The sequence below is a fragment of the Pedobacter psychrodurus genome (assembly GCF_004331735.1).
Taxonomy (GTDB): Bacteria; Bacteroidota; Bacteroidia; order Sphingobacteriales; family Sphingobacteriaceae; genus Pedobacter; species Pedobacter psychrodurus.
In genome coordinates this window covers 1-230,686 of record NZ_SJSO01000001.1, presented here as the reverse complement: position 1 = coordinate 230,686, position 230,686 = coordinate 1, and the positions used below count along the sequence as shown (strand labels likewise).

At 38.7% G+C, this 230,686-nt stretch carries 201 protein-coding genes and 1 riboswitch (1 of these 202 cut by a window edge); of the genes, 96 read left to right on the top strand and 105 right to left on the bottom strand.

The window, feature by feature from the left end:
- The 19 genes from EZ456_RS00985 to EZ456_RS00900 form a co-directional block, all read right to left on the bottom strand.
- Positions 1-3,357: the 5' portion of a hypothetical protein gene (locus EZ456_RS00985; RefSeq protein WP_131526495.1), read on the bottom strand. The gene continues 993 nt to the left of window position 1, outside the view; 3,357 of the gene's 4,350 nt are visible here — the first part of the coding sequence; it begins with the start codon at positions 3,355-3,357; the stop codon falls past the left edge of the window.
- Between the two features lies 1 nt (position 3,358).
- On the bottom strand, positions 3,359-8,698 hold the full coding sequence (locus tag EZ456_RS00980) for a hypothetical protein (RefSeq protein WP_131526493.1): 5,340 nt from the start codon (positions 8,696-8,698) through the stop codon (positions 3,359-3,361).
- A gap of 45 nt (positions 8,699-8,743) precedes the next feature.
- On the bottom strand, positions 8,744-9,016 hold the full coding sequence (locus EZ456_RS00975; RefSeq protein ID WP_131526491.1) for a hypothetical protein: 273 nt from the start codon (positions 9,014-9,016) through the stop codon (positions 8,744-8,746).
- Positions 9,017-9,248: 232 nt separating this feature from the next.
- On the bottom strand, positions 9,249-9,371 hold the full coding sequence (locus tag EZ456_RS25605) for a hypothetical protein (protein WP_262711950.1): 123 nt from the start codon (positions 9,369-9,371) through the stop codon (positions 9,249-9,251).
- Between the two features lie 607 nt (positions 9,372-9,978).
- Complete coding sequence (locus tag EZ456_RS00970; RefSeq protein ID WP_131526489.1) at positions 9,979-11,328, bottom strand: ATP-binding protein; 1,350 nt, start codon at positions 11,326-11,328, stop codon at positions 9,979-9,981.
- A gap of 556 nt (positions 11,329-11,884) precedes the next feature.
- Positions 11,885-13,318 (bottom strand): AAA family ATPase, encoded by a 1,434-nt coding sequence (locus EZ456_RS00965; protein ID WP_131526487.1) that lies wholly within the window; start codon positions 13,316-13,318, stop codon positions 11,885-11,887.
- Between the two features lie 355 nt (positions 13,319-13,673).
- Positions 13,674-14,198: a thermonuclease family protein gene (locus EZ456_RS00960; protein WP_131526485.1), complete on the bottom strand. Its 525-nt coding sequence runs from the start codon at positions 14,196-14,198 to the stop codon at positions 13,674-13,676.
- Positions 14,180-14,389, bottom strand: coding sequence for a hypothetical protein (locus tag EZ456_RS00955; RefSeq protein ID WP_131526483.1), 210 nt, complete (start codon positions 14,387-14,389; stop codon positions 14,180-14,182). Before EZ456_RS00955 ends, EZ456_RS00960 begins: the two co-directional genes overlap by 19 nt.
- A gap of 89 nt (positions 14,390-14,478) precedes the next feature.
- Positions 14,479-15,324 (bottom strand): hypothetical protein, encoded by an 846-nt coding sequence (locus EZ456_RS00950; protein ID WP_131526481.1) that lies wholly within the window; start codon positions 15,322-15,324, stop codon positions 14,479-14,481.
- Positions 15,325-15,334: 10 nt separating this feature from the next.
- Positions 15,335-16,663: a hypothetical protein gene (locus tag EZ456_RS00945; protein ID WP_205944997.1), complete on the bottom strand. Its 1,329-nt coding sequence runs from the start codon at positions 16,661-16,663 to the stop codon at positions 15,335-15,337.
- A gap of 36 nt (positions 16,664-16,699) precedes the next feature.
- Positions 16,700-17,080: a DUF6804 family protein gene (locus EZ456_RS25220; protein WP_131526479.1), complete on the bottom strand. Its 381-nt coding sequence runs from the start codon at positions 17,078-17,080 to the stop codon at positions 16,700-16,702.
- 21 nt (positions 17,081-17,101) lie between these two features.
- A complete protein-coding gene (locus EZ456_RS00935) occupies positions 17,102-17,482 on the bottom strand; it encodes a DUF6232 family protein (protein WP_131526477.1) in 381 nt (126 codons plus the stop codon).
- A gap of 225 nt (positions 17,483-17,707) precedes the next feature.
- Positions 17,708-17,914, bottom strand: a complete 207-nt coding sequence (locus EZ456_RS00930; RefSeq protein ID WP_131526476.1) for a hypothetical protein — start codon at positions 17,912-17,914, stop codon at positions 17,708-17,710.
- Between the two features lie 184 nt (positions 17,915-18,098).
- Positions 18,099-18,428: a hypothetical protein gene (locus tag EZ456_RS00925; RefSeq protein ID WP_131526474.1), complete on the bottom strand. Its 330-nt coding sequence runs from the start codon at positions 18,426-18,428 to the stop codon at positions 18,099-18,101.
- Between the two features lie 597 nt (positions 18,429-19,025).
- On the bottom strand, positions 19,026-20,090 hold the full coding sequence (locus EZ456_RS00920) for a type I restriction endonuclease (protein ID WP_131526472.1): 1,065 nt from the start codon (positions 20,088-20,090) through the stop codon (positions 19,026-19,028).
- Between the two features lie 12 nt (positions 20,091-20,102).
- Positions 20,103-20,435: a YegP family protein gene (locus EZ456_RS00915; protein ID WP_131526470.1), complete on the bottom strand. Its 333-nt coding sequence runs from the start codon at positions 20,433-20,435 to the stop codon at positions 20,103-20,105.
- A gap of 299 nt (positions 20,436-20,734) precedes the next feature.
- Positions 20,735-21,400 (bottom strand): DNA-binding response regulator, encoded by a 666-nt coding sequence (locus EZ456_RS00910; protein ID WP_131029384.1) that lies wholly within the window; start codon positions 21,398-21,400, stop codon positions 20,735-20,737.
- 10 nt (positions 21,401-21,410) lie between these two features.
- A complete protein-coding gene (locus tag EZ456_RS00905; protein WP_131526468.1) occupies positions 21,411-23,084 on the bottom strand; it encodes a tetratricopeptide repeat-containing sensor histidine kinase in 1,674 nt (557 codons plus the stop codon).
- A gap of 148 nt (positions 23,085-23,232) precedes the next feature.
- Positions 23,233-23,418 carry a hypothetical protein gene (locus tag EZ456_RS00900; RefSeq protein WP_131526467.1) on the bottom strand — a complete coding sequence of 62 codons (186 nt, stop codon included), beginning with the start codon at positions 23,416-23,418 and terminating at the stop codon, positions 23,233-23,235.
- 366 nt (positions 23,419-23,784) lie between these two features.
- Between EZ456_RS00900 and EZ456_RS00895 the strand changes: the two genes are divergently transcribed.
- Entirely contained in the window at positions 23,785-24,753 is a 969-nt protein-coding gene (locus tag EZ456_RS00895; RefSeq protein ID WP_131526466.1) for a hypothetical protein, read from the top strand.
- A 151-nt stretch (positions 24,754-24,904) separates the two neighbouring features.
- Here the strand turns inward: EZ456_RS00895 and EZ456_RS00890 are convergent, their stop codons facing one another.
- From EZ456_RS00890 to EZ456_RS00865, 6 genes are all read right to left on the bottom strand, one after another.
- On the bottom strand, positions 24,905-25,456 hold the full coding sequence (locus EZ456_RS00890) for a hypothetical protein (protein WP_131526465.1): 552 nt from the start codon (positions 25,454-25,456) through the stop codon (positions 24,905-24,907).
- A 554-nt stretch (positions 25,457-26,010) separates the two neighbouring features.
- The gene (locus tag EZ456_RS00885; RefSeq protein WP_131526464.1) at positions 26,011-28,731 is read right to left on the bottom strand and encodes a hypothetical protein; all 2,721 of its coding nucleotides are present in this window, start codon (positions 28,729-28,731) and stop codon (positions 26,011-26,013) included.
- Position 28,732: 1 nt separating this feature from the next.
- Entirely contained in the window at positions 28,733-31,108 is a 2,376-nt protein-coding gene (locus EZ456_RS00880) for a hypothetical protein (protein WP_131526463.1), read from the bottom strand.
- 3 nt (positions 31,109-31,111) lie between these two features.
- Positions 31,112-31,816, bottom strand: coding sequence for a hypothetical protein (locus EZ456_RS00875; RefSeq protein ID WP_131526462.1), 705 nt, complete (start codon positions 31,814-31,816; stop codon positions 31,112-31,114).
- Positions 31,813-32,964 (bottom strand): AAA family ATPase, encoded by a 1,152-nt coding sequence (locus tag EZ456_RS00870; RefSeq protein WP_131526460.1) that lies wholly within the window; start codon positions 32,962-32,964, stop codon positions 31,813-31,815. Before EZ456_RS00870 ends, EZ456_RS00875 begins: the two co-directional genes overlap by 4 nt.
- The gene (locus EZ456_RS00865) at positions 32,961-33,593 is read right to left on the bottom strand and encodes a hypothetical protein (RefSeq protein ID WP_131526458.1); all 633 of its coding nucleotides are present in this window, start codon (positions 33,591-33,593) and stop codon (positions 32,961-32,963) included. Before EZ456_RS00865 ends, EZ456_RS00870 begins: the two co-directional genes overlap by 4 nt.
- A 374-nt stretch (positions 33,594-33,967) precedes the next feature.
- Between EZ456_RS00865 and EZ456_RS00860 the strand changes: the two genes are divergently transcribed.
- Positions 33,968-36,955, top strand: a complete 2,988-nt coding sequence (locus tag EZ456_RS00860; RefSeq protein WP_131526456.1) for a lantibiotic dehydratase — start codon at positions 33,968-33,970, stop codon at positions 36,953-36,955.
- On the opposite strand, the gene EZ456_RS00855 is transcribed toward EZ456_RS00860, so the two are convergent.
- Positions 36,956-37,693 (bottom strand): LytR/AlgR family response regulator transcription factor, encoded by a 738-nt coding sequence (locus EZ456_RS00855; protein WP_131526454.1) that lies wholly within the window; start codon positions 37,691-37,693, stop codon positions 36,956-36,958.
- Positions 37,690-38,736, bottom strand: coding sequence for a sensor histidine kinase (locus EZ456_RS00850; protein WP_131526452.1), 1,047 nt, complete (start codon positions 38,734-38,736; stop codon positions 37,690-37,692). The genes EZ456_RS00855 and EZ456_RS00850 overlap by 4 nt, the downstream gene beginning before the upstream one ends.
- A 150-nt stretch (positions 38,737-38,886) precedes the next feature.
- Between EZ456_RS00850 and EZ456_RS24995 the strand changes: the two genes are divergently transcribed.
- The 13 genes from EZ456_RS24995 (at position 38,887) to EZ456_RS00790 (ending at position 51,257) form a co-directional block, all read left to right on the top strand.
- Positions 38,887-39,042 carry a hypothetical protein gene (locus tag EZ456_RS24995; protein WP_165501200.1) on the top strand — a complete coding sequence of 52 codons (156 nt, stop codon included), beginning with the start codon at positions 38,887-38,889 and terminating at the stop codon, positions 39,040-39,042.
- A gap of 2 nt (positions 39,043-39,044) precedes the next feature.
- Complete coding sequence (locus tag EZ456_RS00845; protein ID WP_131526449.1) at positions 39,045-39,263, top strand: hypothetical protein; 219 nt, start codon at positions 39,045-39,047, stop codon at positions 39,261-39,263.
- 207 nt (positions 39,264-39,470) lie between these two features.
- A complete protein-coding gene (locus EZ456_RS00840) occupies positions 39,471-39,701 on the top strand; it encodes a class I lanthipeptide (RefSeq protein ID WP_131526447.1) in 231 nt (76 codons plus the stop codon).
- Positions 39,702-39,835: 134 nt separating this feature from the next.
- Entirely contained in the window at positions 39,836-40,066 is a 231-nt protein-coding gene (locus tag EZ456_RS00835; RefSeq protein ID WP_131526445.1) for a class I lanthipeptide, read from the top strand.
- A gap of 37 nt (positions 40,067-40,103) precedes the next feature.
- The gene (locus EZ456_RS00830) at positions 40,104-40,337 is read left to right on the top strand and encodes a class I lanthipeptide (protein ID WP_131526443.1); all 234 of its coding nucleotides are present in this window, start codon (positions 40,104-40,106) and stop codon (positions 40,335-40,337) included.
- A 29-nt stretch (positions 40,338-40,366) separates the two neighbouring features.
- Positions 40,367-40,597, top strand: a complete 231-nt coding sequence (locus EZ456_RS00825) for a class I lanthipeptide (protein WP_131526441.1) — start codon at positions 40,367-40,369, stop codon at positions 40,595-40,597.
- Between the two features lie 88 nt (positions 40,598-40,685).
- Positions 40,686-43,118, top strand: coding sequence for an outer membrane beta-barrel family protein (locus tag EZ456_RS00820; protein WP_165501199.1), 2,433 nt, complete (start codon positions 40,686-40,688; stop codon positions 43,116-43,118).
- Between the two features lie 10 nt (positions 43,119-43,128).
- Positions 43,129-46,236, top strand: a complete 3,108-nt coding sequence (locus tag EZ456_RS00815) for a lantibiotic dehydratase (RefSeq protein WP_131526438.1) — start codon at positions 43,129-43,131, stop codon at positions 46,234-46,236.
- Positions 46,233-47,480 carry a lanthionine synthetase LanC family protein gene (locus EZ456_RS00810; RefSeq protein ID WP_131526437.1) on the top strand — a complete coding sequence of 416 codons (1,248 nt, stop codon included), beginning with the start codon at positions 46,233-46,235 and terminating at the stop codon, positions 47,478-47,480. Before EZ456_RS00815 ends, EZ456_RS00810 begins: the two co-directional genes overlap by 4 nt.
- Before the next feature lie 12 nt (positions 47,481-47,492).
- Positions 47,493-48,446, top strand: coding sequence for an LLM class flavin-dependent oxidoreductase (locus tag EZ456_RS00805; RefSeq protein ID WP_131526436.1), 954 nt, complete (start codon positions 47,493-47,495; stop codon positions 48,444-48,446).
- 15 nt (positions 48,447-48,461) lie between these two features.
- The gene (locus EZ456_RS00800; protein WP_131526435.1) at positions 48,462-50,666 is read left to right on the top strand and encodes a peptidase domain-containing ABC transporter; all 2,205 of its coding nucleotides are present in this window, start codon (positions 48,462-48,464) and stop codon (positions 50,664-50,666) included.
- A gap of 1 nt (position 50,667) precedes the next feature.
- Complete coding sequence (locus EZ456_RS00795) at positions 50,668-50,847, top strand: hypothetical protein (protein WP_131526433.1); 180 nt, start codon at positions 50,668-50,670, stop codon at positions 50,845-50,847.
- A gap of 41 nt (positions 50,848-50,888) precedes the next feature.
- Positions 50,889-51,257, top strand: a complete 369-nt coding sequence (locus tag EZ456_RS00790; RefSeq protein ID WP_131526431.1) for a hypothetical protein — start codon at positions 50,889-50,891, stop codon at positions 51,255-51,257.
- 292 nt (positions 51,258-51,549) lie between these two features.
- On the opposite strand, the gene moeB is transcribed toward EZ456_RS00790, so the two are convergent.
- The 7 genes from moeB to thiS are packed head-to-tail and all read right to left on the bottom strand — an operon-like array spanning position 51,550 to position 57,832.
- Positions 51,550-52,593, bottom strand: coding sequence for a HesA/MoeB/ThiF family protein (gene moeB, locus EZ456_RS00785; RefSeq protein WP_131526428.1), 1,044 nt, complete (start codon positions 52,591-52,593; stop codon positions 51,550-51,552).
- A complete protein-coding gene (thiH, locus tag EZ456_RS00780) occupies positions 52,587-53,711 on the bottom strand; it encodes a 2-iminoacetate synthase ThiH (protein ID WP_131526426.1) in 1,125 nt (374 codons plus the stop codon). The genes moeB and thiH overlap by 7 nt, the downstream gene beginning before the upstream one ends.
- A complete protein-coding gene (locus tag EZ456_RS00775; protein ID WP_131526424.1) occupies positions 53,698-54,468 on the bottom strand; it encodes a thiazole synthase in 771 nt (256 codons plus the stop codon). The genes thiH and EZ456_RS00775 overlap by 14 nt, the downstream gene beginning before the upstream one ends.
- Before the next feature lie 10 nt (positions 54,469-54,478).
- Positions 54,479-55,114, bottom strand: a complete 636-nt coding sequence (locus tag EZ456_RS00770) for a thiamine phosphate synthase (RefSeq protein WP_131526422.1) — start codon at positions 55,112-55,114, stop codon at positions 54,479-54,481.
- 10 nt (positions 55,115-55,124) lie between these two features.
- Positions 55,125-55,727: a thiamine phosphate synthase gene (locus tag EZ456_RS00765; protein WP_131526420.1), complete on the bottom strand. Its 603-nt coding sequence runs from the start codon at positions 55,725-55,727 to the stop codon at positions 55,125-55,127.
- Between the two features lie 6 nt (positions 55,728-55,733).
- Positions 55,734-57,617 (bottom strand): phosphomethylpyrimidine synthase ThiC, encoded by a 1,884-nt coding sequence (thiC, locus tag EZ456_RS00760; protein ID WP_131526418.1) that lies wholly within the window; start codon positions 57,615-57,617, stop codon positions 55,734-55,736.
- Between the two features lie 11 nt (positions 57,618-57,628).
- Entirely contained in the window at positions 57,629-57,832 is a 204-nt protein-coding gene (thiS, locus tag EZ456_RS00755) for a sulfur carrier protein ThiS (RefSeq protein ID WP_131526416.1), read from the bottom strand.
- A 61-nt stretch (positions 57,833-57,893) separates the two neighbouring features.
- Positions 57,894-57,982: riboswitch (TPP riboswitch) on the bottom strand.
- A gap of 422 nt (positions 57,983-58,404) precedes the next feature.
- On the opposite strand from thiS, the gene EZ456_RS00750 reads away from it, so the two are divergent.
- Complete coding sequence (locus tag EZ456_RS00750) at positions 58,405-59,706, top strand: leucine-rich repeat-containing protein kinase family protein (RefSeq protein WP_131526414.1); 1,302 nt, start codon at positions 58,405-58,407, stop codon at positions 59,704-59,706.
- 211 nt (positions 59,707-59,917) lie between these two features.
- Here the strand turns inward: EZ456_RS00750 and EZ456_RS00745 are convergent, their stop codons facing one another.
- The 3 genes from EZ456_RS00745 to EZ456_RS00735 form a co-directional block, all read right to left on the bottom strand.
- A complete protein-coding gene (locus EZ456_RS00745) occupies positions 59,918-60,343 on the bottom strand; it encodes a VOC family protein (RefSeq protein ID WP_131526412.1) in 426 nt (141 codons plus the stop codon).
- Between the two features lie 555 nt (positions 60,344-60,898).
- Positions 60,899-61,330: a DoxX family membrane protein gene (locus EZ456_RS00740; RefSeq protein WP_131526410.1), complete on the bottom strand. Its 432-nt coding sequence runs from the start codon at positions 61,328-61,330 to the stop codon at positions 60,899-60,901.
- A 120-nt stretch (positions 61,331-61,450) separates the two neighbouring features.
- Complete coding sequence (locus tag EZ456_RS00735) at positions 61,451-62,317, bottom strand: aldose 1-epimerase family protein (protein ID WP_131526408.1); 867 nt, start codon at positions 62,315-62,317, stop codon at positions 61,451-61,453.
- A 153-nt stretch (positions 62,318-62,470) separates the two neighbouring features.
- On the opposite strand from EZ456_RS00735, the gene EZ456_RS00730 reads away from it, so the two are divergent.
- Positions 62,471-62,800, top strand: coding sequence for a hypothetical protein (locus EZ456_RS00730; RefSeq protein ID WP_131526406.1), 330 nt, complete (start codon positions 62,471-62,473; stop codon positions 62,798-62,800).
- A gap of 76 nt (positions 62,801-62,876) precedes the next feature.
- Here EZ456_RS00730 and pepT read toward each other — a convergent pair whose 3' ends face one another.
- Positions 62,877-64,130 carry a peptidase T gene (gene pepT, locus EZ456_RS00725; protein WP_131526404.1) on the bottom strand — a complete coding sequence of 418 codons (1,254 nt, stop codon included), beginning with the start codon at positions 64,128-64,130 and terminating at the stop codon, positions 62,877-62,879.
- A 59-nt stretch (positions 64,131-64,189) separates the two neighbouring features.
- Here pepT and EZ456_RS00720 point away from each other — a divergent pair, with 59 nt between their 5' ends.
- Genes EZ456_RS00720 through EZ456_RS00710 form a run of 3 tightly spaced genes read left to right on the top strand, consistent with a single transcriptional unit; the run spans position 64,190 to position 67,311 of the window.
- Complete coding sequence (locus tag EZ456_RS00720; protein WP_225876443.1) at positions 64,190-64,921, top strand: hypothetical protein; 732 nt, start codon at positions 64,190-64,192, stop codon at positions 64,919-64,921.
- A gap of 30 nt (positions 64,922-64,951) precedes the next feature.
- A complete protein-coding gene (locus EZ456_RS00715) occupies positions 64,952-66,691 on the top strand; it encodes a M14 family metallopeptidase (protein WP_131526402.1) in 1,740 nt (579 codons plus the stop codon).
- Positions 66,692-66,696: 5 nt separating this feature from the next.
- Complete coding sequence (locus tag EZ456_RS00710; protein WP_131526400.1) at positions 66,697-67,311, top strand: rhomboid family intramembrane serine protease; 615 nt, start codon at positions 66,697-66,699, stop codon at positions 67,309-67,311.
- 288 nt (positions 67,312-67,599) lie between these two features.
- Here EZ456_RS00710 and EZ456_RS00705 read toward each other — a convergent pair whose 3' ends face one another.
- Together EZ456_RS00705 and EZ456_RS00700 are read right to left on the bottom strand one after the other, a co-directional pair.
- A complete protein-coding gene (locus EZ456_RS00705) occupies positions 67,600-68,583 on the bottom strand; it encodes a hypothetical protein (RefSeq protein WP_131526398.1) in 984 nt (327 codons plus the stop codon).
- A 433-nt stretch (positions 68,584-69,016) separates the two neighbouring features.
- Positions 69,017-70,153 (bottom strand): hypothetical protein, encoded by a 1,137-nt coding sequence (locus EZ456_RS00700; RefSeq protein ID WP_131526396.1) that lies wholly within the window; start codon positions 70,151-70,153, stop codon positions 69,017-69,019.
- A 78-nt stretch (positions 70,154-70,231) separates the two neighbouring features.
- On the opposite strand from EZ456_RS00700, the gene EZ456_RS00695 reads away from it, so the two are divergent.
- A complete protein-coding gene (locus EZ456_RS00695) occupies positions 70,232-71,263 on the top strand; it encodes a dipeptide epimerase (protein ID WP_131526394.1) in 1,032 nt (343 codons plus the stop codon).
- On the opposite strand, the gene EZ456_RS00690 is transcribed toward EZ456_RS00695, so the two are convergent.
- Entirely contained in the window at positions 71,241-71,438 is a 198-nt protein-coding gene (locus EZ456_RS00690; RefSeq protein WP_131526393.1) for a DUF6358 family protein, read from the bottom strand. The genes EZ456_RS00695 and EZ456_RS00690 overlap by 23 nt on opposite strands.
- 147 nt (positions 71,439-71,585) lie before the next feature.
- A complete protein-coding gene (locus EZ456_RS00685) occupies positions 71,586-71,903 on the bottom strand; it encodes a rhodanese-like domain-containing protein (protein WP_029277953.1) in 318 nt (105 codons plus the stop codon).
- Positions 71,904-72,031: 128 nt separating this feature from the next.
- Between EZ456_RS00685 and EZ456_RS00680 the strand changes: the two genes are divergently transcribed.
- Complete coding sequence (locus EZ456_RS00680) at positions 72,032-73,159, top strand: DUF4407 domain-containing protein (protein ID WP_131526392.1); 1,128 nt, start codon at positions 72,032-72,034, stop codon at positions 73,157-73,159.
- A gap of 165 nt (positions 73,160-73,324) precedes the next feature.
- On the top strand, positions 73,325-74,632 hold the full coding sequence (locus EZ456_RS00675; RefSeq protein ID WP_131526391.1) for a M20/M25/M40 family metallo-hydrolase: 1,308 nt from the start codon (positions 73,325-73,327) through the stop codon (positions 74,630-74,632).
- A 173-nt stretch (positions 74,633-74,805) separates the two neighbouring features.
- Here the strand turns inward: EZ456_RS00675 and carB are convergent, their stop codons facing one another.
- The gene (carB, locus tag EZ456_RS00670; RefSeq protein WP_131526390.1) at positions 74,806-77,643 is read right to left on the bottom strand and encodes a carbamoyl-phosphate synthase large subunit; all 2,838 of its coding nucleotides are present in this window, start codon (positions 77,641-77,643) and stop codon (positions 74,806-74,808) included.
- Positions 77,644-77,854: 211 nt separating this feature from the next.
- Positions 77,855-78,172 carry a carboxypeptidase regulatory-like domain-containing protein gene (locus EZ456_RS00665; protein ID WP_131526389.1) on the bottom strand — a complete coding sequence of 106 codons (318 nt, stop codon included), beginning with the start codon at positions 78,170-78,172 and terminating at the stop codon, positions 77,855-77,857.
- A gap of 435 nt (positions 78,173-78,607) precedes the next feature.
- Between EZ456_RS00665 and EZ456_RS00660 the strand changes: the two genes are divergently transcribed.
- From EZ456_RS00660 to EZ456_RS24990, 7 genes are all read left to right on the top strand, one after another.
- Entirely contained in the window at positions 78,608-79,141 is a 534-nt protein-coding gene (locus tag EZ456_RS00660) for an AAA family ATPase (protein WP_131526388.1), read from the top strand.
- Positions 79,142-80,153: 1,012 nt separating this feature from the next.
- Positions 80,154-82,598, top strand: coding sequence for a TonB-dependent receptor (locus EZ456_RS00655; RefSeq protein WP_317129986.1), 2,445 nt, complete (start codon positions 80,154-80,156; stop codon positions 82,596-82,598).
- A gap of 131 nt (positions 82,599-82,729) precedes the next feature.
- The gene (locus EZ456_RS00650) at positions 82,730-83,374 is read left to right on the top strand and encodes a thiamine phosphate synthase (protein WP_131526759.1); all 645 of its coding nucleotides are present in this window, start codon (positions 82,730-82,732) and stop codon (positions 83,372-83,374) included.
- Positions 83,375-83,433: 59 nt separating this feature from the next.
- Complete coding sequence (locus tag EZ456_RS00645) at positions 83,434-84,726, top strand: hypothetical protein (protein ID WP_131526387.1); 1,293 nt, start codon at positions 83,434-83,436, stop codon at positions 84,724-84,726.
- Positions 84,727-84,789: 63 nt separating this feature from the next.
- A complete protein-coding gene (locus EZ456_RS00640) occupies positions 84,790-85,350 on the top strand; it encodes a thiamine pyrophosphokinase (RefSeq protein WP_131526385.1) in 561 nt (186 codons plus the stop codon).
- On the top strand, positions 85,347-85,841 hold the full coding sequence (locus tag EZ456_RS00635) for a GNAT family N-acetyltransferase (RefSeq protein WP_131526383.1): 495 nt from the start codon (positions 85,347-85,349) through the stop codon (positions 85,839-85,841). The genes EZ456_RS00640 and EZ456_RS00635 overlap by 4 nt, the downstream gene beginning before the upstream one ends.
- A gap of 328 nt (positions 85,842-86,169) precedes the next feature.
- Positions 86,170-86,346, top strand: coding sequence for a hypothetical protein (locus EZ456_RS24990; protein WP_165501198.1), 177 nt, complete (start codon positions 86,170-86,172; stop codon positions 86,344-86,346).
- A gap of 128 nt (positions 86,347-86,474) precedes the next feature.
- On the opposite strand, the gene EZ456_RS00630 is transcribed toward EZ456_RS24990, so the two are convergent.
- Positions 86,475-88,916, bottom strand: a complete 2,442-nt coding sequence (locus EZ456_RS00630; protein WP_131526381.1) for a TonB-dependent receptor — start codon at positions 88,914-88,916, stop codon at positions 86,475-86,477.
- A gap of 569 nt (positions 88,917-89,485) precedes the next feature.
- The gene (locus tag EZ456_RS00625) at positions 89,486-91,165 is read right to left on the bottom strand and encodes a dipeptidyl-peptidase 3 family protein (RefSeq protein WP_131526379.1); all 1,680 of its coding nucleotides are present in this window, start codon (positions 91,163-91,165) and stop codon (positions 89,486-89,488) included.
- Positions 91,166-91,278: 113 nt separating this feature from the next.
- Between EZ456_RS00625 and EZ456_RS00620 the strand changes: the two genes are divergently transcribed.
- Positions 91,279-92,115 (top strand): N-acetylmuramoyl-L-alanine amidase, encoded by an 837-nt coding sequence (locus EZ456_RS00620; RefSeq protein ID WP_131526377.1) that lies wholly within the window; start codon positions 91,279-91,281, stop codon positions 92,113-92,115.
- 358 nt (positions 92,116-92,473) lie between these two features.
- Here the strand turns inward: EZ456_RS00620 and EZ456_RS00615 are convergent, their stop codons facing one another.
- The gene (locus EZ456_RS00615; protein ID WP_131526375.1) at positions 92,474-94,129 is read right to left on the bottom strand and encodes a glutamine--tRNA ligase/YqeY domain fusion protein; all 1,656 of its coding nucleotides are present in this window, start codon (positions 94,127-94,129) and stop codon (positions 92,474-92,476) included.
- Between the two features lie 315 nt (positions 94,130-94,444).
- Here EZ456_RS00615 and EZ456_RS00610 point away from each other — a divergent pair, with 315 nt between their 5' ends.
- The 7 genes from EZ456_RS00610 to EZ456_RS00580 all read left to right on the top strand — a co-directional run bounded on the left by EZ456_RS00610 (position 94,445) and on the right by EZ456_RS00580 (position 99,522).
- Positions 94,445-94,864: a cobalamin B12-binding domain-containing protein gene (locus EZ456_RS00610; protein ID WP_086548263.1), complete on the top strand. Its 420-nt coding sequence runs from the start codon at positions 94,445-94,447 to the stop codon at positions 94,862-94,864.
- Positions 94,865-94,867: 3 nt separating this feature from the next.
- The gene (locus EZ456_RS00605) at positions 94,868-95,647 is read left to right on the top strand and encodes an enoyl-CoA hydratase/isomerase family protein (RefSeq protein ID WP_131526373.1); all 780 of its coding nucleotides are present in this window, start codon (positions 94,868-94,870) and stop codon (positions 95,645-95,647) included.
- Positions 95,648-95,796: 149 nt separating this feature from the next.
- A complete protein-coding gene (locus EZ456_RS00600) occupies positions 95,797-97,215 on the top strand; it encodes a sigma-54-dependent transcriptional regulator (protein WP_131526371.1) in 1,419 nt (472 codons plus the stop codon).
- Positions 97,216-97,278: 63 nt separating this feature from the next.
- A complete protein-coding gene (locus EZ456_RS00595; protein ID WP_131526369.1) occupies positions 97,279-98,328 on the top strand; it encodes an AI-2E family transporter in 1,050 nt (349 codons plus the stop codon).
- A 73-nt stretch (positions 98,329-98,401) separates the two neighbouring features.
- Complete coding sequence (locus EZ456_RS00590; RefSeq protein ID WP_131526367.1) at positions 98,402-98,668, top strand: YtxH domain-containing protein; 267 nt, start codon at positions 98,402-98,404, stop codon at positions 98,666-98,668.
- Positions 98,669-98,720: 52 nt separating this feature from the next.
- Positions 98,721-99,098 carry a phage holin family protein gene (locus EZ456_RS00585; protein ID WP_131526365.1) on the top strand — a complete coding sequence of 126 codons (378 nt, stop codon included), beginning with the start codon at positions 98,721-98,723 and terminating at the stop codon, positions 99,096-99,098.
- Positions 99,085-99,522, top strand: a complete 438-nt coding sequence (locus tag EZ456_RS00580) for a hypothetical protein (protein WP_131526363.1) — start codon at positions 99,085-99,087, stop codon at positions 99,520-99,522. Before EZ456_RS00585 ends, EZ456_RS00580 begins: the two co-directional genes overlap by 14 nt.
- 147 nt (positions 99,523-99,669) lie before the next feature.
- Here EZ456_RS00580 and aspS read toward each other — a convergent pair whose 3' ends face one another.
- From aspS to EZ456_RS00565, 4 genes are all read right to left on the bottom strand, one after another.
- On the bottom strand, positions 99,670-101,415 hold the full coding sequence (gene aspS, locus EZ456_RS00575; protein WP_131526361.1) for an aspartate--tRNA ligase: 1,746 nt from the start codon (positions 101,413-101,415) through the stop codon (positions 99,670-99,672).
- A gap of 218 nt (positions 101,416-101,633) precedes the next feature.
- Positions 101,634-101,786 (bottom strand): DUF6882 domain-containing protein, encoded by a 153-nt coding sequence (locus EZ456_RS25755; RefSeq protein WP_394343133.1) that lies wholly within the window; start codon positions 101,784-101,786, stop codon positions 101,634-101,636.
- Between the two features lie 14 nt (positions 101,787-101,800).
- Positions 101,801-102,091 carry a DUF6882 domain-containing protein gene (locus EZ456_RS00570; protein WP_131526360.1) on the bottom strand — a complete coding sequence of 97 codons (291 nt, stop codon included), beginning with the start codon at positions 102,089-102,091 and terminating at the stop codon, positions 101,801-101,803.
- A gap of 11 nt (positions 102,092-102,102) precedes the next feature.
- Entirely contained in the window at positions 102,103-102,507 is a 405-nt protein-coding gene (locus tag EZ456_RS00565) for a hypothetical protein (RefSeq protein WP_131526359.1), read from the bottom strand.
- A 910-nt stretch (positions 102,508-103,417) separates the two neighbouring features.
- Between EZ456_RS00565 and EZ456_RS00560 the strand changes: the two genes are divergently transcribed.
- The 6 genes from EZ456_RS00560 to EZ456_RS00535 all read left to right on the top strand — a co-directional run bounded on the left by EZ456_RS00560 (position 103,418) and on the right by EZ456_RS00535 (position 108,827).
- Positions 103,418-103,975, top strand: coding sequence for an RNA polymerase sigma factor (locus EZ456_RS00560; protein ID WP_205944995.1), 558 nt, complete (start codon positions 103,418-103,420; stop codon positions 103,973-103,975).
- The gene (locus tag EZ456_RS00555) at positions 103,968-104,495 is read left to right on the top strand and encodes a hypothetical protein (RefSeq protein WP_225876442.1); all 528 of its coding nucleotides are present in this window, start codon (positions 103,968-103,970) and stop codon (positions 104,493-104,495) included. Before EZ456_RS00560 ends, EZ456_RS00555 begins: the two co-directional genes overlap by 8 nt.
- 166 nt (positions 104,496-104,661) lie before the next feature.
- Positions 104,662-105,948 carry a hypothetical protein gene (locus tag EZ456_RS00550; RefSeq protein ID WP_225876441.1) on the top strand — a complete coding sequence of 429 codons (1,287 nt, stop codon included), beginning with the start codon at positions 104,662-104,664 and terminating at the stop codon, positions 105,946-105,948.
- 186 nt (positions 105,949-106,134) lie between these two features.
- Entirely contained in the window at positions 106,135-107,502 is a 1,368-nt protein-coding gene (locus EZ456_RS00545; RefSeq protein ID WP_131526357.1) for a S41 family peptidase, read from the top strand.
- A gap of 64 nt (positions 107,503-107,566) precedes the next feature.
- On the top strand, positions 107,567-108,112 hold the full coding sequence (locus EZ456_RS00540; RefSeq protein WP_131526356.1) for a TlpA family protein disulfide reductase: 546 nt from the start codon (positions 107,567-107,569) through the stop codon (positions 108,110-108,112).
- A gap of 85 nt (positions 108,113-108,197) precedes the next feature.
- Entirely contained in the window at positions 108,198-108,827 is a 630-nt protein-coding gene (locus EZ456_RS00535; RefSeq protein ID WP_131526355.1) for a Pr6Pr family membrane protein, read from the top strand.
- Here EZ456_RS00535 and EZ456_RS00530 read toward each other — a convergent pair.
- Positions 108,824-109,714: a bestrophin family protein gene (locus EZ456_RS00530; protein ID WP_131526354.1), complete on the bottom strand. Its 891-nt coding sequence runs from the start codon at positions 109,712-109,714 to the stop codon at positions 108,824-108,826. The genes EZ456_RS00535 and EZ456_RS00530 overlap by 4 nt on opposite strands.
- A gap of 150 nt (positions 109,715-109,864) precedes the next feature.
- Here EZ456_RS00530 and EZ456_RS00525 point away from each other — a divergent pair, with 150 nt between their 5' ends.
- Together EZ456_RS00525 and EZ456_RS00520 are read left to right on the top strand one after the other, a co-directional pair.
- A complete protein-coding gene (locus tag EZ456_RS00525; protein WP_131526353.1) occupies positions 109,865-111,388 on the top strand; it encodes an MFS transporter in 1,524 nt (507 codons plus the stop codon).
- 11 nt (positions 111,389-111,399) lie between these two features.
- Positions 111,400-111,651: a DUF6814 family protein gene (locus EZ456_RS00520; protein ID WP_131526352.1), complete on the top strand. Its 252-nt coding sequence runs from the start codon at positions 111,400-111,402 to the stop codon at positions 111,649-111,651.
- 28 nt (positions 111,652-111,679) lie between these two features.
- On the opposite strand, the gene EZ456_RS00515 is transcribed toward EZ456_RS00520, so the two are convergent.
- The gene (locus EZ456_RS00515) at positions 111,680-112,471 is read right to left on the bottom strand and encodes a rhamnogalacturonan acetylesterase (RefSeq protein ID WP_131526351.1); all 792 of its coding nucleotides are present in this window, start codon (positions 112,469-112,471) and stop codon (positions 111,680-111,682) included.
- Positions 112,472-112,473: 2 nt separating this feature from the next.
- Positions 112,474-114,114 (bottom strand): glycoside hydrolase family 43 protein, encoded by a 1,641-nt coding sequence (locus tag EZ456_RS00510; RefSeq protein ID WP_131526350.1) that lies wholly within the window; start codon positions 114,112-114,114, stop codon positions 112,474-112,476.
- Between the two features lie 361 nt (positions 114,115-114,475).
- Here EZ456_RS00510 and EZ456_RS00505 point away from each other — a divergent pair, with 361 nt between their 5' ends.
- From EZ456_RS00505 to EZ456_RS00455, 11 genes are all read left to right on the top strand, one after another.
- Positions 114,476-115,432, top strand: a complete 957-nt coding sequence (locus tag EZ456_RS00505; RefSeq protein WP_131526349.1) for a pectinesterase family protein — start codon at positions 114,476-114,478, stop codon at positions 115,430-115,432.
- Between the two features lie 159 nt (positions 115,433-115,591).
- On the top strand, positions 115,592-117,265 hold the full coding sequence (locus tag EZ456_RS00500) for a glycoside hydrolase family 28 protein (RefSeq protein ID WP_131526348.1): 1,674 nt from the start codon (positions 115,592-115,594) through the stop codon (positions 117,263-117,265).
- A gap of 5 nt (positions 117,266-117,270) precedes the next feature.
- Entirely contained in the window at positions 117,271-119,202 is a 1,932-nt protein-coding gene (locus tag EZ456_RS00495) for a glycoside hydrolase family 88/105 protein (protein ID WP_131526347.1), read from the top strand.
- 145 nt (positions 119,203-119,347) lie between these two features.
- Complete coding sequence (pelA, locus tag EZ456_RS00490) at positions 119,348-120,361, top strand: pectate lyase (protein WP_131526346.1); 1,014 nt, start codon at positions 119,348-119,350, stop codon at positions 120,359-120,361.
- A gap of 45 nt (positions 120,362-120,406) precedes the next feature.
- Positions 120,407-121,918 (top strand): tagaturonate reductase, encoded by a 1,512-nt coding sequence (locus EZ456_RS00485; RefSeq protein WP_131526345.1) that lies wholly within the window; start codon positions 120,407-120,409, stop codon positions 121,916-121,918.
- 1 nt (position 121,919) lies between these two features.
- Positions 121,920-123,566: a UxaA family hydrolase gene (locus tag EZ456_RS00480; RefSeq protein WP_131526344.1), complete on the top strand. Its 1,647-nt coding sequence runs from the start codon at positions 121,920-121,922 to the stop codon at positions 123,564-123,566.
- A gap of 237 nt (positions 123,567-123,803) precedes the next feature.
- Positions 123,804-125,204 (top strand): glucuronate isomerase, encoded by a 1,401-nt coding sequence (gene uxaC / locus EZ456_RS00475; protein WP_131526343.1) that lies wholly within the window; start codon positions 123,804-123,806, stop codon positions 125,202-125,204.
- Positions 125,205-125,318: 114 nt separating this feature from the next.
- Entirely contained in the window at positions 125,319-126,374 is a 1,056-nt protein-coding gene (locus tag EZ456_RS00470) for a sugar kinase (RefSeq protein WP_131526342.1), read from the top strand.
- Positions 126,367-127,029: a bifunctional 4-hydroxy-2-oxoglutarate aldolase/2-dehydro-3-deoxy-phosphogluconate aldolase gene (locus tag EZ456_RS00465; protein ID WP_193419254.1), complete on the top strand. Its 663-nt coding sequence runs from the start codon at positions 126,367-126,369 to the stop codon at positions 127,027-127,029. The genes EZ456_RS00470 and EZ456_RS00465 overlap by 8 nt, the downstream gene beginning before the upstream one ends.
- A 21-nt stretch (positions 127,030-127,050) precedes the next feature.
- Complete coding sequence (locus EZ456_RS00460) at positions 127,051-128,490, top strand: MFS transporter (protein ID WP_131526341.1); 1,440 nt, start codon at positions 127,051-127,053, stop codon at positions 128,488-128,490.
- Positions 128,491-128,607: 117 nt separating this feature from the next.
- Positions 128,608-130,233, top strand: a complete 1,626-nt coding sequence (locus EZ456_RS00455; RefSeq protein WP_131526340.1) for an NADP-dependent glyceraldehyde-3-phosphate dehydrogenase — start codon at positions 128,608-128,610, stop codon at positions 130,231-130,233.
- A 255-nt stretch (positions 130,234-130,488) separates the two neighbouring features.
- Here EZ456_RS00455 and EZ456_RS00450 read toward each other — a convergent pair whose 3' ends face one another.
- The 5 genes from EZ456_RS00450 to EZ456_RS00430 form a co-directional block, all read right to left on the bottom strand.
- Positions 130,489-131,229, bottom strand: coding sequence for a rhamnogalacturonan acetylesterase (locus EZ456_RS00450; protein WP_131526339.1), 741 nt, complete (start codon positions 131,227-131,229; stop codon positions 130,489-130,491).
- 13 nt (positions 131,230-131,242) lie between these two features.
- Positions 131,243-132,265 carry a pectinesterase family protein gene (locus EZ456_RS00445; protein ID WP_131526338.1) on the bottom strand — a complete coding sequence of 341 codons (1,023 nt, stop codon included), beginning with the start codon at positions 132,263-132,265 and terminating at the stop codon, positions 131,243-131,245.
- Positions 132,266-132,456: 191 nt separating this feature from the next.
- A complete protein-coding gene (locus EZ456_RS00440) occupies positions 132,457-134,100 on the bottom strand; it encodes a fibronectin type III domain-containing protein (RefSeq protein ID WP_131526337.1) in 1,644 nt (547 codons plus the stop codon).
- 12 nt (positions 134,101-134,112) lie between these two features.
- Positions 134,113-135,957 (bottom strand): RagB/SusD family nutrient uptake outer membrane protein, encoded by a 1,845-nt coding sequence (locus EZ456_RS00435; RefSeq protein WP_131526336.1) that lies wholly within the window; start codon positions 135,955-135,957, stop codon positions 134,113-134,115.
- A gap of 17 nt (positions 135,958-135,974) precedes the next feature.
- On the bottom strand, positions 135,975-139,205 hold the full coding sequence (locus EZ456_RS00430) for a SusC/RagA family TonB-linked outer membrane protein (RefSeq protein ID WP_131526335.1): 3,231 nt from the start codon (positions 139,203-139,205) through the stop codon (positions 135,975-135,977).
- A 263-nt stretch (positions 139,206-139,468) separates the two neighbouring features.
- On the opposite strand from EZ456_RS00430, the gene EZ456_RS00425 reads away from it, so the two are divergent.
- Together EZ456_RS00425 and EZ456_RS00420 are read left to right on the top strand one after the other, a co-directional pair.
- Entirely contained in the window at positions 139,469-140,479 is a 1,011-nt protein-coding gene (locus tag EZ456_RS00425) for a LacI family DNA-binding transcriptional regulator (RefSeq protein WP_131526334.1), read from the top strand.
- A 140-nt stretch (positions 140,480-140,619) separates the two neighbouring features.
- Entirely contained in the window at positions 140,620-141,804 is a 1,185-nt protein-coding gene (locus EZ456_RS00420) for a class I SAM-dependent rRNA methyltransferase (protein ID WP_131526333.1), read from the top strand.
- 109 nt (positions 141,805-141,913) lie between these two features.
- On the opposite strand, the gene EZ456_RS00415 is transcribed toward EZ456_RS00420, so the two are convergent.
- From EZ456_RS00415 to EZ456_RS00400, 4 genes are all read right to left on the bottom strand, one after another.
- Entirely contained in the window at positions 141,914-142,348 is a 435-nt protein-coding gene (locus EZ456_RS00415; protein ID WP_131526332.1) for a carboxymuconolactone decarboxylase family protein, read from the bottom strand.
- Between the two features lie 649 nt (positions 142,349-142,997).
- Positions 142,998-143,567 (bottom strand): Crp/Fnr family transcriptional regulator, encoded by a 570-nt coding sequence (locus EZ456_RS00410; protein WP_131526331.1) that lies wholly within the window; start codon positions 143,565-143,567, stop codon positions 142,998-143,000.
- 55 nt (positions 143,568-143,622) lie between these two features.
- Positions 143,623-144,405 (bottom strand): GLPGLI family protein, encoded by a 783-nt coding sequence (locus tag EZ456_RS00405; protein ID WP_131526330.1) that lies wholly within the window; start codon positions 144,403-144,405, stop codon positions 143,623-143,625.
- A 5-nt stretch (positions 144,406-144,410) separates the two neighbouring features.
- On the bottom strand, positions 144,411-147,215 hold the full coding sequence (locus tag EZ456_RS00400) for an outer membrane beta-barrel family protein (protein WP_165501197.1): 2,805 nt from the start codon (positions 147,213-147,215) through the stop codon (positions 144,411-144,413).
- 295 nt (positions 147,216-147,510) lie between these two features.
- Between EZ456_RS00400 and EZ456_RS00395 the strand changes: the two genes are divergently transcribed.
- The gene (locus tag EZ456_RS00395; protein ID WP_131526329.1) at positions 147,511-148,152 is read left to right on the top strand and encodes a GIN domain-containing protein; all 642 of its coding nucleotides are present in this window, start codon (positions 147,511-147,513) and stop codon (positions 148,150-148,152) included.
- Between the two features lie 202 nt (positions 148,153-148,354).
- Here the strand turns inward: EZ456_RS00395 and amaB are convergent, their stop codons facing one another.
- A complete protein-coding gene (gene amaB / locus EZ456_RS00390) occupies positions 148,355-149,896 on the bottom strand; it encodes an L-piperidine-6-carboxylate dehydrogenase (protein WP_131526328.1) in 1,542 nt (513 codons plus the stop codon).
- 211 nt (positions 149,897-150,107) lie between these two features.
- Here amaB and EZ456_RS00385 point away from each other — a divergent pair, with 211 nt between their 5' ends.
- The 3 genes from EZ456_RS00385 to EZ456_RS00375 all read left to right on the top strand — a co-directional run bounded on the left by EZ456_RS00385 (position 150,108) and on the right by EZ456_RS00375 (position 154,162).
- Entirely contained in the window at positions 150,108-150,989 is an 882-nt protein-coding gene (locus EZ456_RS00385) for a TraB/GumN family protein (RefSeq protein ID WP_131526327.1), read from the top strand.
- Between the two features lie 107 nt (positions 150,990-151,096).
- A complete protein-coding gene (locus tag EZ456_RS00380; RefSeq protein WP_131526326.1) occupies positions 151,097-153,607 on the top strand; it encodes a M1 family aminopeptidase in 2,511 nt (836 codons plus the stop codon).
- 357 nt (positions 153,608-153,964) lie between these two features.
- Entirely contained in the window at positions 153,965-154,162 is a 198-nt protein-coding gene (locus tag EZ456_RS00375; RefSeq protein ID WP_131526325.1) for a hypothetical protein, read from the top strand.
- A gap of 149 nt (positions 154,163-154,311) precedes the next feature.
- Here EZ456_RS00375 and EZ456_RS00370 read toward each other — a convergent pair whose 3' ends face one another.
- Complete coding sequence (locus tag EZ456_RS00370) at positions 154,312-154,767, bottom strand: nuclear transport factor 2 family protein (protein ID WP_131526324.1); 456 nt, start codon at positions 154,765-154,767, stop codon at positions 154,312-154,314.
- 250 nt (positions 154,768-155,017) lie between these two features.
- On the opposite strand from EZ456_RS00370, the gene EZ456_RS00365 reads away from it, so the two are divergent.
- The 7 genes from EZ456_RS00365 (at position 155,018) to EZ456_RS00335 (ending at position 161,114) form a co-directional block, all read left to right on the top strand.
- Positions 155,018-156,421 carry a tetratricopeptide repeat protein gene (locus EZ456_RS00365; RefSeq protein ID WP_131526323.1) on the top strand — a complete coding sequence of 468 codons (1,404 nt, stop codon included), beginning with the start codon at positions 155,018-155,020 and terminating at the stop codon, positions 156,419-156,421.
- A 60-nt stretch (positions 156,422-156,481) separates the two neighbouring features.
- A complete protein-coding gene (locus tag EZ456_RS00360) occupies positions 156,482-157,249 on the top strand; it encodes a phosphosulfolactate synthase (protein ID WP_131526322.1) in 768 nt (255 codons plus the stop codon).
- A gap of 81 nt (positions 157,250-157,330) precedes the next feature.
- Positions 157,331-158,074, top strand: a complete 744-nt coding sequence (locus EZ456_RS00355; RefSeq protein WP_131526321.1) for a shikimate dehydrogenase family protein — start codon at positions 157,331-157,333, stop codon at positions 158,072-158,074.
- Positions 158,075-158,148: 74 nt separating this feature from the next.
- Positions 158,149-158,739: a gliding motility lipoprotein GldD gene (gene gldD / locus EZ456_RS00350; RefSeq protein ID WP_131526320.1), complete on the top strand. Its 591-nt coding sequence runs from the start codon at positions 158,149-158,151 to the stop codon at positions 158,737-158,739.
- Positions 158,740-158,786: 47 nt separating this feature from the next.
- Positions 158,787-159,425: an MBL fold metallo-hydrolase gene (locus EZ456_RS00345; protein ID WP_131526319.1), complete on the top strand. Its 639-nt coding sequence runs from the start codon at positions 158,787-158,789 to the stop codon at positions 159,423-159,425.
- Between the two features lie 68 nt (positions 159,426-159,493).
- The gene (locus EZ456_RS00340) at positions 159,494-160,729 is read left to right on the top strand and encodes an ABC transporter permease (RefSeq protein ID WP_131526318.1); all 1,236 of its coding nucleotides are present in this window, start codon (positions 159,494-159,496) and stop codon (positions 160,727-160,729) included.
- Between the two features lies 1 nt (position 160,730).
- Complete coding sequence (locus EZ456_RS00335; RefSeq protein WP_131526317.1) at positions 160,731-161,114, top strand: hypothetical protein; 384 nt, start codon at positions 160,731-160,733, stop codon at positions 161,112-161,114.
- A gap of 1,024 nt (positions 161,115-162,138) precedes the next feature.
- On the opposite strand, the gene EZ456_RS00330 is transcribed toward EZ456_RS00335, so the two are convergent.
- From EZ456_RS00330 to EZ456_RS00320, 3 genes are all read right to left on the bottom strand, one after another.
- Positions 162,139-163,815, bottom strand: coding sequence for a sodium/sugar symporter (locus EZ456_RS00330; RefSeq protein WP_131526316.1), 1,677 nt, complete (start codon positions 163,813-163,815; stop codon positions 162,139-162,141).
- Between the two features lie 319 nt (positions 163,816-164,134).
- Positions 164,135-165,466, bottom strand: a complete 1,332-nt coding sequence (xylA, locus tag EZ456_RS00325; protein ID WP_131526315.1) for a xylose isomerase — start codon at positions 165,464-165,466, stop codon at positions 164,135-164,137.
- Between the two features lie 24 nt (positions 165,467-165,490).
- Entirely contained in the window at positions 165,491-166,966 is a 1,476-nt protein-coding gene (locus tag EZ456_RS00320) for a xylulokinase (RefSeq protein ID WP_131526314.1), read from the bottom strand.
- A 192-nt stretch (positions 166,967-167,158) separates the two neighbouring features.
- Between EZ456_RS00320 and EZ456_RS00315 the strand changes: the two genes are divergently transcribed.
- From EZ456_RS00315 to EZ456_RS00295, 5 genes are all read left to right on the top strand, one after another.
- Complete coding sequence (locus EZ456_RS00315) at positions 167,159-167,494, top strand: tRNA-binding protein (RefSeq protein ID WP_131526313.1); 336 nt, start codon at positions 167,159-167,161, stop codon at positions 167,492-167,494.
- Between the two features lie 277 nt (positions 167,495-167,771).
- A complete protein-coding gene (locus EZ456_RS00310; protein WP_131526312.1) occupies positions 167,772-168,239 on the top strand; it encodes a nucleoside deaminase in 468 nt (155 codons plus the stop codon).
- Positions 168,240-168,432: 193 nt separating this feature from the next.
- Complete coding sequence (locus EZ456_RS00305) at positions 168,433-169,041, top strand: superoxide dismutase (RefSeq protein ID WP_131526311.1); 609 nt, start codon at positions 168,433-168,435, stop codon at positions 169,039-169,041.
- A gap of 97 nt (positions 169,042-169,138) precedes the next feature.
- Positions 169,139-169,600 carry a hypothetical protein gene (locus EZ456_RS00300; RefSeq protein ID WP_131526310.1) on the top strand — a complete coding sequence of 154 codons (462 nt, stop codon included), beginning with the start codon at positions 169,139-169,141 and terminating at the stop codon, positions 169,598-169,600.
- Positions 169,601-169,650: 50 nt separating this feature from the next.
- Positions 169,651-169,896: a hypothetical protein gene (locus EZ456_RS00295; RefSeq protein WP_131526309.1), complete on the top strand. Its 246-nt coding sequence runs from the start codon at positions 169,651-169,653 to the stop codon at positions 169,894-169,896.
- A gap of 135 nt (positions 169,897-170,031) precedes the next feature.
- Here EZ456_RS00295 and EZ456_RS00290 read toward each other — a convergent pair whose 3' ends face one another.
- Together EZ456_RS00290 and fcl are read right to left on the bottom strand one after the other, a co-directional pair.
- Positions 170,032-170,964 (bottom strand): hydrogen peroxide-inducible genes activator, encoded by a 933-nt coding sequence (locus EZ456_RS00290; RefSeq protein ID WP_131526308.1) that lies wholly within the window; start codon positions 170,962-170,964, stop codon positions 170,032-170,034.
- Between the two features lie 135 nt (positions 170,965-171,099).
- Positions 171,100-172,026 (bottom strand): GDP-L-fucose synthase, encoded by a 927-nt coding sequence (gene fcl, locus EZ456_RS00285; RefSeq protein ID WP_131526307.1) that lies wholly within the window; start codon positions 172,024-172,026, stop codon positions 171,100-171,102.
- Positions 172,027-172,138: 112 nt separating this feature from the next.
- Between fcl and trmB the strand changes: the two genes are divergently transcribed.
- The 6 genes from trmB (at position 172,139) to EZ456_RS00255 (ending at position 175,199) form a co-directional block, all read left to right on the top strand.
- Positions 172,139-172,789, top strand: coding sequence for a tRNA (guanosine(46)-N7)-methyltransferase TrmB (gene trmB / locus EZ456_RS00280; RefSeq protein WP_131526306.1), 651 nt, complete (start codon positions 172,139-172,141; stop codon positions 172,787-172,789).
- Positions 172,789-173,124 (top strand): MGMT family protein, encoded by a 336-nt coding sequence (locus EZ456_RS00275; RefSeq protein ID WP_131526305.1) that lies wholly within the window; start codon positions 172,789-172,791, stop codon positions 173,122-173,124. The genes trmB and EZ456_RS00275 overlap by 1 nt, the downstream gene beginning before the upstream one ends.
- A 63-nt stretch (positions 173,125-173,187) precedes the next feature.
- Positions 173,188-173,541 carry a carboxymuconolactone decarboxylase family protein gene (locus tag EZ456_RS00270; RefSeq protein ID WP_055902946.1) on the top strand — a complete coding sequence of 118 codons (354 nt, stop codon included), beginning with the start codon at positions 173,188-173,190 and terminating at the stop codon, positions 173,539-173,541.
- 104 nt (positions 173,542-173,645) lie between these two features.
- Entirely contained in the window at positions 173,646-174,020 is a 375-nt protein-coding gene (locus tag EZ456_RS00265; protein WP_131526304.1) for a four helix bundle protein, read from the top strand.
- 40 nt (positions 174,021-174,060) lie between these two features.
- Complete coding sequence (locus tag EZ456_RS00260) at positions 174,061-174,651, top strand: DNA-3-methyladenine glycosylase I (protein ID WP_131526303.1); 591 nt, start codon at positions 174,061-174,063, stop codon at positions 174,649-174,651.
- A gap of 38 nt (positions 174,652-174,689) precedes the next feature.
- Positions 174,690-175,199 carry a GNAT family N-acetyltransferase gene (locus EZ456_RS00255; protein WP_205944994.1) on the top strand — a complete coding sequence of 170 codons (510 nt, stop codon included), beginning with the start codon at positions 174,690-174,692 and terminating at the stop codon, positions 175,197-175,199.
- Positions 175,200-175,238: 39 nt separating this feature from the next.
- Here the strand turns inward: EZ456_RS00255 and EZ456_RS00250 are convergent, their stop codons facing one another.
- The gene (locus EZ456_RS00250) at positions 175,239-175,922 is read right to left on the bottom strand and encodes a hypothetical protein (RefSeq protein ID WP_131526301.1); all 684 of its coding nucleotides are present in this window, start codon (positions 175,920-175,922) and stop codon (positions 175,239-175,241) included.
- Positions 175,923-176,074: 152 nt separating this feature from the next.
- Between EZ456_RS00250 and polA the strand changes: the two genes are divergently transcribed.
- Positions 176,075-178,882, top strand: coding sequence for a DNA polymerase I (gene polA, locus EZ456_RS00245; protein WP_131526300.1), 2,808 nt, complete (start codon positions 176,075-176,077; stop codon positions 178,880-178,882).
- A 145-nt stretch (positions 178,883-179,027) separates the two neighbouring features.
- On the top strand, positions 179,028-179,369 hold the full coding sequence (locus tag EZ456_RS00240; RefSeq protein ID WP_029274964.1) for a hypothetical protein: 342 nt from the start codon (positions 179,028-179,030) through the stop codon (positions 179,367-179,369).
- 188 nt (positions 179,370-179,557) lie between these two features.
- Here the strand turns inward: EZ456_RS00240 and EZ456_RS00235 are convergent, their stop codons facing one another.
- The 8 genes from EZ456_RS00235 to pdhA form a co-directional block, all read right to left on the bottom strand.
- Positions 179,558-180,235 (bottom strand): metal-dependent hydrolase, encoded by a 678-nt coding sequence (locus EZ456_RS00235; RefSeq protein WP_131526299.1) that lies wholly within the window; start codon positions 180,233-180,235, stop codon positions 179,558-179,560.
- Between the two features lie 97 nt (positions 180,236-180,332).
- The gene (locus EZ456_RS00230) at positions 180,333-180,638 is read right to left on the bottom strand and encodes a YbaB/EbfC family nucleoid-associated protein (RefSeq protein ID WP_057930731.1); all 306 of its coding nucleotides are present in this window, start codon (positions 180,636-180,638) and stop codon (positions 180,333-180,335) included.
- Positions 180,639-180,662: 24 nt separating this feature from the next.
- Positions 180,663-181,646: a hypothetical protein gene (locus EZ456_RS00225; RefSeq protein WP_131526298.1), complete on the bottom strand. Its 984-nt coding sequence runs from the start codon at positions 181,644-181,646 to the stop codon at positions 180,663-180,665.
- A gap of 5 nt (positions 181,647-181,651) precedes the next feature.
- The gene (locus tag EZ456_RS00220; protein ID WP_131526297.1) at positions 181,652-182,884 is read right to left on the bottom strand and encodes a serine hydrolase domain-containing protein; all 1,233 of its coding nucleotides are present in this window, start codon (positions 182,882-182,884) and stop codon (positions 181,652-181,654) included.
- Between the two features lie 68 nt (positions 182,885-182,952).
- Positions 182,953-183,504 carry a cupin domain-containing protein gene (locus EZ456_RS00215; protein ID WP_131526296.1) on the bottom strand — a complete coding sequence of 184 codons (552 nt, stop codon included), beginning with the start codon at positions 183,502-183,504 and terminating at the stop codon, positions 182,953-182,955.
- A gap of 334 nt (positions 183,505-183,838) precedes the next feature.
- Positions 183,839-185,617, bottom strand: a complete 1,779-nt coding sequence (locus EZ456_RS00210; RefSeq protein ID WP_131526295.1) for a DUF885 domain-containing protein — start codon at positions 185,615-185,617, stop codon at positions 183,839-183,841.
- Between the two features lie 143 nt (positions 185,618-185,760).
- Positions 185,761-187,437 (bottom strand): 2-oxo acid dehydrogenase subunit E2, encoded by a 1,677-nt coding sequence (locus EZ456_RS00205; protein WP_131526294.1) that lies wholly within the window; start codon positions 187,435-187,437, stop codon positions 185,761-185,763.
- Between the two features lie 30 nt (positions 187,438-187,467).
- On the bottom strand, positions 187,468-188,463 hold the full coding sequence (pdhA, locus tag EZ456_RS00200) for a pyruvate dehydrogenase (acetyl-transferring) E1 component subunit alpha (protein ID WP_131526293.1): 996 nt from the start codon (positions 188,461-188,463) through the stop codon (positions 187,468-187,470).
- 495 nt (positions 188,464-188,958) lie between these two features.
- On the opposite strand from pdhA, the gene EZ456_RS00195 reads away from it, so the two are divergent.
- From EZ456_RS00195 to EZ456_RS00185, 3 genes are all read left to right on the top strand, one after another.
- Positions 188,959-189,516 carry a C40 family peptidase gene (locus EZ456_RS00195; RefSeq protein WP_029274974.1) on the top strand — a complete coding sequence of 186 codons (558 nt, stop codon included), beginning with the start codon at positions 188,959-188,961 and terminating at the stop codon, positions 189,514-189,516.
- A 176-nt stretch (positions 189,517-189,692) separates the two neighbouring features.
- A complete protein-coding gene (locus tag EZ456_RS00190; protein WP_131526292.1) occupies positions 189,693-190,790 on the top strand; it encodes a CapA family protein in 1,098 nt (365 codons plus the stop codon).
- A gap of 233 nt (positions 190,791-191,023) precedes the next feature.
- Positions 191,024-191,206, top strand: coding sequence for a hypothetical protein (locus tag EZ456_RS00185; protein ID WP_131526291.1), 183 nt, complete (start codon positions 191,024-191,026; stop codon positions 191,204-191,206).
- A gap of 114 nt (positions 191,207-191,320) precedes the next feature.
- Here EZ456_RS00185 and EZ456_RS00180 read toward each other — a convergent pair whose 3' ends face one another.
- Positions 191,321-191,506 carry a hypothetical protein gene (locus tag EZ456_RS00180; protein WP_029274977.1) on the bottom strand — a complete coding sequence of 62 codons (186 nt, stop codon included), beginning with the start codon at positions 191,504-191,506 and terminating at the stop codon, positions 191,321-191,323.
- 113 nt (positions 191,507-191,619) lie between these two features.
- Positions 191,620-193,662 (bottom strand): M13 family metallopeptidase, encoded by a 2,043-nt coding sequence (locus tag EZ456_RS00175; RefSeq protein ID WP_131526290.1) that lies wholly within the window; start codon positions 193,660-193,662, stop codon positions 191,620-191,622.
- Between the two features lie 176 nt (positions 193,663-193,838).
- On the opposite strand from EZ456_RS00175, the gene EZ456_RS00170 reads away from it, so the two are divergent.
- Positions 193,839-194,777 (top strand): SPFH domain-containing protein, encoded by a 939-nt coding sequence (locus tag EZ456_RS00170; protein ID WP_131526289.1) that lies wholly within the window; start codon positions 193,839-193,841, stop codon positions 194,775-194,777.
- Positions 194,778-194,896: 119 nt separating this feature from the next.
- On the opposite strand, the gene EZ456_RS00165 is transcribed toward EZ456_RS00170, so the two are convergent.
- The 4 genes from EZ456_RS00165 to EZ456_RS00150 form a co-directional block, all read right to left on the bottom strand.
- On the bottom strand, positions 194,897-197,062 hold the full coding sequence (locus tag EZ456_RS00165) for a carboxy terminal-processing peptidase (protein ID WP_225876440.1): 2,166 nt from the start codon (positions 197,060-197,062) through the stop codon (positions 194,897-194,899).
- 267 nt (positions 197,063-197,329) lie between these two features.
- Positions 197,330-198,019 (bottom strand): hypothetical protein, encoded by a 690-nt coding sequence (locus tag EZ456_RS00160; RefSeq protein ID WP_131526287.1) that lies wholly within the window; start codon positions 198,017-198,019, stop codon positions 197,330-197,332.
- 29 nt (positions 198,020-198,048) lie between these two features.
- The gene (locus EZ456_RS00155; protein ID WP_131526286.1) at positions 198,049-198,891 is read right to left on the bottom strand and encodes an isoaspartyl peptidase/L-asparaginase; all 843 of its coding nucleotides are present in this window, start codon (positions 198,889-198,891) and stop codon (positions 198,049-198,051) included.
- 69 nt (positions 198,892-198,960) lie between these two features.
- On the bottom strand, positions 198,961-199,836 hold the full coding sequence (locus EZ456_RS00150) for a cyanophycinase (RefSeq protein ID WP_131526285.1): 876 nt from the start codon (positions 199,834-199,836) through the stop codon (positions 198,961-198,963).
- A 294-nt stretch (positions 199,837-200,130) separates the two neighbouring features.
- Here EZ456_RS00150 and cphA point away from each other — a divergent pair, with 294 nt between their 5' ends.
- A complete protein-coding gene (cphA, locus tag EZ456_RS00145; RefSeq protein ID WP_131526284.1) occupies positions 200,131-202,746 on the top strand; it encodes a cyanophycin synthetase in 2,616 nt (871 codons plus the stop codon).
- 131 nt (positions 202,747-202,877) lie between these two features.
- Here the strand turns inward: cphA and EZ456_RS00140 are convergent, their stop codons facing one another.
- The 14 genes from EZ456_RS00140 to EZ456_RS00075 form a co-directional block, all read right to left on the bottom strand.
- Complete coding sequence (locus EZ456_RS00140) at positions 202,878-203,333, bottom strand: PA2169 family four-helix-bundle protein (RefSeq protein ID WP_131526283.1); 456 nt, start codon at positions 203,331-203,333, stop codon at positions 202,878-202,880.
- Between the two features lie 141 nt (positions 203,334-203,474).
- Positions 203,475-204,392, bottom strand: coding sequence for a glycosyltransferase family 2 protein (locus EZ456_RS00135; protein ID WP_131526282.1), 918 nt, complete (start codon positions 204,390-204,392; stop codon positions 203,475-203,477).
- 169 nt (positions 204,393-204,561) lie between these two features.
- On the bottom strand, positions 204,562-205,323 hold the full coding sequence (locus EZ456_RS00130) for a class I SAM-dependent methyltransferase (RefSeq protein WP_131526281.1): 762 nt from the start codon (positions 205,321-205,323) through the stop codon (positions 204,562-204,564).
- A gap of 13 nt (positions 205,324-205,336) precedes the next feature.
- A complete protein-coding gene (locus tag EZ456_RS00125; protein WP_131526280.1) occupies positions 205,337-205,984 on the bottom strand; it encodes a class I SAM-dependent methyltransferase in 648 nt (215 codons plus the stop codon).
- Positions 205,981-207,309, bottom strand: coding sequence for a flippase (locus tag EZ456_RS00120; RefSeq protein WP_131526279.1), 1,329 nt, complete (start codon positions 207,307-207,309; stop codon positions 205,981-205,983). The genes EZ456_RS00125 and EZ456_RS00120 overlap by 4 nt, the downstream gene beginning before the upstream one ends.
- A gap of 88 nt (positions 207,310-207,397) precedes the next feature.
- A complete protein-coding gene (locus EZ456_RS00115) occupies positions 207,398-208,012 on the bottom strand; it encodes a hypothetical protein (RefSeq protein ID WP_205944993.1) in 615 nt (204 codons plus the stop codon).
- A gap of 40 nt (positions 208,013-208,052) precedes the next feature.
- On the bottom strand, positions 208,053-208,571 hold the full coding sequence (locus tag EZ456_RS00110) for a DinB family protein (RefSeq protein WP_131526278.1): 519 nt from the start codon (positions 208,569-208,571) through the stop codon (positions 208,053-208,055).
- Between the two features lie 19 nt (positions 208,572-208,590).
- Positions 208,591-209,295 (bottom strand): DUF4476 domain-containing protein, encoded by a 705-nt coding sequence (locus EZ456_RS00105; protein WP_131526277.1) that lies wholly within the window; start codon positions 209,293-209,295, stop codon positions 208,591-208,593.
- 77 nt (positions 209,296-209,372) lie between these two features.
- Positions 209,373-210,062, bottom strand: a complete 690-nt coding sequence (locus EZ456_RS00100) for a YjjG family noncanonical pyrimidine nucleotidase (RefSeq protein ID WP_131526276.1) — start codon at positions 210,060-210,062, stop codon at positions 209,373-209,375.
- A gap of 40 nt (positions 210,063-210,102) precedes the next feature.
- Positions 210,103-210,420: a low molecular weight protein tyrosine phosphatase family protein gene (locus tag EZ456_RS00095; protein ID WP_205944992.1), complete on the bottom strand. Its 318-nt coding sequence runs from the start codon at positions 210,418-210,420 to the stop codon at positions 210,103-210,105.
- A gap of 59 nt (positions 210,421-210,479) precedes the next feature.
- Positions 210,480-211,124, bottom strand: a complete 645-nt coding sequence (upp, locus tag EZ456_RS00090) for a uracil phosphoribosyltransferase (RefSeq protein ID WP_131526274.1) — start codon at positions 211,122-211,124, stop codon at positions 210,480-210,482.
- A 91-nt stretch (positions 211,125-211,215) separates the two neighbouring features.
- Positions 211,216-212,487, bottom strand: a complete 1,272-nt coding sequence (locus EZ456_RS00085; RefSeq protein WP_131526273.1) for a DUF7033 domain-containing protein — start codon at positions 212,485-212,487, stop codon at positions 211,216-211,218.
- A gap of 134 nt (positions 212,488-212,621) precedes the next feature.
- On the bottom strand, positions 212,622-213,128 hold the full coding sequence (locus EZ456_RS00080) for a DUF6702 family protein (protein WP_131526272.1): 507 nt from the start codon (positions 213,126-213,128) through the stop codon (positions 212,622-212,624).
- 58 nt (positions 213,129-213,186) lie between these two features.
- Positions 213,187-213,852 carry a class I SAM-dependent methyltransferase gene (locus EZ456_RS00075; protein ID WP_131526271.1) on the bottom strand — a complete coding sequence of 222 codons (666 nt, stop codon included), beginning with the start codon at positions 213,850-213,852 and terminating at the stop codon, positions 213,187-213,189.
- A gap of 255 nt (positions 213,853-214,107) precedes the next feature.
- On the opposite strand from EZ456_RS00075, the gene EZ456_RS00070 reads away from it, so the two are divergent.
- Positions 214,108-214,692, top strand: a complete 585-nt coding sequence (locus EZ456_RS00070; protein ID WP_131526270.1) for a HupE/UreJ family protein — start codon at positions 214,108-214,110, stop codon at positions 214,690-214,692.
- Positions 214,693-214,703: 11 nt separating this feature from the next.
- Positions 214,704-217,073, top strand: a complete 2,370-nt coding sequence (locus EZ456_RS00065; RefSeq protein ID WP_131526269.1) for a M1 family metallopeptidase — start codon at positions 214,704-214,706, stop codon at positions 217,071-217,073.
- Positions 217,074-217,227: 154 nt separating this feature from the next.
- Here EZ456_RS00065 and EZ456_RS00060 read toward each other — a convergent pair whose 3' ends face one another.
- On the bottom strand, positions 217,228-218,388 hold the full coding sequence (locus EZ456_RS00060; RefSeq protein WP_131526268.1) for an ATP-binding protein: 1,161 nt from the start codon (positions 218,386-218,388) through the stop codon (positions 217,228-217,230).
- Between the two features lie 278 nt (positions 218,389-218,666).
- Between EZ456_RS00060 and uvrB the strand changes: the two genes are divergently transcribed.
- The 5 genes from uvrB (at position 218,667) to EZ456_RS00035 (ending at position 223,273) form a co-directional block, all read left to right on the top strand.
- On the top strand, positions 218,667-220,709 hold the full coding sequence (gene uvrB, locus EZ456_RS00055) for an excinuclease ABC subunit UvrB (protein WP_131526267.1): 2,043 nt from the start codon (positions 218,667-218,669) through the stop codon (positions 220,707-220,709).
- A gap of 76 nt (positions 220,710-220,785) precedes the next feature.
- On the top strand, positions 220,786-222,078 hold the full coding sequence (locus EZ456_RS00050) for a DUF3472 domain-containing protein (protein ID WP_131526266.1): 1,293 nt from the start codon (positions 220,786-220,788) through the stop codon (positions 222,076-222,078).
- Positions 222,079-222,128: 50 nt separating this feature from the next.
- The gene (locus EZ456_RS00045) at positions 222,129-222,326 is read left to right on the top strand and encodes a YwbE family protein (protein WP_086548157.1); all 198 of its coding nucleotides are present in this window, start codon (positions 222,129-222,131) and stop codon (positions 222,324-222,326) included.
- A gap of 126 nt (positions 222,327-222,452) precedes the next feature.
- On the top strand, positions 222,453-222,701 hold the full coding sequence (locus tag EZ456_RS00040; protein WP_131526265.1) for a DUF4834 domain-containing protein: 249 nt from the start codon (positions 222,453-222,455) through the stop codon (positions 222,699-222,701).
- Positions 222,702-222,823: 122 nt separating this feature from the next.
- Positions 222,824-223,273 carry a nuclear transport factor 2 family protein gene (locus EZ456_RS00035; RefSeq protein WP_131526264.1) on the top strand — a complete coding sequence of 150 codons (450 nt, stop codon included), beginning with the start codon at positions 222,824-222,826 and terminating at the stop codon, positions 223,271-223,273.
- 6 nt (positions 223,274-223,279) lie between these two features.
- Here the strand turns inward: EZ456_RS00035 and EZ456_RS00030 are convergent, their stop codons facing one another.
- The 5 genes from EZ456_RS00030 to EZ456_RS00010 form a co-directional block, all read right to left on the bottom strand.
- Positions 223,280-223,729 (bottom strand): SRPBCC family protein, encoded by a 450-nt coding sequence (locus EZ456_RS00030; RefSeq protein WP_131526263.1) that lies wholly within the window; start codon positions 223,727-223,729, stop codon positions 223,280-223,282.
- Between the two features lie 52 nt (positions 223,730-223,781).
- Positions 223,782-224,705, bottom strand: a complete 924-nt coding sequence (locus tag EZ456_RS00025) for a TIGR01777 family oxidoreductase (protein ID WP_131526262.1) — start codon at positions 224,703-224,705, stop codon at positions 223,782-223,784.
- A 5-nt stretch (positions 224,706-224,710) separates the two neighbouring features.
- Positions 224,711-225,526, bottom strand: a complete 816-nt coding sequence (locus EZ456_RS00020; protein ID WP_131526261.1) for a thiol-disulfide oxidoreductase DCC family protein — start codon at positions 225,524-225,526, stop codon at positions 224,711-224,713.
- Positions 225,527-225,686: 160 nt separating this feature from the next.
- Positions 225,687-226,193 (bottom strand): GbsR/MarR family transcriptional regulator, encoded by a 507-nt coding sequence (locus EZ456_RS00015; protein ID WP_131526260.1) that lies wholly within the window; start codon positions 226,191-226,193, stop codon positions 225,687-225,689.
- A 62-nt stretch (positions 226,194-226,255) separates the two neighbouring features.
- Complete coding sequence (locus tag EZ456_RS00010; RefSeq protein WP_131526259.1) at positions 226,256-227,341, bottom strand: alginate lyase family protein; 1,086 nt, start codon at positions 227,339-227,341, stop codon at positions 226,256-226,258.
- Positions 227,342-227,470: 129 nt separating this feature from the next.
- Between EZ456_RS00010 and EZ456_RS00005 the strand changes: the two genes are divergently transcribed.
- The gene (locus tag EZ456_RS00005) at positions 227,471-229,978 is read left to right on the top strand and encodes a YfhO family protein (RefSeq protein WP_131526258.1); all 2,508 of its coding nucleotides are present in this window, start codon (positions 227,471-227,473) and stop codon (positions 229,976-229,978) included.
- The last annotated feature ends 708 nt before the right edge of the window (positions 229,979-230,686 follow it).

Here is a 230,686-nt window from a genome sequence, read left to right as displayed (position 1 = left end):
TGAAATTTTAGGGGGCTGGGGTTTTTTATTATTTAATATTTTAATTAAAAATGGCTCTTGGGACAGTCTGTTAAAAAAATCCCTTGACTTCCTAGATTCTCCTCCCACAGATTCATCTTTTGTGCCCCACTCTTTAGGATAATAACCTGTAAACTGTGACTTATTCTTAATCCAAACCCATTTCTCCATGTACTTGGTTTCTCTGATATTATAACTCACCTTTAAATCAACTGCATAATTTTTAAATTCATTATGGTCAGTATTGACTTTATTCAAGGTCCGTTCCATGTTTTCCAGTTGCGGAGTCACCTCAATGCTGTATTCGAAAACGGCAGGCGATTCTCCATTTTTAGCGTTAGTATTAAACTGACGGAAATTTATTTTGTTGACGGGCATTAATGGAGTCCAGTCTTCGGTAGGCGTGGTAATATGTTTAGGGTCATCAATATACTCTTCCCATTTTGCATATACTTCTATATTTCCTGTAGGTTTGGTGTTTCTAACATAGCGTGTTATTCCCCCGATGTCTCGATAGGAGTATAATTGTTCAAGATTTGCAGTTGTGATAAGTTCTACATTGGTCTGGTTTTGTTCTTTTTGGCATTTTAAAAGATTATTAAACTTCGGTCTTACCAAAGGCCTTTGAACCGCATGCACTAGAGAAAATTCAAAAGGTGGGGTCAACAAATCGTTACCGCCAAATTTCGTAAACTGGTTGGTGTTGCCAAAAGTTTCCATTTTATCTGCAAAATCATCAACCAAAATGGTGCGCGCGGTTACAAATATTTCACTTCCTTTTTTTAGACGCACAGTAATGGTTTCGTTGCTCTTACTAATGGAAACAAGATCTGAATCTTGTATATAATCACCAACAGAAATTTTCCAGGCATTAATTTTAGGATACTTCCCTGTAAAATAGAATTCTGCTTTTTCATATTCTTTATATGCTGTCGCTTTTATCAATCTATCTTTATCTTTAAAAAATTCAAGTCTAAATCCATTGGTAAGAGGATCGGGGAGATAGTTGATTTCACAGGTACCCGGATAAAAATCTTTCATCCGGGTTGATTTTAGGAACGCATCATTCTTTGTATACCTGCGGGGAGTCCCGTCAGCTGATAACACTGGGGACCAGTCCCCCTTATTGTCCCAGTCCATTTTAATTTCACCCTCATTAGCGGGATAATGATGCTTGAGATACCATTGATAGGACTGTGCTATCGTCATTCCCTCCTCATTGTCGTTGAAAAGCTTGTTATGCCACATTGCCTGCTGAAACGAAATTGCTGGTGGAAGTATGTGACGTATGCTGGTTTGGGTGGTTTTGTAAATTTTGTCATCATCAACATCACTAAAATTTCTGATCACCAGGTTGTTTACACTTTCTCCTTCTCTATACTGGACAGGTGTACCATCGTCATTTAGAAGTTGGTGAAATAGCCTAAACTCAATTGGTTTAACAGGTTCGTTTCTTTTGAAAATAAATTTTTGTGTGACTAAGCAGTGCGACTTCTCCCTCTTTCTACTATCCTGCTCTTCATGAAATTTGAGGAGCAAGGAATTTGGAATGGCATATTTGTTTTTGTATTCGGGAGTTAGAAATAACTGGATTTCCCGTCCAAATATCAATTTCTTATTTGTGATCTTTTCTGCAGAATAAATCAGCTGAATGGGCAGATCGCTGATGTTTGTATGAAGCCTTGAGAATTTCCCTGTTGATTTCCTTTTGTATTCTACTCCTTTGATTTCGTAATCTTCTATAAAAAACTTGCTCAACTGTTCTGTCACAAACTGTACAGATTCACTAATAGAACCTTCATCTATTGATGATTCGAAATTCTTCTCGTCTTCCTGGTTTGAAAAAACACTCGGCATACCAATGTTTTCCCCATTCCAATTGTGCATGGCCGGATCGGCAACCACTTTGGCCTCCATATTTCCAGTTTCACCCTTTAAAAAAGCATGAGTGCCAGAATCAGTATTTATTCCTACATTTTGAACCGTTAATTCCTTGGGTAAAGCAATCTTACTACCTAGTGTTCCTTTTAAACTCACACTTCGGAGGCCAATAGAGGTAAGGCCTTCACTTTCAATGCTTTTTACCGAAAACCTATATCCACTTCTTATTCTGTAAAGATAGTTTGGCAACAAGGTGTTAGTGCTATCTGCTTGTTCCTGCACATTTCTTTCTGCACGCTGAATTTCCTCTAAAGACATGTTATAAGTATTTACTCCAATAGTCATTGCAGCCGTATCAAGTGCCAAGAGCTGTTTTCTGATCAGGTATTTTTCATATTCACTTACGCTGGGATCATCTAAAATGTCGAGATATTTTTCATATTTCTCTTTAACGGATTTCAAACTAATTAATTTACCACCAACATCATAATTAAAAGCTTCGATTTGGATCGGGACGGAATCGACCAATGGTGCTTCGCGAACAATGACTGCTTTATGTGTTGTATAAATTTTACATGGCGTACTCAAATGCTCCCAGGTTACGCCAGCTAAAGATTTAACATTTGCTTCCAGTTCACTTGAAGAAAAAAAAGACAACTCGAATTCGTGGCCGTCGTTGAAACTGGAAAAAATGTCTTCACTTACTTCGAAATCAATTATTTGCCCCATTAACCGTTGAAGAACAGTATTTGAATCAATAAAAGACCAAAACTCCAATATACTAGCGGTACTGTCATAGATAGAGCTATATTTTAAAGATTTGGCTTCTTGCAGCATCGATTTTAGCTGTATCGCATTAACTTGTTCTGAAAACGAGGAAATACCATCTAATAAACTGGCAAAGTTTTCTACTTCATCGTTAATCGAAACTAATTCTGAACGTAACGAGCTTTTAAGTGGGGTCAGTGCTTTTTTTTCCATTTTAGTAGAACTTAGTTCCGCCATCATCGATTTCCTCATCCTTTGTGCGTCCGGAACAGATCCCTTAAACATGGTGGTTGCTTTGTTAAATGAAATATCCAATGTTCTACTGAAACCAAAGTTCTTGGGACTAGCAGCATCAAATGTATTAATTGGCAGGCTACTCCAAACGGCATCCACATTCTTGATCACCTCCGGAAAACACACTTTTAAACCTTTAGGATCAAGGACAGTATCTGCTTTGTTGAGTTGAGCTATTTTGAGTCCAGGAGTCTTCACTATCATAGAAAAAATAGAATCACTTTTCCCAGCAAAGTTGATCAGGAAATCCCTAAGAACATTTGTATCAGTCCCACCTTGAGGGGCATCATAATTTGGATTTAAATCTATACATAAAGAGAAGCGATATGACTTAGTACTTTGATTATAGCCATAGGGCAAAATGCTGGTAAGAATATTTTTAATAGGAGTTGCCATGTTAATCGATGTAAGAGTTAATGAATTTTTCCCATTCTTTTTGAGTAAGTGGCCTTGTTTTTCTTTCCTCACTGTTTTCAAATGAATCCGCATTAACACTCTTATCCAATGCACCTGCGTTGATGGCCATATATTTTGCTAAAAGCCTTTGTGAAGCACCTGATTGATTGTTGCCTGGCGAAGCACCTGCAAGTTTTTTGTAATAGGTAGCATCGAATGATCGTTTGAAGAAGCGGCTTATCCTAATTTCATAGGACACTGTGCATCGACCTTCTACATAACTGCCCCGGCTTCTTATGCCCATATAGAACCTGGCTGTAACCATAACAAACCAGAGTTTAACCCTGCCTTCGCACAAGAAGTAGCCTTCAATGATTACGCCTGTCGGGTCTTTTCTGTAGTATAAACCGACTACTAGTTTGACCTCCCCTCTAAGTGGGCCTAGATTTAAACCAAAGTACCCACCAAATTCTATGCTTACTTCAATGACGGTGATCCCATCTTTTGGATTCCCAATGACAATAAAATAGAACAACCCGGTATAAACACCCACTGATAGTTTTGTTCTATTCTCTGGTGTGCCTATTCCGACACCTAATTCCATCGGTCTTTTGTCAAAGTGAAGGGTATACAATATTTTAAACAAGATATCTTTAAAGCCGAAAGAGGGCGCTCCTAGATAAGCAATTGGCAATAGATATTGAATCTCGATGCTTAGTGGCTGTATTTTTACAGAAAAATTATCACCCAGCAACTTGCTAAAAATACTTTCTAAGGCTTGCACAAAAGAAAATGCCCCGGCAAACTGTACATCCCTTATCTTAACTTCAAACTTGGACTTTTGGTTTGTACCCGCAATAAAACTTACCTCATTAAAATTAATAATGATGGCCTTCAATAAACTGATACCAAAGTTGTTTAACCTGTTTTCAGCAGAGGATTCGATACTACTTACAATTGCAGGAAATTTTAGCGGCTCAAAATTAATGGCGCTTTTTACACTTACTTTTAACGTTGTTTTCGGATTTGAAGAAGCTATAAATGATACGATGCCGAAATCGGCATTCTTAAACGAACTTGTTTGCCAATCGTAGTTGACTTCCTTTTTACTAACGGCTGTGAGTAGATTGTAAAGTTCGTTCAGTTTGATAAAATTATCGGCCAGTTCCTGATTGTCAGGATCCTCGAGAATCTGCTGTTTTATTTGTTGGATTTCATTTGTTAACTTCCCTACGATTCCATTAGCTGCTTGTTCTACTTGCTTTCTTAGTAACAGTTCATAATCCTTAACGGTATCACGAAGCTTCTGTTCAAGATCTTTAAGATCCTTTTTTACAATTCTTTCTATATCAGAGCGAACCTGGTTTATATCTAACCCATTTATTTTTGAAAAATTTAAATCCTTAATAGAAAGAATATCTTTCGTAAGGTCATCAGTTATTCCCAGTAATGCTTTAATCGCCTTCTGTTCTGGAATATTCGGATCCAGGCCATCCCATATCATCGATTCGCAAATGTATTTGTATGCGCCGATAACCTGGTTGCTTTCTAATACCAGCTTATTTACATCATCTTTAAATAATGTATAGTTGGCAGCATAATGAGCTGTTAGTTTTTTTCTAGCATTATCAATTTGTTGCTTGAGTTTACTCTTAAGATCGACATTTTTAATAATAGTGTTTAAAAGTGCCGGACCGTATTTAAGTTTGCTTTTAATGGTCTCGAAATCTTTGGCAGCTTTTTTATATTGTTCAATATAGAACGGTAAATTGAAGGAATTAATAAAATCTATACCACTTTTTGCTGCAGCCTGTACTATTTCAAATTTTGATCTCTGAAACTCGATAAGCTCTTTGTCAACATTATTCCCGGTTTTTTTTATTTTTTCATCAATCTCTTTTGTTAACTCTCTGAAATCAAGTTTTTGTTCCAGCAGCTTAATTGCCTTTGTCGCATCTTCCAAACGCTGTGCTGCCTTTTGATAATTGGAGAGTAACATGGTATCAGTTTGCTTATTGACATAAGCTTCTCTGGCTTTCAATTCATTGGATACGGCAGCAGTGAATTCATTATATTTTGCAACATAAGGTCCGAATATTGTGCTTAATTCGGCTTTTATTAATGGCAGGGGCCTTAAACAACCTTCTGCTCGATTAACACTCAGATCAATAATTATATATTTCGTAGCATTAAAATAATGATTGGAGATGAAGTCCTGAATAATTGCTTTTACATCTGGTGAAAATTCATTTGCATTTATTTTGAAGTCTTTTAAAAGCAGCAAACTATTTCTGGCATCGGTCAATTGCTGATAAAGCCCGTATGCTATCTCAGTTTTAGTCAATAAATCAGTGGTGATTTCCTCGACAATAACATCAACGGCACTTGCGATATTGACAATATCATTTTCATATTTTAGAAAGGGCACCTTATATTGAGTGATTTTCTTCTCCACCAAGTTCTCAAGATCCGCAAATTGAGCTTCCAAGTTTAGTTGATTCTTATAATCGTTGAGCTTTTTCTTGAGAGATTCTATGCCCGCCTGCGCTGCCTCTATGCTTGTGATGAAATCTAAAATACTTTTGTTAACCGTTTCCAGTTCTTTCTTCAACTTAACATAAATCGGATTATTGACAATTTCATCTTTAAACTTCTCCAGTTTGGCCGCGACATTTTTAATTTCATTGACCGGTGCTTCGTAATCAGGGAAAACCTCTTGAAGGATGTCCAATAAGCTAATGCCATTAAATATCTCAGGTGCTTGTCTTAATAAATCCGATGGATTAAATTTCTCCAGCTCTGTTACGCTAGTCAGCTGTTCATATTTTTTATTAATTTCTTTCCCAACCGAAATACTTTGCTTGATTAGTCCAATAGACTGAATATCGAAATCAGGATTTACCAGGGCGCCTATTGCATCTCCGGCTCCGCTAAAGGCTTGTCTGATTTTCTGGTAGCCCTGAACAAGCTCAGTTTTTTTCACTAATAGGCCGTCTTTGAAGCCTAAACCTTGATCTTTACCACTTATGAAGTCTGCGGTATGATTAAATATCAGCTTTCCTTTATTGTAAGTAGTCGATAGTTGCTTTCCTTTATCTATAAATGCTTTTTTGCCTTCATAACCAAAGTTTATAAAATCATCATTATATTCAATAATAGATACTAGTGGTTCCGGTGAATAGCTTTGAATATTTTCCAAATATACCTGTGCTTGTTTTAGTTGGGGATACAATGGAAAGAAGCGTTCATTAAAGATGGAACTTTCTGGCACATATGTTCCTTTACCCACCGTATCCGGGATTATTTTTACAGGTTCTGCACAAAGACTAAAATAGTATTCAAGAAAATCTACTTTTGCTAAATTTGACTTATTCTCCGAGGATGTTCCTGGAGTGAAATCGGGGGTTAGTGCAATAGTTTGATTAACAAAATGAATACTCCTCCTCTCGGGCAGCTGATTGATAAAACGGTTATTGTAAATTTCTTTGTGAAGCTGAGCGAGATTGTTGTTGCACTCTATAATCCTCTTCCTGATAAACAGAAATGTACTTGAAAATTTGATAGGCTGATTATTCCAGTCATAGCCGATAAATTCAAGATAACAATCCTTGTCTTTATTATTTACCTGTACTTCCAATACCGGCCAAAATACGCTTGCGCAATCACACCCTGGATGCTCATATGTCATGGCAGTTGGTTTTTTTGCTAAAGCTGTTTCAATTGGCTGGCTAACTAAATTAACCGACTCTACTTTTTTAAACGGCCAGCGGCGGTAATGGGTATGCCAGTTCAGCTCACTTTGAGCTGAAGCATATGGGTGGCCAGGTAAATATCCTGGCAGGTTCCACAGCACACTGTCTCGATACGTGTTGTCCGTTTCGTTTGCTGAATTATCTATGCTGTGAATTACCTTGTCCGGACGGTTGGCTGTTGGAGGGTAAGTTCTGGCCTGGAGATAGTTTTGAGGTTCTTTGATGTCTTTACCTTGTTCATTACCCATAAACAAGCGATTATCAAAGTAGAGGATTTCTTTTTGGACAATCTCAATGTATTCCTTAAAATCCATGTAAGATTCCCCTTTTATTACTTTTCGTTGCCCTATTTTTACATGCATTGCCCTTTGGCCTGTCACAGAGATTACTCCTAATCTGGCTACCTTGATATATTCATCTCTCCCTAAACTAATATGATGTTCATATTCAGCTAAATCAGTGTCTTTGGGTGGACTCATATTCTTATAATGAAATTTAGCAATTGCACCCAATCCGGTAAAAGTTAAACCTTTGGTTTCTATATTCCAATCTTTGCTCTCGCTACCGGCCCTTCCTAGGCTCGTAAGGTAAACAAGCTCCTTTTTATCCAGCAATGTGGGCAAAAAAGTAAATTCACCAGTTGGGCATTCATTGTCACCTCTGGTTTGTTCAACGTCTTTTCTAGGCAGGTATCCAACTGCCCTTAAAGCCGGATCAGTTTTTCCATTTGCTGAATCGAAAAACATTTGTGCAGACCAGATTTCCTCAACTGTGCGAAGAATCCGCTTATTGCCCTGATTAATAATGAAACGTTGCTTTTCGATCCGATAGGTGTCTACAAGGGGCCTAGCCCCGTCTTGGCTGTAAGGAGTAACCAATAATCCTTCCGGTATTTCTAGTACAGTTATTGGGTGACTTGATCCGTCTTTAAATATTTTTGTGCAGATATCCTTATAAAGCTCACTGATATACCCTTTTATCGGTTTATTGTTACTATCATCTATTTTAACATTGTTACTGTTTTTGAAATCCTTCCATTCTATTCCATTAAACGATTTAATGTCATCTTTTTTGGGGATGATTAGTTCAAAATAATTGGCATCCGCGAAATTGAGCAGTTTATCTGGTGGATTAAGATTTAATTGTGTTTTTGTAGTGATGATAGGTTTGCCTGTTACATTTTTGATTTTCTCGGGGAATAATAAAAAAGAGAGATATGAGAAACCAGAAATCTTTGACTTAGCCCGCTGTTTGTTTCCTGCATATTTCTTCAGAAATTCGTCTTCTTTAATTACTTCTTCTGAAATATGCTGTTGCGGGATTTTTACTACCATGTAAGCGGATAGTTTCGGATCAACTTTTTTAAGTACATTGCCCCCCACCTTTGCGTTTATAAAATAAAAGTGCAGACTGGTGAGGTTGTTGTCAAAATAATGAAAGTCATCTGAGAAAAAATCCGCCACGTACTGACGACTAATACCTAAAATTTCTGCCATAGCATTTATTGTAGGAATAAGGGCAAAGGGAGCTAAAGAGATCATTTTTAAAAAGTCCCTCCTCGACTGATCTTCAGATATCGGGTTTTTCATAATTTCATGTTTACTATAACTTAAGTGATGTTATAATTCTGGTTTTCACTTTGCGTCAGGGTCTTTACATTCCTTGCATTTCTTCTCTGCTTTTTCCGCCTCCACTTTTGTTGCGTATGGCCCGTCTAATATCTTGTATCTCGTTGCTGGAACTATAATAGTACCTTTATGTACGATACAAAAAGGATATGCTTGGGCTTTCTTATCCAATAATACATACCATTCATCTGCACGTGCCGATGGTGATTTTTGATCTTGTATGCAACCATGAAACACATAGGTAGCCAGTAGCATAATTAGGGTGAAACGAATCTTCATTTAATTGTTTATTTAAGTTTTTATTTCTTTGGATTATTATGATTTACAACTAAAGACTATAAATACTAAATTCTAGTTCGGTTAAAGCACAGACGAGGTTCTCAGCCTTTTTTTAGCCGTATCACTAAATTCGTCGCATTCCATCACTCCAATTGCTTGGCTATAGGTTCGTTTCCAGAGGTGACTTTAATTTTTTCATTTCCGGAGCTTAAGTATTTTTTACTAATAGATTTTAGTTTTCCCATTTAACTTCTGGTGTTATTGCCCTGAACTTAAAGTCTATCCCTAAAATCTTGGGCAGTAGCGGTGCCCAGGTAAATAGCCCTGTACTGGCTGAATAGGAACTTTTTGACATCACTTTCAATACCTAGAACTTCCCACACTGCCCGAATTCCAAGTGGCATCTACATTTTTATTAAAGGTTATGACTTGGCTGTACAGTAGATTGATGGAGTACAGAAACAAAATAGTGGTTAGGAAACTTTCCATGAGCTTATCATTGTTAATTTAGATATGTTTATTTTTCGCAGAAGCTATCAACTGCCCCCCCCATAGTTCCGAGTGGTAATATAATCGTTTACGGAAACTTAAGTTTCCTTTTAGCTACCGCAGTACTGGCTGAGCGAAGGTCACCAGCGCTGCAAATTAGCCCTTATCCATCCTTTTTTTATCCCACTCCAGAAATTCGCCTATTCACCATTGGGTAACAGACACCCCGTAAATAACCTCGGGCTATTTTCACAAATGGTTTATTGAACGCGTGTGGCGGTAGTTTGTTTATTAAATAAAGTTAATGAGAATTCCCGTCACTGCAATACCTAAAAATGGGTATTTCACCCCCTATCAACTATTAATCAATCGGATAACAAATAGGAATCGTTATAGATCCTAAGATTTGATAATAAATGCTATGCACTAATCTATTTCAATTCTTTTGAGAAAATTCGTGTAAACTTGCTAATCTAAATTTGTGTTTTGAACCAGGTTAGGTAATTCTCGATTTGAGATACCAGATAATAAGGGAGATTCAATAGTTTGTAATTCTTTCCGCCGGGGGTAACGGCGTCGGTAATGTGCAGCGAGCCTGCATAAAATCGGATGGCCATATTATGTGGGGACAGATCTATAAACATATGCAAAGATTTTAATTTACCTTCAGCTCCTGATTTCACTTCTACCGGAATTAGTTGCCCTTCAAAAGGTACAACGTAGTCTACCTCCGCACTTGAAGTAGTTTTCTCCCGTACCCAAAAATGGAGTGCACTTAAGGATTTAAACTGTGTGGCCAATAACTCCTGACCAACCAAGTGCTCAATTAAGGTCCCTTGGTAAACTTTATTTAAATCATCAGTTCCTAAAATCTCTGTTTGTATACCAGCAAAATAATTAAGCATTCCAGTATCCAGCACCTGGAGCCTTGGAGATTTCCGATAGTTTGGCAGCAAAGGCAATTTTACGTCACTTGACGGGTAAATGAGCTCAATTAACAGCGCCTTTTCCAGCGTTCTTAATGCTTCTCCCATATCCCTGGACCGGTAGGGCGAATTTCCGAAACCTTCAAACTTAATACGCTGACCGGCCTGTCCAAATGATGCCCTTATCGCATGACCTATATGTAAGGCCTGTGCATTTGTACCGGCATATTTCTCAACATCGTCCATATATGCCGTAATCAACGAATCGAAGATTGATGACAATTCCAGTAGATCTTTGTTTTTACTATACGCTGCAATAACTTCTGGCATTCCCCCTATAAGTGCATAGGTATGAAATAGCTGCATGAGTTTATCATGTGTAAAGGATGGTGCGGGTACCTGTTGTAAATAATTTATCGCTTCCCGCTCATCCATAGCACTCAAAAATTCTGGAAAAGAAACAGGTCTTAAAACCATATATTCCACTCTTCCGACCGGAAAGCTAATGTTTTTATCAAATAACGTTTCGAGCATACTACCAGCGGCTATTACCGCAATCCCTGGTTGGTCTTCATAAAAATAACGTAGAATGTTTAAGGCCTCAGGCACTTCCTGTATTTCATCGATAAACAAAAGTGTATCGTTTCTTTGGGTAAGTGATTGATTTTTAATAAAAAACAAAGACTGCACGAGTAGTTCGATCGTTGTGAACTCTTCAAAAGGCTTTCTGTCAACAGCAAGCTCGAGATTGAGATAGATGTACTGCTTAAATTTTTTTGAAAATTGCCCAACAACGGTCGTCTTACCTACCTGTCTAGCGCCTCGTATCACTAATGGCTTACGATTTGATTTGGTAAGCCATTTTTCTAACTCTGTAAATATTATCCTATCGAACATTTGACAAACTTTAATTCCAAAACTACTTGTTGTTACAAAATTAGGGTTAATTAATGAACATTTCGTCACAGAATTAGGGTTAATTAATAACTTTTCTGTCACAGAATTAGGGTAAATATAATTGATAATTGTAATAGAATTAGGGTAAATTTATGTGTAGTTTTTACTGAAATGTTTGCGAAAATCATTTATTAATTTTCTTGATATTTTGTAGCTAGTTGTATTTAGATGATTTTTCTTGTGTTAAACGAATTCATTTCGTAAATTTGAGTGATAACATTTGAGCCCAATAACAGTCATTTTGGATCGTTAGTGAGTCGTAATTGTGTTTTGCAAGTAATTGTTAGTCAGGAGGTTGTTTAAATAAAGCTTGTTCTGGCTTCGTCGGGACCACTTCCTTAGATTCAAACCAGAACATTGTCGCGCAAATCATTGATTTTCAAGGCTTTGTTTTGTTTTTTATAACACGTTAAAACTCGTTTTCGACTATTGTACGCATTTGGCTGGCGTAACCGAACCGATAGAACAGAGCCTTGCATTCTTCTTATATACTATACTAAGGCAAAAACAAATCATCCATGGTAACTTGGTTCTGTACCAGGCCAATAGAATACACGTTGTTTTTAATACCATAGGTTGTAACCATGGCTAAAAACAATGCTTTTTTAGTTTTGCTCTCCCGACGGAATATATCAAGTTTGTACTGTAATTCGGCACCATAGGTTTTATCTATTACGAACTCAGCATTTGAAAACTTCATTTCACATACGCTGATCACATTATCCTGTCTGTCTAGCAACAGATCGACCTGTGCGCCGTTTCCATCTTTTGGAGCATGTCGCCAGGCTGATGTTTCAGTAAACACTCCAGAAATGCCCAGCGCCTGCTTAATATTATCTGTATGTTTCATGCAGATCCCTTCAAAGGCATAGCCACTCCAACTCCTCCAGGAAGATGTCGATGATTTTTTTATCCATGTGCCAACACCGGTGGCCCGGGAATTTTCGATAAATTTAAGATAGAAAAGACTGTATTCGTCGCTGAGTTTGTAAATGCTCTGATTGGCATTCTTCTGGAAAGGCAGGTGCGGAGTAATGAAGCCAGACCCCACAAGTTCCTCAAGTAAAAGACTGGTAGTTCCCCCGCTCTGTAGGTTACATGCAGCAATGATTTCGTTTCTTGTCAATCCCGATGGTTTATCCGCGAGTGCTTTGACTACGGAAATGTGCCTGTCTGCGTTTTCGAACAGGGAGCGGTATAGGTTTGCGAATTCTGATGAAAGGAGGCCATCCTTAGTGAAGCAAAGCCTGTCAATGGCCTGAGTAGCACTTTCCCCTTTTTTGAGTTCTTTTAGATAATGCGGCACACCGCCCATTGCCATAAAAATGGTTAGCACCTGGTAACGGTCAATATGGATATTATTGCTTTTTAGGTACTGTTCTGTCTCGTGCAATGTGAAAGGTAACAGGCGTATTTTACGCGTTAACCGATTGTGGAGGCCTCCTTTGCTGTTGATAACTTTTTTGATCATCCAAGTGGCAGCAGATCCACAGATCGCAACAATCAGATTCGGCTGTTGTGAGGCCCATTGGTTCCAAAAATATTCAAATGCAGAAAGAAAGCCTGATTTATGCGAGCTTAGCCAAGGGAACTCGTCAAAGAAAATTACAGCTTTTCTTTTTTTAAGTATAGGGGCTGCAAATTCTCTGAGTTGCCAGAAGGCTTCCGTCCAGTTCTTAGGAGCTGCAGGAGTTAATTGGGAACCTAGCGCATCTGCGATGGCCTTGCTGAAAGTGAGCAGCTGCTCGGCAGCATTCGCATCGTGAACTCCCGAAAGTTCAAAGATAAGCTGTTTCTGGAAGACCGAGCGGATCAGGAAAGTTTTTCCGACCCTCCGCCTGCCAAAGACCGCTAAAAGTTCTGACGAAGGCGAGGCAAGCGCCTCTGATAGTATTTTTTTCTCTGCTATTCTTCCAATGAGCAATTCCATTTTTCTCCTTTTTAATGGTTAATGATGAAAATAATTTTATCCGCAGCCAAAATGCTCTTCAAATATATTATTTTGGCTGCGGATAAAAAAATATCCACAGCCAAAATATATGCAAATAGCATTGATTTGGCTGCGGATAAATAGAATCTTATTCTCGATAAAAGGTACTCAGCTCATTGAGAACTTGGTTTACTTGAGCGCAATGTGTTCGTAGATCGTCGGATTGATGTTGAATATATATGCATTACAAATCTTTTTTGAAATATTAACTGATGTTTCGAACCTTGCTTCCCCATACAAGTAGTGTTGGTCTTTTGCCCTAGCTCATTTTTTAAATTTATTGGGTTTTACACACTTACTTTGCCAAGGTATGCTTAGTTTCCCGCCATTCCCAAGGCGCTACTGCATCGGCCTCCTGCCATAAACCTATTTTGTTTTTCCTGGCGGTTATTTCCAACTGCGCATAAAGCAAATCGTTAGAGTATTTTTTAAAATGCCAGGCCATACCCTGTTTAATCATTTCCTGGTTAAGCACCTGTTTTTTGCTGTTAATCACTACGGCAATTAACCTTTTATAGCGGTCGTATTTTTGGCCTTGTATGCTAACCATTTGTCCGGAACATAAATCGGATAATGCTTTTTTAGCATTCTTGCCAAAAGGTTGTGAGCCACGTTTCTCCGGGCAATCGATATGCGCCAAACGGATTTTAATAGGCTGGTTTTGGTATAATACCTCCATGGTGTCGCCATCCATAATGCGGATCACTTTGGCGGTAAAAACAAGGTGACTGTAGTTTAAAGATTTGCTTTCGCTTGGCTGAATGAAACAGGCTTGGAGTGTTAATAATAAAACCAACAAACTTACTTTTCCCAACCGCATAATGTTTTTCCTTCTTTTTTTGCTTTATCTATCGTGCTTTGTACAATTTTATACGTGCAATTGCTTAAACCACGGCAACTGGATATATAATGGTATTTTTTGGCGTTGCCGCTGTTGCAAATGTACACCGTTGTGTTTTCTTTACAAGTAATGTTGGTAAAGAAAAAAAGGAGTAGAGAGAGCGTTTTCATGATTGAGGGATGGTATTGTTGAAAATGGTTAATTAACAAGCTGTGTTATAGAAGATTATTACTAGTTTTAAATTAACGAATATATCCTCTTATTTTCCTGAAATAATTTTTTGAAGTACAGGTGCTAAATTGGCGGACAGATCGGTTGTGATTAAGTGGAATTTTTTCACGTTCATAGCAGTAAACCAGTCAGTCCAATATTGCTTAATCACATCTTCTTCGTATGGGTTTTGTTTTGATGGATTAATGCCTAAAACAATAATTTCGAGGTCTTTTAAATTATAAGGAAAAGAAATAAAACCCAGATTATTCTTTTTCATGATTGCCCTATAATCGGAAGAGATGAGCTTTTTTGACTGGATAAATGCTGGGGTGATGTAAGCGCTTTTACCTTTATCTAAAAACTTACTGTCTTCATGGTACATATAACCATCGGTTAATATCACCAATATATTTCGTTGTTTGTCTTTAATACAATAATTCTCAACGTTATTTTTGAAGAACTTCCAGATATCGGAACCAACATAATGATTGTCTTTAATGGTATGTGTATAGATTTTTGAAGAAACTTGCGTGTAAATGTTATCAATACGTAGAATAGCTTTTTTATCTGTTTTTGGATTGAAACTTACTTTCAATTGTTGACTCAGCTCATTGATATTTGGAATTTTAGGAATCGGATCAAAAAAAACCTGCATCTGATCGTTTAAAAGCATTATCTTTTTTCCTTTTACATGATTGACAAAAGCTGTTTCTACAGATTTTATGTATCCCAGATCTCTCTGATAAAAATCGGGGTTCTTTTTTGGAGCTATCCGATCAGATAAATCCAGCAAAAAGCTGATGTTTAGGTTCTGCGTTTGGGCTTTACTTTCTTTTACAATAACGCCAACAATTAATGGGATTAGTAATAAGGTTAATAATTTCGGTTTCATAGTGCTGGTTTTATAATGTAGATAAATAAACTGAATTTTGAGAATCTTCACTGGCGCCTACACTTTTAAGGTTTTCATCATAACAGGCCCTACATTCATTTTGAAGATCAAATTTTTCGTGCTGTGAAATGCGGAGTTTTTCGTTAACAAATGTAATCCAGCCCTGCATGTACTCAGAGGCATACAGCACGTATTCTTTGGTAGGAATAATTACGGCATCGATGATTCTTTGCAGGGTAACGATACGCCCTTGGGCTTCAAGCGAAAGTTTTTTTATATCGCTGAGTTCGGCGATCAGCTTTTCTTTTTGGATTTCGATATCCGTTATCCTATCTTGATGGATCTGAATGTCCTTTTTTATGCGGAGCTGCTCATGTTTGATTTTGTCTTTTTCGCGGTGTTCTTTCATGATAAAATCGAACACTACCCCCCAGATGAGGTAGACCACAAAACCCGCGAATATGATTCCCCAGAACTGGATTTTGCCGAAGGCAATAGGTAGATTAAATGCAGGAGTGTCGAAGGTTTTGGTTAATTCATAAATCTTTTCTTCGATCTGATAGGCCAGAATGGCATCGAACACAAAGGTGGTAAGTAAAAGAAGACCGATTTTAATGTAGTTTACCACACTTTTAACTTCGCCAAACATATGGATTAAATAGCCTAAGCCTAAAAAAACGAACGGAATAAAGGTTACGAAAGCACCTTCTAGCGATCCATCCTGCCAGGCCTTTGAAAAAGCCTTTGAATCGAGCACATTCATGATAATGGTGCTAGTTGCGTCAAAAGGTTTAAAGAAGGCTGAGTAAGAGGTGGAAATATAAAAGGTAAATAAATACAAGCTTAAAGGCATCAGGATGATCAGACCAATCCAGAATTTTGTTGAGGCACCTTTTGAAGCACTGATGTGGTATTTTTCGGGATCCCTGGCCAGCTCATTAATTTCGAATTTTAACTCTTCGATATTGTCTTTTACCTTTCTGATATTGATTTCAACCTGGGTGATTTGCTGTTTTTTGCTTTCTTCACTGATGGCAAGGGTTTTGACTTCCGTTTCCTTTGTTTTCTGCTCGTTGATATAGGGCTCTTTAGCCAATTGCTGTTTATCTACCAATTCTTTTTCTTCGTTTTGGAACTTGGCATAAATGGCATTCAGACATATCGAAAGCGCCAGAGGGCTGCCACTGTTTCGCGACCCATCTCTAAAGCCTGCTTCGTGGTAAGTTCTTTTTCTTACTTCCTCTGCTTCTTCTGTAACGGGTTCTTTGATCTCCACATTTTCATCTTGAGGTGCTTCAGCTGTTTTTGGGTTAAAAAATTCTTCTATTTGGGCAATCATAACGTTAAGTTTTGAGTTTGATTTATTAATTCATGATTATATTTCTCGCTTCGCCGAAACAATCCGGTCTCTGGCGTATGTTTGTTGAACAGGTAACACCTCAGTAGCTTTTTCTTCTTTTTTTGCGGGTTGTTTTTTGTTATAAAAGGCGATCAGTAAAAAGAGTAAGCCTGTTATTATATCAATTGGAATCCAAATGCTTTTTCTGTGCAGATAAATGGGTAACAGGGGGTTAAAAAGAATAAGTACGAGTATAAAAACAACTGTTAAAGCATAGTTTTTTTGTTTTGTCCAAACATAAATAAGCAGCAAGGCGCCCAGTGAAACTATTGTTCTCAGAAAGGTATAATATTCGATTGGCATTTTACATATTGCTGCGAAACAGCAGAGCGCGCAGATAACAAGAAAGACTTTCATAATTAGTGCGAATTGAATGTTTTAACCTCTGAATACAATTGCATCATTAAGTGCATTTATAATATTCTGAACATACGATCTGTCTTTCGAAACAATACTGTTCACTTCTCCGGCATTCGTACTGATTCTAACTGTGAATTCGTTTTTAATAAGGACTAAAATTAAGATACCAATAGCCAGAATAATAAAACCTAGAACCCTTGATGCATCAGAAAGAAGCATCAGGCCGCCGAGTATGACCATTACAATGGGTAGGGTTTTACTTTTTACAATTTCAAAAATATGAACTGAGGATATGTTCCTCATTGCATATGTTTTTGAGTTGGTAACATATCTCGATTGGGTAACCGTAACATTTACGTCTTGATAAAATGTTACTTCATTTTGTAATTGTGTTTCCATGTTTAGTTTATTAATTTGTTTGTTGATCAAAAGTATACAAGCCTAGCCGCCATACCTTACGGGAAACCGTAAAAAAACAAAGTATTTAAGAAAAGTTACATCTTGATTTCCAGTTGATTATATGTTTTTGCGGAGAATATAAACACTAAAGAAGGATTGCCCCATCTTCTTAAACGAACATGAAACGATCCTTCAATTTTTAAGCACTTAAAAGCTATATCAGTTTTACGTTGTGTGGCAGTCTATAGAACATGTTCTGCAACCGTTTGATTTGCTGTAAGTTTTTTTTGCTTCTGTTACAGCGCCTTTACATGAAGAAAATTCGCCCAAATACTTTCTGTTATCACTGGAAGGTAAGTAAGTACACTTTTCATCATGAACTTCATGATCGCCTTTACTTTGGGCATTTTTGTTTACATAATACTTTTTCATCTTAAATTATTTTAGACTATAAACCTATAGCGACAAGAAATCTTTTCCTAAAGGAAAACCGTAAAGCAAAATTTATAAGTTTCTTTTTATCAGATTTCTCCATTACTATCGAAATGACGATCTCGCGAGACCTGTAGCCCCACTCAAAATTGCCAATCGTTTATATGGATTTTTACGAAATAAATTATTCCTTCAGCTTTACATAATCCTTTGATTTTTCTTTTTTCCACCAGCTATTATCAAGGCGTTTAATGGAATGGAAAGCGCGGTTTACACCAGGTTTCATGGTTGCAGTATCGAGGTGCCTTGGCCATACGTGGATAATGGTATCGGTACCAATGCGCACCCACCAGAAGGTTTTTCCGTAACGTTTGGTGGTGTATACCTCGCTAATGCTTCCTTTAATTACTTTGGTGTTAAAACCGGGTTCCATTAACTGATAGGTTAAAATTTTCTGTGCATGGGCGGTTGCTATCGCGGATGTGAGTAACAGCAGTATCATAAGGTTTTTCATAGCGCTAAGGTATTTAGGCTAAAAACGGATTCATTACGGCTAACCTTAGGGTAATCCTTCGGCTCCGCTCAGGATGAGAAGCGCTTTTTTAACCACAGAGATAAGACACGGAGAACACAGAGGGTATTAAATGGCTATAATTCATTCCCATATAAAAGATGCTTCGACTCTGCTATCATTGACGTTATTTTGTAATTGTTTATTAATGAGCAATTTGAGAAACTATGCATTTCCCGTCCAGTTAGGCCAAAGCACCACATCTCCGTTCTACTTAAATCCGGCCTAACAAATTTTTCGGGCTCCACTGCCCCTGCCATCCTACTGGCTTTGAAAGAAAAATTTTCAGCCGGCATTTTTTGTTTCTTTTTGATGCCAAAAAGAAAGAGCCCTTCGGCGGCGGCGAGCCGAGGCAAGACTGTGCATTGGCAGAAAATAATCAACTGAATACGTCATTTATATCGATTTTTATACAATAAATTATCCCTCAGGATGACAAATCGCTGAGCGTTTGCGTATTTAAAATGAGAGGCTGCCCTGTCTGCTTCCAAAACAGGCCATGAAGCAACCCCTACATTTTTTTGAGAGATGAGCGGATAATTAATAATTCGCTATGGTTTGATGCAGCTGGCTTCTGTAATCGTAAAGCTCATCAAGATTGAATAACTGTTTTTTCTCGCCAGCATCTTTCCCTTTCTCGAAAGTTTCGATGTACTTGTTAACGGTATTAAAATGGAATCTGCAAATTGGTTTACGGTTATTGTCATCCAGCAGCACACCAAAATAAGATTGGGTATCGCGGGCTGCAATCCGCGCGGAAGGAATCTTTTCACGCAGAATGGCCTTTACAATCTGGAAGGCTTCTAACTCTTCTTCAGTAGTTACGATTTTAGAAGCATCAGGATCTTCATTAATGGGCATCACTTTACCTTCATCCTTCTTCTCAATTTTCTCGTTAATATTCAATGCCGATTTTAAGCGGTCGCTGATGGACTCGTTGATGGAAATGGTAAGGGCTTTTTTGGTATATTCTTTAAAAGCGATCATCCGGTTTGCCGTTAAAGGTTTATCAAAAAAACGGTTAACTAATAATTTCACCATTTCATCTGATGGACTGTCGATTTCTTTTTCAAATTCCTTTCTGATGGCTTTGATGTATTTTAAACCTTCGGCCGAATCGAGGATGTTTTCTAAATTGTATTCGGTTTTGGTAAAGCTTTCGAGGATTTTAATGGCGTTATCTTTCAGGTCTTCGATATCGATGGTTAAGAAGGGTTTCTCATCCATAATATTTGGCTTTTCTAAATCGGCGTAAAAGTTGTAAACGGTACCATTGGTTAATACGCCAAAACGTGCTTTAGAAACATGGTAGTAGCGGTGCAGCTGGGAGTTATGCGCATCGGCACTTTCTTTCCAGTGTTTACATTCGAAAATGAGGATAGGTTCGTTATTTTTACGGATCACATAATCTACCTTTTCGCCTTTTTTGGTGCCAATATCGCAAATGTGTTCAGGGATCACTTCGGTAGGATTAAAAATATCGTAACCGAGAATTTGAATAAAGGGCATTACGAATGCATTTTTTGTAGCCTCTTCGGTATTGATCTGATCTTTTAATCCGACCACGCGCTGATGAAGTTGTTCTAACTTAAGTTTAAGATCCATGTCTTTTTTACATTAAATGGTTTCATCTTTTACTGTTGCATGAGGTGCGTTTACTTTAACAGATTCAATTCCGTTGTCTCTAGCATCAGCAGTTGTATACATTTGGCTGGTACCGATAATTTCGCCATTGGCAGCTTTTAAATTAAAATAGTAGGCTCCGTTTTTGGCAACTTTTCTGTCGTACCTGGCATCAATTGATGCATTGGTTTTTACCGATTCAATACCTTTTATACAGCCTGCTTTTGTGGTATAGCCTTCGCTGGTGAGGATAACCTTTCCGTTTGCGGCTTCGAGGTTAAACTGGTACTGGCCGTTTGTTCTTTTGGTAATGATAAATTTTCCCATAGTTATTTTTTAGCTGCTCAAAAGTATGGGAGGAATTTGGTTGATCCTTACGGGAAACCGTAGCGAGATTAGTTCATTGGTCATTAGTTCATTTGGTTGGTAATCGTAGCAATTATCCACGTCAAACGCTAGCTTTTTAAAACATAAGGTTCGCAGCGACAAAAACAAGGAGAATGCAGCAACGCAAGAAGAACAGATTGAAGATTCTGAAACAAGTTCAGAATGACGAATTTAGGGGAGGACAACCTAGCTCAATCGACTCCCGACTATGGACTGAAGGCTTAGGACTTACCGTTCAGCTAAATCACCTTATTTGCGATGCAATAAGCAATTAACTGACCATTATTTGAAATATTTAGCGCTGTTTTAATATAATTTATGCGTTTTTCGATGCTGCTCAAGCCGGATGGTTCCATCTTTTTTTGTTTTAAAATGCCCGACATTTCTTTTTGGGTTTTTCCATCTAAAATGAGCGAAACAATTGTTTTATCATAAGGCGTAAAATCGTGCAGGTATTCTTCTTTTTGCCTCAGGTTGGGCGAATGGTATTTTTTGTTTTTATAAATGCTTTCTAAAGCCAGTTTAAGATCTTTTGCATCATGGCGGGCTTTAGGTACGTAAGCATCGATATTTAATTCTTTAAATAGTGTATTGGCAATTAAGGCCCTGTTTTCTATTGAAAATACCAGCACTTTTAGATCGGGCTGTATTTCTTTTAAAGCTTTGATCAGTTCTCTGCCTCCTGCTATTTTTTGTTTAGGGTAGTCTTCGTCAAAAGAAAGGTCGGTAATGATCAGTTCATAAGGGTCGCCATCGCGCAGTGCTTTTTGTACCCGTGTAAATGCATCATCACAATAAAATACATAATCTTTATCGGCTATGGTGATGCCAAGATCTGTAAGCGCACTACGGAGCGATTTACTAACAATTTCATGATCTTCGGCGATGAGTACGTTTTTGAACATATTTATATTTTTATAAGGTTGGAAATGAAAATTCAACACAAAGCCCTTCATCAGGCTTGGTATCAAAAGTAATATGGCCCGAAATACTTTCTATACGGGTTTCCGTATTCCGTAATCCATTTTTAGGTGTTAAAACCTCCATTCCCTTTCCATTATCTACATATAAAACAGTTATTCTATCATTTTCGCGTTTAAAATTTAAGGTAACAATATCTGCCCCACTATGTTTTTTCATATTGGTCATCAGTTCCTGCAAAATGCAAAACACTTCAGCTTTAGTATCATCTTTAATAGCTTCCCAAAGTTTTTCGCCACCACCTTCAACCGCTATATTAGTTTTCGCGGAGGCGTAAGCGTATAACATTTTCGACAGTTCAATCGAAAAGCTTTCTTCGTTATTGATCTCTTTATTGTCGTAAGAAAGATCTCTCGATATTTTATAGATCACATCAAGTTTGTCGGCCAGATCGTTCTTATCTATTTCGGTTGTGTTCTCTACTTCCGACATCACCTGGTATACCCGATTGGCCACACGGTCGTGAATTTTTTTCACGTATTTGAGCTCTGTTTGTTTAACTTCTATCTCCTTTTCCTGTTGCAGGCTTTTTTTCCGTTTCCGATATAGGAAATAACCCAATAGCAAACACAGGATCAAAGTAGAGATTCCAATATTTCTTACCAGTATATCTTTTTGTTTTTCAATATTCTCTGCCTGGGCTTTTAGAAAATCGGCTTTGTTCTTTTCTGAATTATAACGGATCACTGCAAATTGATTCTTGGCAGCGCTACGTACAGTTTGTATGCTATCGCTAAGATTTTGATAGCTTTGAAAATATTGTTTGGTTGCAGAAGGCGGACTAATCCTGATCAGTTTTTGCAAGCCCTCCAATCGGTCGTCAACCCGGTTGATCACCTGAGCAACCTGATATCTCTTATTTGCATAGAATAAAGCGGAATCGGGTTTGCTATTGGTATAATAATCGGCAAGATGGGCATAACTAGCATTAAGCTCTAGCAGGCGATTATTTTTTTTTCTTAATTCTAATGCTTTTAATAACTCAGAGGCGGCTTTGTAATTTGGGTTTTGAAGCCATTTTGTTAGAGCAAGGTTGGATAATATCCTTGCAAATGTTTCACTGTCGATTGATTGGTTTAAGATGCTTTGATAGATGGCTATTGCTTTTTGATAAGCTTTTCTTTTTCTGTAGATATTGGCGATATTATTTTTGAGAACGGCTTCTGCATTAACACCTGTAGTGTAATTTAAAGCTTCCGTATAAAATACAATGGCCTGACCGTAGTCTTTTAAATTTTCGGAAGCAAGGCCGAGGTTATTGAGGTTCGCCTTGATAAAGATGTGCTGCTTTGATATCCTTTTGTCAAAATATGGGGAGGCATTGACTGATAACTCTTGTCCACCAAAATAATCGCCATTATTGGTTGAGATCATGGCCATATTTAAAAGGCATTTGGCAACACCCAAACTATCTTTCTGCTGAAGAAAGAGGTCTTTCGCTTTATCGAAATAGAAGAAGGCACTATCGGTTTTCAGCTCCTCTGAGTATTGAAATGCCTTATCGTAAATCGGGTTATTTTCTTTTGTTTCGACTTTCACCTTAGGGCTTTTCTCCGAGCAAGAGAACAGGAGCAGAATGGAGATGATGGTAATATTGAGGCGCTTCACTTTTTAGATTTTAATCTAAATTAAAGAAATTTACTTTGGAAAGCACCTATTGCGCTGTTTTTAAAATTATTAAGCGCCAATTGGCTGAATATTTTAGCATATTAAAATAAAAAATAAGGCGGCAATGTGCCGCCTTATTATGCTGTTATTATTTTGGTATTTTGATCTGGCCACCTTCACCACCAGTATCGTCGCCCGGAGGGGTGTCGCCTGGATCGGTAGGATCAGTATCAGCAGTGTTTACTGTTGTTGTTCCGCCACAAGATGCAGAATGGTTTGTATTTGTAGGCGTTGCCAATCCCAATAGGATAGCAATAAATAATGGAATAAACATGATTCAAAAATTTTAGAAATGATTAACTCAATAGTTCCCCGCGACCTTTCGTGGGGGATGCTACAACTGTAAATCAGAAGGCCTTCTGAAAATTTTTGGGAAGTGGTGAGTGTCTGTCGCAGGAGCCAATAACTGCTTCCCAAACCGGCTACTAACTACCGCGATTTCTACTCTTTTATTAATCAGTTTTTTAAATTAGCTTTGATAATGAATCGCCGCCTGTGCTGATCAACGATACAAATATGGGGTGAGTCAAAAGATTAGTTATCAATACATTCCGATGTTTCCCTTGTTTCCGCTTAGATTCCGGAAAACCGTAAATATTCCACTTATTCCGCCTTATTTTTACGCTAAAATTTTAAAGAGATGTTTGAGGAGTATAAAAAAAACCTATTAAAATTCTACCGGATAAAGAAAATTAACCGCAATCTTCCTGATAATTTAGCCCCTCTCGGACGAGAAAGGTTAAGAACCGCCTGCATTGATATGTTTCAAAAAAATAATGCACAAAATGATAAAGATCTGATGCGATCTGTATTTGGCCCTGCGGATACAGATGAGGATCAAATGAGAAATATTGAAAAGTTTGACTTAGATAGGTTTAGACCTTTAATAAGTTTTTTAACGAAAGAAGGAAGAAATATTAGAGATGATAAACTTGTTAAGCTTTTTGCCTGGTTAATAGATTTTCCTCCAAATGAAGAATGGCAGGAACTTAGCGATCAAGAAAAAGAACGTGTCTTTGAGGATGCAGCTAAGAAAAAGAAAATAACTAAAAAAACTGGTGGAGATAAAACGATAGGCCCTAAGACCAGTCAATCTACAACTAGACTATTTCCCAATACCTATATTGTCATTTCATGTATTCTTTTACTCTCTATCGGCAGCATTTCTTTTATTGTCTGGGAAAATTGGTCTACAGCAGTTAGGATGCCTAAAGCAGGGGAGAAACACATGTATTGGAATGGCGACCATTATGAACCAATAAAAGAAGGCGAACAAAAGGCTGGTGTGACCATCATACCTTTAGATATTAAAACGTTACAACAACAAAGAAAAATTACTATACCCGATACACTTACGAAATACTCCTTAGGCAAAGTATGGTATAAAGGTTATGGAAGCAACCATGAGTATTTTACCTTGAATGGTGTATACCCTACAGATACTGCCAGAACGTTAAAGCCTCTTTCAAACATGATTTTAGCTAGGCATACTTCTAATTACAGGTATATACTTACACGTTTAGTATGGTTTTTATATGCCGCTATTTTTGTAAGCCTTTGCGGTTATGGGGTAAGTAGGATGAAGAGAAAAGTTAGCGTGCTGGAGTAAAAGACTGATGATCATATTGCCGATTTTTCTAAAGGCGAATTAGCCCAGCAATAAGTTTAACTTATTATTGCCCTATAAAGTGTATTTGGCGTCTATTAGAGGTTTAACCCAAATGTATTACACCTGAGTTAAACCATTCCTTGTTTTATTTTTATTTGCCCCAGTTTACCTGGATATTGTTTTGATGGGCGTAGGCCTTGCCTTTTTCCATTAGCGCATTAAAATTTTGTTCAAAACGGGCGCCATATTTCTGGTCGATGCTGTTAATAATTTCATCTTTGGCGCTTTGGCTGCCCTTGCTATCGCACAGTTTGGCATAAGCCAGGTATTCGTTTTTATATACGGGGATTACCAGTTCGTATAATTGCTGCGAAAGGGCTTTAATTTCTTTTTCTTTATCGCCAGAAGCAGAGAGTTTTTTCACCTTTTCGAGCGATTGCTCGAGGTATAAAATTTTATTATTGAGGTTGGTGGTGGCTTCGTTGCCTTTCTTTTTACTGGATGGGATATCGGGATATTCTTTGGTTTCATCGTTTAGATGGCGGGCCAGATCGGCGCTGGCAAAATCGTTAATCATATTGGTGTTGAGAATGGCAATATCGAAGAAACGTTCTGGTGTTTCGGAACAGGCTGAGAGGAAAAGACTAAGCAAGATTAAAATAGCGGTTAATGGTTTTGGGGATAGGGCTTGTAATTTGTTCATGATCTAAATGGGGTGTCTTTATAAAATTTAAGCTTGGGGAGGAGCAAAGATTGAGCCGAGTTTTTGAGTCGGGAGTCGGGAGTTCAAAGTCGTGAGTCGATTAATGCATACGCGCGTGGTGGTCATGCAGAGGGTCATTGAAAGGTATTTGATGATGGAGGATGTAAGATGGATGATGGGGTTTTAGTAGTTAGTCGATTAACGCGTCATTTCAAACGTTCATTATCCTGAGTGTAGTTAAGGGATATTCTATTGAACCATATAAAACATAGAACGATCATATAAGCTCAAGGGTTTTATATTTTCTTACATTTCTGATATGGTATGGGCAGTAAATGAATGAACCAGTCTGTTTAGTACAAAGATCTCTCCACTAGGGTCGAGATGACGATCGTTCTATATGGAACTTTCATGTAATGCGCAACGCAGCTCTATGACCTTTGTGCCCTGCTCTCTGCGACCTTTGTGCCTTCACTTTGTGCCCTTTGTGGTTAAAAAGAACGCGGATGATTGAAACAGCCAAGGCATTTGGCCTAAAATTACGCCCTTTTCCATTATTCTTCTTTATCGATAATGTGTACCGAAATGCGGTTATCGGCCTCTAGTAAACCAAAATGATGCCGTTTAGGAACATTAAAAATGCGGACAATATCATGATCTGTGATCACCTCGAATAATAACTGGGCTTTTTTGCCGCTGATATCGTATACCTGTGCTTTTACGTTATTGGCTACAACAAGGTGATTGTCGGGAAGTATCTGTATACAATGCGCGCTTAAGTCTGCCGCGAAAATCGGGATACTGATAGGCATTTCTTTTAGCGTAGGGCTAACAACCAGGCAGCCATCGTTTGTTAATACTGCTATTTTTAGTGCAGTATGCACACTGCTTACCGAAAAGTTGATAACGGGCGATTCGACAAATAACATTTCGAGCATTCCGGTATCAGCTGTACGCAGCAACATATCACTTCCGGTGAAGTAGAGGTGATCTTTGCGCCAGTACATCTTGTTTTTGTTTGAAAAAATCTGATAGGCATCAATCGACGATTTATCCCAGGTACAAATAACAGAAGTTAGGGGCTCCCCTAATACCGTATAGCTGTTTAACCGAATGTCTTCGCCATGTGTTAAAAGAACAGATATTTTTTTTTGATCTGTCGGCTCAATGGCTCCAATCTTGTTCGGCCCCAGCCAACTTACTTGATGAAGATCTATTTCCCTTTCGAAATCGTGGGTTTCCGGCAATTTGCGGTATTGATTTGGAACAGCATCTCCACTGATTAAAATGCGGCTTGATATGCCTGAGTCGGCTGTTAAAGTATAATGTTCGCCAATATCGGCTTTAAATAGGTATAAATAATCCATACAATCTTCCCACTTCATGCGGAGCAACTGCATGGTTTCATTTTTGATACCAATGCCGATCAACTGATCGTGGAAACTACAGAAATCAACCCACTTTATTTCACGGTCCAGTTGAATATAATAACCTGCCTGCTGCTGTTTAATCTCTTTATAATGGTTAATCGCATAACGGTTTATATCCTGCACAATCATTGGATCCTGGCTGATAAACCGATCCATCATTTTTAAAGCACTAAAATCGCCAGCTGCAGTTTGCCGGCTTACAATTTCGTAACAAATGTTTAGAGCTGTTTCCTTAAGGCTTTCATCTTCATTGTGTTCGGCAATATCGGCAAGTACCCTTAAAAAACCAGTATCTTTGCCCCTGCTTAGTTGCTCGGTGTAAAAAATGCCGACCGTTTTATTTAAAGACATTCCGTTTTGTACGGTAATTTCGAAATAACGTTTTAAACATTGTTCTGCCTGATTGTTGTTGTGCCAGCCGCTAAGTAACATTTCTTCACCTCTTTTTAGATCGCCAATTTTAAGTTCGATCATACTTGCAGCCTTTAAGTAATCTCTGGCGCCCAAGGCCTGCTGCACTACATCTTCAAAATATTTTAACGCCTGTTGCTGTTGCCCCATTTGCCTATATAGATCGCCAACTTTCTCGTAGTTGGCCAAGTCTACATATAAATCTATGGCTTCGTTTAAAAGTCCACCTTTTTCTAGACAATCGGCAGCCAGATTTTTATTATTCAGGTGGTCTTTATAAATTGCCGCAGCTTCGCGATAATGTTTGCCTTCATGTAAGGTTCTTGCTGCCCTGCCAAGATCGCCCAGGAGGTGGGCATAAACATAGGCTGCCTTTTTAAAATCGCCAGCTAGTATGGCCTGTGTAGCCGTTTTTTCATAACGTTGCTGAAGTTCCCACCTGTAGCTGCCTAAATCCCAAACATCGGCAGCTATTCCGTTGCCAAAGTTCTTAAAATTCAGGTTCAGGCTTCTCCTGCTCAATTTGCCCGATGGTGCCGCAGTGCCGCGGTTTAAGTACGCACTATTTAACGGGATGGCATACTGTAAAGCGGCATCTTTATCTTTATCAAATAGCTTTACCAATCTATTGAGTTCGCTATCTCGCTGTTTTTCGATGGAGGCCATTTTTTGATTGATCCAGGTATCTAATTGTTGTAGAAAGCTGGGGGCTTGTGCATTTGCTATGGAAGCCGCCTGTTTAGGAAATAGAAAGGCAATGATTTGGAGCAGAAATTTACCGATAAAAGCAAAGCCTAACAATACCCAAAGCCCGAAGGTGCTTAAAGGTTTTAAAATGCTGCTCCACTTATTGTTAGGCTGTTTATCTTCTTCTGTTTTAGGGATATCGGATAACGGCTGTGTATTAATCAACGCTTTTAAATCATCAATGGCATCGGTAGGCATCAATGGTTCGATCATCACCGAATGGAGTTGAGGCAGATTAGGTGCCAAAGGTAAATTATGGAGCCAGCTGTTTTCTACTGTTTCTGGTGTTTCAATCAGGTCTGCCAATGCGTAGCTATCCTGTTGTTCGAAGCCTACGAGGCCTATATTGGGATGAAAAAACTGCGTATCCCAAAGTTTTGAGGCGCTTAATTCGGTATGGAGCAGTTCGGGAAAAAGTTTGGCATGTAAAGGAATGAAAAAGCCCTCGGTTACCCGGGCATAAGGATATCTGATCTGATCGCTTTTCGGAATAGCGGCTCCAAAAACCACAAACAACCCTACACAGTTGTTCTGTGCCTTACTTTCGGGCACGAGATAGGCCCTGATGGATAAAAAATCTACAGACCAGTTGGCCATTTCTGCAAACCAATTGGCTGGGCTGCCTGGTAAATAAGCGCCCCAGATGGGAAGGGAAGATTTTGCCTGATAGCGGAGTTGAAGTTCCATATTATTTTAGTCCATCTATAAAAGCCTGGATATATTTTTCATAAAATGCGCTGGGTTTTAATTTCCCGGCACTGGCACTCCCTGTAAAATAGGTTGATCCACTAACCTGTCCATCGGCGCTCCAACAGGCCGTGGGCTGATTAACGATCATGATGATGCCAATTTCTGGAATATGCGGATTACTGCTTTTTAGGTGTAATATCCCTCTCGAGTCCATAGTGGCTGTGCTTCCATTTTTCCAGGTAAATTTGGTAAACCTGATAAAGGGCAAATGATCTACCTTTAAAATGTATTGCGAGGGAGAAGCTAACCAGTTAACCGTGGACTTTTGATTATCTTTCCAATAAAATTTATCATTAACCAGTAGAAATTCTTTCTTATCAGAAAAAATTATTCCGGCGGTATTTACATGGATGTTTTTAACAGAATTAATAGTGCTATAGCCATTATTGAGGTGCCTTTTTAACTGGCTTTGAAAAACCCGCGAAACGCTCTCTTGGCGCGAGATCAGCTCATTAATGCTGTTGTTGGAAGTGATAACTGCTCCGTTACGCGGATCGATAATGCTTAGCTGTGTTTTACTTTTGAAATAAAAATAGGGCCTGATAAACTGAAGATCGGTTGCTGCTTTGTGCGGAATGGTTATTTCTGTTACGCTATGTGAAAGTGTCTTGGCGTCGATCCTATATATTTCTATTGCTTTATTGTTTTCGGGAATGAGCATGATAAAAATGGTATTTTCCATCTCACCGAAACAATATTGGCCACGTGTTAACTGCACGGCCAGTTCTTTTGCGCCCAGGTTTTTATCAGGCCAAAAAAGCAGGCGCGAATCGATTGAAATGCCAATTGCCGTGCTGTTTGCTAACATGCACACATTACCGAAGTTCAGCCTGATTTTTGAAGTGGGGTAATAAAGTGGAAATTCAGGTTCGTACAGTACCGCGGGCAGATCGGCCTGGTTAATTTGTTTAATCTTTTTCTGATGGGTGTGGGCAACAAGATCGGATAAATCGATATGCGCCTCTCTGATCAGTTTTGATTGATTTTTGCTGAACCGGATCATCTGTAGGTGTCCACTAGCAGATATGGTGATGAGATAATTTAACTGATCTCTGATTTTTAAAAAATAGGGCGCAGGAGCAGCATCTTTTAAAAAATGGGCAGAGGTGATTAATATATACCTGCCATTTTTTTCGGCATGCGTTGCGAAAGCCTTAACCAGCGTTTCGCCACAGTGCAGGGCAGGATCCATCTTTTCGAGTAGGGTTTCAGTATCTTTTTTGGTTTCGAGTTCTGCTATGCTGAGGTGCTTCCCGCCCAACGACCATACTTTTAACTGTTGGTTTTTTTCTTTGCTTTCTCTAAAAGCCAGGGCGGCTGCAACAGCGAATATCCGTGCCGATCCCCACATTTTCAGTGTAGAATCGATAATGATACCCAATTGCTGCACCTGATGGTTAGGTGCTGTTTCGCGTTTTAGAAAAAGCGCTTCATTATTGGCTAACCGGGCGGAGAGCAAGAGGTCGTCTTGCGCGAGTTCGCTCAGCAACAGCTTATCGTAGGTGCCTTTGTTGGCGATATCAGAAATCCCGCCCAAACTTTGTTCATTATTGCTGTTCAGGTACATCGGGATACTTAAAGCAGCCATAATCTTTCTGGCCAGCTGGCTAACCGTATTCGTTTTTTTATCGTTTTCCAGTTCGGCCAAAAGGTCTTTTCCAACAGGTTCAGGCTGAGGAATATTAATGGGAATGGGTAGCGCTGTAAGTCCGGTACGCTGTTTAAGCACTAAGCTTTCTACATCTTTGAAAACGGAGAGGGCGGCCGCCAATGGTGCGAGATCCTGTACAACGTTTATCTGTTTAAGTATTGCCTGTTCGCCAAAAATATCTTCGTCCATTTCGCCACTGTTAAATTCCTTCAATAGGGGCAATAGACCCATGTGGTATCCTTTAACGCTTAGTGCATCAAAAATAGACTGGAGTAGTAACACCCTGTTCATTTCGGAGCGGTACTGGTAGGGCAATTGGTTAACGATGCATAAAAACTGGTAAGCCTGTATTTTTAGTTCGTGGTCTGGATCGTCAATGGTGCTACTGGCATCCATGAGGCTGTAGCTAATATCCAACAAAGTTTGTTTGGCATTATAGCCGGTTTCCCAATCGTCTTTACAGGCACATAAAATCAAAAGAATAGTGCCTAAAGAAAGCGAGGTGGTGTTAGGAAGTTCTTTTAAAATATTGGATAGGTCTTTGCGGTAGCAGATGGTTTTTTGGTTGGCAAATTCGATGACCTGCCCATGCTCCGCCCACCTCCAAAAATAATTTTGATAGGCCTTAAAATAATCGACGGTATTTTGTGAGGAGTAAGCCATATGTTAAAATGAAACCTGCCTGACAACTGCCCGATCAGCGGGTTTAAAAAGATCAATCGCGATGCTGTTTTGCTTGCCGTTTTTGTTAAAAAGGATATATGATGGTGTAATTGGTTTAAGCTTTTGGTTAAGCAGGCTGGCTAAAAATGGCGGATCGAAGTTATATCCGGCCGAAACAAGCAGACTTCCATTTAGCCAAAAACTTTTACCAGGTATTGGAGGCAGCGGATCGCCAATAATAAACACTTCTTGTGCTGTTGATACGACAAACTTTAGGTGCTGCAAACGGATCTGTGGCGCTCCGTCTACATACTTTTTCCATGCCATAAAATTGGTTTGCAGGGCATATGCGGGCTGCGGGTTTTGGTTGCGCACTAAGTTTACAGGCATTAGCGGCGTTTGCTGCGCCGGAATTGCCGATACAGGCATTTCTAGCGGCATAAATTCAGGCAGTGTTTTCCACTCCATGGCATTGAGTAGGGCAACTGGGGTTAATTTTCCATCTGGGAAAAGACGATTTTGCCCGTTGAGTTTATAGCTCGCTAAAATAGGGAGAGAATCGATCAATACCTGGTTGTGTTTATTATCCAAAGGTCCCTTCAGCCAGATCAGCTCATCCCGCCTGCAGGCACTCCAGCCCTCAACCGCCCTGATATGACCAATCTGATCTTGGTATTTAACTTCTACAACCAGTACCCTTATGTTCATGCGGTTTGCATAATCTGTTTCCAAAGCTGATCAATCGGTTCCTGTACATATTTGCGTTGTGCTTCGTTTCCGATCCATTCGCAGCGGTTGTTCAGGTGTACCAATCGGTCTTTAATTAATGATCTTTCGGCCATTGCAATTTCGGGCAATGCCCATTGCTCGGTTAAATGCTGTACCTCTTTATAAATTTCTTCTGCATCGGGTTTGGCGTTTTCTTTCGCCCTGGGATGCTGGTTATCAGAAATATCGGTCGTGATGATCACATTAACAATATTGGCGATAATTTCGCGCTGTTCTTCTGTATCCCAAATGTGCTTTAATATCCAAAGATCAGAGGGCACGGCTTTATTTCGTTTGCAAATCAATGCGCTTGCGGCAATCATCCGTTGCAGTTTTACGGCCCGGCGATCGGAAACCTGTAATCCGGCATTTCGCATTTTATGGATCAATTCAATATAGGCGGGCCTAACTTCCTGAAGGTCTACCTTCGCGGTAAGTTCTTGTAAACTGGCAATTTCGGCTACCGAGATAGCAGGTTTATCATTTCCTTCCTGTTGTTCGAGTACCCAGCCTGCGTTTAATACGGCATTGAGCTCCTGTGGGTCAACATTGTCTGATTTTACACGGATGAGGAAGCGGTCGAAAAGGGCTTGCAGGGCTTCGTCTTCGGGCAGGTGGTTACTGGCGCCAATTACCATCAGCGCGGGTAGCTTACGCGTTTCTCTTCCACGTCTAAAAATCCGCTCGTTGAGCACCATTAACAAACTATTTAATATGGCACTGTTCGCATTTAAAAGTTCGTCTAAAAAAATGAGCGATGCTTCCGGAAGCATGCCATCGGTGTTGGTTACCAGATCTCCTTCTCTGAGCTTGCGGATATCAAAAGGGCCGAAAAGTTCGTTTGGCTCTGTAAAACGGGTAAGCAGATACTCGAAGGTCTGTCCATCTATCAATTTGGATAGTTCGCGTACGGTTGCACTTTTTGCGGTTCCTGGAGGGCCTAAAATGAAAAGATTTTCTCTACCTACGAGGCAAATGCCCATGAGGTCGATGATTTCATCTTTACCAACAAAAACCTTTTTTAAATGCTGTAATACCTGCTTCAGCTTATCAATGGTTAAATGTGTGGCTAATTGGATTTCGTTCATATCGTTTCTTTGTTAAGGACCAGGTTTAAACCAGGCCATAGTTTTGTCTGGTATGCGCCTAATGCTTCTTTCATTAATTTTAATTCATGTTCGCCATTGATCCTGTTAATGTCCTTTTTCAACATAATCCGATCGATGTAAGCCACTCTGAGTGAAGGGTGATCAAGTATTTTGTCTCCTACAGTTACGTTTATGCCAGCTATCCCTATGCTTGAAAAGGGCCAAAGCCGGGCTGTTGTTTTTAACTTGTAAATTAAAGGGTCTTCTGGCGATAAGCCACTTGCAAACCTGAAAATGTCGGGCAGGAAACGCAACATCAAATCTGCTGAATATACAGCTTCGGACGTATAAGCGCCTTTGTAGTCAGTTAGTAATTGATTTAATTTTTCTTCGCCGATATCTCTGAGCAAAACCAATTGTAAAGTGCTGAAAATATATTTCGCAGCCCATAGCGCTGCTTCGGGATCAAAATTCGGGGCATTGTGAGGCATGGTTAACGCGTCTGCCTGGTAATACGCTTCCAGTAATACAATAGCTTGATCTGAGGTGGCAGCATCAAAATCTACAATTTGATTGGGCACTGTTACCTGTCCGGTTTGGATAAGATCGATTAAAAAAAGGTCAAGCATCACCTCCGAGTATTGTGTTAATTTAGAAAGCAAGATATAAAATTGCCAAGACAATTTGTGCCTTTGCTAAGGAAATATGGGATTTTTAGTCCTAAGTCGGGAGCCTGAAGTCATGATTCAACTAATGTGTCATTCTCCGCGCATCATTACCCTGTGTGTAGTCGAAGGGTATTTTAGGATGTAGGATCACCGATATAGTGCAATTACACACTCTGCTCTATTTGCTTTTTCTTCTCCTGCCTTTGTGGTTAAAAAATGTAAAAAGAATGATGGAATGGATTTTTTCTTTCGTTATATTAGTGGTTGATTGTGAGTACAATAACAATCTGAGCTAAACAGTAATTCCATTCTAAATCTATTTATTACGCCATCTCGTGAAATACTCATTTTACCAACATTTAATTGTTAGGTCTGCGGCTTTGCCCGTACATAGCAATTTGCAAATGGAAGCGCTGTTGCAAATGTGGCAACAGCCTTTTATACGCGAAAGCATTTATTTGGCCAGCAGGTCGCTCTTTAACGATCTTGATAAACTATTTAGCAATACCGGCGAAATAAACGATTTAAAAAAAGACGGATTAATAAAAAGTTTTTATAAATACCTGGCGAGGATGAGTAACCGTTCTACCCCTTTTGGCTTGTTTGCAGGCTGCGGTGCACTGCAATGGGGCGATGGGCAAAGTTTGGTGCTGGGCAACAGTTTTAAAAGAAGTATTACGTTAGATGCCGCTGTTAATGGGCAGCTGGCCAGCCTGGGCGAAGTAAATCATCCACAGGCTACCTACAGGCTTAACAACACCATTTACCTACAGGGCAGGCAATACAAATTTATTACTTACGAGGTAGTTAATGGTGAACGCGAGTATGGAATTGTAGGTTTGGCACACAACGAAGTTATCGCCTACCTGGTAAGTACACTACAAAAAGAGGCAAAAACGCGGACAGCAATTGTACAGCTTCTTGGCGATTTTGATGCTGATGAAGCTGCTGCTTTTATTGATCAGCTGATTCGGGTTCAGTTTTTAACCTATACCGGCAAACCTGGCATCGACGTTCAATTTCCTGATTATTTACCGCAGCCCTGGCCAACAGATATGCAAGAAGCACTACAGTCTATCGCATCGGCTTTAGCCAAAATGGGTGAGGTAGATGGCGCAAGCATCGCGGTAATAGATGATTACCATCAGGCAGAAGAAAACCTTAAAATGTTGATGGGCGATATCCCGAACAGTTGTTTCCACGTTACGCGGGTAAACACTTTAGCGGCAGCAAGCCTTCAGAGCAGTTTGCAGGCTAAACTGTTACGGGGAATAAAGCTGTTGAACAATTTAAGTGATTTTGAACCCCATAAAAGGCTTAAGCAGTTTAAAGCGCAGTTTCTGCAACGTTACCAGGGTCGTAGTATACCCTTGTTAGAAGCTTTCGATCCGGATAGTGGTATAGAATACGGACATTGGCACAATAAAGAGACCTTACTTACTGAAGGTTTAAATGCCAATTTAAACAAACAGGTAGAGCAGGCACCCTATACCGAAACCAGCCTAAAACTGTTAAAGGTGTTAACCCTGGCCAATGTATGTGGCGATTATACCTTCACCCTGCCCGAAGATTTTGTGCAGGAGAAACCGCTAACAGGTCTGCCTCATAATATGGCGGCAGTTTTTCAGCTTTTTGATGAAGAACGGGTTTACCTCGAGCTGGTTCCGGGTACAGGTAGTTTAGGCCTTTTGGCAAGGTTTGCCGATGCCAGTGCAGAAATTAAACAGTTGGCCACGGCCATGGCTGCTGAAGAAATGCTGGCCAACCCCGATATCATTTATGCCGAAATTATCCACCTGCCTGAAGAACGCTCAGCCAACGTAATGTCGCACCCACAGTTTTGGTCGCACGAGTTGCAGTATGTTGACCATGCCAGTGGCACGCAGGTAATTAACCTTGCCGAAATTGAGGTAAGCTTACAAAATGGCATGTTTAAACTGTTTTCGAAAACGAAACAGCAGGAGATTGTTCCGAAACTGAGCAGTGCCTATAATTATAACCGCTCGCAGCACCCCATATATACTTTCTTGTGCGATATACAGCACCAAACAGGGCCAAACGGACTAACTTTTAGCTGGGGCAGGCTGGCAAAAGATTTTGTGTTTTTCCCAAGGGTAGATACTGCTTTTGGCCTTATTTTACATCGTGCCACCTGGAAATTTACTTTGGCAAACCTGCGCGGTATTACCCAAAAACAAAGTAGCGATAAGCTGCGACTGGCGGCTTTTGAACAGTTTAGGCAGGAATGGAAAATACCGGATAAGTTTTTTGTGGTAAATGGGGATAACGAACTGTTAATAGATACTGATATTGCCTTATCGATCGATATTTTTTTAAAAGAGGCCTCGAAAACCATGAGTGAGCTGATACTGAAAGAATGTTTGCATAGCGATATGGAGCCTGCACTACAGGATGAAGCTGGAAACCGGTATGCACACCAGTTTGTTGCACCACTTTTTGCCCTTGGCGAAGCCAAAAAGACAAGTTACCAACCTGATGAAAGTACGGTAACGCGGCACTTTTTTCCGGGTAGCGAATGGCTTTACGTTAAAATATTTTTGAACGAAAATACAGCGCAGCAAGTGCTGATTACGCTTTTTAAACTGCTTGATAACAATGAGGGTACTTTCGGTTATAAAAAATGGTTTTTTATCCGCTATTACGAACATGGCCATCACATACGCCTGCGGATATTGCTGCACAGTGCAGCCGATTTTCAGCAGGCTTATTTTTTGGTTAAGCATACACTCGATCCTTTTATCGTTCACCAACAGATCAGCAATATCCAGTTAGATACCTACGAACGTGAGCTGGAGCGTTATGGCGCCGGGCAGATAGAGGTGGCAGAAAGCCTGTTTGATATCGACAGCAGGTTTTGCGCTTATATTTTTAAGCTTTTCGAAAATAACGATTACACAGAGCAGGGCTGGCTAATTATTTTCTGGGTAATGAAAGATTATTTGATACTTAAAAGCACTGATGCTGCTGTGCAGTTAAAATTTGCTGAAGCGCAGTTAGCGCTTTTTTTAAAGGAAATGGACAGCAAGGTGGTTAAAATTCAGATCGACCAACTGTTTAGAAAGTACAGCACGATCTTACCTATTTTGGCGAACGATTATGAGGCCTTGCTTAATGATAGGCGCGTGGCGGTAGATACGCTGCTTAAAGCGCAGCAGGTAGATTGGAACGATAGTTTTTTGGCTGGCTTAATCCACATGCTGTTAAACCGGTATTTTGTTAGCCAGCAACGGCTGCACGAATGCCTGCTGTATGGCTTAATGGTTAAACACCTAAAATCTGGTTTGGCCAGGGTAGCCAAATAACTATTTGTACAGCGTTTTGTTCAGCATGTAGAAGAAACTATCGCGATAGGTTACACCGATAGGCACTTTTTCGGCTATGTTTTCGAATAAGATCAGGTTTCCATCAATGGATTTGATTTTTTTTATGGCAATAATATACGATTTGTGGGTTCTGATAAACTCGCCTTCGGGCAAACCATCAGAAAGCGATTTCATGCTCACCAACGATACGTGTCGCTGCGTATCTGTAAATACCGAACAGTAATTTTTAAGGCCTTCTATGTAGAGAATATCTTCGAAATTTATCCTTACAATTTTACCGCGGTCGGTTTTTAAATAAAAGGCATCAGCCTTTGCTGTATTTTGTTTGGTATCCTGATCCTTTTTTAAGGAGTGCAGCATTAATTTATCCAATACCTTTTGCGTAGCACTCAAAAAACGGTCAAACGAATAAGGTTTAAGCAGGTAATCTAATACATTGTTTTCGAAACCGGCAACGGCAAACTCACTGTATGCCGATGTAATAATCACCTCAATACCAGAAGGCAGCATCTTGATCAGATCAATACCTGATAACTCGGGCATATTGATATCCAAAAAGAGCAGATCGATGTTGTTGCTTCTTATTTCTACCAAAGCCTCTATCGGATTGGTAAACACACCTACCAAACTGAGGAACGGAACCTTATTTACATAATCTTTTAAAATGTTGTGCGCGTAGGGTTCATCATCAATAATGATACAGTTAAGTTGTTTCATGGCGTTTTTAGGGGAAAGTTTAATTTACATTCGTAGGTTTCTTCCGTTTCAGAAATGGTAAGCAGATGATTGTTGGGATATAACTCGTTTAGCCTTTGTTTTACATATTCGATTCCTATTTTATTAGAGTGTACTTTTTTATTGTTGTTTTTATAGTTAAAAGAATAAAAATGAAGGTTATGATCTATTACTTCGATATTTAAAATTGCTGCCTTTGCCGGATCTTTTATTACACCATGTTTAAAAATATTCTCTACCAATGTAATGAGAATGAGCGAAATTACCTTTTTATTACCAGTGTTGGTCTCGAGCTTGTACTGCATGGAAAGCGATTCGTTTCTTTCATCATGTATCCTGATAAAATCATGGATATAATTCAGTTCACTTTCTAAGGTACTATAACCATCTTCGCTGCCGGTTAAGGCGTGGCGCATCACATTAGATAGCATTAATATCGATTTAGCCACATCAGGTAGGGCTTTGTATGTTTTGGCATGTAGAAAACCTAGTGTGTTGAATACAAAGTGAGGATTGATCTGCGATTTAACCAGGTTAAGTTCGGCCTGGATGGCATTATTTTTTAAGCGTTCCTGCTCCTGCAGCATGCTCATTTTTTCCAAGTTGTATTCATAAGCCTCCTTGTCTCTCTTTGCAACCACCTGCGCAAAACTAAAGCCAATCCCGATCAGGTAAAAATACAGTGAACGCATCAGTAAAGCCGTAATCTGATACCGGGTTAAGTAAAGCGCAAGATCTTTATGGTAGCCTACGGTTTCTATTAAAATCTTAAAGGCCGATGAAATGGATAGGATTAAGAGGGTGCTTACAGCAAGACCAATTACCATAAATAGCAGCGACCTGCTGCGCTGTTTGATAAAAGTAAAACTTAACCAGGCAGCATAAAACACACTGGCATTGATGATAAAAGATAGCAGGGTATATACCGGGCGGAGGTCTAGCCCGGCAAAATAACTGATCAGGATTTCGTACAGGATATATGCCACCCATAATATGATGTGCATACCGATATTTTTTCTACTCATTTAAATTTAGGTGTATCTGCCTCCGAAATGGAATATTCACTTGTCCTTTTATAGCTACTCATTCGTCATCCAAAACCGCTCATTGGTACAAATTATTTTGTAAGTTTTTTAACAAACATCACATTTATATCAACAACAAACCATAAAGCTATGAAAAATCAAGTTAAAGTTTCTTTACCACAAATCGAAGTTAAACAAATTCAGATTCTTAATCGCAGTATGTCTGCAAAAACAATGGTTTTTAATCAACGTGGCAACGATTTTCCAACAGAAACAGTTGTAACATCAACACTAACAGGTATTTAATTATGAAAATAACATTATTAAAGAAACTAGGACTTGGTAGCACTGCAACAGAGCTATCGGATGAGCTAAGTGATATGATCGGCGGCGGCCAATCAGAAGATGATATCCGTTTCAACCTGAACCTTCCTTTTGAAGGGCAGATGTCGGGTTATGCTTTAATGCATGTTGCCCAACGAAACCAGTACCATAAACGTGTAAGTCAGGAAGACAGTTTGTTATAAATCTCTATTTAAAGCCAATATTGGCGTGATTAGAAAAATACACTGCTGTATAAATAGATACATTAAGCCTAAAAGCAAATTTTACCTATGAAAAGCGCTCGAAAAGGCTCTAATTAAGGTGACTTAGGGGGTGGTCATCTACCATCCTCTAAGCCTTTTATCTTCCCCCTTGGCGGTTTATTATTCATCCCATTTAAACCAATCATCATGAAAAAACAACTCAAAATGAAACTTTCCTTAGCCAAAGAAACCATTGCCAGATTAAATGAAGAGCAGATGGAACTCGTATCAGGTGGCCAGGGCCTAACAGCCGAATCGACCACCATAATCGTTGAACTTGATGTAGCCGGAGATGTAGGCCCCAGCTGTGGACCACGTACTGTTCAGATTTCAAAAACATGCCCGGCAACCAGTTCATGCTTATGTGTATGTGAATAATCAATTCAACTCATATCGACATGAAAAAACAATTCAAAACTAAACTTTCTCTGAATAAGGAAACCTGCCCTGTTGCAGGCACTGTAAACTGCCCTTGTGGATAAACTATTTTAATCATTATAACAACAAAACCTATGAAAAAACAATTCAAAACCAAACTTAAGCTAGACAAGGAAACCGTGGCCAAGCTTAATGAAGAGCAAATGGAACTGGTAGCTGGTGGCCAGGCCGCAGCAGACGGTTCTACTATTGTAATCGGCCTTAGCCTTGAAGAAGCTGCTGGCGAAGGCGGTAGCTGTGGGCAGCAATCTATTATTGCTTCAAAAACCTGTCCGGCAACCAGTACATGTAAATGTAGTTGCTAACAATTAAATCAATTTATATACAAAAACCATTAAAAACATGAAAAAACAATTCAAAACCAAACTTTCACTGAACAAAGAAACAGTAGCAAAGCTTAACGAAGAGCAAATGGAATTAGTAGCTGGTGGCCAGGCCGCAGCAGAAGGTTCAACTATTGTAATCGGCCTTAGCCTTGAAGCATCAGCAGCTGATGGCGATAGCTGTGGTAAACAATCTATTATCGCTTCAAGAACCTGTCCGGCAACAAGCACCTGCGAGTGTAGCTGTAAATAATCAATCACTAACCATATAAAAACTATCACATGAAAAAGCAATTCAAAACCAAACTATCTCTTAACAAAGAAACTGTTGCAAAGTTAAATGAAGAACAAATGGAACTGGTAGCTGGCGGTCAGGCTGCTGAAGGCTCTACTATTGTAATCGATATTCCAATTCTTTCTGCTGCAGAGGCTGAAGGAGACAGTTGTGGCAAACAATCTATTATTGCTTCAAGAACCTGTCCGGCAACAAGTACATGTAAATGTAGTTGCTAAACAATCCGCATTGCCGGTAAATACGCCGGCAATGCTTTTTAACCGTAACAGTCCTTTTTTTGGGGTTTGCTACACAATACCAAAAGCTATGAAAACATACCTGATATTAATATTCGTTTTTTTAACTACTGCCAGTGTTGCTGCTTCTACCCAGGCTGTAGGCAACAACATAGATAGCTTAAGCCTAAAATTTACTGGTAAAGTAATCGATTCTGCTAGTAAAGAACCACTTATCTACGCGCAGGTTGCCATAAGCAATGGCAGTGGGCAAAAATTGGTTATGCAGGTGCTTACCGATACCTTGGGGCAGTTCGAACTAAGCATAAAGGAAGGAACTTACCAGGTTAAGGTATTTTATATGGGTAATGAAAATCAGGTTTTTAATTTGGTTATACCCGCTCATTCTGATCATGTATTGAATCAGGTTTTTAGTGTAAAAGTTAAAACAGCATTGCTAAATGAGGTTTCGGTTTACGCTAAACGTAAAATTATAGAAAACACGGCAGAAAAGATTGTGTACCATGTGGATCGCGATCCGATGGCTAAAAACAAATCGCTTAGCGAAGTAATCAAAAAAGTTCCGTTGGTTACGGTCGATTTTAAGGGTGTTCCATCTTTAAAAGGAAGTGAAAAAGTACAGGTACAGGTTAATGGCCGCTCGGTTACCGATTATGCCATCCCTGTAGATCAGGCACTTAAAATGATCCCAACGGCTAATGTAGAAAGCATAGAAGTGATTACCAATCCGGGCGCAGCCAGCGATGGCGAGAGTTTGGCAGGTATCATTAACATTATAACAAAAAACAAACTCGCTTTAGGGGGCAACCTTACCGTGGGTGTAGAATCTACAATAGGAAAGAGCTATACCACTAAGCCAACTTTAAATTTTACCTATGGCGTGGGCAAGCTTAACTTTTCGCTTAACGGCAGTTATACCAATTTTAAAACACTTGGGTTTAGCAACCAGCTTTACGCCAGAAACAATTTTTTACAAACGCAGAGTGGCAACTTAGGTTACGAAGGAAACCCCGTTTATATAAACAGCGGACTGTTTTATGAAATTAACAAAAGCCAATCATTAAATGCAGGCTTAACCGTTTCTAACTCGCCATATACCTTTAACCAAGGTTTACAGACGAGTATTAACGATCAGGGTGTTTCTAATGTGTTTAACCGCTTTTCTGATAACTCGGTAAAATCGCAAAGTTTATCGGCCAATTTAGATTACAAGGTTAAACTGAACAAACCAGGTAAAGAATTTACCGTTGGTGCACTTTTCACAGCGGGCAAACAGGATAATTTAAACAATAGCATCAACAATTATGTATCTGGAGCGGCCACGCCCGTTTTACAGGAATTAAGCAGCAACAACAGTACGGTCCGTACGATTATTCTACAATCAGACTATAAGCTGCCAGTAGGTAAACATAAACTACAGGCTGGTATTAAAGTTACGAACAGGCACTTTGATTCACAGTATCAAAATGCAATCAGCAACCAATCGGTAATGGCTACAGCTAGCAATGATGAGTATGCCTACGATCAGGGTATTTATGCCGCTTTTGGACAGTTTCAGGTGATTTTGCCAAAAAAATGGACAATGATTGGTGGGCTGCGTTATGAAAGGACACAGAACGATGCCAAATTTATATCAACCAATAGCAGCGTTAACCAAGGCTTTAATAGTTTTTTGCCAACCTATGTAATAGGTAAGAACCTTAAAAAAGGAATGATTAGCCTAACGTATAGTTACAAAATTTCCAGACCGGGAATCTCTTTTCTTAATCCCTTCCAAAATTTTGTAAATGCCAATACAGTAGCCCAGGGTAACCCCGATCTTTTGCCCGAACATAAAAATGGATTGAGCCTGGCTTTTTCTCATAATGCAGGCAAGGCCTATTTATATGTTGATGCGAGCGCTGACTTTTGGTCTGACTATATTTTGCGGGTTAACCAGTTTGTAAATAACGTTAACCAGATTTCGTACAAAAACATTGGTTCGTACAGGCAGTTTGGTACATCTGCCAATTTAAACCTTACGGTTACAAAATCGTTGAGCTTAACCGTGGGCGGCACATTAAATCTGATTTCGACCAACGATGCGGCATTTAATGCAACCTATAATGAGAAATTAAACTTTAATGCCAGCTTTATCGGCACCTACAATTTTAAAGGTGGCTATAACCTGCAGGCAGAATACTACCTGTATTCGAACAATTATTTTTTCCAGAGCAGAACAGCATTGCCCAATACTTCTTCAATCGGGGTAAATAAATCGCTTATGAAAGATCGGGTAAACCTGAGTGTTGGGGTAATTAATCCGCTAAACAATAAGATTGAGTACGATATGCTGAATGTAAACGGCGGCTTAACCAACCAGAACATTCAAACCGTTTATGGCAGGGGCCTAACCTTTGGCTTTAGTTATCAGTTTGGTAACAATAAGGTAAATAAAAAGAGCAGAACCAATATTAAAGATAACGATACCAAAGAAGGAAGTACTAACCCAATTGGTTTTTAAACAGGATACTATGAAAAGGGACACACTTAACGAGCAATATGGTTTTTTACCAGATTTAATGCTCCGATTTCCGTCTTACCACAACGAAGGGCAAATGAGCAAAGAATTGATCTATCAGTTTATGGAAGATGATTTTTTTATGGAGGCGCTGTGGATTGCTTCAAAAGACCTTTATGAGGCTGTGCGTAGGATTGATTCGATTACCGACCCTAAAAAGCTCGAAAAAATAGAAGTGGCCTTATCTAAATACATCAACAGAACCAAAACCAGGGCTACTCCTTTTGGCCTTTTTGCAGGCTGTGCGCCCATAAGTTGGGGAGAAAATACGGCATTAGCCCTTGGAGCTACTGTTAAACATACCCGTTTGGATATGGGGCTGTTGTGTACCATTTTTCGCTATGTATTGAAAAACGAGCACATTAAAAAATCTTTAAAGTACAGCGTTAACAAAACCCTGTACGATATGGATGGAAATTACAGAATGGTTGACTATAAAACCCTGGGCTATCGGAAATATACAGTATCATCAGTAAGTGGTTCAGGGTATCTGGAAGAAATTATTGATTTCTGTACCACCGCACAATCTTATGCTGCTATTGCGGCATTTATTGCCAGTTCTTTTGAAGTGGATACCGCAGAAGCTGTTGCCTTTTTGGATGAGCTGATTGATGGACAGATACTATTAAGCGAACTCGAACCAAGGGTGAGCGGTCCCGATTTTCTGGATCAGATAATTAGTAGTTTAGAAAGTGTTTTATCTGCAGATGGCACCAATAATGACGCCCATACATACTTATCTGCTTTTAGGGCGGTTAAGGTGATTTTGTTGAGTGAAGGAAACACCATCGATAAAAAAGAAGAAATTACTGAGATATTACAGTCGCTGAATATTGAATTTAATGGCGATAGCATGTTCCAGATCGACCTTTATAAAGATGGCACCGCGCAAACACTTAGCAACACTTATGCAGATAGGCTTATGGAGGCCGTTCAGTTTTTAAACCAGGTTACACCAAAGCATAACAACAAAGAGCTGCAATCTTTTAAAAATCGCTTTGCTGAGCGTTATGATGAGCAGGAAATACCTTTATTGCAGGCGCTCGATCCAGAATCGGGGATTGGCTATGCGGCAAATACACATCTGGCAGGCGAGGCTCCACTGGTGCACAGAATGGTTTTTTCATCCGGTACAGCCAGCGAAATTAGAGAAACACAATACACCGACGTTAGCAAATGGCTTATTGGCCATTTAACAAGCAATACCGCAGGCGGCGAAATTAACCTGGATCAGCACGATCTGAGCCAGCTTCATATTAATCCTTCAGAACTGCCACCAAGTTTCTCCATCATTTTCAGGTTAAACGGCGGGGTTGAAGATCAGGTTTACCTTGAGCATTGCGGATGGCCCACTGCTGCCTGTATGATTGGCAGATTTGGTCATGGAGATCAGAAATTTGAGCAGATGCTCCAAGATATAAATGGAGTTGAAAACGCATATTATGAAGATGCTGTGGTAGCAGAAGTGGCCCACCTGCCCGAAGACCGTTACGGCAACATTGCTTCGCGGCCTAAATTTAGAGATTACCAGATCCCGATACTGGCGGGCAGCGTTACCGATGAAAGTGAAATTAGCCTGAGCGATTTAATGGTTTCGGTACGTAACGGCCAGCTTTACCTAAGGAGCAAACGTTTAAACAAGGCGGTAATACCCAGGCTCAGCAATGCCCATAATTACGGCATGAATGCCCTGCCGGTATATCATTTTTTAGGTGATCTACAGGGTACCGACCATAAATACTGGCTGGGATTAAACTTGGAGGTTTTACCGAAGATGGGTGTTTTTAAAATTCCAAGAATAAAATATAAAGGGGTAATCCTATCGCTGGCTTCATGGTACCTGCAGGCAGATGATATAAAAGAAATTCTGGATATCAACGCCGCTGACCACGAAAAACGCTTGCAACAGTTTTTTAAAAAATGGGAACTCCCTCCCGCATTTATTTATGCCGATGAAGACAATGAACTTTTGGTACATCAGGAAAACCGGATAGAAATATTGGCCTGGCTATCGGCCTGTAAAAAACGCAGTCAGATTGTACTTAAAGAATATTTACCGGTTAGCAATTCAATTTTAAAAGACAAAGATTCAAAAGCGGTAAACAACCAGTTTGTAGCGCTATTAGCAAGAAAAGACGATAAAAAAAGACAAGTGCCAGTGTTTAACCCAAACCATAAAAATGAACCCATAGTAAAAAGGCAGTACTTTCCCGGAGAGGAATGGCTTTATGCAAAAATTTACTGTGGAGTAAAAACAGCAGATCAGCTGATTGGAAATGAACTTTTGGAGCTGACCAAGAAACTGGTAGGTGCCGGTTTGATCGATCAGTGGTTTTTTATCAGGTATGCAGATCCCGAACCGCATTTGCGCTTTAGGGTGCACGTAAAGGCCATGGATGGACTGGGTACGGTAATGCGCGAAATTAATAAGGCTTTTGAAGCACTTTCTGAAACAGGTTTGGTTTGGAAAATCCAGTTTGATACCTACGAACGCGAAATAGAGCGCTATAGTGCCGCAGGTATTACACTAAGTGAGCAATTGTTTTATCACGATAGTTTAGCTGTGGCCAGTTTCTTATCGCGCAGGGAAATGGTAGAAAACTTTGAGCAGCTGCGCTGGTTATGGGGCATTAAGGCTATCGATAGCCTTTTAAATGATTTCGAACTGTCCCTCGCAGAAAAAATGAAGGTAATGGAGCGTCTATCAGCGTCCTTTCACCAGGAATTTAATTCTGATGCTTTATTGATTAAACAGTTATCTCACAAATACAGGTTTAGCAAAGCACTTATAGAGACGCATTTAGATGCTGGAAATGATTTTTCGGGTTCAGATCTGCTCCAGTATAGAAGTTATGAAATTATCCCACTAGCACAAGCCTTAAAAAAGAAAATAGCACAGGGGCTGATCAATCAGGACTTAAACGGATTTTTAACCAGTTACATCCACATGAGTATGAACCGTTTATTTAAAACCAAACAGCGTGTACACGAACTCGTAGTTTATGATTTTTTATTAATGTACTATAAATCAACCTTTCACCGTCAAAAAATAAAAATATGAGCACTATCCAAACAGAAAAAGTGATAAATACACGGTTTAAAGTGGTATTGGCGCAAATTAAACATTTGCTTCACGATCAGGAAAATCAAGCTGAATTTGTACAGAACGGCAACCTGTTTAATGGTTACGCAGGTATTGTATATTATTATTTCAGCTTGTTAAAGGCTTTTCCTGATGGGGAAAGTGAGGCTTATATAGCTTTAGAAAAACTTATCGAATCTTACAACGCACAAGATAATACAGCGAGCAAATACATGACTTTTTGTAGCGGCTTATCAGGATTTTATTTCCTAATACAAAAATTGGTAGATCAGGGATATCTTGATGAAATGTTTTTGGAAGAGGTACTGCCCATTAACGAGCTTATCTTTAAGGATACGCTAAAATTACTCGCTGAAGAAAACACTGATTTTTTACATGGGGCCAGTGGCCAGATGTTATACCTGTTGAGCAGTAAGGCAGATCCGAACAGGGCAAAATACTTAGGTCTACTTATAGATGAACTACTTAAATTGGCCGTAATAGACGAAAAGGGGCTGCGCTTCCCTAACAGTACTGTAAAGCTGTTTCAAAATACCGACAATACCAATATGAGCCTATCGCATGGAAATACAGGTATATTACTGGTGTTATTAAACATTTATGATGCGGGTATTGAGCAAGAAAAGCTTGGTGCTGCCATAAAGCAGGGGCTTAATTATTTTATCAGCTATTATCAGCCCAGAAAAGAGGGGGTTCCATTATCGGCCTTTCCCTTATTGGTTGATGAAAAACAAACCACACAGGAACTGATTAACGGTGATTTCTATGCAGATAATTACAGCTGGTGTTATGGAGATCTGGCTGCGGTATGGTTGTTATATCAAAGCAGCGTATCTTTTAAACAAAGTACCTATGCAGATATGGCAGATGAAATTGGCAAAGTTATGGCTGCGCAGCTGATGTTGTTACCAGCATCGGGCATAAAAATCAATTCTCATTTCTGCCACGGCACCTCGGGTGTAGCGCTATTTCTAAATCGGCTTTATCATTTTACGAGGCTTAAAATTTATCAGCAGGCAGCAGCCGTATGGTTGGAAAGTACGCTCGATCATTTGGAAAAAGATTTGAATAACCCTGATTTTATGAACAGGCCAACTTCGCTCGGTTTGCTCGAAGGGGTTAGTGGGGCAATGTTTGCGCTGGCAGCAGCCGAACATGATGATATCGCTGTAAACTGGACCGATATGTTTCTTTTATCTTAAATATTAAAGGTTATGAGTATTAAAAAAATTGGGTTGATGGATTTTGGTACAAGATCCAAAACAATGGATAGCCTATCCATTATCGAAAGCATTATTGATGATGCAGTACTTGCAGAAAAACTGGGTTTTTACCGGCTGTGGTATGGAGAGCATTTTATCACTTCGGCCAATTCGCCCTGGTTCAGCCCAGATATGCTTTTGCCCCTGATATGTGGAAATACCAATAGCATACGTGTTGGTGTAGCAGGTGTATTGGTAGGTTATACCGCTCCTATCAGAACGGCATCGGGCTATAAAATGTTAAATAATTTATTCAATAACCGCATTGATGTGGGTTTTGCAAAGGGTACGCCAGGCGGTAATTTTTTGCCATACTTTAGCCAGCCAAAAATTAACAGTTTCGAAGAAGGTATGCAGCACATCCAGAACCAGGTTGCAGCCATAAGCAGTTTATTGTATAACGAAGAGGAGCATGTAAAAAATGGAATAATCTTATCTCCGTACAAAGGGGCTATTCCTTCCCTTTGGAATTTGGGGGGCTCACCAAATAGCTATCAAGCCAGTTTAGCCAACCAGTTAAACTGCTCTAGAACGCTTTTTCATAAAGGTGTAAACTTAGAAAAAGGGCTGGATAACCTAAAAGCCTACCGTGAAGATTTTTACAAACAATACGGCCGTTTACCAGAGGTTAATATTGCTTTGGCTGGTTTTACAAGCCCTAGTAAAGCCAAAAGAAAGGAGGTTGTGGCACTTTCTGAAGCAGAATTCGATTTCGTAGAACCTGCAACCAGACTATGCTGCGAACCTCAGGAACTGTTCGATAAGATGTCTGCCTATGCGGAGCAGTATGATGCAGACGAGGTCATATTCTTCGATATAGCCCGCGACCCTGACGACAGAAGGGAAAGTATGGCCTGGATCAGCGAGGTTTTTGGAATGAAAAATAAACAACAGTTAGTGGCTTAATTAAAAAATCTACCCATGCTTAAACTAAACTACCGACCATCGATCCCCATATACCGGCAATTGGAAACAAAAGATTGCGGACCAACCTGCCTGCTCATGGTTTTACGTTATTACGGAAAATCGTATACTTTAAATACCATTAGGCAGGCCTGCAGGGTAAACCGTGACGGAAGCACCTTTTTGGGACTTAAAATCGCAGCAGAAAAGTTTGGCATGAATGCCATATGTGTAAAACTGCATTATGATGATCTGATCAATGACGACATTTGGCCTGCAATTATTCACTGGAAAGCCAATCACTTTGTGGTATTAAAAAAGCTTAGCAAAGACGAGGCTGTAATTATAGATCCGGCTCAAGGGAAAATAAAACTCGGCCGTGCCGAATTTCTGGAGCACTGGAATGCGGTGGAACAAAAAGGATATGCACTTATTTTAGAGCCAGATGCAGATTTGGAACAACTGAGCCAGGATGAGCAGCAAGCACAAACAAATGTGAGTTTCTGGAAACTGTTGGGTTATTTAAAGAAACACAAAACACTTATTTCTCAATTATTGTTGGGCCTGGTTGCAAGTTCTATTTTAGAACTGAGCCTGCCTTTTTTTAGTAAGCTCCTTATTGATAAAGGAATTAAACTTAAAGAGGTAAATATTATTTATCTGGTGCTTTTGGGTCAGGTTGTAGTATTCGCATCCAAATCTTTTATCGAATTTGTACGGTCGTGGATTTTGTTGTTTGTTAGTGTACGGGTGAATCTGAATATTTTAGTCAGTTTTTTTATTAAACTGTTAAACTTGCCCCTTTCCTTTTTCGAAACGCGTAAACAGGGCGATGTAATGCAACGGGTTAACGACCATACCCGGATAGAGAATTTTCTCACCAGTAACACCCTAACCACTGTATTTTCTTGTTTCAATATCTGTGTGCTCAGTATAATCCTCTTCCATTTTAGCAGTATATTGTTTTTGATTTTTGCCGGGAGCAGCATCTTGTATGTGGGCTGGGTATTTTTATTCTTTAATAAACGCAGACAGATAGATCAGAAAAGATTTGAGGTAAACTCTTCTGTTCAGAGCAAAATTGTACAGCTCATTGAGGGTTTTCAGGACATCAAGATCAGTAACTCTGCCGATCAGAAAAGATGGGAATGGGAATCGCTTATTGTAAAAGAATTTAAGGTAAGGGTAAAAGGGCTTACCTATAATCAATACCAACAGGCAGGCTCACTGGTGATTACTGAAATGCGTAATATCGGGATTACATTTGTAGCTGCTTTTATGACCTTGCGGGGCGAAATCAGCTTGGGGAGTCTTTTCGCCATCCAGTTTATTGTTGGTCAGTTAATTGCCCCTATCGAATCGTTAATTTTCTTTTTACAGTCCTATCAGGATACCAAAATGAGCTTAGAGCGGTTAAATGAAATCCATGATATTCCGGATGAGCAGACAGAAACCGCTCAGCGCGTACAGATAGATCATTTAATTGGAGACATTTCGATACAAAACCTGCAGTTTAGCTATCCGGGATTTGAAAATAAAGCTGTTTTTAAGAGCCTGGATCTGGTGATCCCAAAAGGGAAAATTACAGCGATTGTTGGGTTGAGCGGAAGCGGTAAAACGACTCTGCTAAAGCTTTTACTGAAATTATATGAACCAACCGGTGGAACAATCCATATTGGAACCGAGCAGTTGGATCATATTGATGTTAAACAGTGGCGAAGCCTTTGTGGTACGGTTTTACAGGATGGATTTATTTTCTCTGATACCATTGCCAAGAACATTGCACTGGGTTTTGAAGAGATACATGAAGGCCGGCTCCATGATGCTATTAAAATGGCCAACATAGGCGATTTCGTTTACAACTTACCAAAGGGAGTAGAAACTGAAATCGGAATTGGTGCGAACGGAATATCGCAGGGGCAACGGCAACGTTTGTTAATCGCTCGGGCAGTGTATAAAAATCCTGAACTTTTGCTGTTTGATGAGGCCACAAATGCGCTCGATTCTAACAACGAACAAACCATTATGAACAACCTCAGAGATTTTTTTGATAACAGAACCGTAGTTATTGTTGCCCATAGGTTAAGCACGATTAAAAATGCCGACCAGATATTTGTGATGGAATATGGCAGGATACTGGAATCGGGAAACCATGAAACGCTAATGAAAAATAAAGGAGCCTACTTTAATTTAATCAATAATCAACTCGAGAAAATAAAATAACATGGAAATATTAGATAAAATGAGCCCGGAGATCAGGCATATCCTTAACAAGAAGCCAAAGGGGATTGTACGTTTTGGTTCTGGCTTTATGCTAATTGTTATAATCGTTACGGGGTTAGCTTACCTGTTTAAAGAAGATATTAAAGTTTTAAGTATTTTTCAATATTTCGGTTATAAGTAAACACTTAGAGCGCTACATCATTATAAACAAATTAAAATATCATGCAGAAATATATAATTTTTATCGCTCTGATTATACTTTTAAGTGCCTGCTCTTATGGTACATACGAGCTGAACAAAGGTCTTCTTAATATAGAAACAAAACCGAGCTACAATGTAACCTATAATGTGTTGGCGAGTAATAATGCCAGCATCTCTTATACCGATGAGAGCGGAAGCCAGAAGATTTTGGAAAAGATTTCTGGTGACTGGGAAAAGAATATAGTGCTTAAATCCGGGCAAAAGGTGCAGTTTATTGTCGATTCGAAAGATAAACAGTTGTCATCGGTTTTAGTCGATCAAAAAGCAATTTCTACGATCAGTAAAACAGGTAAAACCGCACATTATAGTCTTAGTTTTGTATTGCCATAGGTTAGGCGGTTAGTTGAAGTATGGAGTCGATTTGAGGATTTTAAGGGTTGTACTAACGCTACGCCGATCAGCTTAAGATTTTTTGCCACAGAATACACAGAATCTTAGTTGGAGTTTGGCATCTATTAACAAATACTCCCTCGCGATCGTCATCCTGAGCAGAGTCGAAGGATCTTTGAGGATGAACAAACGCCGCGCCGGTCAGCGTAATCTGTGAGAGATTTTTTGCCACGGAAGGACAGACCACATGGAATCTTAGTTGGAGTTTGGTATCAATTACCGATTTAAACAATTAACCAAAGATACCTCCTTTTAAACTATACACCTCACCTTGATAAATCCCGCTCAACAACTGTACAGCCATTTTGCTTCTTTGCCCGGTTTGGCAATAACACACTACTTTTTTGTTTTTTGGGATAGCGGTAAGCGATGCTGTTAACTCGTATAACGGAAGGTTGATGCCTCCAATACTGTCGTCTTCATGTTCGTAGCTTTCGCGTACATCGATTAAAAAAACTTCGTCAGCATTGGTTTCCAGCCAGTTATCCAATGTTGTTTTATCGATTTCTGATATGGCTTTATCGGTTTTGGCGGGCGCTGGTTTTGCGGTATCAGTTGGTTTTTTTGAGGCAATTTTAAATATCAATACCGCATTGTTCAATGCATTAACGGTCATCAGTTTGCCCGAAAGTGTTTCGCCAATGCCGCAGATTAATTTTATGGCTTCGTTGGCCATGTACAAACCAATTAGGCCAGGTAAAATGCCAATTACCCCTCCTTCTACACAGTTAATATTTTCAGTTGGTGGTGCCGGATAGAGGTCTCTATAGTTTGCGCTGCCCTGGTGGTTAAATACGGCCACTTGTCCTTCAAACTGTAAAATAGACCCGAAAATAAGTGTTTTGCCCAAAGCCACGCAGGTATCGTTCACTAAGTAACGGGTGGTAAAATTATCCGAACAATCGATCACCAGATCATAATCCTGACAGATATGTCCAGCCCGTTCAGCCGTAAAGCGCTCATGGTAAGCGGTCAGTCGAATATGCGGGTTAAGCATGGCCAGTTTCGCTGCCGCCACCTGTGCCTTCGGCTGACCAATATCGGTGTGGTTATATAAAATCTGCCGGTGTAAATTGCTTAGCTCCACTACATCATCATCGATAATGCCAATTTCGCCCACCCCAGCCGCTGCCAGGTATTGCAGCATAGGGCAGCCCAAGCCACCGGCGCCTATTACCAGTACTTTGGCGGCTTTTAGTTTTTCTTGCCCTGCTAAGCCTAGCTCGGGCAAGATCATTTGCCTGATGTAGCGGTTTAGTTCTTCTTTTACTAACATGATTTGCTGATCAAACTCATATCCCAATCTTTCCAAATGGGCTCGTAACCCTGTTTTCTGATCATGGCTGCAATTTCCTGTGCCGAGCGTTCATCAGATATTTCGAACTGCTCTAACGATTGCGGTTCTACCTGGTAGCCACCCGGATTGGTTTTAGAACCGGCACTAATGGCGGTAATACCCAACTTAATTACCTGGTTTCTGAAAGCCATGGTTTCGCGGGTAGAGATAGAGAGTTCTACTTCACTATTAAATAAACGGTAAGCGCAGATCAGTTGCACCAATTCCTTATCGTTCATAACCACTTTAGGCTCTAAACCACCGCTAAAAGGCCGTAACCTGGGGAACGAGATGCTGAATTTACTTTGCCAATACTGTTTTTCGAGGTAAGATAGATGTAGGGCCGTAAAAAAAGAATCTGTTCGCCAGTCTTCCAGTCCGATTAAAACACCCAGGCCCATTTTATGGATGCCTGCCTGCCCCAATCGGTCGGGGGTTTCTAAGCGGTATAAAAAGTTAGATTTTTTGCCTTTAGGGTGGTGTTTGCGGTAATCGTCCTGGTGGTAGGTTTCCTGGTAAACCAATACCGTATTTAGCCCGTGCGGAATAAGGGTTTCATAGTCGGCTACATCCAAAGGCTGTACCTCCATGGATATATGGGCAAAATGTGGACTGATGAGGTCTAATACTTTTTTAAAATAATCGGTATGTACACTTTGGTTGGCTTCGCCCGTAACGAGTAAAACATGGTCGTAACCCATCCCTTTAATTACCGCAACTTCTTGCATAATTTCCATCGGATTAAGGGTTCTACGCCGTACCTTATTGTCGTAACTGAAACCACAATAGGTACAAATGTTGTTACACTCGTTGGAGAGGTAGAGGGGGATGTACATCTGGATTACCCTTCCAAAACGATCTAAGGTTAAACGCTGGCTAATTTGCGCCATATCTTCGAGATAGGGCAAAGCCGCAGGCGAAATGAGCGCCTTAAAATCTTCGAGGCTGCGCTGTGTATTGTGGAGCGCCCTTTCTACATCGGCTGCGGTCTTATCGTAAATACTGGCTTTGGTATCGTCCCAGCTGTAAGATTCGAATACCTCGTTAAAACTGTTCATCAAGAAATGCGGTTAGTGGGCTACTGGCTGTAGCGTGATGTTGCTGGCCACCCAGTTTAGATTCGAAGGCCATTCTGCCGGCTTCCACGGCCAGTTTAAATGCAGTGGCCATGTTGGTTGGGTTTTTGGCTATGGCAATTGCGGTATTCACCAAAACGGCATCGGCACCAATTTCCATAGCTTTTGCCGCATCAGACGGTGCACCTATACCGGCATCGATAATTACCGGAACCCTGCTTTGGCTGATGATAATCTCCAAAAAATCGATGGTTCTTAATCCTTTATTACTGCCGATGGGCGAGCCTAATGGCATCACCGCCGCGGTACCCACATCTTCTAAACGTTTACATAAAACCGGGTCGGCATGTATATAAGGCAGCACTACAAAACCGAGTTTAACCAGTTCTTCCGTCGCTTTCAGGGTTTCAATCGGGTCGGGCATCAGGTATTTGGGGTCGGGATGGATTTCTAACTTGATCCAATTGGTTTCTAAGGCTTCGCGTGCCAGCTGTGCGGCAAAAACAGCCTCTTTGGCATTACGCACACCAGAAGTATTGGGCAATAAGTTAATGTGTGGGTGTTTGAGGTGATGGAGGATATCATCATCCTTGCCTTTTAAATCGACACGTTTAAGGGCTACGGTAACCAGTTCGGAGGCCGAGGCAATTAATGCGCTTTCCATTTCCCTGGCCGAACTAAATTTTCCTGTTCCGGTAAAGAGGCGCGAACTGAAGGTTTGATCTGCAATTGTTAACATATCTATGGTTTTAAAGCGAGTGCATGGTGAATTTGCTGTTAATTTCGTGTAGCACAGCCGAAGTTTGGATTTGGTTGGTAAGCGCTGCCGATACTGCAACACCATAAATTCCGGTTTCGAGTATAGCTGGAATATCTGCTGCTTCGATACCGCCTATGGCAATAATCGGAGTATTGATTCCGACCCTTCTTACTTTTTCCATCAATTTATGGTAACCTGCTAAGCCAACTATCGGGCTCAGGTTTTCTTTTGTCCGCGTAAACCTGAAAGGGCCAAGACCAATGTAATCGGCCCCTTCGGCCACTCGTTGTAAAATGTGTTCGAAGGTATTGGCTGTGCCGCCAATGAGCTGTGTAGCGCCGATAATTTTTCTGGCTTCGGCAATGGGCATATCCTGCAAACCCAGGTGTACGCCATAACTGCCCACAGCTTTAGCCAGGTGAGGAAAATCGTTTACGATAAGTTTGGCGCCATACTTTTCGCATAAGGCTTGCGCTGCTTTTGCAAAAGGCAATACTTCGGCTTCAGGTTGGTTTTTAATGCGGAGCTGAATCCATTTTCCGCCAGCTTGAAGTACGGTTTCAATGGCATCTAAATGGGTGCCTGTTCGGGGTGCTTGCGAAATATATTGTAATGGGTGAATCATTTTGATGTTTTTAAAGGGTTTGATGGTGCGCCAGGCAATGGCGCTTCGCTTTTTTAAAATTGCTTAAGGCTTGTGTCGGATCGTTCCAGATAGTACCCAATAGGGCAATACCATCGAAATTCATTTCCTTTACCTGATCGATCTGGTTTAAACCGATGCCGCCTAGCGCAATCAGTTTTGTTTTGCTGTTATGCTTGTTTAAATGAAAACCAGGAGGAATAATCCCCATGTAGCCTGGTTTGGAAAGGCTATTAAATACCGGGCCATAAAAGCTGTAATGGTATGGCGTGATGCGATCTATATCTGATAACTGATGGATAGAAGTGCTCCATATATGCTTTTGAGTCAGGGTATTGGGTGTAATTCTTTTTCTGAAACTTTCGGTATGGTGGATTCTTGTAATGTTATAATCGGTAGCCAGTGTATGGAAATGGTGTAAAGCAATGCGTGGATGATATTCGGGTAAAATTCCTTCCACAATTTTACGGTAATCGGCCTCACCGGCATTTTCCTTCCGCAAATGGAAAACCTGTAAGCCGGCTTCGAAAAGCTGGTTTACAAGATGGCACTCTTCCTTAAAAAGGGTTGGCTTGGCAATTACAATCAGTTCCATTGGCAGTTAAGAATAAATTTCGCTTCCTTTTTGGGTAAACTCTTTCGATTTTTCCTGCATGCCCTGCGCCAAAGCATCTTCTGCTGCTACGCCCTGTTTTGCGGCATACTCCCTTACATCCTGAGTAATTTTCATAGAGCAGAAATTCGGGCCGCACATCGAACAGAAGTGAGCAATTTTGGCGCCTTCTGCAGGTAAAGTTTCATCATGAAACTCTTTTGCGGTATCGGGATCGAGCGAGAGGTTAAACTGATCTTCCCACCTAAATTCGAACCTGGCCTTACTCAAAGCATTATCACGGTATTGCGCACCTGGGTGGCCTTTGGCTAAATCGGCCGCATGGGCAGCAATTTTATAGGTGACTACCCCATCTTTAACATCCTTTTTGTTGGGTAAGCCTAAGTGTTCTTTCGGGGTTACATAACAGAGCATCGCTGTTCCAAACCAGCCGATCATGGCTGCACCAATGGCCGAGGTAATGTGGTCGTAACCCGGAGCAATATCGATAGTTAAAGGGCCTAAAGTGTAAAAAGGAGCTTCGCCACAATGTTCGAGCTGTTTTTCCATATTGGCTTTAATCAGGTGCATGGGTACGTGCCCAGGCCCCTCTATAATGGTTTGTACATCATGTTTCCAGGCTATTTTGGTGAGTTCGCCAAGCGTTTCAAGCTCCGAAAACTGTGCGGCATCATTCGCATCGGCAATGCAACCAGGCCTTAAGCCATCGCCTAACGAAAAGGCTACATCATAAGCTTTCATAATTTCGCAGATCTCCTCAAAATGGGTATACAGGAAGTTTTCTTTGTGATGGGCCAGGCACCATTTGGCCATAATTGATCCGCCTCGTGAAACAATACCTGTAATCCTTTTAGCGGTTAAAGGCACATAACGAAGCAGTACACCGGCATGGATGGTAAAATAATCTACTCCTTGTTCGGCCTGCTCAATTAAAGTATCGCGGAAGATTTCCCAGGTAAGGTCTTCGGCTTTTCCATTTACTTTTTCTAAAGCCTGGTAAATAGGAACGGTACCGATAGGCACAGGCGAATTGCGGATAATCCATTCGCGGGTTTCGTGGATGTTTTTCCCTGTTGATAAATCCATAATGGTATCGGCTCCCCAGCGGCAGGCCCAAACAGCTTTTTCTACTTCTTCTTCGATAGTAGAGGTTACGGCCGAGTTACCGATATTGGCGTTAATTTTCACCAGAAAGTTTCGGCCAATAATCATGGGCTCTAGTTCGGGGTGATTGATATTGCAGGGGATTACCGCCCTGCCGGCCGCTACCTCTGCCCTTACAAATTCGGGTGTGATGTAGCCTTTAGGGGTATTTGCGCCAAAGCTATTGCCCTGGTGCTGGTGGTTCATTACATCGTGCTGCTCGCCTAATTGCGCATTCAGCAGTTCAATCTGTTGGTTTTCCCTGATGGCGATATATTCCATTTCGGCTGTAATGATCCCTTTTTTGGCATAGTGCATTTGCGATACGTTGGCGCCAGCCTGCGCTTTGTAAGGTTTGTTGATGAAGTTAAAGCGTAAGGCATCAAGCTTCTCGTCGGCCAGGCGCTGTTGGCCATAGGCAGAAGATAGTTGGGGCAATTCTACCACATCGAGCCTGTCTTTTATCCATTGCTCCCTAAGCCGTGGTAAGCCTTTTTTTACATCGATAACGGCATTAGGATCGGTATATGGGCCACTGGTATCGTAAACGGTTACAGGCGGATTAGGCTCGGTTAAGCCAAAGCCGTTATGGATTTTGGTTTCCGATAAATGGATTTCACGCATGGCCACCTGGATATCGTGGATTTTTCCAGGTACAAATATCTTGCGCGAGGCCGGGAAAGGGCTGCGGCTAATCACTTCTTGGTTTGGAGTTTTTTCTTGTTTCATTGGTAGGTTATTTATCCGCCTTGAGTGGCTTTAATGAGTATAATCTGATCGCCAGGATTTAGCACATGCCTATCCCAATCAGATTTTGAAATGATGGTTTGGTTTACGGCTATAGCAAGGCCATCCGTTTCTGAAAAGAGCACAAGAGCAAGCATCTGTTCGATAGAGCAGGCTTCGTTAAGCAAATAATTTTGATTGTTTATAGTTACTTCCATATTTAAAAAAAATTGGAAAAACTATAGAGATTGCCCCGCAATGGGGTCGAAAAGACAGCAATTTATTGCTTTCACTTTTCCCTTCGGCAGTACTAACTGCATCAGGTTCAAAGGGTATTTCTCAGCACGTAGGCACCCCTAAAGTTTTTGTAAATATATAGGATTAAATTTCTATTGCAAATAAAAAAATGAAAGAAGGTTTTTATGAAAGAAAGATATGCTGGGGTTTATTGTTACTGCTTATTGGTATTTGAGTTGTGGAGAAAGGATAGATATAGATAAAATCTATGTATTTATGTTTATGATATAGAGGGATCTGGTTAATTGTTTAAATTGGTGCTAGAGCAGGATGGCGTGGGGATTATATTATTGGCACTAACCTTTCATTATAAACCTGATGGCAGTGGATGCCGATTCTTCATCGGCTGAAACGGATAGCGGGACCACTTCATCCCATGGAATACTGACATTCATTTCCAAAACCTAAAAGCGCTTCAAAGGTTGATCTACTCCGAACTCCCGACTTAAGAAAAACCCCTATCTTCGCTACCAATAAACTAGAACCTTAATACATGCAAAGCCTGTTAGCATTACAAAGCGGAAAACTTAAAGGAGCGGTATCGTTGAAGCTATCAGAAGATCTTCGCTCTTTTCCTGAAGAAATATTCGATCTGGCCGATACGCTGGAAGTATTGGATCTTTCTTTTAATAAGCTTAGTGCCCTGCCGGAAGATTTTGGCCGGTTAAAGAAATTGAAGATTTTCTTCTGTTCCGAAAACCTTTTCACGGTTATGCCTGAGGTACTAGCCGATTGCCCTTTGTTGGATATTGTAGGTTTTAAATCCAACCAGATTAAAACGGTGCCTGCAAAATCGCTCAATCCTAATCTTCGCTGGCTGATTTTAACAAACAACAATATTACCGAATTACCAAAAGAAATTGGACAGTGTATGCGCATGCAAAAGCTGATGTTATCGGGTAACCGTTTGGCGCAATTGCCCGATGAATTAAGCCGCTGCCAAAATTTATCGTTATTGCGGATAGCCGCTAATAAATTGCATGAGTTACCAGAGTGGATTGCCACTATGCCTAAACTTTCGTGGATTGCATTTTCGGGGAACAACTTTAGTAAAACGCCTGCTGTAGAAACACTTTCGTTAATTAATTGGCATGATTTAGAGATTAATCATTTATTGGGTGAAGGTGCTTCGGGTATTATTTCAAAAGCAAACCGGACTATTGGTGATGAAACTCAAGAGGTAGCCGTTAAAATATTTAAGGGTAATGTAACCAGTGATGGTTTGCCAGAAGATGAAATGACGGCCTATATTGCTGCAGGTTATCACCCTGGTTTGGTTAATTTAATCGGGCAGATTGCCCTGCACCCTGAAGATAAAAAAGGACTGGTGATGGACCTCATTCCTCATCATTTTTATAATCTGGGTAATCCGCCGAGTTTAGAAAGCTGCACCAGGGATGTTTTCCCTGAAGGTATGCAGCTGTCAGAAAAACAGTTGTTAAGCATTGCCAAAACCATCGCATCGTTAGCTGCTCAATTGCACGAGGCAGGGATTATGCATGGCGATTTATATGCACACAATACCCTGATTGATGATGAGGGTAGTACGTTGTTCGGCGATTTCGGTGCTGCAAGTTTTTACGATCAGGCTGATGCTGCACTGGCCCCTGCTTTGGAGCGGATAGAAGTGAGTGCTTATGGTTACCTGCTCGATGATTTACTTTCTTTAAAAAACGAAGCGGTAAGCAGCGCATGTTTGAATGCTTTGAGTGCCCTAAGAGATGCCTGTTTAGTTGCATCGCCATTAAACAGACCTGGTTTTCAGGATTTGGTTAAAGCGTTGGCTAATATTTAAACACAAAATTAGCCCTGATGAAATCGGGGCTTGAATTACTAATCTAATCGTCCCGGATAATCAAACATCGGGCGTCATTGCGAGGAGGAACGACAGCCTGCCCCGACTTTTCGGGGAAGCAATCTTTCCTGCCTACGATAAGATTGCTTCATCCGATGAAAAATCGGCTTCGCAATGACGATGCACCTATAAAGTCTAAGCAGTTGCCCAATTATTGAGCATTGCTAAAATTAACCATCCATTGGATCCCGAACCTGTCTTTAAAGCTACCGAAGTAATCGCCCCAGAACATATCGTCCATGGGCATTTCGATGGTGCCGCCTGCTGAAAGGCCATTGAAAAAGCGATCGGCATCTTCACGGCTATCGACATTCAGATTAATGTACATATTGTTCCCTTCTTTAAGTACATGTCCTGCAGAAGGCACACAATCAGACGCCATTAAAGTTGTGTGCTCATTAATGGGAAGGGCTACATGCATTACACGATTTTTTTCCTCCTTGGTTAATTTGTCCGATTCTGGTGTATTGCCCATTTTTGCAAAGAAGGTAAATTCTCCACCAAAAACCGATTTATAAAAATTAAAAGCTTCTTCGGCCTTGCCGTCGAAGTTTAAGTAAGGATGCATGGTTGCCATAATCTTATTTATTTTGTTTACGACTAAGATACAGCGCTTAGCAATGATAAAATGGGTGTGCTTGAGACAAATGTAAGGGCGTTTTCGACATTGGAAAATTAATGTGATTTCTATGGTTCGGGCTTTATTGTTGTGGCCATAACGCAGCTAATCTATTAGAAAAAGAATTGTTTTAGGTAAAAGAAGTTTTATTCATTCTTAGCGGATTTTTGGGTAAGTTGCTACTTTACAGATGAATAAAACTGAACGGGAATAAATCCTTTATCTTTTTCATATTTGCATCAGGGTATTAAACATTTATTGAAATAATGCTCAATCGTCCCAAAATACTTTCAGATTTGAGTGAACACGTCCTCTTTTGGGGACGTGTTTTTTTTACAAAAAAAGCCTTTCATTGCTGAAAGGCTTCGTGTTTTAATCTAAATCGTCCCGTTGATTTAATTTTAACATTATAAATATAGTTATCAACATGTTAACATCAAATTAAAAGGTAAAAATACCCCTTTATGGGTAGTGGTTTTCACTACACCGTGATAATAAATTTAATGTGGATAATTATTTGCCTGCTGCTATACTCCATTTATAATTGGGCAGCGTTGCCAGCAACAAGCTGGAGGCGCTTACTACGAAAACAGAATAATTAAAAGGGGCCCTGTAATTTGCAAAGATGAACATAGAGATTGCAAAGGCAAGTGTTAGCAAAAAACTACCGATAGCAGCCAACTTAATCTTGTATCCAACGATAAGCAATACCGCAAAAACCAACTCGCCGGCGGTGGCAAGAATAGCCATTACATTGGCTACAGGCCTTGCTAAAAAAGGCATTAAAGCGTTGGTATAATCTAAAAATACCGACCAATTGCCCCATCCAACTGTTGGCGAACCCGGTGTGCCCAGCCAACCAAAGCGGTCCATAACGGGTAGAATAAAACCGATGGCCAAAGCGAGCCGAAGAAATAATTGTGCAAAGTGTGGCGTATTTTTCATCTTGTTAACAGCATTTTGTATTCAATGTGCTGCAATTTAGTGCCTATGTATCGCAACTTTCTTAATCTAGATTAAGAAATGAAGGCTGTTGTGCTATTTTTCCTTAGGCCGGTAACCCATCTAGAAACACTCTACTTCCCAAAACCGCGACCAGTTTTCGCCTGCATCAAGCTTTACTATCCCCTCTTTGCGTGTTAATTCCTGATCGTGGTTAACGCCATCGGCAACCCCGCACCAAGGCTCTAAACAAACAAAGGGTGCATCAGTAGCGGCCCATATACCAAAGAAAGGAAATTCTTCGAAATGGAAATGCAGGCCATAATCGTTTTTGGTGTTGAGCAAACTAATGCAATTGCTTTGCAGGGTTTTAAAAACCAGTGCATCGTTATAAAACAGGTTATGTTTAAGGTTTAACCTGTGGCCACCCAGTTCAATGAGTTGGGTTTCATCGGCCACTAAGCCATCTTCGAGTTTCCAGAAAGTTAATTTTTCATCGCTATTAAAGGCCAGGTAGTAATCTTCGTAAACGGTATTGGGTGTATTGGGCACCGCAAATGCCGGGTGTGCGCCAACTGAGAATAAAAGCTCGGCAGTACCTGTGTTTTTTACCTCGTAGGTTAAGTTCAGCTTTCTATCTATTAATTGATACCTCAGTTTCAACTCGAAATAAAAAGGATATACTTTTAAGGTATCTTTGTTTTGGATTAATGTAAAAACGGCTTCGGTTTCAGTTATTTTTTCGAAATTAAAAACATGATCGCGGGCGAAACCATGGCGTGGTAGTTCGTAGTTTTTACCTTGGTAAGTAAAACTGTTATTTTTTAATGAGCCAACAATAGGAAATAAAACCGGGCTGTGTTTTGCCCAATATTTAGGATTGGCATTCCATAAATATTCTAGCTTGGTTTCTTTACTAAATAAGCCTTGAAGTTCTGCCCCTTTAGCTGCCAGGCTAACTTTTATATAGTCGTTCTCGAGAGTTATCATTACAAGCTAAAAGTAGCAAAAAGATGTGCTTTAAAAATATCTTTTTTATTAATTTTGATCACTACTTAAAGCTTAAGCTAATGAAAAGCTTAATGCACTGTTTATTCTATTACCCGCGCATTTACTTTCGCTCAAAAACAAAATCAGAAACCTATGGCGATTGATTTAACAAAATTATCAAATGCAAAAGTAAAGGCTGCTATTACCGCTTTGCAAAAAGGCGACGAAAAAACATGGTTTCCTTTATTTGATGCTGATGTTTCCTTTTACGACGACGGGAACCAGATGAAATTTAATAATTTCTTTAAGAAAGCGCTGGGACATGAGCGTTTTACCAGTATAGATAAAGTTGAAAACAACGGATTGGAGGTGTATGGCCATTTCCACTCCGACCAATGGGGCGATTTTAAAACCTGTTTTAAATTTCAGCTGAACAAAGAAGGAAAAATAGCGAGGTTGGATATTGGACAAGCCTCTTATTGAGTTTGGAGCCTGGAGCTGGGCGTTTTGAGGTAGATACGACTCCGAACTCAAAACTGCCAACTCTGAACTGTTCCAACTACCCTTTCTCTTCCCAGATACAGGCGATATTAATAATGGTTTGTACAGCTTTTTCCATATCCTGTACACTTACCCATTCTTGTTTGCTATGAAAGGCATGTTCTCCGGCAAAAATATTGGGGCAAGGTAAACCCATGTAAGAAAGTCGTGAGCCATCAGTTCCCCCACGGATACTTTGTTGTTTGGCCACCACGCCAGCTCTTTCGATGGCTTCAATTCCGTATTGCACAATTTTTGGATGTTGATCCAAAACCTGTTTCATATTGCGGTACTGTGCTTTAATATTAAGCTTATAGGTAGATTTTGGATATTTCGCCATCACTTTTTTTATAGTTTCTTCTAGAAAAGCTCCATGCTCGGCCAATTTTTCATCAGTAAAATCTCTGATAATAAACTGTGCTTCTGTCTCTTCTACCTGTCCGTGCATACTTACCGGGTGGATAAAACCTTCTTTTTGGTGTGTAGCCTCTGGTGTGAGTATATCCTTTGGCAGTGCATCCAAAATCTCAGCAAGGATCTTAATGGCACTTTCCATTTTTCCTTTTGCAAAGCCTGGGTGTGTACTTACGCCATAAATTTTAAGGGTAGCACCATCGGCTGAGAAGGTTTCATCTTCAATAGAGCCTAGTGTTTCTCCGTCTATGGTATAACCAAAATCGGCACCCAGTTTCTTTAAATCAGCTTTATCTACGCCACGGCCTATTTCTTCATCCGGGGTAAAAAGAAGTTTTATGGTGCCGTGTTTTACCTCAGGATTTTTCATTAAAAAGGCCGCTGCTTCCATAATTTCTGCTAATCCTGCTTTATTATCAGCACCTAATAATGTAGTTCCACTCGCCGTGATAATATCGTTACCAATCTGGTATTTTAGGTCTTTGTGCTCAGACAGCTTAATTACAATATTGTGATCATCAGGCAGAATTAAGTCCTGTCCTTGATAATTGTCATGAATAATCGGTTTAACGTTTTCACCGCTACAATCAGGCGAGGTATCCATGTGCGAACAGAAGAAAATTACGGGTAACTGCTTGTTTGTATTTGAAGGGATCGTACCGTACACATAGCCGTTATCGTCCATTTCGGCATCAGAAATGCCAATTTCTAATAATTCTTGAACCAATACTTTACCTAAGTTCTTTTGTTTTAGGGTTGATGGACAAGTAGGAGAATTTGGATCAGATTGGGTATCAATCTTGGCATATTTTATAAATCTTTGTTCTAAAGATTTGTTAAAGTTGGTGTATGTGCTCATAATTCAAAGGTAAAAGTTATAGATATTCGATAAACATATTATTTTTGTAAAAAAACGATATGATTTTTAATTTGCTGAGAGCTACTTACATAACCCTTCTGCTTGTTTTTATAGGAAGTTTTTCTTTTGCCCAATCCAACTATTTTAAAATGTCGTACGGTTTTGGTGGAGGAATAAACAAATCTTATACCGACGTGTACAAAGGCACTTATGGTTACACAGCCTATGGCGTATTCGATTATCATATCACGCCGTTTGTAACCTTAGGTTTAGAGGGGCAGTATGGCATGGTTCAAGGTGGGGATATTGAAACCGACCTACACAACCGTCAGTTTGTAAACCAATATACCGCCATTACAGCCAATATAAAGTTAATGCTTGGCGAAGTGGTAGACTACAATAAAAGTGAGTTTTTATACAACATCAGAGGTTTGTATGTGGGGACGGGCATAGGGGTTGTTAACAATAACATTACCGACATTGTAAGGTATAAGCCAAGCTGGGCAGCATACGATCCTGGCTATGGACCTTTTCCTGGGCAAGATAAAACCGTTAACCTTTTGGTGCCCTTAAACTTCGGCTTTAACTATTACATTAACGATGGCTATGGTTATATGCGGTATATCATCAATATCAATGCGCAATCGAACTTTACTTTCGGCGAAGGTTTGGATGGTTATAATGATCCGAGTACTAAATTTAAAAACTACTCGCCCGATGTTTACAACGCTTATACCATTGGCTTTAAATACATGTTGGGCAGGATCAAATCTTATCGTAAAACGCTTTAATAACCGCATTTCATTTCTTAGATTTAAGGCATGAGAAAATTCTTTGTGTTTTGTTTGCTATCCATGAGGTTAAAAGCTGCGGCACAAAAAACACCTTTTGAGTTGAGTGGTAAAATTGAAACCTCTACTTACACTGCTGCTATAACCTATTATGAAAACCTTGCAAAAGCCTATCCGGAAGCCAAATTGTTTACCTATGGAAGTACAGATTTTGGCAAACCTTTACATGTGCTGGTTTTATCGCGCGATCGGGTTTTCGACCCTTCGGAGATTAGAAAGCATAACAAAAGGATTTTATTGATCAATAATGGCATTCACCCGGGCGAACCAGAGGGCATAGATGCATCGATGATGCTTGCCCGCGATCTGCTTAAAGCGAGTAAACTGCCAAAAGATGTAGTGATCTGCATCATTCCCCTGTACAATATAGATGGTAGTTTTAACCGTAGCGGAACCTCAAGAGCCAACCAGAACGGACCAGTTGCTTATGGTTTTAGAGGCAATAGCAAAAACCTCGATCTGAACCGTGATTTCATTAAAACCGATTCGAAAAATTCGGCGGCATTTCAACTGATATTTAATACCTGGCAGCCCGAAATATTTGTAGATACGCACACCAGTAACGGTGCAGATTATCAATATGTGATGACACTTATCCCTACACAAAAGGATAAGCTGAACCCGATCCTTTCTGATTATTTAACTAAAACATTGGTGCCGGGCCTTTATAAAGGAATGGAGAAAATGGGTTACCCGATGATTCCTTATGTAAACTCGATAGGCGAAACACCGGAAAGCGGAATAACAGGTTTTATTGATCCTCCACGTTATTCTACCGGATATACCACACTGCACAATACCATAGGTTTTATGCCAGAAACGCATATGTTAAAATCGTACGATTTGCGTGTGAATGCTACTTACAAGCTTTTGCTAACCTACATTGAGCTAGTAGAGCGTGATGCCAGGATTATCGGAGAGAATAAGCGAAAGGCAGATGAATTTGTGGCTGCCCAAAAGGAATTTCCGTTAGAATGGAAACTAAATAAAACCGAAGTAAACGACTTGACTTTTAAAGGCTTTGAGGCCGGGCAGAAACCCAGTACTGTAAGTGGTGCCGACCGTTTATACTACGACCGCAGTAAACCTTACACCAAAACCATTAAAGAATGGAACAAGTTCGAACCTGCACTGTCTATTCAAAAGCCAGTTGCCTACATTATTCCACAAGCCTGGGACCGTGTAATTGCCTTGCTTAAACTGAACAATGTTAAACTCAGGGAACTTAAGGCTGATCAGAAAATTGCAGTAGAGAGTTATTATATCGGCGATTTTAAAACCGGAACAAGACCTTATGAGGGACATTACCTGCACTCGGCTGTAAAGGTAAACCCGGTTAAGCAAAAACTGCAGTATTATGCCGGCGATTTTGTAGTTTATGTTAACCAGCCGGGCAACCGGTATATCGTAGAAACGTTAGAACCTCAGGCTACTGATTCTTATTTCAACTGGAATTTTTTCGATTCTATTCTGGATATGAAAGAACACTATTCGGCTTATGTTTTTGAAGATACAGCAACAGAAATACTAAAAAATAATCCAGAACTAAAAAGCAAACTGGAGGCGAAAAAAGCTTCAGACGCCGAATTTGCGAAGAATGCAGCTGCACAACTTGATTTTGTGTATAAAAATTCTGATTATTACGAAAAAACACACAATAGATATCCCGTAGCCCGTTTGGTTACAGACGTAAAACTTGATTTAAAATAACCCTAATGGAATACTTCAATATTGCACCAGTTGCCTCCGTAATTTTTGTTTTTACCATTATTACCAGCCTATATGCTTTCTACGATCATTCGATTTATGGAAAGTTTATGCTGCATCCTTACAGTGTTTCGAAAGGACAGAATGTATACACCTTGATTACCAGCGGGCTTGTACATGCAGATTGGATGCACTTGTTTTTTAACATGTTTACCTTTTATGCTTTTGCCTTTACACTGGAAAGATTAATGGGGAGTTGGCAGTTTGGCTTACTTTATTTCCTAGGGTTGGTGCTGAGTGATCTACCCACTGTTATTAAACATAAAGATCATTTTAACTACAATAGCCTTGGAGCTTCAGGAGCAATAAGTGCGGTGCTTTTTAGCTATATTTTGTTTAATCCAATGTCTAAAATTTACATCATGTTTATCCCGATCGGGATTCCTGCTGTAGTTTTTGGGATTTTGTATTTAGTTTATTGTGCTTATGCTTCCCGCAATTCAAGAGATCACATCAATCACGATGCACACTTTTTCGGGGCCTTAACCGGGTTGATTTTTACAATCATTTTCGTTCCCGGGATTTTGCAGAACTTTATTGCGATGTTAACGGGAGGGAGATAGTATCTATCAAGACAAATCGTCATTCCCGTGAAAACGGGAATCCTAATGCAATATACAATAACATTTTTCGGTTTAAGATTCCCAATCAAGTTAAGAATAACGGATTCCAAAAAATCGGGCGTCATTGCGAGGAGGAACGACGAAGCAATCTTTCCAACTTGCGATAAAGATTGCTTCAGCCAATGAAAAATCGGCTTCGCAATGACGACCTTCTTAGAAAAATCTGTGATTTAAACTCCTCTGTTTTTGCAAAAAAAACTGACCTCTGGGAATGACGATACGCAAAAACTATCCCGCCGTAGGCAGATAGGGCTTCTCGAAGAAACTCATCGGTTCATCAGGATTTTTAATAATCTCGAATACCACATAACCCCAGGGCTTCCAAAAGTTTTCCAATACCTGAGCGTATACTTTATTTTGCCAAACATCAAAAAGCGGTTTAGTCATGTTTCCGCGTAAAGGCATGGCTTCGATGTAGGTGGTACCTTCTACGGGCATAAAAGTATACTCGGGTAAACGGTTAAACAAATAGGCAGAATAATAAAAACGGGCACTCAGCTCTTCAAACTGTTCGGCGGTTAAAGTTTTTCCTTTTATTTCGTTGATGATATCCTGATGGTAACGTTTATTGGTGCCATTATCCTGTAAACAGGCGATGATACCAAAATCTTTCATTTTTAACGAGAAGGTTAAAGTATTAATCTCATCACGGAAACTGAATGGTGTTTCTCCATTTTCCAATTTCACTACAGTGATAGACCATGGCGAAAAATCTTCAAACTCCAGGCTGGTATACAGGTTCTGCATCATGAAATTCAGATTGGCAAATTTCATCATTAACGATTGCGACATGTTTAAACCATCGGCAGTCATTTCTTTACGTAAGGCCGAATGCATTTCGATATATACAAAGCCATATAGAAACTTGCCGATCCAGTTAAAAAGATCGAGTTCTGGCAATGCAGAAACGGCATCATAACCGGTTGCAAACGCGGCTTCGATCTTATGTTCAAGAGGAGTTAAAAATTGCTCGTTTACTTCGCTATTTACAGGAATAACCAGCGTATTGTACGAACGAATACTCTCATCCAAAAACTGGATCTGCTCTTCTCCGCTCAAACCTGCCTGTTCCAACAACCATTTTGGAATTAACGGCACCTGAACAACAGGCGAATGAAAGGTTTTGCCACTTAAAAAGCAGGTTTTATATAAAAAATCGAAGTTTTGGAAAGGATTGTATAAGCCGGTATTCATTACTGCAATATTAGCCATTATATTTTTAGCGCTTTGTACTGATAATTTATTTTAACGCAGGGATTACAACCACCTCACCCTATTTAAGGACTTGCTTTACCCACTACCCCTGCAGAGTGAGTAGCATAAATATAGATTTGTTATCCTGAGTGTTAATTTATTGTATAAAATCAATATTAATGATAGATTTTTTAGCGAATCATAGCTGCGAGGAATCGTCATTCCCAACTTGATTGGGAATCGTAATGCAAGCGCTTTAAGATTCCCGCCTGCGCGGGAATGACGGCCTACTGATGGATTCTGTCTATAGTAGCTTGTCGAAGGACCTGCTTAAATACGCTTTAAGGTGTTTCGACAGGCTCAACATGACCGCATCTGAAGTGAATCACCTTACGATACTACCTCAACGAAAGACATTACTCTATCACATCCATAAACAGGGTGGTTAGCGCTACAAGTTATTATAATAGTACCCAATATCATCAACCAGTTGGGTGTAAATTGGTTTGGTAAATTCTAAAAACAAAGCACTTGGTGGTGGTGGCAATTGCTCCCTCCTTCTGGTAATGGCCAATTGTTGGCTACTCAGCGCCCTATCATCGCCTTTATAGCTTGCCCAACTATCTCTCCATACATAAGTTCCAGGGAATTTCTGCTGGCGCACCAGCTTTTTAGTGTTCCAGTCGATAATGCTCATGTCCAATAAGCCTGATGAGGATATGTTCTTTTCGAAAATACTTAAGGTAGCTTTTACTGTACCATAAATAGGTTTTTTCTCATGCGTTTCGCCTATGACTACACTGTCGCGTTTTAATCGTTCAACCCTTTCTTTTACGTAGGTTTGGCCCACTACAAAATCATCAAAGTTTAAGCTCAATACCTGATCGGGAACGATTTTTTGGTCGGTAGCCTGTGCCTCGCCATAAAAAATCACAAACTTATTTCTCGAGTAATTTCCAATAAACTGATCGATCTGCTGCTGAAAATAATCGGCGCTTAATTTGTACATGCCGCTGTTTACGATAATGGGCTGTACCACAACCCTGGTTACCGCGGCCCAGTAGGCATCGTCCATTTTAGCCTTAGTGTCTTTATAATTGGGTTGAAGATTTTGGGTTTTCTCGAACTCGTAATAAGCTTTTTTTGCCGATTGGCGGTTATTTTCTCTTAAATATCCTAAGCCCGAATTATATCTTGCTCCTGCAGCATTATATTTACTATCAGCAAGTTCGTTAATATATTTTGAAGGACTTGGAACTATGGTTAAGCAAGCTGGGCAACTGTTAATATCATCGGCCAATTGATTAATTTTTTGATAATCGTACATCACCGATTCCCACCTGAATAAATCGTTAGACATTTTAGCTTCTTCTATTTTTCGCAAATGGTCCTGCAGCGCTAAATCGTATGCTGTTTTGAGCACTTCCATAGCCTCACTGTTTTTTGGCGAGTTTTGCAGCCTGCTCACTGCTTTAGCAACCGAAGCATCATAATCACCCTTTTGTAAGGCTTTTTTTCCTGTGGTACATCCTCCAATAATTATTAAGGATAAATAAATAAAATACCGTAATCTTGAAATGTTTTTCATGGCAGTGGTAGTTGCGTTAATAAACAAAGATAATTTGTAAAGCGATAATTACCCTATTTATTTAGATGACGATTGATAATGAAGATTAGTTGCAAGCAATTTGAGTTAGAATTAAAACATCCTTTTTCGATCTCGAAATTTACCCGTACCAGTACCCCTTTAATGTTGTTAAAGATCGAACATGAGGGTGTAACAGGTTATGGTGAGGCCTCTATGGTACCATACATGGGCGAGAGCTACGAAAGCGCAGCCGCTTTTCTTAGCCTTGTAGATTGGGATAAAATCCAATATCCATTCGATTTCAAAGAAATTATCGCCTATCTGGACAGCCTTGCTCCCGGCCAGCCGGCCATTAAAGCGGCTATCGATATTGCCCTTAACGATATTCAAGGGAAGTTATTAAATAAGCCCTGTTATGAAATTTACGGCGCAGATCCTGCTAAAATGCCGGTAACTTCGTATACCATCGGGATTGATACCCCTGAGGTAATCCGCGAAAAACTGAAAGATGCCGAAGCTTTTAAAGTGATCAAGGTTAAACTGGGGAGGGATAACGATCAAGAAATTATCAAGACCATCAGGAGCATGACCAATGTGCCATTATATGTTGATGCCAACCAGGGCTGGGCAGATAAGATTAAGGCAATTGATTTAATTTACTGGCTACATAACGAAGGTGTGGTGTTGATTGAGCAGCCGATGGATAAAAATAACCTCGATGGTAATGCCTGGTTAACCGAGCGTAGCCCGATCCCTTTATTGGCTGACGAAGCCGTACAGCGCTTGGCTGATATGGACAAACTGAAAGGTGCTTATCATGGTATTAATGTAAAACTGATGAAAAGCTGTGGCATGTACGAAGGGCATCAAATGATTTTGAAAGCTCGGTCTTTTGGTATGAAAGTGCTGATTGGCTGTATGAGCGAAACCAGTTGTGCCACCTTAGCTGCGGCTGCTTTGGCACCACTATGTAATTGGGCCGATTTGGATGGACCATGGCTAACCAAGAATAACCCTTTTACTGATCCTGCTTTCGAAGATGGGAAGTATATTTTAAAAAACCTACCAGGTTTAGGGCTAGAAGGGGTTACTTCTGATCTTTTTCTTTAAAGCCTTTTCTGATGTCTTTAGTAAGTTGATACTTAAAGTAGAACAAACAAGCCGTTGTGCCTACCAAAAAGCCAGCTGGAAGATATTTAGCATTATTATAACACCATACCAATCCGAAAATAGAAAGGATAATAGCTAAGTTATAGAAGATATTTAAAGCAAATTTTTTACCCACAATGAGGAAATTTATCTAGTAATAGAATGAACGAATTAATGACCAAATTGCAATAACCAATTATCAAACCCCTGTGTCGAAAAGAAATACTTACGATTCAATTCAACGGTTGCAGTTTGATAATTGGAATTTGTTTATTGGTTATTGTTAATATACGGGCATGCTCGGATCGAAAGCTTCTTGCCAAGCTAAAATACCGCCTTTTAAGTTATAAAGATTATCAAATCCGTATTGTTGCTCTAATTGCATTACTGCTGCTGCGCTTCTTTTTCCACTGCGGCACTGAATTATTACCGGCTTATCTTTCGCTACCTTATCAGCCTCAATTAAAATTCCACCCAAAGGGATATTCTCTCCTTCAAGATTGGAAACTTCGTATTCGAATGTTTCACGAACATCAATCAATTGAAAATCTTCTTTGTTATCGATTTTCTCTTTTAGTTCTTGTACCGATATTTCTTTCATTTTATTAAATGTATTTATGCAAATATAGGAAAATCAACTTTACGCTCCCCATCAAAAAAATGCCATAAAATTTTGTTCGAAACTGTAACAACTTTAACCCTTAGGCGTTTAATTATAAATAGTTACAAATGGACAAACTGAACCGTTTCTTTTGGTTTTGCTCTGGCGCTCATATCCCGACACTAGAAAAGTATCCTTCAGAACAAAATAAATATACTGGCATTGGTGCCACCATCTTTTTTACAGGCTTATTTGCAGCCCTTTCGGGGGGCTATGCCATGTATTTTGTGTTTAAGGGTGATGATCTGGCTGTAATTTTTGCTATTGTTTTCGGCTTTTTATGGGGTGCAGCCATCTTTAATATGGACCGCTATATCGTATCGAGCATTAACAAAAGTGCGAGTACCAATAAACAATTGCTACAGGCTACACCGCGTATTCTATTAGCCATTATGATCGGTATGGTAATTTCGAGACCCATAGAGCTTAAAATTTTCGATAAAGAAATTAAAGAACGCCTAAAAGTAAGTTACTTAAATGGTCAGCGTTCTAAAATTGATACCTTAAATAAAGCCTTTGAGAAAAAATATCAGGTAGAATTTGGCAGGTTAAACCAACAGAAAGCTACGAGAGATTCGCTCGAAAAAGGCATTAAAGCGGATCGGCAAAAGCTTAATTTCGAGATTTTTGGCAACAAAACCACCGAAACATCGGGTGTAATGGGTTATGGACCTTATGCTAAACGTAAGGAAGCCGAAATTGCGCAGCGTACCTCAGAATTAGATTCGCTAAAAGCCACCATCAATAAATCGGAAGTATTTGTGGATAAACGCAAAGAATTTGATGGCCTGTTTACCGAGAAGCTGTATACTGAAAAACAGTTAGACAGTTTATCGGATATTGCTGGTTTTGCCGATCGTAACTGGGCACTTGGGCAACTTAAATTTAATGTTGATGGCACGCGGGATAACAATACCGCAATTGCCGTTACTTTTATCGGGCTACTGTTTATCTTTTTTGAATGTTTACCCGTTTTTGTAAAACTGATGAGTGCACGAGGACCTTATGACTATGCTATAGCGGATGGGGATGAAGTATCGATTTATCATTCTAAAAAGGATAAGGATTTCCATTTTGAGGTAGCCGATAATATTCATGAAACAAGGGTCGATTCCGAATCGTCTAAAAAGAAAGAAATTATAAAAGGAAAAGCTTACCGCGATCTCGAAAAACACGATTGGGATAGTGAGGGGTGATGATGTAAGATGGATAACGGAATAGGGATGATGGAGCGAGTGTTCATAGATCATGACCAAAGCGACAAACACATTACCAATAGCTATGGGCCAATAGGCTATCAACCAAAAAACTGCTGAACTATCAGCCAAAAATCCTAAATTGAACCCATTATAACTTATTGTATGAAGAAAATATTCTTTTTTAGCCTTGTCGGGATGGCAAGTTTGCAGCTTAAAGCGCAAAACATAGATAAAATTATCACTCGCGAATACACCGATCACCTCATTAAAACCTTAAGTGCCGATGATATGCAAGGGCGTGCAACCTTTACGCCAGGTATTGATAAAGCGGCCACTTTTATCGAATCTGAATTTAAAAAGATCGGTTTAAAGCCTTTAACTGGCGAGAAAACTTTCCGTCAAACCTTTAACAAATATCAGGTTACCAATCAAAGTACAAGTGTTAAAATAGATGGACATGAAGTTGCGCCAGAAAATTTAATCGTCTCAGGCGTAACTTCAGAAAGTGTTACACTCGATAAGTCGAATACCACGGTTGTTAAATTAGATCCCGAAAAAGCATTTGTGCCCCAGCTAAGGGCAATGATGACTGCTGAAAAAAATCAGATCGTTCTGGTTGACAGTAAATTTGCCGATCTGTTTAACCGTTATAGAAGTTATTTTGGTAAACCGGCTACTGTTGATGAGAAAGATGTTAAAGCCACCACAAGCGCTGTGCAGGTTTTTGTTTTAGGTAAAGATGCAGCAACCGATTTTTCGGCAACTTTTAAAAGCAAGGTAGATAAAATGCCTTTATTTAATGTAGCCGGGGTAATTCCAGGTAAATCAAAAGCGAAAGAAATTGTGGTTTTCTCGGGTCATTATGATCATTTAGGCTTTTTAAAAAGTGTAGATGGCGATAGTATTGCCAATGGCGCAGATGATGATGCCTCAGGTACAACGGCTATGATTGCCCTTGCGAAGTATTACAAAGCACAGAAAAACAATGAGCGTACTTTAATCTTTGTGGCCTTTACCGCTGAAGAAATCGGTGGTTTCGGTGCAAAATATTTCTCAGAAAAGTTAAATCCTGATGATGTAGTAGCCATGTTCAACATTGAGATGATTGGTAAGGATTCGAAATTTGGCAAGAATACGGCGTTTATTACAGGTTACGAAAGATCTGATTTTGGAAAGATTTTGCAGAAAAACTTAGCGGGAACTGAATTTACTTTTCACCCAGACCCTTATCCAGATCAAAACTTATTTTATAGAAGTGATAACGCAACTTTAGCTGCCTTAGGCGTTCCGGCCCATACCATCAGTACCGATAAAATCGATATCGATAAATTGTACCACAGTGTGAAGGATGAATACAGTTCTCTAGATGTAGAAAATATACTTTCTACCATTAAAGCGATTGCAAAGAGCGCAACTACCATTGTAAACGGAACGGATACCCCAACGAGGATTCCGAAGTTGAAGCAATAATAGAGGCAGTTATAAAAACGGTCGTCATTCCCGCGCAGGCGGGAATCGTAATGCAGTAGGCTTTAAGATTCCCAATCAAGTTGGGAATGACGAGCCGCCCAATAAAACTACAATAAAAAATGGCCAGTGATTTTTCACTGGCCATTGCTATTTTTTGAAACTTCGTAAGCAGATTACTTACTCAAATACATCGATTTGTCTTTGTAAAGCTTGCGGAAGTAAGGATCTTCTAAATCTTTGATGAAACGGATTGCCTCACCTGTAGATTTCATTTCAGGACCTAATTCTTTCGCCACCTCAGGGAATTTCTCGTAAGAGAAAACCGGTTCTTTAATGGCATAACCTTCAAGCTTACGAACAATCGTAAAATCTTTCAGTTTTGCTACGCCTAACATAATTTTAGCCGCAATGTTGATGTATGGAACATCGTAAGCTTTTGCGATGAATGGAACCGTACGCGATGCCCTAGGGTTCGCTTCGATTACATAAACCTTCTCATCTTTAATCGCAAACTGGATGTTTAATAATCCGATTACGTTTAAAGCTTTTGCGATTTTGATCGAGTATTCTTCCATTGCTTTGGTTACCTTTTCTGGTAAGCTAAAGGTTGGCAATACCGCGAACGAATCTCCTGAGTGGATACCTGCAGGCTCGATGTGTTCCATCATCCCTACAATGTGAACATCATCACCATCAGAGATCGAATCAGATTCGGCTTCTTCTGCACGATCTAAGAAGTGATCGATCAATACACGGTTGCCCGGCAAATCGCCCAATAATTTTACTACTGCTTTTTCCAGGTCTTCATCGTTAATTACGATACTCATGCCCTGTCCGCCCAGTACATAACTCGGACGAACCAATACCGGATAACCCACTTCATTTGCTACAACGATTGCTTCTTCAGCATTCTCTGCAACACCATATTTTGGATAAGGAATATCTAATTCTTTCAACAGGTCAGAGAAACGGCCGCGATCTTCAGCGATATCCATATTCTCGAAAGATGTTCCGATAATCTTGATGCCTTTTTTAGTTAACTTCTCAGCCATTTTCAAAGCTGTTTGTCCTCCCAATTGAACAATTACGCCGATTGGATTTTCCAGCTCGATAATTTCGCGAACATGTTCCCAGAATACTGGCTCGAAATATAATTTATCGGCCATGTTAAAGTCTGTAGAAACCGTTTCAGGGTTACAGTTAATCATGATCGCTTCGATACCCGATTCTTTTGCCGCTAATAGTCCGTGTACACAAGAGTAATCGAATTCTATACCCTGACCGATACGGTTAGGACCTGAACCCAATACAATTACCTTTTTCTTATCAGATGGAACAGATTCGTTTTCCTCTTCGAAAGTAGAGTAATAGTATGGTGTTTTGGCCGGGAATTCCGCAGCACAGGTATCTACCATTTTATAAACCCTGTTTATACCTAAAGCTTTACGGCGATCGTAAACTTCATCTTCGGTAACATTACCTAACAACCAGGCGATCTGAATATCAGAGAAACCTTTTTGTTTAAGCGTTACGAAGAAATCTTGAGGGATATTGTTTAATGAATATCTTTTTAATTCAGTTTCCAGTAATACAAGCTCCTGAATCTGGTTTAAGAACCATTTATCAATTTTGGTTACCTTACGGATCGACTCCAAAGGCACACCCATTACCATGGCATCTTTTATTAAGAACAAACGGTTCCATGAAGCATGCTCCAAACCGTCCATAATCTCTTCAATATTGCGCACCTGTCTGCCGTCTGCACCTAAACCAGCGCGATTGATCTCTAAACTCTGACAAGCTTTTTGTAGTGCTTCGATAAAGGTACGGCCAATTGCCATTACCTCACCAACCGATTTCATCTGTAAGCCAAGTTCTTTGTTAGCGCCTTTAAATTTATCGAAGTTCCAACGAGGTACTTTAACAATTACGTAATCTAAAGTAGGTTCGAAATATGCTGAAGTGGTTTTGGTAATCTGGTTTTCAATTTCATCAAGGTTGTAACCGATTGCCAGTTTTGCCGCAATTTTTGCAATTGGATAACCAGTTGCCTTGCTTGCCAAGGCTGATGAACGCGATACACGTGGGTTAATTTCGATGGCGATAATTTCGTCATTTGCCGGGTTAACCGAAAACTGAACGTTACAGCCACCAGCGAAGTTGCCAATTGCACGCATCATTTTAATCGCCTGGTTACGCATTTCCTGGTAACAACGATCAGATAAAGTCATTGCCGGAGCAACAGTGATCGAATCTCCTGTGTGGATACCCATCGGATCGAAGTTTTCGATCGAACAGATAATGATTACGTTATCGTTGCTATCCCTTAACAACTCTAACTCGTATTCTTTCCAGCCTAAAACTGCTTTCTCTACGAGTACTTCGTGCGTTGGAGAAGCTTCTAAACCACGTTTTAAAGCGGCATCAAATTCTTCTTTTTTGTGTACGAAACCACCACCAGAACCACCTAAGGTGTATGATGGACGGATTACCAATGGGTAACCGATTTCTTGTGCAGCTTCTTTACCTTCTAAAAATGAGTTGGCAATTTTCGATTCTGCAACACCTACACCAATGTCAACCATTAATTGGCGGAAAGCTTCACGATTCTCTGTTTTTTCGATCGCAGCAACATCTACACCAACTACCTTTACGCCATATTTTTCCCAAACACCGCGTTCTTCAGCTTCTTTACAAAGGTTTAATGCAGTTTGGCCTCCCATGGTAGGAAGTACCGCATCAATTCTAGGTAAATCTGCAGAGTCGATATGCTCTTGTAAAATAACCTCTATTGAATCAACAGTTAACGGGCGCAGGTAAACATGGTCGCCGATAACCTTATCCGTCATAATAGTAGCCGGATTGGAGTTGATAATGGAAACGGTAATCCCTTCTTCTTTTAAAGAAAGAGCCGCTTGCGAACCCGAGTAATCAAATTCACAGGCTTGGCCAATAATAATTGGTCCAGATCCGATAATCAGTACTGAGCGAATGGAAGTGTCTTTAGGCATGATAAAGCTTAAACAATAATTAAAATTCTAAAGTGTTGGTTCTTTTTTGAACCTTGAAAGCAACGAGATTTTGTGCTTGTAAGAAGAAAAATCCCAACTGTTCTGTCGGGATGCAAAGATACATCTTTAGAAGGATTTTAAGCTGATTTTTTTAAAATAAAAAAGAGCACTATTTAAGCGCTCTTTTTAAATTTTTCTTTTGCGAAATGAACTACTGCTGTAATTTAATTTCGCCTAAATCTGTAGTGGCGCTATCTTTTACGGCAACCTTTTCTATTACAGCATCTTTATATGGCGCATTGGCTTTTACTACAACGGTATAAACGCCTTCTTTGAGGTTAGTAAAAGTAAAAACGCCTTGATTAATTTGCGCTTTTAGCGTGTCTGTCGCCGCTACAAGCGAAACCGCAGAAGCTGCATCACCTGGCGTAATTTTTCCTATTATTCCACCCAATTTAATATTTGTAAAGGCAATTGAACCTAAAGCAAATACAATAAGAAGTGATAATACAACACATAACTTTTTCATGATATAACGTTTTAGTTGAGTATGTCTTAAATAAATAACACCTTTTAGTACGAATAGTTTTAAATAATGAACACTAATTTACGGAATGTACTATAAATTATACACGAGTGTCAAAATCAAATGTACAGTTTTGTTTTAAATGTTAATTAGTGTTAAAAGAATTTCTTAAAAGTGGCGCTACACGTCAGAATTAAGTCACGAAGTTGTGATGATCGAAATATTGGCAATAATGTTGTAATAAGCACAACATATATACGTTTTGTATATACTTTAGACAATGATCTAAAGCTTCCTCCGCGGATTAGTTACCCGCCATGAGGATTTCTTCATAAATAGTTTGTTTGGTTTATTATCCGGTTAGAGGAGCCCTCCTCAACCGGATTTTTTCTTTTAAAGCTTTTTCTTTTACATTTGACCGTATTCAGAAAACTTATCGTGAATAAAAACATTAAAAAGATCGCTATTGTTGGCCCGGAAAGTACGGGAAAATCTACTATATCTCAATTGCTGGCAAAATATTATAAAGTTTCGTGGGTACCCGAGTATGCCCGTTATTACTGCGAAAACCTGGTTGCCGATTATACCCTGCAAGATGAAGTGAACATGTACTACGGGCAGGTAGCTTTAGAGGATGCCATTTTAGTAACTACCGAAAGCGACTTTATCATTTGTGATACCACTTTTATTACCGTAAAGATCTGGAGCGATGAAGTGCTTGGTGAAACGCCTCAGGTGGTTTTGGATGCACTGCCCAAAAGACCATATGACCTTTATCTTTTAATGGACATTGATTTGCCATGGCAAGACGATCCGCTACGCGATTTTCCGGAGAAACGTGAATATTTTATGCAGGTATGGCATAAAGAGCTGCAAGCGCTCAATGCCAATTACAAAGTAGTTGGTGGATTGGGTGATGAAAGGGTCGCAAATGCCATTAATGCAATAAACGATTTTCTTGGTGTAAAATAGATGTTTCTTATATTAATTGATGACTTTGTTTTGAAATTGCCAAAAGCTCAGGGCCGCTCATTTCCAATTAATAACAAAATGTTTTTTCTTTTTAGGAAATGAAAGGGTAGTATTTCATAGTACTGTAGTCCCGCCATCCGCTTTATCCCGATGAAACCTGTGAAACAAGCAAGCACACCAAAAAAAGCAAAAAATGGTGCTTAAATCGGGATGCTCGCTCCTGTCGGGTTTAGATAACAAGGGTTTGCTTCAGAGCACCAAACTTTGTATCTAAACCCGATTGGAATGGATGCCAATTTCCTTCAAATTGGCAGAAGGGAAAGCGGGGCTGAAATTGCCAAAAGCTCAGAGCCGCTCATTTCCAATTAATAATAAAATGTTTTTTCTTTTTAGAAAATGAAAGGGTAGTATTTCATAGGTACTGTAGTCCCGCCATCCGCTTTATCCCGATGAAACCTGTGAAACAAGCAAGCACACCAAAAAAAGCAAAAAATGGTGCTTAAATCGGGATGCTCGCTCCTGTCGGGTTTAGATAACAAGGGTTTGCATCAGAGCACCAACTTTGTTAAATAAACCTGATTGTCGGGAAGAGCTTCCGATCCTTCATCGGAACTCGTACCAAAAAGCGGGGCTGAAAAAGCCAAGCACACAGAACCACTCATTTTCCTAATCTAAAAATAACAGGTCTTTCTATTGTACTGTCAATTTTTACCCAATTAACCCACAATACATCAAAAAAAACTCGAATTGCTTAAAATTTTCTACATTTGCAGCATCATTAGGGGTGCCTTGTTTAAATAACACAAAAACAGGCTGAGATCATACCCATTTTATAGGTGAAAGGTAAAAGGCAGAAGGTGGAGGGTAAAACCCTAAGCCCTAACCCTCCAAGCCATTAACCTTATAAATGCACCTGATCCGGGTAATGCCGGCGTAGGGATTGGAGTTATGGAAGTTTAACTGAAAATCGGCAATGCCCCTTTTCCGATGAGTTTAACTAAAAACAATAAAATTGAAAAATTTACTTTTTGCAGCACTTGTTGCAATGTTGCCCTTCTTTGTATCGGCACAAATTTCTGTTACAGGTAAGGTAACAGACCAAAATCAGCAGCCTCTTCCGGGTGCTACGGTTAAATTGAGAAATCAAAAAACAGCAGTTGTAAGCGATGCCTCGGGAAATTACAGCATCACAAATCTAGTTAGCGGAAAATACACTATCGTGATCAGTTATGTAGGCTATAAAACAATTGAAAAAGCGGTTGAACTTAAACTGAATACTACGCTAGATTTTAGTCTCTCTCCACAAAATTTCTTAGCCGATGAAGTGATTGTTCGTGCAACGCGGGCTACCGAAAAATCGGCAACTACCTACAAGAATATTAGCAAGGAAGAAATCCAGCAGAATAACTTCGGGCAGGATCTTCCTTTCATCCTTCAAAACACTCCAGGTGTTGTGGTTAACTCCGATGCCGGTGCTGGAGTAGGTTACACAGGTATCCGTATCCGCGGTAGCGATAATAGCAGGATCAACGTAACGGTTAACGGCATTCCGATAAACGATAGCGAAAGTCAAGGAACGTTTTATGTAAACATGCCCGATTTTGCTTCATCTGTAGATAACATACAGATTCAGCGTGGAGTAGGTACCTCAACCAATGGTGCAGGTGCATTCGGTGCAAGTTTAAATATCCAAACCACTGCCAGCGAAACCGAGCCCTATGCAGAAGTAAACAGCACTTATGGCAGTTTCAACACCTGGAAAAATACAGTAAAGGTAGGAACAGGCTTAATTAATAACCGCTTTAGTTTTGATGGCCGTTTATCGAGAATCAGTTCTGATGGTTATGTAGACCGCGGTTCATCGTTGCTTAAATCATATTTTCTATCTGGTGCCTACCATGGAAATAAAGACCTGTTGCGCCTAAATGTTTTTTCAGGAAATGAGAAAACCTATCAATCGTGGAACGGTATTCCGCAATCACGTTTAGAAAATGATGTAGCTGGAATGAACGCCTATATCGCCAGAAACGGATTGAGCGCAGAAGATGCTGCAAATCTTTTAAATTCAGGCAGAACTTACAATAGTTTCTTGTACAATAACCAAACAGATAATTATACGCAGAACCATTATCAGTTAATTTATGCCAGACAGCTTTCTGATCAGTTTTCTTTCAACGGCGCTTTACATTATACTAAAGGCGAAGGTTATTATGAAGAATACAGGGTACAGGATAAGTTAAAAAATTATGGTTTAAGCCCTGTTGTTATTCCAGGAGGAATACCCATTACCGAAACCGATTTAATTCGCCGCCGTTGGTTGGATAACGATTTTTACGGTGTTACTTATGCCTTCAATTATGTGCCTCAAAAGAATTTAAATTTTACTTTGGGTGGTGCATATAACGAATATAAGGGTGCACACTTCGGACAGATTATCTGGGCGCAATATGCATCAAACGGAGATATAGACAGGCATTATTATGATAATGATGGTTTCAAGACCGATTTTAACGTTTATGGTAAAGTAAACTACAGCCCTGTAGAATCGTTAAGCCTATTTGTCGATCTGCAATACCGCAGGGTATATTTCGATATTGCCGGTACGGAAAATAAACTAAATACCTTAGCCGTTAACGAAACCTTAAATTTCTTTAATCCTAAATTTGGGGCAACCTATTTTATTAATCCACAAAGTAATGTTTACGCCTCATTTAGTGTAGCCAATAAAGAACCTAACCGTGATGACTATACAGATGCTGCTGTAGGTGTTTCTCCAAAACCTGAGCGCTTGAATGATGTAGAATTAGGATACCGTTTTAAAAACGATAAATTTAACCTGGGTGCAAATGCTTATGGCATGTTCTACAAAAACCAATTGGTGGTTACGGGAAAAATAAACGATGTTGGCGGAAACTTTCGTCAAAATGTAGATAGAAGTTACCGTTTAGGGATTGAGGTTGATGGTTCGTACACCATTAGTTCTCAATTTGTATTAAATGCAAATGCCGCACTGAGCAGAAACAAAATCAAGAACTTTACCGAATATTATGATGACTATGATAACGGTGGACAGGTGGTAAACAACTATAAATTAACCGACATTTCCTATTCTCCAGATGCTGTTCTTTTTGGGGAGCTGGTTTATAGACCTGTTAGTGGTTTTGCTGTAGCCTTACAGAGCAAGTATGTAAGCAAACAATACCTGGATAATACGCAGAACAACGATAGGACCATTAACGGTTACTGGGTAAGCAATGCACGTTTGGGTTACGACTTTAAATTTGCAGGGGTTAAAAATGTAAACCTGGGTTTATTGGTAAACAATATTTTCGATAAGAAATATGAAAGCAATGGTTATACCTATGGCTACCAATCAGGTGGAAGCAGGGTAACCGAAAACTTTTTTTATCCACAAGCTGGAACCAACTTTTTGCTAAGTTTGAACGTTAAGTTTTAAGAAAGCTCAAAGAATAAAGCTGAAAAACAGTGAAATCGTTATTGGAAGATAAACTCCCAATGGCGATTTTGTTTTATATTGGCATCCTGATCTTAAAACCCGTTACTCCTAATAATCCTACCACACCCAGCATGAAATACATAGAGAAACTTCATTACATCACGCACGATATTCCACACCTAAGCCATATCGAGCAGGTGCAACTTGCTTGCGAGGCTGGTGCAAAATGGATCCAGTACCGTTGCCTGAGCAAAAGTGATGAAGAGCTCTTGCAGGATATTAATGCTATTGCAGAAATCTGCGATGATTGGGGTACCACCTTAATCGTTACCAATCATGTTCATTTAAACGGAAAGGCTGATATCCAGGGTTTTCATATGGAAGATATGGATGCCGACTTTATCGCCTTGCGCAAGCTTGTTGGCCATGATATTACCCTTGGAGGATCGGCAAATACAGTAGAAAATTTAATCAGGCTTGCAAAAGAAGGTGCCGATTATGCTGGTTATGGTCCATTTGCGGTAACCGAAACCAAACCCAACAATTATAACCTCTTGGGTATTGAGGGGTATCAACAGGTAGTAAAAGGGCTGAAAGCTCAGGCCATCAGTATTCCAATTTTGGCCGTAGGTGGGATAAAAACCTACGATGTAGAAGCTTTAATGCAAACTGGTGTTTATGGCATAGCCGTTTCTGGAGCCATTAATTTTGCCGATGACTTTATAGAGGCCTATCAAGATTTTTACACTTTAGTTAAAGAAACTGCTGTTAATTAACATTTTATAATTTGAAGCCTGTAGGATAATTTTTAGTTTTGGGATAAACCTAAACCAATATGTCAGAAAACGCTCTTCAAACCAATGCTCCCTGGAATATTTATAAAAAAATCTCCTTCAGGTTCTTTTCCCTACTGTTGCCTCTTTTTATCATCCTGAATAATAATGGTGCTTTCACTTTTTTGTCGGGGTTACTGCAATTGCCAGGTTTGGTCCTGCATCGTTTTATTCCATGGTTTTCTAAACATATTATCCATTACAATTACGATTTTACAATTTATACTAATGGTAGTGGAGATACTTCTTACGATTGGGTATTATTGCTTTTTATATTTTTCGTTTCAGTAGTAGGCTGTATCATTTGGTCGGTTTTAGACCGTAAACGCAAAAGCTACAACGCTGCCTATTATTGGCTTGTGGTACTGGTAAGGTTTTACCTGGCCTTTACCCTCATATTATACGGTTTAATAAAAGTAATCAAGCTCCAGTTTCCAGATCCTTCGTTAACCAGATTGCTTCAACCTTTTGGTGATGCATCGCCAATGGGCCTGGCATGGACTTTCCTTGGTTTTTCTAAAGGTTACAACATTTTTATGGGTATCATAGAAGTTTCTGCCATTTTACTCTTATTCCGGAGAACAGTAGTTCTTGGTGCCTTATTATCCCTTGCTGCAACTGCGCACGTAATGTCGATGAATTATTTCTTCGATGTACCGGTAAAACTGCTCTCCACAGCCCTTGTGGTGATGAGTATATTTATCTTAGCCCCTCATCTCTTAAAACTATACTGCTTCCTTGTCAAATATGAAAGTCAGCAGCTGGAGAAAATGTACCGTCCTACCTTTAAAAAGCGATGGCTTTACATTTCGGCCTATAGTTTAAAATATTTGTACATCACCGCCTCTATTGTTTCCTTACTGTATACGTTCATCGGACAAACAAAAATTTATGGCAGTGCGGCACCCAAGCCATTTTTGTATGGCATTTATAATGTAGAAAACATGATGCTTAAAGGTAAAATTTTGCCACCGTTAACTACCGACAGCACCCGCTGGAAACAGATGATTATCAGTTACACCGGTTATGCAAGGGTAAAAAAGATGAACGATAGTACCGCTAATTTCACTACTGTTTTTGATCAGAAAAAGAAAGAACTGATATTAAAATCTACCAGTAAAGATTCATTGAAATATATGTTAAAGTACGATGTTATTGGAAAAGATAAGCTGGTGATTTCTGGTCTGAGCGATAAAGATTCTATATCGGTAAGCTTTAAAAAGAAAGACATGAAAGATTTTAGGCTCATTAACAGAGGCTTCCATTGGGTAAGTGAATATCCATACAACCGGTAATCATTTTACCCAGATCTGATTCTTGATGTATGGTACTTAGGGCGAAATTTCTATATTCGCACTATGTCTTCACACCATATTGTAAAAGAAAAACAAGAGCCAGCTTTATATATAGATGAGCTTGGGAATTTTAACGAAGAGCTTTTGGGCCAGCTGCTCGAATGGAGCCCTACGCTTTTGGTTAATGGAGAAAATTACGATAAAATTTTTTCTTTAGGCTTAAAGGTAGATGTTCTGGTAAATGGCAATGGACAAGAAACGCAAGAGGATACAAAAGTTATTCAAGGCCCTGTTGATGCTTTAATGGTAGCTATCAATTATCTATTTGAAGAGAAATATCCTGCGGTAAATGTAATTACTAAAAAATTCGATCTGGAGAAATTTGCCGGATTTGAGGACAAGATCAATCTGGTGGTGTTTACCGAAAGGGCAAAGCATTATCCAATCAAATCGGGGTTTTCGGTTTGGAAACCTGCCGGAAGTGAATTTCTGATTCATGGCAACCGATATATGGAAGTAACTAACCTCGCGCAGAATGAAGATGAAATTTTTACCGTAGTTAAAGATGGTTTTGTAGAATTTACCTTTTCAGGACAACCAATTTTTATTAGCGAACCAATATGATTACCCTTAGAAAAGCAAAAGAAGAAGATATAGAAATCATCAGGGATATTGCTGCGGTAACCTGGCCATCAACCTATCTCGATATTATTGGGCAGGCACAGATTGATTACATGTTGGATAAAATGTACAACAAAGGGGAACTATTGAAGCAATTTATGGAAGGGCATATCTTCCTGATTGCAGAAGATGGCGAAAACCAATATGGCTTTGCAGGTTACTCTATTGTTGGACACGAAGAACGTATTTACAAGCTACACAAGCTTTATGTTCTACCATCTGCGCATGGCAAAGGTGTTGGAAAAATCTTAATTAACGAGGTTTTTAACCAGGTAAAAGATGCCGGGGGAAGTGCTTTACAATTGAATGTGAACAAACATAATAAAGCCAAAGATTTTTACCTAAAAGGAGGTTTTACAGTTAAAGAATCGGTAAAGCTTGATATAGGTGAGGGTTACTTTATGGATGATTATGTAATGGAATATAAGTTTTAGATATTTATAATTATTAGTTCGCAAAGACACAGACTAAGGTATACGCGACCAAAGAATCGTCTTCCTAAACTTGTTTCAGGATCTTATAGCAAGATAGATGCTGAAACAAGTTCAGCAGGACGTAGTGCTCGGGATGTAAGCCTCTTAAAAGTTTGTCATCCTGAGGGGATAATTTATTTTATAAAATCAATATGAATGATGTGTAATTGATTTCTTTTGCCATACACCACGGTCTTGCCTCGGCTCGCCGCCGCCGAAGGGCTCTTTCTTTTTGGCATCAAAAAGACCAGCGAAGCTAGCTTGAATGCCATTGAAAACATAAAGACACATGAAAAAACAAAAAATGCCGACTGAAAATTTTTCTTTTCAAGCCAGTTGTACTGCCATAACAGTGCAGCCCGAAAAATTTGTTAGGCCGGATTTAAGTAGAACGGGGATACCGTGCTATGGCATGGCTGGATGGAATGCAAAAATAGTTAAAATGCTGATTAATAATAATTTGTAAAATAACGTCAATGGTAGCCTGTCGAAGGACCAACCTAAATATTATAGAGTGTTTCGACAGGCTCTCCGTAGGAGTCCTTTGGACAACATGACAGATCTTAACTGATAGTATGATCTCCTTTTTTATGACTAATTCTTCATACGGCCCTGTTCTGCTTCGGTACCTGTTGAGCGGCGACGGGCAGGTTTAATTTCATTTTTACCAAAACGATAAGTAAAACTGATCCTGCCAATGCGGGTTTCATTTTTTTGATGTACAGTATAGGTTAAACCCGGATATGCGCTTGATAAGTTATTTTCAGAAATGTTAAATACATCTGATAAGGCCAGTTTCAAACTTGCCTTTTTGTTGAACAGTGATTTGCTTAAACCTGCATCAACATAATAACGGGCTTTTAAACTTAAGGTACCGTAATCAAGCGGCGATTCATAACTTCCATTTATCTCTGCTGTAAAACCATCCATGATGGTGAACGTTTGCTGCGATTTAAACTGAAAAGATGTTTTTCCGGTTTTTAAAGCACTCCCGGCCAAATCTGGCGCTTCGAAACTGAGGTAAAAAACATTTAAGTTGTTATTGGTCTGCCACCATTTCGTAATCTGAACAGGCACATTTAAATTGGCATTGTAGCTAATGTTTGTGGCAATATTTGCATTGGTTTGATATAACGATTGATTCGCTGCGTCGGGCAAAATTACCTCTGCAATTACATCGTTAATCCTGCTATAGCCTATCGAGAGCATATATTTTTGCAATAGCGTATAACTGAGCTCAAAATTGTGTGTATACTGTGGGTTTAAAAAGGGATTTCCTTTGCTATAGGTAAATTCATCTAAGTAGTAAATAAAGGGATTTAAAGCATCGTAACTTGGGCGGTCTATCCTTCTGCTATAAGAAAAACCTAACTGATTGTTTTTTGAAAGCGTATGTTGAACAAACAACGTTGGAAAGAAATCCCAGTAATTTCGTTCGACAACAGTGTTTTTGGTAATCAGATTTCCTTTCGAATTGGTTTGCTCAACCCTTAGGCCAATCTGTACGCTGGTATTTTTGAACTGTTTGTTTAAATTGGTATAAGCCGCATTTACATTTTCATCGTATACAAATTGATTGCTTCGTTTAACATCGTTCTGCCAGGCATTGCTTACTAACTCTTCTGCCTGTAAGTCATTGTCGGTTTTAACCCAACTGCTTTTAACCCCAGCTTCTAGTTTAACCGTTTTGTTTAGCGAAACGTTATAATCGATTTTAAATGCTTTGATATCAATTATTGATGGGGTGTTATTCCGGGTATACTTAATCGGACGGATTCTGTCTCCATTTTGGAACCGATAATCGTTTTCATAATTAGAACCATCGTTGCCTTTGTATTTGGAATAATCTACATCTGCCGAGATTTCTGAACCCGCGGTATCTAAAACAGATTTATAATTTAAGTTATAAGAAACATTATTGTATTTGTTTGCTTGTAATGAATTGGTTATCAGGCTCGAATCTACCTGGTTAAAAGATGGACCAATTAAAGTATTGTTTCCCGCAGTTTCATTTCCATGGTTAAAGTAACCGTTTACCAATAAACCAATCGTATTCTTTTTATCAATAAAATAATCTATACCGGCCTTAAAGTTATTGTTATATTGCTTCCTATTGCTCTCGCCAACCTGCATAAAATAAGTATCGGGCGTTCCGTTCGAAATACGATCGATCGCAATCAGGTTGTCTCTTTCAAATTTGCCATAATTGTAATTGCCAAAAAGATTCAGTTTCTGAGTACGGTGATTCAGGTTTAAGCCCGCATTTGCCCTCAGGTTTTTACCATAACCCAGTGAACCATTTACGCTACCATTCGTTCCGCCGTTTTTATTCTTTTTGGTTTTGATGTTAATAATTCCTGAGTTACCTGAAGCATCATATTTCGAAGAGGGATTGGTAATCAGTTCGATACTCTCGATTTCAGAGCTTTGCATATTACGGAGCAGATTCGCTACATCGGCACTGCTCATATAGGTTTGTTTTCCATCCAGTTGAATTAACACGCCTTGTTTACCCATCATCGAAATTTTATCATTCTGATCTACCGTTACTCCTGGTGCTTTTTGCAAAACTTCTAGCGCAGTAGAACCTGTCATAATCGAACTATTCGAAACATTCATCACTATCTTATCCATTTTTCTTTCGATTAATGGTTTAGTAACAGCTACGTTTACATCTTTTAGGTTTTGTGTACTTGCCGTGAGTTGTGCCGTTCCGAAATCTGCTTTTTGATTATCCTCTGTTAAAACGATGGTTTTGCTTTTAAGCGTTTTATAGCCCATGTTGCTGGCTTTATAATAGTAGCTACCCTTGCCTGAAATATTAAAATTAAATGCTCCATTTGGATCGGTAAATGCCGTTTTAACTACGCTAGAATCAGATGCTTTAAATAGCACAATAGTAACATAATCTGCAGGTTTTTTGGTTTCATCTAAAATTACCCCACTAATGTTTGGTTTAGGATTTGTTTGTGCAAAAACGGTTGTAGCGGCTATAAAGAGACAAATGATAAGTGATATTTTGTATAAATTTTTCATTGGTATGTTTTAAAATTTTAAAAAACTGGGCAAAAAGATTTCCATAGCGTACATGCACGCTTACCATTTAATTGCTTGCTTATTTTAAAGTTTAGCCCAGAAACGAAAGGTTTCCGGTGTTTAGTTATAAGTAAGACGACCGTTTTTTAAAAAGGTTACAAGGATTTTGAAAAAGTTGGGAATCTTAAGTCCAGAGGAAATTACCGTGTAACTCCAATGCGGTCGTTATGCTGAGCGCTCAGTTTTTAAAAAACAATCAAATTGTGATGGCTGGATACGGGATATCTTCATTCCCAACTCGATTGGGAATCTTAATGCCGTGGTAGGGTTTTAGGTTGCATTAAGATTCCCGCCTGTGCGAGAATGACTACCGTTCTTTGCAATCTGCTATTGGCAAAGGACTTTTTAATGGGCTCTGTCAGTTAACCGATTAAACAGTTTAAAAAATTAACCCCTGCTCACAAATGAACCCAATGATTAATGAACAAGTGAATCAAAACCAAAAAGCCACAGACAAACAAGCTTACGCCTGCATATCTATGGCCTTAAATTCTGGGTAAAAGAAATCTTTATTTTACCCCAAGTACATCAACACCTTGTTCGAAAACAACATCAACGGGAATATTCTTTTTGGTCAATCGGTCTAGATCTGTTTGAAGTTCTGTATGGATAACCGCTTTTTCTTTTTGTGCTTTTTCTACCGCAACTTTATCGCCATTACCTTGAAGCATAAGAATGAATGCGCTTAAATCATTCATTGCGGTTGCAAATTTTTCGAAGTTTACTTTGTAAGTACCTTTAGCCGTACGCTCAAAAGCACCTTTTTCCTGAAAATAATTAAAGCACTGCATATTGGCTTTTCCGTGTGCTTCAGAAACACCAAAACGAACTGAACGTAAAATGCCAGCCATAAATGTGGTATAATAATCTTTTATATCGCCTTTTAACTCACCTTTTTTAAGCAAGCCTGTTACCATATACAAGCCTAAAATATCGGCTTTGCCTTCTTCTAACCAGCTGTACTGTTCTTTTAATGCTGCACGTACAAAACCTTTTCCGGTAATGGTTTTTTTAATGCCTAAACCATGCGCTACTTCGTGAAACATTACGTTTGCAAAAAAAGCATCAAACTTAATGTACTGCTGCTGGTCGGTTTCAATTAATTCTTTTGAAATCGGTACCAGGATCTTATCAAATTTCGCCTGCATTGCATTTTTCAATTGCGAGCGGCGTGTACCTTTTTCCTGTTGAATTTTTTCGTCGTTCGGAAGATTAACGGCAATGGTTTTCGATCCTGCATTACAGTCTCCTGCATAATAAACCACATCGTAAGCGTTTAACTCAGAGTCGGTTCCAGGTGTTTCGGTTTTGTATTTTGCTGCAACAGGCAGGTTTTTCTGTAATTCAGGAAGCATTTTTACATACTTGGCTAAACGCTTGCTCCATTCTTTATCTTTGATTAAAACATAAGCTTCGTAACTGGTACGGGCATTAAACAGTTTATCCTCGTAATTTTCAATTGGGCCGATAATGATATCTAACCCATTGGTTTTCATATCTAACCAGGCATAATCACTTGCGGTAAAATTATCTGTTACTAAAGCATCGGCCCTTAAGTTTAAATATTTTTTTAAACCTGCATCTTCAGCAATTAGCGCTGCTTGTTTTAATAACGAACTTGCTTTTTGTAATTCTGAAGCAAATAATACATGATATGGTACGGTTGATAATTTGCCTGTACTGTCTTTTTGAACAATAGAATATGCACCAAATTTATCGGCAAGGTCCGATTTCTCTATAGCTTCTTTTGTAATTCCGTATGGATAAAAGGATGCCCCTTCTGGTTTTGCACCAACACCTTCAACAAAAGGTTTATCGTTATTTAATCTATCCCAGGGACCATAATTGATATTAACAAAATCGCGTGTTTTTTCATCTTTAATCGTTGCCAGCAAGCTATCTCTTTGTGGGTAGGCTTGTTTCCAGTATAGTTGATCCATAATTTCTGCTGCCTGAATTAACAAAGGCAAAATTTTACGGTCGTTAACACTTAATTCGTTGATATTGGTGGTTAATTTTACCCTTTCGTAAATGGGTAACCGTTGAGCAACATAATTGGTAAGGCTATCTTTTTGTACCACCACAGCCTTTTCATCTTCAGATTTATTATTGCCATTACAAGACGATAAGGCGCCTACTGAAATAGCCACTGCCGATAAAAATAGTGTTGATTTGTATAAATTCTTCATATTAAAGTATATGGCTGCTAAATTAGTAAATTTTGAAAGCTTTGTATAAAGTTTGATGCATTGGGTGAAGTTTAACATAACTTTGTAACTTCAACGTGCTAACAATTCATACCATGTTATTTTCCAAGCCATCAAAATCATTATCTATTTCTGCTTTTTCTCTTGTACTTATTTTATCTGCCTGCGGAAGCAGCAAATATGCCGCAACAGAAAAAATCTATAAGGAAAAGGCAAAAGATTTTTCGAAAATAATTAACACTACGCCACCTGTTGGTCAACTTTACGATTCATTAGGAGGAACAAACCAGGAATGGATTGGTTCTGTAAATTTTGGGATACGTAAACCAAATTTTGTGGTGATCCATCATACCGCGCAAGATAGTTTGGCGCAAACTATAAAGACTTTTTTCTCAACTAAAGCAGGTACCAGCGCACATTATGTTATTAGCCGTGATGGTAAAGTTGTACACATGGTGAATGATTATTTACGTGCAAACCATGCTGGTGTGAGTAAATGGGGAAAAGATACCGACTTAAACTCCTCATCGATAGGAATTGAACTGGATAATAATGGCTTAACAGACCCATGGCCTGATGCACAGATGAATAGCTTGCTAAAGCTGTTGGCAACTTTAAAGAAAACCTATGGAATCCCGACGGCGAATTTTATTGGCCATGCAGATATTGCGCCTAAACGTAAAAATGATCCAAAAAATTTCCCCTGGAAAAAACTGGCCGATAAAGGCTTTGGCTATTGGTATGATGATGTGCTGAAAAACCCACCTGTAGATTTTAACGCCGAAATGGCCTTAAAATATATTGGTTATGATACCAGTAATCTTCCTGCAGCAATCACTGCTTTTAAAATCCATTTTATCCAGAGTGATATTACACCGACTTTAACCCCTGTGGATGTTTTGGTATTGTATAATGTTTATACGAAGTATTAAGCGGGAGGCGTTTGGCGATTAGCGTAAATTAAACTCATTGCGTGCTATAAAAATCAATATAGATTACAGAGGTTTTTTTCTGCAGTAATAGGCTGCGAGAAGGCTTTTTCAGCCGACGAGCAATCTTACAACGATCACTATTAGCGTGCGCTTTAAGATTGCTTCGTACCTCGCATCCGATAGCTATCGGATGACGACCTATCTATGGATTCTGCCATTGGTAACTTGTTTTACGGTAGCTTTTCGCTTCGCTACAGGTCAGGATCTTTAAAAGTGAAATTAGTCCGAAGTTGATGACGCAAAAAAAAACACGGATAAATCTGTGTTCATCCGTGTTTATCTGTGGTTTAAAATGCTTTTAATTCGGCTTCTTAAACGTATCTTTTAAGGTAACTGTACGGTTAAAAACCAATTTATCACTATTAGAATCTCTATCTAAACAGAAATAACCTTTACGGATAAACTGATAACGACTTTCCAAATCTGCATCTGCTAACGCTGGTTCGATATAAACGTGCGGTAAAACCGTTAAGCTTTCAGGATTTAAATAATCTTTAAAATCTCCTTCCTCAGCATCTGGTGTTTCAGAGGTAAACAAACGGTCGTACAAACGGATTTCAGCAGTTTTGGCATGTGGAGCACTTACCCAATGGATAGTCCCTTTAACATTTATCCCGCTGGTATCATTCCCGCTTTTCGATTCTGGAATGTAAGTACAACGGATCTCTGTAACGTTTCCATTTTCATCTTTGACAAAATCTTCGCACTTAACAATGTAGGCAAATTTTAAGCGTACCATTGCACCGGGTGCCAAACGGAACCATTTTTTTGCCGGTACTTCCATAAAATCTTCACGCTCGATCCAAAGTTCATTACTAAAAGGAATCACCCGCGTACCTCCGCCATCTTCAGCCTCTGGATTGTTTTCGCCGATTAAATCTTCTGTTCCTTTTTCGTAATTCGTAATCACCAATTTAATCGGATCTAAAACCGCCATTACACGGTTAGCCGTTTTATTTAAATCTTCACGAATACAAAATTCTAACAGACTCAGCTCAATTAAATTTTCGCGTTTGGCAATGCCGATACGTTCGCAAAACTCGCGTACACTTTTCGGTGTAAAACCTCTCCTACGCAAACCACTAATGGTAGGCATGCGCGGATCATCCCATCCGTTTACTAAGTTTTCGTTAACCAGTTGAAGCAGCTTCCGTTTACTCATTACCGTGCTGGTAAGGTTTAAACGGGCAAATTCATATTGTTTTGAAGGGAAAATTTCTAATTTTTCGATAAACCAGTCATATAGTTCGCGGTGCGAAACATATTCCAAAGTACAGATAGAGTGCGTGATGTTTTCGATACTATCACTTTGTCCATGAGCAAAATCGTACATTGGATAAATGCACCATTTGTTGCCTGTACGGTGATGTTCGGCATGTTTAATACGATAAATAATCGGATCGCGCATTAACATATTTGGACTGGCCATGTCGATTTTTGCTCTCAAAATATAAGCGCCATCGGCAAATTCGCCATTTTTCATTTTCGTGAAAATGTCTAAATTCTCTTCAGTGCTGCGGTTACGGTATGGGCTATCCTGTCCGGGTTCTGTTGGCGTGCCTTTTAAAGCTGCAATTTCATCTGCAGAACTTTCATCAACATAGGCCAAACCTGTTTCGATCAGTTTAATGGCAAAACCATACAGCTCATCAAAATAATCTGAGGCATATAATTCATTTTTCCAGTTAAAACCCAACCATCTAATATCTTCTTGCTGACTGTTTACATATTCTGTTTTTTCAGTTACCGGATTGGTGTCGTCAAAACGCAGGTTGGTATAGCCGCCGTATTTTTGTGTTAGTCCGAAATTTAAGCATATTGCTTTCGCGTGGCCGATGTGTAAATAACCATTAGGTTCCGGCGGGAAACGCGTAACCAAAGTTTCATACTTACCACTATTTAAGTCGTTCTCAACAATTTCTTCAATAAAGTTCAATGACTTCTCTTCACTCATAAAAACCTGTAAATTAGGAATGCAAATGTAAAAAGATTGAGCGGATTTATACAATGATTATAGGTTTATTAGCCCATAGTTGATGGCTGATAGCTTAAGTGTGCATTACTTACGATTTAAATGCAGATAAACAACGATTGAATAGTAGAATGACTGAATTATTGAATGGAAGAATTGGCTCATTCAGTAAAAATAACCATGGCTAATATCAATAATTTACGCTTATTAGCGAAGGCAGGCTCATTACATGTTCCATCAACTATTATCTACATTACTTAATAAATTCTATACATTTACGTCAACTTAATATGAATGATGAGCAAAGTATTAAATCGGCCTATCCGCGTTTTAGTAGCTAAAGTTGGATTAGATGGCCACGACAGAGGTGCCAAAGTAATCGCAACTTCCTTAAGAGATGCAGGCATGGAAGTAATTTATACCGGCCTGCGCCAAACACCAGAAATGGTGGTAAACACAGCGCTTCAAGAGGATGTTGATGCCATTGGGATTTCTATCTTATCGGGGGCACACATGACGGTTTTTCCAAAGATTATTCACTTTATGAAAGAAAAACAGTTAGATGATGTGTTGTTAACCGGCGGAGGGATTATCCCTGAGGCAGATCGATTGAAGCTGGCAGGTATGGGTGTTGGCGAACTATTTCCTCCGGGTACAACAATGGCAAGTATTGTAGAATATATTCAGAATTGGGTTACAGAAAACAGAAATTTTTAAGCTATGGCATACCAAAATTTAATCTCAGAAATAAAAGAAAATATTTTATACGTTACCATCAACCGCGAAAAAGCACTGAATGCTTTAAATAAAGATACTTTGGCCGAACTGGCGGATTTAATTGCATTTGCAAATAAAACCGACGAAGTAAGAGGCGTTATTTTAACCGGAGCAGGTGAAAAGGCCTTTGTTGCTGGAGCCGATATTAAAGAGTTTTCTGATTATAGTGGTAAACAAGGAGAAGAATTAGCAAAACGGGGTCATGATCTGGTTTTTAATGCCATTGAAAATTCTTCAAAGCCATTTATTGCCGCAATTAATGGATTTGCTTTAGGCGGAGGACTGGAGTTGGCTATGGCATGCCACATCCGTATTGCATCAGATAATGCGAAATTAGGACTGCCTGAAGTTACTTTAGGTTTAATTCCCGGTTATGGTGGTACCCAGCGCCTTACACAATTGGTTGGAAAAGGTAAAGCAATTGAAATGATTACCACCGCAAATATGATTACAGCTTCAGATGCAGAAAAAATAGGCCTTGTAAATTATGTTGTTCCACAGCCAGATCTAATTAGCAAAGCTGAAGAAATGTTGAATGTTATTAAGCAACGCGCACCGTTGGCTATTTCGGCTGCAATAAAATCTGTAATTGCATCGGTAAATAACAGCGAAGGCTTCGCTACCGAAATTGAAGAATTTGGCAAATGTTTTGAAACTGCCGATTTTAAGGAAGGCGTAACTGCATTTGTTGAAAAGAGAAAAGCAAATTTTTCTGGAAAGTAGTACGCGTGTAGTATTAATTTGATTGTTGTATAGCAAAAATGTTGCAAAAATTTTTCAATGCAATTTTTTTTGAGTAATTATGTGTTATCTAATTACTATCCCTAAGGCTCTTATCGCTTATATGGGTTAGTAGAATAACAACGCTACTCATGAAAAAGAAGATACTCATTATTGACGATGAAATTAGCATCGGTTTATTGCTCTCCAACTTTTTAACTAAAAATGGATTTGAAGTTTCAAATGTAACAACAGGTAGAACTGTTTTACAAATTCTTGAAAAGAAGAGATTCGATTTGGTATTATGTGACTATCGTTTGGATGGTACAGATGGGAAAGAGATTTTAATCCACATTAAGGAAAACTATCCAGCTACTAGTGTAATTATTATTACGGGTTATTCGGATATTAAGCTTGCTGTAGAATTAATAAAACTGGGGGCTTACGATTATATTGTGAAGCCACTTTATCCAGATGAAATTTTAAATACCATAAATAAATCCCTTGAAACGCAAGAGGCTTTAAAATCACCTGAAAATTCTGGGCGTACTGGTGGTGGCGGTATTTCCGATTTTCTAAATTGTCCGGAATATATAATTGGTAAGAGCGATGCTTCAGCACTTTTACTGAAACAAATCCAACTCATAGCAAGAACAGGATACACGATCATCTTAACGGGGAAAAGTGGAACAGGGAAAGAATGTGTTGCTAAAACCATTCACCTAAATAGTTCACGTGCCAAAGAACCTTTTGTAGCCATGGATTGTGGTTCTTTAACAAAAGATTTAGCCGCCAGTGAATTTTTCGGACACGAGAAAGGGGCATTTACTGGAGCAGCCTTCACTAAAATTGGTCACTTTGAGCAGGCTAATGGTGGTACATTATTTCTTGATGAGATCAGTAATTTATCATATGAGATTCAGGCAACTTTACTCAGGGCTGTTCAAGAGCGGAAAATAAAGCGGATTGGGAGTACAAAGGAGATTGATCTGGATGTGCGACTTATTGTAGCTACAAATGAAAATTTAGTGGAAGGGATTCAAAAAGGAACATTTAGGGAAGATTTATATCACCGCTTTAATGAATTTTCTATATACGTTCCATCATTGAAACACCGGGGCAATGATATCATTATCTTTGCTGAGCGCTTTCTGGCCATAGCAAACAAAGAATTGAATAAAAAGATTGAAGGCTTTTCTGATGAAGCGATGAAATGTTTATTAGCATACAATTGGCCAGGTAATGTACGCGAGTTGAAGAATGTAATTAGGCGGATTGCTTTACTAACCGATGGAGATTGGATAGAAACTCATGTTTTACAATTGGAGCTTGGAACGATTGATTATCGTAAGACACAGCACGAAAAAAAAGCACTTCTTTTATCGCCCAAATTAAATAATGATAAATCACTTAATTTACGAAATGCTGCCAAAGAAGCCGAGTATACTACCATTTTAGAAGTTCTAAAAGCAGTTAATTTCAATAAAACCAAGGCGGCAAAAATCTTAAATATCGACAGAAAAACACTTTACAATAAAATCAAATTTATTGGGCTTGATGATGGAATATAATTTTAAATCAAGAAAACAAAACAGGCCCTTTTAGCATTTAAAGAATACCCTCATTATCAAAATATGTCAGTATTCTCTTATAAGCAACGCAATAACATTAACCTGGTCATTATTATTGCACTTGGGGTGTTAATTGCCTATTCTTTGCAAAGTATTTTTAGTGCCATTTTAAGTACTCTGGTGCTTTACACGATAATGAGGCCAGCATATATCCATTTAGCAGAAAATAAGGGGTGGAATAAAAGAGTAACAGCAATCTTTCTTATCACCATCTCCATCATACTAATTGTGATGCCTTTTTATGCGTTAAGTAGTATGGTTATCAGTAAAATTTCGGAATTGAGGAACAATGAAGTTTTTTTTAAAAATCTATTGGTTAAATTACAGCACCTTATTCCGGTTAAAATTAATCAGGATCTTATTCAAGAAGGATTAAACCGCTTAGGGAATTGGGCCACTCAGCTTTTTCCGTCCTTAATATCGAGTGCAGTAAATATTATATTAAGTTTATTGGTGATGTACTTTTTACTCTACTTTATGTTAATTGAACGGAAAAAATTCGAATTTTCATTGATTAAATATGCACCTTTCAGAGAACAGAATGCACTTCGTTTTGGCGATGAAATGCGAAATACAACTTATGCAAATGTATTGGGACAAGGGCTGATCTGCCTCGTTCAAGGTTCGCTTTTGAGCCTTTCTTTTTATGTTCTGGGTTATAAAGACCCCATTTTCTGGGGAGTTATTACAGCATTTATTTCTTTTGTGCCTGTTTTGGGGCCACCGGTTATTTTTGTCCCAGCTGCTATTTTGCAGATTGCGAACGGTAATAATTTTGCTGGCTGGGCCATGCTTATTTTTGGTTTTGTAGTCATTATCAATATCGACAATGTGCTAAGGTTTATCATTGCAAAAAAAGTTGGTAATATTCACCCCATAATTACAGTAATTGGCGTAATTATTGGTATCCCTTTATTTGGAATATTGGGCCTTGTTTTTGGTCCGCTACTGTTATCTTATTTTATATTGCTTGTTAAGATTTACGAAACCAGTACGCTTGCATCAGAAAGATTGGAAAGAATTAAAACAAATAATGAGCATACTGAGTTATAAATATAGCTTAACAATAAATAATGTAGTAGTTTTATATTGTACATAATTGTTAAACCCTTAAAATACATTAATTATGAATGATAACTCAAAAGTTGTAGTTGCGCTTTTAGCAGGATTAGCTGCCGGTGCGGCCCTCGGAATTTTGTTCGCACCAGATAAAGGTGATGAAACCCGCGATAGATTAAGTCAATCGCTAAAAGATTTAGGCGATTCTATCAAAGATAAAGCTGCTGATGAAATTAACCATCTTGCCAGCTTAAAGGATAAAGTTGTAAGCTCGATCAAAACAAAATTAAGAAGCGTAGAAGAAGAATACAGCGACGACGTGGAGCACGCGTAAAAATAAATATTGCATAGCCGGGCATTTTGCTCGGTTAAATATCATCTGAATTATGCAGGAAAATAAAGATAAAAGTATTGAAGATCTTGTAGACGATGCTAAAGGCTTTTTAGAGGCCAGGGTTGAATATACAAGACTTTACCTAGTAGAAAAAGTTTCTAAAGTATTTGCTGATCTAGTAACCAGTACGGCAGTTATTGTTTGTTTTATACTCGCCTTTTTATTTGGCTCGGTAACTTTGGCACTTTATCTGTCTGACCTTTTAGGTAGCTATGCCGGAGGCTTTGGCTGCGTTTCCTTATTTTATATTCTACTGGCAATAATCGTTTATCTAACTAAGAATAAATATATAGAGAAGGCAATTATTAATGTAGCCATTAGGAGATATTTTGATAAACTTGCAGATAAGGAGGAAGATGAAAAGGTATAAAGATATCCGTAACCTAGAAGACCTGCAGACTAAAAAGTTAGCACTTAAGGTTGAGTACACGCTTAAGCAAAACATGCTTAAATCGGATACGAAAGTGTATTTTAAACAATTTACTTTGGGTGCATTGATAAAAAGGTATGCGACACCAAGTAACCTGTTTAAAGCCGACGAAAAATTAAATATTAGCGGAACGGCTATGTCGTTGCTTTTGCCAATGTTTATGAATAAAACCATATTTAGAGGTGCTGGTTTTTTAACCAAAGCGGCTGTAGGTCTGGTTTCAGGAAAAATTGGTAAATCGCTCGATGCTGAACATTTATCAGCAATTTTTAATTCTGTTAAGAGTTGGTTGGGTAAAAAGAAAGAGATAAAAGGAAAGAAATTTGTAGACTATGGTATTCCGCCTGATAGTGAAACGTATTAGTTAAATAGTTCATTGGCCATTAGTTATTAGTGAGCAACGTGCCAAATGATTTTAAATAACAAAGCCTCAGAATTTTAAATTCTGAGGCTTTGTTATGAGTTTCATCACCCCCTGATCCGATAGCTATCGGATCAGCATGGCGGACATCTATAAATCCGTTTTAATTTTCAATTCTTTCAACTGTTTATCATCAATAGTACTTGGACTATCAATCATTACATCTCTTCCTGAGTTATTTTTAGGGAAAGCAATCACATCACGGATTGAATCTAAACCTGCAAAAATTGAGGTTAAACGATCAAAACCAAAGGCAATACCGCCATGTGGAGGTGCGCCAAACTCAAAAGCATCCATTAAGAAACCGAATTGTTTTTGTGCTTCTTCTGCACTGAAACCTAAATGTTTAAACATTAAAGCCTGTAATGTTCTATCATGAATACGGATGGAGCCGCCACCAACTTCAGTTCCGTTGATTACCATATCGTATGCATTGGCACGTACGTTTTTAGGATCGGTATCTAATAAACCAATATCCTCAGGTTTTGGAGAAGTGAACGGGTGGTGCATGGCATGGTAACGTTCTGTTTCCTCATCCCATTCTAAAAGCGGGAAATCCAATACCCAAAGCGCCGAGAATGTATTTTTATCACGCAAGCCTAAACGGTTACCCATTTCTAAACGAAGCTCATTTAACTGTTTACGTACTTTATCTGTTGAACCCGCTAAAATTAATAACAAATCGCCTTTTTCGGTTTCAAAAGCCTCACTCCATTGTTTAAGGTCTTCTTCGTTGAAAAATTTATCTACTGATGATTTAATGGTTCCATCTTCATTATGACGGGCATAAATCAAACCTGTAGCGCCAATTTGCGGTCGTTTGATAAAATCTGTTAATTCGTCTAATTGCTTACGGGTATAACTTGCTGCGCCTTTTGCATTGATACCCACTACCAATTCTGCATTATCGAAAACCGGAAAGCCTTTGCCTTTTACCAGGTGGTTAAGCTCAACAAACTGCATCGCAAAACGAGTATCTGGTTTATCAGATCCATACAAACGCATCGCATCTGCATATTGCATGCGCGGTACTTCTGGTAAATCGTAATTACGCACTTCTTTAAATAAAGTACGAATTAGACCTTCGAAAGTGTTTAATATATCTTCTTGTTCGATGAAAGACATTTCGCAGTCGATCTGGGTAAACTCAGGCTGACGGTCGGCTCTTAAATCTTCATCTCTAAAACATTTTACAATCTGGAAATAACGGTCGAAACCAGAAACCATCAACAATTGTTTGAAGGTTTGCGGCGATTGAGGCAAAGCATAAAACTCACCTTCGTTCATGCGGCTAGGCACCACGAAATCTCTTGCACCTTCTGGTGTAGATTTAATCAACACAGGTGTTTCCACTTCGATAAAATCTAAAGCATCTAAATAACGGCGAACCGATTGCGCCATTTTATGACGTAAAACCAGGTTATTGCGAACCGGATTACGGCGTAAATCCAAATAGCGGTATTTCATACGCAATTCATCACCTCCATCAGTTTCATCATCGATCATGAAAGGAGGTAATTTTGCAGCATTTAAAATTTCCAAAGCAGAAATTTTAATCTCCACATCTCCGGTTGCCATTTTTGGGTTTTTGTTGCTTCTTTCTACAACGGTACCAATCGCTTTAATTACAAACTCGCGGCCTAAAGAACGTGCAGTTTCGCAAAGCTCACGATTATCGTCCATGTTAAAAACCAATTGAGTAATGCCATAACGATCGCGGATGTCTATAAAAGTCATACCGCCTAAATCTCTTGATTTTTGTACCCAACCACATAGCGTAACACTTTCGCCTAAGTTATTTAGGTTTAATGCACCACAAGTTACTGTTCTTAACATATATTGTAATCTAAATTGAGCGGCAAAAATACCGATTTTGTTTTAAAGTTTAGAGTAGAAGATTTTATGTTTTTTCTATCAAATGAAAACACCTAAAACTGCTGTTTCTTTTTGGGTAAAGAATCTACAACAGTAATCTTTTTGAAAAGCATAAATGAAAACAACTTATTATCATGACTTGGAACACGATAAACACCTTTAGCTTTCAAAATATATGCTTAAATTGCAGCCATATCCCAACCATCAACTATGTCAGCAGACCATTTGGCTTTAAAGAGACTTTCAAATCCTCTCTTAATACCATAAGTTCTAATCGTTGTTATTTCTTTTTTTACATTTTCTTCTATGGAGGAGTTACCCCAAGCCCACAACCATGTATTTGACTTTAACGAAACAGATCCACTTCCTCATAGTCAATAATAACTTTCTGTACTCCCTTATCGCTAAATATGAGTTTACCTGTTAGTTGGTCATAATCCCATCGTTCATATTTTCCAATTTTATATTTGTCTTGGCAATAGGCTTGCTGTTTTTTAAGATATGCGCATGAAATTTTTGAAAGTTCTTCGAATGAAACGGTATCTAACAATGTAATTTTTGTTGAAGACGACTTAGCACCGCATCCCGACAAGAACAATGCAAGTATTACGCTGTATAAACTTAATAATCTGATCATTTAAACAAGGACTAATACTTTTCTTCTAAAGTAATTTCAATAGCGATTACTTTCCATTCGCCTTTAACCTTTTTCCAATGGTAAATTTCTTCGGTTTGGATGGTCTGTTTTTTGGAAAAAATAAGCAAATTAGGCTTTAGGATAATCGATTTTCTGGCGATTTTTTCTGTAAAAACCTCCTCCTCAAAAGACGATTTAATGCGATAATAACTAGTGTGAATTTCTTTAAGGTTGCCGAAGTATTTTTTTAGATCAAGCGTATAATCACGTTTGTTTAAAGCCGCTCCTTTTGCAGGGGTATAACTTAAAGTATCATCAAACATGGCGGTATAGGCCGTTAGATCTTTGCTTTCTAAAGCCTGATCTGCTTTTTTGTGTATCTCGCTTATTGCTGAAATGATTAAATCGGTTTCCATGGCATGAAGTTAATTGTTTGCATCAGGGTTTTCAAATTTATGATGATTCTATAAATGATTTTCCACAATACCAAAGGCACAGAACCAATCATTTCTTAAGATTATAAAAGGCCTTTATGTTTTGAAAATGAAAGGGCAGCATTTCATAGGTGCTGTAGCCCCGCCATTCGCTTTACTTCGTTACACTGCGTGTTCGCTGCTGTCGGGTTTAGTTAACAGTGGTTTGTTTTCAAAGCACCGGCCTAAGTTAATAAACCTGATTGTCGGGAAGAGCTTCCGATCCTTCATCGGAACTCGTACCAAAAGCGGGACAGAATTTGCCAAAAGCACGGAACCAACCATTTTCTAATAATTATTAAATATTTTTTCTTTTTAGGAAATGAAAGGGCAGCATTTCATAGGTGCTGTAGCCCCGCCATCCGCTTTACTCCGTTACACTGCGTGTTCGCTCCTGTCGGGTTTAGCTAACAAAAGCTTGTTCTAAACAACCCCATTTTTATTATTGGCGGATGAAAGATTTGAGCTTCCTGCATCGATCTACGTTAAATAAACCTGATTGAACGGACGCCAATTTCCTTCAAATTGGCTGGAGGGAAAGCAGGACTGAATTTGCCAAAAGCACGGAACCAACCATTTCCTAATAATTATTAAATATTTTTTCTATTTGGAAATGAAAGGTCAGCATTTCATAGGTGCTGTAGCCCCGCCATTCGCTTTACTTCGTTACACTGCGTGTTCGCTGCTGTCGGGTTTAGTTAACATAGCCTGTTGCTGAAAAAACTCATTTAGCGCTTTTGCAATAATCTTTTGATCTGACATTAAAACTGTGTTAACATATTTTTAATTTTTTTTCTACCTTGATGCAACGTTTTAAAATCCCTTATGTCTTATAATCAGAATATTCGAAATTTTGGAAGCCGTATACATCGATAAAAACCTAGAACTCGTAAAAAAATGCATGCAGGGAAGCCGCGCAGCACAGTTTGAATTGTACAAGCTGTATGCAAAGGCCATGTATAATGTGGCACTGCGCATTTTAAATTATGAGGAAGAGGCAGAAGATGTTTTACAGGAAGCATTTTTGGATGCGTTTACCAGAATTGTAGATTTTAGGCAAGAAACCACTTTCGGGCTTTGGCTAAAGCAGATCGTGATCAACAAATCCATCAATTATTTACGTAAACGTAAAATGGAATTTGTAAGTACCGATGAAATATCGGAAGTGCCGGATGAAGATAGTTTTGATGACTATGAAGTGCAGTTACAGGCTGAGGAAATAAGAACAGCTATAACCCAATTGCCAGATGGCTATAGGGTGGTATTGAGTTTGTACCTGTTAGAGGGTTACGACCATGAAGAGATTGCACACATTTTAAAAATTAGTGAAAATACCAGCCGCACACAGTATATGAGGGCTAAAAAGAAGTTAAAAAGTATTTTAGAACAGAAAGGGATGAGAGATGAATAATAGATTAGAAACCTTTGTAAAGGAAAACCGTAAAGCTTTCGACGTAATGGAGCCATCGGCAGGACTTTGGGCAAAGATTGAACAGGAGTTAGACAATAAGAAGAAAAAAAAACCTGTAAAGCTGTATTTATGGATGAGTGCAGCAGCGGCTATTGTGGTCGTTTTTGGTTTAGCCTGGTTATACGTAGGAAAATTACAAAACAAAGATTTAGAAATAGCCGACGTTAGTGCTTCCTATGCTAAAAAGGACGTTCATTTCGCTGGTTTAATTACCGAAAAAAGAGACAGCCTGGCCATTTTTGCCGCTGCAAATCCAGAGTTGTATAAAAAATTTACGGCTGATTTAAAAAAGCTTGATGAAGATTACGAAAGATTAAAAACGGAGTTACCAAGCTCGCCCAACCAAACTTTTGTGGTAAAGGCCATGGTTAAAAACCGTGAAATACAATTGCAGTTATTAAAACAACAATTATTGATTATTAACCAGGTTGACGATTACAAAAGAGTTAACCAGATTTAATTTAAGAGAAATTAACGCCTAAAGTAGAAAGCGCAATAAATAGTTGTCAATCAGTCTTGATACCTGATTCAACATACTTGATACTAATTAGGGAACGCTCACCACATCGAACCGCTTATTGCCAGCCGGCAGGTTTTAAGCGCATAGGTGTTTAACAATTAACAACATGAAAACAATAAAAATATTTTTAGCCTTTATGGCTTTAATTGCCGTAAAAACTAATGCGCAAGAAGGGGTAGTAAATAGCCCATCAGAGAAGGTAGTTATAGAAAATGTAGAGAAATCATCAACATTGGCGATGGTTAACACTTCGAAGCATAGGCAAACAGGCAGTGATGCCGAACGTTCAAAATCTTTTAGCAAGAGTTTTAATGTAGATAATAACGATAAGGTTAACTTAAATAACCAATATGGATCTATTGTAATTAAAACCTGGGATAAAAAAGAAGTGCGTGTTGATGTAGATATTAAAGCTTACAGCAACTCAGACAGCGATGTTCAGAAACTGATAGATGGGGTGAATATAGATGCCGCTAAAAATGGTGATGTGGTTTCTTTCAAAACCAACATGGGCGACAGAAACGGACGTTATGGCCGCGGGATGAAAAATGGTGTAACCACTTGGAGAAGAGAGGTGAAAGTAAACTATACCGTGTTTATGCCAGCGGTTAACCCCTTAACCGTTTTACAGGAGTATGGAAATGTAGAAATGGGTAATTTTGCAGGGCCAACCTCGTTAAAAGTAGAATATGGCAACCTTGTAGCGGGTAACTTAAGTAATGCCAACAACTACATTAATGTTCAGTATGGCAAATGCGATATTCAGGATTTGAATGCTGCCGTGGTAAAACACGAATATAACGGACCTGTAACTATTGGTTCGGTGGGTACTTTAGAACTTGTTGCCGAATATGTTGCCGTAAACATTAATACCATCAGAAGATCAGCCGATATTAAAGTGGAATATGGCAAAGGCTTAACAATTGGCACTATTGGTGGCAACTTGCTTTTAAATGCCGAATATGCCAAAGTAAATATCAATACGGTTAAAGGCAATACGGTGGTTAAACAAGCTTATGGCGATTTAAATATTGCATCGGCAGGTAAAATTGCGGTTAATGCAGAATATTCGAATGTTACTTTAGGCTCGCTTAATGGAGATGCAAACATCAATATGGATTACAATCGTTTAAATGTGAGCGAAATTACCCCGGCTTGTAAAAACTTCACTTTTGGTGGTGAATATGTAAGCATCGGATTGGGCTTTGCAGACCGTTACAATGCCAATTTCAATGTTTCTACTTCGTATGCAGGCTTTAAATATGGTTCAAACGTAACATCAAGCCTGGTAAGTAAGGACGATGAAACTAAAAAATATGCTGGCAAAATAGGTAGCGGTGGTGCTGCAAACGTATCCATTAAAACCGAATACGGTTCAGTTACTTTTAAATAAGATTTTCTAAACCAAACAAACTTTGAAGTCCTGCCAAATTGGTAGGACTTTTTTTGTCCGATATCGGATATGTGATGACCGTTTATGAACACCCTGTTTTTTCAAAAGGCCATAATTTTAATGTCGAGGAGGATTTTTCAACTGGTATAAAAATTGAAGCAAATTCTTTTAAATAAAACAAATGACATGAAGAAGATTCTTTTATTAATGCTCATCCCCATAGCTGTTTTTGCACAGTCAAACAAATTAACAAAAGCGGACAAAATTTACGGGTTATCAAAATTTTGGCAGGAAGTAAATTATAACTTCGTTTATTTAAACAAAGTAGATCGTGTTAAATGGGATAGCACCTATAAAGCATTGATTACTTCGATTCCCGAAACCAAAACTGATTACGAGTACTATCAAGAAATGCAGCGCTTTTGTGCAATGCTTAAAGATGGGCATACCAATATTTTTATGCCAAGCGGCAAAGATTTTGAGCCTATGAATACCATGTTTGGGAATTATCGCCTCTTTATCGAAAACGTAGAGAATAAAGCGATCATTACACGTGTTAATCTAAGCAAAAAGGATGAAATTCCTGTTGGAAGTGAGGTTATAGAGGTGAATGGAAAACCTACGGCTAAATACATAGCTGAAAATGTTTCACCTTACATTTCTTCCTCTACCGGTTATGTTTTACAGGACTGGAGTATAAGTAAATTGCTTCAGGGACTTGAAGGAAGCCAGTTCGAAATCAAAATCAAAAAACCAAAGGGACAGATTATAACCTTAAAATTAACCCATCAGCGTACTGAAGAAAAAGAAGTTTTCCCCGCATTCCCGGCAGAATCATCACTACTAAACTTTAAATGGTACCCTAATAAGGTAGCATATGTTGCACTCAACTCATTTGGAGAAGAAAAAATAGATAGTCTTTTTATCGCTAAGCTCCCTGAATTATATCAAGCAAAAGCAATAATAGTTGATTTAAGGAATAACGGAGGGGGGAATACTGGGATTGGAAGCTACATATTGAAATACTTAACTAATGATAGCTTACTTTATGGATCTCGTTATTCTACCCGACAACTAACCTCGGCTTTTAAGGCCTGGGGAAAATATACTTCTCCCAAGGATACAGTAAACAGCGAATGGAATAAAAAGGCACTTCTAACCTATCAGGATAATTATTTTTACAATTTAGATTACTATCCACTGAAAAATAAGCTTTCGGCAAAGCGCATTGTAGTTCCAACGGTACTGTTAATTGGCCACAATACTGCTTCGGCAGCTGAAGACTTTTTGATTTATGCTGATAACCAAAAACACATGACAAAAATCGGCAGAAATTCTTTCGGAAGTACGGGACAACCTTACTTATTTGATCTTCCCGGTGGAGGAAGTGCAAGGGTATGTACGAAAAAGGATACTTATCCCGATTGGCGTGAGTTTGTAGGTAATGGTGTAAAACCTGATATCGAAATAATTCCAACTATAAAAGATTTTATGGCCAATAAGGATGCAACCCTGAATACTGCAATTGATTACCTAAATAAAAAGATTAAATAGGCAAACGCATTAACCCCTCTTAAGTCCTGCCAAATTGGTAGGACTTTTTTTATATTTGGCGCTGATGAAAATTTACCTTATTATTCTGCTGTCTGTTTTTTCTTTCTCAGCATTGGCACAAGATGCCCCGGTTAAATGGGCTACACAGGAAACTTTCTTCGAAGAATTAATAGGTAAAGATCTACCTGTTTTTAACGGTTTAACCATCAATAAAAAACAAATCTCCAATACCAATTTAAAAAATCAGGTAATGGTTATTAACTTTTGGTTCGAAAAATGCCCGCCTTGTATAGCCGAAATGCCCGAATTAAATAGTTTGGTAACTAAATATGGCAAAAAGGCTGTAAGGTTTATCGGTATTACTCATGATAATCCCGCTAGTACCAAACGCTTTCAAAAACGAAACGGATATAAATACGAAATTGTATCGCTGAGCAAAGATGAGATCAGGAAACTGAATATTAATCACGGTTTCCCATCGAATGTATTGGTTGGAAAAGATGGAAAGATTATTTATGCCACAGCCAATATTTCCTTTTCCGATCCTCAGTTCAAAGCAAAATCGATACTTTTTGAGGAGAAATTAAAAAGTGCATTAACGGGTAATTAGCAATTTTTGAAAACGAAAAAGACTACTTAAATTTCATTCGTTCATATTAATTCCCTACTTTTCTATCACACTCAATTCAGCGCTTATGGATTTAAAAGAAAATTTCAGGCCTTTTGTTATTTGTGCCGCTATTGTTGTATGGTTTTCCCTGGCACTCCAATTCCGTGTAAGTTTACAACTCTTGAATAATGATTATCCTGTAACAATTAAAGCGTTTTTATCTTATTTTACGGTTATAACCAATATTATCGTAGCCATTTGCTTTACCAGCTTATCTTTTGTTAAACGCGGTGAATCAAGGAGTTTATTTACTCAGGCATCTACTTTAACAGCCATAACAGTTTATATTGTGGTAGTAGGTCTAATTTACAATATCACCCTGCGTGGTTTGGCATCGCCTGTAGGTTGGGCGAGGTTGGCCGATGAACTTTTGCATGTGATAAGCCCTTTGATCTTTTTATTTTTCTGGGCTTTCTTTGTTAAAAAATCAACGCTACAATACAAACAGGCCATCACCTGGTTGGCTTATCCTTTGCTTTATGTGGTATTTATTGTGGTTAGGGGTTATCTGATTAATAAATACCCCTACCCATTTATTGATGTGGTACAGCTGGGTTATCCAAAAGCCATTCAGAATGCAGTTGTGATCCTGTTTATCTTCTGGCTTTTATCTCTTTTGTTCATATTTATAGCTAAGAAAACAATAAAAACTTAAAGAACATATTCGTCATTTATCGGCTTAACGGGCTCAGGAATCTCTTCCTCTTCTAACATTTGCAAAAGATTGATTTCTATCGTTCTGGTGATCTGGTTGAGTGGAACCCCTGCTGAATTGTTTTCGAAGGGATTAACCAGGCTCATTCCATTAATTTGTGTAGATACAAATACGAAACCGATTAACCAGCCCAAAAATATGGCTGCAGGTCCTGCATCCTGACTAATTACAAGGGTAAACGTTACCACAAATAGCCAGATAAACACCTTGGTTAAATAACTGTAGGTGGTTGGAAAAATGGTATTTTTAATCCTTTCGTTCATTCCCATGGAATCAGAGAAGCGAGTAAGCATTTCATTAATTTCGATAAACCTGAAACCATCAATAGCACCAGATTTAGAAAGTTTCTGTAGATCTCTGGATTGGATATTCAAAAGTGCATTATGCTTATTGTTATGCCTTCCTATTTCTAATAAATCTGCATCAGACAAATATTTTGTATAAATTTCATCAACCGTGCCTCTTAAATTGGCTTTTAACGCATACAAAAAGGCAATGTGCCTGTAAACCATTCGTTTTACACTTTCTTCGTCTTCGTCAACATAATTGATCAATGCCCTTGTAAAAGAGCGCGAATCGTTTACCAAAGCGCCCCATATTTTTCGGGCTTCCCACCATCTATCGTAGGCCTGGTTATTATTAAAACCAATAAAAAATGCAATGGCAGTACCCAAAACTGTTGGAATAATGGATGGAATGGAGAAATGATGCGCAATTAAATATTCGCGAACAAAGTAAGCCGCGGTACAAGAGACAATCATGATCAGATCAACGTGCCATGTATTTCTTAAAATTCTACTTAACCTGATGTTTTGTATTAAAAGCATAAATCTGAATGGAAAATAAATTCGTTACGGATGAAAATACAAAACTAAAGCCAAAATGTTTGGTAATGTAACAAATTAAATGACAGACAGTACAGGTTGCCGATTGTCATACAAATGTTTATCTTGGGAAACCAAATACTCTTATCTCTTATGAGCGACACTTTACCCAAGAACAATATCTTTAAAGTAATCGGTGCATCATCGTTAGGCACGCTGATTGAATGGTATGATTTTTACATTTTTGGTAGCCTTGCGGTTATCATTGGTCATCAGTTATTCCCAGAAGATGCAGGCGCATCGGCCTTAATTAATACCTTGGCTATTTTTGCAGCAGGTTTTATTGTTCGTCCGTTTGGTGCATTGGTTTTTGGCAGGCTTGGCGATTTAATCGGCCGAAAATATACTTTCTTGCTCACTTTGGTACTGATGGGTGGATCGACATTTTTTATTGGTTTAATCCCCTCATATAAAAGCATTGGTTATGCGGCGCCAATATTGGTTTTAATATTAAGGTTAATCCAAGGCCTGGCTTTGGGTGGAGAATATGGTGGTGCAGCAACCTATGTAGCAGAACATGCACCAAAAAACAAACGTGGCTTTTTTACCAGCTGGATCCAAACTACCGCAACATTGGGTTTATTCCTTTCGCTGGGGATCATTGTAATCACCAAGAATATTTTAGGTGCTGAAACTTTTGGCGATTGGGGCTGGAGAATCCCTTTTCTGTTATCGATTGTATTGGTTGTAGTTTCGATTTATATCCGCATGAAAATGCACGAATCGCCCATGTTTTCTAAATTGAAGGCTGAGGGAAATGTATCAAAAAATCCACTGAAAGAGAGTTTCAATAATAAAGCGAATTTTAAAATGGTGCTCCTGGCCTTATTTGGTGCTACCATGGGGCAAGGGGTAATCTGGTATACAGGGCAGTTTTATGCACAATCGTTTTTAGAGAATACCTGTAAGTTAGACTTTAACGATTCGAGATACATTTTACTATGGGGAATCGCCTTTGCCACGCCATTTTTTGTGGTGTTCGGTGCCTGGAGTGATAAAGTTGGCCGAAAATGGATTATGCTAACTGGAATGTTGTTGGGGATTCTTTTTTATCGCCCCATTTATCAAATGTTTTTGGATGATACCGATTATACAAAAATTGAACAGACCGACATTTTATCTGTTACCCCCGCTCCGGTAACTTCCATTTTAATTGCAAACTCAACTGACAGTTTACGAACAGTTTCTACTAAAGTAATGCTTAGAAACGGTGCTTCCTTTAACAAGGTGCAAATCGATACGGTTTCTGCAACAAAAGGGATTCTTTTGGGTAAAGAAGTAGTAAAAGATAAAGTTTTGCCTACACCAGTGTTCTGGAAATTTGTTGGCTTAATCTTCTTCCAGATTTTATTGGTAACCATGGTGTATGGGCCAATTGCGGCTTTCCTGGTTGAGTTATTCCCGACTAAAATCCGGTACACCTCTATGTCTCTGCCTTATCATATCGGTAACGGTGTTTTTGGTGGGCTTGTACCATTTATAGCCACATTAATTGCAAGCTTTTCAGGCTCTACACCATTATCTGGCCTTTGGTACCCGATAGGTATAGCGGCATTGAGCTTAGTTATTGGCACAATTTATTTATCGAATAAAAGAGACGAAAATATTAACGACTAAATACGAAGAAGATGAATACGTTAAAGAAATTTTTAGGATTGGTTTGGATGGTTTTAGGGCCATTAACAATGACTTTTTTGTTTATCCAGGCGATAGATAAAGTGGGCTTGACCCATACAGATATCGAACGTACCAATACCATTCTGCAATGGGCAATTATCCTGTTTATTTTCTTTCCAATTAGTTTGGGATTAATGATATTTGGCTTTTATGCGTGGAAAGGTGAGTATGATCACATGCCAGAAAATTCGGAGCAATTGTAATTTATTCTGCGTAAATACTTATCCTTTCCTAATTCGCCTTTTGGTTGATGTTTTTTAATTCATTATAAACCAAATGAGCAACTTCTTTGGCGCCTTCTGGTTGGAAGTGGGTATTATCTCTTTGCCCTTTTGGATAAGCCTCATATTTTGCCGAGTCTAAATTCATAAAGTAATGTTTACTTACAAATTCATTTCCTTTTGTAGTGAAAAAGCTTGCCGAAAGTGAAGTAAGGTCTATAACCGGTACATTTAACGCCGCAGCCACATCTTTTACCGCTTGTGGATATTCGCCATGTGCACTGCCCAATTTGCCATCTTTCCAGGGATAATTGCGGGTAACCGGTGTGATCAGGATCGGTAAAGCTCCTTTCGCCCTTGTTTCTTTCACGTACATCCTTAAAAAATCTTTATAGCCCGGAATATCAACATAACGTTCAGGTTTATCTTTTGCCGCATCGTTGTGCCCAAACTGGATCAACACCAGGTCGTTCTTTTGCAAGGTTGATAAAACTTCCTTCCACCTTCCCTCTTCAAAAAAAGTTCTGGTACTTCTTCCCCCTTTTGCTTTATCAATAACCAAAGCGCTATCGCTTTTAATCAGTCTGTTTAATTTTTTTAAACTGTCTTTTTTTAAGAATTGCTGAAAAACCTGCCCCCAGCCTGTAATGGGATACTTTTTCTGCAGATAACCTTCATCTAGTGTATAATCTGCAACGGTAGAATCGCCGATTAAATAAATTTTAACAGGTTTGGGTTTAATAATGAAAGACATTAATAAAGCTGCGCCAAGGGCCGCGATAAGGTATTTGTGTTTTTTCATCTTTATTTTAATGCTTGTATATGGAACCAATCGTATTCGGCAATTCCTGAATCATTGGTTTGGGTATCCCGCAGGGCAAAGATTCCCATTTTTGCGCCGATCCATTGTCCTGCTGTTGCCTGAAACTCATCACCTACATTAGTAAAACGAGTTCCATCTTCACTGTAACTAAACTGGCATTTTGCACCAGCGGTAACTTTAACCCTGAAATACACCGATCCTGATTTTAGTTTGGCAATTTCCTTTTCATTTTCCGTTTTTCCCTTGTCGGCACTTGGGCAAACACCATACATGAGGTATAATCCATCTTTTTTACTTTTAATACTGATTTGAGCATAACTTCTCCCCATCACCACCAAACCCGTTTTTTCATTTTCCAATTTTGGATTAGGTTTAAACAAAAGCTTGCTTGTTACCATAAATTCATCGGTGGGAAATTTCTGCATTAACAGGTTCGGTACATCCCATAGGTTTTTGGCTTCATCAGGGGTTTTCGATGTGTAGAGCTTTAACAAACCCTTACCTGCATCAGTAAATAACCAGGTAGGCTGCGGATTAGCCTGCCATTGCCATTGCAAACCTAATTTTGGCGTGCCAAATTCATCACTTTCTTCAGGTGTTTCAACTGGATATACCTTACCCACATTTGGCTTTTTATAGGTGATAACGGGTTCACCTTTTCCATCACCATCTGCATCAAGCCCGATAACAGGCCAGTTATTAATCCATTTCATAGGTTGCAGATGAATCACGCGGCCATAAGCATCTTTATCCTGAAAATGTAGGAACCAATCTTCACCCGTTTGAGTATTTACCCAGGCACCTTGATGTGGGCCATTAACAGCAGATTTCCCCTGATCCATCGCTATCTTTCTTTCGTAGGGACCATAGATGTTTTTACTTCTTAAAATTAATTGCCAGCCTGTAGAAACACCACCCGCTGGGGCGAACAGATAGTAATAGCCATTACGTTTATAAAATTTTGGCCCTTCAATGGTTGGGTCGAGCTCGTGCCCATCGTACACAATTCTGCCAGTTTCTGTTGCTTGTGAGCCGTCGTTAGTTAGCGGCATAATCGCTAATACACTTTTTATCCCTGCGCGGCTTCCCGCATAAGCATAAGCCAGGTACGCTTTGCCATCTTCATCCCAAAATGGGCATGGATCAATCAATCCTTTACCAGCTGCGACCAGTTTTGGTGCAGACCACACTCCTGTTATGTTTTTGGCCTTGGTTAAATAAATCCCAAAGTCAGGATCTGGATAATAGATATAAAATTCGCCATTGCGATAACGGATAGAAGGCGCCCAAACGCCATTACCATGTTGTGTTTTTTCGAAATGCTCAAAAGGAGGCTGGCGTTTTAAAGCATGGCCGATTATTTTCCAATTCACCAGATCTTTCGAATGCAGAATCGGTAATCCAGGTATGGCATCGAAACTGGAGGCGATCATATAAAAATCATCTCCCACACGGATAGCATCAGGATCAGAATAATCGGCATTGATAACCGGATTTTTATAGGTTCCGTTACCTAAGTCAGCAACCCAAACTTTAGATATATACCTACTGTTTGGAGCGAGTTGGGCAAAGGCATTTATGCTAAGGCTTACAACGAGGATTGAACTAAATAGATATTTCATTTACAGTAATGTTTTTATAATATTTGGTCAGTTATTTATTTGGCGCTATGTCATTTCCGCGCACGCGGGAATCTTAATGCGACTTGTGATTGGCATTAAGATTCCCAATCAAGTTGGGAATGACGATGCGTGTATTTTATCAAATTAGCTTACCAACAAGGTTAAGCCTTTTTTTATTTTTAGGCAAGTTGTTATTGTGCAATCGTTCCCGACATCGTTTGCAATGTTTAATCTCGAAAAAACTTCTTTCTGCTGGATATTAATGTTTAAAATTGTTCATCATATATTTTAAAAACACGGCTGCGTTACAAAGTTTATACTTTTACGTGGCCGATTTTAATTTAAGCCTAACCAAATTGATATGAAAGCAATCATTTTATTCTTTCTCTTAGCGATTTCACTGGTCGCAAATGCGCTTGATACAAAGCCAGATTTTGTTGTTGCTGCCGATGGAAGCGGAAACTTTAAAACCGTACAGGAAGCCATCCATGCGGTACCCGATTTCAGGAACAAAACAACTGTAATCTTTATCAAAAAAGGCATTTATAAAGAAAAGCTAATCTTGGCGGCTTCAAAAAAGAACGTAAAATTTATTGGGGAGAGCCTAGATGAAACCATTTTAACATATGATGACTATGCCCAGAAGAAAAATGCTTTTGGCGAAGAAAAAGGCACTTCGGGCTCTTCCAGCTTTTACATTTATGGTGAAGGCTTTTCTGCTGAGAACATCACCTTCGAAAATTCATCAGGTCCGATAGGGCAGGCCGTTGCCGTTTGGGCAGGGGGCGATAAGCTGATTTTTATCAATTGCAGGTTTTTAGGCTTTCAGGATACACTTTATACCTATGGTGGTAACAACCGTCAATATTATAAAAACTGTTATATCGAAGGAACGGTCGATTTTATTTTCGGGGCTTCTACAGCCTGGTTCGAAAGCTGTACTATTTTCTGTAAGAAAGCTGGTTATATCACTGCGGCTTCAACCGCCGATACCACAAAATTTGGTTATGTATTCAACAAATGCAAAATCAAGGGAGCTGCACCAGCAAATAGTTTCTATTTGGGTAGGCCATGGAGGCCTTATGCAAAAGTTGCCTTTCTCAATTGCGAACTGCCAGATCTTATCCGCCCCGAAGGCTGGAATAACTGGGGAAAAGAGAGCAATGAAAAAACTGCCTATTATGCTGAATATAAAAGTAAAGGAAAAGGAGCCGATCCGAAGAAGAGGGTAAATTGGTCACACCAATTAACCGATGAGGCATATAAGGCCTACATTTTTGAAAACGTTTTCCGTGGATGGAATCCAGAGGTGAAATGAGTGTGGTAAATAATTGATATACAGTTGTTAAGGGCCTCATTAAAAGCACATTTTTGCCTTGTTTTCCGGTAACGATTGCATAGATTTCTCTTCTATTTTAAGTGCAAACAACGTACACTTGTTATTACAATAACCAAGTATAATTTAACAGCGCAAATAATGAAACATATTTCAGGTAGTTTATGCCGTATTAAGGTAGCTCTGGCATGCTTAATTTTATCTTCTGCAAGTTCTGCTATCGCGCAACAAAAGCAAACCTTACCCGTTATTCAGCAGGTTAAATTTAAAAAAGATACCACGAGCATTGTTAGCTTCGGGGCAAAAGGCGATGGTATTACTTTAAATACACAAAGTATTAATAAAACCATAGCAGGTGTGAGTCAAAAAGGTGGCGGTGTGGTGTTAATTCCTTCTGGCTTGTGGTTAACTGGTCCTATTGAATTAAAAAGCAATGTAAACCTGTACTTAAAACGCGACGCCATTCTTCAGTTTACCGACGATTTTAACCAATACAAATTGGTACAGGGCAATTGGGAAGGTCAGCCAGCCTGGAGAAATCAAAGCCCAATTTCTGGCGTTAACCTCGAAAACATAGCCATTACCGGAACAGGGATTATCGACGGAAACGGTGGCGCCTGGCGCATGGTTAAAAAAGATAAATTGACCGAAACACAGTGGAAAACTTTAGTCGCCTCTGGTGGTGTAGTGAGGGCTGATGGAAAAATGTGGTACCCATCCGAGAAAACAGTTAAAGGTTCGAACACTAAAAATGCAGGCATAATAGAGGCTGGTAAAACAGCAGCAGATTATGAAGATATCAAAGATTTCCTTCGTCCAAATTTATTGGTATTAACGGGCTGTAAAAAAATTCTTTTGGAGGGTGTTACCTTTCAAAATTCACCAGCATGGAATCTCCACCCTTTACTTTGTGAGGATTTAACTTTAAGAAACCTACAGGTAAAAAATCCTTGGTTTGCACAGAATGGTGATGGTGTTGATGTAGAATCGTGCAAAAACGTATTGATTGAAGGCAGCACTTTCGATGTGGGTGACGATGGGATCTGCATTAAATCGGGAAGAGATGAAGCTGGCCGTAAACGCGGTGTACCTACAGAAAATGTAATTATTAGAAACAATGTGGTTTACCATGCCCATGGCGGATTCGTAATCGGAAGCGAAATGAGTGGTGGTGCGAAAAATATTTGGGTGTACGATTGTTCTTTTATCGGTACCGACATTGGTCTACGTTTTAAAACTACGCGCGGCCGTGGTGGTGTGGTAGAAAATATTTATATCAATAACATCAACATGATCGATATTCCTGGCGAAGCCATTCTATTCGACATGTATTATGCTGCGGTTGATCCGGTTCCTTTGGCGGGCGAAAAACGCGAAGCCATTAAAACCGTAACCGTTCCGGTTACTGAAGCTACTCCACAGTTCAGGAATTTTTACATCAAAAACGTGGTAGCCAATGGTGCTGAGAAAGCCATATTTTTTAGGGGATTGCCAGAAATGAACATCAAAGATATCCACCTGGAAAACGTAACCATAAAAGCGAAAAAAGGGATTGAAATTATTGAAGCAGCTGGAATTTTCCTTAAAAATGTAAACGTAATTACCGAAGATACCAGTCCGGTTGTAATGATCCAGAACAGTTCGAACATCAACATCAGCAACTTAAAATACCCCGATAACAGCAAGGTTTTATTTGATGTTACCGGCGAAAAAACAAAAGGCGTAAAAATTAGTGGAACAGATGTTTCTAAAGCTAAAATGGCTTCACTTTTAGGTACCGAAGTAGATAAAAAAGCACTGGAAATTTCAAAATAATAAACATGAAGAGATCAATTCTATATACAGCAGCTGCACTCATTGGTTTTTCTATTTTATCGCTAAGTGGATTTGCCCAAAAGAAATTATCAGAACAGTTAACCTTAACTGCGATGGAAAAACTGTTTCAGGATACAACACTGCTGAAAGGTGCAAAAGGGCCTAAGTGGACTTACGACATGGGCGTTGTATTGGAAGGTGCTGCAGCTGTTTGGCGGAATACTGGTGATGGAAAATATTTTAAATATATCCAAAGCTCAATGGATGCCTACCTGGATAAGGAAGGGAATATTACAACCTATAAACCTGATGATTTTAATATAGATAACATTAAAAATGGCCGTTCGCTGTTGCTATTGTACAAAGTTACCGGGCAACAGAAATATTTGTTAGCGGCAACTAAATTATACGATCAGCTTCAAAAACAGCCGCGTACTCAAGAGGGTGGTTTTTGGCACAAGAAAATTTATCCTAATCAAATGTGGTTGGATGGATTGTACATGGGCGAACCTTTCTATGCAGAGTATGCCAAGTTGATGAAAAAAGATGCTGCTTTCGACGATATTGCCAAGCAGTTTATCCTGATGGAGAAAAATGCCCGCGATGTTAAAACAGGGTTGCTTTATCATGGTTTTGATGAAAGCAGGGCAGAAAAATGGGCAGATAAAAAAACAGGGCGCTCACCGAACTTTTGGGGAAGGGCAATGGGCTGGTACATTATGGCCTTGGTAGATGTGCTTGATAATTTTCCAGCTAATCATCCGCAGCGAAAAGAATTAATCGCCATTTTAAACCGTACGGCAACTGCTACTGTGAAGTACCAGGATCCAAAATCAGGTGTTTGGTTCGATATTTTAGATATGCCGACCAGAAAAGGAAATTACCTCGAGAGTTCAGCTTCGAGCATGTTTGTATATGGCTTGGCCAAAGGGGTGCGTAAAGGTTGGTTGGCACCATCATTTATGGCTGCTGCAAATAAAGGTTACGCAGGCTTAAAGAAAGAATTTGTTGAGCAGGCAGGAGCAGAAAGAATTAACCTCACCAAAACCGTTTCGGTATCGGGATTGGGTGGGAAACCTAAATACCGCGATGGAAGTTTCGATTATTACATCAGCGAAAAAGTAATCACCAACGATCCGAAAGGTGTAGGTTCATTTATCTGCGCCGCTTCAGAAATGGAAATTGCCGCGCTACCTAAAACAGGCAAAGGTTTAACTGTTACTGTTGATAATTTCTTCAACAATGAGTACATGGCTGGCCCAACCGGAGATAAAATCCCTTTCCATTATGTGTGGGAAGAAGATGATAATAACGGTTTTTCGTTATTCGGTAAAGTATTTAATGATGCAGGCGTTAAAACCGCTACCCTTAAAACAGCACCAACCACTTCAAACTTAAAAGGAAGTAATATTTATATTATTGTAGACCCTGATACGGAGAAAGAAACGGCAAATCCTAATTTCATGAATGCTGCACATGCCAAGCAAATTAGAGAGTGGGTTAAAGCTGGGGGTGTTTTGGTGCTTTTGTTAAATGATGCTGGTAATTGCGAAATTTCAAAATTTAACGTATTGCCAGAAACCTTTGGAATTCATTTTAACGAAGATAGCCGCAACAAGGTTCAAGGTTCGAATTTTGAACAGGGCGCTGTAAAAATCCCTGCCGGAAATTCAATTTTTAAAACGGCCAAGAAAGTTTATATCAAAGAGATCTCAACTATTGTAGCTAAAAGCCCTGCGGTTTCTGCTTTGACAGATAACGGAGATTTGCTTATCGCAACAGCGAAATATGGTAAAGGAACTGTTTTCGCGGTGGGTGATCCCTGGTTTTACAATGAATATATCGATGGCAGGAAATTGCCCGCAGATTTTGAAAACTTTAAGGCAACGAACGATCTGGTAAACTGGTTGATTAAACAGGTTCCGAGTAAAAAGTAACCACAGATAAATATTAGCCACGGAAACGCAGTGGCACAGAAAAAGAATTAAGTGGTGGTCTGTGGGGACACAGACCACGGCAAATGGAAGAGAAAAATCCTCCGTGTTAATCCGTGCTTCCGTGGCAAAAAACTAACAAACAACAATGATGAAAATAAAAATATGGTTAACCCTGATCTGTACCTGCTTAATGCTATCGTGTTATGCGCAGCAGCCTACTGATTCTACGGCAGATAAAATGCTGGTTTACCAATTGGGCAATGGCGGTTGGCCTAAACAATTGGAAGATAAAAGTGTGGTTAACTATGGCGCAACCTTAACACCCGAGCTTTTGGCCAGGATAAAGGCAACAAAAGATTTGCATGCCACATTCGATAACAAAGCCACCAGTAGAGAAGTGGTCTACCTCGTACAGACTTATAAAAAAACACAGAATAAGGCTTATCTAGCAGCTGCTGAAAAAGGATTGGATTATATTCTAGCCGCTCAGTATGCCAATGGCGGCTGGCCGCAGTATTATCCTGATAAATCTTCGTACCGTTCAGAAATTACCTACAATGATGATGCAATGATTAATGTGCTGAATATCTTACAGGATATTGTCACACAGAAAAATGATTTTGAGGTCGTGAATCCAGCTTACATCAAGAAGGCAGAAACAGCCATTGCGAAAGGCGTTGATTGTATTATCAAAACACAAGTAAAACAGAATGGAATTTTAACCATCTGGGCTGCACAATACGATAAAGACTCGATGTTACCTGCAAAAGCAAGAGCATTTGAGCCAGCTTCATTAAGCACAAGTGAATCGGCAGGTATTGTCCGTTTCCTGATGAGGCTTAAAAACCCATCGCCAGAAGTCAAAAATGCAGTTGCAGGAGCGGTAAAATGGTTTGATGCTTATAAAATTGCTGGCTACCGTTTCGATCGGAACAAAAATATTTCAGCTTTGGTTGCTGATAATAGCAGTATGACTTGGGCACGATTCTACGATATGGAGAAAAACACTCCAATTTTTGGCGATCGTGACAATACGATTAAAACAAAATTAGAAGAGTTAAGCCCTGAGCGGCGAAACGGCTATGCTTGGTACGGTAACTGGGGGCAAAAATTAATTGAAAAAGAATACCCGAAGTGGTTAACCATAAACGGAAAATAAATTATAATTCACACTTGGTGCCCTGGTGGCTAAAGAACATTACCAATGATTTTAAACAAAGAAAATTTAAAAAATATTAACGGCGACAAGGTTACAAAACCAAGCGCCGAAATTTTGGCATTACCTGAAAAAGTAATCCAATTTGGAACAGGTGTTTTATTACGTGGTTTACCTGATTATTTTATTGATAAAGCCAACCAGAAAGGGATTTTTAACGGTCGTGTTTTAGTGGTTAAATCTACAGCAAAAGGTGGTGCTGATGCATTTTCGAAACAGGATAATTTATACACGCTTTGTGTAAAAGGTATCGAAGATGGTGTTAATGTCGAAGAAAATTCAATCAACTCTTCAATCAGCCGTGTTCTATCAGCTTCACAAGACTGGGCAGAAATTTTAAAAGCCGCTCACCAGCCCGAAATGCAGGTTGTAATTTCGAATACAACTGAGGTTGGGATTGTTAAAAGTGAAGATAAAATAACCGATAATCCACCACAATCTTATCCGGGAAAATTATTGGCATTTTTGCACGAAAGATACACTGCATTTAATGGTTCGGCCGAAAGCGGAATGGTAATTGTGCCAACCGAATTAATCAGCGATAATGCTGATAAATTGAAAGAAATTTTACTAGATCTTGCCATTCAGAACAAATTGGGCTGGGATTTCGAAAACTGGTTAAAAACAGCCAATCATTTCTGCAAAACTTTGGTTGATCGGATTGTTCCAGGGAAACTTCTAGAGGCAGCGCAAAAAGCGATTGAAAGCCAACTGGGTTATGAAGATGAATTGATGATTATGGCCGAACCCTTCAGGCTTTGGGCTATCGAATCATCAAGTGAAAAAGTGAAAGAAATTTTATCTTTCGCAAAGGCTGACAAAGGTATTTTTATTGTCCCATCGATAGATAAATTTAAAGAGTTAAAACTTCGTTTGCTTAATGGCACACACACCATCAGTTGTGGATTAGCAATCTTGGCAGGTTTTAATACGGTAAAAGATGCTATGGCAAATGAAGATTTCTCAGCTAACGTTTTAAAACTGATGAAAGACGAAATTGCGCCTGTTGTGGTAAATGAAGATATTACCTATAATGAAGCGATTGCTTTTGCAGAAAGTGTGGTCGACCGTTTCAGCAATCCATCATTAGAACATCAATGGCAGGCCATTACGCTTAATTTCACCTCAAAAATGCAGATGCGTAACATACCCCTAATTAGAAGATATTATGCTTTAAAAAATGAAGTTCCTCAACTAACTGCTTTAGGTTTTGCGGCTTATATTCTTTTCATGAATGTAAACAAAGATGGCGATACTTACACGGCCAGCGCAAACGGAAAGACTTATCCGGTACAGGATGAATTTGCAGAAATTTTATACGAATATTGGAAGAACCCTGAAACGGTTGTAGATAATACCCTTGGCGACAGACGTCTTTGGGATAAAAACCTTAATAATTACCCAGGCTTTAACGCGGCCGTAAAATCTTACGTTGAATTATTACAGAACAAGGGTGCGAAAGAAACTTTAAGTAACTTGCATTCAGAAAGAACAATTTAAAATGGTTACTAGAATTTTAAAAATCCATCCTAACGATAACGTACTTGTTGCCCTTCAAAATCTGGCAAAAGGCGAAACTGTTATTTACGATGGGCAGGAATATATTTTACAGGATGATATCCAGGCTAAGCATAAATTTTTTATGCAGGATATGAATGCAGGCGATCATATCATTATGTATGGTGTACTGGTTGGGAAATCGCAGCATTTCATCCTAAAAGGTGGTTTAATGGATACCGAAAATACTAAACATGCTTCTGATCCATATGAGTTCCGTCCATACCATTACGAATGGCATGCTCCAGATGTTTCTAAATTTGAAGGCCGAACCTTTAATGGTTATATCCGTAGTGATGGCCGCGTAGGTACTGCAAATTATTGGTTGTTTATTCCGACTGTATTTTGCGAAAACCGCAACCTTGATGTCATCCGTGAGGCTTTGCACAATGAATTGGGTTATGCGGTAACTGATAAATACAAATCTTACGCTCACCAATTGGTTGAGGCGTATAAAAACGGTGAAATTTTAGCAGAAGCCGATCCAAGTTCTATCGGATTGGCGAACCCATCGGCGAACCGTGTTTTTAAAAACGTAGATGGCATTAAATTCTTAAATCATCAAGGTGGTTGTGGCGGTACCCGTCAGGATGCAGCTGTGCTGAGTAAATTATTGGCCGCATATGCCGATCATCCTAATGTTGCGGGTGTAACCGTATTAAGTTTAGGCTGCCAGAACTTACAGGTTAAAGATTTTATGGACGATTTAAAACACCGTAGTCCAAACTTCGATAAACCTTTATTCGTTTTTGAGCAGCAACAATCGCAGAGCGAAGAACAATTGGTTAAAGAAGCCATCAGGAAAACCTTTATCGGGTTAACCGAAATTAATAAAATTGAACGTCAGCCAGCGCCCTTAAGCAAATTGGTTTTAGGTGTTAAATGCGGCGGTAGTGATGGTTTTAGTGGAATCAGCGCAAATCCGGCAGTAGGTTATACCTCCGATTTATTGGTGGCTTTAGGCGGCACCGTGCTCCTTGCCGAGTTCCCTGAGCTTTGCGGTGCCGAACAACAATTAATCGACCGTACGAAAGACGAAACCGCAGCGCGTAAGTTTATTCAATTGATGACCGCTTACAATCAGTCTGCAGAAAATGTAGGTTCTGGTTTTTTCATGAATCCGTCACCTGGAAATATTAAAGATGGTTTAATTACCGATGCCATTAAGAGTACCGGGGCAGCTAAAAAAGGTGGAACATCACCCGTAGAAGATGTTTTAGATTATACCGAGCCAGCTACAAAACCAGGATTAAATTTAGTTTGTACTCCTGGAAATGATGTTGAGGCCACTACCGGAAAAGCAGCTTCTGGTGCAACCCTGATTTTGTTTACCACAGGCTTAGGCACGCCTACCGGTAACCCGGTTTGCCCAACCATTAAGGTTTCAACCAATAATGCATTAACCAAACGCATGGGCGATATTATCGATATCAACTGCGGACCGGTAATCGAAGGTGAAAAAACCATCGAACAAATGGGAGAAGATATTTTGGAATACTGCATTAAAGCTGCCAGTGGCGAAGTCATTCCTAAGGCGGTTTTGCTTAATCAGGATGATTTTATTCCATGGAAAAGGGGAGTTAGCCTTTAGTCGTGAGATAGGAGTCTGGGGCGCATAGAAAAGTCCATAGTCATGAGTCCGAAGTCTTGGGTGCAAAAGCTAAATCCTAACCGCCGTGGTCTGTGTCCCCACAAACCACTAATAAATAAACTTAGTTCCGGTCTGTGAGGACACAGACCGGGGATATATGATTACATAAATAAAAAATTAATAGATAGGCGGTTTGATCATCTCAAATTTATTATCTAATGTCTCAAATCACATAGCATGAAACCTTTTTTAGACGAAAATTTTCTTTTGCAAAGTAAAACTGCTGAAAAGCTTTATCACAATTTTGCAAAATCACTGCCGATAATCGATTATCATAATCACCTTATCCCAGAGCAGATTGCCAACAACACGCAGTTTGCCAATATCAGTCAGGTTTGGCTTGCTGGCGATCATTATAAATGGAGAGCCATGCGCGCCAATGGTGTTGATGAAAAATACATCACTGGTGTAGGATCTGATTATGAGAAATTTGAGAAATGGGCAGAAACTGTTCCTTACACCCTGCGCAATCCTTTATACCACTGGACACATCTGGAACTTCAACGCTATTTTGGTATAACTGATTTACTTTCTGGCAAAACGGCGCAGAAAATTTTCGACGAATGTTCTGCAAAACTGCAAACACCTGAATATTCGGTTCGTGGTTTGTTGGCCAAAATGAATGTAGAAGCCGTTTGTACTACGGATGATCCTTTGGATAGTTTAAACTTCCACCAACAATTGGCAAGAGAAGGCGCTAACCTTAAAATGTTGCCTGCTTTCCGTCCGGATAAAGCGATGAACAGTGATGATATTGAAGGTTTAAACGAATATATCAACAAATTAGAAAGTGTTGCTGATAAAACAATCACCAGCTTTCAGGATTATATCAATGCTTTAAAAAGCCGTCACGATTACTTTGCTGCAAATGGCTGTTCGGTTTCAGATCATGGTTTAGAGCAAATTTATGCTGAAGATTATACAGAAGCCGAAATTTCATCAATTTTTGATAAAATCAGAAGCAAACAACATATTTCTTACGAGGAAAACCTAAAATTTAAATCGGCTATGCTGGTTTATTTTGCAGAGTGGGATCATGAAAAAGGCTGGGTACAACAATATCATTTAGGCGCATTGCGTAACAACAATGCCAGGATGTTAAGACAATTAGGCCCTGATACCGGTTGGGATTCGATTGGCGATTTTAGTCAGGCCAGAATGCTTTCTAAATTCTTAAACCGCTTAGATAATCAGGATAAACTGGCTAAAACCATTATTTATAACCTTAACCCTGCCGATAACGAGTTAATTGCAACTATGATCGGGAACTTTAACGATGGTTCTGTTGCCGGTAAGGTACAGTTTGGTTCTGCCTGGTGGTTCTTAGACCAAAAAGATGGTATGATCAAACAATTAAATGCATTATCAAACATGGGGCTTTTAAGCCGTTTGGTGGGGATGCTTACCGATTCGCGCAGTTTTCTTTCTTTCCCTCGTCACGAATATTTCAGACGAATTGTTTGTAACCTGTTTGGAGAAGATATTGAGAATGGCGAATTGCCTAACGACTTGGAGTGGGTTGGTAAAATTGTGCAGGATATTTCGTACTTTAACGCAAAAAATTACTTTAAATTTTAACCAAAATCAGGCTTTAGGAAGGTATTTCGTTGGAAACAAATCATTTCAATCGTTTTCCTTCCATTTTCATACCGTTGCAGAAAACAGCATGAAATACGCCGATTAGATACAAAAATGAGCACCCAAATATTCGCTTCATCAAAAAAAGGAGAAAAAGTTTTAAGCTTTGGTGAAATACTTTTACGCATCTGTCCTGATATGGATGGCCAGTGGTTAAAAGAAAATAAACTACCATTTTATGTTGGTGGTGCCGAGCTGAATGTAGCAACCGCGCTGGCACTTTGGAATGTACCATCAACTTACTTATCGGCTGTGCCTGATAATTCGGTAACACGTGAAATTGTAGATTATCTTGATGCACGGAATATTGATACTACGCCAATGGTTTATCATGGCGAGCGTTTGGGTTTATACTACCTTCCGAAAGGAAAAGACCTTAAAAATGCGGGAGTGATTTACGATCGTGCAAATTCGGCCTATGCCGATTTAAAGGTTGGACAGATTAACTGGGATGAGGTTTTTGAAGGTGTGAGCTGGTTTCATTTTAGTGCCATATGCCCGGCAATCAATCAGTCTATTGCCGATGTTTGCCTGGAAGCTTTAAAAGTGGCGAGTGCAAAAAATATTACCATCTCTTTAGATCTAAACTATAGGGCTAAGCTTTGGAAATATGGCAAAGATCCTATTGATGTTTTGCCTGAACTGGCTCAATATTGCACGCTGATTATGGGCAATGTTTGGGCGGCCAATAAAATGTTGGGTACTGCACTTCACGAAGATTTAACACCAACCGAGGGTTATGCAAAGGAAACGTTACTGCAACAGGCAACCGATACTTCTAAGGAAATATTAAGTTTGTTTCCGGTTTGCAAGGCAGTTGCCAATACCTTCAGGTTCGATCATGGCAAAGGCATCAGGTATTATACGGCAATTTATACTGCTGATGAATTAACAGTTTCTGAAGAATATGTTTCTGAAGAAATTTTAGATAAAGTGGGTAGTGGCGATTGTTTTATGGCTGGTCTGATTTATGGCTTTTACAACCAATTTTCGGCGAAAGAAACCTTAAACTTTGCCACCGCAGCAGCATACGATAAATTATACATTCCAAGTGATGCTACAACCAGTACGGTAGCCGATATAGAAAAAAGAATAATACGCAATGATTAGCAACAAGCACAAAATTTTAGATGCCATTTTAGAGCAAGGCATGTTACCCCTTTTTTACCAGGATAGCGAATCGGGTAGTGTAGAAATATTACGCACCTTGTATAAAGCTGGCGTTCGTGTTTTCGAATATACCAACCGTGGTAAATCGGCCCTGCCCAACTTTAAAAAGTTAAAGGAAATCCGCGATGCAGAAATGCCTGACCTTTATTTAGGTATTGGAACGATTAAAACCCCTGCAGATGCAAATGCTTTTATCGAGGCCGGAACAGATTTTATTGTGGCACCGATCGTAAACCCAGCAGTTGCCGAAATTGCCAACAAAATCGGTATGCTTTGGATCCCCGGCTGTATGACACCGACTGAAATCAGCGTTGCACAAGAACACAAAGCCATGTTGATCAAAATTTTCCCTGCCAATATTTTAGGTCCTGAATTTATTTCATCGATTAAAGATCTTTTCGCCGGACAGCTGTTTATGCCAACTGGTGGTGTAGAAATTAATGCAGATAACCTAAAAACATGGTTTAAATCTGGCGTTTGTGCCGTAGGTATGGGCAGCAAATTAATCAGTAAAGATGTGATGAGCAAAGGTCTTTACGAAGAGTTGTTCGACAATACAAAATTAGCGCTTGACCTCATTCAGCAGAGCAAATAAAAATTTAACACCCCTAACCAAATGAACCAACCCAAAACAAGCAAATACAGATGGACCATATGTTTGCTGTTATTTCTAGCTACGACCATAAATTATTTAGATAGACAGGTACTTTCTTTAACCTGGACAGATTTTATTAAACCAGAATTTCATTGGGATAATAACGATTATGGAAATATTACGGCCCTGTTCTCTATTTTCTATGCAATCTCTATGCTTTTTGCTGGTCGTTTGGTTGATAAACTCGACACCAAAAAAGGCTTTTTATGGGCGATAGGTGTTTGGTCTGTTGGGGCCTGTTTACATGCTTTTTGCGGTATTGCAACTGCAGGGATCATCAATGGAAACTGGTTTGTAGGATTTGAGGGTGCCAAAGAAGTAATTGCCCGCGTTAACGACACGGGACTTGTAGTTTCAGTAAGTGTTACCTTATTTATTTTTGCCCGTTTTGTATTGGCTGTTGGTGAGGCAGGAAATTTTCCGGCTGCGATTAAAGCTACTGCCGAATACTTCCCTAAAAAAGACAGGGCATTTGCAACCAGTATTTTCAATGCAGGAGCCACTGTTGGCGCACTAGCTGCACCCATTACCATTCCTTTTATTGCAAAAGCTTATGGATGGGAAATGGCTTTCATTATCATCGGCGCACTGGGTTTTGTATGGATGGGATTATGGGTGTTTGTGTATAACAAACCAGAGTTGCATAAAAGAGTTAGCCCTGAGGAATTGGCTTATATTCAGCAGGATGTGATCAACGATCGTAAATTGGCTGATTATGTAGAAGAGACCAAAGAAAAAGTTTCGTTTATCGACTGTTTTAAATATAAACAAACCTGGGCTTTTGCTTTTGGTAAATTTATGACTGATGGTGTGTGGTGGTTCTTTTTATTCTGGACCCCTGCCTATTTAAAATCGGTTTATGGAATGGATTCTACGCAAAGTGCCCTTCCCTTATTTGTGCTTTACATGATTACCTTACTATCTATTATTGGTGGATGGTTGCCAACCTATTTCGTTGAAAAAAAAGGCATGAACCCGTATGAAGGTAGAATGAGAGCGATGCTGATCTTTGCATTTTTTCCGCTATTAGCCTTAGCTGCACAGCCTCTGGGGCACATTACCTACTGGATTCCAGTAATCATTATCGGTATTGCGGGCGCGGCTCACCAGGCATGGTCAGCAAATATATTTTCTACCGTTGGCGATATGTTCCCTAAAAAGGCCATCGCAACCATTACCGGTATTGGTGGTATGGCAGGTGGTATCGGCGCTTTCATTATCAATAAAGGCTCTGGCTTATTGTTTGATTACACTGGCAAAAACGAGATTGTTTTTATGGGTTTTAAGGGCGAAGAAGCAGGTTATTTTATCATTTTCTCGATCTGTGCAGTATGTTACCTCATCGGCTGGACTGTAATGAAAACCTTGGTGCCAAAATATAAAGTTATCGAACTAAAATAATTTAGAGGCTGAGGTTAAAGGTGCAAAAGCAATCCTGATCCTTGGCCTTTTTACAACAATAAATCTATACTTAAACTATAGACTTAACATTAATTTAACCCTAACAAACAACCCAAATTGAGTACATCGCTAAACCTCGAAAGTATTTTCGTTGAAGAGAGCCAGATTCCAGATGAATTTAGGCTCAGGGAAGAAATCAATCAAAAGGAGTTTCTTTCTAATGGAGAAATGAAACCATGGAATGGACCATTTAATGAAGTGTTTTCTCCGGTATGCGTAAAAACCCCTGAAGGCTTAAAACGAAAGCGCATCGGTAGTTTCCCTGTTTGCACGGAAAAAGAGTCGACAGAAGCTTTAGATGCAGCCGTAGCCGCTTATGATAATGGTCGCGGGCAATGGCCAACTATGAGCGTTGCCGATCGGATTAGCTGTGTAGAAAACTTCACCCGTAAAATGATTGAGCAAAAGGAAATTGTTGCGAAATTAATTATGTGGGAGATTGGTAAATCGTATGCCGATTCGGTTAAAGAATTCGACCGTACGGTTGAATACATTTATGCAACTATCGATGCACTGAAAGATATTGACAGACAGTCATCACGTTTCGAAATTGAGCAGGGTATTGTGGCTCAGGTGCGCCGTTCTCCACTAGGTGTGGTACTTTGTATGGGCCCGTTCAATTACCCTTTAAACGAGACTTTTACGACGCTTATCCCAGCCCTGATTATGGGCAATACGCTTTTATTCAAACCACCTAAACACGGTACTTTATTGCACTATCCTTTATTAGAGGCTTTCCGTTCTAGTTTCCCTAAAGGTGTTGTAAATACCATTTATGGCCGTGGCAATACCATCGTTCCAGGCTTAATGAAATCGGGAAAAATTAATGTACTTACTTTAATCGGATCGAGTAAAGTAGCCAACGAACTGAAAAAGCTACACCCTAAAGTAAATCGTTTAAGGGCAATTTTAGGTTTGGATGCTAAAAATGCGGCAATCATTACTAAAGATGCCAATCTGGATTTGGCAGTTTCAGAAACTGTTCTGGGCTCGCTTTCCTTTAACGGACAACGTTGTACAGCCATTAAAATCGTTTATGTTCACCGCAGTTTAGCGCAAGAGTTTTTAAAACGTTTATCTGCCGAAGTTGAGAAACTGAAGTTTGGCATGCCTTGGGAGAAAGGCGTAAACCTTACACCGCTGCCTGAACTGAACAAACCCGAATACTTAAAGGAATGTATTGATGATGCAGTTTCGCACGGCGCTAAAGTGATCAATAAAAATGGTGGACAAACCTTAGAAACTTTTGTTTATCCAGCCATTATGTATCCGGTAAACAGCAATATGAAACTATACCGCGAAGAGCAGTTTGGTCCAATTGTTCCAGTTGTTCCATTTGATGATCTGGAAGAGCCAATCGAGTATTTAATCGGTTCGCCACATGGCCAACAGGTGAGTATTTTTAGTAATAATGCAGCAGTAATTTCTTCATTGATCGATCCTTTGGTTAACCAGGTGAGCCGTGTAAATATCAACTGCCAATGCCAACGTGGACCAGATGCTTTCCCTTTTACAGGCCGTAAAGACAGTGCGGAAGGCACACTTTCTGTAGTGGATGCATTGCGCTCGTTCTCGATCCGTTCTTTGGTAGCAACCAAATTTACAGACGATAACAAAAGGTTATTGAACGAAATTGTTAAAGGCGATGATTCGAACTTTTTAAGTACAAAGTATATTTTTTAATTAGATTATAAAAACCAAGCCGCAGATTCGCAGATTGAAATCTCTGAATTTGCGGCTTTTTGTTTTGTATACGGGTCGTCATTTCGAGCGGAGTGCAACGCAGTCGAGAAATCTATATCTAGCAGATCTCCTTTCCACTATAGGTCAAGAGGATAATAATAAAGGTCAGTCGTCATTCTCGCGCAGGCGGGAATCTTAACGGGCTATGCATTATGATTCCCAATCAAGTTGGGAATGACGCATGATTTTGGGCTTTTACTTCAAACCTTTCACCAAACTCAGTTTTAACTCCTTAATGCCTTTTATCACCAAACCTGCAATCTGTTTAGCTCCTTCTGGGCTTAAATGCGTATTGTCTTTCTTCCCATTTGGATAATTCACATTTCCCGAATCAACATGGTTGAATAATTTGATGGATGATTCTTCACCTAGTCGGTTTAATAAACTTTCCGTTTTCACCAGCATATCAATCAAAGGAACACCTAAAGAATCAGCTACCTGGCGGGTAATTCGAGGATAATCGCCATGCGTATCCATTAATACCCCATTTTTAAAGCTTCTGCGCGAAATTGGTGTAAGTAAAACAGGAAAGGCTTTTTTGTTTCTGGTTTCTTTTACATAATTAACCAGATTGATTTTGAAATCGGCTAACGATACACCAACAGTTGGTTTATCAACTTTCTCGTCGTTGTGCCCAAATTCGATAAAAACATAATCGCCAGGGTTTAACTGAGCCAATATCGGGTCCCAACGTTTTTCGGCCCTGAACGATTTTGTACTCTTGCCATTTAAGGCCCGGTTATCAACCATAACATCCGTTTTAAAATAAGCCTGTAGTGCCATTCCCCAGCCCGTTTCCGGAAAAGCCTTTTCTTCTTTGTTGGCGGCAGTAGAATCGCCAATGATATATAGTTTAGTTTTCTTTTGGATGAAGGTAAAAGACAGTAAAACAGCTAAAGTTCCAGCAGCTAAAATTTTAAAGAAATTCGTTTTCATATTTGCTATTGATCTATAAATGTAGCGGATTCCATTGATCCACTCCGCCAAGTATATTTTTTAAAGTATAGTTTTTTGCCTCTTTATCTGTTAATTGTTTTGCCCAGGGCAACCTTGTTTTAGGCGAGGCACCATCGCCCTTATTTTTATATTCTGCATAAAAAACGGTCAATTCCTTATTTGGGAACATGAGATCGCCTTTCCATGGATTCCAACCTTCGGGCAAAATGTGTTTCCCCAGATCGCAGGTAATGAATACCGTTTTTGCATAAGGCCTCCATGGTCTGCCGAGATAAGCTTTCGCGACAGCTGGATCTGCAATAAGTTTACAATTTATAAAAACAAATCCAAATTTTTGCTGTGCTGAAGTAGAGGCTGCGGTAACGTAAGAATCGCTTAAACTTTTGATGGTACAATTTTGAAACACTACTGTAGCCTTGCCGAAAATAAAATCGGTTGTGCCTTCTATATAACAGTCCTGAAAGTATTGACGGCTATTTTCTATCGCAGCATAAAGCGTATCCTGATTGCCCAGAAACTTACAGTTTTTTGCTATAAAGCGATCGCCTTCTATATGTAAGGCAACAGCTTGCCCAACCCGGCCCGATGAATTAATGATGGTTAAATTTTCGAGATGGATATCATTGCCTTTAACCAGCACCGTGAATGAGGTATAGGTACTGAAATTGGGATTGCCAAAAGCATCATTACTCATCGGGTTTGGTTTCCCTGAATAATCTCCACAAGTAATAATGGTTTTTTCGGCATCTTCTCCAATAATCGAAATCTTAATCTTCCATGAGGGAATAATCAGTTTTTCCTTATAGGTGCCATTTTTAACGTGAATTTTAACTTCTTTTTCGCCTAAATCTCTTACCGAATTTACAGCTTCCTGGATGGTTTTGTAATTTCCGCTACCATCTTGGGCAACAGTTATCGTTGAAGGATATTTGGGTTCTTGGGCATAGAGATAAAGAAAGGAAAAGGCATTTAAGATGAGTATCGAGATAAACTTAAAATAGGATATTCTTGTCATATTTGTTCGTTAAAATTTGTCGCTAAATCTCATAAAAAGAAGAAGTAGAATAGCAATAAGTTTGTCATCCTGAGCTTGTCGAAGGACTTACTTTGATTGGAAAGCGTTTCGACAGGCTCAACGTGACAAATCAAAGTGCTGTATAAAGTTCATTAAAAAAGGGCAGATTAAAACCTGCCCTATAATTTTTGTTAGTATGTCCACCTTGGGTCGCCGATTGGTCCACCTGTGCTTCCCGCACTTCTTAAAGGCGAACCAACAGCTAAGGTAAAATCAGTTGTCGTGGCTGTCCAGCCTGTATTTATGCTTTGATTGCTGGCCAAAGTTGCTGGTCCAAAAGTTAAAGCCGTGCCATTTGTTAAGGCCGTAAATAGATTGAAATAATTACTGTTCGAAATCTTCAATGTACTTCCTGCACCTGTACCTCTAATTGCAGCAGCGTTAACTGTTCCAGATTTTGGTGTATTGGCAAAAATGCTGTTTAAAATGCTAAAGTTGATCGGGTTAGCATTTGCGTCTAATAGGGCGTACTTGGCATTGCCGCCAAAACCGTTAAAGGTAGAATTAGTGACAGCAACGGTTGGAGTAACATCCCCTGTATAAGTGGTGCTCGCTGTAACCAGACCAGGGCCTGCATTGTAAAAAGTAGATTTAGATATGGTAAGGGTATTGAACTGCATTTTATTAAGGTGAAAAGTATAATATGCAGATGAACCATTTAAGCCCATGTCATAAACAATCGAATTATTAACTGTAATGCCTGTGATTTTAAAATCGCGGGGGGCTGTACCTCTATCGCCTCTTAAAAACGACGTTGTAGAGCCGTGTGCAATACAGTTATCTACCACCACATTGGTAAAGGTTGCTGCTGCACCCAAAGTTGGTGAGCCAATAAAATTAATGAAATAAAGTGATGCACCAGCTGTTCCATCAAACTCAATACCCGAAAGCGTTACACCTGCTCCTGTGCCTTCTAAATCAATCTCCTTGTAATTTACCTTAGTATCGGTTGGGTTGCCTGAGGTAGATTTTATAGTGATGGTTTTTTGTGTAATAAATGTTGATACAGCCGTTATGTTATAAGTGCCTGGATTTAAACCAATAATAGCACCATTTGCCGCACTGGCAATCGCAGCAGCCAGGTCATCGCCCGGATTTAATTTTACCGTATAGGTAGTTGGTGCAAGGGTAGTAAAAGTGGTTATCCCTTTACTTTTCGTTCCTGCAAATAGTTCGGCTGTGTATTTTATTCCCGCGGTTAATCCCGCTATAGCTTTTAATCCTGCCGAGGCATCAGTAGTGCTCAAGGTTATAGTGGTTGCCGTGCCGGTTGCAGGGGTTAAAACAATTGATGTTAAACCAACGGTTGGGGTATAGCGCAGTGTGATGTTATTTTCTTTAATTTCGTTATCTCTGATGGCCGCAAACAGTTGAATTCCCGTTAACTGAAAAGCACTGCTTCTGATATATTTCGATTCGGGCTGGCTTTCGGTTGCGTTGGCTTTAACCCTTGCGTAATATTTGGTTCTTACGGCTAAATTTTCTTCAGTTACAGTTACCCCAGCAGTATCAGCTGTAGTGGTATAATTTACAGTCGAAAACAATGAATCAGTAGAGAAATCAATACTGTATTTAAAGGTTTTTCCAGTCGACATTAAAGGAACTGTCCACGTTAATTTCGCAGAAGTTTCACTTGCATTAATTTTTACATCACTTGGCTTAAATATCCGGGCTGGTTCTGGGGTATTTTCTTCCTTTTTACAAGAAGAAAATGCTGCAACCATCAATAATAAAACGGCGAATTTAACCTCCAATTGATTTATAAATGTTTTCATAATTAATATCTTTTAATAACCAAAGTTTTGAGCCATACTCGGATTTTCGATTAATGTTGTTTTAGGGTATGGAAAGAGTTCCTTTTTATTTGCTTCGAAGTAAAAAGCAATTCCCGTAGAGGTGCTGGTGATGGAATTTTCTTCTGTAACAGCCTTTCTCCAGTTTTTAGTGGTATAACCGCTTGGTGCTGTTGAAGTATTTAATCCTGGTGAGGCGAACACATTATTTGGTACGCCACCATAGAGATCGAGCGTGGCCACCTCGTTTACGCTTGTTCCCAACAGGTAATTCCCCTCTTTTGCATAAATATAATTCGGTACATTAATATAATCGCCGGTTCCTGCAATCAAAGCACGTATTTTAGTACGTGTTTCTTCAAATTTGCTGCCTAACAAATTCCAGCGAATTAAATCATATTTACGGATGCCCTCTCCTCCAAATTCCAATAACCGTTCTTTCACAATCGCATTGAAAAAGCCATTTTTATCCATCGGCGTTACCGGAATCTGACCTTCAAAGCCAGCATAGGCACGTTTCTGAACTTCTTGCAAGGCATTAACAGCAGTCGCGGATGGCGCTCCGTTAATTTCATTATCAGCTTCTGCATACATTAATAATATATCGGCAAAACGTAACATTGGCCAGTTTACCCCGAAAGTTTGAGCAGCAGAAGAGTTGTTAAAAGTTGTCCATGATTTGCGGAATTTTCCATCAGTCATGTTAAACAGAGTATTGATAATTTTCTTCGATGTTGCGGTGATTTCGAAAACACCGATAGTTACATCCCTGCGACAGTCTTTCGTTACATCAAATTCGTAAAAATAAGTAGGAATGGCATTCATCCCACCACCACCAGAACCAAAAGTAGAGGCTGAGTTAAAACGGATACCATTATAATAACCTAATTTACTATCAGTAGAAGCGTTGCCACCAAAAGCAGCCACCTCAAACATTAGCTCGTGGGCATCATCGTAGCGGGTTGTGGTATGTAATGTCTTGAATACATTTTCATAAACAGGATTCAAGCTATGCTCTGAACGGTGGTTCATAATATCCAAACACTCATCAAAAGCAATTTTATAATAAGTTAAATAATCAGCACTGCGTTCCATAGTATGGTTGGCCGATCTTAGCGAATAACCACCCCTGGCTAAGGCAATACGGGCCCTTAAACCTTTAATTGCACCTTTGGTATAACGGAAACTGCCATATTCTGTGATTCCACTTCTCCATGGCACCAGGTCTTCGGCTATTTTTAAATCAGCAATCATCTGGTCGTAGGTTTTATTACGGTCTACATTTGGCCCGTATAATGTTTCTGCATCTGCAGAAGGAACAAAAGATGCAGGAACATCACCCCAATTGCGAATCAATTCGTAAAGAAACTGAGCCCTTAAGGTTAAAGCTTCCCCATAATAGCGTTTCATGATAGTTTTGTCAGCCTCAGAACCATTGGCATAAAGCTTTGAGGCCGGAATAAATTTAATACAGATGTTTGCACGTTCTACCCCAGCATACAATTGCAAAAACGGGTTGATCAAATCGGTATTATCAGAACTTGCACCGTACATGCTAATTCCCCTGCGATCAGAAGAGCTGTAACTTCCTGAAGTTTTAAAATCATCGGCGGTTAAACCAAATAGCGTAGATATCCGGCTTCCGTAACCATTGTCTCCGCAAAGTCGGTTGTAAACGGCAATAATTGCCGCATTGGTGTTTGCTGTACTTTCAAAAACAACATCCGGACTGGAAGTTGATGGCGATTGTACATCTAAATATTTTTTACAAGAAGTAGTTATGCTCAATGCTCCGACAGCAATTACCATTAAAGCCGATTTTATAAATTTATTGTTCATTTTCTTTAATGTTGAGGTTAAAATACCATGTTAATACCAGCAAGGATATATCTGCTGCGTGGATAAGCAGCGTAATCTATACCCGGCGTAAGTGGATTCGATCGGCGGGTGTTTGCTTCAGGATCGTAGCCGGTGTAGCCAGTTATCGTATATAAATTATTAACTGTTCCGTAAACCCTTAATTTTGAAATGAAACCCGTTTTTTTAATTAAACCTTGTGGCAAGGTATAACCCAATGTTACATTGCTGATCCTTAAAAAAGAGCCACTTTCAATAGCGTAAGAGGTTAAGGCATAATTTCCTCCTGTTGGTGTCCATAGGGAGGTATTGGCATTCATGGCAGTTAATAATGCCGGATCTGTTACCTTTACGCCATTGGCATCAAAGTTCTGCCAGCGATCGTTCATTACCGCTAGTAAATTGTTGTCTTTAACATTGTACTGTGAGGTAAACTCTATCTTGTTGGCGTTGTACACCTTGCTTCCGTAGCTAAAATTTACAAATACCGTTAAATCAAAGTTTTTATAGGCAAACTGATTGTTAAAACCGCCGGTGAATTTCGGCTGTGCTGTACCTAAAACTGTTCTGTCGTCATCCCCGATCATCATACTTGACGAAGAGGATAGTTTTTGAACTTTCATGTCGCCTGGCTGAGGGTCACGGTTACCCAATAATACCCGGCTGTTTGCAACAGTTGGTTTAAGTGTATAGGTATAAGCACCAGTAGTTGTGTTTTGTACAGAGGTAAAATCATCAACAGTATATCGCCCATCCGAAACGAAACCGTAGAACTGACCAACAGGCTGACCCACTTCGACTTTAAAATCGCCCAAACTGTTTACCCAGCCTGATTGTGTGATGTAAGAATTTACACCGTTTTGCAGTTCGACAATTTTGTTCTTGTTGAATGAAATATTGAAACTGGTATTGTAGCTAAAGTTTTTGGATTTAACGGCCTGATAATTCAATTGCAGCTCGAAACCTGTGTTTTGAGTTTTACCCACATTTTGCTGTTGTGTAGCATATCCTGTAGTTTGGGGTACATTTGCATTTAAAAGCAGATTTTTTGTTCTGTTATCGTAATAATCTAAATTAAGCGATAACTTGTTTTTAAATAAATCGATATCGATACCCAGGTTTTTAGAGATATTGGTTTCCCAGGTAATGTTTGGGTTAGATAAAATATTTCCAGTAGCTGTACCCGAAATTAAACCAGTAGATACTGAGCCATCTGTATCTGCATAACCGCCAGTAGTAGAACTTAGATAAAATAATGTTCTAAATAAATCCTGACCGATGCGGTTGTTCCCCGCTGCACCATAACTAAATCTAACTTTAAAGTTATCTAACCAATCGAGGTTCATGTCTTTTACAAATTTCTCTTCCGTTACCCTCCAGGCAACTTGTGCCGATGGGAAATAACCCCATTGCTTGCCTGCGGCAAATAATGAAGAAGCATCTGTTCTAAAATTTACTGTGGCGAGGTATTTATTTTTAAACCCGTAAGAGGCCCTACTAAAAACCGAAAACTGCCTGGTGCCAGAAATTAATGATGTTGGTCTATCCTGAATGGTATTTGCTGGTGCGCTACTTACAAAAGCATCCTCGGCCGAAATATCGACCGGTAAAAATTTAAGCACTGTACTTCTCGAATCAATATCAACCATGTTAATTTCCTGACCAACCAATAAATCTAAACTATGGTCTTTGCCCAGGTTAGGCTTGTAGTTAATGGTATTGGTGTTGATAAATGATTTTTGCGATACTGTATCTAGCTGGATAGCAGGTAAACCGGCATTGTTTCTGGCCACGTTACTTACCGGGCCATTAAAGGTATTGATGTGCCTATTGGTTCTATTATACCCAACTGTACTTTTAATCGTTAAGTTTTTAAGAATCGAATATTGCACATAACCACTGCTGATTAAATCGTTCCGATAATCGTATTTCAATTCTTGGTTGGCTAAAGTTATTGGATTGGTTAGTCCAGTAGTTAAATAATCAGCGTCGAATAAATCGCCAGAATCGCCGCCACCCGAATAAGGCTGGTAACGTACAGAATTTCTTAAACGGTTTGTACCCTGCGAACCTGTAGCGGTTGTACCAACTCCATCTATACGCTGACGGCTATAGCGGGCATTTAAGCCTACTTTAAATTTATCAGAAAATTTGTGATCTAAACGCATAGAGGCAAAGGTTCTTCTATAGCCAGAGTTAAGCATAATACCGTCTTCCTGTGTATTGTTTACCGAAACATTGTATGTGGTTTTAGTAGTTCCGCCTGATAAATTTACAACCTGGGTATTGCTCCAGGCCTGGCGGCCAAATACTTTATCCTGCCAATCGATGTTCGGAATGTTTTTATAAATATCTAAATCTTCGAAAGTGCCATATTTTTTTAAAAAAGTATCTTTAACGTCTTGATTCGTATTGTTGTTATAGAGCTCATATTGATATTTAATAAACTCGTAAGGATTCATTACATCCAGCTTATTTACAATTTGTCTTGCGCCTGCATAAGCATCAAATGAAACAACTGGCCTTCCTTTCTTTCCGCTTTTTGTGGTAATAATCACTACTCCATTAGCACCTCTACTACCATAAATTGATGTTGATGCCACGTCTTTTAAAACGTCAATAGATTGAATCTCGTTGGGTGATAAAATAGACAATGCATTTTCTACCTGTATTCCATCCACAATATAAAGTGGCGAATTATCTCCGGTAAGCGAACTGCCACCCCGAACTTTAATTACTACTTCGGCACCTGGGCTTCCCTCGGTTGTGGTAACCGATACACCTGCGAGTTTACCCGCCAAAGCCTGCGCTGCGGTGCTTACGGGGAACTGATCAATATCTTTTCCTGTAATGGAAGACACTGAACCCGTTAAGGCTTCTTTACGCACAGATCCGTAACCGATGTTTACAGTAACCTCTTGTAAAGTGTTAGCATCTTCTTCAAGTGTTACATCTATTTTATTTTGCTCACCTACAGCAACATTTTTTGTTTTATAACCTACATAAGTAAAAATTAGGGTGGCGCCTTTGTCCGGAACGGTAATTTTGTAAACTCCATTCGCATCAGTACTCGCTCCATTTTTCGAATCCTTTATCGATACACTCACGCCTATTAATGGCTGCCCATCAGATTTATCCTTTACAGTTCCGGTTAGCTGCCTGTTTTGTGCCTGTGAGACAGATAATCCAAAAAAAGAGAAAAATGCTAAAAAGAGTAGAACTCTGCTCATAATTATTGTTTATTTGAAATGATTTGGTTTTTTAAGATACTGCAATCGCTTGCATGTAGAATATAATTCTATTTCGGGATGTTATTGTTTGTTTATATTTGGTTACGTTGATGTAACAATTTTACAAACTAAAAACCGATTGAAACCAATTTTAACTAAAAAACTGTGCAAACGTTCCCAAAAACGTTAAATCAACGTTTATTAATATTGAGATCAAATCCCCTTAAAGAGATATTTTTTGTAACTTGTACGCAATACACAACATGAGATTTGAAACATCTACCATAAAAGATATTGCTAAAGCATTAGGACTGTCTACCTCTACAGTTTCCAGGGCCTTAAGAGACCGTTACGAAATTAGCGAGGAAACAAAAAAGCTTGTTTTAGCCTATGCCGAAAAGGTGAATTACCGCGCTAATCCAATCGCCAGAAGTTTAAAGGAGCGCCGTAGCTATTCTATCGGGATTATTGTAAGTGAAATTGCCAACAACTTTTTTTCACAGGTTATAAATGGCATTGAATCAATAGCCTACGATAAAGATTATCATGTTATTATTTCTCAAAGTCACGAATCTTACAAGCAGGAAAAACTAAACGTAGATCATTTAGCATCGCGCTCTATTGATGGTTTATTAATTGCGCTTTCTTCAGAAACACAGGATATCGATTATTTAAGAGATCTATATGCTAAGGGTTTACCAATTGTGTTTTTTGATCGTGTGCCCGAAGATTTTGAAACCCATAAGGTAATCGCAAATAACTTTAAGGGTTCTTTTGATGCCACAGAACATCTTATTTTGTCAGGAAAAAGAACTATTGCCCATTTAACAAATTCCGAAAATCTTTCGATAACGAAAGAAAGGTTAGAAGGTTATAAAGCGGCTTTGGTTAAATATCATATCGAATTTAGACCCGAACTGGTTAAATATTGCCAGCATGGCGGTATGCACAGCGCAGAACTGGAACAGGCGGTTAAAGAACTTTTACCACTAAAACCGGACGGAATTTTTATTTCGAGCGACCGCTTAACAACGGGCTGTATTATGGCACTGAAAAAAACAAACCCGGAGGTGGCACATAAAATTGCAATTGCAGGTTTTACCAATTCAAATCTGGTCGAATTATTTTCACCATCCTTAACCTCAGTTAAGCAACCGGCATTCGAAATGGGACAGGTAGCCACCGAACTGTTAATCTCTATGATAGAAGCCAAAAGGCCCGTAACAGAATTCGAAACTAAGGTTTTGGATACGGAACTGGTGAAGAAGCGGTGAGCGCCAAGCGGTTGGCGATTTGTGCAAGGCGTTTAGCGGTATGCGGCTAATGCATGGCACTCTAAACGCCCAACTTATCATCCATCGCTTAGCGCCAAACGCTCTACGCCAAACTCCTCACAAATTATTACCTTTGCTACATGGTAGAAATCACATTAAAAAAGGGCAAAGAAAAAGCTGCATTACAAAGACATCCCTGGGTATTTTCCGGAGCATTAGAAAAAGTTAAGGGAAAACCTGAAGATGGTGATGTAGTAAAAGTTTTTGCTTTTGATAATGAATTTCTGGCCTATGGTTATTACAATAGCAACTCGCGTGTTGCCGTTCGCCTTTTAGAATGGGATGAAGCGCAAACCATTGATAACAGCTGGTATCTAAACCGGTTAAAACAAGCCATTGCTTCACGTCAGTTTATTTTAAGTGAACAGACCAATACCTGTCGACTGGTTTTTAGCGAAGCTGATTTCCTGCCAGGTTTAATTGTTGATCAATATGCCGATTTCCTATCGTTGCAGATTTTAAGTTCTGGAATTGAAAAGGTTAAAACAGAGATTGTAGAAATACTAAAAGCAGAATTAAAACCGAAAGGAATATTCGATAAAAGTGATGCAACGGCGCGTACCCACGAAGGTTTGCCTATTGAAAATGGATTACTTTGGGGCGAAAATCCGCCAGAGTTTTTAGCCGTAAAAGAGAATGGAATTACCTACAACATCAATATTGCTGAAGGACAAAAATCGGGGTTTTACTGCGATCAGCGCGATAACAGACATATCTTAGCCAGTTATACAAAAGGTAAAAAAGTTTTAGACTGTTTCAGTTACAGTGGCGGTTTTAGCTTAAACAGTTTAGCCAACGGAGCAGCAAGCATTACCAGTGTCGATAGTTCTGGACTAGCGGTAGAAACGCTAAAACAAAATGTAGCATTGAATAAATTCGATGTAAACAAAGTAACTCCTATTCAATCAGATGTAAACAAACAACTCAGGGCTTTCAAAGAATCAGGAGAATTATTTGATGTGATTGTGCTCGATCCACCTAAATATGCACCATCGCGTTCGGCATTAGACCGCGCTGCAAGAGCCTATAAAGACTTAAACCGTTTAGGTATGTTGTTACTTGAAAAAGGGGGCTTATTGGCTACTTTCTCTTGTTCAGGAGCGGTTGATATCGAAACCTTTAAACAGATTATCGCCTGGGCAGCACTTGATGCAGGCAAAGAAGTTCAAATTATTAAACAATTCTGCCAACCAGAAGATCATCCGGTTCGGATTTCTTTTCCGGAAGGAGAATACTTAAAAGGATTGTTGTTAAGGGTGCTATAAACGTACTCCTTACCAGTCGATTTTAAACCACAAAGACACCAGCGCCAAGTTATTTTTGAATGTTAACCAGGTGTTATGGTGTCTTTATGGTAAGCTGAATAAGAATCTTTTATCCAACCATTACTTTAGCGGTAATGGCCAGCCTGTTCCATGCATTAATGGTAACTATCGCCATAATAAGCTGTGCTAATTCCTGCTCGTTAAAAAAGCTTGCAGCTTTTTGATAAGTTGCATCAGAAACATGGTGGCTAATTAAGGTTACTTCTTCTGTTAAGGCTAAAACAGCTTCTTCTTGTGCCGTAAATAAGGTTGTTTCTCTCCAGGCATTTAATAAGTACAAACGTTGCTCGGTTTCGCCGATTTTACGGGCATCAGTTGAGTGCATATTTAAGCAAAATGCACAGCCGTTAATTTGCGATGCACGCATTTTAATCAGTTCTAAAAGAATTGGATCTAGTTTGCTGGTTGATAAATATTTCTCTAAACCGTACATGGCTTGGTAAGCTGCAGGTTCTACTTTTGGGATATCAATTCTACTTTCCATTTTATTTGTTTTTTGATTACGATGTAAATATCTGCAACCTAACAGTCAAAAAACTTAATGTAGTTTAAGAAATGAAATGTTGATTTGTTACTTAAAAAATTGAGAGGTAATTGATTTAGTTCCATTTGCCATTTCTTTTTTTCTGATTAGGAAATGAGCGTTTCTGTGTGCTTGGCCTTTTTAGTCCCGCTTTTGGTACGAGTTCCGATGAAGGATCGGAAGCTCTTTCCGGCAATCGGGTTTAGGTGGCCTGGGTTAGTGCTTTGAAAACAAACCGCGGTTAACTAACCTGACAGTAGCGAACATCCCGATTTTTCATCGGGATAAAGCGGATGGCGGGGCTACGGTACCCATGAAACACTGCCTTTTATTTCCTAAAAAGAAAAAATATTTAATAATTATTCGGAAATGATTGGTTCTGAGCTTTTGGCAAATCCTGTCCCGCTTTTGGTACGAGTTCCGATGAAGGATCGGAAGCTCTTCCCGACAATCGGGTTTAGGTGGCCCGGAATGTGGGGATATTAAAGGATTAATCACCAAAGGTCCTACGGAACATTTCATGTTTTAGGCACCTGGTTGTTTACCGTCAATCATCTTTTTCAATAAACCTAAAGGACTGTATTAGTGCTAAAGTCGAAATAATGAAGAATTATTTTTTAGCCCTGATTTTACTTAAAAATTCTGGGGTAAAGCCCAAGTAAGAAGCCAGCATATACTGAGGCACCCGCTGTACAAATTCAGGAAATAAACTATTAAAATGGCGGTATCTTTCTTCAGCTGTTTGGCTGTATAGAAATTTTATCCTTCTTTGCGTTGCCTGATGGTTTTTTTGCAGGATCAATCTAAAATACCGTTCCAGCTTAGGGAGTTTATGGAACATTTCATCATAATGATGATGTTCGATGGCAATCACCTCAGTGGTTTCTGCTGCCTGGATATAAAATTCAGATTGCTCCTGAAACAGAAAGCTGGTTAGATCGGTAATCCACCAGTTTTCTATGGCAAACTGAGTGGTCTGCTCAGCACCCTTTATGTCGATGAAATAAAGCCTCAAGCAGCCTTTTGCCACAAAATAATTCGCCCTGCAGGTTTGTCCTTCCTCTAATAAAAAAGCCTTCTTTTTAACGGAAAAAGATTTGAGAAACCGGGCAAGAATTTCCTGCTCATCGTTACTCAAATCTATAAATTTATTAATGTGCTTATAAAGTGCGCTACCCATTGCTATACTATTGATTAGCTAAAATAGGTATAATTATAAAAACGAAATCAATAGCTTAAAGCGAAAAAGCCTTATATATGGGATGCGCATATTCACCCCAGTTTTTCATCGCGCCAAGTAATATTGCTTTTAAAGCTTTGTTATCAGTAGGTTTTCCTTTTGTTGGGGCTGTTAAATCTTTTTCAGGAATGGTTACCTCTGTTACTTTAGTTGCAAACCAGGTTATATTTTCGTGGGGTAAGGCTAAACCTAAAATCATACCGGGTAATCCGGTAAAAGATTCTGGGCCGCCTGAAACTGCAATCTGATCCGAATAATAAGCCACAACATAAACTGAGTCCATAATGATGGCATTTGCCCTGCGGCATTCGTAACCCGCAATTTCTCTTGTCTCGTCAGTAATTTTCCAGTTGATTTTACGCAAACTGTCTTTTACCAGATAAGTATCCTCGTAAACATTCTTTTGTGTAATACTGCTTTGCAGTTCGAAATTTGTGGCGACAGTATTTTTTAAATCAGCTAATACATCAGTAGATAGCCAGTTATTGTTCATTGTTTCTTCTACGGTTGGCCATTTATATAAACTTTTATCCTTGGTAAAACTCAGCGTGCTTTTGGCAGCTTTAAACTGAGGGCTATTCTTTTTATACTGATCAAAAGCATCGTTCATGTAGGTTTCATTGTTCTTATTGATTTTCTTTTTGATGATGGCATACATATTGGATCTTTTCTCAAATTCGATCACGCCATTTTGAACGAAATGTACATTTTGCGCAAAAAGATCATTGCTGGTGAAAATAACAGCAAATAGGATGATATATTTTAGTGTAGTTTTCATGATTATTATTTTTGTGTTTTAATGCCGCCGCCCATTTTGCTAAAATCCCATGATACCGAAAACATTAAATACCGCCTTATAGTGGTATAACTGCTTTGGCTTATGGTTGTATTGTTTGCTGAACGGTTAAAGCCGATATTTTGGTTTAAAATATCATTTACAGTTGCTGAGAATCTTAAGTTTTCTGATTTGAAGAATTTTTTGCTTATTGATGCATTCCAGATAAGACGCTCAAAGCTTTCGGTTAGCACTTGTGTTTTTCCGTTGTACTGGTATTCTGCATCTGTAGATATTTCAAACTTACCTGGTAATTGCACATTACCCGAAGCATAACCAGTCCATCCCCACCCATCACTATTCCTACCAATACTTGCTCTTGCCATATTATATGAAGGGCCAAAGCGTGTATAAAAGCTATAACTTTTTTCTTTATATTTCGAGATATTGATACCCCCGCCGTAGCTATAGTTTTTAGTGTTATTTAAGGTCCTGCCTAAATCAGTGGTAATAAAGTTGTAAGAAGAGCTTCCATTTGCGTCTACGTTTAAACCTACGTTTATTTCGCCAAGCGTGTTTATTTTCCTACTTATCTGCCCATATAAATAAAAATTTGTTTGCATTTTATCATTATAATTGATGTAGCGGTAGGTGCTTTTACCAACACCATTAGTAGTTACATCACTAATGATTGGATTTGCAGTAAAGCTGTAAGAGCCGCTTAACCAAACCGATTGGTTGGTTAATACTTTGTAAGAGTTATAACTAGCGCTGACATTGCTCCTAAACGATGGTCTTAAATCTTGATTTCCTTCCACAACATTAAATGGATCATTATTTATCCTAACTGGCTGAAGTTGATCAAGTGAGGGCTGGTTGGTATTACCATTATAGTTGATCCGTAATGATTTTTGCTGAGAAAAACGATATTGATAAGATGCTTGCGGCATGTAATTAATAAAGTTTCTTACATAGATTTTATTGTGGTAAATGTCATCTTGCTTAAAATTTACACCACTAAACTTCGATCCGAAATTGATAACGGTTTTACCTTTTTTATAGTTGAAAATTGCACCAGCCTGATTAATGGTCTGGTTCAGTTCAAAGTTGTTACTGTAAAGGGTATCTAATATATCATATCTGCCACTTCCAGATTGATTAAAGGATAGCCGATCCGACTTTCCATTCATTAAAGTTAGGCCATAGTTAATAATCACGGTTAAATTTTTTGAAAGAGGCTCAGTATAAGCAGCGTTTAACTTAAAGGCATTATTTGTAATATCATTAACCTTTAATTGATTGGTAAGACTATCTATTATTCCTGTTCCAGTCTCATTTGCCCGTTTGTTAAGCGATTTTAAGTACCCTTCACTATTACTTTTATTAATCGATTGATTTAAGTTTAATGATAATGTACGTCCTTTTTTCTTTAATCTTTTAGTGAATAAAACGTTCATGTTAAAACTTTGATCATCTACCTCGTTGGTTAGCGTTCTGTCAGATGAATTTAGGAATTTATCATTTTCACCATAAGTTTTGGTTATAAAATGGTTTGAGGTATTACTTTTTTTCAATTCGCCATCAACATTAACTTTCATCGTTAAGGTGGTGTCGATCTTCATTTCATACATCGCATCCAATTTCTGTCTGAACATGTCTTTGTCGAATGATTCATCAGATGTGTTGTTTTGTACTCCCGATTCTAAATTGTTCTGACTTATTGAATTTTTCGTGCCTGAGACTCTGATCGATCCAATTTTATAATTCGTATTTAACGATTCTTTATCCTTATTCCATTTGTTATCAAAATGCAAGCCGCCAGTTCTCGCTACGGGTAAGCCCTCACCATTATATCGCCCATCATAACTATCAAAATCATCTCCACCACTGCTAAAATACATTCCTCCGTCATCACTCATGGTTAATCCGCTAGAACCACTATACTTGTCCCTGTCATCCCAGCCCAAGCCTACCGTTCCGTTATTGCCCAGAATACCATAGGCAGAGAACTTCTTTTTGCCCCAAAATTTATTAAACATGGCCTGCCCCTGATAAAAATCTTTGGTGCCATAACCGCCTTGTACTTTACCGAAATAGCCGTTCTTTTTATCTTCTTTGAGTTTAATGTTAAGTGTCTTGGTTTTTTCGCCATCATCAATGCCTGTAAAACTAGCCTGATCGCTAGCCTTATCGTAAAGCTGAACAGATTCTACCATATCAGCCCGAAGATTTTTAGTTACCAGCGTTGGGTCGTCGCCAAAAAATTCTTCACCATCTACCAATACCTTCGGAACAGTTTTGCCTTGAGCTGTAATTTTCCCATCCTTATCTACCTGAAAGCCTGGAAACTGTTTAATCAGATCTTCAACCTTTGAGTTTGGTTCGATATTATATGCTTTGGGATCAAACTCTGTGGTATCGCCTTTAATTTTTATAGCTGTTCTGTTTCCTTTAATAATTACATCGGCAAGAATTTTGGCCATCCCGGTGAGATTAATCTTTCCATAATCTTTAACCTGGGTGGTAGAATCGAGCATAAAATGATCTACAAAATCTGCATACTTAGGATAAGAAACCAATAGGATAAACTTCCCGTTTTTAATTCCGCTAAGCTCGAATGAACCATTTTCTGCGGCCCTTGTAAATTTTACAAGGGTAGAATCTTTTGCATTTAAAACGGCAATAGATGTTCCTGATAAAAGCGTTGTCGATGCGGTATCAATCGTTCGGCCTTTAATGGTGTGGAGGCTCTGTGCTTTTGAAAAGGTAGTAATAAGAGCAAAAAGGCACAGTGAGAGTAACAGACGTTTCATAGATAGGATTTGGTTTTGTTTGCCGAATATAAAACTAATATATTAGTTGTTTGTAATGATTTAACCTTTTTTAACATTATTGCCTCGTAATCAATTCTTTTTAATCTTTCAGGTTTTACAATCAATCGTTTTTCGTATAGGTTAATTAGGCGTTCGTCTATAAATACAAGCTCATGGTATAATAGTTAATAATTGGCTGAAACGTTTTTGATAGCTCGCAGTCTTAATTAAAAAACCACCTAATAATTAGGGATTTAAAACAAAGTATTTATCACAATATAAAAATATTAAAGTCATGAGAACTTCTATTAAAAATTTATTCGCAGCTGCATTAGTAATGGTTACTTTGAGTAGCGCAACAGTAGTAGCAAATGCTACAGAAAACAATACAAATTATACCGCGATAACCCAGGTTAAAAATGTTGGTAAAATTGTAGTAACCGGAAATGTTAAATTGATCCTGGTTCAGGATGTTAAAGAAAGTGTTGAAGTTTACGATCAATATTATACCAAAAATGCTTTGGTACAACAACAAGGAGAAGAGCTTCGAATCAGTTCTTTTGATAAAAATACCTTAACTGTAATTGCACACGTAAATAATTTAACCGCCATTGAGGCATCAAACACCGCAACGGTAAGTACTGCAGGAAACTTTAATCTGTTAAACTTAAATGTTGTTTTGGGTGATAATGCCTCGGCCGATATTAATGTTAATGCTGTTAACCTAACTACAGACGTAAAAGATTCAGCATCGTTAAAGCTTGAAGGTTCAACAGAAACACACTTATCTGTAAGCGGCATAGCTTCTAAAATCGAAACCAGCAAATTTACTGCTCAGGATAGTAATATTAAATGGGTTGCTAAATCTGCTATAGCAGGCAACAATAAATCGCGCTACGATGATTTGCAAGTAGATTTATTAGAAAAACTATTCTAATCCTCTATCATATATTTTACCATAAAGGCGCTGAATTTAAGTTCAGCGCCTTTTTTTGCAACTGTCGTCATTGCGAGAAGGCTTTTTCAGCCGACGAAGCAATCTTACAACGATCGCTCATAATCAAAAAAGATTGCCTGCCTGCTACAGGCGGGCTTCGTCGTACCTCCTCGCATCCGATAGCTATCGGATGACGATTCTTTTACAAATCAAATTTTATACCCTGTGCTAAAGGCAGCGTGTTCGAATAATTGATGGTATTGGTTTGTCTGCGCATATAAGCTCTCCAGGCATCCGATCCGCTTTCCCTGCCACCACCTGTTTCTTTTTCGCCGCCAAAAGCACCGCCAATTTCTGCACCTGAAGTGCCAATATTCACATTTGCTATACCACAGTCAGATCCATTGGCCGATAAGAACTGTTCTGCCTCTCTTAAATTCAAAGTCATAATGGCCGATGATAATCCTTGCGGAACAGCGTTTTGCAAGGCAATGGCCTCATCTAGTGTTTTGTATTTAATCAGGTATAAAATCGGTGCAAACGTTTCATGTTGAACAATCTTAAAATCATTCTGAACCGCTGCAATGCATGGCTTTACATAACACCCGCTTGTATAGGCATCGCCAGATAAAACGCCACCTTCTACCACAAAATTGCCGCCTTCAGCCTTACATTTTGCTATAGAATCTAAGTAGGCTGCAACCGCATCGGTATCAATCAGTGGACCCACATGGTTATTTTGATCTAAGGGATCGCCAATGCGTAATTGTCCGTAAGCTTTAACCAGTTTAGCTGTAAAAGCATCATATACGCTTTCGTGGATAATTAGCCTTCTGGTAGAAGTGCAACGCTGGCCTGCAGTACCAACAGCACCAAATACAGCACCAATTAAACTCATGTCTAAATCAGCATGTTCTGAAATGATAATGGCATTATTGCCACCAAGTTCCAGCAAGCTTTTTCCTAACCGCGCACCAACTGCAGCGCCAACTGCCTTACCCATGCGTGTCGATCCGGTGGCAGAAATTAAAGGAATACGTCCATCATTTGTCATGAGTTCGCCAACTTCCCTATCACCTAAAACGAGATTACAAACCCCTTCGGCTATATCGTTATCTTTAAAAACCTTTGCAATAATATGTTGACAGGCAATAGCGGTTAAAGGTGTTTTTTCTGATGGTTTCCAGATGCAAACGTTACCGCAAATCAATGCCAGGGCGGTATTCCAGCTCCATACTGCTACAGGAAAATTAAATGCAGAAATAATGCCCACAATTCCCAATGGATGCCATTGTTCGTACATGCGGTGGCTAGGGCGTTCGCTGTGCATGGTTAAGCCATAAAGCTGCCTTGATAAACCCACTGCAAAATCACAGATATCGATCATTTCCTGTACTTCGCCAAAGCCTTCCTGTAAACTTTTCCCCATTTCGTAAGAAACCAAGGTGCCTAACGCGTCTTTATTTTCACGTAGTGCATCACCAAACTGGCGCACAATTTCCCCTCTTTTTGGAGCCGGAACTGTACGCCAAGCTGTAAATGCTTCCTGCGCTTTAAGTACAACATCATCATAATCAGTGGCACTTGCAACCTTGGCCGAAGCAATCAGTTTACCATCAACGGGAGAAAAACTTTCCAAGGTGTTTACATTAAGTTCTCCACCCCAATTGCTGCCAGTACTATAGGCGGCATTGTTTGCATTAATGCCCAGTTTGTTTAAAATGGATTGAATATCTGTATTCATATAGCTAACGATTTACACAAAAAAACAAAAAAATAACAGAAAGGAGGTCACATTCGGGTCTTTAATTATTCCCATGATCATTATCATACTTTAAAGCTAACCAGGTGTAGAATAGGGCTATGATTATGCATTTTTTGCTTTGCAATATAAATAGTGTAGTTTTCCAGAAGAATAATGATGCCAATTTAAATCCTGCTCGATCTAAAATAGAATGATGAAAATAAAATTATTGCTTATTGCCTTTTTAGGGTTCAGCGTTACCCTTTGCGCGCAAACAAAAAAGACAAGTAACTCACTCTTGTGGGAAATTTCTGGTAATGGGTTAAAAAAGCCATCTTATCTATTTGGTACGCACCATTTAATAGCTTCAAAATTTGCCGATACGATGAAGGTTTTGCAAGAGAAATTAAAATCAGCCGATGCTGTGGTTGGTGAAATTGTAATGGACAGTACCATACAAAAGAAAATGGCGCCGTTTTTAATCATGAAGAACAATACCCTTGATAGTTTATTAACACAAGCAGAATTTAAAGAGGTAGAAGATTATTTCAAAACCAAGCAACCCGGTTTTGAATTAAAGGAGCTAAATAACTTTAAACCTGCAATGGTATCACTAATGATTATGCTTTTTGATAATCCGGATATGTTAAAAGATGTAGGAGAAGGAATAGATAATAGTTTCCAGGCCTATGCCAAAAAGAATGCGAAATCTTTATATGGATTAGAGACAGCCGAATATCAGGGTGCACTTTTATTTGATGGTGATTTACAGAAGCAAAAAAAAGCACTCTTAAAATCTGTCAGAGAAATAGATAAAAGCAAACAAAAAATGCAAGAATTAAAAACCTATTATCTTACTCAGAACATAGATAAATTAACCGATCTCTTTAAAATTCAGGATGAAGAAAACAAAGAATTTATAACCGAGCTCTTAAAAAACCGGAATAATCGATGGTTAGATCAATTGCCTGCCCTGATGCAAAACCAGTCGCTGTTTATAGCGGTTGGCGCGGGTCATTTAGTAGGTGCCGAAGGCCTGATAAAAGGGCTGCAGCTTAAGGGTTACATTTTGAAGCCTGTAGCAACCAATTAAATATTTCTGTTAGATTAAAAAAAACAAAAGAAAGGGAGCTACATTTGCGTTTTACTTTAGCACAAATACCAATATTTAAAGTAAAACTAATTTGTAAAGACATAAAAATGAATAAAAAAATTATTGCCTGTGGTGTAATGTTGGTTTCAGCCTTTATGGTTAACCCACTTTCTGCACAGGAACAGCCTGTAGAAAAATCGAACAACTTAAATACTTACCGTGTAACTGCAACTAAAGTGAACGATCTGGTGCATACCAAACTCGATGTATCTTTTGATTATGCAAAACGATATTTATACGGTAAAGAGTGGGTTACTTTAAAACCTCACTTTTACGCTACAGATTCTTTAACCCTCGATGCGCAGGGCATGGATATTAAAACCGTTGCTTTGGTTGGCGCTAAAGGAAATATTCCGCTTAAGTATGTTTACAATGATAATAAGCTGTATATCGCACTCAATAAAAAGTACACCAATACCGAAAAGTACACGGTGTATATTGCTTACACCGCAAAACCCGATGAATTGAAAGTGAAGGGGAGTGCGGCCATAACCGATGCTAAAGGTTTATATTTTATCAACCCGGATGGTACAGATAAAAATAAGCCAACACAGATCTGGACACAGGGCGAAACGGAATCGTCTTCGGCATGGTTCCCTACTATCGATAAGCCTGATCAGAAAACTACTGAAGAGATTTCGATGACGGTAAAATCGAAATACACAACGCTTTCTAACGGGAAATTAGTGAGTCAGAAAGCCAATACAGATGGAACCAGAACCGATACCTGGAAAATGGACCTTCCCCACTCGCCATATTTGTTCATGATGGCTGTGGGTGAATTCAAAATCACAAAAGATACCTATAAAGGTAAGGAAGTAAGTTACTACCTGGAGCCAAAATTTGCGCCTTATGCAAAGCAGATTTTCGGGAAAACACCTGATATGATCCAGTTTTACAGCAATTTGTTAGGGTTAGATTACCCATGGAACAAATATGCGCAGGTGGTGGCCAGAGATTACGTTTCGGGCGCAATGGAAAATACTACGGCTACTTTACATGGCGAGCAAGTACAAAAAACAGATCGTGAATTGTTGGATGAAAATGAGGAAGGAACCATTGCACACGAGCTTTTTCACCAATGGTTTGGCGATTATGTAACCGCAGAGTCGTGGTCTAACTTAACCATGAACGAATCTTTTGCCACTTTTGGCGAAGTTATCTGGCATGGGCATGATGAAGGGCAAGATGCGGAAGATAAATCGCGTTACAGTAAATTGCAGTCTTATTTAGGATCGACAAAAAAAGGTGAAAGCCCTGTTTTGGCACGTTTTTACTATGGCGACAAAGAAGATATGTTCGATAACATCAGCTACGCTAAAGGATCGATTATTTTATATGCCTTAAAAAATCAAATGGGCGATGCCGCTTTCTACAAGTCGCTTAACCGCTACCTCACTACCAATGCCTTTAAAAATGGCGAAACGCACCAACTGCGTTTGGCTATGGAAGAGGTTACTGGAAAAGATTGGAGCCCTTACTTTAATCAGTGGTATTACAATGGTGGTCACCCGGTTTTAAGCATCGATTATGGTTACGAAAACGGCAAAGCAACAATTAAGGTTAAACAAACGCAAGATTCGAGCGTGCAGACCTTTACATTACCAATTAAAATTGATATTTATGCCGGTGGGAAAAAAATCAGAAAGGAAATCCTGATCAATAGCCGTGAGCAGAGTTTTAGTTTCGAGGTGAGTGCTAAACCCGATTTAATCGATTTTGATGTAGATAAAATTTTAGTTGGCGAAACCAACGACAATAAAACTGCTGAAAACTATTATTTCCAATACAAAAATGCCCCGAGTTATGCCAATAGAATTGAAGCCTTGCAATTTATTATGCAGAGCAAAGCCAGAAGTGGCCAGCTGGTATTGCTAGAGGGTTTAAAGGATAAATCGGCAGATTTACGCGCTTTAAGCATCGATGGCATTAACTTAGAAGATGCCCAGATTAAAGCAGCAGCTTTACCGATTTTACTTCAGATTGCTAAAACCGATAAAAATACCGAGGTAAGATCTGTTGCAATTTTGAAATTAGCTGAAACTGGCGATCAGGCTTACAAAACTTTAGTTTTAGCCAGTTTAAAAGATAGATCGTACAAGGTAATTGCTGCTGGTGTTGATGGTTTGGCCAAACTGGCACCACAAGAGAGCATTGCTGCTTTAGCATCGTTAGATGAGGATACGAAAGGACATATTGCACCTTCTATCGCAACGTTATACATCAAGGAGCCGAAAGATGAATATCAGGCCTTTTATGATAATATTATGCTTACAGGTGACAGAAATAAGGTTTTTGCAGTAGTTGGTCAATATTTTCAGTATCTGAGGGCCAACAATAATCCTGCAGTTACCGAAAAAGGTATAATGAACATTAGCGCTGCCATTGAAAGATTAAAATTACAATCTTATTTAAACAAGCAACTTTCAGGAGCCTATACTGCAGCTTCGCAGGCTAAAACACAACAAGCTGCCGCAGTGAGCGGAGAGGCTAAAGCAAAGCTGAGCAAACAGGCCGAATTATTTAAAAAAGGCGCAGCAGATCTGGAAAAGGAATAAAATTTAACACGGTCATATGGCGGTTCGTCATTCTCAACTTAGTTGGGAATCCTAATGCAATGAGCTTTAAGATTCCCACCTGCGTGGGAATGACGATCGTTCTTTTACAATCTATAAAAGGTAGTTGAAGGACAATCTTTTTTGATTTTTAAGTGGCAATGGTCTTCGACTATGCTCCGGCTGACGGAATGATTTGTACCGCTAGCAACCCCAAATAGTAGCAGGAACAGTTGTATATAAACGGGATCCGATAGCTATCGGATGAAATGGCAGCTCACGATTGAAAATCGGGACTATAACGAAAAGTCCGACCAACATTAAACTAAGACACAGACTTTGCTTTCCGAAAAAATAAACATGAAATATAGAATTGAAAACCGATTTACATGGGGAAAGCGCTATTTAGAGGTTTTGGAAATGAACAGTTCTGTGCCTATGGCAGCCAGTAGCCCTGCTATCCCTCCAAGTCCTCACTCATGCTTCGCTCCGGGCTTTTCGTTCTATCAGGTTTATAAACTGAGGGCGGTGCATCTTGGCCTATGCAGCCCCAAATAGCAGCACGAACCTTCGTAACTAAACGGGATTGCAGTGGCAGCTCCAGATTTTTTATTAAAATCGGGACTATAATGGAAAGCCCGACTAACAATAATCAAGCTAAAGGCTTTGCTTTCCAAAAAACAATAATAACTTATCCATAAAAATCACTAGTTGCACTTATCCTTTCTCCTTGTATCAATAATGTAAACAATTTGCCAACCCTTATCTCCTTTTACCAACTGAAAGGAATTAACCCCACAATGACTAAATTTTTCGCCCAGATAAAATTTATAGTCCGTCCAAACGGAGGCCAAAGGACCATCAATTAATATTTTGGTAAAAACAATACGCTCATCGTATTTTTCCTGGTGTGGAGTGCCGATAAATTTAATAAAATCGTTAACCGATTCGGTGCGTATACTCACCTTACCTTCTTTGTTTGCTATGGTTTGCATTATTGCTGCTGGTGCAAAGGCGGTTTTGGTTAAAGTGCTGTCTCCATCTTTCATACCGGTGAAAAGGTTGTTAATGGTTTTTTTGACGGCACTTTCTTCATCGCTTTGTGCAAAGCCATTTGTTGTAAAACAAAGTAAAAACAGGGCAAAAATGACTAATCCTTTCATGACTTCTTGATTACGTATATACCATAAATTTATAGTATTTTTGTCAAAGAAGGGAAAAGGAACCGCGATGTTGCAAAAAATCTATCGATTATCCACACATCTTAATCACAGTCAATACGCTTTATAGTCAGCTATTTACGCTGTTTTGGCCGATTGATGTTAATAATTATTTTGAAAACGGATAATTAAAACTTGTAAACTTATAATGTATTTTTCTGCTAATTGGCACGGTTCTTTAATAGTATAATATATGGAAGAAGAATTCTTTTTTGAATCCAACGAAGATGCACAACGCTCGGTAGAACGTTACGAAGAAATGCTCCGGAACCAGGATCAATATTTCTTCGATGCAGGGGCATTCGAATACATTGTGGATTTCTACATTGAGAAAAATGATCCGGTCAAAGCTTTGCAGGTAGTTGATTTTGCAATCAGTCAACACCCTTATGCAACAGTGTTTTTAATTAAACAAGCGCACCTTTACATTTTAACCAATAACCACGAAAAGGCTTTTATTGCTTTGCAAAAGGCCGAGCTTTTAGAACCATCTGAACCGGATATTTATTTGCTTCGCGGTAATATTTTTCAAAATACCGAACGTTTTGATGAGGCTTTGGAAAATTATGAAAAAGCTTTGGGGCTGGCCGAAAGTACCGATGAGATTTTATTGCAGATGGCTTATGTTTACCAGAGCATGAGCGATTATGAAAGCGCCATTACCTATATTAAGCTCAGTTTAGAGCAGAATATGGAGAACCAGGATGGGTTATATGAGTTGGCTTTCTGTTACGATGTTTTAGATAAACAAGAAGAAAGTATTAAGTTTTATCAGCAATACATCGATACTGATCCGTATTCTTACGCGGCCTGGTACAATTTGGGCAACAGTTTCCACAAGTTGAACCTTTTCGAAAAAGCGATCGACGCTTATGATTACGCGATCCTCATTAAGGAAGATTTTAGTTCAGCATATTTCAATAAGGGCAATGCCCTGGTTCAGCTCGATAAATATGAAGAGGCGATAGATGTTTATAAACAGACTTTCGAATATGAACAGCCTAATGCCGATACTTATTGTGCCATTGGCGAATGTTACGAGAAACTGGAAAAAATGGACGAAGCCCGTTCTTATTATAAAAAATCGGTAAAAATGGATCCTAAAATGGCAGATGCCTGGTTTGGGATTGGGGTTACACTGAATTTTGAAGAGCGTTATTTCGAATCGTTGCATTTTTATAAAAAAGCAATCGATTTAGAAGCCGAGAATCCTGATTTCTGGTTCGCCATGGCCGATGCTTATTATAAATTAGGCCAGATTGATGAATCGATCGAAGCTTATGAAAAAGTATTGGAGTTTAATCCTTTAGATATTGAAGCTTGGTTAGATTTTAGTACGGTGCTTTACGAACAAGGAAAGTTGCTCGAAGCGTCAGAAACGATGGCCGAGGCAATCAAGAATAATCCGGAAGCTGCAGAACTGTACTACCGAATGGTGGCTTATCTTTTTGCCTTAGGAAATCATAGCGATGCGCTGGGCTATTTGGAAACGGCTTTAACAACTGACCCTGATAAACATTATATTTTATTTGAATATTTGCCCCAATTGCAGGATAATAGTGCCATTTTAAACGTTATAAACAGATATATTAGGTAATGACCTTGTGAGAAAAATTTAACAAATAAATCTCAAATTTTTTTTCACTTTTGTACGCATATGAATTATCCATTATTAAACGTTCCCGAACGTCCAGCTAAACCACGCCAAAACGGCTTAACGATGGTTATGGATAAGGGATTAAGCCTTCGCCAGGTTGAAGATTTTATTGAAGTTGCCGGCTTACATACAGATATCGTGAAATTAGGTTGGGCAACATCACATGTAACACCAAACCTTAAAGAAAAATTAGCTTTATATAAAAGTGCAGGCATTCCTACCTATTTCGGTGGAACATTATTTGAAGCCTTTATCATCCGTAATCAGTTTTCAGATTATCAACGTATTTTAGATCAATACGGAATGGAATATGCAGAAGTTTCTGATGGTTCTATCGAGATTGAGCACGATAAAAAATGTGAGTTTATCCGCGAACTTGCCAAACAGGTAACGGTTATTTCTGAGGTCGGCAGTAAAGATGCTGCAAAAATATTTGCCCCATACAAATGGATTAAATTAATGCAGGCAGAAATTGAGGCGGGTTCATGGAAAGTAATTGCCGAAGCACGCGAAGGTGGTAATGTAGGTATTTACCGTGGAAGCGGCGAAGTACGTGAAGGATTGGTTGATGAAATTTTAACTCAGATTCCTGAAGAAACCATTATTTGGGAAGCACCTCAAAAAGAACAGCAAGTTTGGTTTATTAAATTAATTGGTAGCAATGTAAACTTGGGTAATATTGCTCCGGCAGAAGTAATTCCATTAGAAACCATTCGCTTAGGACTACGTGGAGATACTTTTGACTATTTCCTGAACCAAACAAAATAACTCAACTCGCTATTGCGACGCGCATAGTTAAATAAACCTTACAGGTTTCAAAAACCTGTAAGGTTTGCTTTTTATATGAAAATGAAAACATACGGCTTAATCGGATATCCACTTTCTCATTCTTTCTCGAAAAAATATTTCACAGAAAAATTTCAAAATGAGGGCATAACCGATCATCAGTATGAGCTTTTTCCTATTTCCGATATTAAATCACTGCCCGATCTGCTGAGTGAAAACCCTTCACTGTGTGGACTTAATGTAACTATTCCGCATAAAGTTAACGTACTTTGCTATTTAAATGAAGTGGATGAAGCTGCAGAAAAAATTGGTGCTGTAAATTGTATTTCGATCAAAAATTTTGAAGGTAAAAACTATTTAAAAGGCTATAATACCGATGCGTATGGCTTTGAAGAATCCCTAAAACCATTGTTAGGACCGCAACATACAAAAGCGCTTGTTTTTGGCGATGGTGGTGCGGCAAAAGCGGTAAAGTATGTTTTAGAAAAATTAAATATTCAATATCAGGTTGTAGTACGAACGGCTGTTCCCGGCGCTATTTTATATTCAGAAGTTACACCAGAGATTTTAGCCTCACACCAGTTGTTGATCAACACCACGCCCTTGGGCATGTCGCCAAGTGTAGATACTTTCCCAGAAATTGATTACAGTTTGCTTGGGCCGGGTTATTTAGCTTACGATTTAGTGTACAACCCGCTTGAGACTGCATTTTTAGCTAAGGCTGCAGAACGTGGTCCGGCGATTAAAAACGGTTTGGAAATGCTGTACAAACAAGCAGAAAAAGCTTGGGCAATCTGGAATAAATAATTTAACTTATCGTCATTGCGAGGAGGAACGACGAAGCCCGCCTGCAGCAGGCAGGCAATCTTTGATAGAATGTTATGAAATTAAAACAATTGATTCTTCTTTTACCCTTTGTACTGCTTTTGTTCATAACAGCTTGCCAGAACCACGATTATAGTCCAAAGCCAAAAGCTTATTTCAGGATTGTATTTCCTAAAAAAGACTACATAACATTTACCAAGCCTGTTCCTTTTACTTTCAAATATCCTACTTATGCTGTGGTAGAACAAGATCAAAGCCGCGATGCCCAAAAAAACTGGTACAATTTACACTTTAAACAGTTTAATGGCTTTTTGCATTTAACTTATTACGATGTTTCGGGTAAAGGTGAATATGATGAAATGGTAGAAGATGCCCGAAAACTTGCCTTTAAACATACGATAAAAGCAAGCGCAATTGATCAAAAGCTGATTAATTACCCTGATCACAAAGTTTATGGCATTTATTACGCCATTGAAGGGAATACGGCTTCTTCTGTTCAGTTTTTTTTAACCGATAGCGCTAAACATTATTTTAGAGGAGCTTTATATTTTAATGAACGCCCACAATACGATTCTATTGAACCCGTTGTTAAATTTATTAAAAAGGATATCGATACCTTGATTTCTACCTTTAGGTGGAAAAATTAATTTATTATTTGTCAGCCTACTCCTGAAACAGGATTTTTCTAAAACTTATGATTACAATAAAAACCTTCACTTTTAACGCTTACAGCGAAAATACCTATGTGCTTTACGATGAAACCAAAGAATGTATCATTATCGATCCGGGCATGTACGAGGGTTTTGAACAAAATGAATTGGCAGCTTTCATTAAAAATGAACGCTTAAAACCGGTCTTATTGCTCAATACACATTGTCATCTCGATCATGTTTTCGGCAATAAATTTGTGTTCGAAACCTATGGCTTAAAACCACAGTTTCATGAGGGTGAATTACCCATTTTAAATGCGGTTCCTGGTTATGCTCCATCAATGGGTTTTACCCGTTATGATATATCTCCCTTGCCTGATACCTTTTTGCCCGAAACAGGGACTATTTCTTTTGGCAATAGCACACTTACCTTAATTTTTGCGCCTGGGCATTCGCCAGCGCACCTGTGTTTTTACAGCGCGGCCGATCATATTTTAGTAGGTGGTGATGTACTTTTTTATGGAAGTATTGGTCGTACTGACCTGCCAGGAGGTAATCATCAGCAGTTAATCCAAAACATTTCCGATAAACTGTTTGTCTTACCTGATGAAACCAAAGTTTATCCTGGCCATGGACCAGCCACAAGTATTGGTTTTGAAAAACAACATAACCCATTTTTTTAAGGTAAGATGGATGATGTAAAAGGGATGATGGTGGTATTCCATCTTACATTTTAACTATCTTTGCCGCTGTGAATACATCGTTTTATATTGCCAAAAGGTATCTTTTCGCCAAAAAATCTACCAATGCCATTAACCTGATATCGGGCATATCGATGGTAGGTGTAATGGTTGGTAGCGCAGCATTGATTATTATCCTTTCGGTATTTAACGGTTTAGAAACAGTGGTGCTAAATATGTTCGATACCATTACCCCGCAGATTGCCATTACCCCGGCTAAAGGAAAAACCTTTGATCCAAACACAAGCTATTTTAATGCGCTCAGAAAAAATAAAGATGTTGCAGCTTTTACTGAGGTGCTGCAAGAAAATGCCCTACTAAAATATAACAACAAACAAGCTGTTGGAATGGTTAAGGGGGTAAGTTTAGATTATTTGAAAAACACTAAACTTGATAGTACCATAAAAGAGGGGCGTTTTATACTGCACAACAGAAGCGGTGATAATGCGGTAATCGGTTCTGCCTTACAAAGTTATTTAGCCGTAAACACGGTTGATCCCTTTACGGAGTTAGAAATTTATTCGCCAAAGAAAGATATTTCTGCGAATAGCTTAAATCCGGCTGACGATTTTGTGGTGAAGAACATTCGGGTAAGCGGTGTTTTTGAAGTACAACAAGATTTCGACAACGGTATTATTGTACCATTGAGTTTTGCCCGCGAACTTTTGGGCGAAGATAAAAAAGTGTCTGCAATAGAGATCAATCTCCAGCCAGGTATTGATGTAGATGATTTTCAGAAAGAAGTAATTGAAAAAGCAGGTAAAGATTACGAAGTCAGAAATCAGGCTGAGCAAAATAAATCACTCTACCACATTTTAAATACCGAAAAATGGGCCGTATATATTATTCTTACTTTTATCCTGATTATTGCTATATTTAATATCATAGGGTCGTTAACCATGTTAGTAATCGATAAGGTAAAGGATGTAGCCATTCTGAGCAGTTTAGGCGCAGGCAAGAAATTAATCAAACGTATATTTTTATTTGAGGGCATGATGATCACCATGTCTGGCTGTGTGTTGGGCTTAATCATTGGTCTCATATTTTATTATTTTCAGCACACGTATGGTTTTATCAAAATGGGCGATGAAGTAAACAAAACGCTGGTAAGTTCTTATCCAATCGGATTAAAATGGAAAGATTTTGTTTTAGTTTTTGTTACAGTAGGTATCTTCTCATTTTTGGCATCTGCTTTGTCATCCAATTTAAGTGTTAAAAAGATAGATCAAATTAATCAAACCATATAAAATGAAGTTATTTAAACAAGCAATTGTATTTGTTGTGCTCCTTGGCGTAGCTGTTACAGCTTGTAATAGGAACGATAAAGCCGAGGGAGAAAAGAGTAATCTGAAAACGGTTAAAGGTTTGTATAGTTTTGGCCCTGAAATGAAGTCTTTTACCTTATGTGAAGATGGGCGCGAGTATTGGGTTACAGACAGTGTAAAAAACTTAGAACTCTCTTATAGCAACCTAGGCTTCGAAAAGCCTTATGAGCCAGTATATGTAGAATTAGAAGGTTATTTTGCGAAATCTGATACCGCAACAGTTTCCCCTGATTTCGATTCTACCTTAGTGGTCATGAAAGTACTTAAAATAAGCAAAGAAATTCCTGACGGACCTTGTTCGCAGTAACCGTTCAAGAACATATTTAGCAAACGCCTTGGTTCGTGTCTCCACGAACTAAACCAATGGTATAGATAAATAGCTTATACGATTGTTAGATTGAAAGCCTAGCGTTTTAAATAGTTTTTTCTTGAAGCGCAATTGCAGTACTAGTCGATTACAGCAGTCCGGCTCATTTCGTTTCAAGTCCTCTCCCGATGAAAAATCGGGATGCGTGCTTTTCACGTCAATCAGGGCTAGTTTATAACGTGCTTTACTACTATTGAAAGTAAAACAGCATCATCCAAAAAGTTTCTTTTCTCCGGTTATAACCACAAATAGTAGCACTGTCCAAGCCACCTAAACCTGATCGGAGTGGTTCTGATCCTTTACCGATAAATCGGCACTAAATTAGCATCGGAAGTAAAGGAGAGCAGGACTAACCTCACCTAAAGTTACTGCACTTGCTTTCCAAAAAAATAGCATTATTATATTCCGGGTTCTGTTAAAACAAAAAAGCTTTCCCGTTTCCAGAAAAGCTTAAACGCCTTGGTTTGTGTCTCCACGAACTAAACCAATGGTATAGATAAATAGCTTATACGATTGTTAGATTGAAAGCCTAGCGTTTTAAAATATTTTTTTCTTGAAGCGCAATTGCAGTACTAGTCGATTACAGCTGTCCTGTTTTCGTTTTAAGTCCTCTCCCGATGAAAAATCGGGATGCGGGCTTTCACTTCAATCAGGGCTAATTTAGAAATGCCTTTGCTACTATTCAAGGTAAACTGCATCATCCAAAAAGTTTCTTTTCTCGGTTATAACCACAAATAGTAGCACTCCAAGCCACCTAAACCTGATCGGAGTGGTTCTGATCCTTTACCGATAAATCGGCACTAAATTAGCATCGGAAGTAACGGAGAGCAGGACTATCATTCCCTAATGTTGCTGTATCTGCTTTCCCCAAAAAAATAGCATTACTATATTCCGGATTTGGTTAAAACAAAAAAGCTTTCCCGTTTCCAGAAAAGCTTTTGAAATTATAATAAAAAGATATCTCCTACCAGTATATGCTGTAAAGGGCTACCAATAAACCGATAATAATTAACGAACCAACAGCAAAGCCTGTTGTGGTTTTGAACATTTTTGAATCGATTTCCAGACCTTTTGGATTAACACCATTTTTGTTTTCGAACAAGCTGATAATTACCATACCGATAATACAGAATACGAATACAATACCCATTCTATCTAAGAAAGGGATTTCGTAAATACCCACTGCATTTTTAACCGAGAAGCCCACTCCCGACATCCAGGAAAGATCGGTCCATGTTGGAAGAACCTTTAATAATAACGATAATCCGAAACCACCAATTGTTGCGAAAAGTGCTGCATTTGAGGTTGCTCTTTTCCAGAAGAAACCAAGAATGAACATGGCAAAAATACCTGGAGATACAAAACCTGTATATTCTTGGATATATTGGAAACCACCTTTTTTATCGATACCTAAGTATGGTGCAATGATAACACCCAATACCATGGCAACAACTACGGCAATTTTACCTGTAAAAACGAGGTTCTTTTCAGAAGCATCGGTTTTTAATACTTTTTTATAAATATCTAACGTAAAAATGGTTGCAATACTGTTTGCTTTACCGGCTAATGAGGCTACAACTGCTGCGGTTAGCGCTGCAAATGATAAACCTTTTAATCCGGCGGGTAATAAGTTTAACAATACCGGGTAGGCACGGTCTGGATTAACAGATCCATCCTGCAACATCTCCGATTGGAAAGCACCATCTTTATATAATACGTAAGCAGCAATACCTGGCAATACCACAATAATTGGCATTAATAACTTTAAGAATGCAGCAAACAAAATACCGCCACGGGCAGTTTTTAAATCTGCGCCTAAAGCGCGTTGGGTGATGTATTGGTTACAGCCCCAATAGTTAAGGTTTACAATCCACATACCACCTACTAATACGCTTAATCCTGGTAAATCAATGTAATTCTCATTCTCCGGTTTTAAAATCATATGGAAGTGTTCTGATGCTTTGGAAGTCATCAGGCTATAACCTTCTAAGATACCTGAGGTTCCGTAATGGGTAGAAACCAGGTTTAATGCCAGGTATGTTGTGGCCAAACCACCCAGAATTAAGAAAAATACCTGAATAACATCGGTATAACCAATTACTTTCATTCCACCTAGTGTAATTACAATGGCAAAAGCTGCAATGGCATACATACAGAAAGTTAAATCGAATCCAGAGATACTGCTAACAGCTAAAGCACCTAAATAAAGGATTGAAGTTAAGTTTACCACTACGTACAATAACAACCAGAATACAGCCATAATCATGGCCACTGTTCCATTGTAGCGTTGGTGCAAGAACTGAGGCATTGTAGCAATTTTGTTCTTCAGGTAAACCGGAATAAAAAAAACAGCAACAATAACCAGCGTAAGGGCAGCCATCCACTCGTAAGTTGCAATTGCCAGTCCCATCTTAAAGCCCGATCCGCTCATGCCGATAAACTGCTCTGCAGAAATATTAGATGCAATTAAAGATGCACCAATTGCCCACCAGGTAAGTGAACCTTCAGCTAAGAAATAATCTTTTGAGCCTGTGGATGCGGATTTTTTCTTATTGTAGATGTACAGACCGTAAGCAGCCACAATAACGAAGTAGATTGCAAATACAATGTAATCCTTCGTGTCCAATAAGTTGTTTTTCATTAATATAATAGCGGTTATTTGGTTTAGAAATCTAAATGTAGTAAAATCATAAATTAATCTTCGCTTTTTTTTGAATTAAAAAGTGTTAAAGTGACGTTTATTAATTTGGCCTCCCTTCAAATTGAAGGTTGTTGAGCTAAGACTAACTAAGTTTATCGTCATTTCGACTGCAAAGCAGCGGAGAAATCTTTTAAACTTGTAGAAAATTAAGCGCCGTATCATCAATGGTCTGTATCTCCACAGACCATTTTAATTAAATCAAATGCTAGTAGCCTGTGAGGACACAGGCCAGGGAGAATTACATTTTATAAAAATAGATTTAAATATACCTATTGATCAAATTTTCTAAATATTCTTGCTTCCCACTGCGTACCTCTGGTTCGCCGTTTTCTGCTGCATAGTTTCTTAAATCTTCTAAACTTAGTTTACCTTGTTCAAATTCGGCGCCCTTTCCGTTATCAAATGAAGCGTAACGGTCTGTCCTCACTTTTTTGTAATCAGATTTTTGAAGAATGGCATCTGCAGTAATTAATGCCCTTGCGAAGATGTCCATGCCGCCTACATGCGCATAGAATAAGTCTTTCGGGTCAGTAGAGTTACGGCGGATTTTCGCATCGAAGTTTACACCTCCACCTTGCAAACCACCACCTTCTAAAATGATTAACATGATTTCTGTTAGTTCATTAATATCGTTCGGGAACTGATCGGTATCCCAGCCATTTTGGTAATCGCCACGGTTTGCATCAATAGAACCTAATAAGCCATTATCTACAGCAACCTGTAACTCGTGCTGGAAAGTATGTCCAGCTAAGGTCGCATGGTTAACTTCTAAATTTAATTTGAAATCGGCCAACAGATCGTATTGTTGTAAAAATCCTTTTACTGTAGCGGCATCGTAATCATATTGGTGTTTAGAGGGTTCGCATGGCTTCGGTTCAATGAAGAATGTTCCCTTGAAACCCTGTTTACGTGCATAATCTTTAGCGGTATGTAAGAATTTTGCCAGGTGCTCCTGCTCGCGTTTCATATTGGTGTTCAATAAGCTCATGTAGCCTTCTCTTCCTCCCCAGAAAACATAATTTTCGCCACCAAGGGCAATGGTTGCATCCAAAGCTGCTTTAACCTGCGCAGCTCCGTGTGCCAACACATGGAAATCGGGATTGGTAGATGCACCATTCATGTAGCGCTTATGGCTGAATAAATTGGCTGTTCCCCATAACAGTTTTACGCCGCTATCTGCTTGTTTTTGCTTGGCATATTCAACTAGGGCCTGTAACCTGCGTTCGTTTTCGGCAATATCGTCGCCATAATCTACCACATCCACATCATGGAAACAATAATATGGGATCTGCATTTTGGTGATAAATTCAAAGGCTGCGTCCATTTTATCTTTTGCCCTTTCTACTGCATCTTTCTTTTCATCCCAAGGGAAAATGTGTGTTGCGCCTCCAAAGGGATCGGCACCATTGCCATTGAACGAATGCCAATAGGCACAGGCAAATTTAAAGTGTTCGTTCATGGTTTTGCCCGCTACAACTTTGTTGGCGTCATACCATCTAAATGCTAATGGATTATCGCTTTCCAGGCCTTCAAACTTGATTTGCTCAATGCCTTTGAAAAATTCCTTTGCTCCTGTTACTACTTTTGTCATGATAATTATTTTGTGGTTCTTATTTTATAATGATTTGATTAATATTTTTTTCCAATCCTGATAAATTGGTTCATATACTGCCGAATGTTGCGGTATTAAAGTTTTAATTACTTGGTGGTTGCTAAAAGCTTCTTCTGCACTTTTAAAAATCCCAGCACCTATCCCGGCACCTAAGGCCGCGCCAACACTGCCGTCGTTTTCATAAAGTTCTACCGGAATGCCCGTAACGTCAACAAAAGTTTGCGCGAATACATCGCTTAAAAATAGGTTGGCCCTTCCAGCACGGATTACTTTAGGTTTCATGCCGTTTTCTCTCATAATATCTAGTCCATAGCGGAAAGAAAAGGCAATTCCTTCTTGTACTGCCCTAAAAATAGCTGATTGATCGTGGAGATTTAAGTCGATACCCAACAATTGGGCTCCGGTATATTTGTTGTTTAACATCCGCTCGGCACCGTTTCCGAAGGGAAGCACTTTTAAGCCATTACTACCTATTGGTGCTTTTGATGCCAGGTTGTTGAGTTCTGCGTAAGTAGCTTTAGGTGCGAAATTATGTTTTGCCCAACGGTACATGCTACCGGTGCCATTGATGCAAAGTAAAACGCCGGTATGTTTTTTCTCTTCTGAGTAGGTAACATGCGCAAAGGTGTTTACTCTCGATTGTTTATCGTAAGTAAGGCCATCACTCACCCCATAAATCACCCCTGATGTTCCGGCTGTTGCGGCAACCTCTCCAGGTTTTAATACATTTAAAGAAAGCGCATTGTTGGGCTGATCGCCAGATTTATAGGCAACAGGAATGCCGCTTGGTAGACCTAAAGAATAGGCAATATCAGCTTTTAAATATCCATGTTCCGAAAATAAAGGTTTCATGGTTGGGATAAGGTTGCCCGAAATGCCATAATAATCCATTACATCTTTAGAGATTTCATGATTTTCAAAATCCCAAAAAATGCCTTCAGATAGTGCCGAAATACTTGTTGTAATTGCTCCAGTTAATTTCATGGCGATGAAATCGCCTGGCAGCATCATTTTATCGATGTGGCTATACACGTCTGGCTCGTTTGCTTTTACCCAAGCCAGTTTTGATGCAGTAAAGTTGCCGGGAGAGTTTAATAAATGTTTTAACGATTTTTCTTTTCCAATTGCATCAAAAGCACTATTGCCTAGCTCGACTGCTCTGCTATCGCACCAAATAATACTATCGCGCAGTATCTGTTGGTTTTTATCTACAACAACCAATCCGTGCATTTGGTAGGCAATACCAATCGCTTTAATTTCTTTGGGATCAAATAAGCCTGTTGAATTTAATTTGAGGATTGCCTGCTGAACATTTTGCCACCAATCATTAGGCGATTGTTCTGCCCAGCCCGATTGCAAAGATTTGATAACTGTTTCCTCTTCCGGATATTGTGCTGTAGCAATGTTTTTCTGTGTAGCCACGTCAACAACTGCAACTTTTATAGACGAGGTTCCTAAATCAATCCCTAATAAATACATGGTTTTAAGCTATTTTAATATTCGGTTATGCAAACGGTTGCATAAAGATAGTTGGAAAAATATAAAACGCAAATTTTTTATAAAATCTGTTTAATTTAATGCAACCGTTTGAATTGAATTCTCACTCTAATTTAACTACAATCGAATTATTTAATAATTTATATTTTTGCCAGCTATATATTAAAATAAACTATGGAAGAGATTACCTGGAATGATTTCGAAAAGGTAGAATTGAGGGTGGGTACCATTTTAGAGGCTATCGAATTTCCTGAAGCCAGAAAACCAGCCTATAAAGTAAAGGTAGATTTTGGTGAGTTCGGTATTAAAATGAGCAGTGCACAGATTACCAAACATTATACATTAGAAGAATTACCCGGAAAACAGATTGTTGGGGTGATCAATTTTCCGAAAAAGCAGATCGGCAAGTTCATGTCCGAATTTTTAGTTACCGGCTTTGCCGATGAAAATGGTGATATCGTATTAGCAGCAGTTCAAAGCAAAGTGCCTAATGGCAGTAAACTCGTGTAGACCTCCGAAGTTTTGCCTGCCCCTTGCCTTTGGAAAATCGGAAGTCTACGCGTTATTTGTTCACCATTAGCACAGACTTTGTTCAATAGCCCTGATTGAAGTGGATGCCGATTTTTCATCGGCAGGAATGAAAAGCAGGACTGCAGCAGCCGATTAGCACTAACATTGCGCTTCAAACAAAAAGAAAGAACATTCCACGATCGGCTTTAGAGAAATCCGAAGTGTTACCAGCCCATTGCCCTTGGAAACTTCGGATGTCTTACGCTATATTTGCTCCATGAGTTTTTACAATTTCGAAAATACCGATCCTGAAGAAGAAGATATCCATTATATGAAATTGGCTTTGGAAGAAGCAAAAAAAGCTTTGGCAGATGATGAAATTCCAATCGGTGCTATAGTGGTTAGCAAGAATAGGATTATTGGTCGTGGCTACAATTTAACTGAGCGTTTTAATGATGTTACCGCACATGCAGAAATGCAGGCTTTTACCTCTGCGGCGCAAACTATTGGCGGAAAATATTTAAGGGATTGTACCTTATATGTAACCATCGAACCTTGTGTAATGTGTGCTGGTGCAAGTTATTGGACACAAATTGGTCGCATTGTTTATGGAGCCCGCGAAGAAAAAAGAGGATTTATTTCCAAAAATGCGAATCTGCTCCATCCTAAAACGGTATTAAAAGGAGGCATAATGGCAGAGGAATGTGCGGCGCTGATGAAAAATTTCTTTGCGAAGAAGAGGTAAGGCGCATTGACCATCAACCAATTTTTTCACAAAGTTATCCCACCTATCGCACTGAACCTTACAGCTTTTAAACCAGTTTAACTTTACAACAATGCGTAGAAAACGATTTGATGATAATAACATGAACAAATCTTAACGTTCTAATGTTATATTTGCTACAGAAACATTTTTAAATCTTTAAACATAAAACATTATGGCTTTTGAATTACCTGCGTTACACTACGCAACCGATGCATTAGAACCGCATATTGATAAAACTACCATGGAAATCCACCATGATAAACACCATCAGGCTTACGTTACCAACTTAAATAAAGCATTAGAAGGTAAGCCAGAGGCGACTTCGAGCATCGAAGAAATTGTAAAACACATTTCAAAATTCCCTGCTGCTGTTAGAAACAATGGTGGTGGCCATTATAATCACTCTTTATTCTGGAACATTTTAGGCCCAAATAAAGGTGGTGAGCCAACTGGCGATTTAGCTAAAGCAATTAACGAAACTTTTGGTTCGTTTGCTGACCTTAAAACTAAACTACAAGAAGCTGGTGCTACACGTTTTGGTTCTGGTTGGGCTTGGTTATCAGTAGGTGCTGATAAAAAACTTCAGGTTTCTTCTACGCCAAACCAAGATAACCCTTTAATGGATGTTGCTGAAGTTAAAGGAACACCAATTTTAGGTATCGACGTTTGGGAGCATGCATATTACTTAAAATACCAGAACAAACGCCCTGATTATTTAGCGGCAATTTGGAATGTAGTGAATTGGGATGCAGTTGCTGAACTTTACAAAAAAGCTTTGTAAGCTAAACATCCAATAAAATTTTAGAAAGTCTCGGTGTAAATCGGGACTTTCTTGTTTTAAGATAATTAAGTAACTTCGCAGACCTAAAATGTTCAAAATGAAAAGGCTTGTAATTTTATTTTTAGTTATTGTTGGTGTAAATGGATTGGTGCGTGCACAGCAAAATAAAGTACCCACCCCTTCAGAAATTGCGCAAAAGAATGTAGAAGATCTGGACAAGCGATTAAAACTGAATGGCACGCAAAAAAGCGTAATCTATAGTTTTACTTTTAGCCAGGCTAAAGAACAGGCAGATTTAATTAAAAGGCAACAAGCTGGCAACTCCCGTGAGGAAGATGTAGACAAATTCTATAAACTGCAGAACGAAACCTCAAAAAATATCCGGAATGTTTTAAGACCAGAGCAACAAACCGAATATGATAAAATCATTGAAGAACGCTTAAGTGGTAAAGGCTTAAAAGCAAAAAACAAGAAGAAGAAAAAAGGCGAGGAAGAAGAAGTTGAGAGCGATATTAAAGGATTGCTATCTGCACCCCCTGTACAAAAACAAAATCAGTAATATTTTATTAAGCGAGCTAGCGGTTTTGTAATCGATTAAATCAATAACAAATGCCAGAGATAATCGTGGGCACTATTGTACTCGGACTACTATTGTCGCCACAGTTACTTGCAGGTTTTTTGGCAAAGCGAACAGGCCGGAATTTTTGGTTCTGGTTTTTAATTTCCTTTTTAATCCCCATTATTTCATTAATTATTTTGATCTTTTTAGAAGATAAAAATCCTGCCGTATCAGGCTATAAGCTGGCTGATCATGTAGATAAAAACAAGGGATTAGTTTCCGAGGCTGTGAAATAATAAATTTTATAGAAAAGTCGTCATCTCGACTGAAGCGCAGCGCAATGGAGAGATCTAATCAAAAGTGCTCTCGAGATAGATTTCTCGACTACGTTGCACTCCGCTCGAAATGACGATCGAGAAGCAAGCTGCAAATTATATCCCAACAATATCTTTTTTCTTTTTTTGCTTCATTGCTTTTGGGATAATTTCTAAAATCTCATCTTTTAAAGCATTAAGCATCCGTTTTTTAATAAAGTTTTTGTGTGTTACCAGGCTGATCTCGCGCACCGGCTCTGGAGATTTAAAGTGACGGATTTTGCTGGTTTGTTTTGCGTTTAATTCGGCTATGGCCAATTCAGGCAATAATGTCGCTCCACCATTTAAATCGACCATCCTAACCAAGGTTTCTACACTGCCTGTATTGTACTCTAAGCCTTGTAACCTGTTATTTTTTGTTGATCTGCAAATATTCAAAACCTGGTTTCGCATACAGTGGCCTTCGTTTAAAAGCCAAATGTTTTCGTCGTTTAGATCTTCAGCATCAACCGCCTTCTTTTTGTAAAGTTTGCTGTTTTTGCTGATGTAACTTACAAAGTTTTCGTAATATAATGGGGTTTCTGTAATGTTCGGGTCGGTAAGTGGTGTGGCTAGAATACCGCAATCCAGTACACCTGTTTTTAGGTGGTGAATAATATCTTCGGTGGTATATTCCCAGATTAAAAGCTTTAATTCAGGATATCTATCCAGCATGGCAGAGATTACTTCGGGGAGCAGGTATGGTGCAACAGTTGGGATTACGCCTATTCTTAGCTCGCCTAGAACATCCTGCTGCTGACTGCTGATCAGTTCTTTTATTTTTCCGCTTTCCTGTAAAATAATTCTGGCCTGGGCAATAATCTGGGTGCCAATTTCAGTCGGGCTTACAGGTTGTTTGCTCCTGTCGAAAATTTTAACGCTAATTAGTTCCTCGAGTTTTTGCACTTGCATACTTAAGGTAGGTTGCGTTACAAAACATTTATCTGCGGCAGTAACAAAACTTCTGTAAGTATCTACAGCAACGATATATTCTAGCTGGACTAAAGTCATATAGGTAAAATTGATTTATATTTTCAAATATATAAATTCTAACTATATAAAATTATTGAATGAGAAAATTAATGAGTGATTGAATGAAAGTTTACTAAAGCATTCTGTCATTCAATCCTTCTCTCATTCAATCATCTAGTATCTGCTTTCGAAATCCTGATAAGCCAATGCAATACCTTCGCGAAGTTCTATGTGATGTTTCCATCCCATATTATGGAGTTTGCTTACATCCATCAATTTACGTGGTGTTCCATCGGGTTTGCTGGCATCGAATACCAATTTGCCTTCAAATCCCAATACGTCTTTAATTAATAAGGCTAAATCTTTAATGGTTAAATCGTGTCCGGTACCCACGTTGATCAAATGTGGCTCGTTGTAGTTTTGCATCAAGAAATAACAGGCATCGGCTAAATCATCTGCAAACAAAAATTCGCGCATGGGTGATCCTGATCCCCAAACCACAATCTCTTTTTCGTTATTCGCTTTTGCTTCGTGCACTTTACGGATCAAAGCAGGCAAAACATGTGAGTTTTGAGGATGGTAATTATCGTTAAAACCATACAAATTGGTAGGCATTACTGAAATAAAATTACAACCATACTGATCGCGGTAAGCATCGCACATTTTGATCCCCGCAATTTTTGCAATGGCATAAGGCTCGTTGGTGTGCTCTAAAGTTCCGGTTAAAAGGTAATCTTCTTTCAAAGGCTGTGGAGCCATTTTAGGGTAAATGCAACTCGAGCCCAAAAACATCAGTTTCTTAACGCCATTTGCATAAGCATTGTGGATCACATTATTTTGTATGGCTAAATTCTCGTAAAGGAAATCGGCCCGGTAAGTATTATTGGCCACAATGCCTCCTACTTTTGCCGCAGCAAGAAATACATAATCTGGTTTTTCTTCAGCAAAGAAATCTGTAACGGCCTGTTGGTTGCGTAAATCTAATTCGCTCGAAGTTTTAGTTATAATATGCTCGTAACCCTCTTTTTGCAGTTTGCGGTAAATGGCCGAACCCACCATGCCACGATGGCCTGCAACATATATTTTAGCGTTTTTTTCCACGGTATTTTTTATAGGTTACAAAAATACGATTCCTTAATAAGAAAGGCATTAATCTTTCTGGCAAAAGAAACTTCGATTATTGATTTAATTGTATTTTTGCAGAAAAAAACTTTTGGGTAAAGATAAACTTAGGCGTTTTGCAGAGATCGAAACATTTGCAAACGTATATCAATTAGAAGAAGGAAAAGTCTTAAAGGGAAACTGGGCTTCAGCACATTTTAAAAATGCAAACCCTATCGTGCTCGAGCTGGCATGTGGAAAAGGCGAATATTCGGTAAATTTAGCCCGGTTGTTCCCTGAAAAGAATTTTATCGGGATTGATTATAAAGGTAACCGCATTTGGCGTGGTGCCAAAACAGCAATCGAAGATGGGATTAACAACGTTGCTTTTTTAAGAATCCAGATTGAAAACTTACTGGATTATTTTAATGAAGGAGAAATTGATGAAATCTGGATCACTTTCCCTGATCCGCAGCCACAGGATAGCCGTGAGAAAAAACGGTTGACTTTTCCAGCATTCCTGAACCGTTATAAACTTGTTTTAAAACCAGGTGGTAACGTTAATCTGAAAACCGACAATGATCAATTGTATGCTTATACTTGCGAAAAGGTGGCAGAATTAGGATTACCTGTACATAAAAATACAGATCATTTGTATACTTCTGATCTGGTTGATGAGGTATTGTCGATCAAAACCTATTACGAGAAAAAATACTTGCTACACGATAAAAATATTAATTATATTCAATTTTCTTTTGAATAATGGATACCAACTTTTACGAACAGGTTTATGAGATTGCCCGGTTAATCCCGAAAGGAAGGGTTACCTCTTATGGAGCTATCGCGAAAACTTTAGGTGCAGCAAAATCATCAAGAATGGTGGGGCATGCCATGCTTTATGCCGGAACGGCTCACCCGAATGTTCCAGCACACCGCGTGGTAAACAGTAGCGGTTTACTTACCGGAAAGTTTCATTTCAAGCCACCAGAATTAATGGAAGAGTTATTAAAGAAAGAAGGGGTTGAAGTAAAGAACGATAAGGTTGTTAACTTTAAAAAGGTATTCTGGAATCCTTTGGAAGAAATAAACCTTGATTAATTTTATAGTTTTAAGAATTAACATCATTCTCTCATTCAAAAATCATTCACTCAATAAATAAACATGGGAAAGTTAGTAGAAGAATTTAATGGCTATCGTGAAAAAATGAACGATAGGATTATGGAAACGGCGAATACAAACATCAAACGGTTTTTCGCGCTTGATACCACTTCTTATGCAGATGGAGCCTTAGATGTTAAAACGAAAGAAATGCTGGGCCTGGTAGCCTCGATGGTTTTACGCTGTGATGATTGCATTAAATACCACTTAGGCAAATGTTTTGATGCAGGCGTAAACAGCGACGAAATGAACGAAATTTTCATGATCGCTAACCTTGTAGGTGGTAGCATTGTAATTCCGCATTATAGGAGAGCTGTGGAGTATTGGGATGAGTTAAGTTTGGAGGCGGGAGTTTAGAGTTGGGAGCTTCCTTGCATGTCCCAGACCGGAGCTGTGAGTTTTCAGCGTGGGAATTCTAAAAATTGACTAAATAATGCAATTGAATGTTCTTATATTTAGTTATGGGAACAATTAAGGATTTATTGGCTTATCAGAAAGGATTTAAACTTTCAATGGAAATATTCCATATCTCTAAAAGGTTTCCATCAGAAGAAAAATATAGTTTAACAGATCAGATCAGAAGATGCTCAAGAAGTGTTTGCGCGAACTTGGCAGAGGCTTATAGAAAAAGGAAATATCCAAACCATTTTGTTAGTAAGCTTTCTGATGCTGATACTGAAAACGGTGAAACTCAAACTTGGCTAGAATTCGCTCTGGCCTGTAGTTACATTTCTGAGGATGAATTTAATATGTTAAATGATCAAGCAGAGGAAGTTGCAAAGTTATTGGTATACATGATGAATAAGCCAGAAAAGTTCTTAATCAAACTGTCTTAATGCGTTGCTTTGGATGATTCCAAGCTCCAATCTTAGCCCTATGCCAACTCAAAACTCCCAACACCAAGCTCCAAACTCAACAATACGCTGCACCTGGGCAGGTTCCGATCCGCTCTACATCAAATACCACGATGAAGAATGGGGAAAACCCGTTTATGATGATAAAATTTTATTCGAGTTTTTAATACTGGAAGGAGCACAGGCAGGTTTAAGCTGGATCACTATCCTTAGAAGACGAGAAAATTACCGTAAAGCATTTGCCAATTTCGATGTTAATAAGGTTGCTGCTTTTAACGAAAAAGATGTAGAACGTTTAATGAACGATGAGGGCATTATCCGTAACCGTTTGAAAGTGAACGGTGCCATCACCAATGCCAAACTGTTCATCGAAATCCAGAAAGAATTTGGCAGTTTCTCTAAATACATGTGGAGCTTTGTTCCAGGTGGTAAACCTATTTTAAACCACATCGAAAAAATGGGTGATGTTCCACCAAGAACTGAACGCTCTGACCAGATTAGCAAAGACCTGAAAAAACGTGGCTTTAAATTTTTCGGCACCACGATCTGTTACGCACATATGCAGGCAACCGGAATGGTTAACGATCATTTATTAACCTGCTGTGCAAGATAATGTTTGCTTCAGCTACACTCCATACAGACAGATTTTTATTGAGACAATTTCATCATAATGATCTGGCATCCATATTTAATGGGTTGTCGCATCCAGATGTAATACGCTATTATGGAGTAAGTTATTCTAACCTGGAGGAAACCCTCAACCAACTAACCTGGTTTAATGACCTCCAAAAAAATGAAACAGATATATGGTGGGCAATCTGCGATAAAGGGAACTATAAATTCTATGGAGCCATAGGGTTTAATGATTTAAGTAAAATCGATAAAAAGGCAGAAATTGGTTTTTGGTTATTGCCCGAATATTGGGGAAAAGGCATTGTTAAAGAAGTGGCAGATCCTGTTTGTAGTTATGCCTTTGAGAAATTAGACCTAATAAAAATTGAGGCTATGGTTGAAACAGAAAATGAAAATAGCAAAAAGGTGCTGAAAAAAATTGGGTTTGATTATCAGAAAACGATGAAGAATTACGAAATTAAATATGATAGGTTTATCAGTTTGGAGATTTATGCCAAGCTAAAAACGAATGTGAATGATATGATTTAAACGATCTTACAACCCTAAAATCTATTATTAATCCTAGCTTTATTTCTTTGTCGCGTTATACTCCTTAACCCATTCAATTACATCTCTGCTATTAAAATCGGTGCCTGCCTCAACTTTAGCTTTTAGGGCAGGTTGGTCGCCCATTTTTTGTAATAAAATATTTTTAACTTCAGCTTTTTTGGTGTCTTCGGTTATCGCTTTCATCGGCACTTCCTGTAAAGGACCAGCGCCTGGTTTTTCGATAAAGTAGCGAACCGCAGGGGCTCCTGCTAGTCGTTCGGGTGCCGAATTACGTCCTCCGCCAATACTGATTCCGCCGCCCATTCCCATACCACCATAACCACCGGTTCCGGTGCCAATACCAATTGATGGTCTGAACTTTACTTTTTTCTCCTTTACTTCAGGAACTAAGGTACCTCCTCCAAAAGAATAAAGATTAACCGTTCCCATTTCGATTACCTTAACAAAACGATATTCGAAATTACGGCCGTTCGCAAAACCCTTACTCACAAAACTATTTCCGTTCCAGAAGAAATTTTTAACATCCTTTGCAGGTAAAATCACATCGGCTTCATCGTTAGCACTGATAAAAACCGAAAAATAATCGGTACCCTTTATCGTTCCGCGGATTACGTCATCGTTGTTTTTAACAATAAAATCTTGGGCATAGATTGAATACATAGATGTAAAAATCAGTATAATTAGGGCTATGGCTTTTTTCATATCAATTGATTTTTTAAAATAACGAAATTTTGGTGGTTTTGAGATACAGTTCATAAAATTTAATGTTATAGTTCTATAGATTATTAACTTTGGTTACTTTTATCATCCGGTAAATCTATTTGTCGGTGTAATCATTAAATCGGTGTAATCACATGAATAAAAAACTCTTTCTCCTAGATGGTATGGCGCTGATGTACAGGGCACATTTTGCACTAAGTAAAAACCCTCGTTTTACTTCAACGGGCATCAATACATCGGCAGTAATGGGCTTCACTAATACTTTGTTAGATGTTTTGAAGAAAGAAAAACCAACACACATTGCTGTTGTTTTCGATACTGAGGCACCAACAGAAAGGCATACTTCTTTCGAAGCCTATAAAGCACATCGCCAGGCCATGCCCGAAGATCTGGCTGCAGCAATGCCTTACGTCATAAAATTAATTACTGGTTTTAATATTCCTGTAATCACTTCTGATGGTTATGAGGCCGATGATATTATTGGTACACTGGCCAAAAAAGCAGAACAAAAAGGGTATCAGGTGTATTGTATGACCCCTGATAAGGATTTTGCCCAATTGGTTTCTGAAAATATTTTCATTTACAAACCTGCCCGTATGGGTAACGATATGGAAATATTGGGCGTAAAAGAAATATTAGCGAAATGGGAAATCGAAAATGTACTTCAAGTAATTGATATTTTAGGCCTATGGGGCGATGCTGTAGATAATATTCCAGGCATTCCCGGCATAGGCGAGAAAACGGCTAAACTTTTAATTAAGCAATATGGCTCTATGGAGAATATTATTGCAAACTCTCACGAGTTAAAAGGAAAACAACGCGAAAACGTAGAAAATTTTGCAGAACAAGGTTTAATATCTAAAAAACTGGCTACCATTTTATTGGATGTTCCGGTTGAATTAGACGAAGCTAGTTTAGAACTCTGCGATCCGAGCCGCGATTTATTAGAACCATTATTTACCGAATTAGAATTCAGGACTTTAGGCCGCAGGGTGTTTGGTGATGAATTTTCGGTCACCACCGCACGTTTCCAAGAAGGCACCCAAACCGATTTATTCGGTAACCAAGCCGGCGAAGCCATTCAATATACAAATACGCTTGAAGAAGAGCCGGCAGAAAAACTTCCGGCTAAAACCATAGAAAATACCGAACACGATTATCAACTAGTTGATACGGCTGAGCAACGTGCTGATTTGATCAAATTATTACTTGCCGAAAAACGGATCTCATTTGATACCGAAACCACGGGCACTGATGCAAACATGGCCGATTTAGTTGGTTTATCGTTCTCCATAAAACCTGGAACAGGTTATTATATCCCGGTTTCGGCGGTAAGGGAAGAGGCTCAGGTTATTGTTGACGAATTTAGGGTGGTATTGGAAAATGAAGATATTGAGAAAATTGGTCAGAATACCAAATACGATATTTTAGTGCTGAAATGGTATGGTGTTCAGGTGAAGGGTAAACTTTTTGATACCATGCTTGCCCACTATTTAATCGATCCGGATACCCGCCATGGTATGGATGTATTATCTGAGAACTACCTAGGTTATTCGCCGATCTCTATTACCAAACTAATTGGTGCAAAAGGTAAAAATCAGGGCACCATGCGTGATGTCCCTGTAATTGATGTGGTAGACTATGCAGCAGAAGATGCCGATGTAACTTTGCAGTTAGCGCATATCTTTGAACCAAAATTAAAAGAGTTAAATGCAGCCAAACTCGCCGAAGAAATTGAAAACCCTTTGGTTTATGTATTGGCCGATATAGAAAAAGAAGGCGTTCGCATTGATATCGAAACCTTACAGGCTTATTCTAAAGAGCTTGAAATCGAAATCATCAAGTTCGAACAAAATGTTTACGACAAAGCAGGAGTTAAATTTAACCTGGCCTCACCAAAACAATTGGGAGAGGTTTTATTTGATAAACTTCAGTTAGATCCGAAAGCCAAAAAGACTAAAACAGGCCAGTACCAAACTGGAGAAGACGTTTTAATGGCCTTAGCCAGCAAAAGTGATATTGTACAGGATATTTTAGATTTCCGGCAGTTACAGAAACTTAAATCAACCTATGTTGATGCGTTGCCACTAATGGTTAACCCAAAAACCGGAAGGGTGCATACCTCCTATAACCAGGCTGTTGCTGCTACAGGCAGGTTAAGCTCCAACAATCCGAATTTACAGAATATCCCGATCCGTACTGAACGTGGCAGAGAAGTGCGTAAAGCCTTTATTGCCAGGGATGAAAATCACATCTTGTTATCAGCCGATTATTCGCAGATAGAATTGCGCATTATTGCCGAAATCAGTAAAGAAGAGAATATGCTTGATGCTTTTAACAAAGGGATCGATATCCATACGGCAACAGCAGCAAAAGTATATGGTGTAAGCATCGAAGAGGTAGATGGAACACAGCGAAGAAATGCCAAAGCGGTTAATTTTGGGATTATCTATGGCCAGTCTGCTTTTGGTTTATCGCAAAACTTAGGTATTCCACGTAAAGAAGCTGCTGAAATTATAGAACAATATTTTGCACAATACCCAGGTATTAAACGCTACATGAGCGATACCATGAACTTTGCCCACGAGAATGGATTTGTAGAAACCATAATGGGCAGAAGGCGCTATTTAAGGGACATCAACTCTGCCAACCAAACGGTGCGTGGTTTTGCAGAACGAAATGCCATCAACGCGCCTATTCAAGGCTCTGCAGCAGATATGATCAAGATAGCCATGATCAATATCCATAAAGAAATGAAAGCGCAGAACTTACAATCAACCATGACCATGCAGGTGCATGATGAGTTGGTGTTTGATGTAGTGAGATCGGAAAAGGAAGTAATGAAAGCAATTATTCAGGATAAAATGGCCAATGCTATTAAATTAACGGTGCCTATCGTTGTAGAAATCGGAGAGGGAGATAATTGGTTGGCTGCGCATTAAAAATAAAAATATTCGTTATCTTCATTAAAACTTCATTTCAATTAATGAATTTTACATCAAGACATTAACGAGTAAAATAAAAATTATGAAACTTTGGAGTAAAACGAAGAAGCTTCATAAAAACTAAAAAACAAATCAAAGAATTATGAAAAAGTTATTGAGTTTAATCGCAATCGCAGCATTTGGTTTAACAACAGCATTTGCTCAAACACCTGCTACGGCTCCTGCAGCTAAAGCTAAAACAGTTGTAAAAAAAGAAGTAAAAACAACAACAGCACCTGTTAAAGCAGGCGTAAAACAAGAGGCTAAAAAAGTAGAAACTAAAACAACTACCACAGCTGCTAAAGTAAAAGCAGATGGCACGCCAGATATGCGTTTTAAAGAAAATAAAGCAAAAGCGGTAACTAAAGTTGCTGGCCCAACTAAAAAAGACGGAACAGCTGATATGCGTTATAAAGCAAACAAAGCTGCCGCTAAAAAGAATTAGGTTCAGGTTTATAATTTGAAGGGTCTCCAATGAAAATCGGAGGCCCTTTTTTGTTTTTACGCCACTTGTTCGAACGAGGCATTTCTAATAATGGCCGTCATCTCGACTGGAACGTAGTGGAATGGAGAGATCTGCTAGGTAGATCTCTCGACTGCGTTGCACTCCGCTCGAGATGACGGAGAATTAAACTATAAACTTATCGTTTCACCAATTTCTGGTAACAATAAGGTTTTATTTTCGCGCTTAAATTTATCCAAAGCCGCTTGGGTATCAATTTCAATTACCGGAAAAGTATTATAGTGTACCCCGATTACATTGTCGCAATCGAAATATTTTGTTGCCACCAAAGCATCATCAACGTCCATAGTGTAATTTCCACCAATTGGTAAGATAGCATAATCCAGGTTGTAAATATCAGCCAAAACTTTCATCTCGATGGTTAAACCCGTATCGCCTGCAAAGTAAATCTGTTTGCCATCTACTTCAAGTACAAAGCCAGCAGGATTTCCGCCATAACTTCCATCTGGCAAGCCTGATGAGTGTGTGGCCGGTACCATGCGTACAGCTCCCCAATCAAAAGTAAATTTACCAAAATTCATTCCATGTACTTTTTCTACGCCTTGTTTAGTCACCCAATCTATTACCTCTGGCATGGCAATAACTGTTGCTTGCGTTTGATTTGCTAGCGCTACCAGATCGGCCACATGATCGCCATGACCATGGCTAACTAATATATAGTCGGCCTCAATGGCTTTAATATCTATATTTTTAGCTAATGGATTGTGCGATATAAACGGATCGAATAGTAATTTTTTGCCGGCTGCCTCTAACAGGAAGCAAGATTGGCCGTAATAGGTATATTTCATAGCTTTAGTTTCAAGATTGTAATGGTAGCTCCAAGATTTTATTATCAAGTATCGAGGTTGGATTTCCTAAAATAAACAGTTTCGGAGCCTAATGGTTTTATTGGCCAAACATACCGCCTAAGCCTCCAAGCATATCTTGTGCTGATGCCTGCATTTCGGCGGCACTTACCTGTTCGGCGCTTGCCATAGCTTTATTAATGGCTGTTAACAAAAGTTCTTCTAATTCTTCCTTGTCGGCGTTTTTCAAAAACTCCTCATCAATGGAAATTCCGGTGATAGCTTTGTTAGCTGTAGCGGTGATTTTAATTGCACCATTTTCAACTTCACCAAATACCGAAATGGTATCCAGGCGTTTTTTAATTTCTTCGGCTTTTTGTTGTGCCGCAAATAATTTATCGAACATAATAGATGTGTTTTTATAATAAAACTAAATTCTGCCTAAAATCGTATTCGCCTCATCAATAAATCGGTCTATTTTTTTAGTGCCTGTAAAGTTCTTAAGGATTAATGTGGTTGCTTTGTTTTTGGCAGGTAAATCTATTTCTGCCCTAACTTCGGTACCAGCGTAAATAAAATTTGTCGTTTTACGGATAATCTGAAAACGGATTAAATCATCAAAAGGATACGCTCTTATCACGCGGCCAAAAAATGTAGATCGGACTATTTTCCGTTGAGCTTTATCAAAACGTATACTTGAAGTTGCCGCAAAGAGAAAGGCCAAACCAATAACTGCAGGAAAATAGGTAAGGAGTATTTTTTGGAAAGAGCCTTCGTTTGTTAAAAAATCTGGATTGAATAATATCGCAATGGTAACACCTATCAAAATCAATCCAATGATTAAACTGCCTATCTTGTTATCGCGTAACAGGTATACGCCGCCTTCTTCTTTAAAAAACTGAAAATCGTAAATGGTTTGTTTTGGTAAAATGGGTGCATTGGCAAACACAAGTTCATCAATTTTTGGCAATACTTCCTGCTGAAACTGAATGAGATTGAGATTAGTAGCCTTGCTATAACCAGATGAAACAATTAAGCCCTTTCCGTGCCTGTTGCTCTTTTTAAACAGGCGATAATTATAACCGCTTCCCAGTATTTCATAAGCTTGCACCGAAGCAATATCATCAAATGGGATCGAACCTGTAGGTAAAAACCCTATCTTTTTGTACAATTTTCTGCTATTGCCATCAAAAATAATCTTGGTTTCGGCAATAAAAATTAAAAGCAAAGGAATTAATAATAGGAAGCCATAATACCCGAAAGTAAAGCCTGATGAATAACCTTGCAGCGACCTGGATAGAAAAAAAATAAACCCGGCAATGAGTATGAAAAAAATAAGGCCAATTATCCTTAAATTTCTTTTAGGATAGATGGTTAACGTACTCGGCTCAATAATCCATTTAGTTTTTGCCATAAAAATTAATCTTCATCTGACCCCGGCAAACTTCCGTTGCCATGGTATGCACCTTTACGGATAACCGGCATATTAAAGTGTTTATACAGCTCATCAAGATGCATTAAACTTCCGTTGGTAAGGTTGCCTAAAAATATAATTACAATGTTTTTGTTTAAATCTCTTACATAAATATGGCGAAAACCATGCCACCAACCTGTGTGGTAAACTACTTTGTCCATCTTCTCGCCATCGAACATCCTCCAGCCATAACCATAGTTAAAATGACCATTAATAGGTTTATTGCGGCCCAAATATGCCGAATCAAGGCTATTTTTGGTCAGCAATCTTCCGTTTTTCAAATATTTATCAAATAATACCAGATCGTGTACCGTGCTATAAATACCTTTATCACCAACAGGACCGTCTAAGAAATTCTGCGCAACAGAATATCTAAAACTATTGCGGTCGTGGCCAACCACATCAACCGGAATTTTTTCATACTCAGTAGTGCTATACACATGCGTATGTTTTAATCCAGCAGGTTTAAACACATGTTCCATCATATACTGCGAGTAACGTTGTCCGGTTACTTTTTCTATAATGGCCCCCAAAACCATAAAATTTGAATTGTTATAGTGAAAACGGTTATCTGGTTTAGTATATGGGTTTGGTTTTCGCTCAGCAATAACATTCATTACTTCCTGATTGGTTACGCCTTTTTTCATGTTGCGTTTTTCCTTACGCCAGATATCGTCAATGAAGTAAACATAATTCATCATGCCGCTGCGGTGAGAAAGTAATAATTTCACCGATATGCCTTCGTATGGGAAGTTTGGATAGAATTTTTTTACGTTATCGTTCAACGAAAGTTTGCCGGCTTCTACCAGTTGCATAATCGCTGTACCAGTAAAGGTTTTGGTAATCGAAGCCAGCTCGAATTCTGAATTGATGGTTAAACTATCGCGGTGCAGGTAATCGGCCCATCCAACAGCTTTTTCGTAAAGAATTTTTCCATCTTTAGCTACCAGCATATTTCCGTTAAAATTGAATTTCCGGTGCAGGTTATCTACAAAATCAGCAATCCATTTATCGCCTTTTTGTGGATTATAAACCAGTAAGAGGCTATCTGCTTTGTCGTCGTCTTTTGTGCGGATCTTTTTTTCAGCGGCCTTTTTCTCTTCAGATTTTTTGCTTGAACATGCGGTTAGTAAAGTTACAGAGAGGGCTAATGCTGAACATATATATCGAAAATTCATTTATATTAAGGATAGTGTATTTAAAACCCGAAAATTAAAGAATTTTAGACGGTTAAAACGAAAGAGTTTTACACATTTTCGCAATTCTGGTTGTACCAGCACTCAAATAGGTGACCTTTACTTCCATAAACAGGGTCGCTGTCTGGATTTTTCACTTTGGCTATGGTTTCATCTGCTTCAGGCCGCTCATCAGCTTTGCCATATTTCATGTCGTAATCAGAACCATTTGGATAGGCACCAACAACAGTGAAGTCCTCGCTTGAGTTCAGTTTTTTATGCGCTACACCTGCAGGGATAATAATAACATCACCTTTATCCAGTTCGATACAAACACCATGATCGCCCCCAAACTGTACGTCTGCCTTGCCACAAAATACTCCCATTACCTCGTGTGTATTGCTATGGTAATGGTGGTAATCGAAAATACCATCTACCCAGGCATTGGTATACCCGTTCTGTGCGAAAACTTTCTTGATTACTTCTTCGGTATCATCAGGGTGCAACCTGAATGTGCCTTTATAAATCATTAGCGGCAAATTCGGATTATTCGGAAAATTGCCATTCTCCTCTATTTTATGCGCAACTAAGTAAGCTTCTTGTATCAATTTTTCTTTGTCCATGACTTGGGTGTTTTAGTATTTAACAAAGTAATAGGAAAAGGGTTTAGCGTTATCAGGTTTTTCTCCCGCAGATTTATAGAATGATCGTCATCTCGACCGGAGCATGGCGGAGCGGAGAGATCTATCTAGACAGATTTCTCGGCTGCGTTGCACTTCGCTCGAAATGACAACATTTATTATGAACTTGTCATTCTGAGCGCAGCGAAGAATCTGCAAGTGATTAGCAACATGTTTAATGAAAGCATCCCATAAATTGATGGCAGTGGTTAAGACTGTGTTTTATAGGAAAAGATTCTTCATTGCATTCAGAATGACAAAGAGCCTCGGGTTTTGTCTACTTCTGGCTTTCGGCCCAGGTATCCATCTTCGCTTCAAAAACCGATAAGGGGAACGACCCATCTTTTAAAACCGCAGTATGAAAAGCTGCCAGCTTAAATTTCGCGCCTAATTCTTTTTCATATTTGGCTCTCAATTCTCTTATTTTCATTGCTCCGGTTTTATAGCCAAGAGCTTGTGCAGGTATGCCCATATAACGTTCAATTTCTGCTGTTGCACCTTCTGTGCTAATGGCTTCATTGTCTGTCATGTATTTTATAGCCTGTTCCCTGCTCATGTTTTTGGTGTGGATGGCCACATCAACCACTAAGCGGATGGCTCTGTGCATTTCATCGCCCAATGCGCCCATGTGCTGGTAAGGATCTTGATATAAGCCTAGTTCTTTACCCAGCGATTCGCAGTATAAAGCCCAACCTTCTACATAAGCATTATGCCCACCGAAACGGCGGAAATTAGGAAGCAACTTATTTTCTTGCGTTAAAGAAATCTGATAATGGTGACCAGGTATAGCTTCGTGCAAGAAAAGAGATTCCATTCCAGAGGTGGTGTTAAATGTTTTAGCATCTAAAATTGGCACATAAAAGATCCCTGGACGTGATCCATCTGCCGAACCTTGATTATACTCTGCGCTGGCAGATGCTGCTCTGAAAGCTTCTGTTTGGCGGATTTCGAAAGGTGTTTTAGGCTCAACATCAAACATCTTTTTTAAATTGGGCTTCATGCGCTGATGGATATTCTCAAAGGCAGCTAAAACTTCTTTTGGTGTTTTATAAGGCATGAATTTTTTATCCGTTTTCATGTATTCGAAAAAGGCCTTCAAATCGCCCTTAAAGCCCACCAGATTTTTGATGCTATCCATTTGGCCTTTAATGCGGGCAACCTCTTTTAAACCTGTTTGATAAATCTCTTCTGGCGTTTTGTTGGTGGTAGTTTGTTGTTTAACCAGATAAGTATACCAGGCCAAGCCACCTGGTATAGCAGAATAACCAGATGTGGTTCTAGTTTTTGGCAGGTATTCGTTCTGTAAATAATCGCCCAATTTTTTATAGGTAGGGATAATTACCTTAGTGATCGAATTGCGGTACGCTTCTGTTAACTTCTGCTTATCTGCTGCAGAAAAACTTGCAGGCATTAATTTGATTGGCCCATAAAATAAACTTTGTTCGGGCGTAGCCACAACCATACTCTGCATCTGAGGAATCATTTTAATGACCAATGCTTTTGGCAATACAATACCCGCGGCAGCACCTTTTTTAAAATTCCCAATAGCTGTATCGGCCCATACCGAAAATGCATCAACACGTTTTAACCAATCTTCATAATTTTTTACGGTTTTAAAAGGCTGGATGCCCGTTCCCGAACCAAACTGGCCAATGGTTAAAGGCAAAGCAAACATCTGGTTAAACGGAAGATATTCGAAATGATACTTAAACCCTTCCATATTAATATCCAACTGATCTTTTAAATAATCGAAAGATAATTTGTCGTTTGCACTTAAGTTTTCTCTATCGTATTTGCCCAAGCTATCTAAATAACGTTCGTTATAGCTTTTAAATTCTTTTATATAAGCTTGCGACCCATCATTGGCTAAAAGATCATTATAGCGCTCGTCGCCAATATAAGTGGCATTTATGGGGTTCAGTTTTAATCCATCCTGATAATATTGTTCGCATAGGGCTGCAAAAGCTTTGTTTTCGGTATTGTTATCCGAACTGCTTTTTTGCTTGCAGGCAACAAGCGCTGTAATGCATGCTGCAAAAAGAAATATCTTTTTCATTTATTTTTGGTTAAGGTTCTAATCAAAAATAACAAATTATTAGCCATTTACTAGTGTTCACCTTAACGCAAAAAAGCCATCCCTTTTAGGATGGCTTTAATATATAATCAGTATTAAACTGAAAATTGCGAATTGTTAACTGATTAAGCTAATAACCTGATCGGCTCTTCTAATAAACCTTTTAATGTTTGTAAGAATTGTGCTCCGGTTGCACCATCAACCACACGGTGATCGCAACCTAAAGTCAATTTCATTACGTTACCAGGAACAACAGCGCCGTTTTTAACAACGGGAACCTGTTGTATAGCACCTACTGATAAAATTGCACCATCAGGAGAGTTGATAATTGAAGTAAACTCATCAATACCAAACATACCTAAGTTAGATACGGTGAAAGTAGAACCTTCCCAATCTGCCGGTTGTAATTTTTTAGCTTTTGCTTTACCACCAAAATCTTTTACTTCTGCGGAGATGTGTGATAAAGATTTGCCATCAGCGAAACGCACTACCGGTACCAATAAACCATCTTCAACAGCCATGGCTACACCAATGTTAGTGTGTTCGTTAAATCTGATTTTATCGCCACCCCATGATGAGTTAACAGCTGGGTGTTTTTTCAATGCAACAGCAACCGCTTTAATTACAATATCGTTGAAAGAAACCTTAACCGGAGCAACAGCGTTGATTGCCGTACGGGCAGCCATTGCATTGTCCATATCAATGCTGATGGTTAAGTAGAAGTGTGGAGCAGTAAATAAACTTTCTGCTAAACGTTTTGCAATTACTTTACGCATCTGCGAAACCGGAGCTTCTGTAAATTTAACTTCGCCAACATATTGAGGGATAACTGGCGCTGGTGCAGCAGCTTTCTCTCCAGCTGGAGCTGATGCAGATTCTGATTTTGCTGGCGCTGCTGTTGGTTTAAAGTTTTCGATATCTTTTTTAATGATACGACCACCTTCTGCACTACCTGCAACCTGTGCTAAATCGATCCCTTTATCTTTAGCAATTTTCTTAGCCAAAGGAGATGCTTTAACACGGCTATCTGATGAGCTTTCTGCAACTGGAGCAGATGCACTCGTATCAGTGCTTGTAGCTTGTTTTTCTTCTTTAGGGGCCTCTGCTTTCTCTTCGCTTTGGTCTTTAGCCTTTGCACTTTGAGCTCCTCCAGCTAAAATCCCGCTCACATCAGTTCCTTCAGGACCAACGATTGCGATAATTCCATTTACTTTAGCGGCAGCACCTTTCTCTACACCAATGTGTAATAACGTTCCGGTTGCGTAGCCCATTACTTCCATAGTTGCCTTATCGGTTTCTACATCAGCAAGAACATCATCATCTTTTACTTTGTCGCCAACTTTTTTATGCCATTCGGCAATCACGCCTTCAGTCATGGTATCGCTTAACAAAGGCATGCGGATAACCGTAACACCTTTTGCTGCTAATTCTTCTTCGCTTAAGCCACCGCCTTGAGCAGGTGCAGCTTCTTCTTTTTTCTCTTCAGCTTTTGGGGCTTCGGTGCTTTCTGCTTTTGGGGCTTCTGCGCCTTTTTCAGCCTCTAATGCTGCCTTATAATCTTCGCCTTCTTTACCAATAACGGCCATGATCGCATCAACAGGAACAGCTGATCCTTCTTCTACACCTATGTATAAAATCGTACCATCCCAATAAGATTCCATGTCCATTGTTGCTTTATCAGTTTCTACTTCTGCTAAAACATCGCCGCTTTTCACTTTATCGCCCACTTTTTTATGCCACTTCGCCAAAACCCCTTCGGTCATGGTGTCGCTCATTTTGGGCATTTTAATTACATCAGCCATTATATCTAATTAATTGAAATCTTATTAATATTAGTCCATTACGTAAGGGTAGTCCTGTTGCATATATACATCTTTGTATAATTCAGATGCATCAGGCCAAGGAGATTCTTCAGCAAATTTTACTGCTTGATCTACAATTGCTTTTATTTTAGCTTCTACTTCTTCAATCCAGGCTTGATCTGCATACTTTTCTTTAAGGATAGTTTCTCTTGCGTGCTCAACCGGATCTTTTGCTTTATAATCTTCTAATTCTTCTTTGGTACGGTATTTTGCCGGATCTGACATTGAGTGACCACGGTAACGGTAAGTTCTCATTTCTAAGAAAGTAGGTCCTTCACCCTTACGTGCGCGTTGGATTGCTTCGTCCATTGCATTGTGAACAGCAACCGGATCCATACCATCAACTGGCGCACATGGCATATCAAAACCTAAACCTATTTTATAAATATCGGTCATGTTGGTTGTACGTTGTACTGAGGTACCCATTGCATAACCATTGTTTTCGCAAACAAAAATAACAGGCAATTTCCAGAGCATGGCCATGTTAAACGTTTCGTTTAATGCACCCTGGCGCACAGCACCATCGCCCATATAACAAATGTTAACATTATCAGTTCCTTTGTATTTTTCTGCAAAAGCAACGCCAGCACCTAATGGAATCTGACCGCCAACAATTGCATGACCACCGTAGAAGTTATGCTCTTTACTGAACATGTGCATTGAACCACCTTTACCTTTAGAGCAACCTGTAGCTTTACCATACATTTCTGCCATAATACTATCAGCACTAACTCCTAAAGCTAAGGCATGAGCATGATCACGGTAGGTTGTAATCATTGAATCACCTTTTTGCATAGCAGATATTGCACCTGCAACTACAGCTTCTTGTCCAATGTATAAATGACAAAAGCCACGTATTTTTTGTTGTCCGTATAACTGGCCAGTTTTTTCTTCGAATTTGCGCATCAGCAACATCGACTCAAACCACTTTAACCAGGTATCTTTATTTATTTCTACTGCACTCATTTTAGGATATTTGTTTTTTGCGACAGCAAATCTAATTTTTTTATTGTAATTTTTGGCACTTTTTAGTGTAAAAACATCATAGTATTAGGGTTATAATCAGATTTAACAGTTGTTTTACAATTAAATATAAACTCTGGGTGTCGATATAGATTTAACAGTGATTTCTTATAATTAAATCAACACCCTTTATCATAATATGGAATCAATTTATTCTGAAATTTAATTCTGTATATGCGCTTATTCTCATAATTTAAAATAAAATCGATTTATTCCTGTTTAGAATATTGAAGTAGATTATTTTTTAAAAAAAAGATCAATTTCAGGAGAAGTTTATAAACAAAAATGATGACTAAAAAATAAAAATGTTAATAACTTTCGTTTTTTAACGTCTAACATTTGGATAACATTTGTATAATTAATACTTTTGGTAACCAACAATAAGCCCATGTGGTGTACGTTAATGTGTAAGTGAATACCCAAACATAACTGTATAACATGATTAAAAAATTTTTGTTTTCTACTCTAATAGCTATTTGCACGCTCTCTGCCGCATTTGCGCAAACAAAAACAAAAGAATCTGGTAAAGAATTAAATGATCCCGACAACCTTGCATCCCAATATTTTTCGCAGGTTATGGGTGTTGCGGTAGATGCAACTTCGAATTTAAAACTGTACAAGTTTATTTACGAATGGATCGGAACTCCTTATAGTTATGGTGGAAACACCAAAAGAGGTATCGATTGTTCGGCTTTCACTAAAGCGATTTACGATAAAGTTTTCAACACTACCATCAGAAGAAATTCGCGCGATATTTTTAGCATGGTAGATCCACTATCTAAAGAAGACTTAAAAGAAGGCGATTTGGTTTTCTTCAAGATTAAAAGCAGAAGTATTTCACATGTTGGTATTTACCTGGGCGATAATAGATTTGCACATGCATCTAGCTCTCGTGGTGTAGTCATCAGCAACCTTAACGAACCTTATTACAGCCGTTATTTTTACAAGGGCGGTCGCGTTTTAGAATCGTTTAAGAAAGAATTTACAGTAGAATAAATAAGTTAACATTTTTCAGTTAACAGAAAAAACATATACAATCCTCCTGAAGAAATTTTGGAGGATTTTTTATTGAACTAGCTTTTCTCTCAAGCGATCGTCATCCTGTCCCGAAACTTCGGGATCAGGATCTTTATAGCTGTTAAGAAGAAGCCAAACAACCTGCAGAACATCGAATGAAGCTTATTAATACAACTTTAATCTTACCTATTATCCTAATTGTTTTAATTAGCTGCACCAGTAATAATGCGCAGATTACTACGCCTGTAGCCAAACAAGATACGGTAATCAGAAAAATAAAGGATACAATATCCATTACTGCTGTAGGCGATATTATGCTCGGCTCTGCTTTTCCATCCAAAACAAACCTCCCTCCCGATGATGCTGTAAATAGCTTTCAAGCGGTTGATCGTTTACTAAAAGGAGATATTGTTTTTGGTAACCTGGAAGGTTGTTTCCTTAACTCGGGCAATTCGAACAAATGCAATGGCATTAACCCGAATAACTGTTATGCTTTTAGAATGCCAGAGCGCTATGCCGGGATATACAAGGGTGCAGGATTTAATGTATTGAGTATCGCCAACAACCATGTTGGCGATTTTGATGCCAAGGGAAGAAAGAATACCGCGCGGATTTTAGATTCTTTGCAGATCCATTATGCAGGACAGGTAAACAAACCTTTTGAAGTTTTTGAAAAGGATAGTGTAAAGTACGCGTTCTGTGCCTTTGCACCAAACGAGAATACGGTATCGATTAATAAAATCGACAGTGCCAAGGCTTTAGTTGCCCGCCTAAAATTGATGGCCGATATTGTGATTGTTTCTTTTCACGGTGGTGGTGAAGGCGCAAGGTTTGAGCACATTCCCCGTAAAAACGAGATCTTTTATAAAGAGAACAGAGGCAACGTTTATGCATTTGCACATGCTGTTATTGATGCCGGTGCCGATGTGGTATTGGGGCATGGACCACATGTAACCCGTGCAGTTGAAGTTTACAAGAACAAATTCATCGCCTATAGTTTGGGTAATTTTTGTACCTATGGCATGTTTAGCTTAAAAGGCAATAACGGCATTGCTCCATTGCTTCAGCTAAAAATAAATTCGAAAGGCGATTTTCTATATGCCGATGTTGTATCCATTAAACAGGATAAGATTAACCGTTTAACCTTAGATGATAATCATGGTGCCTTTAAAAGAATTAAAGAATTGACAGATATTGATTTCATTGGCCATCAGCTGAAATTCGGTGATAACAGAATCAGTTTAAAAGATTAATCTTCTGCGACGTCAATCTCAATTTATTTCAGAATATTTGTCGTATGAAACCATCATGATTTTTCAAACCACAGTGGGATGAATAAACGGCTCAAGCCTTCTTGAACGCCGTTAAAAACATCTACATGGGTTAAAAATCTGGTCGCTTCATCACCTTTAAAAACAAACCGGGCTTTTGCGAGCTCATTAATGCCATTGAAAACAATGAGCAATAAATTAATAATTATATACGGATGAAAAAAGAATTAATACTTCATTATATCATAGGTATAGCGGCCGCAATTTTAGTGCTGGCAGCAGCATACTACATCAACCAAAACCCTAAGAACTTATTGTCTGCTGGAATTATTATCTTGGCAGGTTGTTTAGTTGCTTTTAGCCAGTACCAGATCATCAAACATAAAAAGAAGCAATAAGTACAATTGCAACAGGCTACAAAGGCTGCTGATTTAAATCTGGGATCTATTTTTGGGCTAACCTCGCAGCTGCTTTGTACTTTTTGCTATCTAAACTTAGGAGAAAAGCCTAGTTTAGCTTTCGTCCTTTGTGTTCTTTACCAAGCCAATTCCCGATACAAAGAATATAAGTCCGATAATGCCATAAACCATTAATCCCCTTGTATTTTCGCTGTGGCTTACAAAGCCATAGCCAGCGTAGATCAATCCAATTATTCCAAGTACGGTTAATATTGTTCCAAAAGTGCGTTTTACATTCATATGGTTATTATTTAATAAGATAAATACAAAATATCATCCTTTTTGTTTTAAGGAAACAAAAAAGCCCATCTCATTAGCTGAAATGGGCATCTTTTAATAGATAAAAGGATAACTTACCAAACACCTAGCCTGTTTGCAGGCGCAACATACATTTTTGCCGTTGTAGGGATATTGAATGCTTTGTAAAATGCTTCCATATTATAAACAGGGCCGTTTACACGGAACATTTCCGGACTGTGTGGATCTGTCTTTAATCTTACACGCATACTTTCGTCTCTGTCTTTAATTCTCCAAACCTGGGCAAAACTTAAGAAGAAACGCTGGTCTGGTGTAAAACCGTCAACTTTTTTATCGCCCTTTCCTTGCTCGGTTAATTTAAAGGCATCATAGGCAATGTTTAAGCCTCCGATATCGGCAAGGTTTTCGCCCAATGTTAATGAACCATTTACATGTTGATTATCCAATAACGAGAAGTTGTTGTAAAATGTTTCTACTTTACCCGCTTTGGCTTTAAATTTATCAGCATCGGCTTTCGTCCACCATTCTTTTAAATTGCCAACGGCATCGTACTGGCGACCTTGATCGTCAAAGCCATGAGTCATTTCATGACCAATTACAGCGCCTATTGCACCATAGTTAATGGCATCATCTGCAGCAAAGTCAAAGAATGGAAACTGTAAAATTCCGGCTGGGAAAACAATTTCGTTGAAAGATGGATTGTAATAGGCATTAACGGTTGGTGGAGTCATTCCCCACTCTGTTTTATCTACATTTTTGCCCAGTTTATCCATCATTTCTTTGTAGGCATGTTTACTTGCCGACTGAAGATTGGCATAATAAGTATTTTTCGAAACCTCAACATCATCATACTTTTTCCATTTATCAGGATAACCGATTTTTTTGATGAATGCGTTTAATTTTTCTAAAGCTTTCTTTTTGGTTTCTGGTGTCATCCAATCTACCTTCTGGATTCTTTCTGCATATACTTTTTGTAAATTGTTTACCAAGGTTAACATACGCTCTTTAGCCTCTGGCTTGAAATACTTTTCGGCGTATAATTGACCTAAAAGCTCGCCCAAATTACGATCGGTGGCATTTACAATAGCTTTCCATCTTTCTGTTGGTGCTTGTTGACCATATAGTGTTTTAGAGAAAAAATCGAATTTAGCATCTCTGAATTTTTTGGTAAAGGCATTGGCCGATCTGTTTAAAGCATCAAACTTTAACTTTTCTTTCCAGATTTCGATAGGCTGGCTTTTAACTAAGGCTGATAAGGTTTGATAATATTTTGGCTGCCTAACAATAACGGTATCTGTACTCGCCCCTAATTTATTTAAGACAGATTTCCACTCAATATTTGGAGTCTGTTTTTGAAAATCAGCCACCGTCATTTTGTTATAATTTTTCTGTGGATCGCGCAGTTGAACAGGAGTTGAATGCGACTGGGCAATCGCTGTTTCCAGTTTTAAAATATTGTCGGCATATTTAGCCGCATTCGCAGAATCGCCCGTCAGGCTAAAAATTTTTGTGATGTATTTAAGGTACTCGGTTCTGATTTTTTTTGCTTTATCGTCTTGTTCTAAATAATAACTGCGATCTGGCAAGGTAAGGCCTGCCTGAGAAAATGATAAAGCATTTTTAGTGCTTAATTTATCATCTGGTTCTACACCAAAGCCCAATAAATCTCCTTCGCCATTTTTATAGCCGTCGGCAACAAAGCTGATTAAATCCTTGTCGTTTTTAATCCCTTCTATTTTACTCAAGAGTGGTTTTATAGGTTCAATGCCCAATTTTTCGATGGTAAGGGTATCCATTCCACTGGTATAGAAATCGCCAACTTTTTGTTCGGTACTTCCTTTGCTTGCATTAGCCTTTGAAGCGTTTTCTAGAATGCTGTTCAGATTTTTCAGGTTATCGTTATATAAAGTATAAAAAGAACCCCAACCTGTTTCGGTTTTTGGAATTTCGGTGTTTTTCATCCATTTTCCATTGGCATACAGGAAAAAGTTATCGCCAGGTTTTACGGTAGTATCCATGCCTGCTTTATCGAAAAATTGGGTGCGTGCATTTGCCACATCAGCATCTTGATGGCTCTTATTCTGGCAAGCAGCAAAAAGCAATACGCTGGCCGCCGGAAGAAATAATTTAATTTTCATCTGTTTATCATTTGTTTTTAAAAGTGATGAAGCGATCAGATTTATTCATCCCACTGCGTGGTTTGAAAAATCATGATGGTTTCATTGTATATAAGTTAGTTAGAAAAGCTTAAAGCTACAAAATGGCTGATGTAGTTTGTATGAATTTTTTTATAACTTCATAAAAAAATCTAATTATGCAATACACCATTTACATTGTAGCCGTTGTAGCATTCATTATCCTACTCAGCTCATTCGTTACCGTTAAACAGGGGACCATTGCGGTGGTAACGGTTTTCGGTAAGTACCGCCGCCAGTTAAGGCCAGGTTTAAATTTTAAAATTCCATTAATAGAGCAGATTTATTCTCGCATTTCCATACAAAACCGCTCTGTAGAGTTATCGTTTCAAGCGGTAACACAAGATCAGGCCAATGTATACTTTAAGGCAATGCTGCTGTATTCTGTTGTGAACCAGGATGAAGAAACGATCAAAAATGTAGCTTTTAAGTTTGTAGATGCTACTAACTTAATGCAGGCATTAATCAGAACCATTGAAGGATCTATTAGGGCATATGTGGCTACACAAAAGCAGGCTAATGTATTGGCGCAGCGTAACGAAATTGTACTTCATGTTAAGGAACAGATAGATCAGGTTTTAGATGGCTGGGGTTACCATCTTCAGGATCTTCAATTGAATGATATTACCTTTGATGAGGAAATTATGCGTTCAATGAGTCGTGTAGTAGCTTCAAACAACTTAAAAGCAGCGGCTGAGAATGAAGGACAGGCATTATTGATTACCAAAACCAAAGCTGCTGAAGCGGATGGTAATGCGATCAAAATTGCAGCTACTGCCGAGCGTGAAGCAGCACAGTTACGCGGGCAGGGTATCGCTTTATTCCGCGCAGAGGTTGCGCATGGTATGAGTAAAGCCGCTCAGGAAATGGAGCAGGCCAATCTGGATATTTCGGTAATCTTATTTACCATGTGGACTGAATCGATTAAACATTTTGCTGAGAACGGAGATGGAAACGTTATTTTCCTTGATGGAAGCAGTGAAGGTATGAACAAAACAATGAAAGAAATGATGGCCATGCAGTTGAATAAACAGACTGAGCCAACGGTGAAGAAATAAATATTTTAGACCTTTGAGGTTTGATAGACACCTTGTCTATCAAACCTCAAAGGTCTTTTAAAACGAAGGCCGCTTTAGTTTTTTGCTAAAGCGGCCTTTCCATTGAAATATATTTCTTCTTAGTTATTCTTTGGCATCACGCCTAAGTTCATCACATAGTTGCCAGATTGTTGCATGAAATCGCCCATTACTTTTAACGATTCATCTTCAATAAAATCGAAAGCATCTTGCTTGGTAATTTTATCTCCTTTTTTAATGGCAGGCAATCCTCTTAATGCCCTTAATTCATTCTGTCTGGCAAGTATTTTAGCTTCTTGCGCATCGCGCTCAGCTTTAAGTTTTGCTTCGTTTAAGGTTACAGAAACTTCATTATCACGTTTTTTAAGATCGGCAATATCTTGTTTCAGGTATTTAAAATCCGATGAGTTTGCGATTCGCTGCTCGCTATTTTTAATCAATTGTGCTTTAACAGGGGCCAGATTTGCAACTGCTTTAAAGATAGAGCTTGGAATAACATCCCATGGTAAAGCAGAAGGTTCTGTATCCTCTCCAATTTTATCCATTGGATAAACAGAAGGGAAAACAACATCAGGAATTACGCCTTTATGTTGGGTACTGCTACCTGCAACACGGTAAAATTTAGCCATTGTTAGGTTAATCTGACCTAAGTTGATATCAGCAGGGCTTGCCCCAGCTGGCGATGTGCCAACGGTTTTATCTTTAGAAATTAACCCCGCAACCCTTTGCAACATACTTGGGTTTACCAGTTTATTTAAATCGATAGAAGACTGAACGGTACCTTTACCATAAGTTTGGCTACCCATAATAATCCCACGTCCATAATCTTGTATTGCTCCGGCAAAGATTTCAGATGCTGACGCACTTAAACGGTCTACCATCACACCAAAAGGGCCATCCCAAGCTACACCGCTGTTTTCATCTTCATCTACTTCAATTTTACCACGTAAATCTTTTACCTGAACTACAGGCCCTTTATCGATAAATAGACCCGTTAATGAAATGGCTTCGACTAATGAACCTCCACCGTTTCCACGTAAATCCATTACGATTGCATTTACCTTATCGTAAGTTTTTAAGGAATCGATTAATTTTCTAACATCACGGGTTGTGCTTTTGTAATTTTTATCGCCTGCGTTAGCCGCTTTAAAATCAGCATAAAACGCCGGCAGGGTTATAATCCCGATTTTATAATCTTTACCATTACTGTTAATGGTTTTAACTTTTTTCTTGGCAGATGTTTCTTCCAAAACAATTTTATCGCGAACCAATTCGATAATTGTTGGTTTAGACGACATTTCTTTTCCAACAGGGATAACTTTTAAACGAACCTTAGTCCCTTTCGGGCCTTTAATTTTCGATACGGTGTTATCCAATCTCCAACCAACTACATCAACAAATTCTCCATCACCTTGGGCTACGGCAATAATACGATCGCCAGCACTCAGTTGTTTTCCTTTAAATGCAGGTCCACCAGCAATAATTTCCGAAATTTTAACTACCTCGTTTTCTAATTGTAAACGGGCACCAATGCCTTCGAAAGAACGAGACATATCTTCGTTAAATGCTGCTGCGTTGGTTGGGTTAAAATAATTGGTATGTGGATCAATAGATTCGGTAAAAGCATCCATCAAAATCTGAAAAACATCTTGATTGTTGGTTTTTGAAGTTTGCGATTGTAGGTTCTGATAACGTTTAGTTAATGTTTCTACGTTCTTTGCTTCGGCAGTGCCAGCTAGATTTAAGTTGATTAGTTCGTATTTTACACGTTTTTTCCAGGTATCGTTTAATGCGGTTGAAGAAGTTGCCCATGGCTGCTTCTCCCTGTCATATACATAGTTGTCGCTTTGATTAAAATCATATTTAGTTTTAATCTGTGCTAAAGAATAGGTAAAATATTCGTTTAGTCTTTTGGCATAAACGTTATAGATGAAAAATGGGCCGCTTAGATCGCCATTTTTAAAATCATCATCTAAAGTATATCTGTATTTTTCAAATTCCTTAATGTCAGAAGCCAGAAAATAATTTTTGCCTTGATCTAGAGACTTGATATACTTATCTAAAATGATCGAAGATATAGAATCGTTAATCTGAATTTTTTTATAATTATAACTCTCGATCAAATTTACAACCTCTTTTATAACAAGTTGTTGCTGCTCATCAGGTTTCACATTGGTAACCCCCTCAACCATGGGCTGAGTTTTAGGTGCAGCATGACAAGCAAGTACTGCCGCAGTAAAAATTACAAAAAATATTCTCTTTAACATCTCTTTAAATGATTTAAAATCCATTTCCAATTCTATATAGCCAATATGATACCATTTTAGCAAAAAAACAAAAAAGAGACAGCATTATTACTGTCTCTTGTTAAAACTTTATCAAATCTAACTAAAAGCTTTTTATTTAACAATTTCTTATGTAGAACGTTAAGCGTTATTTTTTGTTTTGATCGATACTCAAAATTTGACCAATTACAAACCTTTAAAGGCCATATGATCAGTAATGCAGGAAGATTTAAAAAAAATAAATATTTATTAGCTTGGATTTACCTTTTTACTGGTGGTTTTGCTGGCAATCATTTCTCTGGCATCTTTGATTTGCGTTTTGTATTGTGTGCTTTTGATCGAATTGGCGAGCCATTCAGCCGATTTCAGATCTCTCAGTGCAAGTGTAAAATCTTTCTTTTTAATTTTAACCTGAGCGATGCCTAAAATAGATTCGATATAAGAGTTGTTGCTTTTTAACTGTTTTGCCAGTATACCTTGTTGTGTATAAAACCACATTGACTGCGTGTACTTGGTATTGGCCAGGTAAACTTTGCCCAAAAGATTATAAGTGTTCATTACTCCTGCTCTGTTTCCAGTTTTAGAATAATTTTTTAAGGCCACATTTAAAAGAATCTGCTCAGCATCAGTGAAACGGCCAAGTTGATAATGCATACTGCTCATCTTAATAACGGCCTGTCCGTACCTATTGAAGTTTTTTACGGCATTGTATTCGAAAGCTGCTTTACCAAATAAGGTTAAGGCTTCGTTGTAATCGCCTTTTCGCTCTGAATCTTCTGCTTCCTCAAAAAAAGAATTTCCATCTTCCAAATCAAATTTAGATACTGCTATATTTATAGCACTACCATTAGGTTCTTGGATCTCAGATTTATCTATGTTTTGAGCTTGTAGTTGTAATGATGCAAAAAGGCCGATTAAAGCCAATACAATTTTGGTCATGCAACAAAAATAATACTTTAAATCTAATTTTAGCTAAATACCTGTAAATTAACATCAAAAGATGCCCAAACCATGTAAGGATGCGAGTCGCAATGATACACTTCGCCTGCTGCAGAAATGCCTACAACGCCTGCAAAGCCATCAAAAGCTTTAAGTTCGGCAAATGATTTAGCTGATGCTTCCTTCAAAGAAAATCCATCAGTAACACGGGTCACAATTTTTGCGGCTAAGGCACCACTTACAATATCTTCGCCTACTCCGGTACAAGAAATACCTGCATGTTGATTAGCGTAGTTGCCTGCCACGGTTGCAGAATCGCTTACACGGCAAGGGATTTCGAATCCTTTTCCCCCTGTGGAGGTTGCTGCTGCTAAATTTCCATTTACATCGAGCGCTACGCAGCCTACTGTTCCTTTATTGTTTTTTTGGTTTAATTTCGCTTCGTACTCTGACTGGCGCTGTGGGGTAATCGGGTTGAAATATTCAAATCCATTTGCTCTTGCAAATTGTTGGGCGCCATCACTACTTAGCACCCGGTCATCATAAGTTAGTAGGTTCTGTGCAATTTGTATAGGATTTTTAACATCCTCTATATTAATTACCCCACTAAATTTTTCTGTTTTACCATCCATTAAGGCAGCGTTTAATCTCACTTTTCCATCGCTTTGGATCTGCGAACCGATACCAGCGTTAAACAGCTCATTATCTTCTAACAACGCAACCGTATAAACCACGGTTTCTAAAGCCGTATGTGTTTTTAGATATTCGTGTCCGAGTGTAACAATCGAAGATAAAGCATCTTGTTTAGCCTTTTTTGTTTCCTGGTTGGTAGACGATTCGCTGAAGAAGCCGCCGTGTATGATTAGTTTCATTTGTTAGATTTGAGTATTGAGATACGAGATTTTAGGCCTTAAACCCTAAACCCTCCACCTTAAACCTTTTTACGCTATCGGTATAACTTTAGGATGATGAATCACTAAGCTATGATCCGTTAAATCATAAACGTCGCCATCGCACATTACATGTACCACCATGTTTTTAATTGAAACAGGTTGTCCCATTTCTACATCGGTTAAATTGGTATCAGCCATATTGCGGCCATCTACTAAAATTACCATACCAGAGCCAATGGCTTCCATTGTATGGCCATCAGAGATGAAAAGCCCGGTATCTTCGCCAAGCCCAATCCCTAAAATACCAGGATTGCTGGCAGCAGCATATAACAAACGACCAATTCTGCCGCGTTGAACAAAGTGTGTATCTACAATAACATCATCAATAAAGCCTAGTCCACCGGTAATTTTAACCTCCCCTTTAAGTAAGGCATCTTTGCTGCTACCTTGATAAATCATGTTTTTAGAGCTTGCTGCGGCTCCAGCTGAAGTACCTGCAATTACAACAGGTTCATTTCTATATTTTTCTAACAGGATCTGGTGGATTTTTGTTCCGCCAAAGATTGAAGAAAGACGGAGCTGATCGCCACCGGTAAAGATAATTACCTCTGCGGCTTTGATCCGTTCATAATTTTCATCAGAATTGGCTTCTTCGCGATTGGTAATATTAAGTACACCAACATTATGCACATCTAACTGTGCATAAGCCTTGATATATTCTTCACCAACTTTTTCGGGCATTAATGATGCTGTGGTGATGATCTCGAACCGAGATTGGGTATCTCTTAATGATTCTGTAGTAATCCGTTTTAAAATTCCACGCTCAAAAAAATTCATGTTCTCAGGCAGTCCAAATTGCGTTTCTGCGAAGCTGCCTGTATTTATTGCGCCACCAATGATGATGAGTTTACCTTTCGGAACCATTCTTTGTGTATTATAATTGTATCAAAAAACCCAAATATATAGGCTTAAGATAAAAAACACGACTTTTTTTGTCAAGAATATTCAATTTATTAACAAACGTTAAAATTTTATAACATAAAATTAACGGTGTTATGCTTGAAAATAAAACAAATAGGCGCTAAAATTGATTTAGGTAAATGGGACGTCTAATTTCAAAATAATTGTATAATTTACAGTCATCAATTTTATTCTAAAAATTGAGTTAAAAAAGGCTATCCCAGATCCTTGTTTAAATAAAAAAGAACAAAATATTACATGAAGATATCAAACATACAAGTATTGAGAGGACCAAACATATGGTCGATTAGCCGAAAAAAACTGATCCAGATGCGTTTAGATCTGGAAGATTTGGAGCAAAAACCAACCAATGTAATTGAAGGGTTTAGTGAACGGATAGAGAAATTGTTGCCCAGCATGTTTACACACCGCTGTTCTAAAGGTGTAGAAGGCGGTTTTTTTACACGCGTGAAAGAAGGAACATGGATGGGGCATGTAATTGAACACATTGCTTTAGAAATCCAAACATTGGCCGGAATGGAAACTGGTTTTGGCAGAACTCGCCAAACCAAAACTGAAGGTATTTATAATGTGGTATTCAGTTACCTGGAAGAAAAGGTTGGTGTTTACGCTGCTGAAGCTGCAGTTAAAATTGCCGAAGCCCTGATTAATAACGAAGAATACGATTTAGAGCACGATATCCGCAGGATGAAGGAAATACGCGAGCTAGAAGCATTAGGGCCGAGTACAGGCTCTATTGTAGAAGAGGCCGTAAGCAGAAGTATTCCCTGGATCAGGCTGAATAAAAGTTCTTTGGTACAGTTGGGATATGGTAAAAATCAGGTACGTTTTAGGGCAACCATGACCGAAAAAACCAGTAGTATTGCCGTAGATATTGCCAGCAACAAGGAGGAAACGAAACGTCTGCTTACCGAAGCCGCCATTCCGGTAGCATCAGGCGTTACCATTTCTAATATTGATGACCTGGAAGCTTCAGTAAAAAAAGTCGGCTTTCCTTTAGTTTTTAAACCACTTGATGGTAACCACGGTAAAGGTGCAACCATTAATGTGAAAACGATGGAAGATTCGATAGCGGCCTTTGAATATGCCAAAACCTATTCGAGAAGGGTAATTATTGAGAAATTTATTACCGGATTCGATTTTCGTGTGCTCGTAATCGATCATAAAGTTATTGCTGCTGCCCAACGCGATCCTGCGCATGTTAAGGGGAATGGAATTCATACTATTCAAGAGTTAATTGATAAGGAGAATGAAGACCCACGCCGCGGTTATGGCCACGAAAATGTATTAACTGAAATTGCTGTTGACCGGGATACTTTAGATCTTTTAGCCAAAAAAGAATATACTTTAGAAACCATTCCTGAAAAGGGAGAAGTGGTTTACTTAAAATCTACAGCAAATTTAAGTACAGGTGGAACATCTATTGATGTAACAGATATTGTGCACCCACAAAATATTTTTATCTGTGAAAGGATTTCGAGGGTAATTGGATTGGATATTTGCGGTATCGACATCATGGCGCAGAACCTTACCCAACCGTTAACCGAAAATGGAGGTGTGGTTTTAGAGGTAAATGCAGCACCAGGATTTAGGATGCACTTGGCACCAAGCGAAGGTTTGCCTAGAAACGTGGCTGCATCGGTTATTGATATGCTCTATCCGCAAGGAAAGCTATCACAGATTCCCATTATTGCTGTAACCGGAACAAACGGAAAAACCACTACTACGCGTTTAATTGCGCACATCATCAGAAGTAATGGTAAACGTGTAGGTTTTACTACAAGTGATGGGGTATATGTGCACAATACCATGTTGATGAAGGGTGATACCACAGGGCCGGTAAGTGCCGAGTTCATTTTAAAAGACCCGACGGTAGAATTTGCCGTACTGGAAACTGCTCGTGGTGGAATTTTAAGAGCAGGACTGGGATTTAATGCATGTGATATTGGCGTAGTAACCAATATCCAGGAAGATCACCTGGGTATTTCTGATATCCATAATCTTGACGATTTAACTCGGGTTAAAGCGGTTGTGATCGGTGCGGTACGCCGTAAAGGTTGGGCAGTATTAAATGCCGACAATGGTTATTGCGTTCGCATTGGCAAAGATGCGCGCTGTAACGTTGCTTATTTTAGTATGGATGAAAATAATCCAGTAATTAAAGAGCATTGTAGAAAAGGCGGTATAGCTGCTATTTACGAAAATGGATATATTACGATTAAAACCGGTGACTGGAAACTAAGAGTAGATAAAGCCACTCACATTCCTTTAACCTTCGGTGGTTCCGTAAACTTTATGATCCAGAATGTACTTGCAGCAACACTAGCAACCTATTTATGGGGCTATAAACCTGAAGATATCCGTTTATCGTTAGAAACATTTATTCCTTCTGCAGCGCATACGCCAGGAAGGATGAATATTTTCAGGTTCAAAGATTTTAAAGTACTGGTCGATTTTGCACACAACCCTGATGGATTTAATGGCATAAAAGGTTTCTTGCAAGGGGTTGAAGCTACCGAACATGTAGGTATTATTTCTGCAACAGGAGATAGAAGAGATGAGGATATTATCGAAACTGCCCGTATTTCTGCTCAGATGTTTGATAAAATTTATGTTTGTCAGGAGAAATATCTCCGTGGCAGACAACAACAAGAACTGGTTGATCTGCTGGTAAAAGGCATTAAGGAAGTTGATCCGAATAAGGAGATTATCATTAATAATAGAAGCACCGAATGCTTGCAGATCGCTATTGAAACTGCTAAAAAAGGTTCTTATCTTACGATTTTAAGTAACACAATCGACAATACGATCCAACGTGTTACCGAACATTTAGATCGGGAATTAGAAGCGTAATTTTAAATAATTTGCCCCGATGTTGATCGCCATTCTGCGTTGCTCCAGTCGAGATGACGGCCTTTATTGAAAAAAAACCTCCTTTGATAATTAAATCGAAGGAGGTTTTTCCGTTTTTATATTTAGGTCACTTATGCTTGAGCATCACGTAATCTTTTAATTTCATCATGCGAGGTTCTTAATGATGCTTTTTGATCAGAAATTAAATCTCTTATATTTGAAGGGATAGCTTCTTCCTCTAATGCCATTTTGTATGCATTTTGCGCAGCATCTTCTCCAAACTCACAATTGTTTAAAACCGTTTTACGGTCGTGGCCAGTAAATAAGGCTTTAACATCCATCCAGGCTCTGTAAATTTTACCAGAATTAGTGGTTCCTGTTTCAATATCTTCACCTAGTGCAGCTACCTCAGTAGCCAAAGCCATTTTATATTTTTGACTTTCGCCTATCATACTTAAAAATAGGGTCTTTAAATCTGCATCTTCATCTTTTAATTCCTGACGGGCTTTTTCATAACCTTCAATACGGTCGTTATTAATTTGAACCAAGTCGTTTAATACCTCTGCTGTTGCTGTTGTCGTTTTCATGTTGTTATTTTATAGTTTCGATGTATATAAGCAACATGACCAATTAAAAAAAGGTTTGTCATTTTTTTAATTGTCTACAACAGATAGCTATATCAGCTATTTTTTATGATTGGCAAACTACCTGAATGGGCAATGGATTAATTATTTTTTGGAAAAATATAATGCCAGCTTTTCTTTTACAAAACGCCTAACTCGGGTTACCATATTGCCTTTCCGTTTAATTAAAAAGTTTTTGATGGCTTTGTACGCCATGGGGTCTTCAGCTATTACCGTTGGAAATTCGACAATTGGTTTGGGGTTGATAATTACGTTATAGATATCATTTATTCCTGAATGTACGCCAGTGCCATCATGGCCTATGTTGTTAACGAGTGATTGCGATGGATTAAGTGTGATGCCTCCTTTTAGAAAGATGGAAGCATACCATCTAATTGCCCAACTGTTGTTTTTCCCTTTCTTAAACTCTTGCATCTGTTTCCAGAAATTCATTTTATTATCGATGGAAAATGCAGTTCTTTTCTTTTTATCAAACTGTTTTAAAAGGACGTCGATATCTGGTTCGAAGTTTTTCCATGCCCTTCCCCATGTAGCCCAGCCCCAACTTGTGGCAGCCCTATAGAAAAAAGATTGCGAAAGTTTATCTGATTTTAAGGGATACATGTAGGCCCCTATATGCATTACTTTTCCCTCTTCGCGGTAATGGTTTAAAGCATTGTTAAAATAGGCTAAAGTATGGGGAGAAGTAACCAGATCATCTTCAAAAACAATTACCTGATCGTATTCTGCTATTAATTGGGTTACGCCTGCAATTACCGAATTGGCTAATCCTGCATTTGCCTTACTTTCGATTACTTTAACCGATTTAAAACCATCTACTTTTTTGATGATTTTTCTTACCGCGGCAACTTTTTCTTCATCCTGAACTGTTTTGGCACCATCTGAAAAGATATACAATTGGCTTTGTGCAGCCAATTCATTTTGTTGCAGAAATTGTAACGTACGCTCGGTATGCTGCGGACGGTTATATACGAAAAGTGCTATTGGGGCAAGATTTTGCATTTTTGTCTTTTATCAATTAGTCCTATCAATAAACTGCTCAGTTCCTCCGTCATTTCGACTGGAGCAACGCGGAATGGAGAAATCTTTAAATAAGAACTAAGCGTTAAGATTTCTCGGCTCCGTTGCACTCCGCTCGAAATGACGACTCCCTAAATTACCGATTAATTCCCTAAAATATATGTAGATTATGGTCAGATTTTTTTGTTAATACGGTATATGCGTTAGCAAACTGTTCCTGTTTTTTCTTACCCAAAAAATTACCCAAAGCTTTTTTAATCCGGTATTCCAGCTCGATTTTTAAATTTTTAGAAAATGTTTTTGGTGCTTTTCTATTAATAAACTCATTAAACTTTACCGTTTCTGGAGCGGTCATCGAAACTTTATCTTCTAAAATTTCTAAACCCTCACTCTGTAACAAGAACCTTAAAGAAGTTGGTGTATACATGTTAATGTGTCCATAATCCAAAAAATGCTTCATTCTTTGGTCTACACCAAAACGGTAATCTTTAGGTACTTCAACTACAATATACTTTGCTACCCTTTTCAATTCACGGATCAGGATCCTCTCATGTTCTACATGCTCTAAAACGTGCGCAAGAATAATCAGATCAAATGCATCATCTTCATAAGGAATTTTGTATCCATCGAAAGTTTGTGCTTCTTTTAAACTGGCGAGGTTGCGGTCTTTTATAATGTCGACACCACTTTGTGCGATTTCTAAAGCATACAGTTCCGGTGCGAAATGCCATTCATTTAAAAAATGTAAAATACTGCCATCTCCGGCGCCAACCTCAAGTACTTTTTTAGGATTTAACCCTTTGCAAACATCAACGATGTTCTGGGCTTTATATTTTGCGCCGAGCATTCTCCATGCTACATCGCTATTGGTATAAAAATTATCGTAGGCCGTTTTTACTTCTTCGCTTAACATGATGCTTACTGATTTAAATACCTAAACAATTATCCTGCTTGTAAAAAACTGAGGTTGCTTTTTCGTAAAAAAGACCTGGTGAAATCCCACTGAAGCTGATTTCTTTGAATCCTTGGGCCTTTAAAAGCACACGCGCAGGATTATAAACTTCACGTTCACTATCATCTAAAACCAATACGCCATTTGCGGATAACGCAGCTACGCTATACTTACAACAGTTTACACGATCACGCCCATCAACAATAATAATGTCGAACTTTTTATCAAGCAAAGTTGCTTTTTTAGCGTATTCTCCATCTTTTTCCAATTGGCAGAATATCATTTCAGCATTGGCGGGACTGGTGTTTTTTACTTTATCAAACCAGCCTTTATCGTGCTCTACAGAAGTTACCGAGCCAGCTCTTTCTGCATAAAAAATAGTAGAACTGCCAGAGCCATATTCGAAAATATGCTGTGTTTTGTTTATCCGTTCTTTAATAAAATCGATAAACGAATAAGTTACCCAAGGCAAAGCTTTTCCTTGCCCGTCTACGGCCTGTTTTTTATCAAAAGCCTTGAACCAGCCAATGCTGTTCAGGTAGCCTTTATGTCCGTATGATAATAATGCCTTAAGCCTGCTTGGCTTTGCAATTAATGTGGTTAATGCTTTAAGAGTACTCAATGTTTAAATATTTTTTGAAATGCGGTGACCAAAAATAATGATTTTAACATCATTATACCCTGTTGCCTAGTTTTAGGAATTAATAAAATGAAAAAGGTTGCTGTAAAGTAAGCAATCAGCGTGGCAAGAGCAGCCCCCATAATGCCAAATTTTGGTATCCATAATACGTTCAAAGCGATATTCACTATCGCTCCCATTCCGGTTCGGAGCATCGATAACTTGGTATATCCTTCTGCAATAAGATACTGCCCACTGGCGCTACCTAGGAAAACAAATATACCTGCCCAAACATGAACAGTTAACACATGTGCACCATCCCAAAATTCTGGAGTGTAAACGATATGGTATATGATTGGTGAGGCAAAAGTCATGAAAAGTGCTACGCTCAAACTTATCCAAACCATAATGTCGTACATGTTTTGTAGACGTTTCATGTATCTTTCTGGATTATCTCTCTTGGCATTCATAATTGCAGGAAACACAGAGGTTACTATCGCAACAGGTATAAAATACCAGCTTTCACTTAGCTGTACGACGGTTGAATAAATTCCTAAGGCCCCAGTGCCAAGATAATTTTCAACCATTAGCTGATCAATTTTCATGTATATTGAAACCAGAACCGCAGATAGTGCTAATGGCCATGAATGTTTAACTAGGTATTTTGCCAATGTTGAATCAAATACCCAATTGAAAACACTTCCAACTTTTATCCTATAAAAATGGATGTACCCAATCGCCAGAATTATGGTGTCAAGTAGCAGGGCAAAAACAAACCATTCTACATTTAATTTTAAAAAGATAAATATCAATTTTATTAATGCAGAGATAATGTTTCCGAATACCTGAATACGCATTACGTATTTAGCCTGTACTTTAGATTGGAAATAACTATCCGTAATATAGAAAGCCTGAGTTATTCCGGTAAGCCCCACAATAAGAACGTAGATGAGTGGGGTTTCAATAGGCTTGTGCATATTCCAAAGACTATATGCAAAATATATAAGTGGGATAATACAAATGCCCCCAGTAAGCTTAAGCCAAAAGGCGGTTCCAAGTAAACGATCTCTATTTTCTGGTGTACGAAGAAGTTCACGCGTAATAAAACCATCTAATCCAAGGGCGGCCGCAGCTACAAAAAAAGTCGTGAAGGCTGCGGGGTAATTTAAGATGCCATTTAATGTCTTTCCTAAATAATTAGTAATTGCAAAACCTACTAAAATTTTGATTACTAAACTTCCAACTCTCGCCAACATTAACCACCCTGTATTTTTTAAATACTTGTTAAATGCTTCTTCGTCAAAACCTTTTATGGCGGGTAATTTCATTAACGCAAAGATGTAAAAAAATGTGCGTTAAGTTAGATAGCGCAAATTCAAAATATTTAAAGGCATGAAGTACACGAAGTATATGCTATTATTTCCCTTCACTTTTTGTCTCCAGTGCTTTTGTTTCTGAAGTTTTAACTTCAGGGCTTGGCACAGGAACAGCATTTACAGCTTGGGCAGGTTTGCTATTTAAAGGTGCACCTACAGCAATATCGCACCTATGGTTGGGTTGGCCATGAGGTGGGTTCAAGCCCTTCCCTGTTTTTATAGCTACAGTTTGTTTTACTGCAGGCTGTGTGGTTACTACCTGTTTTGGTTTACTATCCAAAGGTGCGCCAACGGCAATATCACATCTGTGGCCAGGTTCGCCATGTTTAGGATTTAATTTTTTACCTGAAGTATTCACAACAGGGGTTGCCGGAGCAGTTACTGGTTGCGGACTAACACTTTTTTGTGGTTGAATTGCAGCTGTTTGGTTTAATGGTGCACCAACCGCTAAAGCACAGGTATGCCCGGCATCGCCATGTGGTGGATTAAAAATTAGATTACTTTTTGTACGCTGCGCTGCTGGTTGAACAGTGTTGCTTTTTTGGAGCCCTTGTATCCCGGTAGGTGTTGGAATAACAGCTTGAGTAGTTTCTTTCTTTTCGCTATTACAGGCACAAAGAACAATAATGGCTAAAAGGTAAAAAGCGGTTTTCATGGGACTGAGTTTAGAATTACTCAAATATGGCGAAATTAATTTATGCCTGAAAGCCCTTTTCTATTCTTTCTAACTGTTTGAGATGATGTTTTAAATGAATTTCGATAAATCTTAGCCATTGCCTGGCATTTAAGTAGCCTAGTCGTGGGTGTTTTGTTTTGCAGTCGGCTTTTGCGTTGGCAATTACGGGATAATTATCATCGAGGCCTTTCTCAAACTCCAAAATAAAATCGAGTGCTTCTGTTTTGCTGATTTTTTTTACACGCTCGGCCAGTCTTTTCGGAACTTTATACTTTTTTGCTGGTGGTAAGGCGCCTAAAACTAAAATCAGTTTTAAAATAAAATGCGTGGGTTTTTTTTCGCCTTTACCACTTGCTGCGCGTTCGAGTGCAATTAATGAGAGCAGGCTTGAATCGAAAATATGTGAATATACTTCGCTGTAGCTCCATCCGGCAATGGGTGGTGTGGTTTGAAAAATATCTTCAGCGTAGTGAGATAATTTCGATTTATAGGCATCGATAATTTTATGTATCGATGCCTTTATTTTTGCAGCCGTCATTCAATAAAGATAAGCCGAATTACTGCTTCTCCAAATATTTTAAGAAGTCGTCCTTATTAGATGGAAAAACAAAAATATCAGATAAGGTAAAATAGTTCTGAGGGTCGGCAACGGTTTTGTAAAGATTCTTCGCCACTTTTAAGCGCTCATCATCAAAAGAGAAAGATTTTAAAAGTACCCTCGCCTGAGCGCTTAGCAGGGAGGCATTTTTACTCACCACATTAATCATCCTCGCCCTGCCATCATCAAAACTTTCTTTTTTGTATTGGGTTAAAAAGGCCTGAAAAGCTTCGTCGGAAAGTAATCTGTAATTCAACTCGGGTTGTGTTTGGATTGGCGGAACAATACCAGTATTATAATCTCCGGTATAGCCATCAAAATCGTTAAGGGCATATTGCCTGTTGCGATAGATATTTAGCTGTTTTAAAGTAATTAACCTTTTATCCTCAAAACTTAATACAAGCCTTTGTTGCGGGATAATCCTAATTCTCTGTTTTATCACTACAGTATTGCCCTGAATAATAGATAGCATGGGTGCAGAATTGTATACATTATAAAAACGAAACCTGCCATTGGCTGATCCAACCAGTTCTTCATCTAAATATACATTATACTTGCCTGGATTAACGATTTGCAGAAATACTTCGGCGGCACTGCGGTTGTTTTGAGCGAAAGTTAGGGTAGCAAAAAGCATTGCCAATCCTAAAAAGATGGTTTTCTTCATTTTAATTAAGGTTTCATTTGTGTGTGTTTTAAGCTCATGCCAAATGAATGCCAAAACCAAACAAAAAAGGAGTAAGACTAAAAAAGTTTTAACAACTCTTCAAGGTGGATGATTTCCCTTGTTACATCTTCAGGCTTTTTTTTCTGTAAAGGGTTGAAAAATATAGCCTCCATGCCAAAATTTAAAGCGCCGTAAATATCAGCCTCAAGACTATCACCAATCATGATACTTTCGGTCTTTAAAGCCTTTGCTTTATCCAGTGCGTATTCAAAAATGATGGGGTTGGGTTTGTTTACGCCCACATCTTCTGAAATAATTACATTTTCGAAATAAGGATTAAGGTTTGATAGGTTCATTTTGGTTAAGGTTGTTTCCTTAAACCCATTAGAAATGATATGTAGTGTATATTTTTGCTGCAAGTAAGCCAGTACGTTTTCTGCCCCTTCGAACAAATTGGTTTTGGTGGGTGAAATACTTACATAATCATCTTCAAATTGATGAGGTATCACATCGGGATGAATACCTAATTGAATGAATGTTTTGTGGAAACGTTCTGATCTTAAAAAATCTTTAGTAATTTTTCCCAAGTGATAATCGGCCCACAGCTGATGGTTATTTTCGGTATAAGTAGTAATGAAATCGGCACAGGATTTAAGACCAAGTTCATCTAACTTATAGGTTTGGTAAAGCTCATTTAGCGTTTCTTCGGCATTACGGTCAAAATCCCAGATGGTGTGGTCAAGGTCGAAGAAAATGTGTTTTTTCATGAGTGATGATTTTCACAAAGGTAGCCTAATGATTTTTGATTTATAAATAATCGGCAACTTTTGCGTTTAGTTCCTCAATAAGTTCTTCATCCATATACTGATAATCATCTGGGATATGAAGCGTAATAATTTCCTTTTCGTAGAGTTCCTCAGGAAAACGTTCAATGATTCTTTGCTTATGCTTTTTTTCCATTACAAAGATCAGATCTGCCCAGATAATCAACTTTGCATTAATTTTAATCCTGGCCGATGGCTCAGTTCCCGCAGATCTTACCTGATGATCAGAATGGTTTTTATAGATATTTTCGGCAGTGGCACTACGCCATTTGTTTCTACTGCATATAAAGAGGATGTTCACTCTATTGATTTTATAAGAATAATCGACTTTGAACTAAAGACTCTAGACTAAGGACTGAATTATACCTTCTCCCCGTAAGCCAGATCGCCGGCATCGCCAAGCCCTGGAACAATGTAAGATTTACTGGTCATTTCTTCGTCGATTGCTCCCAGCCAAAGTTTTGCTTTAGGCAGATTAGCGCGCACATGTGCAACACCTTCTGTACTGGCTATTGCGGCAACGATATGAAGTTCTGCAATTTTATAGCGGTTAATCAGTTCTTTACAGCACATCACCATACTTTGCCCGGTTGCCAACATCGGATCAGCCATAATCAAAACTTTTCCTTCTAAATCTGGGGTAGAAATGTAATCCATCTGAATCACAAAACTGCCGCTCTTTTTTACTTTGCGATAGGCAGAAATAAAACAGCATTCGGCTTTGTCGAAGATGTTGAGTAAACCTTGTTGAAGTGGCAACCCGGCCCGGAGTATAGTAGCCAAAACGGGCTGCTGAGCTAAAACTTCGCAAGGTGATACACCTAATGGGGTTACAATTTCTTTGGTAGTATATTGAAGTGATTTGCTGATTTCGTAGGCAAAAAACTCACCAAGCCTTTCCAAATTTTTTCGGAAACGCATCGAATCCTTCTGGATATTCTCATCCCGAAGTTCGGCAATAAAGGTATTGGCGACAGATTTCGTCTTGCTTACATCAAAAATCATAATATTTGTTTTCGGGTATCTTAGGGTTTATCCCGGCGGGATGTTTAATTGTTAAATTTAACAATTTTAAGCCGAATAATTTAAACTAAAATCAATTTCCAGCGTAATTAATCATTTCTCCGAACAACGATTTTAATTTTTTATATTTAGCATTTGCAGATAGGCTTTTTAAGCTCCAACTGCTATAAAAGGTGCCGTTTACCACCTTCACTGCATCGATATATTGGTGTACTGTTTTTACAGCCGCATCGTGTGTTAAAAATTGAAGAACATAATCGGTGAGGCAATAAGAATTAACAATTAAAGGAGTCACTTTTTCAAGCTGAAGATCATACCAGTTAAATGGCGTACAGGTTCCGGCCCTAAAACCTAATACATTGCTGTAACCCATAGAATAATCGGAAATAATACCAGAATTGAGCATGTTTAAATAACAGATTGGGAATTTTAATGCTTCTAATTGCTGACTACTTACTGGGACGGCGTTTGGATGGATTTTTTTGAGCTTAACCAGGCCTTCCTTAATCTCATGCATTTTTTGCTTATCGCTTGCACAAGGCTTTAATAATCCAACTGATTGATCGGTAAGTGTTTTTGAAACACCGTTTATCTTAATGTAATTTATTGGCACATCAGGGAAATCGACAAAATAAAGGGGATTAGTTTTTTTTGAAGAAAATAATTGGTTCACCTCAGCCAAAACCTGCTCATTATTAATTCCTACTCCGGTTAGCCTGTCAAATTTAGAGCTCAGGTAATTGTTTTCTTTTTTAAAGATGGCACTGAAAATAAATTTGGTTCTATTTAATAATCCCTCAGGTAAGTTGGGTAAAATATTGAAATGAATGGTAGGTTGATGTTGGAATTTCTTTTCTTGGAATTTAAAATGTGGATGCTTTTTTTTGATCAAACTTTTAATGATCAATGCCCACTCATCAATAATTGGTTTATCTAAAATCTTCCATTTATGTTGGTAGCTTTTTGATGGCCTAAATTCTTCTTCGTTTTTTTTGGGGTAAAAATATTCCTCATATCGGCTTAATATAAAAAACGAGGCTGCATAAACATCGAAAGGTAAGGCAGATTGGGTAGTAACTGGAAATGGAGTCTGATATTCGCCAAATGAAATAGTTTTTGGATTAATTTCTTCTAATTTATTGGAGAGGAGTAAAGATGTGCTCTTGAAGAATAGTTCCTCACCTAGTGGTTCATCGCTATAGCTGATTTTAATGTGCTCGCTCTGTAGAAAATATTGGCTATTGCCCGTAAATTCTAATTCAGTTTTGAGTATATCTTTAAAAATAAAGTTAAAAATATATTTTATCCGAGGCGTTAATTTGTTGGAGAAGATGATTAGATGCATAACTTATTTTAACAACGCAGTATTTAAAAAAAGATTACAAGAAATGTTTCTCAGCAGATATTGACTTAAATAATATTGCCTTCTAAATTAACGGTAATTTAACATTGAGTCGTTATCTAATACAAAAATTACAATTAAAAGTTTGCTGTGAACTTTTTTTCAGGGTAAAGGATTTTTGTGCTTTTACGGACAGCGCCTTTTACAATATGCACAATACTCATCTGATCATCGAACATATCGTATAAAATAGTATTACTCACCTCAACCGATTTTATGGCGGAAATTTTCTCCACTTCAAGATAAATATTAGTGGCCTCATGATCGATCTCAAATCCGATGTAATTCATTGCAACAGCTTTGCCATTGGCTTTTAGCTGTAAATGAGAAAGTAAATATTTTTTTGCCAGTTCATCCATCGCACTCTTCATATTTGGATTGCTCAGATCGGTTTTCTGTTTGTATAATTTGGCTAAAATTGCCTCAAAGTCATCTGAAAAGATTTTACAGCTTATTTCTAAAGTTTTATCCTTTGCATTAAAGTTTACTTCAGTTGTGCTTACATGTAATGGATGTTTTATTCCTGCTCCTACACAAAAAAAAGTAATACACAAAAGCCAGAAGCTATATTTTAATTTACGCATCAACATATTAAATCTTTCCTTAAAAGGGTTAAGGGAGCAAAGTTAACAGATAATTAGTCTACTTGTTAAATGTAATTAAGGTGTTATGCCCACATTGTTCTAAATGTAAGTGCCTGAAATTTAAGCTGGCAAATATTTTACTTAGTTTCTTATGGGATGGATGAACGTGGGTAAGCTTAATATTAAAATTTTCATTGAGCCAAAAGCTCATTTTAATGGCCAATTTTCTAAAACCAGATTCTTTTGCAAGTTCTTCCTGCAGGTATTTCTCATTGTTTACCACAATAAAACCGTACCCATTTTTTTTGATTAAGTTATAGATACATTTTGCAAATCGATAATCATTGATGCAATAATACCAACATATGCGATTAAAAATAATATCGAACTTGCCATGGGCTTCCTCTAAATAGCCCAATGAAAAATTTACCGTTATATTTTCGTCCTCAGCTTTAGCTTTGGCTATGGCTAAATAATTCTGGCTAATGTCGTGCCAGGTAACTTTTGCTCCTCGTTTGGCAAATTCGATACTATATTGCCCCGGGCCAGCACCGAGATCGAGTAAAGTTTTATCTTCGAAATTGCCTAAGTGGGTTTTTATAACATCTATTATTTTGCCATCAAATTTTTTGTATTCGTTTGCCGCATACTTTTCTGCAAAAGCTTTTGGAACTGGATCGAAACCTTTTTCTGGTTTTTGTAAATAATATTTTAGCCAAAGCATAGTGTGGGATAAAAGACCAATAGTTATAAGTACCAAGTTACCGTATTGGCCAGGTATATTAAACAACAATTTTGTTTACAACTGTAAACCCAGTTATTTGTGATAAACTTCATCAAAAAGCGGTAAATAAGTTAAAAATTAGTAACAAATTTGGTATTTAGGCTTTTGTTTTAAGGATGTTTGGGGTTTTTCTAATTAAAAATATAATTTTAGCTATTGTAAACTATTTCATTCTCAATAGTTAGCTTATTATTCATGCCGTTACAAGATTTTATCTTTTATTTTAAATTGGGTTGGGCGCACATCATCAGTGCCGATGCTTTAGATCACCAGCTGTTTGTTTTAGCCCTGGTGGCTATTTACAGTTATGTCAATTTAAAACAGGTGCTCATATTGATTACGGCCTTTACCATCGGCCATTCATTTACCTTACTTTTAAGCGTATTAGATATTATTAGGTTTGATAGCAAATGGGTAGAATTCTTAATTCCCTGTACCATTGTAATTACTGCGATCAGCAATTTGTTTAGAAAGAATTTTTCCTTAAAATCAATTAAAATTAATTACTTTTTGGCGCTGGGTTTTGGGCTTATTCACGGAATGGGCTTTGCCAACTCCATCCGGATAATGCTGGCCAAAGACCAGAATATTGGCTGGGGCCTATTTGGCTTTAATGTAGGCTTAGAAGCTGGACAGGTTTTTATGGTAATTATCATTCTTTTTATTACCTTTTTAATTTTTAATTATACCCACATAAAGCGCATGAGCTGGGTTTTATTTATATCAGCAGCCGTATTTAGCCTGGCTTTAAAAATGGCTTTAGAACGAATTCCTTTTTAATTAACCGTATAATGAATAAACTATTTACTTTAACCGGCCTGCTATTCTTTTCTGGTAGTGTGGCCATGGCCCAAAATACTCAGAATAACCCAGGGAGTAACCATGGGAATAAGTTTGAGCAGTTGGGCACTATTTTACCAACGCCTAACGAACAACGTACAGCCAGCGGAGCGCCTGGTGTTAAATATTGGCAGCAACGTGCCGATTATAACATCAAATGTGAGTTGGATGAAAAAAATCTGTTGTTAACGGGGTCTGAAACGATTACCTACACCAATAATTCTCCCGATCCATTAACTTATATCTGGTTGCAGCTTGATGAAAATGAGCATAGCACAGATAGGAGTGCTAATTATCAGGATGCGACTAAAATGCCTGCGACAGGAACTATTAAAAATTTAGATCAGTTAAGTGCAACAGGAAACAATGGTTATGGAATAAATATTACCAAATTAACCGATGCAGCTGGTAAAAACCTAAAGTATACCGTTAACAAAACGATGATGAGGGTTGATTTACCAGTTGCGCTGAGAACCGGACAAAAATTTATCTTCAATATTGATTGGAACTATAAAATTTCTGATCGGATGAGTGTTGGTGGCCGTGGCGGTTACGAGTTTTTCCCAACAGATGGAAACTATTTGTTTACCATGACGCAGTGGTACCCACGCTTATGTGTATATAGCGATTTTCAAGGATGGCAGAACCATCAATTTACCGGTAGAGGTGAGTTTGCCTTAACCTTTGGCGATTTTAAAGTTCAGATGACTGTTCCGGCAGATCACCTTGTGGGTTCAACAGGAGAGTGTGTCAATTATAGCGCTGTTTTAAATCCAACACAGTTAAGTAGATATAATGCTGCTAAAACTGCAGCTACACCCGTAGAAATTCAAACTTTAGCTGAAGCAAAAGCTGCGGAAACCAAAAAATCTACAGCTAAAAAAACCTGGGTTTTTAATGCGAATAATGTCCGCGATTTTGCCTGGACATCTTCCCGTAAGTTTATCTGGGATGCCATGCCTCAAAAAATTCAGGCCAACAACAATACCGTAATGTGCATGAGTTTTTATGGAAAAGAAGCATACAATCTGTACAGCAAGTTTTCTACCCGTGCGGTGGCACATACCATTAAAACCTATTCAGATTTTACTATCCCTTATCCTTATCCGGTTGCACAAAGTATTGAAGCTGCAAATGGAATGGAATACCCAATGATCTGTTTTAACTATGGCCGTACAGATACTGACGGAACATACAGCGAAAGCACAAAAAACGGAATGTTAGGCGTAATTATTCACGAGGTTGGGCATAACTTCTTTCCAATGATTGTAAACAGCGATGAACGCCAATGGACCTGGATGGATGAAGGCCTAAATTCTTTTGTTGAGTATTTAACCGAAGAACTTTGGGATAACAAATTTCCAAGTAAAAAAGGACCGGCATATACCATTGTTGATTATATGAAACTGCCTAAAGATGAGTTGGAACCAATTATGACCAACTCTGAAAATATTACCCGTTTCGGTCCGAATGCTTATTCGAAACCTGCTACTGGTTTAAATATCCTTCGCGAAACCATTATGGGAAGAGAGCTTTTTGATTATGCATTTAAAGAATATTCGAGAAGATGGGCCTTTAAACATCCTGAGCCTGCTGATCTATTCCGTACCATGGAAGATGCCAGTGGCGAAGATTTAGATTGGTTTTGGAGAGGTTGGTTTTATGGAACCGATCCATGTGATATATCTTTAGATAGCGTGAAATTTGCGAAAGCCGATTTTCCTAAGGATTTACCGGAAGCCAAATCGAAAATGGTTAAAATTGATAAACCTGCCGTTAATGCCTTTGAAGATATTTCAAAAATCAGGAACCGCGAGGATAAGAAAAATAATTTCTATGTAGATAAAACTCCTGGAGCACAAGATTTCTACTATAAATATGATAGGGGAATGGTTACTGTTGATACTACTGTAGCTACTAAAACGCAACCCGCTGCAACGCTGGAAGCTGTTCCCTCAGCAGAACAGGGTAAATATGACAACAAATTTCTTTACGAATTGAGCTTTAGCAATAAAGGAGGCTTGGTAATGCCTGTAATTGTTGAGTTTACCTATAAAGATGGAACAAAGGAAATTGACCGTATTCCGGCTCAAATCTGGAGGCATAATGAATTGAAAACTTCTAAATTCTATATAAAAGATAAAGAAGTGGCTTCAATTTTAATCGATCCATTGCGCGAAACTGCCGATATTGATACCTCAAATAATACCTGGGGCGGAAAAGTAAAAGAAAGTAAATTTAAAGTATATAAAACCAAAGCCGGTGGAGCAGTAAGAGGCCAATCGGTTGGTAAAAACCCAATGCAGGCAGCCAGTAAATAGCGTTATAAGTTGCGTCATTCCCAACCCGATAGCTATCGGGTTGATTGGGAATCGTAATGCCTTAGTAGATTTATAGGTTGCATTAAGATTTCCACCTGCGCGAGAATGACGCTGCTCAATAAAAATCCTCGTTGAAGAAACAATCAACGGGGATTTATTGTATCTGAGGTAAAATATCCAATAAGAAATGTTTGATATTGGTTACTGTGATATCATTTGCTGTTACATAGGTCTCACTCTTTGGTGTAATGATATATCTATATTTAGGTTCCAAGTCCTTTATACAATTGATAAATCCTTTAGATATAGTGGGAGCATTTGATAGTTTAATCTCAATACATGCAAGCGTAGTGATTCCCTGCACAAGGATTAAATCACATTCCGCTCCAGTTTGTGTACGATAAAAAAAAAGGTCAGTTTGCTTTTCCTTTATTTGGTAAATCTGCTCAACTACATAACCTTCCCAGGATGCGCCAACACCTGGATGACCAAACAAATCACTATATCTTGGGATATTCAATAAACGGTGTAAAATGCCTGTATCTCTGATATATGTTTTTGGCGACTTAATTAAACGCTTTTTGGCATTAACAAACCATGGTTGTAATCGTCTGATCAAAAAACCTCCCTCTAAAAAATCTAAATACCGATTTACAGTGGGCGCACTCACCCCTAAAGACCTTGCAAAGGATTCTCCATTAAATAAATTTCCGTTTAAATGTGCAAGCATGCTCCAGAAATTTCTTAGTAGTGTTGGGGCTAAATCTACACCAAACATCTTTGCTAAGTCTCTTTCTACATAACTTACAATAAAATCATCAATCCATTCTTTGCTCAGTAAGTCGTTTTCTGATAGTAAAGATTCTGGAAATCCGCCACGAAACCAGTGTTGTTCAAAACCTATTGTATCGGGGAGTTCAGTTAATCCGATAGGGCATAGTTCATTATATGAAATTCTACCAGCCAATGTTTCCGAAACGCCCTTAACTAATTCAGGAGAAGCAGATCCGAGCAATATAAATCTTCCAGGCGTTCTTTTAGCATCAATTAATGGCCGTAATAAAGAAAACAATGTTGGTAATAACTGTACCTCATCAATAATTACAGTATGATCTTGTAAACTCTCTAGAAAAGTATAAGCATCTTGTAGTTTAGCCACATCTCTAGGATTTTCCATATCAAGATATATATAGTCATTGCTTAATTCTTTCGCCAATGTGGTTTTTCCAACTTGTCGCGGTCCGAGAATAGCGATAGCTGGTGATTTCTTAAGCCTATTTCTTAATTGAGATGCAAGATTTCTGATAATCAACATATACAAATATATACATTAACCTAGTAAATCCAAAGTTTAACTTTGGATTTACTAGGTTAATGTTGGTTATTGCTTTTTAAATGCGTTTTGAAATTTAAGAGACCGTTAAATCCTGATATAAATAATTTGCAAATTTTCCAACTTTCCTGACTTTCTCCTGTTTTAGACTATGCATCCTAAACCGTATATTTCCTCCCAAGCCGTTTATGTTTTTATAAGCGGAGGAGAGCACATTAAAATTGATTTAAAGATCAATTTTAACTAAGTTTGATTTACCCATGAAATTTAAAATCACCTCAGAATATCAACCCACCGGAGACCAGCCAAGTGCGATAAAACAATTGGTGGATGGCGTAAATGCTAACGAACATTATCAAACTTTATTAGGGGTTACGGGATCAGGAAAAACATTTACGGTAGCCAATGTGATTGAGCAGACGCAAAAACCTACCCTGATTTTGAGTCACAATAAAACTTTGGCGGCGCAGCTTTACGGCGAGTTTAAAAATTTCTTCCCTGAAAACTCAGTTAATTATTTTGTTTCATACTACGATTATTACCAGCCCGAAGCTTTTATCGCATCAAGCAATACTTATATCGAAAAAGATCTGAGTATAAACGAGGAAATTGAAAAACTTCGGTTACGTACTACATCTTCGTTAATGAGCGGTAGACGCGATATTATTGTGGTATCATCCATTTCCTGCATTTACGGTATGGGTAATCCAGAAGATTTTTCCCGGATGGTTTTCCGCTTTGGAGTAGGTTTAAGGATTTCGAGGAATGCATTTTTGCATAGTTTGGTTGAGATTTTATATTCCAGAACTACAACAGACTTTAAACGCGGAACCTTTAGGGTTAAGGGCGATACGGTAGATATTTATCCCGCTTACCTTGATCATGCTTACCGTATCTCTTTCTTTGGTGATGATATTGAAGAACTTTCAGCCATTGACCCCGTTTCCGGTAAAACTTTAGAGAAACTGGAAGATATGGCGATTTATCCTGCCAACCTCTTCGTTACCCCAAAAGATAGATTTAATTCATCCATCTGGGGAATACAGGAAGAGCTGGAAATCCGTAAGAACCAGTTAATTGCAGATAGGCATTTATTGGAAGCAAAACGTCTGGAAGAACGTACCAACTTCGATATCGAAATGATGAAAGAATTGGGTTATTGTTCAGGTATTGAAAATTACTCCCGTTTCTTTGATGGCAGAAGCCCAGGTATGCGCCCTTTCTGTTTGTTAGATTATTTTCCGGAAGATTATTTAATGGTGATAGATGAAAGTCATGTTACCGTTCCGCAGATCAGGGCCATGTATGGTGGAGATAGATCGAGGAAATTATCTTTGGTTGAATATGGTTTCCGTTTACCGGCCGCACTTGATAATAGACCTTTGAACTTTAACGAATTCGAAGCCCTTGCACCACAAACCATTTATGTAAGTGCAACTCCGGCTGAATATGAACTGGAAAAATCAGAAGGTGTGGTAGTAGAGCAGGTAATCAGGCCAACCGGTTTATTAGATCCTGTTATAGAAATCAGACCTGCCATTAACCAGGTTGATGATCTTTTAGATGAAATAGATATTACCATAAAAGATGGCGGACGTATTCTGGTTACTACATTAACCAAACGTATGGCTGAAGAATTAACTAAATACCTTGATCGCTTAAATATCAAGACCAGGTACATCCATTCTGAAATTAAAACACTCGAACGTGTAGAAATTCTTCGTGGTTTACGTTTAGGAGAATTCGATGTTTTAGTGGGGATTAACTTACTGCGTGAAGGCTTGGATTTACCTGAGGTTACTTTGGTTGCTATTTTAGATGCAGATAAAGAAGGTTTCTTACGGTCTGAAAAATCGCTTATCCAAACCATTGGCCGTGCAGCCCGTAATGATAAAGGACGCGTAATTATGTATGCCGATGGCATTACAGATAGTATGTCGAAAACAATATCAGAAACAAACAGACGTAGAGACATCCAGATTGCTTACAACCTTGAACATGGCATTACACCTAAAACTGTTGGTAAATCAAGAGAAGCAATTTTAGAGCAGACTTCGGTGCTCGATTTCTCTCAAAAAGCGAGCGATAACAAAGCAAGAGCTTATGTAGAAAATGCAGAAATCAGTATCGCAGCAGATCCGATTGTGCAGTATATGGGTAAAGCCGAACTGCAAAGGGCAATTGATACTACCCGTAAGGATATGCAGAAGGCAGCAAAAGATATGGACTTTTTGCAGGCGGCAAAGCTGCGTGACGAAATGTTTGCCTTAGAGAAAATGTTTAATGAAAAATTCGGTAAGTAACGATTTAGTTTTATAACATGATTTTTAGATAATTTAGACTACAATTGCTTTCAATAAGTTATCTAAAAATCATCAAATGAAATCTTTAAAACTAGTAGCGCTGATCGTACTCGGCGCCCTGGGTCTGAAAAGTCAGGCCCAAAATTCTGCGGCAATATCCCTGCCGCTTGCTGGCAATGCTTACAGCTCCTTACATCAAGATTCGGAAAGAACGCTGTCTAACAGAGGAATTGTAAATTGGTCTAATCCAAAAGAATATTTTACAGCTTATGTTAGGGTTTCCAAGCCTGGTACGGTAACTGTATCGTTAAGCGACAAACCTGTTTTGGACGGTCAATCGGTTCTGGAATTTGCCATCAACAATCAACCCAAAAAGGTAAATTTCGATGAAACCAAGCCATTTGACGGTAAAATTGGCGAATGGAGCATTAAAGACACAGGTTATATAGCCATAACCATTAAAGGAATAAGCAAAAGTGCTGGCAAATTTCCCTCCATACAGACCTTATCCATCGGTGGTACAGCTATTGAAGGCAAAACGGCTTACGTTAAAAACAACGAAGGCAACTTTTTTCATTGGGGCAGACGTGGACCATCGGTTCACTTAAACTATCAACAGCCAGAAAATGTAAATGCAGAGTGGTATTACAACGAGGTAACAGTACCAAAAGGTGAAGATATTTTAGGATCTTACTTTATGGCGAATGGATTTGGTGAAGGCTATTTCGGTATGCAGGTAAATAGTCCGACAGAACGACATATCTTGTTTTCGGTATGGAGCCCCTTCAATACCGATGATCCTAAAAGTATTCCAGAATCGCACAAAATAAAAATGCTAAAGAAAGGCGAGGGTGTACATGCAGGAGAATTTGGCAATGAAGGTGCTGGAGGGCAGAGTTATCTAAACTATATGTGGAAAGCAGGAAACACCTATAAATTCTTGTTGCATGGGGTGCCTGGAAAAGATAGCCTAACCACATATACGGCTTATTTCTTTGCGCCCGAAACCAATAAATGGCAACTGATAGCCAGCTTTACCAGGCCGCAGACTAAAACCTATTTAAAACGCTTCCATTCCTTTTTAGAAAACTTCTCACCAGTACAGGGAGACCTATCGCGAAAAGTTTTGTTTGATAACCAGTGGATCTGCGATGATAAAGGAACATGGATTGAATTAAAATCTGCCCGCTTCACTACCGATAATACCGGAGCAAAGGGATATCGGATGGATTATCAAGGAGGGGTAGATAAAGGTGCCTTCTATTTGAAGAATGGTGGCTTTTTTAACGATTATACTACGCCAAGAAAAATCTTTACCAGAAGCACTACAGGTAAAAAACCTGAAATAGATTTCAGTAAATTACCTTAACACTCAAAATAATTATGGAATTTTGAGGCTTTAATCATATTACAGTACAAATGGACGGGCAAAACAGAAAAGACATTTATCCAGGATTAGAAGTTGGAATTATTTTGAAGAAGGATCAACGATCGGGAAACATCACCTATGGTGTAGTGAAAGATTTGCTTACTTCATCTGCATTTCATTCCAGAGGGATAAAAGTGAGACTCGAAGATGGCCAGGTAGGCCGTGTGGCTGAAATTATTGAAGATTAATGGGGATGTTAAAACCTTTATAGGCTTATTTGCGTATTATATTTGTAATCAAAATGCAATTAAAGGCTAAATAAGTAACAAAATAAATTTTATGACGTCTATATTTGTAACAACAGTAATTTAAAAATGGCATTAGTAAAATTCATTTTCATAACAATATTGGTACTTTGGCTGATCAGAATGTTGATTAGGTTAATTCTGCCAATGCTGTTTAATAACCTGGCCAGCAAAGTGCAAAGTCAGGCAACAGGGCAGCAACAACAAAGACGATCAAAGCCAGAAGGCTCTATTTCGATAGATTATATGCCTCCAAAGCCTGATCAAAGTAAAACAGATAAACTCGGCGACTTCGTAGACTACGAAGAACTGAAATAAAACTGAACCCTGAACTTGTTTCAGGGTTTTTTGTTTAAATTCAAAAAGCAATAATTTGAAATATATAGTTTAAGTTTAATGCTTTTAACCCCCATCTGGAAAACGAAATATATACTACAACTATGAAATATTTTATTGTTTTTATCTCATTATGGATGGTAAGCGCGAAATGCTTTAGCCAAACAAAACAAGATAGTTTAGAAATTAAGCGCGCAGCTCTTGATTATATAGAATCGCAACATAACCCAAATCCTAAACAAATGGAACAGGCTTTGCATCCAAGATTGGTTAAGCGCACATTTTGGACGGATAAGGAAACCAAGAAGGATTATGTTCGTGAAACCTCTGCAGAATCAATGGTTATCTTAGCCGAAAACTATAACCGCAAAAAAGATAAATTCCCTGCTGTTCCTAAAAAGGAAGTAAAAATGCTTGATATTTCAGAGAAAACTGCCTCAGTTAAACTAATTGCAGATGAATGGATCGATTATATGCATCTTGTTAAATTGAACGGTTCTTGGAAAATTATTAATGTGCTTTGGCAATTTAATGATAGTGCAAGGCACAAATAACGCTTGTTACCATTCAGCTTGAAATTTGATTGCCTTATTTCTTTTTTCAATTAGTTTCGACATATAATTTGTAAGAAATATTTTTTCTACAAGGCGGCCTAATAATCCAAATGGTGCTTCAAACTCAAAAACATCAGTCATTTCTGTCTGAGAATCTATTATTTTGAAATGGTGTTGGTGATGGAGTTTTTTAAAGGGGCCTTTCACCATCTCATCTACAAAGCGTATTGGATATTCCATTGTACTAATCTTATTTGTCATTTCGAATGGAATGCCAAAATGTTTGGCTCGCCAGGTAACCGATTCATGTAAATTGATCAAACCACTTTTTTTTCCAGCTATTGCTTTTTCTCCAGAAGCTTTCATCGATTGTAAGTGAAGATCGATACTCCTGGCCAGATCGAAACAATTTTCAATCGGGGCATTAATCAATGTTTTTAAGATAATTGTTGCCATTTTAATTTACTTATGCTCCCGTTGAGCACCCCGCGCCTTCTGCTATACCCTTTTAACCCTCCGCCCTCAACCCCCTCACTGCCTCATCTATCTTCGCATACTTAAATTCAAAGCCATTGTTCAGCAATACCCTTGGCTTAACCCACCTGCTTTTTAAAATCAGTTCAGTTTCGGTTCCGATTATTTTTGCGCCTATGGCCAGTAGCCAGGCTGGAGCAGGCAAACCAAAGCTGATGCCATAGGCTTTTCTGATGCTGTGCATAAACACGTGGTTTTTAATTGGCTCGGGTGCGGTACAGTTTATTATGCCTTCAATCTTATTGTGGTTCAGTAACCATTCAATACTACCTGCGGCATCTAACTCGTGCACCCAGCTTACATACTGTTCGCCACTGCCCTGTTTACCACCCATGCCCAGTTTAACCAGGTTGAGCAAGCGTGGAAATGCGCCATCTTGTAGTCCCAGTACAATGCCCATCCTGAGGGCCACTTTTCTGGTTTTTGGGATTTCGTTTTCAAAGAAACTACTTTCCCAGGCCTTGCACACCTCAATAGAAAAGCCATCGCCGATTTCTCCCGTCATTTCATCTTGCGGACGGTCTTCGGCATGCCGGTAAATGGTTGCAGAGGTAATGTTGATCCAAAGTTTTGGTGGGTTTTCCAGGCTTTTGATTATTTCGCCGAGTAAACGGGTAGGGATTAACCTCGAACTGATAATTTCTTTCTTGTTTTTAGGGGTGTACCTACAGTTTACATTTTTACCACAGAGGTTGACCAGTAAATCGGCACCTTGAAGGCTTGTTGCCCAGTCGCCCAGGGTTTGGCCATCCCACAGCAGTGTTTTAATGTTCCCTGCTGCGGCTTGTGGTTTTCTAGATAGGATAATCACTTCACCAGCCAGACGACTAAAGTGTTTGGCCAGTACGGTACCTAAATATCCGTTTCCTCCTGCGAGTACAATTTTTCCGTACTTCATGATTCCTATAAAGTAAAGATTAAACCTAAAACAATTAAACGGTAAAGCACCCAGGTAATACTCATCGCCCAGCCCAATTGTAAGAGCTTGCTTCTGCGGAGGTGCTCCAAAAACATAAGTCCGGCCACCATCAAAAAGTAAAGGATAAAAAATATAGAGGGGATGATGAGGTATTGTGCGATAACCAAAACAGGCAAAAGCAAAAGTGCACCGGCAAAAGAGATGGTCATGATATTGCCCAGGTAATCCCAGAGTTTTTCTTTTTTATAAAAAACAATGATGATGCCCTGAAAAAGCATTTGTCCACCACAGATGAGGTATTCACGATATCGGCTGCCCAGTGGGACAAAATCGGTAAGCAGATGTGCATAAGCGGTTAAAATGTAAGCTGTAACAAACCAGGTCAAAAGCAGATAGGTCAAACGGTATTGGATTTTAAAGCTGGGCTGTATAGTGTTTTCTTTAACGGCCACAGGAATAATTACTTTACGGTTGTAAGAGATAAAGGCATAAAACTTACGCATCAAATAAACAAAAGGCCCAAATAAAAACAGCGGTTTAAAAATGGGCATGGCATGCGCAATAATTTTAAATAAACTCTGGATGCCATAAGTTACTTCACCATTTTCGGTATTCACGAGTGCAATCTCATTGGTGGCTCTTTGTTTGTCAACCAAAGGACAAATGTTTTCAGGCATACTTTGATAAGCCTCACGACCACCTTTGGCCAGCATACCTATTTTTACAAATGCTTTGGTATAGGCATAACACATTGGGCATTCATCATCAAATAAAATCACATGGTTCTTAAGCGTTTTCATTTTATTTAAATTTTAATACTTTCAGTAAAAAATGAAAGTTGTAATTAAAAAATAAAGCCGAACTTAAGGGGTAAGGCTTTTTAGGGGTTAGCGTTTAGGGTGGATATGTCTTGCTACTCAATACCTCCCTCTCATATCTCACATCCCAAATCTCACGTCTCTATTTAAAAACTTTCAATACCGAGCCCCAGAACCAACTTTCTTCTGCTTTAAGCATTGTTTCTAAAGTTTTATCTACGTTGACAGCAAGTTTGTTAATATCGTTTACTGATTTTTTGAAGGTTTTGAACTCCGGGTCCTTTTCATCGCCTACTACCGTTGATAGCTCATTTAAAACTTTTAAAACAGGCTCTAATTCTCTTTTCTTACGCTCTTTGGCTACCTGACGGGAAATATTCCAAACATCTTTATCAGCAAAAAAATACTCTTTGCGCTCGCCGGCTTTGTGTTGTTTTTCAATTAAGCCCCATCCAATTAAATCACGGAGTGTCATGTTGGCATTTCCCCTCGAAATACTGAGCTCTTCCATAATTTCTTCGGTGGTAAGCGCTTCAGAAGAAATTAGCAATAGTGCATGTACCTGGGCCATGGTGCGGTTAATCCCCCATTCTGAGCCTAATTTACCCCAAGCTTCTATAAATTTTAATTTTGCTGCTGCTAATTCCATACACAAATATAAATTTATTTTTAAACTTTCAAGAATTATTGAAAGTTTATTTGTGTTGAAAGCTATTTGCTTTCGCGTTGCATTTTATCCAATACCATCTGCCAGGTGTTATCATTGTTATTTACTTTTTTTAACAGATTAGCGTGTGTCTTATCGAAATAGACAGATAGTTTTAATACAGGTATAGCCAAATCTGGTTTAAACATAGTCCCTGGAGCAAATCCAGGTTCATTGTTCTTTGCCCGGTCGCGGTCGAATTTAACCGTTGTATTTACATATTCTTCGTGCTGTTTTTCGCCATTAATGTATGGGATTAACCATTCTACAGATTTTTTGATCGATGATCCTTTTGGCGACTCATAGGTATAATAGTTAGTGCCGTTCGCCCTATCGATCATGATGGCCAGCTTAAGCATAGGCTCCAGGTCGTAAATATGGTAATGCATGGCATCACGCTCTTTAAAATCCAAACTCGTTCCATCAGGATATAAATTAATATTGATGTGGCTTTTAAGATTGTCGATGGTCCACTTAATAAAATCCTGATTGTTTAAGGTGTAACCAATTTCGCCAACTACTTTTAGCCGGTGAGCGTTCCAGTTATTAATGGCCGTGGCTCTCCCTGTTTTCATCCGTTTGCTGTTAATTTCTGCCCACGCCGTTTCAGTAAGCCATTGCTCAATCTGTTTTTTATCAGCTTTTGAGATATCTTTTTTGATCAGGTCGTAAGCTTCAACGGCCTTATCCAGATTGGTATCGTCAATAGGATCGCCATTTGGTTTATTGATTTTGGCCCATGTACTAAGAAATTCTACACATTTGTTTAAATATTTTTGATCTTCAGTAATCCGGTATTGTAAGGCCAGTGCAAACATTTTGTTCATATCAGCCAGGGCTAATCTGGTTTTTTCTTTTTTTGGATTTCCTTTTAATAATCCTTCAGTTCTGATGGTATCAATTGGGTTCGGTTGCTCGTTTAAATAATTTAATGCCGATTTTTCAAAGCCCAGGTATAGTTTTTGGGTTTCCCCATCATTTTTGATCTGGGTTTTTAGCTTTTTAATTTCATTGGTATTTAAACTTACTAGCTGCGAAAACGAAGAAAAAGAAAATAAAGCAAGAGCGATTGTAACGACAAACTTTCTCATAATAAATAGGTTGAATTTTTATTCTTTGTTACAAATCTAATTTTTTATTCAGCATGCATTTAATTTATTCCTTTTTTATACCGCCCAATTTTTTATTTTTGACGTTCGTTTAAACTTAAACAAACCTTAATGAATAACTGGTTTAATAAAAATGGCATTCACTTAGCCATTATTGCATTTTTTGTAGTCATCACTTTTGCCTACTTCAGTCCTGTTTTGGTAGGTAAAGCCCCTGCGCAAAGCGATGTGATCCAATCGCAAGCGATGCAAAAGGAGATTATGGACTTTAAAGAAAAGGATGGTAAGGCACCACTTTGGACCAACCAGATGTTTGGCGGTATGCCAGCCTACCAAATTTGGGTACCTTATGCCTATAATGGCGCTACTTATGGAATTGCTTTAATTACCAAAGCTTTGCCAAATCCAACGGGTACAGTTCTGCTGTTGCTTTTAGGTGCTTATTTCTTATTTATTGTATTAAAGGTTAATCCTTGGCTCGCTGCGGCAGGTGCAATTGCATTTACATTTACCATGTACAATTTTGTTTTAATTGCAAGTGGGCATAGTAGCAAGGCATTAGCAATTGGTTTTTTCGCGCCTATAATAGCCAGCATATTGTTAACCCTAAGGGGGAGATATTGGTATGGAGCTAGTTTAACTGCATTATTTTTAGCCCTTGAAATAAGAACCAACCACGTTCAAATGACGTATTATTTAATGTTGGCTATTATTATTTTTGTTATTGTAGAGTTTTACCAGGCATTTAAGAATAAAACCATTTCAAATCTCTTAAAATCTTTCGCTTATCTTGCTTTTTCGGTGGCTATTGCTGTCATGATTAACGCAAGTTTATTATGGTCTACAGCAGAATATGCGAAAGAAACAAACCGTGGCAAATCTAATTTAACCGCTACAGAAGCGGCACCAGCAGAAAAAGGTTCAGGCATGTCAAAAGAATATGCTTATCAATGGAGCCAAGGTGTTGGTGAAAGCTTTACCTTTTTAATTCCAGATTTATACGGAGGCGCTTCGGGGGTAGAAAAGTTGGTAAATCCTGAAGGGAATATGTATAAAGCTGTTGCCGAAATTACAGGAGGCGACCCAACTCAGACTGCACAAGCTATCCAGCAGTTGGGAGGACAACTAAATATGCAACAGTATTGGGGTGAGAAACCCTTTACCCAAGGTGGCTATTATTTTGGTGCAATTATCTGTTTCTTATTTGTTTTTGGCTTATTCATTGTTCGTAGTCCGCTAAAATGGTGGATATTGGCAACAACAGTTTTATTTATTTTGCTTTCTTTTGGTCGCCACTTCCCGCTCATAAGTGATTTATTCTTCGATTATTTTCCACTTTATAATAAATTCAGAGCGGTTGAATCAATTTTGGCAGTAGTTGGTTTAATGGTTCCAATACTGGCAATTTTAGGAATCAAAGAAATACAGGACGGAAATATAGACCAAAAGGTATTGATCAAGAAATTAACCTGGTCTGCTGCTATTACTGGTGGTTTTGCTTTAATTGTAGCAATCGTGCCTACATTGTTTTTTAGTTTTACAGCATCAAATCACATTCAAATTGTACAGGCTTTAACGCAGACTTTGCAAAATAATGCTGCCATTGCTCAAAAGATAGCAAATGGATTGGTAGAAGATAGAATTGCAATAGGTCGTGCAGATGCTTTACGCTCATTCTTTTTCGTGGTTATCGGTTTCGGGATAGTTTGGGCATTTATTACCAAGAAATTAAATGCACAACTGGCCCTGGGCTTGTTGGCGCTGGCTGTTTTGGTAGATATGTGGCAAGTAGACCGTAGGTATTTAAATAACCAAAACTTTGAATACAAAAAAACGGCATCAGATTTCTTTAAACCAAGAGATGTTGATAATTTTATCATGGCTGATAAAGACCCGAATTTTAGGGTGTTTGATGCTTCAATAAATACTTTTAGCGATGCCAGTACATCTAATTTTCATAAAACAATTGGTGGTTATCATGCCGCTAAACTGAAACGTTTTGATGAACTTATTCAGCATCAATTTACTAAAAGTGTTAATCAGGATGTTCTGGATATGTTAAACACAAAATATATCATTACACAAGATCCTCAAAACGGATCGTTTAAAATGCAGCGTAACGCAACTGCTGCGGGTAATGCCTGGTTTGTACAAAGTGTTCAATTTGCTAAAAATGCTGATGAAGAAATGAAGGCCATTAGCAGTTTTGATGCTAAAAAAGAAGCCATTGTTGATGAAAGTTTCAAAAACTCGATCGATACCAAGCGTTTAGGAACTGGCCAGGAAGGTTTTATTAAGTTAACCAGCTATAATCCTGATCATTTAACTTATGAGTACTCAACCGCTAAAGATGTAATTGCAGTGTTTTCAGAGATCTATTATGATAAAGGCTGGAAAATGTATATTGATGGTGTTGAAAAGCCATACTTCAGGGCAGATTACGTTTTACGTGCGGCGCAATTAGAAGCAGGTAATCATAAACTTGAGTTTATTTTCCATCCAACATCGTATTACACTGGAGAGAAAATATCTTTGGCAGGATCGATTTTATTGCTTGCTGGATTAGGTTTCGGATTTTACTCAGAAGAAAAGAAGAAAAAGAAAGCAGTTAAAGCTTAATATTTCTTTAAATAGATTTACGCCCCGCAAGATCAAAATTTTGCGGGGTTTTTTGTTGCCAAAACTTTTTTTGTAATGATTTCTTGCCACGGAAACACAGAATATCCCCCTCGGTTTGTCATCCTGAGCGTAGTCGAAGGACCTTTAAGATGAATTCATTGCACACCTTGAGATTCTGAGCATTCACACTTGCGATCGTCCTCCTGAACCCGATAGCTATCGGGTTGTTTCAGGATCTATAAAGTGCTATCAGTCCTAAGTCTTCAGTCAATAGCCCAAAGTCGATCTCACGCGATATGTCATCCTGAGGGATAATTTATTGTATAAAAATGAATATGATTGACGTATATATTTGATTCTTTTTTACCCAACGGCTCATCCTTGCCTCGGCTCGCCGCCGCCGATTGGCTCTTTCTTTTTGATGTCAAATATCATTTAAACGATGCTTCAGTTTGCGAGAATAATAACTTTGGGAAAAAACATCCCGCATAAGGTCGTTATTCTTACTGACCCCCAAGTCATTGTCAAATCTGACCAAGTCAGCAGTTGAAGTTGTCGATTGAACACTGAAGTTCGTATAGTAAACTAATCTTCAAGCCTGCCGACTTTGCAGGATGTTTATTAAAAATGAATTTTATGAGTAAAGGTCAAAAAAACACAGAAAAGAAGCAAGGGCTTAAAGAAATTGTTCAGCTTCCTTTAGTTAAT

Bases quoted from the DNA above. Each gene is read 5' to 3' on its own strand.
- EZ456_RS00850 (WP_131526452.1), bottom strand. From the start codon at position 38,736: ATGAGTAGAAAAAATATCGGTATGCACATCATATTATGGGTGGCATAT.
- EZ456_RS00855 (WP_131526454.1), bottom strand. From the start codon at position 37,693: ATGAAACAACTTAACTGTATCATTATTGATGATGAACCCTACGCGCAC.
- EZ456_RS24990 (WP_165501198.1), top strand. From the start codon at position 86,170: ATGAAAAAACAAAAAATGCCGACTGAAAATTTTTCTTTTCAAGCCAGT.
- EZ456_RS00650 (WP_131526759.1), top strand. From the start codon at position 82,730: ATGAAATACATAGAGAAACTTCATTACATCACGCACGATATTCCACAC.
- EZ456_RS00630 (WP_131526381.1), bottom strand. From the start codon at position 88,916: ATGAAAAATTTATACAAAATATCACTTATCATTTGTCTCTTTATAGCC.
- EZ456_RS00520 (WP_131526352.1), top strand. From the start codon at position 111,400: ATGAATACGTTAAAGAAATTTTTAGGATTGGTTTGGATGGTTTTAGGG.
- EZ456_RS00825 (WP_131526441.1), top strand. From the start codon at position 40,367: ATGAAAAAGCAATTCAAAACCAAACTATCTCTTAACAAAGAAACTGTT.
- EZ456_RS00840 (WP_131526447.1), top strand. From the start codon at position 39,471: ATGAAAAAACAACTCAAAATGAAACTTTCCTTAGCCAAAGAAACCATT.
- EZ456_RS00720 (WP_225876443.1), top strand. From the start codon at position 64,190: ATGATTTTTAATTTGCTGAGAGCTACTTACATAACCCTTCTGCTTGTT.
- EZ456_RS00425 (WP_131526334.1), top strand. From the start codon at position 139,469: ATGAGATTTGAAACATCTACCATAAAAGATATTGCTAAAGCATTAGGA.
- EZ456_RS00150 (WP_131526285.1), bottom strand. From the start codon at position 199,836: ATGGTTCCGAAAGGTAAACTCATCATCATTGGTGGCGCAATAAATACA.
- EZ456_RS00610 (WP_086548263.1), top strand. From the start codon at position 94,445: ATGAGCAAAGTATTAAATCGGCCTATCCGCGTTTTAGTAGCTAAAGTT.
- EZ456_RS00185 (WP_131526291.1), top strand. From the start codon at position 191,024: ATGAAAAAAGAATTAATACTTCATTATATCATAGGTATAGCGGCCGCA.
- EZ456_RS00775 (WP_131526424.1), bottom strand. From the start codon at position 54,468: ATGTTAACAATTGCAGATCAAACCTTCAGTTCGCGCCTCTTTACCGGA.
- EZ456_RS00140 (WP_131526283.1), bottom strand. From the start codon at position 203,333: ATGAAAACGACAACAGCAACAGCAGAGGTATTAAACGACTTGGTTCAA.
- EZ456_RS00875 (WP_131526462.1), bottom strand. From the start codon at position 31,816: ATGAACATAAGGGTACTGGTTGTAGAAGTTAAATACCAAGATCAGATT.
- EZ456_RS00975 (WP_131526491.1), bottom strand. From the start codon at position 9,016: ATGAAGATTCGTTTCACCCTAATTATGCTACTGGCTACCTATGTGTTT.
- EZ456_RS00205 (WP_131526294.1), bottom strand. From the start codon at position 187,437: ATGGCTGATGTAATTAAAATGCCCAAAATGAGCGACACCATGACCGAA.
- EZ456_RS00320 (WP_131526314.1), bottom strand. From the start codon at position 166,966: ATGTATTTATTAGGGATTGATTTAGGAACCTCGTCTATAAAAGTTGCA.
- EZ456_RS00240 (WP_029274964.1), top strand. From the start codon at position 179,028: ATGAAAAAGTTATTGAGTTTAATCGCAATCGCAGCATTTGGTTTAACA.
- EZ456_RS00405 (WP_131526330.1), bottom strand. From the start codon at position 144,405: ATGAAAACTACACTAAAATATATCATCCTATTTGCTGTTATTTTCACC.
- EZ456_RS00135 (WP_131526282.1), bottom strand. From the start codon at position 204,392: ATGCAAAATCTTGCCCCAATAGCACTTTTCGTATATAACCGTCCGCAG.
- EZ456_RS00110 (WP_131526278.1), bottom strand. From the start codon at position 208,571: ATGACGGCTGCAAAAATAAAGGCATCGATACATAAAATTATCGATGCC.
- EZ456_RS00845 (WP_131526449.1), top strand. From the start codon at position 39,045: ATGAAAATAACATTATTAAAGAAACTAGGACTTGGTAGCACTGCAACA.
- EZ456_RS00885 (WP_131526464.1), bottom strand. From the start codon at position 28,731: ATGGAACTTCAACTCCGCTATCAGGCAAAATCTTCCCTTCCCATCTGG.
- EZ456_RS00085 (WP_131526273.1), bottom strand. From the start codon at position 212,487: ATGCATCTAATCATCTTCTCCAACAAATTAACGCCTCGGATAAAATAT.
- EZ456_RS00935 (WP_131526477.1), bottom strand. From the start codon at position 17,482: ATGGAAACACAATTACAAAATGAAGTAACATTTTATCAAGACGTAAAT.
- EZ456_RS00510 (WP_131526350.1), bottom strand. From the start codon at position 114,114: ATGAAATATCTATTTAGTTCAATCCTCGTTGTAAGCCTTAGCATAAAT.
- EZ456_RS00500 (WP_131526348.1), top strand. From the start codon at position 115,592: ATGAAACATATTTCAGGTAGTTTATGCCGTATTAAGGTAGCTCTGGCA.
- EZ456_RS00130 (WP_131526281.1), bottom strand. From the start codon at position 205,323: ATGTTAAGCGAAGAAGTAAAAACGGCCTACGATAATTTTTATACCAAT.
- EZ456_RS00735 (WP_131526408.1), bottom strand. From the start codon at position 62,317: ATGATAACTCTCGAGAACGACTATATAAAAGTTAGCCTGGCAGCTAAA.
- EZ456_RS00170 (WP_131526289.1), top strand. From the start codon at position 193,839: ATGCAATACACCATTTACATTGTAGCCGTTGTAGCATTCATTATCCTA.
- EZ456_RS00290 (WP_131526308.1), bottom strand. From the start codon at position 170,964: ATGACTTTAGTCCAGCTAGAATATATCGTTGCTGTAGATACTTACAGA.
- EZ456_RS00765 (WP_131526420.1), bottom strand. From the start codon at position 55,727: ATGGAACTGATTGTAATTGCCAAGCCAACCCTTTTTAAGGAAGAGTGC.
- EZ456_RS00805 (WP_131526436.1), top strand. From the start codon at position 47,493: ATGAGTATTAAAAAAATTGGGTTGATGGATTTTGGTACAAGATCCAAA.
- EZ456_RS00300 (WP_131526310.1), top strand. From the start codon at position 169,139: ATGAAAAGGCTTGTAATTTTATTTTTAGTTATTGTTGGTGTAAATGGA.
- EZ456_RS00640 (WP_131526385.1), top strand. From the start codon at position 84,790: ATGTCTTCACACCATATTGTAAAAGAAAAACAAGAGCCAGCTTTATAT.
- EZ456_RS00750 (WP_131526414.1), top strand. From the start codon at position 58,405: ATGCAAAGCCTGTTAGCATTACAAAGCGGAAAACTTAAAGGAGCGGTA.
- polA (WP_131526300.1), top strand. From the start codon at position 176,075: ATGAATAAAAAACTCTTTCTCCTAGATGGTATGGCGCTGATGTACAGG.
- thiS (WP_131526416.1), bottom strand. From the start codon at position 57,832: ATGGAAGTAACTATAAACAATCAAAATTATTTGCTTAACGAAGCCTGC.
- EZ456_RS00580 (WP_131526363.1), top strand. From the start codon at position 99,085: ATGAAAAGGTATAAAGATATCCGTAACCTAGAAGACCTGCAGACTAAA.
- EZ456_RS00685 (WP_029277953.1), bottom strand. From the start codon at position 71,903: ATGAAAGAAATATCGGTACAAGAACTAAAAGAGAAAATCGATAACAAA.
- EZ456_RS00035 (WP_131526264.1), top strand. From the start codon at position 222,824: ATGAAATATTTTATTGTTTTTATCTCATTATGGATGGTAAGCGCGAAA.
- EZ456_RS00540 (WP_131526356.1), top strand. From the start codon at position 107,567: ATGAAAATTTACCTTATTATTCTGCTGTCTGTTTTTTCTTTCTCAGCA.
- EZ456_RS00835 (WP_131526445.1), top strand. From the start codon at position 39,836: ATGAAAAAACAATTCAAAACCAAACTTAAGCTAGACAAGGAAACCGTG.
- EZ456_RS00565 (WP_131526359.1), bottom strand. From the start codon at position 102,507: ATGGAAACCGATTTAATCATTTCAGCAATAAGCGAGATACACAAAAAA.
- EZ456_RS00880 (WP_131526463.1), bottom strand. From the start codon at position 31,108: ATGGCTTACTCCTCACAAAATACCGTCGATTATTTTAAGGCCTATCAA.
- EZ456_RS00220 (WP_131526297.1), bottom strand. From the start codon at position 182,884: ATGAATTTTCGATATATATGTTCAGCATTAGCCCTCTCTGTAACTTTA.
- EZ456_RS00180 (WP_029274977.1), bottom strand. From the start codon at position 191,506: ATGAATGTAAAACGCACTTTTGGAACAATATTAACCGTACTTGGAATA.
- EZ456_RS00815 (WP_131526438.1), top strand. From the start codon at position 43,129: ATGAAAAGGGACACACTTAACGAGCAATATGGTTTTTTACCAGATTTA.
- EZ456_RS00700 (WP_131526396.1), bottom strand. From the start codon at position 70,153: ATGAAAAACATTTCAAGATTACGGTATTTTATTTATTTATCCTTAATA.
- EZ456_RS00810 (WP_131526437.1), top strand. From the start codon at position 46,233: ATGAGCACTATCCAAACAGAAAAAGTGATAAATACACGGTTTAAAGTG.
- EZ456_RS00160 (WP_131526287.1), bottom strand. From the start codon at position 198,019: ATGACCAAAATTGTATTGGCTTTAATCGGCCTTTTTGCATCATTACAA.
- EZ456_RS00395 (WP_131526329.1), top strand. From the start codon at position 147,511: ATGAGAACTTCTATTAAAAATTTATTCGCAGCTGCATTAGTAATGGTT.
- EZ456_RS00080 (WP_131526272.1), bottom strand. From the start codon at position 213,128: ATGCGTAAATTAAAATATAGCTTCTGGCTTTTGTGTATTACTTTTTTT.
- EZ456_RS00410 (WP_131526331.1), bottom strand. From the start codon at position 143,567: ATGGGTAGCGCACTTTATAAGCACATTAATAAATTTATAGATTTGAGT.
- EZ456_RS00595 (WP_131526369.1), top strand. From the start codon at position 97,279: ATGTCAGTATTCTCTTATAAGCAACGCAATAACATTAACCTGGTCATT.
- EZ456_RS00710 (WP_131526400.1), top strand. From the start codon at position 66,697: ATGGAATACTTCAATATTGCACCAGTTGCCTCCGTAATTTTTGTTTTT.
- gldD (WP_131526320.1), top strand. From the start codon at position 158,149: ATGAAATTAAAACAATTGATTCTTCTTTTACCCTTTGTACTGCTTTTG.
- EZ456_RS00270 (WP_055902946.1), top strand. From the start codon at position 173,188: ATGGGAAAGTTAGTAGAAGAATTTAATGGCTATCGTGAAAAAATGAAC.
- EZ456_RS00065 (WP_131526269.1), top strand. From the start codon at position 214,704: ATGAATAAACTATTTACTTTAACCGGCCTGCTATTCTTTTCTGGTAGT.
- thiH (WP_131526426.1), bottom strand. From the start codon at position 53,711: ATGAACAGTTTTAACGAGGTATTCGAATCTTACAGCTGGGACGATACC.
- EZ456_RS00235 (WP_131526299.1), bottom strand. From the start codon at position 180,235: ATGAAATATACCTATTACGGCCAATCTTGCTTCCTGTTAGAGGCAGCC.
- EZ456_RS25605 (WP_262711950.1), bottom strand. From the start codon at position 9,371: ATGTCAAAAAGTTCCTATTCAGCCAGTACAGGGCTATTTACCTGGGCA.
- EZ456_RS00360 (WP_131526322.1), top strand. From the start codon at position 156,482: ATGAATTATCCATTATTAAACGTTCCCGAACGTCCAGCTAAACCACGC.
- EZ456_RS00545 (WP_131526357.1), top strand. From the start codon at position 106,135: ATGAAGAAGATTCTTTTATTAATGCTCATCCCCATAGCTGTTTTTGCA.
- EZ456_RS00210 (WP_131526295.1), bottom strand. From the start codon at position 185,617: ATGAAAAAGATATTTCTTTTTGCAGCATGCATTACAGCGCTTGTTGCC.
- EZ456_RS00155 (WP_131526286.1), bottom strand. From the start codon at position 198,891: ATGAAACTAATCATACACGGCGGCTTCTTCAGCGAATCGTCTACCAAC.
- EZ456_RS00680 (WP_131526392.1), top strand. From the start codon at position 72,032: ATGGACAAACTGAACCGTTTCTTTTGGTTTTGCTCTGGCGCTCATATC.
- EZ456_RS00705 (WP_131526398.1), bottom strand. From the start codon at position 68,583: ATGGCTAATATTGCAGTAATGAATACCGGCTTATACAATCCTTTCCAA.
- pelA (WP_131526346.1), top strand. From the start codon at position 119,348: ATGATGAAAATAAAAATATGGTTAACCCTGATCTGTACCTGCTTAATG.
- EZ456_RS00165 (WP_225876440.1), bottom strand. From the start codon at position 197,062: ATGTTAAAGAGAATATTTTTTGTAATTTTTACTGCGGCAGTACTTGCT.
- EZ456_RS00430 (WP_131526335.1), bottom strand. From the start codon at position 139,205: ATGAGCAGAGTTCTACTCTTTTTAGCATTTTTCTCTTTTTTTGGATTA.
- EZ456_RS00505 (WP_131526349.1), top strand. From the start codon at position 114,476: ATGAAAGCAATCATTTTATTCTTTCTCTTAGCGATTTCACTGGTCGCA.
- EZ456_RS00515 (WP_131526351.1), bottom strand. From the start codon at position 112,471: ATGAAAAAACACAAATACCTTATCGCGGCCCTTGGCGCAGCTTTATTA.
- EZ456_RS00330 (WP_131526316.1), bottom strand. From the start codon at position 163,815: ATGAAAAACAACTTATTGGACACGAAGGATTACATTGTATTTGCAATC.
- EZ456_RS00820 (WP_165501199.1), top strand. From the start codon at position 40,686: ATGAAAACATACCTGATATTAATATTCGTTTTTTTAACTACTGCCAGT.
- EZ456_RS00920 (WP_131526472.1), bottom strand. From the start codon at position 20,090: ATGGATCTTAAACTTAAGTTAGAACAACTTCATCAGCGCGTGGTCGGA.
- xylA (WP_131526315.1), bottom strand. From the start codon at position 165,466: ATGACAAAAGTAGTAACAGGAGCAAAGGAATTTTTCAAAGGCATTGAG.
- EZ456_RS00010 (WP_131526259.1), bottom strand. From the start codon at position 227,341: ATGAGAAAGTTTGTCGTTACAATCGCTCTTGCTTTATTTTCTTTTTCT.
- EZ456_RS00770 (WP_131526422.1), bottom strand. From the start codon at position 55,114: ATGATTCACCCATTACAATATATTTCGCAAGCACCCCGAACAGGCACC.
- EZ456_RS00615 (WP_131526375.1), bottom strand. From the start codon at position 94,129: ATGAGTGAAGAGAAGTCATTGAACTTTATTGAAGAAATTGTTGAGAAC.
- EZ456_RS00800 (WP_131526435.1), top strand. From the start codon at position 48,462: ATGCTTAAACTAAACTACCGACCATCGATCCCCATATACCGGCAATTG.
- pdhA (WP_131526293.1), bottom strand. From the start codon at position 188,463: ATGAGTGCAGTAGAAATAAATAAAGATACCTGGTTAAAGTGGTTTGAG.
- EZ456_RS00620 (WP_131526377.1), top strand. From the start codon at position 91,279: ATGTTATTTTCCAAGCCATCAAAATCATTATCTATTTCTGCTTTTTCT.
- upp (WP_131526274.1), bottom strand. From the start codon at position 211,124: ATGATTTTTGATGTAAGCAAGACGAAATCTGTCGCCAATACCTTTATT.
- EZ456_RS00895 (WP_131526466.1), top strand. From the start codon at position 23,785: ATGTTTGAGGAGTATAAAAAAAACCTATTAAAATTCTACCGGATAAAG.
- EZ456_RS00370 (WP_131526324.1), bottom strand. From the start codon at position 154,767: ATGAAAGGATTAGTCATTTTTGCCCTGTTTTTACTTTGTTTTACAACA.
- EZ456_RS00495 (WP_131526347.1), top strand. From the start codon at position 117,271: ATGAAGAGATCAATTCTATATACAGCAGCTGCACTCATTGGTTTTTCT.
- EZ456_RS00605 (WP_131526373.1), top strand. From the start codon at position 94,868: ATGGCATACCAAAATTTAATCTCAGAAATAAAAGAAAATATTTTATAC.
- EZ456_RS00910 (WP_131029384.1), bottom strand. From the start codon at position 21,400: ATGTTCAAAAACGTACTCATCGCCGAAGATCATGAAATTGTTAGTAAA.
- EZ456_RS00250 (WP_131526301.1), bottom strand. From the start codon at position 175,922: ATGAAAAAAGCCATAGCCCTAATTATACTGATTTTTACATCTATGTAT.
- cphA (WP_131526284.1), top strand. From the start codon at position 200,131: ATGAAGATATCAAACATACAAGTATTGAGAGGACCAAACATATGGTCG.
- EZ456_RS00345 (WP_131526319.1), top strand. From the start codon at position 158,787: ATGATTACAATAAAAACCTTCACTTTTAACGCTTACAGCGAAAATACC.
- EZ456_RS00215 (WP_131526296.1), bottom strand. From the start codon at position 183,504: ATGGACAAAGAAAAATTGATACAAGAAGCTTACTTAGTTGCGCATAAA.
- EZ456_RS00915 (WP_131526470.1), bottom strand. From the start codon at position 20,435: ATGGGAAAATTTATCATTACCAAAAGAACAAACGGCCAGTACCAGTTT.
- EZ456_RS00645 (WP_131526387.1), top strand. From the start codon at position 83,434: ATGTCAGAAAACGCTCTTCAAACCAATGCTCCCTGGAATATTTATAAA.
- EZ456_RS00955 (WP_131526483.1), bottom strand. From the start codon at position 14,389: ATGAAAACGCTCTCTCTACTCCTTTTTTTCTTTACCAACATTACTTGT.
- EZ456_RS00550 (WP_225876441.1), top strand. From the start codon at position 104,662: ATGAAAACAATAAAAATATTTTTAGCCTTTATGGCTTTAATTGCCGTA.
- EZ456_RS00375 (WP_131526325.1), top strand. From the start codon at position 153,965: ATGAAATATAGAATTGAAAACCGATTTACATGGGGAAAGCGCTATTTA.
- EZ456_RS00060 (WP_131526268.1), bottom strand. From the start codon at position 218,388: ATGTTGATTATCAGAAATCTTGCATCTCAATTAAGAAATAGGCTTAAG.
- EZ456_RS00015 (WP_131526260.1), bottom strand. From the start codon at position 226,193: ATGGAATTAGCAGCAGCAAAATTAAAATTTATAGAAGCTTGGGGTAAA.
- EZ456_RS00355 (WP_131526321.1), top strand. From the start codon at position 157,331: ATGAAAACATACGGCTTAATCGGATATCCACTTTCTCATTCTTTCTCG.
- EZ456_RS00400 (WP_165501197.1), bottom strand. From the start codon at position 147,215: ATGAAACGTCTGTTACTCTCACTGTGCCTTTTTGCTCTTATTACTACC.
- EZ456_RS00865 (WP_131526458.1), bottom strand. From the start codon at position 33,593: ATGCTTGACCTTTTTTTAATCGATCTTATCCAAACCGGACAGGTAACA.
- EZ456_RS00555 (WP_225876442.1), top strand. From the start codon at position 103,968: ATGAATAATAGATTAGAAACCTTTGTAAAGGAAAACCGTAAAGCTTTC.
- EZ456_RS00440 (WP_131526337.1), bottom strand. From the start codon at position 134,100: ATGAAAACATTTATAAATCAATTGGAGGTTAAATTCGCCGTTTTATTA.
- EZ456_RS00465 (WP_193419254.1), top strand. From the start codon at position 126,367: ATGATTAGCAACAAGCACAAAATTTTAGATGCCATTTTAGAGCAAGGC.
- EZ456_RS00420 (WP_131526333.1), top strand. From the start codon at position 140,620: ATGGTAGAAATCACATTAAAAAAGGGCAAAGAAAAAGCTGCATTACAA.
- EZ456_RS00695 (WP_131526394.1), top strand. From the start codon at position 70,232: ATGAAGATTAGTTGCAAGCAATTTGAGTTAGAATTAAAACATCCTTTT.
- EZ456_RS00230 (WP_057930731.1), bottom strand. From the start codon at position 180,638: ATGTTCGATAAATTATTTGCGGCACAACAAAAAGCCGAAGAAATTAAA.
- EZ456_RS00600 (WP_131526371.1), top strand. From the start codon at position 95,797: ATGAAAAAGAAGATACTCATTATTGACGATGAAATTAGCATCGGTTTA.
- EZ456_RS00435 (WP_131526336.1), bottom strand. From the start codon at position 135,957: ATGAACAATAAATTTATAAAATCGGCTTTAATGGTAATTGCTGTCGGA.
- EZ456_RS00025 (WP_131526262.1), bottom strand. From the start codon at position 224,705: ATGAAGTACGGAAAAATTGTACTCGCAGGAGGAAACGGATATTTAGGT.
- EZ456_RS00310 (WP_131526312.1), top strand. From the start codon at position 167,772: ATGAGTTTTTACAATTTCGAAAATACCGATCCTGAAGAAGAAGATATC.
- EZ456_RS00040 (WP_131526265.1), top strand. From the start codon at position 222,453: ATGGCATTAGTAAAATTCATTTTCATAACAATATTGGTACTTTGGCTG.
- EZ456_RS00535 (WP_131526355.1), top strand. From the start codon at position 108,198: ATGGATTTAAAAGAAAATTTCAGGCCTTTTGTTATTTGTGCCGCTATT.
- EZ456_RS00795 (WP_131526433.1), top strand. From the start codon at position 50,668: ATGGAAATATTAGATAAAATGAGCCCGGAGATCAGGCATATCCTTAAC.
- EZ456_RS00225 (WP_131526298.1), bottom strand. From the start codon at position 181,646: ATGGCAAAAACTAAATGGATTATTGAGCCGAGTACGTTAACCATCTAT.
- EZ456_RS00730 (WP_131526406.1), top strand. From the start codon at position 62,471: ATGGCGATTGATTTAACAAAATTATCAAATGCAAAAGTAAAGGCTGCT.
- amaB (WP_131526328.1), bottom strand. From the start codon at position 149,896: ATGAATACAGATATTCAATCCATTTTAAACAAACTGGGCATTAATGCA.
- EZ456_RS00260 (WP_131526303.1), top strand. From the start codon at position 174,061: ATGCCAACTCAAAACTCCCAACACCAAGCTCCAAACTCAACAATACGC.
- EZ456_RS00480 (WP_131526344.1), top strand. From the start codon at position 121,920: ATGGTTACTAGAATTTTAAAAATCCATCCTAACGATAACGTACTTGTT.
- EZ456_RS00570 (WP_131526360.1), bottom strand. From the start codon at position 102,091: ATGATCAGATTATTAAGTTTATACAGCGTAATACTTGCATTGTTCTTG.
- EZ456_RS00415 (WP_131526332.1), bottom strand. From the start codon at position 142,348: ATGGAAAGTAGAATTGATATCCCAAAAGTAGAACCTGCAGCTTACCAA.
- EZ456_RS00075 (WP_131526271.1), bottom strand. From the start codon at position 213,852: ATGCTTTGGCTAAAATATTATTTACAAAAACCAGAAAAAGGTTTCGAT.
- EZ456_RS00870 (WP_131526460.1), bottom strand. From the start codon at position 32,964: ATGAACGAAATCCAATTAGCCACACATTTAACCATTGATAAGCTGAAG.
- EZ456_RS00030 (WP_131526263.1), bottom strand. From the start codon at position 223,729: ATGGCAACAATTATCTTAAAAACATTGATTAATGCCCCGATTGAAAAT.
- EZ456_RS00980 (WP_131526493.1), bottom strand. From the start codon at position 8,698: ATGAAAAACCCGATATCTGAAGATCAGTCGAGGAGGGACTTTTTAAAA.
- EZ456_RS00120 (WP_131526279.1), bottom strand. From the start codon at position 207,309: ATGAAATTACCCGCCATAAAAGGTTTTGACGAAGAAGCATTTAACAAG.
- EZ456_RS00305 (WP_131526311.1), top strand. From the start codon at position 168,433: ATGGCTTTTGAATTACCTGCGTTACACTACGCAACCGATGCATTAGAA.
- EZ456_RS00965 (WP_131526487.1), bottom strand. From the start codon at position 13,318: ATGGAATTGCTCATTGGAAGAATAGCAGAGAAAAAAATACTATCAGAG.
- EZ456_RS00380 (WP_131526326.1), top strand. From the start codon at position 151,097: ATGAATAAAAAAATTATTGCCTGTGGTGTAATGTTGGTTTCAGCCTTT.
- EZ456_RS00005 (WP_131526258.1), top strand. From the start codon at position 227,471: ATGAATAACTGGTTTAATAAAAATGGCATTCACTTAGCCATTATTGCA.
- EZ456_RS00830 (WP_131526443.1), top strand. From the start codon at position 40,104: ATGAAAAAACAATTCAAAACCAAACTTTCACTGAACAAAGAAACAGTA.
- EZ456_RS00175 (WP_131526290.1), bottom strand. From the start codon at position 193,662: ATGAAAATTAAATTATTTCTTCCGGCGGCCAGCGTATTGCTTTTTGCT.
- EZ456_RS00115 (WP_205944993.1), bottom strand. From the start codon at position 208,012: ATGAAAACCGCTTTTTACCTTTTAGCCATTATTGTTCTTTGTGCCTGT.
- EZ456_RS00900 (WP_131526467.1), bottom strand. From the start codon at position 23,418: ATGTTTATTCCATTATTTATTGCTATCCTATTGGGATTGGCAACGCCT.
- EZ456_RS00315 (WP_131526313.1), top strand. From the start codon at position 167,159: ATGGAAGAGATTACCTGGAATGATTTCGAAAAGGTAGAATTGAGGGTG.
- EZ456_RS00045 (WP_086548157.1), top strand. From the start codon at position 222,129: ATGGACGGGCAAAACAGAAAAGACATTTATCCAGGATTAGAAGTTGGA.
- EZ456_RS00960 (WP_131526485.1), bottom strand. From the start codon at position 14,198: ATGCGGTTGGGAAAAGTAAGTTTGTTGGTTTTATTATTAACACTCCAA.
- pepT (WP_131526404.1), bottom strand. From the start codon at position 64,130: ATGAGCACATACACCAACTTTAACAAATCTTTAGAACAAAGATTTATA.
- EZ456_RS00665 (WP_131526389.1), bottom strand. From the start codon at position 78,172: ATGAAAAAGTTATGTGTTGTATTATCACTTCTTATTGTATTTGCTTTA.
- EZ456_RS00050 (WP_131526266.1), top strand. From the start codon at position 220,786: ATGAAATCTTTAAAACTAGTAGCGCTGATCGTACTCGGCGCCCTGGGT.
- carB (WP_131526390.1), bottom strand. From the start codon at position 77,643: ATGCCTAAAGACACTTCCATTCGCTCAGTACTGATTATCGGATCTGGA.
- moeB (WP_131526428.1), bottom strand. From the start codon at position 52,593: ATGTTAGTAAAAGAAGAACTAAACCGCTACATCAGGCAAATGATCTTG.
- EZ456_RS00635 (WP_131526383.1), top strand. From the start codon at position 85,347: ATGATTACCCTTAGAAAAGCAAAAGAAGAAGATATAGAAATCATCAGG.
- EZ456_RS25220 (WP_131526479.1), bottom strand. From the start codon at position 17,080: ATGAAAGTCTTTCTTGTTATCTGCGCGCTCTGCTGTTTCGCAGCAATA.
- EZ456_RS00195 (WP_029274974.1), top strand. From the start codon at position 188,959: ATGATTAAAAAATTTTTGTTTTCTACTCTAATAGCTATTTGCACGCTC.
- EZ456_RS00385 (WP_131526327.1), top strand. From the start codon at position 150,108: ATGATGAAAATAAAATTATTGCTTATTGCCTTTTTAGGGTTCAGCGTT.
- EZ456_RS00265 (WP_131526304.1), top strand. From the start codon at position 173,646: ATGGGAACAATTAAGGATTTATTGGCTTATCAGAAAGGATTTAAACTT.
- thiC (WP_131526418.1), bottom strand. From the start codon at position 57,617: ATGAAACAAGAAAAAACTCCAAACCAAGAAGTGATTAGCCGCAGCCCT.
- EZ456_RS00190 (WP_131526292.1), top strand. From the start codon at position 189,693: ATGAAGCTTATTAATACAACTTTAATCTTACCTATTATCCTAATTGTT.
- EZ456_RS00445 (WP_131526338.1), bottom strand. From the start codon at position 132,265: ATGACAAGAATATCCTATTTTAAGTTTATCTCGATACTCATCTTAAAT.
- EZ456_RS00925 (WP_131526474.1), bottom strand. From the start codon at position 18,428: ATGAAAAACCTTATGATACTGCTGTTACTCACATCCGCGATAGCAACC.
- EZ456_RS00100 (WP_131526276.1), bottom strand. From the start codon at position 210,062: ATGAAAAAACACATTTTCTTCGACCTTGACCACACCATCTGGGATTTT.
- EZ456_RS00945 (WP_205944997.1), bottom strand. From the start codon at position 16,663: ATGATTGCCCAAATAGAAGAATTTTTTAACCCAAAAACAGCTGAAGCA.
- EZ456_RS24995 (WP_165501200.1), top strand. From the start codon at position 38,887: ATGAAAAATCAAGTTAAAGTTTCTTTACCACAAATCGAAGTTAAACAA.
- EZ456_RS00335 (WP_131526317.1), top strand. From the start codon at position 160,731: ATGAAGTTATTTAAACAAGCAATTGTATTTGTTGTGCTCCTTGGCGTA.
- EZ456_RS00715 (WP_131526402.1), top strand. From the start codon at position 64,952: ATGAGAAAATTCTTTGTGTTTTGTTTGCTATCCATGAGGTTAAAAGCT.
- EZ456_RS00740 (WP_131526410.1), bottom strand. From the start codon at position 61,330: ATGAAAAATACGCCACACTTTGCACAATTATTTCTTCGGCTCGCTTTG.
- EZ456_RS00890 (WP_131526465.1), bottom strand. From the start codon at position 25,456: ATGAACAAATTACAAGCCCTATCCCCAAAACCATTAACCGCTATTTTA.
- EZ456_RS00930 (WP_131526476.1), bottom strand. From the start codon at position 17,914: ATGAAAAAGTATTATGTAAACAAAAATGCCCAAAGTAAAGGCGATCAT.
- EZ456_RS00790 (WP_131526431.1), top strand. From the start codon at position 50,889: ATGCAGAAATATATAATTTTTATCGCTCTGATTATACTTTTAAGTGCC.
- EZ456_RS00460 (WP_131526341.1), top strand. From the start codon at position 127,051: ATGAACCAACCCAAAACAAGCAAATACAGATGGACCATATGTTTGCTG.
- EZ456_RS00950 (WP_131526481.1), bottom strand. From the start codon at position 15,324: ATGAAACCGAAATTATTAACCTTATTACTAATCCCATTAATTGTTGGC.
- EZ456_RS00675 (WP_131526391.1), top strand. From the start codon at position 73,325: ATGAAGAAAATATTCTTTTTTAGCCTTGTCGGGATGGCAAGTTTGCAG.
- EZ456_RS00105 (WP_131526277.1), bottom strand. From the start codon at position 209,295: ATGAAGAAAACCATCTTTTTAGGATTGGCAATGCTTTTTGCTACCCTA.
- EZ456_RS00020 (WP_131526261.1), bottom strand. From the start codon at position 225,526: ATGAAAACGCTTAAGAACCATGTGATTTTATTTGATGATGAATGCCCA.
- uvrB (WP_131526267.1), top strand. From the start codon at position 218,667: ATGAAATTTAAAATCACCTCAGAATATCAACCCACCGGAGACCAGCCA.
- EZ456_RS00470 (WP_131526342.1), top strand. From the start codon at position 125,319: ATGAGCACCCAAATATTCGCTTCATCAAAAAAAGGAGAAAAAGTTTTA.
- EZ456_RS00970 (WP_131526489.1), bottom strand. From the start codon at position 11,328: ATGTTCGATAGGATAATATTTACAGAGTTAGAAAAATGGCTTACCAAA.
- EZ456_RS00485 (WP_131526345.1), top strand. From the start codon at position 120,407: ATGATTTTAAACAAAGAAAATTTAAAAAATATTAACGGCGACAAGGTT.
- EZ456_RS00365 (WP_131526323.1), top strand. From the start codon at position 155,018: ATGGAAGAAGAATTCTTTTTTGAATCCAACGAAGATGCACAACGCTCG.
- EZ456_RS00525 (WP_131526353.1), top strand. From the start codon at position 109,865: ATGAGCGACACTTTACCCAAGAACAATATCTTTAAAGTAATCGGTGCA.
- EZ456_RS00745 (WP_131526412.1), bottom strand. From the start codon at position 60,343: ATGGCAACCATGCATCCTTACTTAAACTTCGACGGCAAGGCCGAAGAA.
- EZ456_RS00590 (WP_131526367.1), top strand. From the start codon at position 98,402: ATGAATGATAACTCAAAAGTTGTAGTTGCGCTTTTAGCAGGATTAGCT.
- EZ456_RS00295 (WP_131526309.1), top strand. From the start codon at position 169,651: ATGCCAGAGATAATCGTGGGCACTATTGTACTCGGACTACTATTGTCG.
- EZ456_RS00530 (WP_131526354.1), bottom strand. From the start codon at position 109,714: ATGCTTTTAATACAAAACATCAGGTTAAGTAGAATTTTAAGAAATACA.
- EZ456_RS00625 (WP_131526379.1), bottom strand. From the start codon at position 91,165: ATGAAGAATTTATACAAATCAACACTATTTTTATCGGCAGTGGCTATT.
- EZ456_RS00450 (WP_131526339.1), bottom strand. From the start codon at position 131,229: ATGAAAACGAATTTCTTTAAAATTTTAGCTGCTGGAACTTTAGCTGTT.
- EZ456_RS00070 (WP_131526270.1), top strand. From the start codon at position 214,108: ATGCCGTTACAAGATTTTATCTTTTATTTTAAATTGGGTTGGGCGCAC.
- aspS (WP_131526361.1), bottom strand. From the start codon at position 101,415: ATGTTAAGAACAGTAACTTGTGGTGCATTAAACCTAAATAACTTAGGC.
- uxaC (WP_131526343.1), top strand. From the start codon at position 123,804: ATGAAACCTTTTTTAGACGAAAATTTTCTTTTGCAAAGTAAAACTGCT.
- EZ456_RS00585 (WP_131526365.1), top strand. From the start codon at position 98,721: ATGCAGGAAAATAAAGATAAAAGTATTGAAGATCTTGTAGACGATGCT.
- EZ456_RS00275 (WP_131526305.1), top strand. From the start codon at position 172,789: ATGGATACCAACTTTTACGAACAGGTTTATGAGATTGCCCGGTTAATC.